Annotated in this window: 196 protein-coding genes, 4 pseudogenes and 5 CRISPR repeat arrays (2 of these 205 cut by a window edge); of the genes and pseudogenes, 128 read left to right on the top strand and 72 right to left on the bottom strand. The window is 47.0% G+C overall.

Features of this window, described 5'->3' with window-relative positions:
• The 5 genes in view from H6629_06180 to H6629_06160 are tightly spaced (at most 24 nt apart) and all read left to right on the top strand, a layout consistent with a single transcriptional unit that may run on beyond the window.
• Positions 1-479, top strand: partial view of a response regulator gene (locus H6629_06180; protein MCB9067379.1) — the end only. It extends 1,825 nt beyond the left edge of the window; only the last 479 of its 2,304 coding nucleotides appear in the window; its start codon lies beyond the left edge, outside the window; it ends in the stop codon at positions 477-479.
• A gap of 2 nt (positions 480-481) precedes the next feature.
• Positions 482-3,067 (top strand): ammonium transporter, encoded by a 2,586-nt coding sequence (gene amt, locus H6629_06175; GenBank protein ID MCB9067378.1) that lies wholly within the window; start codon positions 482-484, stop codon positions 3,065-3,067.
• A gap of 24 nt (positions 3,068-3,091) precedes the next feature.
• On the top strand, positions 3,092-4,384 hold the full coding sequence (locus tag H6629_06170; protein MCB9067377.1) for a response regulator: 1,293 nt from the start codon (positions 3,092-3,094) through the stop codon (positions 4,382-4,384).
• Positions 4,385-4,404: 20 nt separating this feature from the next.
• Positions 4,405-5,628 carry an extracellular solute-binding protein gene (locus H6629_06165; GenBank protein ID MCB9067376.1) on the top strand — a complete coding sequence of 408 codons (1,224 nt, stop codon included), beginning with the start codon at positions 4,405-4,407 and terminating at the stop codon, positions 5,626-5,628.
• A 10-nt stretch (positions 5,629-5,638) separates the two neighbouring features.
• Entirely contained in the window at positions 5,639-8,356 is a 2,718-nt protein-coding gene (locus H6629_06160) for a response regulator (protein MCB9067375.1), read from the top strand.
• A gap of 29 nt (positions 8,357-8,385) precedes the next feature.
• Here H6629_06160 and H6629_06155 read toward each other — a convergent pair whose 3' ends face one another.
• The 3 genes from H6629_06155 to H6629_06145 form a co-directional block, all read right to left on the bottom strand.
• On the bottom strand, positions 8,386-8,784 hold the full coding sequence (locus tag H6629_06155) for a Zn-ribbon domain-containing OB-fold protein (protein MCB9067374.1): 399 nt from the start codon (positions 8,782-8,784) through the stop codon (positions 8,386-8,388).
• A gap of 18 nt (positions 8,785-8,802) precedes the next feature.
• The gene (locus H6629_06150; GenBank protein MCB9067373.1) at positions 8,803-9,945 is read right to left on the bottom strand and encodes a thiolase domain-containing protein; all 1,143 of its coding nucleotides are present in this window, start codon (positions 9,943-9,945) and stop codon (positions 8,803-8,805) included.
• 109 nt (positions 9,946-10,054) lie between these two features.
• Complete coding sequence (locus H6629_06145; protein ID MCB9067372.1) at positions 10,055-11,119, bottom strand: hydroxymethylglutaryl-CoA synthase; 1,065 nt, start codon at positions 11,117-11,119, stop codon at positions 10,055-10,057.
• Positions 11,120-11,415: 296 nt separating this feature from the next.
• Here H6629_06145 and H6629_06140 point away from each other — a divergent pair, with 296 nt between their 5' ends.
• From H6629_06140 to glnA, 5 genes are all read left to right on the top strand, one after another.
• Positions 11,416-13,113 carry a GAF domain-containing protein gene (locus tag H6629_06140; protein MCB9067371.1) on the top strand — a complete coding sequence of 566 codons (1,698 nt, stop codon included), beginning with the start codon at positions 11,416-11,418 and terminating at the stop codon, positions 13,111-13,113.
• A gap of 170 nt (positions 13,114-13,283) precedes the next feature.
• Positions 13,284-14,699: a sigma-54-dependent Fis family transcriptional regulator gene (locus H6629_06135; protein MCB9067370.1), complete on the top strand. Its 1,416-nt coding sequence runs from the start codon at positions 13,284-13,286 to the stop codon at positions 14,697-14,699.
• A 547-nt stretch (positions 14,700-15,246) separates the two neighbouring features.
• A complete protein-coding gene (gene amt / locus H6629_06130) occupies positions 15,247-16,476 on the top strand; it encodes an ammonium transporter (GenBank protein MCB9067369.1) in 1,230 nt (409 codons plus the stop codon).
• Between the two features lie 81 nt (positions 16,477-16,557).
• Complete coding sequence (locus tag H6629_06125; GenBank protein MCB9067368.1) at positions 16,558-16,899, top strand: P-II family nitrogen regulator; 342 nt, start codon at positions 16,558-16,560, stop codon at positions 16,897-16,899.
• 244 nt (positions 16,900-17,143) lie between these two features.
• Complete coding sequence (glnA, locus tag H6629_06120; GenBank protein ID MCB9067367.1) at positions 17,144-18,562, top strand: type I glutamate--ammonia ligase; 1,419 nt, start codon at positions 17,144-17,146, stop codon at positions 18,560-18,562.
• 108 nt (positions 18,563-18,670) lie between these two features.
• Here the strand turns inward: glnA and H6629_06115 are convergent, their stop codons facing one another.
• Positions 18,671-20,245, bottom strand: a complete 1,575-nt coding sequence (locus H6629_06115) for a sodium/solute symporter (GenBank protein ID MCB9067366.1) — start codon at positions 20,243-20,245, stop codon at positions 18,671-18,673.
• A gap of 446 nt (positions 20,246-20,691) precedes the next feature.
• Here H6629_06115 and H6629_06110 point away from each other — a divergent pair, with 446 nt between their 5' ends.
• The 7 genes from H6629_06110 (at position 20,692) to H6629_06080 (ending at position 27,721) form a co-directional block, all read left to right on the top strand.
• Entirely contained in the window at positions 20,692-22,950 is a 2,259-nt protein-coding gene (locus tag H6629_06110) for a molybdopterin-dependent oxidoreductase (GenBank protein MCB9067365.1), read from the top strand.
• Positions 22,950-23,486 carry a 4Fe-4S dicluster domain-containing protein gene (locus tag H6629_06105; protein ID MCB9067364.1) on the top strand — a complete coding sequence of 179 codons (537 nt, stop codon included), beginning with the start codon at positions 22,950-22,952 and terminating at the stop codon, positions 23,484-23,486. The genes H6629_06110 and H6629_06105 overlap by 1 nt, the downstream gene beginning before the upstream one ends.
• Positions 23,487-23,728: 242 nt before the next feature.
• A complete protein-coding gene (gene nrfD, locus H6629_06100) occupies positions 23,729-24,664 on the top strand; it encodes a polysulfide reductase NrfD (GenBank protein ID MCB9067363.1) in 936 nt (311 codons plus the stop codon).
• A 158-nt stretch (positions 24,665-24,822) separates the two neighbouring features.
• On the top strand, positions 24,823-25,338 hold the full coding sequence (locus H6629_06095; protein MCB9067362.1) for a YeeE/YedE family protein: 516 nt from the start codon (positions 24,823-24,825) through the stop codon (positions 25,336-25,338).
• A gap of 9 nt (positions 25,339-25,347) precedes the next feature.
• Positions 25,348-26,019, top strand: coding sequence for a YeeE/YedE family protein (locus H6629_06090; protein MCB9067361.1), 672 nt, complete (start codon positions 25,348-25,350; stop codon positions 26,017-26,019).
• Positions 26,020-26,057: 38 nt separating this feature from the next.
• Positions 26,058-26,696: a rhodanese-like domain-containing protein gene (locus H6629_06085; GenBank protein ID MCB9067360.1), complete on the top strand. Its 639-nt coding sequence runs from the start codon at positions 26,058-26,060 to the stop codon at positions 26,694-26,696.
• Positions 26,690-27,721 (top strand): tetratricopeptide repeat protein, encoded by a 1,032-nt coding sequence (locus H6629_06080; protein MCB9067359.1) that lies wholly within the window; start codon positions 26,690-26,692, stop codon positions 27,719-27,721. The genes H6629_06085 and H6629_06080 overlap by 7 nt, the downstream gene beginning before the upstream one ends.
• Positions 27,722-27,852: 131 nt before the next feature.
• On the opposite strand, the gene H6629_06075 is transcribed toward H6629_06080, so the two are convergent.
• Positions 27,853-28,260: a hypothetical protein gene (locus tag H6629_06075; GenBank protein ID MCB9067358.1), complete on the bottom strand. Its 408-nt coding sequence runs from the start codon at positions 28,258-28,260 to the stop codon at positions 27,853-27,855.
• A gap of 443 nt (positions 28,261-28,703) precedes the next feature.
• Between H6629_06075 and H6629_06070 the strand changes: the two genes are divergently transcribed.
• The 3 genes from H6629_06070 to H6629_06060 all read left to right on the top strand — a co-directional run bounded on the left by H6629_06070 (position 28,704) and on the right by H6629_06060 (position 32,104).
• Entirely contained in the window at positions 28,704-30,104 is a 1,401-nt protein-coding gene (locus H6629_06070) for an HD domain-containing protein (GenBank protein MCB9067357.1), read from the top strand.
• Between the two features lie 156 nt (positions 30,105-30,260).
• Positions 30,261-30,584 (top strand): hypothetical protein, encoded by a 324-nt coding sequence (locus tag H6629_06065; GenBank protein MCB9067356.1) that lies wholly within the window; start codon positions 30,261-30,263, stop codon positions 30,582-30,584.
• Positions 30,585-30,736: 152 nt separating this feature from the next.
• A complete protein-coding gene (locus H6629_06060; protein MCB9067355.1) occupies positions 30,737-32,104 on the top strand; it encodes a TolC family protein in 1,368 nt (455 codons plus the stop codon).
• Here H6629_06060 and H6629_06055 read toward each other — a convergent pair.
• Positions 32,059-32,439 carry a hypothetical protein gene (locus H6629_06055; GenBank protein MCB9067354.1) on the bottom strand — a complete coding sequence of 127 codons (381 nt, stop codon included), beginning with the start codon at positions 32,437-32,439 and terminating at the stop codon, positions 32,059-32,061. The genes H6629_06060 and H6629_06055 overlap by 46 nt on opposite strands.
• A 236-nt stretch (positions 32,440-32,675) precedes the next feature.
• Between H6629_06055 and H6629_06050 the strand changes: the two genes are divergently transcribed.
• Both H6629_06050 and H6629_06045 read left to right on the top strand, forming a co-directional pair.
• Positions 32,676-35,939 carry a PD40 domain-containing protein gene (locus H6629_06050; protein MCB9067353.1) on the top strand — a complete coding sequence of 1,088 codons (3,264 nt, stop codon included), beginning with the start codon at positions 32,676-32,678 and terminating at the stop codon, positions 35,937-35,939.
• 228 nt (positions 35,940-36,167) lie between these two features.
• The gene (locus H6629_06045; protein ID MCB9067352.1) at positions 36,168-36,563 is read left to right on the top strand and encodes a hypothetical protein; all 396 of its coding nucleotides are present in this window, start codon (positions 36,168-36,170) and stop codon (positions 36,561-36,563) included.
• Between the two features lie 44 nt (positions 36,564-36,607).
• Here H6629_06045 and H6629_06040 read toward each other — a convergent pair whose 3' ends face one another.
• Complete coding sequence (locus H6629_06040; GenBank protein MCB9067351.1) at positions 36,608-36,829, bottom strand: hypothetical protein; 222 nt, start codon at positions 36,827-36,829, stop codon at positions 36,608-36,610.
• Positions 36,830-37,093: 264 nt separating this feature from the next.
• Between H6629_06040 and H6629_06035 the strand changes: the two genes are divergently transcribed.
• A complete protein-coding gene (locus H6629_06035) occupies positions 37,094-38,242 on the top strand; it encodes an FIST C-terminal domain-containing protein (protein ID MCB9067350.1) in 1,149 nt (382 codons plus the stop codon).
• An 18-nt stretch (positions 38,243-38,260) separates the two neighbouring features.
• Here the strand turns inward: H6629_06035 and H6629_06030 are convergent, their stop codons facing one another.
• Complete coding sequence (locus H6629_06030; protein ID MCB9067349.1) at positions 38,261-38,470, bottom strand: hypothetical protein; 210 nt, start codon at positions 38,468-38,470, stop codon at positions 38,261-38,263.
• 108 nt (positions 38,471-38,578) lie between these two features.
• On the opposite strand from H6629_06030, the gene H6629_06025 reads away from it, so the two are divergent.
• Complete coding sequence (locus H6629_06025) at positions 38,579-40,651, top strand: response regulator (GenBank protein ID MCB9067348.1); 2,073 nt, start codon at positions 38,579-38,581, stop codon at positions 40,649-40,651.
• A gap of 28 nt (positions 40,652-40,679) precedes the next feature.
• On the opposite strand, the gene H6629_06020 is transcribed toward H6629_06025, so the two are convergent.
• Positions 40,680-45,083 (bottom strand): tandem-95 repeat protein, encoded by a 4,404-nt coding sequence (locus H6629_06020; protein ID MCB9067347.1) that lies wholly within the window; start codon positions 45,081-45,083, stop codon positions 40,680-40,682.
• A gap of 284 nt (positions 45,084-45,367) precedes the next feature.
• Between H6629_06020 and H6629_06015 the strand changes: the two genes are divergently transcribed.
• Entirely contained in the window at positions 45,368-46,978 is a 1,611-nt protein-coding gene (locus tag H6629_06015) for an N-acetylmuramoyl-L-alanine amidase (GenBank protein ID MCB9067346.1), read from the top strand.
• Between the two features lie 117 nt (positions 46,979-47,095).
• Positions 47,096-48,049 carry a type IX secretion system protein PorQ gene (porQ, locus tag H6629_06010; protein ID MCB9067345.1) on the top strand — a complete coding sequence of 318 codons (954 nt, stop codon included), beginning with the start codon at positions 47,096-47,098 and terminating at the stop codon, positions 48,047-48,049.
• Positions 48,050-48,133: 84 nt separating this feature from the next.
• Here the strand turns inward: porQ and H6629_06005 are convergent, their stop codons facing one another.
• The 3 genes from H6629_06005 to H6629_05995 form a co-directional block, all read right to left on the bottom strand.
• The gene (locus H6629_06005) at positions 48,134-49,627 is read right to left on the bottom strand and encodes a response regulator (GenBank protein MCB9067344.1); all 1,494 of its coding nucleotides are present in this window, start codon (positions 49,625-49,627) and stop codon (positions 48,134-48,136) included.
• Positions 49,624-49,821 carry a hypothetical protein gene (locus tag H6629_06000; GenBank protein ID MCB9067343.1) on the bottom strand — a complete coding sequence of 66 codons (198 nt, stop codon included), beginning with the start codon at positions 49,819-49,821 and terminating at the stop codon, positions 49,624-49,626. Before H6629_06000 ends, H6629_06005 begins: the two co-directional genes overlap by 4 nt.
• Positions 49,822-50,019: 198 nt before the next feature.
• Positions 50,020-50,889 (bottom strand): tetratricopeptide repeat protein, encoded by an 870-nt coding sequence (locus H6629_05995; protein ID MCB9067342.1) that lies wholly within the window; start codon positions 50,887-50,889, stop codon positions 50,020-50,022.
• Positions 50,890-51,067: 178 nt separating this feature from the next.
• Here H6629_05995 and H6629_05990 point away from each other — a divergent pair, with 178 nt between their 5' ends.
• Complete coding sequence (locus tag H6629_05990) at positions 51,068-52,222, top strand: acyl-CoA dehydrogenase (protein MCB9067341.1); 1,155 nt, start codon at positions 51,068-51,070, stop codon at positions 52,220-52,222.
• A gap of 272 nt (positions 52,223-52,494) precedes the next feature.
• Here H6629_05990 and H6629_05985 read toward each other — a convergent pair whose 3' ends face one another.
• From H6629_05985 to H6629_05950, 8 genes are all read right to left on the bottom strand, one after another.
• Positions 52,495-54,867: an ABC transporter permease gene (locus H6629_05985; protein MCB9067340.1), complete on the bottom strand. Its 2,373-nt coding sequence runs from the start codon at positions 54,865-54,867 to the stop codon at positions 52,495-52,497.
• A 207-nt stretch (positions 54,868-55,074) separates the two neighbouring features.
• Positions 55,075-57,480 (bottom strand): ABC transporter permease, encoded by a 2,406-nt coding sequence (locus tag H6629_05980; protein ID MCB9067339.1) that lies wholly within the window; start codon positions 57,478-57,480, stop codon positions 55,075-55,077.
• Positions 57,481-57,661: 181 nt separating this feature from the next.
• Positions 57,662-60,049: an ABC transporter permease gene (locus H6629_05975; protein ID MCB9067338.1), complete on the bottom strand. Its 2,388-nt coding sequence runs from the start codon at positions 60,047-60,049 to the stop codon at positions 57,662-57,664.
• 77 nt (positions 60,050-60,126) lie between these two features.
• Positions 60,127-62,559 (bottom strand): ABC transporter permease, encoded by a 2,433-nt coding sequence (locus tag H6629_05970; GenBank protein MCB9067337.1) that lies wholly within the window; start codon positions 62,557-62,559, stop codon positions 60,127-60,129.
• 71 nt (positions 62,560-62,630) lie between these two features.
• A complete protein-coding gene (locus H6629_05965; GenBank protein ID MCB9067336.1) occupies positions 62,631-63,152 on the bottom strand; it encodes an ankyrin repeat domain-containing protein in 522 nt (173 codons plus the stop codon).
• A gap of 17 nt (positions 63,153-63,169) precedes the next feature.
• Entirely contained in the window at positions 63,170-65,551 is a 2,382-nt protein-coding gene (locus H6629_05960; protein MCB9067335.1) for an ABC transporter permease, read from the bottom strand.
• 134 nt (positions 65,552-65,685) lie between these two features.
• On the bottom strand, positions 65,686-68,154 hold the full coding sequence (locus H6629_05955; protein MCB9067334.1) for an ABC transporter permease: 2,469 nt from the start codon (positions 68,152-68,154) through the stop codon (positions 65,686-65,688).
• A 20-nt stretch (positions 68,155-68,174) separates the two neighbouring features.
• Positions 68,175-70,580 carry an ABC transporter permease gene (locus tag H6629_05950; protein ID MCB9067333.1) on the bottom strand — a complete coding sequence of 802 codons (2,406 nt, stop codon included), beginning with the start codon at positions 70,578-70,580 and terminating at the stop codon, positions 68,175-68,177.
• Positions 70,581-70,846: 266 nt separating this feature from the next.
• Here H6629_05950 and H6629_05945 point away from each other — a divergent pair, with 266 nt between their 5' ends.
• Positions 70,847-71,041 carry a hypothetical protein gene (locus H6629_05945; protein ID MCB9067332.1) on the top strand — a complete coding sequence of 65 codons (195 nt, stop codon included), beginning with the start codon at positions 70,847-70,849 and terminating at the stop codon, positions 71,039-71,041.
• An 88-nt stretch (positions 71,042-71,129) separates the two neighbouring features.
• Here the strand turns inward: H6629_05945 and H6629_05940 are convergent, their stop codons facing one another.
• From H6629_05940 to H6629_05930, 3 genes are all read right to left on the bottom strand, one after another.
• Complete coding sequence (locus tag H6629_05940) at positions 71,130-71,402, bottom strand: BrnA antitoxin family protein (GenBank protein MCB9067331.1); 273 nt, start codon at positions 71,400-71,402, stop codon at positions 71,130-71,132.
• Complete coding sequence (locus H6629_05935; GenBank protein ID MCB9067330.1) at positions 71,377-71,715, bottom strand: BrnT family toxin; 339 nt, start codon at positions 71,713-71,715, stop codon at positions 71,377-71,379. The genes H6629_05940 and H6629_05935 overlap by 26 nt, the downstream gene beginning before the upstream one ends.
• Before the next feature lie 267 nt (positions 71,716-71,982).
• On the bottom strand, positions 71,983-72,420 hold the full coding sequence (locus H6629_05930; protein MCB9067329.1) for a winged helix-turn-helix domain-containing protein: 438 nt from the start codon (positions 72,418-72,420) through the stop codon (positions 71,983-71,985).
• A 156-nt stretch (positions 72,421-72,576) separates the two neighbouring features.
• On the opposite strand from H6629_05930, the gene H6629_05925 reads away from it, so the two are divergent.
• Entirely contained in the window at positions 72,577-72,942 is a 366-nt protein-coding gene (locus H6629_05925) for a DoxX family protein (GenBank protein MCB9067328.1), read from the top strand.
• Positions 72,943-72,965: 23 nt separating this feature from the next.
• Here H6629_05925 and H6629_05920 read toward each other — a convergent pair whose 3' ends face one another.
• From H6629_05920 to H6629_05880, 9 genes are all read right to left on the bottom strand, one after another.
• A complete protein-coding gene (locus tag H6629_05920; GenBank protein ID MCB9067327.1) occupies positions 72,966-74,432 on the bottom strand; it encodes an ABC transporter permease subunit in 1,467 nt (488 codons plus the stop codon).
• A 112-nt stretch (positions 74,433-74,544) separates the two neighbouring features.
• The gene (locus H6629_05915) at positions 74,545-75,957 is read right to left on the bottom strand and encodes an ABC transporter permease subunit (GenBank protein MCB9067326.1); all 1,413 of its coding nucleotides are present in this window, start codon (positions 75,955-75,957) and stop codon (positions 74,545-74,547) included.
• 92 nt (positions 75,958-76,049) lie between these two features.
• Positions 76,050-77,468 (bottom strand): serine hydrolase, encoded by a 1,419-nt coding sequence (locus tag H6629_05910; GenBank protein MCB9067325.1) that lies wholly within the window; start codon positions 77,466-77,468, stop codon positions 76,050-76,052.
• Between the two features lie 130 nt (positions 77,469-77,598).
• A complete protein-coding gene (locus tag H6629_05905) occupies positions 77,599-78,324 on the bottom strand; it encodes an ABC transporter ATP-binding protein (GenBank protein MCB9067324.1) in 726 nt (241 codons plus the stop codon).
• A 124-nt stretch (positions 78,325-78,448) separates the two neighbouring features.
• Positions 78,449-79,942, bottom strand: coding sequence for a hypothetical protein (locus tag H6629_05900; protein ID MCB9067323.1), 1,494 nt, complete (start codon positions 79,940-79,942; stop codon positions 78,449-78,451).
• Positions 79,943-80,054: 112 nt separating this feature from the next.
• Complete coding sequence (locus H6629_05895) at positions 80,055-80,267, bottom strand: PDZ domain-containing protein (protein ID MCB9067322.1); 213 nt, start codon at positions 80,265-80,267, stop codon at positions 80,055-80,057.
• Positions 80,243-80,836 carry a PDZ domain-containing protein gene (locus H6629_05890; GenBank protein MCB9067321.1) on the bottom strand — a complete coding sequence of 198 codons (594 nt, stop codon included), beginning with the start codon at positions 80,834-80,836 and terminating at the stop codon, positions 80,243-80,245. Before H6629_05890 ends, H6629_05895 begins: the two co-directional genes overlap by 25 nt.
• A gap of 329 nt (positions 80,837-81,165) precedes the next feature.
• Complete coding sequence (locus tag H6629_05885) at positions 81,166-82,647, bottom strand: M56 family metallopeptidase (protein ID MCB9067320.1); 1,482 nt, start codon at positions 82,645-82,647, stop codon at positions 81,166-81,168.
• Positions 82,644-83,036: a BlaI/MecI/CopY family transcriptional regulator gene (locus H6629_05880; GenBank protein MCB9067319.1), complete on the bottom strand. Its 393-nt coding sequence runs from the start codon at positions 83,034-83,036 to the stop codon at positions 82,644-82,646. Before H6629_05880 ends, H6629_05885 begins: the two co-directional genes overlap by 4 nt.
• Positions 83,037-83,263: 227 nt before the next feature.
• Between H6629_05880 and H6629_05875 the strand changes: the two genes are divergently transcribed.
• Positions 83,264-84,676 (top strand): B12-binding domain-containing radical SAM protein, encoded by a 1,413-nt coding sequence (locus tag H6629_05875; GenBank protein ID MCB9067318.1) that lies wholly within the window; start codon positions 83,264-83,266, stop codon positions 84,674-84,676.
• Positions 84,677-84,857: 181 nt separating this feature from the next.
• Complete coding sequence (locus H6629_05870; protein ID MCB9067317.1) at positions 84,858-85,805, top strand: NmrA/HSCARG family protein; 948 nt, start codon at positions 84,858-84,860, stop codon at positions 85,803-85,805.
• Positions 85,806-85,900: 95 nt separating this feature from the next.
• Here H6629_05870 and H6629_05865 read toward each other — a convergent pair whose 3' ends face one another.
• The 6 genes from H6629_05865 to H6629_05840 form a co-directional block, all read right to left on the bottom strand.
• Complete coding sequence (locus H6629_05865; protein ID MCB9067316.1) at positions 85,901-87,694, bottom strand: Na+:solute symporter; 1,794 nt, start codon at positions 87,692-87,694, stop codon at positions 85,901-85,903.
• Positions 87,681-88,571 carry an NTP transferase domain-containing protein gene (locus H6629_05860; protein MCB9067315.1) on the bottom strand — a complete coding sequence of 297 codons (891 nt, stop codon included), beginning with the start codon at positions 88,569-88,571 and terminating at the stop codon, positions 87,681-87,683. Before H6629_05860 ends, H6629_05865 begins: the two co-directional genes overlap by 14 nt.
• A gap of 7 nt (positions 88,572-88,578) precedes the next feature.
• Positions 88,579-89,658, bottom strand: a complete 1,080-nt coding sequence (locus H6629_05855; protein ID MCB9067314.1) for a galactokinase — start codon at positions 89,656-89,658, stop codon at positions 88,579-88,581.
• A 103-nt stretch (positions 89,659-89,761) separates the two neighbouring features.
• Positions 89,762-91,093, bottom strand: a complete 1,332-nt coding sequence (locus H6629_05850; GenBank protein ID MCB9067313.1) for a Gfo/Idh/MocA family oxidoreductase — start codon at positions 91,091-91,093, stop codon at positions 89,762-89,764.
• A gap of 87 nt (positions 91,094-91,180) precedes the next feature.
• Positions 91,181-92,506 (bottom strand): DUF4832 domain-containing protein, encoded by a 1,326-nt coding sequence (locus H6629_05845; protein MCB9067312.1) that lies wholly within the window; start codon positions 92,504-92,506, stop codon positions 91,181-91,183.
• Positions 92,503-92,877: a DUF4874 domain-containing protein gene (locus H6629_05840; protein ID MCB9067311.1), complete on the bottom strand. Its 375-nt coding sequence runs from the start codon at positions 92,875-92,877 to the stop codon at positions 92,503-92,505. The genes H6629_05845 and H6629_05840 overlap by 4 nt, the downstream gene beginning before the upstream one ends.
• Positions 92,878-93,382: 505 nt before the next feature.
• Between H6629_05840 and H6629_05835 the strand changes: the two genes are divergently transcribed.
• Positions 93,383-93,544, top strand: coding sequence for a hypothetical protein (locus tag H6629_05835; protein MCB9067310.1), 162 nt, complete (start codon positions 93,383-93,385; stop codon positions 93,542-93,544).
• A gap of 203 nt (positions 93,545-93,747) precedes the next feature.
• Here the strand turns inward: H6629_05835 and H6629_05830 are convergent, their stop codons facing one another.
• Entirely contained in the window at positions 93,748-94,509 is a 762-nt protein-coding gene (locus H6629_05830) for a DeoR/GlpR transcriptional regulator (protein MCB9067309.1), read from the bottom strand.
• 154 nt (positions 94,510-94,663) lie between these two features.
• On the opposite strand from H6629_05830, the gene H6629_05825 reads away from it, so the two are divergent.
• The 8 genes and pseudogenes from H6629_05825 (at position 94,664) to H6629_05790 (ending at position 102,465) form a co-directional block, all read left to right on the top strand.
• Positions 94,664-95,731, top strand: coding sequence for an SIS domain-containing protein (locus tag H6629_05825; protein ID MCB9067308.1), 1,068 nt, complete (start codon positions 94,664-94,666; stop codon positions 95,729-95,731).
• A 10-nt stretch (positions 95,732-95,741) separates the two neighbouring features.
• A complete protein-coding gene (locus tag H6629_05820) occupies positions 95,742-96,680 on the top strand; it encodes a carbohydrate kinase family protein (protein ID MCB9067307.1) in 939 nt (312 codons plus the stop codon).
• Positions 96,677-98,026: a D-tagatose-bisphosphate aldolase, class II, non-catalytic subunit gene (locus H6629_05815; protein ID MCB9067306.1), complete on the top strand. Its 1,350-nt coding sequence runs from the start codon at positions 96,677-96,679 to the stop codon at positions 98,024-98,026. Before H6629_05820 ends, H6629_05815 begins: the two co-directional genes overlap by 4 nt.
• The gene (locus H6629_05810; GenBank protein ID MCB9067305.1) at positions 98,023-98,895 is read left to right on the top strand and encodes a DMT family transporter; all 873 of its coding nucleotides are present in this window, start codon (positions 98,023-98,025) and stop codon (positions 98,893-98,895) included. The genes H6629_05815 and H6629_05810 overlap by 4 nt, the downstream gene beginning before the upstream one ends.
• A 286-nt stretch (positions 98,896-99,181) precedes the next feature.
• Positions 99,182-100,274: pseudogene (locus tag H6629_05805) on the top strand (amidohydrolase family protein).
• Between the two features lie 125 nt (positions 100,275-100,399).
• Positions 100,400-100,747 (top strand): hypothetical protein, encoded by a 348-nt coding sequence (locus tag H6629_05800; GenBank protein ID MCB9067304.1) that lies wholly within the window; start codon positions 100,400-100,402, stop codon positions 100,745-100,747.
• A gap of 13 nt (positions 100,748-100,760) precedes the next feature.
• Entirely contained in the window at positions 100,761-102,041 is a 1,281-nt protein-coding gene (locus tag H6629_05795; GenBank protein MCB9067303.1) for an alpha-galactosidase, read from the top strand.
• Complete coding sequence (locus H6629_05790; GenBank protein ID MCB9067302.1) at positions 102,016-102,465, top strand: hypothetical protein; 450 nt, start codon at positions 102,016-102,018, stop codon at positions 102,463-102,465. Before H6629_05795 ends, H6629_05790 begins: the two co-directional genes overlap by 26 nt.
• Before the next feature lie 72 nt (positions 102,466-102,537).
• Here the strand turns inward: H6629_05790 and H6629_05785 are convergent, their stop codons facing one another.
• A complete protein-coding gene (locus H6629_05785; protein MCB9067301.1) occupies positions 102,538-103,653 on the bottom strand; it encodes a hypothetical protein in 1,116 nt (371 codons plus the stop codon).
• Between the two features lie 108 nt (positions 103,654-103,761).
• Between H6629_05785 and H6629_05780 the strand changes: the two genes are divergently transcribed.
• From H6629_05780 to pal, 17 genes are all read left to right on the top strand, one after another.
• A complete protein-coding gene (locus tag H6629_05780) occupies positions 103,762-104,553 on the top strand; it encodes a hypothetical protein (GenBank protein MCB9067300.1) in 792 nt (263 codons plus the stop codon).
• A 707-nt stretch (positions 104,554-105,260) separates the two neighbouring features.
• The gene (locus H6629_05775) at positions 105,261-106,064 is read left to right on the top strand and encodes a carbohydrate kinase (GenBank protein MCB9067299.1); all 804 of its coding nucleotides are present in this window, start codon (positions 105,261-105,263) and stop codon (positions 106,062-106,064) included.
• A gap of 329 nt (positions 106,065-106,393) precedes the next feature.
• Entirely contained in the window at positions 106,394-107,542 is a 1,149-nt protein-coding gene (locus H6629_05770; protein MCB9067298.1) for a glycosyltransferase family 4 protein, read from the top strand.
• Complete coding sequence (locus H6629_05765) at positions 107,532-108,401, top strand: hypothetical protein (GenBank protein ID MCB9067297.1); 870 nt, start codon at positions 107,532-107,534, stop codon at positions 108,399-108,401. The genes H6629_05770 and H6629_05765 overlap by 11 nt, the downstream gene beginning before the upstream one ends.
• Positions 108,398-109,825, top strand: coding sequence for a B12-binding domain-containing radical SAM protein (locus tag H6629_05760; GenBank protein ID MCB9067296.1), 1,428 nt, complete (start codon positions 108,398-108,400; stop codon positions 109,823-109,825). Before H6629_05765 ends, H6629_05760 begins: the two co-directional genes overlap by 4 nt.
• Positions 109,822-111,210, top strand: a complete 1,389-nt coding sequence (locus H6629_05755; protein MCB9067295.1) for a B12-binding domain-containing radical SAM protein — start codon at positions 109,822-109,824, stop codon at positions 111,208-111,210. The genes H6629_05760 and H6629_05755 overlap by 4 nt, the downstream gene beginning before the upstream one ends.
• A gap of 103 nt (positions 111,211-111,313) precedes the next feature.
• A complete protein-coding gene (locus tag H6629_05750; protein ID MCB9067294.1) occupies positions 111,314-112,081 on the top strand; it encodes a class I SAM-dependent methyltransferase in 768 nt (255 codons plus the stop codon).
• Entirely contained in the window at positions 112,078-113,298 is a 1,221-nt protein-coding gene (locus H6629_05745) for a glycosyltransferase family 9 protein (GenBank protein ID MCB9067293.1), read from the top strand. Before H6629_05750 ends, H6629_05745 begins: the two co-directional genes overlap by 4 nt.
• Complete coding sequence (locus H6629_05740) at positions 113,295-114,566, top strand: DUF2029 domain-containing protein (GenBank protein ID MCB9067292.1); 1,272 nt, start codon at positions 113,295-113,297, stop codon at positions 114,564-114,566. The genes H6629_05745 and H6629_05740 overlap by 4 nt, the downstream gene beginning before the upstream one ends.
• Complete coding sequence (locus H6629_05735) at positions 114,544-115,776, top strand: polysaccharide biosynthesis C-terminal domain-containing protein (protein ID MCB9067291.1); 1,233 nt, start codon at positions 114,544-114,546, stop codon at positions 115,774-115,776. Before H6629_05740 ends, H6629_05735 begins: the two co-directional genes overlap by 23 nt.
• A gap of 100 nt (positions 115,777-115,876) precedes the next feature.
• Positions 115,877-117,379 carry a radical SAM protein gene (locus H6629_05730; protein MCB9067290.1) on the top strand — a complete coding sequence of 501 codons (1,503 nt, stop codon included), beginning with the start codon at positions 115,877-115,879 and terminating at the stop codon, positions 117,377-117,379.
• A 5-nt stretch (positions 117,380-117,384) separates the two neighbouring features.
• Positions 117,385-118,065, top strand: coding sequence for a methyltransferase (locus H6629_05725; protein MCB9067289.1), 681 nt, complete (start codon positions 117,385-117,387; stop codon positions 118,063-118,065).
• Between the two features lie 216 nt (positions 118,066-118,281).
• The gene (locus H6629_05720; GenBank protein ID MCB9067288.1) at positions 118,282-119,055 is read left to right on the top strand and encodes a MotA/TolQ/ExbB proton channel family protein; all 774 of its coding nucleotides are present in this window, start codon (positions 118,282-118,284) and stop codon (positions 119,053-119,055) included.
• Positions 119,039-119,401, top strand: coding sequence for a biopolymer transporter ExbD (locus H6629_05715; protein MCB9067287.1), 363 nt, complete (start codon positions 119,039-119,041; stop codon positions 119,399-119,401). Before H6629_05720 ends, H6629_05715 begins: the two co-directional genes overlap by 17 nt.
• The gene (locus H6629_05710) at positions 119,398-120,000 is read left to right on the top strand and encodes a TonB family protein (protein ID MCB9067286.1); all 603 of its coding nucleotides are present in this window, start codon (positions 119,398-119,400) and stop codon (positions 119,998-120,000) included. Before H6629_05715 ends, H6629_05710 begins: the two co-directional genes overlap by 4 nt.
• A gap of 35 nt (positions 120,001-120,035) precedes the next feature.
• Entirely contained in the window at positions 120,036-121,349 is a 1,314-nt protein-coding gene (locus H6629_05705; protein ID MCB9067285.1) for a PD40 domain-containing protein, read from the top strand.
• Between the two features lie 269 nt (positions 121,350-121,618).
• Positions 121,619-122,095, top strand: coding sequence for a peptidoglycan-associated lipoprotein Pal (gene pal / locus H6629_05700; GenBank protein MCB9067284.1), 477 nt, complete (start codon positions 121,619-121,621; stop codon positions 122,093-122,095).
• Positions 122,096-122,200: 105 nt separating this feature from the next.
• On the opposite strand, the gene H6629_05695 is transcribed toward pal, so the two are convergent.
• Complete coding sequence (locus H6629_05695) at positions 122,201-123,094, bottom strand: hypothetical protein (protein MCB9067283.1); 894 nt, start codon at positions 123,092-123,094, stop codon at positions 122,201-122,203.
• A complete protein-coding gene (locus H6629_05690) occupies positions 123,091-123,522 on the bottom strand; it encodes an acyl-CoA thioesterase (GenBank protein MCB9067282.1) in 432 nt (143 codons plus the stop codon). Before H6629_05690 ends, H6629_05695 begins: the two co-directional genes overlap by 4 nt.
• A 278-nt stretch (positions 123,523-123,800) precedes the next feature.
• Here H6629_05690 and H6629_05685 point away from each other — a divergent pair, with 278 nt between their 5' ends.
• Together H6629_05685 and H6629_05680 are read left to right on the top strand one after the other, a co-directional pair.
• Positions 123,801-124,220: a hypothetical protein gene (locus H6629_05685; protein ID MCB9067281.1), complete on the top strand. Its 420-nt coding sequence runs from the start codon at positions 123,801-123,803 to the stop codon at positions 124,218-124,220.
• 1 nt (position 124,221) lies between these two features.
• Positions 124,222-124,449: a helix-turn-helix transcriptional regulator gene (locus H6629_05680; GenBank protein MCB9067280.1), complete on the top strand. Its 228-nt coding sequence runs from the start codon at positions 124,222-124,224 to the stop codon at positions 124,447-124,449.
• Positions 124,450-125,131: 682 nt separating this feature from the next.
• Here the strand turns inward: H6629_05680 and H6629_05675 are convergent.
• From H6629_05675 to H6629_05665, 3 genes are all read right to left on the bottom strand, one after another.
• Positions 125,132-125,539, bottom strand: a complete 408-nt coding sequence (locus tag H6629_05675; protein MCB9067279.1) for a PIN domain-containing protein — start codon at positions 125,537-125,539, stop codon at positions 125,132-125,134.
• Complete coding sequence (locus H6629_05670; GenBank protein MCB9067278.1) at positions 125,536-125,802, bottom strand: AbrB/MazE/SpoVT family DNA-binding domain-containing protein; 267 nt, start codon at positions 125,800-125,802, stop codon at positions 125,536-125,538. The genes H6629_05675 and H6629_05670 overlap by 4 nt, the downstream gene beginning before the upstream one ends.
• A 74-nt stretch (positions 125,803-125,876) precedes the next feature.
• Complete coding sequence (locus tag H6629_05665) at positions 125,877-126,554, bottom strand: HNH endonuclease (protein MCB9067277.1); 678 nt, start codon at positions 126,552-126,554, stop codon at positions 125,877-125,879.
• A 793-nt stretch (positions 126,555-127,347) separates the two neighbouring features.
• A CRISPR array of direct repeats spans positions 127,348-127,922; the repeat unit is 37 nt; unit sequence GTCACAATCCTATCGTAATCATCAGGTCTATTCTGAG.
• Between the two features lie 623 nt (positions 127,923-128,545).
• Positions 128,546-128,894: a CRISPR direct-repeat array (repeat unit 37 nt; unit sequence GTCACAATCCTATCGTAATCATCAGGTCTATTCTGAG).
• 103 nt (positions 128,895-128,997) lie between these two features.
• Positions 128,998-129,414: a CRISPR direct-repeat array (repeat unit 37 nt; unit sequence GTCACAATCCTATCGTAATCATCAGGTCTATTCTGAG).
• Positions 129,415-129,734: 320 nt separating this feature from the next.
• Positions 129,735-130,081: direct repeats of the CRISPR family, unit length 37 nt; unit sequence GTCACAATCCTATCGTAATCATCAGGTCTATTCTGAG.
• A 227-nt stretch (positions 130,082-130,308) separates the two neighbouring features.
• Between H6629_05665 and H6629_05660 the strand changes: the two genes are divergently transcribed.
• Entirely contained in the window at positions 130,309-131,028 is a 720-nt protein-coding gene (locus H6629_05660) for a transposase (protein ID MCB9067276.1), read from the top strand.
• Positions 131,029-132,542: 1,514 nt separating this feature from the next.
• Positions 132,543-132,960: a CRISPR direct-repeat array (repeat unit 37 nt; unit sequence GTCACAATCCTATCGTAATCATCAGGTCTATTCTGAG).
• Positions 132,961-133,358: 398 nt separating this feature from the next.
• Here the strand turns inward: H6629_05660 and H6629_05655 are convergent.
• Together H6629_05655 and csm5 are read right to left on the bottom strand one after the other, a co-directional pair.
• Positions 133,359-134,039 (bottom strand): hypothetical protein, encoded by a 681-nt coding sequence (locus H6629_05655; protein ID MCB9067275.1) that lies wholly within the window; start codon positions 134,037-134,039, stop codon positions 133,359-133,361.
• 12 nt (positions 134,040-134,051) lie between these two features.
• A complete protein-coding gene (gene csm5 / locus H6629_05650; GenBank protein ID MCB9067274.1) occupies positions 134,052-135,182 on the bottom strand; it encodes a type III-A CRISPR-associated RAMP protein Csm5 in 1,131 nt (376 codons plus the stop codon).
• A gap of 225 nt (positions 135,183-135,407) precedes the next feature.
• Here csm5 and H6629_05645 point away from each other — a divergent pair, with 225 nt between their 5' ends.
• Positions 135,408-136,349, top strand: a complete 942-nt coding sequence (locus tag H6629_05645) for an IS5 family transposase (protein MCB9067273.1) — start codon at positions 135,408-135,410, stop codon at positions 136,347-136,349.
• On the opposite strand, the gene H6629_05640 is transcribed toward H6629_05645, so the two are convergent.
• The 5 genes from H6629_05640 to H6629_05620 form a co-directional block, all read right to left on the bottom strand.
• A complete protein-coding gene (locus H6629_05640) occupies positions 136,324-137,487 on the bottom strand; it encodes a hypothetical protein (protein MCB9067272.1) in 1,164 nt (387 codons plus the stop codon). The genes H6629_05645 and H6629_05640 overlap by 26 nt on opposite strands.
• A 78-nt stretch (positions 137,488-137,565) precedes the next feature.
• Positions 137,566-138,737, bottom strand: a protein-coding gene (locus tag H6629_05635; protein ID MCB9067271.1) for an IS3 family transposase whose coding sequence is annotated in 2 segments (ribosomal slippage) — positions 137,566-138,479 and positions 138,479-138,737 — 1,173 coding nt in all. Because the reading frame shifts where the segments join, the coding sequence is not laid out codon by codon here.
• A 67-nt stretch (positions 138,738-138,804) separates the two neighbouring features.
• A complete protein-coding gene (locus H6629_05630) occupies positions 138,805-139,704 on the bottom strand; it encodes a toprim domain-containing protein (protein ID MCB9067270.1) in 900 nt (299 codons plus the stop codon).
• Positions 139,705-139,932: 228 nt separating this feature from the next.
• Positions 139,933-140,772 (bottom strand): hypothetical protein, encoded by an 840-nt coding sequence (locus H6629_05625; GenBank protein ID MCB9067269.1) that lies wholly within the window; start codon positions 140,770-140,772, stop codon positions 139,933-139,935.
• 202 nt (positions 140,773-140,974) lie between these two features.
• Entirely contained in the window at positions 140,975-142,774 is a 1,800-nt protein-coding gene (locus tag H6629_05620) for an SAM-dependent DNA methyltransferase (protein ID MCB9067268.1), read from the bottom strand.
• A gap of 399 nt (positions 142,775-143,173) precedes the next feature.
• On the opposite strand from H6629_05620, the pseudogene H6629_05615 reads away from it, so the two are divergent.
• From H6629_05615 to H6629_05465, 31 genes and pseudogenes are all read left to right on the top strand, one after another.
• Positions 143,174-144,365: pseudogene (locus H6629_05615) on the top strand (IS3 family transposase).
• 242 nt (positions 144,366-144,607) lie between these two features.
• On the top strand, positions 144,608-145,768 hold the full coding sequence (locus H6629_05610; protein ID MCB9067267.1) for a GHKL domain-containing protein: 1,161 nt from the start codon (positions 144,608-144,610) through the stop codon (positions 145,766-145,768).
• Between the two features lie 50 nt (positions 145,769-145,818).
• The gene (locus H6629_05605; GenBank protein MCB9067266.1) at positions 145,819-147,168 is read left to right on the top strand and encodes a sigma-54-dependent Fis family transcriptional regulator; all 1,350 of its coding nucleotides are present in this window, start codon (positions 145,819-145,821) and stop codon (positions 147,166-147,168) included.
• A 12-nt stretch (positions 147,169-147,180) separates the two neighbouring features.
• Positions 147,181-148,920 (top strand): PAS domain-containing protein, encoded by a 1,740-nt coding sequence (locus H6629_05600; GenBank protein MCB9067265.1) that lies wholly within the window; start codon positions 147,181-147,183, stop codon positions 148,918-148,920.
• A 12-nt stretch (positions 148,921-148,932) separates the two neighbouring features.
• The gene (locus H6629_05595) at positions 148,933-150,303 is read left to right on the top strand and encodes a sigma-54-dependent Fis family transcriptional regulator (GenBank protein MCB9067264.1); all 1,371 of its coding nucleotides are present in this window, start codon (positions 148,933-148,935) and stop codon (positions 150,301-150,303) included.
• Between the two features lie 233 nt (positions 150,304-150,536).
• The gene (locus tag H6629_05590; GenBank protein ID MCB9067263.1) at positions 150,537-150,965 is read left to right on the top strand and encodes a c-type cytochrome; all 429 of its coding nucleotides are present in this window, start codon (positions 150,537-150,539) and stop codon (positions 150,963-150,965) included.
• A 32-nt stretch (positions 150,966-150,997) separates the two neighbouring features.
• Positions 150,998-152,188: a hypothetical protein gene (locus H6629_05585; GenBank protein MCB9067262.1), complete on the top strand. Its 1,191-nt coding sequence runs from the start codon at positions 150,998-151,000 to the stop codon at positions 152,186-152,188.
• Between the two features lie 57 nt (positions 152,189-152,245).
• Positions 152,246-152,497 (top strand): cytochrome c, encoded by a 252-nt coding sequence (locus H6629_05580; protein MCB9067261.1) that lies wholly within the window; start codon positions 152,246-152,248, stop codon positions 152,495-152,497.
• Between the two features lie 89 nt (positions 152,498-152,586).
• The gene (locus tag H6629_05575) at positions 152,587-153,063 is read left to right on the top strand and encodes a DoxX family protein (GenBank protein ID MCB9067260.1); all 477 of its coding nucleotides are present in this window, start codon (positions 152,587-152,589) and stop codon (positions 153,061-153,063) included.
• Between the two features lie 343 nt (positions 153,064-153,406).
• On the top strand, positions 153,407-153,880 hold the full coding sequence (locus tag H6629_05570) for a hypothetical protein (GenBank protein ID MCB9067259.1): 474 nt from the start codon (positions 153,407-153,409) through the stop codon (positions 153,878-153,880).
• Positions 153,867-155,177 (top strand): TolC family protein, encoded by a 1,311-nt coding sequence (locus H6629_05565; GenBank protein MCB9067258.1) that lies wholly within the window; start codon positions 153,867-153,869, stop codon positions 155,175-155,177. Before H6629_05570 ends, H6629_05565 begins: the two co-directional genes overlap by 14 nt.
• A 70-nt stretch (positions 155,178-155,247) precedes the next feature.
• Positions 155,248-156,879: an efflux RND transporter periplasmic adaptor subunit gene (locus tag H6629_05560; GenBank protein ID MCB9067257.1), complete on the top strand. Its 1,632-nt coding sequence runs from the start codon at positions 155,248-155,250 to the stop codon at positions 156,877-156,879.
• A 43-nt stretch (positions 156,880-156,922) separates the two neighbouring features.
• Positions 156,923-160,039, top strand: coding sequence for an efflux RND transporter permease subunit (locus tag H6629_05555; GenBank protein ID MCB9067256.1), 3,117 nt, complete (start codon positions 156,923-156,925; stop codon positions 160,037-160,039).
• Positions 160,040-160,101: 62 nt separating this feature from the next.
• Positions 160,102-160,773, top strand: a complete 672-nt coding sequence (locus tag H6629_05550) for a class I SAM-dependent methyltransferase (GenBank protein MCB9067255.1) — start codon at positions 160,102-160,104, stop codon at positions 160,771-160,773.
• A gap of 97 nt (positions 160,774-160,870) precedes the next feature.
• Positions 160,871-161,209, top strand: coding sequence for a P-II family nitrogen regulator (locus H6629_05545; protein MCB9067254.1), 339 nt, complete (start codon positions 160,871-160,873; stop codon positions 161,207-161,209).
• A 176-nt stretch (positions 161,210-161,385) separates the two neighbouring features.
• Entirely contained in the window at positions 161,386-161,823 is a 438-nt protein-coding gene (locus H6629_05540; protein MCB9067253.1) for a SoxR reducing system RseC family protein, read from the top strand.
• A gap of 53 nt (positions 161,824-161,876) precedes the next feature.
• Positions 161,877-162,362, top strand: coding sequence for a hypothetical protein (locus H6629_05535; protein ID MCB9067252.1), 486 nt, complete (start codon positions 161,877-161,879; stop codon positions 162,360-162,362).
• A gap of 102 nt (positions 162,363-162,464) precedes the next feature.
• A complete protein-coding gene (locus H6629_05530) occupies positions 162,465-163,307 on the top strand; it encodes a hypothetical protein (protein MCB9067251.1) in 843 nt (280 codons plus the stop codon).
• 20 nt (positions 163,308-163,327) lie between these two features.
• On the top strand, positions 163,328-163,486 hold the full coding sequence (locus tag H6629_05525) for a YHS domain-containing protein (GenBank protein ID MCB9067250.1): 159 nt from the start codon (positions 163,328-163,330) through the stop codon (positions 163,484-163,486).
• A gap of 17 nt (positions 163,487-163,503) precedes the next feature.
• On the top strand, positions 163,504-163,680 hold the full coding sequence (locus H6629_05520; GenBank protein MCB9067249.1) for a YHS domain-containing protein: 177 nt from the start codon (positions 163,504-163,506) through the stop codon (positions 163,678-163,680).
• A 31-nt stretch (positions 163,681-163,711) separates the two neighbouring features.
• Positions 163,712-164,104, top strand: coding sequence for a DUF302 domain-containing protein (locus tag H6629_05515; protein ID MCB9067248.1), 393 nt, complete (start codon positions 163,712-163,714; stop codon positions 164,102-164,104).
• Between the two features lie 88 nt (positions 164,105-164,192).
• Positions 164,193-164,402, top strand: a complete 210-nt coding sequence (locus H6629_05510) for an SHOCT domain-containing protein (protein ID MCB9067247.1) — start codon at positions 164,193-164,195, stop codon at positions 164,400-164,402.
• A gap of 145 nt (positions 164,403-164,547) precedes the next feature.
• Positions 164,548-166,851: a heme lyase CcmF/NrfE family subunit gene (locus tag H6629_05505; GenBank protein MCB9067246.1), complete on the top strand. Its 2,304-nt coding sequence runs from the start codon at positions 164,548-164,550 to the stop codon at positions 166,849-166,851.
• The gene (locus H6629_05500; GenBank protein ID MCB9067245.1) at positions 166,814-167,776 is read left to right on the top strand and encodes a zinc ribbon domain-containing protein; all 963 of its coding nucleotides are present in this window, start codon (positions 166,814-166,816) and stop codon (positions 167,774-167,776) included. The genes H6629_05505 and H6629_05500 overlap by 38 nt, the downstream gene beginning before the upstream one ends.
• Positions 167,777-167,788: 12 nt before the next feature.
• Positions 167,789-168,484 (top strand): DUF2318 domain-containing protein, encoded by a 696-nt coding sequence (locus tag H6629_05495; GenBank protein ID MCB9067244.1) that lies wholly within the window; start codon positions 167,789-167,791, stop codon positions 168,482-168,484.
• A 26-nt stretch (positions 168,485-168,510) separates the two neighbouring features.
• Complete coding sequence (locus H6629_05490) at positions 168,511-169,359, top strand: class I SAM-dependent methyltransferase (protein MCB9067243.1); 849 nt, start codon at positions 168,511-168,513, stop codon at positions 169,357-169,359.
• A 31-nt stretch (positions 169,360-169,390) separates the two neighbouring features.
• A complete protein-coding gene (locus H6629_05485; GenBank protein ID MCB9067242.1) occupies positions 169,391-170,548 on the top strand; it encodes an ABC transporter permease in 1,158 nt (385 codons plus the stop codon).
• Between the two features lie 26 nt (positions 170,549-170,574).
• Positions 170,575-171,291 carry an ABC transporter ATP-binding protein gene (locus H6629_05480; protein MCB9067241.1) on the top strand — a complete coding sequence of 239 codons (717 nt, stop codon included), beginning with the start codon at positions 170,575-170,577 and terminating at the stop codon, positions 171,289-171,291.
• A gap of 17 nt (positions 171,292-171,308) precedes the next feature.
• Positions 171,309-171,866: a DUF3347 domain-containing protein gene (locus H6629_05475; GenBank protein ID MCB9067240.1), complete on the top strand. Its 558-nt coding sequence runs from the start codon at positions 171,309-171,311 to the stop codon at positions 171,864-171,866.
• Between the two features lie 82 nt (positions 171,867-171,948).
• A complete protein-coding gene (gene nqrE, locus H6629_05470; GenBank protein ID MCB9067239.1) occupies positions 171,949-172,560 on the top strand; it encodes an NADH:ubiquinone reductase (Na(+)-transporting) subunit E in 612 nt (203 codons plus the stop codon).
• Between the two features lie 422 nt (positions 172,561-172,982).
• Complete coding sequence (locus H6629_05465; protein MCB9067238.1) at positions 172,983-173,873, top strand: transposase; 891 nt, start codon at positions 172,983-172,985, stop codon at positions 173,871-173,873.
• A 30-nt stretch (positions 173,874-173,903) separates the two neighbouring features.
• Here the strand turns inward: H6629_05465 and H6629_05460 are convergent, their stop codons facing one another.
• The 16 genes and pseudogenes from H6629_05460 to H6629_05385 form a co-directional block, all read right to left on the bottom strand.
• Positions 173,904-175,439: a T9SS type A sorting domain-containing protein gene (locus tag H6629_05460; GenBank protein ID MCB9067237.1), complete on the bottom strand. Its 1,536-nt coding sequence runs from the start codon at positions 175,437-175,439 to the stop codon at positions 173,904-173,906.
• A 71-nt stretch (positions 175,440-175,510) separates the two neighbouring features.
• Positions 175,511-176,737, bottom strand: coding sequence for a hypothetical protein (locus H6629_05455; GenBank protein MCB9067236.1), 1,227 nt, complete (start codon positions 176,735-176,737; stop codon positions 175,511-175,513).
• Between the two features lie 50 nt (positions 176,738-176,787).
• The gene (locus H6629_05450) at positions 176,788-177,489 is read right to left on the bottom strand and encodes a hypothetical protein (GenBank protein MCB9067235.1); all 702 of its coding nucleotides are present in this window, start codon (positions 177,487-177,489) and stop codon (positions 176,788-176,790) included.
• Positions 177,490-177,559: 70 nt separating this feature from the next.
• Positions 177,560-178,006, bottom strand: a complete 447-nt coding sequence (locus H6629_05445) for a hypothetical protein (protein ID MCB9067234.1) — start codon at positions 178,004-178,006, stop codon at positions 177,560-177,562.
• A gap of 200 nt (positions 178,007-178,206) precedes the next feature.
• The gene (locus tag H6629_05440; GenBank protein MCB9067233.1) at positions 178,207-179,559 is read right to left on the bottom strand and encodes a sigma-54-dependent Fis family transcriptional regulator; all 1,353 of its coding nucleotides are present in this window, start codon (positions 179,557-179,559) and stop codon (positions 178,207-178,209) included.
• Complete coding sequence (locus H6629_05435) at positions 179,559-181,607, bottom strand: PAS domain-containing protein (protein ID MCB9067232.1); 2,049 nt, start codon at positions 181,605-181,607, stop codon at positions 179,559-179,561. Before H6629_05435 ends, H6629_05440 begins: the two co-directional genes overlap by 1 nt.
• 79 nt (positions 181,608-181,686) lie before the next feature.
• Positions 181,687-182,520, bottom strand: coding sequence for an IS630 family transposase (locus tag H6629_05430; GenBank protein ID MCB9067231.1), 834 nt, complete (start codon positions 182,518-182,520; stop codon positions 181,687-181,689).
• A 414-nt stretch (positions 182,521-182,934) separates the two neighbouring features.
• Positions 182,935-185,019, bottom strand: a complete 2,085-nt coding sequence (gene cadA / locus H6629_05425) for a cadmium-translocating P-type ATPase (protein MCB9067230.1) — start codon at positions 185,017-185,019, stop codon at positions 182,935-182,937.
• A gap of 89 nt (positions 185,020-185,108) precedes the next feature.
• Entirely contained in the window at positions 185,109-185,441 is a 333-nt protein-coding gene (locus H6629_05420; protein ID MCB9067229.1) for a P-II family nitrogen regulator, read from the bottom strand.
• A 77-nt stretch (positions 185,442-185,518) separates the two neighbouring features.
• Positions 185,519-188,631 (bottom strand): annotated as a pseudogene (locus H6629_05415) (efflux RND transporter permease subunit).
• Positions 188,632-188,656: 25 nt separating this feature from the next.
• Positions 188,657-189,673 (bottom strand): efflux RND transporter periplasmic adaptor subunit, encoded by a 1,017-nt coding sequence (locus tag H6629_05410; protein MCB9067228.1) that lies wholly within the window; start codon positions 189,671-189,673, stop codon positions 188,657-188,659.
• Between the two features lie 101 nt (positions 189,674-189,774).
• Positions 189,775-191,139, bottom strand: coding sequence for a TolC family protein (locus tag H6629_05405; protein MCB9067227.1), 1,365 nt, complete (start codon positions 191,137-191,139; stop codon positions 189,775-189,777).
• Positions 191,140-191,255: 116 nt separating this feature from the next.
• On the bottom strand, positions 191,256-191,726 hold the full coding sequence (locus H6629_05400; protein ID MCB9067226.1) for a hypothetical protein: 471 nt from the start codon (positions 191,724-191,726) through the stop codon (positions 191,256-191,258).
• A 290-nt stretch (positions 191,727-192,016) separates the two neighbouring features.
• On the bottom strand, positions 192,017-192,325 hold the full coding sequence (locus tag H6629_05395) for a DUF2703 domain-containing protein (GenBank protein MCB9067225.1): 309 nt from the start codon (positions 192,323-192,325) through the stop codon (positions 192,017-192,019).
• Positions 192,326-192,470: 145 nt separating this feature from the next.
• On the bottom strand, positions 192,471-192,974 hold the full coding sequence (locus H6629_05390) for a hypothetical protein (protein ID MCB9067224.1): 504 nt from the start codon (positions 192,972-192,974) through the stop codon (positions 192,471-192,473).
• 124 nt (positions 192,975-193,098) lie between these two features.
• On the bottom strand, positions 193,099-193,506 hold the full coding sequence (locus H6629_05385; protein MCB9067223.1) for a MerR family DNA-binding protein: 408 nt from the start codon (positions 193,504-193,506) through the stop codon (positions 193,099-193,101).
• 569 nt (positions 193,507-194,075) lie between these two features.
• Here H6629_05385 and H6629_05380 point away from each other — a divergent pair.
• From H6629_05380 to H6629_05325, 12 genes are all read left to right on the top strand, one after another.
• Positions 194,076-195,044: an RnfABCDGE type electron transport complex subunit D gene (locus H6629_05380; GenBank protein ID MCB9067222.1), complete on the top strand. Its 969-nt coding sequence runs from the start codon at positions 194,076-194,078 to the stop codon at positions 195,042-195,044.
• Positions 195,045-195,054: 10 nt separating this feature from the next.
• Positions 195,055-195,618, top strand: a complete 564-nt coding sequence (locus H6629_05375) for an FMN-binding protein (protein MCB9067221.1) — start codon at positions 195,055-195,057, stop codon at positions 195,616-195,618.
• Positions 195,615-196,253 (top strand): electron transport complex subunit E, encoded by a 639-nt coding sequence (locus H6629_05370; protein ID MCB9067220.1) that lies wholly within the window; start codon positions 195,615-195,617, stop codon positions 196,251-196,253. Before H6629_05375 ends, H6629_05370 begins: the two co-directional genes overlap by 4 nt.
• Before the next feature lie 172 nt (positions 196,254-196,425).
• Positions 196,426-197,010, top strand: coding sequence for an electron transport complex subunit RsxA (gene rsxA / locus H6629_05365; GenBank protein ID MCB9067219.1), 585 nt, complete (start codon positions 196,426-196,428; stop codon positions 197,008-197,010).
• A 231-nt stretch (positions 197,011-197,241) separates the two neighbouring features.
• Complete coding sequence (locus H6629_05360) at positions 197,242-197,913, top strand: isoprenylcysteine carboxylmethyltransferase family protein (protein MCB9067218.1); 672 nt, start codon at positions 197,242-197,244, stop codon at positions 197,911-197,913.
• Complete coding sequence (locus H6629_05355; GenBank protein MCB9067217.1) at positions 197,913-199,091, top strand: NAD(P)/FAD-dependent oxidoreductase; 1,179 nt, start codon at positions 197,913-197,915, stop codon at positions 199,089-199,091. Before H6629_05360 ends, H6629_05355 begins: the two co-directional genes overlap by 1 nt.
• A 278-nt stretch (positions 199,092-199,369) precedes the next feature.
• A complete protein-coding gene (locus tag H6629_05350; GenBank protein ID MCB9067216.1) occupies positions 199,370-199,639 on the top strand; it encodes a hypothetical protein in 270 nt (89 codons plus the stop codon).
• 1 nt (position 199,640) lies between these two features.
• A complete protein-coding gene (locus H6629_05345; GenBank protein MCB9067215.1) occupies positions 199,641-200,372 on the top strand; it encodes a hypothetical protein in 732 nt (243 codons plus the stop codon).
• A 15-nt stretch (positions 200,373-200,387) separates the two neighbouring features.
• Positions 200,388-200,864 (top strand): Rieske 2Fe-2S domain-containing protein, encoded by a 477-nt coding sequence (locus H6629_05340; protein MCB9067214.1) that lies wholly within the window; start codon positions 200,388-200,390, stop codon positions 200,862-200,864.
• A 243-nt stretch (positions 200,865-201,107) separates the two neighbouring features.
• The gene (locus H6629_05335) at positions 201,108-202,451 is read left to right on the top strand and encodes a site-2 protease family protein (protein MCB9067213.1); all 1,344 of its coding nucleotides are present in this window, start codon (positions 201,108-201,110) and stop codon (positions 202,449-202,451) included.
• 32 nt (positions 202,452-202,483) lie between these two features.
• The gene (locus H6629_05330) at positions 202,484-202,849 is read left to right on the top strand and encodes a response regulator (protein ID MCB9067212.1); all 366 of its coding nucleotides are present in this window, start codon (positions 202,484-202,486) and stop codon (positions 202,847-202,849) included.
• 29 nt (positions 202,850-202,878) lie between these two features.
• Positions 202,879-203,178, top strand: coding sequence for a hypothetical protein (locus H6629_05325; protein ID MCB9067211.1), 300 nt, complete (start codon positions 202,879-202,881; stop codon positions 203,176-203,178).
• A gap of 39 nt (positions 203,179-203,217) precedes the next feature.
• Here H6629_05325 and H6629_05320 read toward each other — a convergent pair whose 3' ends face one another.
• Positions 203,218-203,364 carry a hypothetical protein gene (locus H6629_05320; protein ID MCB9067210.1) on the bottom strand — a complete coding sequence of 49 codons (147 nt, stop codon included), beginning with the start codon at positions 203,362-203,364 and terminating at the stop codon, positions 203,218-203,220.
• Positions 203,365-203,457: 93 nt separating this feature from the next.
• Here H6629_05320 and H6629_05315 point away from each other — a divergent pair, with 93 nt between their 5' ends.
• Positions 203,458-203,751, top strand: coding sequence for a rhodanese-like domain-containing protein (locus H6629_05315; GenBank protein ID MCB9067209.1), 294 nt, complete (start codon positions 203,458-203,460; stop codon positions 203,749-203,751).
• A gap of 525 nt (positions 203,752-204,276) precedes the next feature.
• Here the strand turns inward: H6629_05315 and H6629_05310 are convergent.
• Positions 204,277-205,236, bottom strand: a complete 960-nt coding sequence (locus H6629_05310; GenBank protein MCB9067208.1) for an IS4 family transposase — start codon at positions 205,234-205,236, stop codon at positions 204,277-204,279.
• Between the two features lie 666 nt (positions 205,237-205,902).
• Here H6629_05310 and H6629_05305 point away from each other — a divergent pair.
• From H6629_05305 to H6629_05285, 5 genes and pseudogenes are all read left to right on the top strand, one after another.
• The gene (locus tag H6629_05305; protein ID MCB9067207.1) at positions 205,903-206,121 is read left to right on the top strand and encodes an SHOCT domain-containing protein; all 219 of its coding nucleotides are present in this window, start codon (positions 205,903-205,905) and stop codon (positions 206,119-206,121) included.
• Between the two features lie 125 nt (positions 206,122-206,246).
• Positions 206,247-207,183, top strand: a pseudogene (locus H6629_05300) (IS5 family transposase).
• A gap of 132 nt (positions 207,184-207,315) precedes the next feature.
• Positions 207,316-207,840, top strand: coding sequence for a hypothetical protein (locus H6629_05295; GenBank protein ID MCB9067206.1), 525 nt, complete (start codon positions 207,316-207,318; stop codon positions 207,838-207,840).
• Positions 207,841-208,010: 170 nt separating this feature from the next.
• Entirely contained in the window at positions 208,011-208,988 is a 978-nt protein-coding gene (locus H6629_05290) for a hypothetical protein (GenBank protein ID MCB9067205.1), read from the top strand.
• A gap of 23 nt (positions 208,989-209,011) precedes the next feature.
• Positions 209,012-209,293 (top strand): hypothetical protein, encoded by a 282-nt coding sequence (locus H6629_05285; protein ID MCB9067204.1) that lies wholly within the window; start codon positions 209,012-209,014, stop codon positions 209,291-209,293.
• Between the two features lie 8 nt (positions 209,294-209,301).
• Here H6629_05285 and H6629_05280 read toward each other — a convergent pair whose 3' ends face one another.
• Together H6629_05280 and H6629_05275 are read right to left on the bottom strand one after the other, a co-directional pair.
• Positions 209,302-209,739 (bottom strand): IS1 family transposase, encoded by a 438-nt coding sequence (locus H6629_05280; GenBank protein MCB9067203.1) that lies wholly within the window; start codon positions 209,737-209,739, stop codon positions 209,302-209,304.
• A 13-nt stretch (positions 209,740-209,752) separates the two neighbouring features.
• The gene (locus tag H6629_05275) at positions 209,753-210,007 is read right to left on the bottom strand and encodes an IS1 family transposase (protein ID MCB9067202.1); all 255 of its coding nucleotides are present in this window, start codon (positions 210,005-210,007) and stop codon (positions 209,753-209,755) included.
• A 53-nt stretch (positions 210,008-210,060) separates the two neighbouring features.
• Here H6629_05275 and H6629_05270 point away from each other — a divergent pair, with 53 nt between their 5' ends.
• The 18 genes from H6629_05270 to H6629_05185 all read left to right on the top strand — a co-directional run.
• A complete protein-coding gene (locus H6629_05270; GenBank protein ID MCB9067201.1) occupies positions 210,061-210,225 on the top strand; it encodes a hypothetical protein in 165 nt (54 codons plus the stop codon).
• A 4-nt stretch (positions 210,226-210,229) separates the two neighbouring features.
• Positions 210,230-210,526, top strand: coding sequence for an isoamylase early set domain-containing protein (locus H6629_05265; GenBank protein MCB9067200.1), 297 nt, complete (start codon positions 210,230-210,232; stop codon positions 210,524-210,526).
• Positions 210,527-210,656: 130 nt separating this feature from the next.
• Positions 210,657-211,373, top strand: a complete 717-nt coding sequence (locus tag H6629_05260; protein ID MCB9067199.1) for an isoprenylcysteine carboxylmethyltransferase family protein — start codon at positions 210,657-210,659, stop codon at positions 211,371-211,373.
• Entirely contained in the window at positions 211,366-212,301 is a 936-nt protein-coding gene (locus H6629_05255) for a patatin-like phospholipase family protein (protein ID MCB9067198.1), read from the top strand. Before H6629_05260 ends, H6629_05255 begins: the two co-directional genes overlap by 8 nt.
• Before the next feature lie 345 nt (positions 212,302-212,646).
• Positions 212,647-213,690, top strand: a complete 1,044-nt coding sequence (locus H6629_05250; GenBank protein MCB9067197.1) for a type II glyceraldehyde-3-phosphate dehydrogenase — start codon at positions 212,647-212,649, stop codon at positions 213,688-213,690.
• Positions 213,691-213,735: 45 nt separating this feature from the next.
• Positions 213,736-214,344 (top strand): DUF3347 domain-containing protein, encoded by a 609-nt coding sequence (locus H6629_05245; GenBank protein ID MCB9067196.1) that lies wholly within the window; start codon positions 213,736-213,738, stop codon positions 214,342-214,344.
• Positions 214,345-214,348: 4 nt separating this feature from the next.
• A complete protein-coding gene (locus tag H6629_05240; GenBank protein MCB9067195.1) occupies positions 214,349-214,825 on the top strand; it encodes a heme-binding domain-containing protein in 477 nt (158 codons plus the stop codon).
• Positions 214,826-214,849: 24 nt separating this feature from the next.
• Positions 214,850-217,063: a multicopper oxidase domain-containing protein gene (locus H6629_05235; GenBank protein MCB9067194.1), complete on the top strand. Its 2,214-nt coding sequence runs from the start codon at positions 214,850-214,852 to the stop codon at positions 217,061-217,063.
• Positions 217,064-217,371: 308 nt separating this feature from the next.
• Positions 217,372-219,786, top strand: coding sequence for a copper-translocating P-type ATPase (locus tag H6629_05230; GenBank protein MCB9067193.1), 2,415 nt, complete (start codon positions 217,372-217,374; stop codon positions 219,784-219,786).
• 425 nt (positions 219,787-220,211) lie between these two features.
• Entirely contained in the window at positions 220,212-222,578 is a 2,367-nt protein-coding gene (locus H6629_05225) for a hypothetical protein (protein MCB9067192.1), read from the top strand.
• 551 nt (positions 222,579-223,129) lie between these two features.
• Entirely contained in the window at positions 223,130-223,345 is a 216-nt protein-coding gene (locus H6629_05220; protein MCB9067191.1) for an SHOCT domain-containing protein, read from the top strand.
• A 209-nt stretch (positions 223,346-223,554) separates the two neighbouring features.
• Positions 223,555-224,577 carry a transposase gene (locus tag H6629_05215; GenBank protein MCB9067190.1) on the top strand — a complete coding sequence of 341 codons (1,023 nt, stop codon included), beginning with the start codon at positions 223,555-223,557 and terminating at the stop codon, positions 224,575-224,577.
• A gap of 243 nt (positions 224,578-224,820) precedes the next feature.
• Positions 224,821-225,189 (top strand): hypothetical protein, encoded by a 369-nt coding sequence (locus H6629_05210; protein MCB9067189.1) that lies wholly within the window; start codon positions 224,821-224,823, stop codon positions 225,187-225,189.
• 390 nt (positions 225,190-225,579) lie between these two features.
• Positions 225,580-226,572, top strand: a complete 993-nt coding sequence (locus tag H6629_05205; GenBank protein MCB9067188.1) for a hypothetical protein — start codon at positions 225,580-225,582, stop codon at positions 226,570-226,572.
• Between the two features lie 40 nt (positions 226,573-226,612).
• A complete protein-coding gene (locus H6629_05200) occupies positions 226,613-227,686 on the top strand; it encodes a hypothetical protein (protein ID MCB9067187.1) in 1,074 nt (357 codons plus the stop codon).
• A gap of 285 nt (positions 227,687-227,971) precedes the next feature.
• Entirely contained in the window at positions 227,972-228,139 is a 168-nt protein-coding gene (locus tag H6629_05195) for a DUF2933 domain-containing protein (protein MCB9067186.1), read from the top strand.
• Between the two features lie 26 nt (positions 228,140-228,165).
• Positions 228,166-228,432, top strand: a complete 267-nt coding sequence (locus H6629_05190) for a hypothetical protein (protein ID MCB9067185.1) — start codon at positions 228,166-228,168, stop codon at positions 228,430-228,432.
• A gap of 46 nt (positions 228,433-228,478) precedes the next feature.
• Positions 228,479-230,686: the 5' portion of a heavy metal translocating P-type ATPase gene (locus H6629_05185; protein MCB9067184.1), read on the top strand. Its footprint extends 465 nt past the window's final position; 2,208 of the gene's 2,673 nt are visible here — the first part of the coding sequence; the start codon lies at positions 228,479-228,481; the stop codon falls past the right edge of the window.

Genomic DNA, 230,686 nt, shown 5'->3' with positions numbered 1-230,686 from the left:
GCGGTGTTGAAACGTATTTGAGCAAACCACTATCGCGAAAAGATTTGTTTACCGTTTTGAAAAATCATTTGCCAAACACGATGGTTCACCGGGAGCCGCAAAACGCTTCTGCGCCGCAAAGCGAAACAGAGCATTCGCCTTTTGATCAAAAATTGGATAAGGCAGCGTTGGATCTTGCCTATCAATTGGTGGAACGCCTGCAAAAAATGATGGAAAACTGGCAGGAAATCAGCGGAACGATGATCACATCGGATATCGAGCGGTTTGGGCAAAATATCAAACAGTTGGGAAATCGCCATTTGGTGGGATCGCTGCAGCAATACGGCGAGAAAATTGAAAAATACGCCGCCAGTTTTCAAATTGAAGAACTTAACGCAACGCTGAAAGCTTACCCGGAAGTGGTTCGGAAAATAGAAACCCAGCTTTCGGGGATGAATAACCCAAATCTTGTCCCGATACGACCCAAAGAAAGTCGGTAACAATGACGATCAACGCGGACATGCTGAACACATTTTGGATACTCATCTGCGCCGTTTTGGTGATAACCATGCAGGCCGGATTTTGCTGTGTGGAAAGCGGCTTTGTTCGGTCCAAGAATAGCATTAACGTTGCCATTAAAAATTTTGTGGATTTTTGTATCGCCGCTGCTGTTTTCTGGTTGTTTGGCTACGGAATTATGTTTGGTACCAGCTATCTGGGATTGTTTGGCATGGACAATTTTTGGTTTGGCACACCAGAAAATCCTAAAACGACTGCATTTTTCTTTTTCCAGATGGCGTTTTGCGGAACGGCTGCAACGCTGGTTGGCGGAGCAGTTGCGGAGCGGTTACGCTTTTCTTTTTATATTTGGATGACCATTATTATTTGTGGCATCATTTATCCGTTTATGGGGCATTGGGTGTGGAACGGTGCCCTAACCGGTGAAACGGGCGGCTGGCTGGCGCAATTGGGATTCCGCGATTTTGCCGGTTCCACCGTCGTGCATTCTGTTGGCGGTTGGTTTGCGCTGGCTGCGGTGATGGTGCTCGGTCCGCGAATCGGTTGTTTTGGCGAAAAAAAATGCACTATCTCCGGTCACGATTTGCCGATGGCAACCCTCGGCGTGCTGATTTTGTGGATCGGCTGGTTTGGTTTTAACGGTGGCAGCACGTTAGAAATGAACGCCAGCGTGCCAAATATTTTGTTGGTTACCTTGCTTTCCGGTGCATTTGGCGGGCTTTCAGCACTCGCAATTTCATGGATGCGATTGGGCTACGCTCGGGTTGAAGAACTGATGAACGGTGCACTTACCGGTTTGGTTGGCATCACCGCCAGTTGCAATGTCATTTCTGCGGAAGATGCTGTAATTATTGGATTAATCAGCGGCGCTATCAGTTTTGTGTTTAGCGAATTGCTTCAAAAAATGAAAATTGACGACGTATTCAGCGTCATTACGGTGCACGGTGTTGGTGGTGTTTGGGGAACGCTGTGCGTCGCCATTTTTGGCGATCTTGTACAGCTGGGAACCGGCTTGACCCGGACGGAACAATTGGGCGTTCAACTGACCGGTGCAGTTGTCGCGTTTATTTGGTCATTTGGTACCGGTTATTTTTTGCTGCGAACGGCTAACCGCATCAAACCGATGCGCGTTTCCCGCGAAGCGGAAATAACCGGGCTCAATTTTTCCGAACACCGCGCGAGTACGGAGGCAATGGGTTTGCTCCGGCAAATGAATGAACACCGCACCAGCGGCGATTTCCGCAGTCGCGCATCCATCGATCCATATACAGAAGCCGGGCAAATTGCCATTCATTACAACCAGGTTTTGGATCGGGTTGTCGAAGAAATCAGCGAACGCGAACAAGCTGAAAAAGAATTGAACCGCTCAAAATTTAATGCGGAAATGCTATCTGAAGAGTTGAAGATCGCGCTGGATGAATCCGAAAATTTGCGCGAGGATGCCGAAAGCGCCAATCAGCTAAAAAGCAAATTTCTCTCCAATGTCGGGCACGAACTCCGCACTCCAATGAATGCAATTCTGGGATTTTCCGAGTTACTCAAAGGCGTTACCCGGGAACACATCCAGCAGGAATATATCCGCGAAATTCAGGATAGCGGCAAAGGGCTGTTAACGCTGATAAACGATATCCTCGATCTCTCCCAAATGGAATCCGGTGCGATGGAATTAAAGCTGAAACCGGTAAATCTAAAATCATTTATGGATCAGTTTGACCATTTTTATCGCGCACAGGCAACAGAAAAAGGATTGTTTTTTGAAATTATTTTACCGGAAAATCCGATGCCCGTTTTTTGGCTGGATGAAACACGGCTGCGTCAGATTGTGATGAATCTTATTGGCAACGCCATCAAATTTACACCATCGGGAAGTGTCCGGGTTGCGTTGCAAATTGCGTTACAGCCGGATAAACACTTTCGCCTCACATTCGAAATCAGCGATACCGGCATCGGAATTCACCGCGAAAAACTGGACGCCATTTTTGGCGCATTTGTTCAGGAAAACGGCGACGCCAACCGCGAGTTCGAAGGCACCGGTTTGGGATTGGCGCTTGCCCAAAAATTTGCCGGATTAATGAACGGGAGCATTTCGGTGGAAAGCGAACCCGGGTTTGGCAGCACATTCCGGCTGGTTTTGCCGGATGTTTCTGTCGAAGAAAGTAGCGCCCAACCGGTTGCACTGCCGGATGAAATACCTGATCTGGATCTGGTTCCGGATTTGCAAACAGCCGAAAATCCGCCGCATCAATTGCCGGAAAGCTTAGCCGAAACACGGTCGGAAAAGGAATTTTCTGAGCTGAATAAATTGTTGGAAATTATGCAATCGCGAATGATGGAAGATTGGAAAGAAGTCAGCGATACCTGCATAACTATGGATATTCAGCGATTTGGCGCGGAAGTGAAATCGTATGGCGAGCAATACAGCGTGCCACTGTTGTTCAATTGGGGAATGCAGGTGGAGCAATTTGCCGAATCGTTCCGGATTGACGAACTTAATAAAAAGTTAGAAAAATATCCTGTAATACTCAAAATGTTTGCCGAATCATTAAAGAAGGATAACAATCAAGGATGATGGTGTATCTATCAAGGAGGAAAGATGCAAAGCAACAACCTTAGCCAGCCGGAGCGGAAAAAGAATTCACTGATTTTGATTGTGGATGATATTCCCAAAAATATTCAGTTGCTGGGGAATATTTTGTCCAACCACGGGTATAACATTGCCGTTGCCACAAATGGCAAACAGGCTTTGACAATCATCGAAAAAAAACTGCCCGATCTGGTTTTGCTGGACGTAATGATGCCGGAAATCGATGGGTTTGAGGTGTGCCAGCGCATCAAGGATAACCCGGCATCGCGGGAAATACCGGTCATTTTTTTAACCGCGAAACACGAAGTGGAAGACAAAATTCGCGGCTTCGAAGTCGGCGGATCGGATTACGTGACCAAACCGTTTGAAACAGCAGAAGTTATTGCCCGGGTGCGCACCCATTTGCAGCTCAAAAATGCGCTGGATACCATTCACCAATACAATCAGCAGTTGGAACGCATTGTGGATGAACGCACCGAAGCACTCATTCGTGCGGAGCGCCATGCTGCTTTCAGCATGTTGATTCAGGGGATAGTTCACAACCTGCGCAACCCGCTGAACGCTATTTCCGGTTCAATTCAATTAATTGAAATGGAACGCAATCGTGTCAATAAATTGCAGATTCCCGATCCTGAAAATGATGAGTGGAAAAAAGCCCAAAAATCTTTTGCATCCATTTGGCATTATACGGAAATGGCAGAAACCGGCACCGGCAAATTGATACAAATGATTAATTCGCTGATGGCAAAAAGCCGTGCGGACAAAAGTGATAACATTGAATTGGTCGACCTGAATCAATTACTCCAACGCGAAATAGACTTTTTATTGGCGGATCAGCATTTTCGCAATCACACCAAACGGGTTTTGGAGTTCTGTGAAGGCGAACTGATGGTTGAAGTGGTGTCCTCAGAAATTTCACAAGTATTGCAAAACCTGATTCGCAATGCCATTGATGCCATGTTTGAACAACCGGATGCAACCATCACCATCCGCACCGGTAACAATGCCGAAGAAGTGTGGTTTATGGTGCAAGATAATGGTCCGGGCATTCCGGAGGAAGTTCAGGCGAAAATTTTCGACCCGTTTTTTACAACCAAACCCAAAGCGGATTCCGATTCCAAAGGTCCCAAAGGAACAGGTTTGGGGCTGCACATGTGTTCCGAAATGATCCGGGCATATAACGGGCGTATCGATCTGGAAAGCAAGCCGGGAATGGGTGCGGCTTTTCGAGTGGTACTGCCAAAAAACAGACCGGAAAAACACGAAGTTGAAGCCGATAATTCGCAAATTGCGCTTATTTGAGCATAGACAACAGGACTGAAATGAAACTTTCGCAATTCACATTTGCCTGTAATACCGGTAGAAAAGCGCTGATGTTTTTACTGATACTCACCGTTTTTTCGAAAATACACGCCCAGCAGGAAAACATAGTGCTGCGCTTTTGGGTCGATTTTGCAGATAATGCAGAAGTATTGTTTATCCACAACCAGATAAAAACATACGAACAGCAACATCCGGGTGTGAATATTCAACTGGAAGTATTCAAAGATTTCCAGACTTTTTTTCTGGATCGCTACCAAAGTACATTGGAAAACGAACTGCCGGATATTATTCGCGGTGTTAGCGATGGCATTTCCCTGTTTGCAGATAACAATATGATTCAGCCGTTGGATACCAAAATATCGCCAGATTTTTTGTCTGATTTTCACCAGGTTTTTTTGAAAAGCGCCAGATATAACGGCAAACTTTACGGCATCCCCACATCTTACGAATTGTTGGGCGTTTATGTAAACGCCGAGTTGCAGCCGGAACCGTTAAAAGATATGAATGATCTGTTCGCGCTTGCCAAACGGCTTTCGAAAGAGGATTTGCTGGCGCTGGCAACCAACATTGCCGAGCCATATCGTTTTATTCCGTGGTATCAGGGATTTGGCGGACGGTTTTTTGATGCGAATTTAGACCCGGTTATCGATAAAAAAGCATTTGCCGATGCCTGCCGTTTTCTGCTGGTTTTGCTCGATCAGAAAAAAGTGACATCACGCGCCATCAGCAACGAAACCGGGTTGGTGCTGTTTGCAGACGGGTTGGCAGCCGCAATGATTTCCGGCCCATGGGATCTGGACAGGGTTATTAACGAAGAGGTGCCGTTTTTCGTTCAGGCATTTCCGGCGTTAGCGGACGGGCGGCAACCCTGCCCGTATATCGGCATGAAAATGCTGATGCTGTCGAACACATCCCGTCATCCGGAAGCTGCAACAGATTTTATCCGTTTCCTCTCCAGAAAAGAAGCCCAGTTGCAGGCGTTCGATGCAATTTACTCCCTGCCGACCCGGGCGGATATCACCCAAATTTCCTCCGAAAAAGGGTTCAAGTTTATTTCGGGATTTTTAGTGCAGGCACAAAACGCTGTGCCGATGCCAAACCACCCGGCGATGGCGCAAATCTGGCAAACGCTTGCGGATGTGTTGCCGCAGGTGTTCAACCACAGCATGCAACCCGAAGAAGGCGCGGAATTGCTGTCGGCTAAAATTGATCAATTGAGATGAAAAAAATTATATGAAAATATCCCTGAAAATACGTGTGGCCGTCATCAGCTCGATTTTCGTTTGTGTGCTGCTGAGTTTGATGGCGCTGCAATCCTATCTTTCAGAGTCAGAAAAAATTGAACTGACAGCAGCTGAGGAATTGGATTATGCGCTGGAGTACAGCCTGCGTGCTTTCAATCAAAACGTAAATCGCATGTATGAAACATCTTATCTGCTGAGCCAACTTGAGTATTTACAAGACCTTGTAGAGTCAAAAAACTATATCTCGACCATCAATTTTTTAAATGAATTCGAAAAGCGGATGGGTGTGGGAAATCTGGCAATCCTCACCGATGACGGGCGTGCACTGCGCTCCATCGGGATGTCGCGTAAGTGGATCGCCACTGATCGCGATTCGCTAAACCGGCGGCTGGTACACGAAAAAACATTGACAGATTATAATTTTGACGGAAAAAACGGCTACATCCGCATTATTCGCCCGTTCATCAGCGGTTATAAATATGTGCATAACCAACACATCGAAATTGCTCAAAAAATAGATGTCGCATTTGCCGAGCAATTGAAAACAGGCACAAAAAATGAGCTGATTATCTCGTTTGATGGAAAAGTTATCACCAGCACATTATTTGATTCCAGCACAGTCAAAGATTTGGCGACGATAACCTCTCCGTATTCCGTTTTAACTGGGGTAGATCCGGTAACGGAATTGGAACTGGGTGGCGAAAGCTGGTTTTGCAAATCCCGTTCGTTAACAGATTATCAGGGAAATATGGTTGGCTACCTCTCCCTGTTGCGCCCGAAAAATATTTACACCATTCGCAATCAGGAATTATTGTGGCAGCGGTTGTGGCAAACCGGATTTGTGAGCATCATCTTTGGTTTGGTGCTGTTTGCCGCGTATAGTTTTCTGGTTTTTCCGGTGGTTACGCTTTCGCAGCGGGTGCACCAGTTTACCACTTCACGAATCTGGCATCCGTTTGTGCTAAACCGGCAGGATGAATTGGGGCTGCTTTCCCGCGAAATAAACACGATGGTGGAAGAACTGCAGCAATCGAACGAAGAGTTGCAGCAAATGGTTGAAAGCCGCACGGCAGACCTCAATTTGTCCAAAGAAATGCTGGAAGCAAAAATTGTGGAGCTGAACGGAACCGTTCGGACACTGCATCACACCACCGCGGAATTGCGTCAAAGTGAAGAAAATTTGCGGGAAGCGAAGGAAGTTGCAGAATCTGCCAATCGTGCCAAAAGCCGTTTCCTGACGAATATGAGCCACGAACTCCGCACACCGATGAACGCAATTTTAGGATTTGCCGAATTGTTGGGACAGCGCATCACCGGCAATCTGGAGGTAGAGTATTTGCATGCCATTTCATCCAGCGGGCAGGGACTGCTGGCGTTGATTAACGATATTCTGGATCTTTCCAAAATAGAAGCCGGCAGGATGGAATTACAGCAACGCCCCGTCGACTTGGTTGGCTTGATCGGGGAAGTCGCTGATATTTATAAACTTAAGGCAAGCGAAAAAGGGTTGGGTTTCGAAACATTCGTCCCCAAAAATTTCCCGAATATTTTATTGGTCGACGATGTCCGGCTGCGCCAGGTGCTGATCAACTTGTTCGGAAACGCCATCAAATTTACCGAAGAAGGCGAGGTTAATTTCCGGATCGATTTTCGGGAAACCCGGGAAGATATCAGCGTTGTTCGCGTCGAATTTACAATTTCGGATACCGGCATCGGTATTCCGGAATCTGAACAGCAGCGTATTTTTGAGGCGTTCGTTCAGCAAAGCGGGCAGGATAACCGCAAATACGGCGGCACCGGTTTGGGTTTGGCAATCACCAAACGGCTGGTGGAAATGATGAATGGCAACATCGAAGTTATCAGCGAAGTTGGCAAAGGCACCACTTTCCGGGTTATTTTGCCGGAAGTGCACATTGCCATAATGGAGCAGATAAACCCGCTGCGCAATCAGGAAGATGCGGAATTGATGTCGCTGCGGTTTTACGAACAAACACTGTTGCTTGTGGAAGATAACCTGTTGAATCGCAGGCTGATAAAGGATTTTCTGGCATCGACAGAGCTGACAATTCTGGAGGCGGAAAACGGCATCGACGGAGTGAAAATGGTTGAGCAGTATCACCCGTCGCTGGTGTTGATGGATATGCGAATGCCCAAAATGAACGGTTACGAAGCCACCCGGCGCATTAAAGCCAACCCGGATTTTGCGAACACGCCGATAATTGCCCTCACCGCAAATGCGATGAGAAAAGATCGCGACGATGCGATGATCGCTGGCTGCGATGGCTTTTTGGCTAAACCCGTCAGCAATCGCGAACTGCGCTACATGCTCAAAAAATTTCTGAAATCTGCAACTTCCGATATCCCGGAACACTGCGATGATAGCGTTGCTGCGCCGCCCGAAAATGTATCAGAATCAATTGAAACCGTTAATTTTCAGCAGTTGAATAATATGCTGGACGTGTTGAAACGCAACCTGATGAGCAGTTGGGAAGACGTTTCCGAAACGATGATTACCGGGGAAATTGAAAGGTTTGCCATTAAGGTGCAGGAAATTGGAACACAGTGCGGATTGACCGGATTGGTGCAGTGGGGAAATGCAGTTCAGAATTATGCCAGCAATTTTCAGATCGATAAACTTTACGAATCGCTGCCGGAATACCCGCAATTGATTCAGCAAATTGAACTGCTGATCAGCGAATCAAATTAATCAACCGACAATCGAAACCTTTTGCGCCGCTATTGGCGGAGCGGTGGACGGAATTTGTAGCCGTAAACGATCACGCCGCGCTCGCCTTCCTCGCTGATTTTGCGGATCACCATTTCCACTGGCATCCCGATTTGCACCTGTCCCGGCTCGATATCCGTTAGCTGCGCGGTGATGCGCGGTCCCTCTGCCAAATCAATCAATGCCACAACATACGGCACATATGGCGCAAACGCTTCGGTAGATTGATACACCGTTGCGAAGCTGTAAATTGTCCCTTTACCGGAAAAGCGAAAGGCTTCTGCTGCCCGGCTGCGGCACTTCGGGCAGACCGGTTTTGGCGGAAAATTGAGATCGCCGCAGTTGCTGCATTTGCTGCCGGTAAGCCGGTAGCGCTGCTGTTGCAATCGCCATGCGCGTGGAATGTCCATCAAAAATCCTCTATAAAATCAGGCTAAATTTTTCAAAATAGTAGTGATAACCGTAGCGCCGCTGCCGCCGATATTTTGCGCCATAGCGATGCGGGCATCGGGAATTTGCAACGCATCCGGCGCCTGCCGGCGAAGCTGCATTGCCGCTTCCACAATTTGATACAAACCGGTTGCCCCAACCGGATGACCGCGACCTTTCAACCCGCCCATCGTGCAGGTGGGCAAATTGCTATTGCGCCGGAATGCGCCGTCATTCGCCAGTTTTACAGCCTGTCCGCGCTCTGCAAAGCCACTGGCTTCCAGCGAAAGCGCCGCCATGATGCTGAACGCGTCGTGCAGTTCGAACAAATCGATATCGCGCTGCGAAACGCCGGCACTGCGAATCGCCTTCACCACGCTGCGTTCCACGCCCTGCAGCCAGAGCGGGTTTTCCCGGTTGTCAATTGCGATGCTGTCCGTGCCAATTTCGCAGGCCGCAATTTCGATGGCGTTGTCCGGATCGGCGGTGAGCACAACAGCGGCTGCGCCGTCGGCGATCGGACTGGAATCGAGCAGGTTGATCGGATCGACAATCATTTTGGCGCGTTCGTATTGCGCTGCGGTAATCGGTGAGCGAAACATCGCGTTGGGATTGTGGGTGGCGTTTTCGTGCGCGGATATGCCGAACGCCGCAAAATCCTGTTTGCGGTAACCGAATTCATACATGTATCGTTGCATCAGCAGCGCGTTGATGGCCACAAAATTCATTCCCATCGCAGTTTCGTAATCGGCGTCTGCGGCGCTGGCCAAACCTTGCGTGGTCGCGTAACCGCTCATTTCCGTGAGTTTTTCCACGCCGACACACACGACGGATTCAACCATTCCGCTGGCAACCGCCAAAACGCCCTGCCGAAATGCTGCCGCAGCTGAACCACAGGCAGCCTCCACTTTGACCGCTTCGATGCCCGGCAAACCGGCGTGCTCGGCAATCAAAACGCCGAGGTGCTCCTGCCCGGAAAGCGGTCCGCTGAGCATGTTGCCTGCGTAAAGCGCGTCCACATCGCTGCGACCGGCGTCGTCCATTGCGGCTAAAACAGCCTGTGCAGCCAAATCGCGCAATCCGGCGTCCCAATGTTCCCGGACGGGCGTTTGACCGATTCCTTTGATATAAACTTTTCGCATATTTTATGAATCTCGACTACTGTTTTTCGCTGTTAAAAAGTGCCATTCCGCGGGAAATTTAAGTCTGCACACCGAAGGTGCTCCATCGGAGCAGGATTGTCAACCGGCACTAATGTTTGCGGATTTTATTGCGCCAACGGGTGTACGTGGCGTAATTCACGGCGCTTTTTCGTTGCAGATATGCCTCTGTTAGCGGTGCGCGCGTTTTGGCGTCGGTGATATTTTCGGTGACCACAAAGCTGAATGCATCACTGCCGGCGCCGGAGCCGAAACTGACCAGCAAAATGCGGTCGCCGGGATTGGCGTTGTCCAGCGCGGCGGCAAACCCGAGCGGCGATGCACCCGCATAAGTATTCCCGATTTGCGGCGACAACAGTCCGTCACGAATTTGCTCTTTGCTGAAGCCCAGAATTTTTGCGGCACGCTGCGGAAATTTTGCGTTCGGCTGATGAAACACCGCTGCGGCAAAATCTTCCGGTTTCAGGTTCAGATCGAGCATCAGCATGGTTGCAGCGCTGGTGATGTGGTGAAAATACGCCGGCTCACCGGTAAACCGGTTCCCGTGTTCGGGATATTTTTGATACGATCGCCGGAAAAAATCCGGTGTGTCGGTTGCATAGCTGAACGAACCTTCCAGAACGGCCAGTGATTCTTTTCCGTCGCCCATCAAAAATGCAGCGCCGCCGGCGGCTGCGGTGTATTCCAGCGCATCGCCCGGACGACCCTGTGCGGTATCCATCGCAATCGCCAGCGCGTAATCCGCCATTTCGCTGCCCACCAAACCGATGGCGGCCTGCATGGCTTCGGTGCCCGCTTTGCAGGCAAATTCGAAATCGCCGGCGGTGTTGTACGGCGCGATGCCCAACGCCTGCGATACAATTGTGCCCGTCGGTTTCACCGCGTACGGGTGCGATTCCGAACCGACCCACACCGCGCGAATCAGTTGCGGATCGATCTGCGCGCGATCCAGCGCGTTCCGTCCGGCTTCGATGGCCATTGTTGCGGTGTCTTCATCCGGTCCCGGAACGCTTTTTTGTTTTACGGGAAGCACATCAGCATCCTGTCCGCCGCGCCACAATTCCGATATTTCTGATGCCGCCAGCCGGTATTGCGGCACGTAAGCGCCGTATCCGACAATCCCAACCTGACGGGATGGTTTCATAACTTTTTTCAACTTGACGATTCTCCTTTGTCTCGCAAAGTAGGGAGGAATATGGCAATTTTAAATGGAAAAATCAAAAGAAAGTGTTTTTTAATGAAATCTTTCTCATAATCCCGAAATCACTGTTGTGCGGTATCGATTGATGCGATTCGCCAAATTTGGTTGACATCAACGGGGAATTTGCGTATCAATGCAACATCTGTAAAATTAATGATGCGAAAAAACTGGTGTGAATTTTGCAGTTTGTTCTGCTCTTTCGCAAATTTTTCCGGTTTGAAACCATATTTCAGAAAATGCAGGACGCCGCGATGTTAAAAAATCCAATCGAGCAAAACCCATCCGGTGTTGATCGCACCATGCAGCGATACCGGATGCTCTATGAATTGTTCCATTCCATCACCTCTACTTTGGAGCCGCAAACGGCGCTTAACCTGATCATCGATGCGGCTGTAAAAATTACCGGCGCAACGTATGGCTCGCTCATTTTGATCGATTGGGAGAACAAGCTACTGAATATCGAGGTTTCGCGCGGATTTATGAAATCCATTTCCAACATGAAACTGGCGGTGGGCGAGGGAATAACCGGCTGGGTCGCCGAACACGGCGAGCCGATTTTGGTGCCGGATGTCAGCCGCGATGATCGTTACGTCACTATTCTGGATGCAATTCGCTGTGAACTTGCGGTGCCGATGAAGCTGAAAGGCAAAACCATCGGCGTGCTGAATGTGGACAGCACCCGCCCCAACGCATTTACCGATGAAGATCTCGATTTGCTGACGCTGCTCTCCAAACAATCCGTGCAGGTGATCGAAAACGGGCGGGTTCACACCAAAGCGCAGCGTAAAGTGGACGAGCTGTCATCGTTAATCAATATTAACAAAGCCATTTTGAGTACACTGGACAGCGAGGAAATTTTGCGGCAAGTGGTGCAACGTGCTGCAATACTGATGGATGCGGCACTCTGTTCCATCATGCTCATTTCCGAAGATGGCGAAGAACTGGTGCTGAAAGCGCATCACGGCGGTAGCGCAGAATACGCCGCCCGCCCGCCGATGCTGTTGGCAGAAAGTCCGTTCGAGCAGGTGATTTATACCCGCGGCACCCTGAAAATTGAGGATATCGGCAGCCACGCCGGGCAGGGATTTGCGAATATCGCCCAAAATGAGCACCTTAAATCGCTGCTTTCCGTGCCGTTGATCGGGCGCGACCGGGTGATTGGCGTGCTCAATACATACAAATCCCAACGCCACCGCTTCACGGATGATCAAACGATGCTGATGAAAACATTTGCAGATTTGAGCGCCATCGCCATCGACAACGCGCAATTGTACGAAACGATGTTCACGCTGGAAGAACAGGCGCGCCACACGGAGCGATTGACCTCCGTTGGTGAGCTGGCGGTGAGCATCGCGCACGAAATCCGCAACCCGCTCACGATCATCAAAATGCTGTTCGAATCCGGCGAAAACCTGAACGACCGCGACCGCGAAGTCATCAGCGAAGAGTTGCACCGGATGAACAAAATCATCACCAATTTATTGGATTTTACGCGATCGAAAGAGAATGCCCGCGAACGCTGTCGCGTGCGAAAAATTTTGCGTAACGCATTGATTTTATTGGAGCGGGATTTCGAGAAAAAACAGATTTCCGTCACCGCAGATCTGGCGGAAGGATTGCCAAAAATTCTCGCCGATCCGGTGCAGGTGCAGCAGGTTTTCCTCAATTTGTTGCTCAACGCCAGCGAAGCGATGATCAACGGCGGTAAAATTCATATTCAAACGCAACTGGTCAATAATTTTGTTGAAATTGTCATTTGCGATAACGGTCCGGGGCTGCCGCAATCGGTGCGCCGCAACCTGTTTACGCCCTTCACCACCACCAAACCGAAGGGGCTGGGGCTGGGGCTTTCCATCGTGAAACGCATCATCGATTCGCACGGTGGGGAAATCCGGCTGATCAGCGAGGTTGGCTACGGTACGGAATTCACCATTCGCCTGCCGGTGTGATTTTGGCGGGATTGACGGGATTCATTTTTTGCCGTAATATATGCGATTTTGAAAACGCATCATGTTTGATCAGGAGATTCCTGCATTTGCAGGAATGACAGGACAAGATTTTTAATCATCCCTGCGAATGCAGAGGGCTCCATGTTTGTTTAACAATTTCGGAGAAAACAGTGCAAAAAGCAGCAACCCTTTTGATCGTCGATGACGAACCGAACATCCACTACTCATTCGAGAAGATTTTGCCGGATGATATCCGCATTGTTTCCGCGCATTCCGCGGAAGAGGGCATCAGCAAATTGCGTACGGAACAGCCGGACGTAGTGGTGATGGACGTGCGCATGCCCGGCATGGACGGGCTGGAAGCGCTGCAAAAAATGCGGGCTGTGGATGGCAAGGTTCCCGTCATTATGATGACCGCCTTTGGCACTGTAAATACTGCAATTACGGCAATGAAATTCGGCGCGTTCGAATACCTGCTCAAACCGTTCGACGTGAAAAAAATGCGTCAGGTGATCGAAAAAGCGGTGGAAACCAGCCTGCGCATGCGCCGCGTGGTGCAAATTCCCAGCGACGTTGCCGGCGGTGATGGCGATGGCGATATGATCGTTGGTTCGTCCGAAGCGATGCAGGATGTCTACAAATTGATCGGACAGGTGGCAGAGCAAAATGTAACCGTGCTCATCCGTGGCGAAAGCGGCACCGGAAAAGAATTGGTTGCGCGCGCCATTTATCACCACAGCCGCCGTTCCGAAAAACCGTTTCTGGAAGTGAACTGCGCGGCGCTGCCGGAATCGCTGCTGGAATCCGAATTGTTCGGTTACGAAAAAGGCGCGTTCACCGGGGCGAACGAACGGAAAATCGGCAAATTTGAGCAGGTGAAAGGCGGCACGCTGTTTCTGGATGAAATCGGTGAAATGTCGTTGATGACCCAGGCAAAGGTGCTCCGCGTGATTCAGTATGGCGATTTCACCCGCGTCGGCGGTAACGAAATTGTGCGCTCGGATGTTCGGTTGATCGTTGCAACCAACCGTATTTTGGAAGATGCAATTAAACAGGGCAAATTTCGCGAAGATTTGTATTACCGGTTGAACGTGATCACCATTGCCATCCCGCCGCTGCGGGAACGCCGGGAAGATGTGAGCGATCTGGTGCAATATTTCATCAAAAAATACAGCAAAGAGGCTAACAAAAATATTCGCGGCATCGACAAAAAAGCGTTGAAAGAACTGGTGGAATACCCGTGGCCGGGCAACGTCCGGCAGTTGGAAAACTGCATCCGCCGGGCGGTTGTGTTGTCCAAAGGATTTACCATTTCGCCGGAAGATCTGGAATTGGAAACGGAGTTCGAAACCACCGTCGAAAAGCAGGATGTGTGGGAAGTATTGGAAAAACTGCTGGACGAAGTGATCGCCAATCGCAGCGATGCTCAACTGTGGCCGGTAATGGAGCAATTGCTCATCGAAAAAGTGCTCAAAAAAACGCGCGGTAACCAGGTTCAGGCTGCACGAATATTGGGCATCCACCGGAACACGCTGCGAAACCGTATCGAGCGAGCAGTACGGTTTGGGGCGCAATCAGTGGGATGATTAATTTCAAAACCTGTTGTTTCTGCCCTGATTTATAATTGCCCAAATTTGGCGATCGGTTATTAGCAACGCGTCCGAATATCAGTCCGTTTTTGCCTTCAAATATGCCTGCCGCAAATTTTTTTTCAAAAAAAATCCGGTTTTTCTGAAAAGCCATCCATTACAATAACTTGCGTAAATGTGCTTCTGGTGACCTGCGATTTGTATTTACGATAACCGAATACGTTCAGATATCGCGATTAAATATTTATTTATATTCAGCTTATCAATTTTTTTTCCTGCCGTTTAAACAACCATTCCATCATTAATTATAAATGTTCGGTTTGCTGAAATCGTCTGCCGCTTTTCCGCAATTCACCCGAAATCCGGAAAATCTGGCACGTCAATTGTTCAATGAGGGGCGTTGGAAAAATTTATGCATGAATAAAAACATTTATCAACCGTCAAAACTGAAATTATTGAGGAGATATTCGGAATGAAAAAATTGTTAATGCTCATATTGCTGCTGCTGATTCCGATGGGTGGAACACTGTTCGCGGATGATCCCATCTCGGCGGAAATGTTTACGGTAAACAATACGTGGATGTTGGTGGCTACGTTTTTGGTTTTTATCATGCATCTGGGTTTTGCAACGTTAGAAGCCGGGCTCACCCGCCCCAAAAACACAGTGAATATTTTGTTCAAAAATACCGCGATCGTTGCGATCGGGATTTTGACTTATGCGCTGGACGGTTTCAACCTGATGTATCCCGGCGAATTTTTCTTCGGGAAAGTTCTGGGATTTGCCGGATTTGGTCTGGCAACAGACGACGCCGGAATAACCAGTGCATATAACGCCGGCTACACCTACTGGACAGATTTTATGTTTCAGGGAATGTTTGCCGCAACCGCCGCAACCATCGTTTCCGGTGCTGTTGCGGAGCGTGTTAAGCTCCATAGTTTTTTGATATTTACCGCAATTTATGTTGCGATCATTTACCCGATCGTCGGCTCCTGGAAATGGGGTGCCGGATGGCTGGATGACCTGAACTTTTACGATTTCGCAGGTTCAACCATTGTCCATTCTGTTGGCGGATGGGGCGCGTTGGCGGGCGTTTTGTTGCTCGGGCCACGGATCGGAAAATATGTGAACGGAACGGTTAAACCCATTATGGGACACAATTTACCGATGGCAACAATCGGTGTATTTTTGCTGTGGCTCGGCTGGTTTGGTTTTAACGGCGGCTCGGTGCTTTCTGCCGATCCCGGTCCGGTTTCGTTTGTATTTGTGACAACAACTTTGGCTGCTGCAGCCGGTATTATGGGTGCGATGATGACATCGTGGACAGTTCAGAAAAAGCCCGATTTATCGATGGTGCTCAACGGCTGCCTCGCCGGTTTGGTCGGAATTACGGCCGGTGCGGATTCGGTAACGGTGATGTCGTCCATTATCATCGGGCTGATTGCCGGAACGTTGGTTGTACTGGCGGTTATTTTCTTCGATAAAATTCGCATCGACGATCCGGTTGGCGCGATCTCCGTTCACCTGGTTTGCGGTGTTTGGGGAACGTTGGCTGTTGGAATTTTCAGCACCAATCCCGAACACACCCTTTTGGCGCAATTGATCGGCGTTGCTTCGGTTGGCGTGTTCTGCTTTACGAGCGCATTCATCATTTTTTATGTGCTGAAAGTGACCATCGGTATCCGTGTTTCGGAAGACGAAGAATTGCAGGGGCTGGATATCGGCGAACACGGCATGGAAGCATACAGCGGTTTCCAGATTTTCTCCAACCAATAATATTGTTGAACGTGAGATGTTGTGACGGAAATAATTCGCAAAGTGTTGCTGAATCACCCTAATTGAGGAAAAAACGAAAGAATGAAACTGATTATTGCTTACATCCAACCGGAGCGATTGAATGCTGTAAAACAAGCGCTCTTCGATTCAAAAGTGTTCAAAATGTCTGTAACCAACGCACTCGGCTGCGGCGAAGCCCACGGTTATCGCGAAGATTATCGCGGCGCAGGCATGGAAGTGGATTTGCTGAAACGCGTACGGCTGGAAATTGCCGTAAATGCGGATTATGTAAAAGCCACGGTAGATGCCATCATTGCCGGTGCCAAAACCGGAAAAGTTGGTGACGGGAAAATTTTTGTTCTGGAACTCGGTGAATGCATTCGCATTCGTACCGGTGAAAGCGGACAAACAGCTATCGGATAACCACTTTACCTTGGGTCCTCCTATGCGTAATAGGCGTCGCTCGGCGGACAGATCATTCGCCGGGCGATGTTTTTGTGGCTCAAGTTAAGAAATCGAGAAATTTCTGTCTGAAGCATAAATCGTGGGTTATCTTGTAAAAATAAATGTCGAATATTTTCTGGCTTCTCAGGCTGTTCTGTAAATATTCATTATCTCTAAAATCATAAACCATTGTTTTTATTCTATTAACGCTTAGGAGGTAGTTATGCCCAAATCCCCAGCAGATGTATTCAAGCTTGCCAAAGATTCCGGCGCGAAAATTCTGGATATCAAATTCATGGATTTTCCGGGACTCTGGCAGCACTTTTCCGTGCCGATTTCCTATCTTAAAGATGACATCTTCGAAGATGGTTTCGGCTTCGACGGTTCCAGCATGCGCGGCTGGCAGGCGATCAACGAAAGTGATATGATCGTTATTCCCGACCCGGATACAGCGATGATCGATCCCTTTCTGAAACCGGTTACCGTTAGCATGATTGCCAACGTGTACGATCCGGTTACCAGACAAAAATACAGCCGTTGCCCCCGTGCAATTGCCCAAAAAGCAGAAGCTTACGTGAAGTCCACCGGCTTGGCAGATGTCGCATATTTTGGCCCGGAAGCGGAATTTTTCATTTTTGATGATATCCGTTTCGACCAAACCGCTAACTCCGGTTACTATTTCATCGATTCCGTTGCCGGACGCTGGAACACCGGAAAGGACGAAGGTCCGAACCTTGGTTACAAGCCGCGTTATAAAGAAGGTTACTTCCCCGTTCCGCCGCATGATGTGTATGCAGATCTGCGCAGCGAAATGATGTTGGTGATGCAGGAATGCGGACTGGATGTGGAATGCCATCACGGCGAAGTTGCCAGTGGCGGTCAGTCCGAAATCGACCTCAAATTTGGTCCGCTCGTAAAACAGGCGGATGCGATGTTGCTCTACAAATACATCGTGAAAAACGTTGCCCGCAGACACGGCAAAACCGTTACGTTTATGCCCAAACCGATTTTTGGTGATAACGGCTCCGGTATGCACGTTCACCAAAGTTTGTGGAAAGCAGACAAGCCGTTGTTCGCCGGTAGCGGTTATGCCGGATTGAGCGATATGGCATTGTATTACATCGGCGGAATTTTGAAACATGCCCAGGCACTGGTGGCATTGTCCAACCCGACAACCAACTCGTACAAACGATTGGTGCCCGGTTACGAAGCCCCGGTAAACCTGGCGTATTCGCAGCGGAACCGCAGCGCCGCCGTTCGTATTCCGATGTATTCGAACAGCCCGAAAGCCAAACGGATCGAATTCCGTTGCCCGGACCCGACCTGCAACCCGTATCTGGCGTTCAGCGCCATGATGATGGCCGGATTGGACGGCATCCAGAACAAGATTCATCCGGGCGAACCGCTGGATCGCGATATTTACGATCTGTCGCCCGAAGAATTGGCCGAAGTGCCATCCACTCCGGCATCGCTTTCCGATGCGCTGGATGCACTGGAAGCCGATCACGAATTCTTGCTGAAAGGCGATGTGTTCACCAAAGATGTGGTCGAAACGTGGATTGCCTACAAACGCGCCAACGAAGTGGATGCACTGCGCCTGCGCCCGCATCCATATGAATTTGCGCTGTATTTCGATGCCTAAAATAGCGTCTCTTTAAGAAACACCTCACTAAGCCCGGTGGTCAATTGTTCGACTGCCGGGCTTTTTTTTGTTTCGGGAAAATTGCAAAGGGAGCAAAGCGGGAGGCATTTATAGCGCAAAAAGGATGGCCAACATCAGCACAAAATATACACCCAACGCAATGTAATAGGGCATCCAGTTGCGTTCCGCTGCGAAAATGGTGCCGTCGGTGATGGTATATTCGTTGATGGTTTTTTTATCCGGTGCCGCGCCAAAACCGCTGAAACCGTACGCCACAACCGCCGTAACCGCGCAACCGATCAGGTTCCACCACATCCAGTACACCTGCGGTTGCAACAGCCAAAGATAGAGGTTCAGCCCAACCCCTGCTATAATTCCGGCGAAAATGCCCCGGCTGTTCACCCGTTTGGAAATTACGCCGATCAAAAATGTTGCGACGATCGGGCCGTAAAACGCAGAACCGATTTTATTGACAACCTCCACAACGGTGCCCTGAATCGCGCCGACAGCAAAGGCAAACGCGGTGATCGATAATCCCCAAATTACCGTAACAACTTTGCTGAGGAACAATTCTCTTTGCGATTCATAATGGCGTTTACGGGTGATAAAATCGCGCATGGTTGCCGCAGAAAGCGAGTTCAGTGCGGAGTCGAGGCTGGACATCGCCGCCGCTAAAATTGCGGCGAACAAAATCGCCCGCAATCCGGATGGCAGATGTAGCAAAATATACTGCGGAATCATGTAATCAAGTTTGTCCGGCGGAACCGCAGCTTGTAAATCTGCAGACTGGAAATAAACAGCGCCAACGGCAATGCCCATCAACATATACATGATCGTCAACGGAAATCGAACGATGCCGTTGAAAAATAACGATTTTTTTGTAGCTTCGGTAGTATCCGAAGAAAGCCCGCGCTGCACCTGGCTTTGGTCCGTGCCGTAATAGGAAATATAAAGAAAAAAACCGCCGAGTAAAATGCCCCAAAACGGCGCTTCAGAACTGCCGTCAAAACCGCTAGCCATGCTGATTGCCCGCATCCGGTCGTCAGGAAAAATAGCGAAGATTTTTGCAATGCTGCCCACTTCTTCGATGGCGAAAAAGATGCAGGCCATAATCCCAAACAGCAAAATGATCATCTGCACAACATCGGAATACACCACGGCTTTCATCCCGCCGATGGTGTCATAAATCAATGTTACAACACCGATGAGCAAAATGGTAATCCACAGCGGGACCTCCAGACAAACCGCGAGCACAATTGCGGTGGCATAAATAATTACACCGGCAGCCATGCCGCGACTCACTAAAAACACACCGCTGATGAGGTAGCGAACCGATGCATCGTAGCGCATTTCCAGATATTCGTAAACGCTGACCAACTGCAATTTGCGGAAAAACGGGAGTAAAAATACCATTACAACAATGATCGCAAAGGGGAGCGCCAGCTCAAATTGTAGCCAGGTTAGCCCGCCGCCGGGTTTCAGCGCTACAAACGCAGGTTTGGAAATAAAACTGATCGCGGAAGTTTGGGTTGCCATCGTCGAAACGCCGATCGCCCACCACGGCAACGTCCGCCCTCCGACATAATAATCATCCTGATTTTTTTGATTTCGCCCCAAATATACACTCATCCCGACCATCGCCGCCAGATATGCCGCAATGATGCTCCAGTCCAGAACTGTCATGAAAAGCCTTTTGTTTGAATTAACGAGTAACCGGTTTTCGGTTGCGTGAATATATGATCTGCGACCGGAAAATGCAATTGTCCATCCGTATTGCCCGTTTTTGAAAATGAAAATAATTTGCTGCAAAATCACCCTGAAACAAATGGAAAAGCGCGCTATGATTGCGCCGGATTTGATCATTTCTGTGGAAACAGGGTCGAACATATCTGCCACTTTTTGGAGGGGAATTTATCTGGCTGTAACCGGGTAGGATCAATGTTATCAAATATTTAAGCGCACTTTTGATTTGACGGTGTTCAAAATTGTGGCATGTATTCTTTTTTGCAATTCTTCCTATAAGTACGAGTAAATAAATGTAATACATGTATTTATTTACATGTTCAAATATTTGGCACTTAAGTTGATATATAATGTCAAGTTACTGTGACAAAATGAAAGGCGAAAAAATGCGCCCCTTTTCGAGAAGAGAATTTATAAAAATCAGCGGTCTGGGTTTAGGCGGGTTAGCCGTTAGCGGCGGAATGATCGGTGCCGTTTCGGACAGCCTCGGCGGCAAAGTGGCTGTGAACGCGGCAAATGCCGTTGTTGATGGCGTGCAGCGGCTTGCGCCCACTGTTTGCGAAATCTGTTTTTGGAAATGTGCCGGCTGGGTTTACGCGCTGGATGGCAAACCGTGGAAAATCACCGGGAATCCCGAAGACCCGAACTGCAACGGGCGGCTTTGTCCGCGCGGTACCGGCGGATTGGGTGCATATCTGGATGACGAACGGCTGAAAACGCCGCTCATCCGCGATGTGGTGAACGGCAAACAAACCTTCCGCGAAGCCACATGGGACGAAGCGCTGGAAGTTATCGCCCAAAAAATGAAAAAAATCGCCGAAGAACACGGTCCGGAATGCGTGGCGCTGTTTACTCACGGCTCCGGCGGCGACTGGCTGAAGCACCTGCTCCGCGCATACGGCTCGAACAACGTGACTGCGCCATCGTATGCGCAATGCCGCGGTCCGCGCGAGGAAGCCTATATGCTCACTTTCGGCGAAGTGGTATCTTCGCCGGAGCGGACGGACATCCGCAACAGCAAATGTATCGTGCTGATCGGCAGCCATCTCGGCGAGAACATGCACAACACGCAGGTGCAGGAATTTGCCGAAGCTGTCGGCAACGGCGCAACGGTTATCACGGTTGATCCGCGCTATTCCACCGCTGCCGGAAAATCCAAATACTGGCTGCCCATTCGCCCGGCAACGGATCTGGCGTTGATGCTGGCCTGGATTCACGTGATCATCAACGAAGAATTATACGACAAGGCATACGTCGAACAAAATACAGTCGGGTTCGAGGAACTGAAAGCCGCGGTTGCGGAAAATACGCCGGAATGGGCGTATCCGATCACTACCATTAAACCGGATGTGATTCGCGAAACCGCGCGGGAAATGGCCCATCACAAACCGGCGACACTCATTCACCCCGGACGCCACGTGACCTGGTACGGCGACGATACCCAACGCGTTCGCGCCGGTGCGATTCTCAACGCACTGCTGGGCAGTTGGGGGCGTCGCGGCGGGTTTTATTATCCGAATAAAGCCAGCATTCCGAAATACAAATATCCCAAATATCCGGAATATCGCCGCGACTGGCGCGATGCGCTGAACGGCGAATTCCCGCTTGCGAGTCTGGCGCTGGCCAGCGGCATCTGCGATGCGACAATTCCCACCGGTCGCAACGGCTGCAATTTTAAAGGATGGATCGTTTACGGTACCAATTTGCTGCTCACGCTGCCGCAACCGAAAAAGACCATCGAGGCGATCCAGAATCTCGATTTGCTGGTTGCCATCGACCTGATGCCGGCGGAAATCACCGGATACGCGGATGTGGTGCTGCCGGAATGTTCCTATCTGGAACGCTACGACGATCTGCGGATTTCCCCCGGACGCGTGCCAACCATCGCGCTGCGCGCACCGGCGTTCGAGCCGCGTTTCAATTCCAAACCCGGCTGGTGGATCACCCGCGAATTGGGGCTAAAGCTCGGACTCGGCGAATATTTCCCGTGGGAAAACATCGAAGATTATCTCGATGACCAGTTGAAATCGATTGGTTCCAGCCTCGCGGAAATGAAGGAAAAAGGCGTGCTCACCCTGCCGAATCGCTATCCGCTGTATTTTGAAGACGGCATTGCGCCGGAATTCAACACGCCGAGCGGTAAAATCGAGCTGGCATCCGAAACGCTGCGGGCATACGGATTCGATGCCGTTCCGAAATACACCCATCACGAAGAGCCGCCGAACGGCTACTTCCGGCTGCTTTACGGTCGCGCACCGATGCACACTTTCGGGCGAACAACCAACAATCCGCTGCTCGCCGAACTGATGCCGGAAAACGAGGTGTGGATCAACACGGATGTCGCCAAATTATACGGCATCAAAAACGGGGAATACGTGGTTCTGGTAAACCAGGACGGTGTGAAAACCAACAAGGTCCGCGCGAAAGTAACCGAGCGCATCCGCCACGATTGCGTGTACATGGTGCATGGTTTTGGGCACAGTGACAAACGCATGAAGCGATCCTACCTGCGCGGCGCGAACGATAACGACCTCATCACAAAAATCAAGGTTGACCCGATTATGGGCGGCACCGGCATGCGCGGCAATTTTGTGACATTCGAACGGGCAACGCAGCAGGTTGCGGATACGGAAGGGGTGGCATAATGGCACGATATGCAATGGTGATCGATACCAAACGATGCGTCGGCTGCGCCGATTGCGTGGTTGCCTGCAAAACCGAAAATCAGGTGCCGGAAGGCTACTGCCGCGACTGGATTGTGGAAGATGTGAACGGCGCATTCCCGAATTTGCACATGGAAATCCGCAGCGAACGCTGCAATCACTGTGAAAATCCGCCCTGCGTGCGATGCTGCCCGACCGGCGCCAGCTTTGTGGAAACCGGCGGCGTGGTGCTCGTGAAACACGATTTGTGCACCGGCTGCAAAGCCTGCATCGCTTCCTGCCCGTATGATGCGCGATACGTTCACCCGGAAGGTTATGTGGACAAATGCACCTTCTGTTTTCACCGCGTACGGGAAGGGCTGAAACCAGCGTGCGTATCGGTTTGCCCGACGCACTGCATGCACTTCGGCGATCTGGACGATCCGGACAGCGATGTGAGTAAGCTGTTGAAATCGCGACACCATCACTCGCTGCTGCCGGAAGCGGGCACACGCCCGAAAGTGTTTTACCTGACGTAAGGGCAAACACCGGTTGCTTGAACCAGATAATTTAACTATTCAAGATTAACCGCAGAGGGCGCAAAGAGCGCAGAGTTCACAAATGAAACTATAAAATATTGAACACAAGGTTTCCATTATTACAGAATGTTTGAATCGTTTTCCTTAAAGATGACTTTTTATTCTCTGTGTTCTCAGCGATCTCTGCGGTTAAAAAAACGATGTTACAGATTTACAAAACACCAATTTAAAGGAGCGCAACCATGCGCGAAGTAACCATCACCAGCGGACGCAACATGGCGCACATCGATCCGCACCTGACCATCTGGGGTTGGGAAATTCCCGTTTACCTCTTTCTGGGCGGGCTGGTTGCGGGCATCCTCTTTTTCTCCGCAACGCTCTATTTGCTCGGCAAAGAGAAGGAATATCCGACCATCGTGCGGTTCACGCCCATCCTCGCGCCGGTTTTGTTGGGATTGGGATTGTTTGCCTTATTTCTGGATCTGGAATACAAGCTGCACGTGTTCCGGTTTTACACGAATCTCAATTTATCCTCGCCGATGTCCTGGGGTTCGTGGACGCTCGCCGCGATTTTCCCGTTGAGCCTGGTTTGGGTGCTCATCCATTGGGATGCGGCGGTGCCAAATTATCCGCTGCCCTTTCCGTTGCTCAAAAAATGGGTGGATTATTTTCGCCAATACGCAAAAACGATTGCCGGATTGCTGGTGTTTTTTGCGGTGCTGTTGGGCATGTACACCGGTATTTTACTCAGCGCTTTCAACGCCCGACCGGTGTGGAACAGCGCGATTTTGGGACCGCTGTTTCTGGTTTCCGGGCTTTCCACCGGATTGGCGCTCAACCTTATTTTTGCCAAGTCTTCCGCTGAAAAACACCTGCTCGGTCGAATGGATGTCATCGCCATCGGCGTGGAATTATTTTTGATTGTGCACCTGTTTATGGGATTTTTGGCGTCCACCGAAATCCATATTCAGGCGGCGGGATTGTTCCTCGGCGGGGCGTACACGTCACAATTCTGGATTTTTGTGGTTGGCATCGGGCTGATTCTCCCGGCGTTGATGGAATTGTTTGAACTGAACGGCAAAGCGGCGTCATCCAAAATTCCCGCGTATCTGGTGCTGTTCGGCGGGCTGATGCTCCGTTTCATCATCGTCGAAGCCGGACAAATCAGCGGGTGGTGATTTTTGAAGGAAAAAGGATAAAAGATTAAAAGTAACAATTTGGTTGTTTGAAAATGCAAATGAATTCAAACCACCTGTGTTCAAAAGAAACAAATGTTTAGCCAAGGTTTTTTAATTCAGAAAATAAGCTTTTGCAACTGTTAACAAAGGAAATCATCATGGATTCCAACAACAAATACTGGTCACCTTACCTCGCAGGGTTTTTACTCGGGTTGCTGCTGTTGGCGACCTTCGTGATCATGGGGCGCGGTTTGGGCGCATCCGGCGCAATGATGCGCGGAGTCACCTACGCAGTTGATACCGTCAGTCCCGCGCATGTGGATGCCAATCCCTACTTCGCCAAATATGCTGGCGGCGACAAAAATCCGCTCGATGACTGGCTGGTGTTCGAAGCGCTTGGCGTTATTTTTGGCGGGTTGCTCTCCGGTTTTATGGCGAAACGGCTGCGTTTCAAAACCGATCGCGGTCCGCGAATTTCCACTGGTGGACGGCTGGCTTTTGCCGTACTCGGCGGCGGTTTGATGGGCTTTGGCGCGCGAATGGCGCTCGGCTGTACCAGCGGCATGGCGCTCAGCGGCGGCGCAACGTTGGCTGCCGGTAGTTGGGCGTTTATGATGATCATGTTCGCCGGAGCATACGGCGTGGCTTACTTTTTCCGCAAACAGTGGATATAGGGGGAAACAATGGACGCACCATTTTACAAATACGGACTTTTCGGCTACGAAACCAGTTTGGTTGTCGCTTTTGTGATCGGCATTTTGTTTGGCTTTATTTTGGAACGCGCCGGATTCGGCAGTTCCATAAAATTGGCGATGCAGTTTTACCTGCGCGATATGACCGTGCTCAAAGTGATGTTCACCGCCATCGTCACCGCGATGGTCGGGTTGCTCTACCTCAATCTCGCTGATGTGCTCGATCTCTCGCTCGTTTACCTCAACCCGACATTCCTCTATCCGCAACTGCTTGGCGGCGTGATCATGGGCGTCGGTTTTGTGGTTGGCGGCTATTGCCCGGGCACATCGCTGGTTGCCAGCGCCACCGGCAAAATTGACGGCATGTTTTACGTGCTTGGCGCGTTGCTCGGCATGTTTATCTACGGCGAAGCCTATCCGCTGTTTGCGGATTTCGCCACCAGCGGCGCGATGGGACGCTACACCCTCAGCGATTGGCTGGGCGTTCGTCCCGGCGTTGTGGCGTTCGGTGTTATTTTGATGGCGCTCGGCATGTTCTGGGGCGCGGAATTTCTCGAGAAAAAATTCGGTGTTCCTGCGGAAACTGAACCGGAAAAACCGGAAATCCCGGCAAATGGCGCGAATGCTTTCACCATGCCTTCTATCGAAAAATTGAAAGTCTGAAGTGAAAGATAAAAAAAGAATAAACAAATGGTTGTGAGATGAATATAAAATCGTTTATCAATGCAAAAATGGCGGTTGTGCTGCTGTTGGTGCTCGGTGCGTTACTGGTGCTTTCGCCGGCAGGATTGCGCAAGGCAAATACGTTGTCGCATGCGGAACTGGTTGCATCCATCACCAGCCAAACGGCGTTTGTTTCGGCGGAAGATGTCGCCACGTGGCTCATCGATAAGCGCCCGGATGTGCTGGTTGTCGATTTGCGTCCGGCGGACGAATACGGCGAATATCACCTTCCCGGCGCGATTAATTTGCCGCTGGCATCGCTGTTCGATGCGGAAAATCTCGACCAACTGTCGCCGGATTACCAGATCGTCCTCTATTCCAACGGCAGTGTTTACGCCGCACAGGCGTGGGTGATGCTGCAGCAACTCGGCATCGATGCTTATGTGATGTCCGGCGGGTTGAATTACTGGGCGAAAGCCATTTTGCATCCAGAACAACCGAACGATCTGGCGGCAAATCCGGAGGTGCTGCAATACCAGTTCCGGAAAGCGGCATCGGGATTTTTCAACGGTGGCGGCATCGATGTGTCAAAAGATGATGCGTCAAAACAAGCCACACCGCCGGTCGCCACGCCGCCCAAACGCCCGCGCCGCAAAAAGGCGGAAGAAGGATGTTAACGCGAAAATCCCGCATCGCACTGGCAATTTTGGGCAGCTTGCTGCTGATCGGCTGCGAAAATCCTTCGCCATCCGGCGAAAATATTTACGATGTAACGGCACAGCCCATTTCTCGCCCGGTCGAATTTTCGATGGCGGAAATGGGCGAACTGGCGCTGGAACGCCGCGAATACACGGTTGCCAGGTATTATCTGGAACGCGCGGTTGCGCTCGAACCGGACAATATTGAATCGTGGTATAAACTCGGGCTGGTTGAATATCAGCTCGAAAATGGTGATGCCGCCATCGCCGCGCTGGAAAATGCAGCATACAAACACGCTGCCCAAAACGATTCCATCGCGATGGATGCGCTGCTTAAGCTTGCCGAAGTGACCACCCGTTACGATCAACTGGAAAAATCCCGACTGGCATTTGAGCTGGCGCTCAAAAAAGAAACCCGCGAAACGCAATTGCTATGGGTGCGTAACCAATTGGCAGAGCTGGATTTAACGGAAGGGAAGCCGGTTGATGACGGCAACTATATTTTCAACAAAAACGGCGAAGTCATCGGCGGAGTGGGTCCCGGCGACATGCGCACCAACCGCAATTTCGAAATTGCCCGCCACACGCAGGATGTCCGCAAAAAAGAAATGTATTTCAAAAAAGCGATAGAAAGCGATCCGGGCATGCACCAATCTTATTTTAACGTTGGGCTCGCGCTGGTGCAGCAGGAACGCTTTGCGGAAGCAATCCCGTATTTTGAGTTATCAAACAAGGTTTGGCAGGAACGAACGGATATCAATCCGGAGGGAAAAAAGAAAGCCCAGCGCATACGCATTTTTGGGCTATTGCGCCACAAAACCGGCGATGCAGCCCGCGGATTGCAGCTCTGCGAAAAAGCCCTTCAGCTCGACCAGGGTTATTTTTATGCACATTTGTATCGTGCACATTCGTTGCTGGCGTTGAATCGTGCATCGGAAGCACTGATATTTTGCGAAAATTACTCACCGAAAACCCGGATGACAGCGAAGTTCTTGCGCTGTTGAAACATGCAAACCAATAGTTTTCCGGCGTGCAGCTATCGACAAAATGAAATCTATCTGTAAAAAGAGTTTACAACTTCTCGCCACGGCATCGCCAAAAATCGTCAAAAAAAATAAATACCCCATCCTGAAAATTAACCGATTGTTAAGTCTTTCCGTGCTGCCGTAATCGAAATCGTGATACCCGCGATGACATCCACCAACGCCATCATTGTCAAAAAAATAAACGGCGCTCGTCCCATCTGATGTGGAAAAATTAGTAGTTCGCCCAAAAAAACGATCAGCACAAATGTGGACATAATATGCTCGAAAATCGAAATGTTACTCGCGTTGGTCGCTTTCACTAACTCAATAAATAACAACACTAAACCGAACAAAACCAGTCCGTCTTCCAGGGTAAATGCCATTGCAGCGCCATCCGGTAACGGCAATACCACATAGCTCTCAAACCATGGTGTACCACTATAAAATTCAGCGAACGCAAATAACGTATACAGGACAAGAGTAATGCCTAATAGTGGAAATGATCTTGCCAGATTCATGGAATCTCTCCTCTATTTTAGTCCCTTTTCTTGATTAATTATGCGAATTCAATGCCACAATTGAACCCGCACCCTCACCGTTATTTTTTACGGTTGCACTTATTCGCGCCCGTTTCAGATGCAGGTTACCGCCGGCAGTTGTTAATGCTTTTTTAAAAAATCTGGAATCGCGTTCGCAAGTGTTGAAATATTATTTTCGAAGTCGTATCTCCTAATTTAACCTGTAAAATTGGTGCAATGTTCCGCAGTAATTGCACGATTTTTGTATAATATTCCAATTGCGATAAATTTTTTTGAGTGAAAATAACAAGTTGGAAATTCTGTTGTCCGTTCTGCCAATAGCTTGCAACGCAGCAAACACCATTTCTGTTGTGATTTTTGGGGAGAATACCGTAAATTACGGGTCAAATTTTTGGAAATGGCAGAAAAGAAGGTGTTGGAGCATGGTTCGGTTGGCCGTAAAAGCGGGTAAATCGATTCTCGAAAATATTCACAGTGCGGCCAAAGAATTTGGTGTAGAAGCATACGCCGTCGGCGGATATGTGCGCGATCTGTTTCTTGGGAATGAGCAAACCGATATCGATTTTGTGATTGTCGGTGATGCCGTGGGTTTTGCGCGATTTTTCAAAAAGCAATTTCGCGGGAGCGAGGTTGTGGTTTTCCCGAAATTCGGCACAGCGATGTTGAATCACAACAACTGGCGGCTGGAATTTGTTGCCGCACGAGAAGAACATTATGTCGCCGATTCCCGGAATCCCGAAGTGAAACGGGCAGATTTGCATTCGGATTTAACCCGGCGCGATTTTACCATAAATTGTTTGGCGATGCACATTTCGCCCGAACAATTTGGCGAAGTGATCGACATTTTTGGCGGCATCGCCGATATGGAACGCAGGGTGTTGCGCACGCCGCTGGATCCGCATGTCACGTTTTCGGATGATCCGCTGCGCATTATGCGGGCAATCCGCTTTGCCGCTACGTTGCAATTTGATATCGATCCGGCAACTTACCGGGGCATTTGCGAAACGCGCGAACGCCTGCGGATTATTTCGCAGGAGCGCATCACCGAAGAATTTCGGAAAATGTTGCTGGCGAAGGAACCTTCTATCGGGTTGGAGTTGTTAAAAAAATCCGGCGTTGCGGCGATCATTTTTCCGGAACTGGAGCAGCTTGCGGGCGTGGAACAACGGCAGGAATATCATCATAAAGATGTGTTTTATCACACGTTACAGGTTGTGGACAACATCAGCCAAAACACAGATGAGTTCGAGCTGCGCATGGCTGCGCTGATGCACGACATCGCCAAACCGCAAACCAAACGCTTTGCGGAAGGCACCGGCTGGACCTTTCACGGACACGAGGAATTGGGTGCGCGGATGGTGGAACGCATTGGTCGGCGCATGAAATTGTCCGTTAATTCCATCAAAAAAATAAAAAAACTGGTGCGCCTGCACATGCGACCGTCCCAATTGGTGGAAGATGATGTGACCGACAGCGCCATCCGGCGATTGATGGTGGAAGCCGGCGAGGATATCGACGATTTGATGATGCTGTGCCGGGCGGATATCACTTCAAAAAATCCGCATAAAGTGCGACGCTATCTGACCAATTTTGACCGGGTGGATTCGCGGATAAAAACGGTTGAAGAAAAAGATAAACTGCGCAATTTTAAACCGGCATTCACCGGCGACGACATCATGAAATTGCTGGGCATTCCACCCGGAAAAGTGGTGGGTCAAATTAAGCAGGCAATTGTTGAAGCCATCCTCGATGGCGATGTAGCTAACACGTATGATGAATGCTATGCCTATTTTTTGAAAATAAAAGATAGTTTTTTACAATAAAGATCACGAATTATTTATTGGAAAATGAATAAATATCCAATATATAATGAGGTGTCAGGTGTGCAAAAACCGCAGTGTTTATCAGCAAACAAAAAAATTGCTGAAACAATAGCGCACTAATTTCGTCAACATTCACAGCATGGAAGGATTCTTGAAATGGCTGAGACCAAACGCAAACTTTCGGAATCAGGAGAAAATGTAAACAGCAAAGATCGCGAAGAATTGGAAAATATTCTGGACCACATTGCTGAAGTAGATGAAGATGCCGCAAATTTGGCAGCTTCGGTAATCGAAACGGAAGTATATAAAAAACCCGCAGGTGCGGATAAGCAACCGGAAAGTCTGGACGGAATTCTGGAAATGATTTCGGAATCCGGCAATGCGGGCGATGCGGAAGCGCCGGGGGCAGAGAACCAGTCGTTATCCGTGTGGCAAAAAATTGTTCGTTTTTTTGTTCGCCTGTTCACCGGGCGATCGTGAACTGCCGCAGGATAATTTTGTTTTTTTTGACATAACCGACTCCGGTTTTCTTTTCCATCGTTTATCGAATTGACTGGCATTTTACGGAGCAGTTGCCGAATTTCGGCGGTTAAAACGGGACAACAACAAAATAGATCAAACCGGAGGAAACTATGAAATTATCGTGGAAAACGATTGTATTACTTTGTGCCTTGCTGACCACCGCGGGGTGGAGCCAGCAAAAACTGACCCTGAAAGACTGTATTCGAATTGCCCTGAAACAAAACATCAATATTATTACGAGCGAAAACCTTGCGGAAATCGCAGATAATAATTATCTCAGCAGTTACAGCAACATCCTGCCGTCTGTTTCTACCTCTTTTGATGCATCCAGAAGGACAATCGGTCCCCGTGAAAGTATTGAATTTCAACCTGTCGGGATAGATTCCGCAGGCAATACCATTGTTCAGCGGGTGTCTGTTTTGCAGGATAAAGCCAACCTCAACAGCCACTCATTCAGCCTTTCCGTAAGCCAGAATATTTTTGACGGCGGCGGTTGGTGGAACCGTATTCGTCGCGGCAAAGCCAGCAAAAATGCCGCGTTTCATGGCATGAATGCCCAAATTAACCAAACCATTACCACGGTTGCCCAAAACTATCTCGATCTGCTGAAGCAGGAAAAAATTCTGGAAGTGAACCAGTTGGCTGTTCAGCGCAGCCAGGATAACCTGGACAAAACCCAGAAAATGTTCGAGATCGGCTCGGTTGCCAAAGTGGATGTGTATCGCGCCCGCGTGAATTTGGGTAACGATAGAATTTCGCAGATTTCGCAGCGCAACGCCGTGCACCAGGCGCGCCAACGATTGAATATTTCCCTCGGCAAAGATCCCAACGAACCGTTGGAAATCGAAAAAAATGTGCAGTTCAATTTTGAATTACCGGAGCTTGCCACAATGCTGGAACAGGCAACCGCGGACCAGCCGGAATTGATGCGCCAGCAAATGGATGTTCGCACCGGTGAGCTGGATGTTGCGATCTCCCGCAGCGTGTTTGTGCCCCGCGTATCCGGTTTTTTCAGCTACAACCGCAGCAACAGCGAATTTGAAAAAATTTACAACAATTTTGATCGCAACTGGACAACAGCAGTTGGTGTCAGCGTCGATTTTAATTTGTTCAACGGATTTCAGGATATGGTCAATTACCAGAATGCCAAAATCGATTTGAAAAACAAACGGCTGGCACTGGAAGATTACAAACGCACCCTGAAATCAGATGTTTCCACCCTGTATCAGCGCTATCGCGATTTGCAGGAAATTGTGGAAATCAATCAGCAAAATCTGGAAGCGGCGCGGGAAGAATACCGTTTAGCGGAAGAACGCTACCGGTTGGGGTCGGGAACATCGCTGGATTTGCGCGAAGCACAAGTCAATTTGACGGATGCAGAGCGGATCCTGGTTTCTGCCGAATACGATCAGCTGATCGCATACACCCAGCTTCAGGAAGCTTTGGGCAGCGTCCAGTCGGCGTTGGAAAGACTATAATTATCTGAAGATAAATTTGAAAAAACAGGCATGTTGATTGCGTAAATCAATGTGCCTGTTTTGTTTGTATAGCAAGACATCCAGCCTTTTTCAACGAGCCGGTTGAGCAGGTTTTCGGCATCAAATTCGGAAATATCCGCCGCTGTCGCCGCCTGGAAAATGGTGATTTTGCCACCGCGTTCCCTGCAAAAACGGACCAGCCGTTCTTCCGGTAACATTTTTTGCGGTTTCGCTGTTGCTTTTATCGAAAATTTTAATTTGCCAATCCACATCCGCTGATTGTAAGTGATGCAAGCCAACAACAAAAAGATTCCCAAATATACGCTTTCTACCATGTTCCACCCGTCTTTTATAGATAAGAGTGGAACAAATTGCAAATTTTCTCATTTTTCAAAACAGTATTTTTTGTTTTGCAATTACTAAAACGAGAAAAATGATTCGTTAAAGTCATAGCAAGAACTTGTAAAAAAGTATTATTTCACAAAACAAATCGTTAAATTCTTACGTCTGTCTTTTTTAGTATTGCGTAATTATTCACATTTTTTCGCACAAACAGTACAGGAGGCTCTTGATGAAGTTGCGCTTAATTTTGATTTTAGTAGCGCTGTTGACACTGATGGGCGTCGCGCAGGAAGAAGCACGGCTGTTGCGATTCCCGACGACCAACGGCAAACAGATTGTTTTTACTTATGCGGGTGATTTGTACACCGTTCCGGTATCCGGCGGTGTTGCTCGCAAGCTAACCAATCATGTTGGATATGAAATGTTCGCGCGTTTTTCGCCGGACGGAAAAACCGTTGCTTTCACCGGGCAGTATGACGGTAACACGGAAGTGTTCCAGATTCCCGCGGAAGGCGGCGTTCCCACCCGGCTTACCTTCACGGCAACGCTCAATCGCGATGATATTGCCGACCGGATGGGTCCCAACAACATTGTAATGACGTGGACAAACACCAGCAACGAAGTTGTGTTCCGCTCGCGGATGCGTTCGTACAATTCGTTCAACGGGCAATTGTATGCCGTGAAAACCACTGGCGAGTTGCCGAGAGAATTGCCGCTGCCGCGCGGCGGATTCAGCTCGTTTTCGCCGGACGACAGCAAAATGGCATACAATCGCGTTTTCCGGGAATTCCGTACCTGGAAACGCTACAAAGGCGGCATGGCAGATGACATCTGGATTCTCGATTTCAAATCCGGCGATCTGCAAAACATCACCGAAAACCCCGCACAGGATATTATCCCGATGTGGGCGAACAACGGCAAAATTTATTTCATTTCCGATCGCACCGGACGGATGAACCTGTATTCGTACAACCTCTCCACCAAAGAAACCAAACAGCACACCAACTACACCGATTTCGATATCAAATTTCCGTCGCTCGGACCGGATGCGGTGGTGTACGAACAAGCCGGATACATCCACCGGTTTGATTTGGCGAGCGAAACTTCCGCCAAAGTAGCGATTCAGATTCACGAAGATTTTACCGCCAGTCGCGGCGGATTGGAAGAATTGAGCGACGAAGTTACCAATTACGAAATTGCACCGGATGGTAAACGTGCGTTGTTCGGCGCGCGCGGCGAAGTGCTCACCGTTCCGGCGGAAAACGGCATCACCCGTAACCTCACCCAAACATCCGGCGTTCACGAACGCAATTCCAAATGGTCGCCGGACGGCAAGTGGATCGCCTACATTTCCGATGCTTCCGGTGAAAACGAACTGTGGATTACACCGCAGGATGGCTCGGGCAAAGCCCAGCAAATCACCAGCGGCGCGGATTGCTATTATTATCAAATTTATTGGTCACCGGACAGCAAAAAACTACTTTGGGGCGATAACAAACTGCGCCTGCGCTATGTGGACATTGCCACGAAAAAAGTGACGCTGGTGGATCAGGCGACCGCGTGGGAAATTACCCAATACGCCTGGGCACCGGATGGTTCGTGGATCGCATATACCAAACAAGATCCCGAACGTAACCACGGCATCATCCATTTGTATTCGGTGGCGCAGCAAAAATCGTATCCGGTAACGGACGATTGGTACAGCGCCAACAGCCCCGCGTTCAGCAACGACGGCAAATATTTGCTGTTTGCATCCAGCCGCGATTTCAACCCGATATACAGTTGGACGGAGTGGAACCACGCTTATCAGGATATGGAAAAAGTGTACCTGATGACGCTGGCGAAAGCCACAGATTCGCCGTTCAAACTGAAAAATGACGAAGTTGCGGTGAAAACCGAAGCCGCATCCGGCGACAAAGACAAAAAGAAAGATGACAAAAAAGCCGACGAAAAACCGGCCGGTGTGACCGTTACCGTCGATATCGACGGATTGGCAGACCGCACCATCGCCCTGCCGGTGATGGCGGCGAGCTACGGCAATATTTCCTGCATCGACGGCGTTGTGTATTACAATCGCAACGGCAGCAAGGATGAAAAACCGGTTCTGCTGATGTACGACCTCTCCAAAGAGAAAGAAACCGAACTCGGCAATTACGGCGGATACGAACTTTCTGCTGATCTGAAAAAAATGCTGATCGGCAGCGGCGGCAAATATGCCATCATCGATTTGCCGAAAGGTAAGATCAGTGTTGACAAATATTTAGACCTCTCGAATATGCAGATGGATCTGGATCGCAAAGCCGAATGGAAACAGATTTTTGATGAGGCATGGCGGCAAATGCGCGACTTTTTCTACGCGCCGAACATGCACGGGCTGGACTGGAAAGCGGTTCACGACAAATACGCGCAGCTTGTGCCGTATGCCAATCACCGCAATGATGTGACATACCTGATCGGCGAAATGATCGGTGAACTGAACGTCGGGCACGCCTACATCAACGGCGGCGATCGTCCGCGTCCGGATCGCGTGCGCACCGGTCTGCTCGGTGCCGAACTGGCGAAAGATGCGTCCGGTTATTTCCGTGTCACCAAAATTCTGGACGGCGAAAACTGGGATAAATCCACCCGTTCGCCGCTCACCGAAATTGGCGTGAACGTAAAAGAAGGCGATTTTATTCTGGCAGTGAACGGTGAATCCACCGCAAATATGACCAATATTTATGAATCATTGTTGAACGCTGCGGGCAAAACCGTATCGCTGACGGTGAACAGCAGCGCATCCGCCACCGGCGCGCGCGACGTGCTGGTAACGCCCATCGCGGATGAAGCATCGCTGTATTATTTTAACTGGGTTCGCGAGAACATCGAAAAAGTGGAAAAAGCAACCGGCGGAAAAGTGGGCTATTTGCATATTCCCGATATGGGACCGAACGGATTGAATGAATTTGTGAAACATTTTTATCCTCAAATGCGCAAAAAAGCTTTGATTATCGACGTGCGCGGCAACGGCGGCGGCAACGTTTCGCCGATGCTCATCGAGCGCCTGCGCCGGGAAATCGCAATGGTTGATATGTCCCGCAACACCACTACACGCCCTGATCCGGGCGATATTCACATGGGCCCGATGGTTTGCCTCGTAAACGAATTTTCCGCATCGGACGGTGATTTGTTCCCGTATCGCTTCAAACATTACAAGCTTGGCAAACTGATCGGCAAGCGTAGCTGGGGCGGCGTTGTCGGTATTCGCGGATCGCTGCCGTTTGTGGATGGCGCCGATTTGCGCAAGCCGGAATTCGCGCCTTTTTCATTGGATGGCAAAAACTGGATCATCGAAGGCTATGGCGTCGATCCGGATATTTTCGTGGATAACGACCCCATGAAAGAATACGCCGGCGAAGACCAGCAGCTCAACAAAGCCATCGAAGTCATTCTCGAAGAATTGAAATTACACGATGCAAAACTGCCGGAAATCCCGCCGTATCCGGTGCGTTAAGCTGTTAAAAAACAATATAATTCGTATGAAAAAAGGGATAGCTTGGCTATCCCTTTTTTTTTTGCACGATCTCTGAAAAACTGACCTTTATTTCAAAAAGGTATATTTTTGTATATCTTTTTTTGTTCTGCCTCTTGTTTATTTCGCTCAATGCGCGTAATTTCTGACCAGGCTGCTAAATCCGCAATAGTTCAGGCAACCTGAGAACAAACAAAAGGAGGAATTCCTATGTTGAAGAAAGTTGGTTTGACGGGAATTGTCGTATTTTTGGTGTGGTCTGCGTTGGATTTTGTTATTCATGTTGTCATTTTATCAGATGCATATGAGGCAACCAAGGATATGTGGCGTCCCGAGGTTGAAATGAAAATGGGACTGATGTATTTCGTAACGCTGGTAACCGCACTTACTTTAGTCTATGTGTATTCTGAAATGGTTTCAGTGAAAAGCATGGCAAACGCGCTGAAATATACACTGGTCATCGGATTGGGTATGGCAATGTCTTTTGCTTACGGCTCATATTCCGTGATGGAAATTCCCTACACAATGGCCTTAATCTGGTTTTTGGGCAGCATGGTTGAATATGCGGCTGCCGGCGCCATCATCGGTGCAATGGTGAAAGATTAGCCGTAATCCAATAAATCCAATTTTTTGAAAAAAGCCGGGCGAAATTACCCGGCTTTTTTTATTTTCGCGATCAAATCGCTAACGGCAACAACGATCAACACAACCCACGGGGTACCGTGCATAATAGTGTCCCACCAGTCAAGAAGACTCATCCCCACTCCGCCACCCATTATCCAGCGAATTTTTCCAAAAATATGCGGTTCCGGAGAAAACGGTGCCAGGCCGAGTGTCAGGCATGCGGCTGCAATCATTAGATATTTGTTCATACCAATCCTGAGTGAATTTCAAGTTTTACTATCTCTAAAACATGCTTTCCAGAAAAATTAGATGCGCTTCAAAAATAATAGTTATCCGAATTATTCAAAAACTGTCACATATGTATAAGTTATATATTAGTGTGCTTTCCATGAGCAAAGCAAAAATTAAATTTCAATATGTTGATTAAAGATATTTAAGAACATTACGACATTGAATAACATGTCTCTAAGCGTAGATGTAACAGTGTTAAGTCAATAGAATTGGGGTGTGAAATGAAATGTAAATCGATTAGTACTATCAATATCGATCCGTTCGAAGCCGGATTGGAAATAGGCGAGACATTAAAAAGCATCGCCCCGGAAGCAATCATTTTGCTCGCTTCCGTTCATTATGCGGACTTTACAGAGTTGTATGAAGGAATTTATAGTGGGCTGGAGACAGAAGATGTGCAGATTATCGGTGGTACAGGCGACGGGTTTTACGAAACCAATCGGGTTGAAAATGTCGGTGTCTGCGCGATGGGATTTCATTCTGCCGGTAAAGTAAAATGGCATATGGAAATCGAAAAAAACCTGCAAAACCGTTCTTATGATGCCGGTAAAGCATGCGCAAGTCGCATCCGGAATGCAGTTGGCGACGATGCCCGGTTGGTATTCCTGTTTGCCGGATTGTCTGCAGATGGCACAAAAATGGTAGAAGGTGTTCGCTCTGAACTCTCCATCCCATGTGTCGGCGGACTCACGGGTGATGACCGTAGCTACCAACGTGGTATTGTGCTTGCCAATGGAAAAATGTATGAAGATGCCATCGGGATGTTATGCATGTCCGGCGATTTCCCATTTAAAATAAGCCTGGCAAGTGGTTGGCAACCAATTGGTGAAGCTGCAATTGTAGAAGACTGCGAAGGCAATAAAATCAATAAAATCAGTGGTGTATCCACTGCCGAATTTATCACCAAACAGTTTGGGCAGCCGCCATCTAAAGCAGATTTGGGTGTTATTACACTTGCAGCATACATGGATAAAGAATCAAACGAATTTGTCCAACGTTCCCCATTTAAAATGGATGCGGATACCGGTGCAATTACCTATTTTGGCAGCGTTGATGAGGGAACACCTGTTAAGGTGTGTTATGCAACGCGTGACAATGTGATTAAAGGTGTGAATGAAGCAATAGATAAGATGTCATCGCTTGAGTTTAACCCCACTTGCGCAGTGGTTATCAGTTGTGCCGGGAGAAAATGGATTTTGGGAGACCGAACCCATGAAGAAGTTGAAAAATTATCTGCATTCCTCCCTAAGGATTTACCTTTGGTTGGTTTTCCATCCTACGGCGAAATTGCACCGCTGCAAAAAGATGATGGCACATATTCCGGCTCCTACTTTCACAATGTTACGTACGTTGTTACACTTTTTGGATAAAAAATGAGTTTTTCATATCTATCCACGGTTGAAAATCCGCCGGTTCCTTTTGTTTTCAAACCGAACCTTACCCAAACCGATCTTCGGCGAAAAATATTTGCCGTATTCACCGGAGACTTGGAAGAGTTCAAACAATCTTTCGGTGAAATACTTGATCGAACCGCCGGAGTTATTGTTTCGATTGGGCCGAGCTATGCCTTTAGCCAACTGGCTACGTTGGTTTGGCATTTGCAAGTTCCGAACGCGACACAATACCAGGATGTCCTTTTATCCCATTTGACATTAATACAAAGCTTGCGAGACACTTCGCGTGAAGTAAAGCGACAAAATATAGATTTGGCACGCGCAAATGAAGATCTGCTTCGCATGACGGAATATGCAGACCTGATTCAACAAAAATTACGAATTGATCTCCAGAATTATTCAGAATGGACTGTTAATGCACTTACCGAATTGCTCAAATTTATTGCAACCCAAACACCACATGCCACAGCAACGCAGTTACCCGGACTTCTCACACAATTTTTATTGAGCAACACATTCGGATATTCGGGTGCTGCGATTTGGGAACTGACGCTTGATGCTGATCATAAGTGGAAAAAGCTATCTGAAATTGGCGAAGTTATTTGTAAAACAACCACATTTCAATGTGAGCCGCAACTTCAAGAAATCGTCATTGCCGACCAGTCAATGTATGTGCCTTTTATAGTAAATCATTCGCAATTCGTTCTCATCGTAACCAATGGGATTAAATACAACTCATTTAGTAACTATGAAGTGACATTTTTCAAATTGTTGTCATCCTTATTGACCCATACTTATGAATCCAAGCTGATGCAGCAAAATCTGCAACATGAATTTGCTGAACGCATTCGTGCAGAAGAAGCTACACAGGCGAAAAGCGAATTTTTGGCAAATATGAGCCACGAAATTCGCACACCGATGAATGGGGTTATTGGGATGACAAGCTTGTTGTTGGAAACCAACCTGGATACGGAGCAGCGAGAATTTGTCGAAATAATTCGCAATAGCAGTAATACGCTGCTGACAATCATCAATGAAATTCTGGATTTTTCCAAAATAGAATCTGGCAAGCTGGATATCGAATCACATCCCTTTTTGCTGCACGAATGTGTGGAAGATGCGATTGACCTGCTGACACATGCTGCAACAGAGAAAAAGCTGGTGCTGGTTTACGAGATGGACGAAAATGTCCCGCAGATGGTTAACAGCGATGTCACCCGAATTCGACAAGTTTTGGTTAATCTGATATCCAATGCCATAAAATTCACATCTACCGGGGGAGTTGTCGTTCATGTCGGCAATCAGAAAAATGAAGATGGAACCAATTTACTTCAGTTTTCTGTACGCGATACCGGTATCGGGATACCGCAAGAAAAACTGCACCGGCTGTTTAAGCCATTCAGCCAGGTGGATTCATCAACTACCCGGGTTTACGGCGGTACCGGCTTGGGGTTGATTATCAGCAAAAAAATCTGTGAGTTAATGGGTGGAAAAATGTGGGTAGAAAGTGAAGTGAATGCAGGCTCCATTTTCCATTTTACCATTAACTGCACCGCAAATAATGTTGCGCTTGAATCGCTGGTTTCGGTACCCGCGTCATTCAAAAACTGCACCGCTTTGGTTATAAAAAACAATTCTTTTGCCAGAATGGCACTGTGCAACTTTTTGTCCCGAATTGGGATGACGGTGTTATCCGCAGATTCAGCCGAAACTGCGCTGCCATTGTTGAGCGACACCATTGATTTGCTGGTAATTGATTTGCTTTTTACCAAAAATACGGCTCCCGATGAATTCGTTATGTTTCAACGGTTCATCGATTGTAAATCGTTGCCGGTTCTGTTGTTAACGCCGATAAACTTTATTGAAAACCGCAGCGAGATGAAGCCTTTCCAAACAGCTGAATTTTTCAATGAACCTGTAAAATTCAACAAGCTGTCCAAGATTGTTACTGCAATGCTAACCGGAGAAAATCCGGATATGGAAGCTGTGCAAAAAAGGGGAATGAACAAAAACTTTGCGACGATTTATCCGCATCGCATTTTATTGGCAGAGGATAACCGCATAAACCAGAAGGTCGCACTGCGGATTATGGAGCGATTGGGTTACCGTGCCGATGTTGCCAGCAATGGTGCAGAGGCTGTTTCCGCTATGTTGCGGCAGGATTACGACATTATTTTGATGGATGTTCACATGCCGGAAATGGACGGATTGGAAGCAACCCGCAAAATCCGCGAAAGCATAGATACAGACCGTCAGCCCAAAATTATTGCCCTTACTGCTTCCGCAATGAAAGAAGACCGCAACAAATGCCTTCAGGTTGGGATGGACGATTACATCACCAAACCGGTGCAAATTGAGGAATTAAAACGCATTTTTGCATGTTAAATCCGACAGAGAATCGATAAAGCTCAACTTACCGAATCAACACCATTTTCCGCACTTCCCGAAAATTTCCTGCAACAATTCGATAAAAATATAGCCCGCTGCTCAGTTGGCTACCATCAAATGCAACTTCGTATCTGCCCGACAGTTGTTTTTGGTCAACCAGTACCACTACCTGCTCTCCCAAAATATTGAACACACTGAGTTGAACTGTTGCACTTTTGGGCAGGTTGTAACGAATTCGCGTAATCGGATTGAACGGATTCGGATAGTTTTGTGACAACGTGAATCGGGTTGGCACGCCACTGTTTTGAACATCGTCGATGCCAGTAACCGCGTCAATGCGCACCAGCACGGATTTGCTGTCGCTATTGCCTGCTGTATCAATTGCGGTGACGGTCATATCCACATCGCCGGAAAAATTGCCGAAGCTGGCAAGGGTTAATAACCCGGTTTGTGGATGAAAATCGCGCAGCAGCGAATCGTTTGTTGCATCGAAAATGAATGCCAGCAGGCTGTCCGGCATGTCCGGATCTTCCGCGAAATCCCACACATTTACGGTCACAATCGTGTCCCGCGGAAACTGGATGAAACCGGGAAATGCGGCAATATTAGGCGGATCTTCCACAGCAGTTACGGTAACCGAAAACAGGTCGCTGGCGCTGGCGCCGGATGGATCAACTGCGCGAACCGTGATTGTTCGCGCACCGAAATAGTTGGGTTCGGGTGTGATTACCAGGCTGTCACCGGTAATTTCTGCTGCGATGCCCGCGCCGCTGATTGCCCGAAACCGCAGCACGTCGCCATCGGGATCAACAAACATTTCGTTGAGATTTTTGACAGCCGTAAAGGGCGGGCTATCTTCAATTAAAACAATATCTTCAATCGGGAATAGCAACGTTGGTGCTTTGGACAAAGCGAACACAACAATCGTGTCGCTGGCGCTCGCACCATCGGGATCGCTGACGCGAAATTCGACCGCAAATGCGCCGGTGCTGTCCGCTGTTACGGAAAATTGTGCGGTTTGGGAAATCGGATCGATCGTGATGTGCAGATCGCTCGTATCCACTTTTGCGGACGGTAAAACTACCGCCAGCACCTGCGCCTGCCACTGTAAATCGCCAGTCGGATGATCGATATCCGTTGCAAATTCCGCCAGCGCCAGCGTTGCGCCGCTATCCGCCGGAAATGCCACATCCGGCAGTGCAGGTGAAATTTGCGGCGGATCGTTTACCGGATGCACCTGCACCACCACCTGCGCCGTATCTGTGCCGCCAACGCCATCGATGATGCTGTATTGGAACGTGTCCAATCCAAAAAAATCAGTTGCAGGTTTGTAAAACAAAAACGGCTGCCGCATCAAAGAAACAGTGCCGTTTTTCGGTTGGTTGAAGCTGTCAAATTGCAGCGAATCGCCATCCGCGTCGCTGTCGTTTGCCAACACATCCAGTTGAATGGATACATCTTCGCTGGTATCGAATGCGTCATTTTGGGCGACCGGTTGCGTGTTTACCGGGAAGCTGAAATTCACCAATCGCACCGCATCCGGCAAATACTGCACATCATAATATGCCGTATCGATGCCGCTGAATGTGCTGAACGTGCCGTTTCGGGCGGCTGTTTGCAAAATTTCCAGCGTATCGCCGTTGGCGGGAACAAAACCGTTGAGCAGCGATAGCTGCAATCTGCTGCCGGTGAGATGTGCTGCGCCGCTGATCCGCAACTGATCGTGTTCGCTGCCGGGCGTTTTTCCGCCGAGTTCGATGGCAACGTCCGCCGCATCGGAAAGGGGATAATTGCCAATCACCGACAAAATTCCCGGGGAATTTCCCGGCGCCAGCGTTCCGTTATTTACAAAATTTGCCGCCGAAACATCCAGAAATCCGTTCCCGCGAATGTTGCCGTTTGGGTGGTTGGTGAGGGATTGCTCGAAAATAAGCGTATCGGAAATATCGATGCTACCGCTATTTTCCACGTCTGCGCGCACCGCAATGTGCGGTCCGGGCAATTTGCGCAGCAGCCCGGTGTTGAGCACTTTGCCGCCATCGGAAAGCCCTTTCGTCAGCGCGGTTGTCGGGTGCAAATTCAGCGTTCCGCCGGGCAAATTATAAATGGTTGCGCCATTTTGCATGCGTATTTTCCCGCCGTCGAACCAGTTGATTATATTAAAATTACGAATGTTTTTACTGTTGATTGTCCGAAACCCATCGCCGGTAAAATTGAGCTCGCCCAAATTGTCAATTGTGCCGCTGCCGCTGATTTCGCCGCGTTCCCAATTGATGATTCCTTTGTTAAAAATAGGGCTGTTTCCGCGAAGCTTGCTTTCCGAATTCCGGATATCCAGCCGCAGCGGTGCGTTCAAAACCAGCCCGTTTGCGCCGGTCGACAGCACGTCAGCGCGGTTCAATATTATCGTTCCGGCACCGCTCAATTGCATATTTTCCCATTCATGCAGCCCGCCGGAAAACGTGAGCGAACTGCCCTGCGCAACGGAAATTTCAGCCGTTGTGCCGCTGCTGCCGTCTGCCACATTCATCGTGCCGGATTCGATTGCCAGCGTGCCGTTGTTTTCCAACGCAATTTCTACCAGCACATCAGTAACAACACCGGTTTGACGCAACAGCCCGTCATTGTGCACCAATCCGCCAACCGGATTTCCGAAAAATTTGAGGATATCGCCGGTTGCGGAAAACAGCAACGAACCGCCATCTTGATTGAACAGCACACCACCATTGGCGATACGGATATCGCCTTCACCGCTCCACATCGCTTCACCCGCATTTGTCAGGGTGCCGGCGTCGATAAATTTTATGTCCGATGTGCCGCCGCTCATTTCTAAATCGCCATTGGCGGTCACGCTGATGTGTTGCAATGTGCCGCGTCGCCAGCGCATCAACCCGTCAACCCGCAAATTGCCGCTGCCGTTGAGGATGCCGTTATTCAAAATGAGTTGATCTAATGAAAAGCTTCGCAAAAAGGTGAATGTCCCGCTGTCAATGGTCAGTTTGCCGTTGCCGGAAATGGCGCTTTCGGTGAAAATGCTGCCGCCGCTGAGTTGCAGCTCGCCGACCAGCATCGCAGAAAGTGTCTCGCTGAAAATATGGTTGCCGCCGGAAATTTCCAGAATGCCGGTTTCGGCAATCGCCAGATTTCCGGAGAGATAATCGCCATCGCGGTTCAACCGCAGCCTTCCGCCGGAAATTTGCAGCTCGCCGCTATTTTCAAATGCCGCGTCAATCAGCGATTCGTCCGTTGCGGATGAGCCGGATTTTATCAGCAATCCGTTGTTGACGATGCTGCCGCCATCCGGCTCTCGAAAGAAAATATTGGCACTTTTCACAATCTCGATCGTGCCGGATAAGTTGTTGATTATTTTAGCGTTATCGCTAATTCGGAGATCGGTGTTGTCCAACCATTCGATGCTGCCGTTATTCGAAAGTGTCCGGAATTCCAGATTTGTGGCGCTTTCGCCGGAAAAGCGGATTTGCGAATGATTTACAAATTCGCCATCGCCGGAAATGGTGCCGCGCAACCACTCGATGCTGCCGAAATTTTCCAGCGTGCCGTTGCCGGAAATGCGGCTGCCGGAAGTTGCGATGCGCAGTGTTGCGTCATTTTCGATCCGCAAACCGTTGCCGGTAAGTTCGATTTCGGCATCCTGAACCCGTAATTCACCGCCGCCGGAAACGCTGACATCGTTCAATAGATGCCCGGCGTTGCTTATTCGCAGCACCGTATTTTCTGCGATTTGCAGTGTTGCATTCCGTTGGTCGCTGCCGGCCATGAGGCGCAGTTCGCCACTGTTGTTGATCAGTGTGCCGCGATGTTCAAATAATACGTTAATCAAATTGGTCGAGGAATTATTGTCCCTTTCGATCGTGCCCAAATTGATCAATTTTCCGCTGCCGTCCAGTGTGCCAATGTCGCCATCGCCATACCACTCAAATAACCTGTTCGTGTTGTTTACGAGAATTGCGCCGTTGCCCAGCCGGATATCCCCGTTGCTGCTGAAGCGGGAATCTCCGCGCAACATCAGCGTTCGTGCAACCAGTTCCCGCTGGCTGGTACCGTCGATAATCATCTCGGCATCGTTGCCCAAAATGGTCGAATCTGCACTTCCGCTGCCGCTCAGCCGGCCATTATTCCATCTGAAAATCGATAAAATTGTCAATTTAGCGCCGTTGATTTCCGCATCGCCCAATTCCAGCCCGCTAACGCTGACCGGTGCCGTTGCCGTAACAATGCCGCTATTGACAACTGCCGTATCGTTCGCACCGGGAACGCCGGTTGGCGTCCAGTTGGCGGCGGTTTGCCAGTTGCCGGTTTGCGCAGCCCATGTAAAACGCGTTTGGGCAATGCCCTGCGGGAGACATATTTGTATGTATAAAATGAATAAAATTGATCCTGTTTTCAGAAAATGCGGACAGGTATTCATAAAACCCTCATGTGAAAAATAGGATAAAAATATTGCAATATCATGATTAGTCGCTTTAATGTAAGATTTGCCGGAAGTTTTGTCCACCAAAAAATTCCCGTTATTCAATTCACGGGTTGATAAGTTTGTGAGGGCTTTCGATACAAAAACTGTCCGGTTTTGAGCACATAATCCTAATTTTCGCAATGATTTAGAGATGTGTGATTTAACGCTTGAATTGCGCCGGGTGTTATGTTATCTTCTCAGCGATAAAGAATTTCGTATCCATAAATTGATCTGCGGACATGCAAAGACGCGAGTTCCTAAAAGTTATCCCCGGCATCGCTTTCCTGTTGATGGATGCCAAAAAAGCAATCGCCAGAGCGTTTCCGGGATTGTTTCCCGATTACCTGACCCTTTTCCCCCCCAACAGCAGACAAAGCCTGGAATTGCCCATTCGCTGGCAGCAGGACGTTGCATTTGTGGATGCCCGAAGGCTTGCCGAATCGCTGAAATACAACACGTATTTTAACGATGAGCGCAAAAAACTGGTGCTGTATCTGCCCCAAAATAAAGTGGTCATCACAGCCAACAACCCGTTTGTGATCATCGACGACCGCACATTGCAGATGCCCGTTTCCTGCACGATCGAACGGAATGATATTTTTCTGCCGCTGTCCTATTGGGTGCCTTTAGTGAACCAGTACGCGAATATTAATTTGAATTACGATGAAAAACAGCAAATACTGCAGTTTGGCGACCCCCGTTTTAATGTTGCGGGGGTAGATGTGGATGCCCGGGAAAATGGCGTTGTCATTCGTATTCGTACCGCCAAGAAATTCCAGAAGGGCGAAATGAGCATCGACAAACGCAACAACTGGTTGCATGTCGATTTGTACGGCGCGACAGCAGACATCAATTCGCTGGCACGCAATCTGGACGAAGGTCCGGTGCGGGAGATGAAGGCGTTCCAGTTCGCAACGCTGTTGTCTGTCGCTTTCCGGTTGCGCACCGATCCCATTTCCCGCGAAGTATATCAGGATGAAAATACCGGAGAAGTGGTGGCCATTTTGCGTTACCGCGAGCAGCTTGCCGAATCCGAAACTGCCGAAAAACAGCCTGAAAAAGCCGAAGAAGCACGGGTTGAAAACAATCGCCAAACCCCAGAAAAAGAAGATGACATCCGCAAACAACTGGAAACAGAACGCCAGCGCTGGCTGATCGATACGGTAGTGATCGATCCCGGTCACGGCGGAAAAGATCCCGGTGCAATTGGTGTCGGCGGACTGCAAGAAAAAGATGTGGTGCTCTCCATCGGGCTGAAACTCGGTGAACTCATCGAACGGCGGATGCCCGGCGTAAAAGTAATTTACACTCGCAAAGACGACACATTTGTAGAATTGCGGCAACGCACCCAGATCGCCAATGAAAATCAGGCTAAATTGTTTATCAGCATCCACGCCAACGCCAACAAAAGCAGCAGCCCCGCCGGCTTCGAAACCTATTTGTTGGGTGCGACCAAAGGTGCCCAGGCCAGCGCCGTAGCAGAGCGGGAAAATGCGGTAATCCGGTTCGAATCGTCAGAAAATCAGGCGCATTACAAAGGCATCAACGCCATTTTGGCCGGACTTGCCCAAACTGCTTTTATGAAACAGAGCGAGCATTTGGCCAGCAACGTGCAAACGCAAATCGGCAAACGCATGCAATCGCTGAACATGAAAGATCGTGGCGTTAAGCAAGCCGGATTTTGGGTGATGGTCGGTGCATCGATGCCCTGCGTTTTGGTTGAAACTGGATTTATCACGAATCGTTACGATGCCAAAATCCTCAAAACCAATTCCCACCAGCAGAAAATTGCCGAAGGGATCTTTGCCGGGCTGCAACAGTTCAAAACAGACCATGAAAATTCAATTTAGTTGAAAAAAACGGATGACTAAATCCGGTACCGGTTGACAATTCGCCGGAAAAAGCGTTTATTTGTATCTTAAAAAAATCGCCAAAAAATTGCCGTGTTTTCGTTCAAGAGGCCATTAATGAAAAATAGAATTTTAGCGTTAATTTGTTTTACTGCACTTGCTGCACAGCCCGTTTTTTCGCAATCGGTTGGCACAACGGTATTTGAATTTTTGCGCAGCCAATACAGCGCTCGCGGCGCGGCAATGGCCAACAACCTGGTGGCTGTTCAGGGTGATGTGAACGCGGCAGCATACAATCCGGCAGTGCTTTCAACCGTTACCGAACCGCAGTGGACTATCAATTTTACCGATCATTTGCTGGATTTTCAGGCGGGGCAGTTGGGCTACGCGTTCCAAAAAGGGCAGCTTGGCACAATCGGTTTTGGCTTGATTTATTTCGATTACGGCGATTTTGAAGAAACCGACTTGTTCGGTGAGGAAACCGGACGCAGTTTTGGCGCTTCGGAATTTGCGCTTTCTGCTACCATTTCCAACCAATTGGGACCGGGATTTGATTACGGCGTCAGCGCCAAATTTATTTATTCCTCGCTGGAAGAATACAACGCCTCCGGCATCGCGCTGGATGGCGGGATTATTTTTCGTCCGTCCTACATTTCGGATTTTCAGGTTGGCGTTTCAGTTTCAAATATTGGATTTATGCTGGATAATTACACCGAAACTGAAGACAAGTTACCGCTCATGGTGCGTCTCGGATTTGCCAAAAAATTGGCGCACTTGCCGCTGATGTTTATGGCATCGTTAAACGATATCAGCCAACAAACCGGCGATAACCTCGATATTTTAAAACGCTTTAGCGTTGGTGGGGAATTTGATGTGAGTGACGCGGTAAAGTTTCGGATCGGTTACGATAACGGTGTGAATCAAAGCATCAAAAGTTTGGGAACCCGCAGTTTTAGCGGCATTTCCGCCGGGTTGGGTATCGCTTACAAACGCTTCCGGCTGGATTACGCTTTCGCAAATTATGGCGAACTGGGAGCGCAAAACCGAATTGGCGTTACCGGAGGACTGTAACCCATCCGTCTGTTTTACCCAGAAGATTTGACCCGCCAGATTTCTGAAAAACCATTCGTATCGCTGAAAACCCGCACAATAAACCTAATTTTTTAGCACCTTTTCAGCATCAAAAATAGGTGTTTTTTCCGCATATCCGTCCTTCCAAAATTGTTGCAAAATTTGCTCAAAACGATCCGCAACACATTCGAAAACCTGGATGATATCCGGATCAAAATGTTTGCCGCTTTCGTCGCGGATGATTTGAACCGTCACATCGTGCGGATAGGCTTCTTTGTAAACCCGCTCGGAAGTAAGCGCATCGTACATATCGGCGAGGGCAACCACCTGAGCAGATAGCGGAATTTCGTCGCCGCACAATCCGCGCGGATATCCGGTGCCGTCAAACCGCTCATGGTGACAATAGGTAACATCGATGCCCATGTTCAAAAAATCCATTTCGCCAAATTGTTTGCGAATGGAGCTGAGGGTTTGGAAACCGACAACGGTGTGCTGCTTCATCAATTCGTATTCATCTTCGGTTAGTTTATCGCCTTTTAACAAAATGTGATCCGGGATGCCCACTTTGCCGATGTCGTGCAGCGGCGCGGTGCGATCCAGCGTGTCAATAAAACTGTTGGTGATATACGGCAGATATCTGGGATGATTTTTCATCTCCAGCGCGAGCGCCCGGCAATAGCTGCGAATGCGTTCCAAATGGTATCCGGTTTCCTGATCGCGTTGTTCTGCCAAGCGTGCCAGCCCGAAAATGATGGCTTCCTGCGCGCCAATCAGCGCATTTTCCATGCTGCGCAATCCAGTGACATCCGTTACAATTGCGGAGTAAGCGAACACATCGCGGTTTTCGTTGCGAACGGGGAAAAAGTTGATGTTGGCAATCCAGCGCGTGCCATTTAATCGATGGGTGGAAATCTCCTGTTTCCAATGCCCGCGATCATCGATGGTCGAAAGTATCTGCCGGAAATTGATTCCCGGAAAAATTTCGCCCAGTTTGGTAAATGGCGCATTTTGCAGCTCATTTTTGCTGAACCCGCTCATGCTGCAAAAGCCCGGATTTACGCGAACAATCAGCCCGTCGATATCCATAATCAGCAAACCGTCCTCTTTGCTGTTGAAAATATCCTGATAAATCCGGAAATCTTCCGCACGGTGTTGGAGCATTTCTTTCAGATCGTTTACCAGATGTTTTTCTGCTTTGCGCTCCTGGCTTTGCTGGATGACATGATGCACTTTTTTGATGAGATCCGAAACCATGAACGGTTTGCTCAGATAATCGTACGCGCCTTTTTTGAGGAAATCTACTGCGGTATTCAGATCGGGATTGCCGGTCATGAAAATAAATGGCAGTTCCGGAAAATGGTTCAGCGCGTATTCAAATAAATCGCGCCCATTTTTTTGAGGGAGATATATATCCGAAATGACAATATCAAACTTGTCTTCGCGAAGTTTTGCAATTGCTGAATCAACGTTTGTAACGGCAATCGCAGATATATTTTCTTCTTTTAAAGTCTTGACAAGAATTTCGCCCAGTTGATATTCATCATCCAGAATTAATGCTTTGAAATTCGTCATATTCATTCAATCGCCTGCACAGTTTGCTGGTGAATAAACCCCGTAAACAATTGGTTTAGCACGGTTGTGAATGTTTTTCCTTCCCGGGAATACGGAAAATGATAAACGTTCACCAAATATATCATCGGAATTATATCCGAATCACTTAGCAATTCGAATTTTTTGTAACCGTCCATGCTGCTCTGGATTTTGGCAATCATACTGTCAAAAATTCCGTTAAATGTCAAATATCGAAAACCGTGTTACGATTCCGGTACTAATCAGTTCCGCATATTTATGCGTGTGGGAAGGCGTCGAAAAAACACCTGTTGATGATGAAAGTTGTTCCTGCAAAAGCCTTTGGCTGAGATTGCAGGACGCGAAAAAATAATCAAATCTGAAAAAATATCCAAATCTGATCAGGCTTTATTGGATTTTTTGGTGAGCTTTTTTTCGATTGCCGGATATTCAACGGCATATTTTCCGTCCGGGTAGGCAGATTTTAATTGATCGAAAACCTGGCGGCTTTCCGTCCATTTGCGTTGCCCCAAATAGCTGATGCACAAAAAGAATCCGATGGTTTCCTTATCAAAAAAATCCGGGTCCAGTTCCATTACTTTTTGGCAGGTTGTCTGCAACTTTTCGTATTCCTTACGTTCGTACATCAGATGTGCCATGCCGAATAAGCCGGGCGCTTTGGTTTTTTCCGTTGTCGCCTGTTTGATAAAATCAAGAAAATACGATTCGGCAGCGGTCATGTTTTTTTCGAAAAAATGAATCATCCCGAGGTAATAACGGGTGGTCTGGCGATATTCCTGATCGTCATCTTTAAACAGCGGCAGCACTTTTTCCAACGGCGGACGCGCTTTTTTTGTATCGTTCGCAGCGAAATAAATTTTGCCGATCTCAAAATAGGCATAGCGTTTATCGTAATCGGGAATTGGTTGCAGAGTTGCATCTTCCAGATTGGCAATTGCCTTTCCTGGGTTGCGGAGCATGCTGTAACTAACGCCGATCAGCCGCAGCGCATCGAAAACCTGATGCGGATTGAGCACAGGGCTTTCCATTGCTTTTTCCAGATAGGCGATGGTGTGCGGGTATTGCTGCATGTGATAATACGCCCACGCGATTTCGATGCGCAGCAGCGGCAAGTTGTCTTCGTCATCCAGAATATTTTGTTCGACCCAACGATATTTTGTCAGTGCGTTGGCATAATCTTGCTTCATGGCAGCCTGCTGGGCTGTTTGCAGAACGGCAAGAATTTGTTCCGGAGTCGGGCTTTGGCTCATCGTAGTGCATTCCTTAAATTTCTTTCGCCGTGTTTTTCGGCGGAATTTCTGGTTATATTTTTCAATCGGATGATACACTGGCGCAAAATTTCGCCGTATATTCTGTTTGCATATTTACTGTCTCGGCTTACAATCGAATAAACATCCGTTACGATCTGAAAAATACAAAGGAGAGTCCATGAACGCAATTCATTCTATTACTCAACTCACAGAAGAAGAAAGCATGTTTCGCGACGCGATCCGCGAATTTGCAGAAGAACAAATAAAACCGCATGTTCAGGAAATGGATCAGAAAGGGCAGTTTCGCCGGGAATTGCTGGATCAATTTTTTGAATTAGGGCTGCTGGGCATCGATATTCCCGAAGAATACGGCGGAACCGGAGGCAACTTTTTCATGTCCATTTTGGCGATCGAAGAGTTGTCCAAAGTTGATGCATCTGCCGCTATTTTTGTGGATGTGCAAAATACGCTGGTCAACAACTGCATTCAAAAATGGGGCAGTGAGGCGCTCAAAAAGAAATATTTGCCACAGTTGGCGCAGGAAAAAATCGGTGCGTATGCATTGTCCGAAGCCAGCTCCGGCAGCGATGCGTTTGCGCTGAAAACCCGTGCTGAAGATATGGGCAGCCACTTTGTGTTGAACGGCAATAAAATGTGGATCACCAATGCGGCAGAGGCGGATTTGTTTATCGTATTCGCCAACGCGAATCCCGAAGCCGGGTACAAAGGCATCACCGCGTTTATGGTCGAACGCGGATTTGAGGGATTCCGCGTCGGGAAAAAAGAAGATAAACTGGGTATTCGCGCCAGCAGCACCTGCGAACTGATCATGGAAAATTGTATTGTTCCCAAAGAAAATGTGATTGGCGAAGTTGGCAAAGGCTACAAATCTGCGATCGAAACACTCAACGAGGGCAGAATTGGCATCGGCGCGCAAATGCTCGGCGTGATGCAAGGCTCGTTGAATGCCGGCATGCAATATGCCCGAGAGCGCACCCAGTTTGGCAAAGTGATTGGCAAATTTCAGGGTGTTGCGTTCCAGATTGCCGAATGTGCCACGCTTACCGAAGCTGCCCGCCGGATGGTGTACGATACCGCACGGATGAAGGATGCTGGACAAGATTTTGTGGTGGAAGCCGCGATGACCAAACTGTTCACTTCGGTGAATGCAGAAAAAGTGACTTCGCGAATGATCGAGGTTTTTGGCGGTTACGGCTTCACCAAAGAGTATCCGGTGGAAAAATTTTATCGGGATGCCAAAATCGGGCAAATTTATGAGGGAACATCCAACATGCAACTGGATACGATCTCTAAATATCTGCTCTTTAAATAGAAGTCAGCAAAATTCAATGAAATTTGGCGATTTACAAAAAACGTGCCTAAAGTTGTCTCAGGGCACGTTTTTTTGTTCACTAATTAAATTTTTTTCTTTAAAGTTTTTCCGCAGACGCCGATAGTTTAAATCACGGAGTTTGGGAGAGAAAAGAAAGGGGATGTTGCAGGGCTGGTATCACACAGGGATGTGGGCAGCTGCAACAGGGAAGTTATAGCAACATTCCCCTTCTGTTTTTTAGAAACACGCCACACAGAAAATCACCACCAAAATCACTCATAATGCAACGCCTTCACAGGGTTCGACATCGATGCTTTAATCGATTGAAACCCGACCGCTACCCAGGCAATCAACATCGAAAAAATGCCCGCAGCTACAAACAGCAGCCAGTTGATCGATGTGCGATAGGCGAAATCCGCCAGCAGTTGGTTCGATGCGTAATAAGCGAGCGGACAGGCGATTACGAATGCAACCAGCACAATCGCCATAAAATGTTTGGAGAGCATCACGGTGATGTTTCCGGTGGTTGCGCCGAGCACCTTGCGCACGCCGATTTCTTTGGTGCGCTGGGTGATCATCAGCGATGCGATGGCAAACAGCCCCAGCCCGGCGATGATAATCGCCAGTGTTGCAAACGCGGATGCGACGGTCAGCAGCCGTTCTTCGTTTTCGTAGAGCCGGTCAAAATTTTCATCGATCCAGAAAAAATTGAGCGGATTGCCCGGCATAATTTCCTGCCATTTATCGCGAATAAATCCTAGCGCGGCGGTGTGATTGCCCGGCGCAATTCTGGCGGAAATAAAGCGGTGGCGGCTGTTATCCGGCGGGCGATAAAAATGAACCACCGGCGCTACCGCTTCTGCCAATGAGTTGTAATTGTAATCCTTCACTACACCGATGACGTTGAACTCGCTATCACCGAGGCGCACTTTGTGCTCCGCAACATCGCTCCAGCCAAAGGCGCGCACCGCCGCCTCGTTCAAAATTACCGATGATTCCGCCTCTGCTTCGAGATCTTCCGAAAACGCCCGCCCTTCGCTGATTTTCATTTTGAATGTGTCGAAATAATGCGCGTCAACCGCGCAATAGCGCATGCGAAAACGTTCCGGTTCCTGACCCGGATTTACCGGAAAAATAAACGTAAATCCACCCGACCATTCACCCGGTGCTGTTGACGACGAACTCACAGATTCGATGCCGCTGAACTGACGGAGCTCATTTTTGAAAGTCGTCAACGTTTGCTGTGCGGCTTCGGGATCGGCAAAATCGTTCTGGTTTGCTTCGATGGCGATGACATTGTTTTTATTAAAATTAAGATTGGCAGATTTCATGTGCTGCAGTTGCAGAAATAACATGCCGGTAGTGATCATCAAAACGATGGACAACACGAACTGAGTGACCACCAGCCCCAACCGCAAATTTGCGCCTTTTGGCGACTGCTGCAGCTTTCCGCGCAGCGCCTCGTTCGGCTGAAAGCGCGAAAGAAAAATTGCCGGATACGCGCCGGCGAGCAAACCAACGACAATTCCAAGGCTGACTAAATCACGTATAATTATATAGTTACTTTGAAAATTTAACGCCAGCGGCAAATCATATAGCGCGTTGAAAAACGGCAAAATCAATTCCACAATCCCGATTCCGATTGCCAGCGCAATCAGACTCATAAGCACAGCTTCGGTGAGGAATTGGCGAATCAGGCGGGTGCGCTCCGCACCGAGGACTTTGCGCATGCCGATTTCGCGGGCGCGTTCCATCGATCCGGCGGTGGTCAGATTCATAAAATTGATTGATGCGATCAAAATAATCGCAACCGCGATGATCAGCAAAATATAGGCGTAGGTATTCGCGCCGGTGAGATCGTTGTAGAGCGCAGGCAGCGGCAGCAGTTTCAGCGTCAACCCTTTGGTTTCATCCGCGCCCCAGGTTTTGCTGACGAATGCGGGAAACTGCGCTTCCAGCGCTGACGGTTTGGCATCTTGATTGAGCAAAATGAAGGTATATAGCCAGGAGCTGCCCCAATTTTCCGCGTTGCGTTCGTACCATTGCTGGCTTTCCGGATTGACCATGATGTCAATCTGTACGGATGAATTATCGGGAATTTCCGCCAGCACGCCGCGCACTGTAAATTCGTAACGGAAGGCCATCCGCAAGGTTTTGCCAATTGGATCGGCATCGCCGAAATATTTTTTGGCGATTTCCTGCGAAATTACCACGGAATTGATGTCCGAAAACGCGCCGTCGCGATTGCCTTTTGCCAGCGGCAGCGTGAAAATTTCCAGCAGTGCCGGATCCGCGTACGCAATTTCTTCCTGAAATTTCTGTTCCCCGACCTCCACCCATTCGTTGTCGGTCCAGTACCGGGCAGCATTTTTGATCGCCGGATAGTCGCTGCGCAGCGCTGCGGCCATCGGGAGCCAGGTGTCGCGGGTGATTTGCGTGCCGGTCGGCGTCGGACGCTCTTTGTAAACCAGATAAATATTTTCCGCGTTTTCATTGAACGCGTCGTAGGTGAGTTCATGATTGGTGTAGAGAAAAATCATGATTGCCGCGGCAATGCCCACCGCCAGCCCAAAAATGTTGATGAATCCGTTGAGCTTGTGTTTCGCAAAATGCCGGAACGCAATTTTTATGTAGTTGAAAAACATGTTTCCTCCAAAAAAGTTGATTTCAAAAGCGGAAAAGGGAGATCCCTGCCTACGCAGAAATTTTGAAATTTTCAAAAGAATTTTTCCGGATTTTCGATAACACCGGGCTTAAGCCCGGTGCTAAAGAAGCGATCGTCTGGAATGTCATTGCATATAAAAACATGTCTGCAAACACCAAAACACGTCAACACAATAACACTCAAATTATTACTCATAACGCAATGATTTTACAGGATTTGCCCGCGCTGCCCGAATCGTTTGGTAGCCGATGGTGAGCATCGAAACGGCAACCGCTGCGACGGCGGCAAACAGAAAAATATCCAGCGCAGACCAGCCCATCGACATGCGATAGGGATAATTTTGCAGCCATTGGTTCATTGCGTACCAGCCGAGTGGCCACGCCACCAAATTCGCCAGCAGCACCAGTTTCATAAAATCCTTGCCGATCAGCGCCAGCACCTGCGAAACAGACGCGCCGAGCACCTTGCGAATGCCGATTTCTTTGGTGCGTTGTGCCGTGGAAAACGCGGACAACCCGAACAACCCCAGACAGGCAACCAGAATCGCCAGCGCCGAGCTGTAGCTGATAATTTTCGCGAGATTGTCTTCGACCTGATACAGTTGCTGGAAACGATCGGAAATGATAAAATAAGTCAGCTCGATGCCGGGAACGACTTTCTCCCACTGCTGCTCCAGCAATGCAATGTTTTCCTGTGGTGTATCGTTGGCAAATTTGACCGACATGAAATAGTAGCGCGTACTTTCCACACCGTTGTAAAAATGGATAACCGGCTGCACCGGCTCGCGCAGCGCTTCGTAATTGTAATCCTTCACCACGCCGATGATCGTGCAGGTATTTTCGCCGAAATACAGCATTTTCCCGACAGGATTATCCCAGCCGATCGCCTTTGCCGCCGCCTCGTTAATGATGATCGATTCATCTTCGTCCGTCGCCATTTCTTCCGAAAAATTGCGCCCATTCGCCAGATCGATGCCGAATGTCGGCAAAAATGCTGCATCGATGTTCACAAATCGCCAGTCGAGCTGCCGGTTCGTGTCCCAGCCTTCCGGTCGCGCCAGCGTGTAGCTGTTGCCGTAGCCGATGCCCGGCACGGCTCGCGACAGCGCAACGCTTTTCACCGTACTGTTGGCAGTGATTTCCTTTTTGAGCGTGCCGAAGGTTGCCAGCGCTTCTTCATGCGTATTAAACACGCGCGGATTGGTGCGCAGCACGATCATATTTTCTTTGTCGAATTGCAGATCGTGCGACTTCATGAAATCAATTTGCCGCAGCACCACGCCCGTCGCGATAATCAGCCCGATGGAAACAACAAATTGGGTGATCACCAGCACGTTGCGCAGGTTCAATCCGCCCGGTTTTTTTTGTGTATCGCCGCCGGAAAAGTGAGTGGCTTTCAGTACGGATATCGGCCGGAATCGCGATAGAAACATCGCCGGATAAATCCCTGAAAAAAATGCAGTTACCGCGCCGACAATCAGTAAGCCGATCAGCAAAACCGGTTGCTCCGAAAAGGTCAGCGCCAGCTCCATTTGCACAATTTCGTTGAATTTGGGCAGCAGCAATTCCGCCAAACCGATGCCGAGCAGCAGCGTCACCCCGACAATCAAAAATGTTTCGATCATAAATTGGCTGAACAGCCTGCCGCGATTGGCACCGAGCACCTTGCGCATCCCGATTTCCCGGGCACGCTGCAGCGACCGCGCAATGGAAAGATTGGTGTAATTAATACACGCCAGCGCCAGAATCGCCAGCGCAATCCCGATGAGAATAAATGCATAACGATCCATTCCGGTGAATTCGTTGTGCACATTTTTCAGCGGCATCAATTTGAAAGTGACCTGCTCGATGGCATCTTTGGCAAAAAATTTATCGACAAACGCGGGGAATTTGGCTTCCAGTGCTGCCGGATCAGTGCCCGGCCGAAGTTGCACAAAGCTGAAAAGGAACGAGCCGCGCCAACCGCTGTCGCGTACAAAATCGATGTCCATCGCGTTTTCCCACGGGACAATCATATCGTAATTGAAAGTGGAATTCACCGGAATTTTGCCGAGCACGCCGGTGACCGTGTAATTGTTGGCTTCGCCAACCTGCAGGGTTTTGCCGATGGGATCCTCGCTACCGAAATATTTTTCAGCCATTTCCTGCGATACGATGATCGAACTTTTCTCGCTGAGTGCCGATTGCAGATCGCCTTTTGTCAGCGGAAAACTGAACATCTCAAAAAATCCCGGATCGGCGAAATCAATTTCTTCGCGGAAGCGTTTGTCGCCGACTTGCACCCATTCGCCCACTGAAAATGAGCGATAGCCGTTCACAATTTCCGGGAAATCCTTCATCATTTCCGGCACGGCGGGCACCCAGGTATCGTAAACGGTCAGCGTGCCGCCTTCCGGCGCCGGTCGCGTTCGGTAAAGGAAATACAGGTCGTCGCTGTTTTCGTGAAACTGGTCGTAAGTGAGCACATTCCACGCGAACAGGAGCATCAGCAAACTAACGCCGATGCCAACGGATAAACCCAGAATATTGATGCCGGACTGCACCCGGTTTTTCATCAGATTTCGCAGGGTAATTTTGATGTAATTGATGAGCATCTGCCCTCCGGGAAATTATGTGTTGGTTTGATTATTCAAAAATAGCAATCCGAAATCCTGTCACAGCAGGGATTTCAGATGATGTTTTTCGATGTCATTCCTGCGCATGCAGGAATCTCTCAATTGGTATTCGCAGTAAAAAATTCAACAATTCCCGCCGATAACACCCGAACACAAAACACTACTCATAACGCAATGATTTTACAGGGTTTGCCAGTGCTGCTTTTATCGCTTGCCAGCTTACGGTGATTAAAGAAATAACTAATACAGCCGTTCCGGCAATCGCAAATATCCACCAGTTAATTTCAACGCGATACGCAAAATTTTCCAGCCACCGGGACAGAATGACGTATGCCAACGGCCAGGCTATCAGGTTGGCAATGCCGGTGAGCAGGACAAAATGTTTTGAAAGCATCAGACAAAGCGATGGCACAGATGCACCAAGTACTTTGCGAATGCTGATTTCTTTGGTTCGTTGTTTGGTAATAATTGTTGAAAGTCCGAAAAGCCCCAAACAGGCAATAAAAATTGCCAGAGCAGCAATGATTCCGACTATTTCTGTAACCTGTTTATCCGAGCGATAAAGCTGTTCAAAATGCTCATCCAAAAATGAATATTGGAAGGGATGGTCCGGAACAATTCTGTTCCACTTTTGTTGTAAAGCAGCTATTGTTTCGGTCATGTTTTCCGGCAAAACCTTGACAGACATTTCGCTATAGCCCCAATCCCGGACGTTCAGCACCAGTGACTCAATTTTATGATGCATTGAATTGAAATTGAAATCTTTCACTACACCGATAATCGTTCCGAGCGAATCATCACCGCCTAAACGGAGTGATTTACCCAAAGGTGAATCCCAACCCAGTTTTTCTGCAAGTGTTTCGTTAATGATGAAAGCGCTTTGCCGTTCCGTTGAATATTCTTCAGAAAATGCCCGACCTTCAGCAAGTTCAATCTCGTAAAATGACAGGTAATTGTAATCCACAGATAATTGTGAAGGGGACATGCCGGTTAGTGAATCAACGGTTGCAATACGAATGCCCATTTGATGAATGTTGTTGCCCAATCGTTGCATAGAGCCGGTGACATCTTTAACACCACCCAAATTCCTGAATTCACGCTTCAGGACATCATATTTTTTATTTGCCGTAGTGTTCATGTCAATCAGCAGCACTTGCTCGCGATTAAAACCGGGATTTTTAGCACGCATAAAGTTCAATTGCTGGATGGTCAAGATCGTACCAATAATAAAAACAATTGCAATGGTGAACTGGCTGACTACCAATATATTTCGCAATGGCGATTGTTTTCCGGTGTCTGTTGTGTTTACGCCGGCGCTGCCTTTTAAAACTTTAACGGGTTTAAATGAAGACAAAAATATTGCCGGATAAATACCGGAGAGTAAACCAGCAAGCACTGTCACAGCCAGTAAGCTTGCCATTAAATCGGGTTTTGTTAATACTGAAATGGTCAGTTCCCGGTCGATGATGCTATTGAGTTGTGGCAGACAGAGCTCTGCAATGGCAACGGCAAGGCAAAGTGAAATGAGTGAAAAAATCAGCGATTCACCCAAAAATTGACGAATAAGCTGTGAACGAAATGCGCCGATTGTTTTGCGGATACCTACTTCCCTTGCACGATTTGCAGCACGTGCGGTAGACAAATTCATAAAATTGATGCTGGCAATAGCCAGTACGAATATCGCCAGAATCCCAAAAATATAATTGTAAGTGCGGTCAAATTTTTTCCAGTTACGGTAATCGTGGGTAACATTGGCTGAGCCCAGATGCACATCAAATAATTGTTGAAGATAAAGTTCGTAATAATCAGTAGCACCCGGACCGATGTGCCTTTCCAAATATGGTTTAAATTTTGAATTCAGTGCATTTACATCGGCATTGGGTGCCAGTTGCAAATAGGTAACCAGCCAGTTGCCACCCCAATTATCCATCCATAACTCATCGTTTTCGGGTTCGAAATTATAAATGACATCAAACTGAAGATGGGAATTTTGCGGCACGTTTTGCATTATTCCGGTAACTTCAAACGCTTTATCGCGAACCAGTACTGTTTTCCCGATTACATCTGTTGAGTTAAACAATTTCAGCGCGGAAGATTCGGTCAAAACTGCGCTGTTCGTTTTATTGAGCAGCGTGTTTCTGTCACCATAAATCAATTGAAAATCGAACATCTCAAAAAATGCCGGATCGACCCGGATAGCCTCGTCCAGCATAATCCGGGTTTCCTGATATTGCAGTAACGTTGGACCCGTTGCAACACGTGTAAAATTAATAACTTCCGGAAAATCATCTTTCATTGTGGGACCCATCGGATACATTGATAGCGCAACATGTTGCGGTTCAATTCCGCCGAAACTCTGAATTTCATTCAACCGGTAAATTTGCTCACCTTTTGAATGAAACCTGTCAAAACTGAATTCATAGCTGATAAATTGGTAAATGAGCAGGCATGCAGCCAAACCCACAGCAAATCCCAAAATATTGATGGAAGTGTAAACTTTATGATTGACAAGATTTCGGAATGCTATCTTGATGTAATTGTTGAACATGTTCTCTCCAATTTTTGCCCGGCAAATTTTCTCATGCAAAACTAGTGATGCAAACCTGAATGATTAACAGCTGTTCCTTATTCGTAACGCAATGATTTTATTGGGTTTGCCAGTGCTGCTTTTATCGCTTGCCAGCTTACGGTGATCAGCGCGATAATCAGCGCCAAAACGCCCGCACCGAGAAAAACCCACCAGCCAACAGAGGTGCTGTATGCAAATGTGCCCAGCCATTTGTTCATGGCGAACCACGCCACCGGCCACGCGATCAGGTTGGCAATCACAACCAGCAGCACAAATTCTTTGGAGAGCAGCCCGACCAGATTTCCGGTGGTTGCGCCGAGCACTTTGCGGATGCCCATTTCTTTGGTGCGCTGTTCGGCGGTGAAAGCTGCCAGCCCGTACAGCCCGAGGCAGGCGATAACCACTGCCAGCATCGCAAAAACGCCGAAAATTTTGCCCAATTCCTCTTCGCCGGCGTATTGCGCATCAACGCGGTCGTCCAGAAAATCGTAAGTGAAGGGATAATCGGGGAGATATTCACGCCATATTTTTTCGATGTGCGCCAGCGTTCCGGGAATATCATTGCCGGAAATTTTGACAGCGAAGCGATAGCTCCTGCCGGGATTGATCAAAAAAATGATCGGGACAATTTTGTTGTGCAGCGATTCAAAATGCATGTCCTCCACCACGCCGATGACGATGCCATCGCGCCCGCCGTAATTCATCCGTTTGCCGATGGCGCTTTCCGGCGTCCAGCCAATTTGCGTAATCGCGTTGCGATTGAGAATAAATGATGCGCTGTCGTCCGTAGCGTAATCGCGCGAAAAATCGCGTCCGGCGATCAGCGACATTTTGTAAGTATCTATAAAATTGTAGTTTACGTCCACAACTGCTAACCGGAAATTGATCCGTTGCGGTTCGTCGCCATCCAGAATTTGTGCGCCGGAGCTGTTCAGCAACCTGCCGGAAGGGATTAGCCGGGAAGATGTGACGGCTAAAATATTGGGATTGGTTTGCATCTGCGACTGAATGGATTCGATGTTTTCGCCCATCTCGCCATCGCCGCTGAGCAAAATTACCCGTTCTTTGGCAAAGCCGAGATTTTTGCTGCGCATAAATTCCAATTGCTGATAAACAATGCCCATACTGACAATCAATCCAATGGAAATCGCGAATTGTGTTACCACCAAAATAGTGCGGAAACGGGTACCGCTACTCATTTTGTCGCTGGATTTGAGCGTCGCCACCGGACGAAATGATGAGAGCAAAAACGCCGGATAACTTCCTGCAACCAGCCCGACCAGCACCGTGAGCAGCAGCAATGCCGGTATAATTAACGGGTGGCTGAAGAATTGCAGGTGCAATGCCTTGCCCGTAAAATGGTTGAATTCCGGTAATGCAAATTCAACAAAAACAATAGCTAACAACATCGCAATAAATGTGATGAGCAGCGATTCTCCCAAAAATTGCTGAATGAGCTGACGCTTGTACGCGCCGAGCACCTTGCGCATCCCGATTTCCCGGCCGCGTTTGGTGGCGCGTGCTGTGGCCAGATTCATAAAATTGATGCAGGCGATCAGCAAAATGAAAAAAGCAATCGCGCTGAACAAATACACATTGTTGATATCGCCGTTTTGCTCAACTTCGCTGTTCAAATGCGAATGCAGGTGGATATCCGTTAACTTCATCATATGCAATACGTTAAGATCGCTAACAACGTAATCCGGCGCCTCGCCCAGATAGCTGATGAGCGCCGGGGCATAATATTTATCGATAAACGCCGGCAGTTTTTCCTGCAACGCTGCGGCGGATTGCCCTTTGGCCAGCAAAATGTAGGTCAGGTAATTATTGCTGCCCCAATTGGTTTCCATGAACGTTTTGCCGTAAATCGTTTCCATCGTGGCGAACGAGCCGAGCATATCGAATTTGAGGTGGGAATTTTCTGGCATATCGGCGATAACGCCGGTAACTTTCAGCACGCCTTCGTCTTCATAATTGATGGTTTTGCCGATGGGATTTTCGCCGGGGAAAAATTTATCGGCGATTGATGTTGTGAGCACGATGCAGTTCGGTTCGGAGAGCGCTGTTGCCGGATCACCATTTAGCATCTCGATCGAAAAAATATCGAAAACCGCCGGTTCCGCCCAAAACAAACCGTCTTCCACAAACGATTGATCGTCAATTTTCAGCAAACTGTTGTAATCCTGCAGCAGTCGCGCGATGTGCTCAATGCTGTTGGGATATTCATTTGCGAGCAACGGCGCAAACGGCGGAGCAATCCGGGCGAGGTGCAAACTGGTTTCGCCATCGGGATTTTTCCATTCGCGCGTCACGCGATAAATGCGATCCGCATTCGTGTGAAATTCATCGTAGCTCAGCTCGTCCTGCACCCACAATAAAATCAAGATTGTGCAGGCGATACCGAGCGCCAATCCCAAAATGTTGATCAGCGAATACACTTTGTATTTCAGCAAATTGCGCAGGGCAATTTTCAGGTAATTGGATAACATGGCAGCTTCCTGAAAAGTTTTGTTTAAAAATTTATCTGATAAGCTGTTGTTTGTAAATAGCTTATCGATTGTTATTTGTGGTGATATAACGGCACTGAATTTTCAGTCAGACCTTTCGCAGTGAGATATTGGAGCAGATCTGCGGCTGTGTCGCCACCTTTTTTGGCGTGATGCAGTAATGTATAACCGTGCGGTCCTTTTGCGAAAATCAGATTTGGATACGCATCCAGAATGGGTTTCACCAGCTCTGTTTTCCCGAGCATCGTAAGTACAAACACATTCACGCGCGCGCCCTGCGCGATCAAAAAATTTGCGATTTCCACATCACCCATATGTCCGGCACCGCCGATGGCAGTTTCAAAATCTCCGCCGCCCCAGTCCCAGGTGCAATTGAGCAAGTTGGGATATTCCGACAACATACTTTTAACTTTTGGCAAATCTTTGTGTCCGGCAACGACGAATTCCTTTACCAACGCCGGATCGTATGCCGGCGGCTTCTCTTTTTTCTGTCCGAAAACGGAAACAGGGTTGAGCAACAGTCCCGGTATTCCAAAAGAGATATATTTCAAAAAATCACGTCGATGCGTTTTCATGAAACCGCCTTTTTAAATTATTCGTAACGCAATGATTTTACAGGGTTTGCCAATGCTGCGCGAACCGTGTGGTATCCGATTGTCAACGCCGCCAGCGTCAGAACAATGGCGGCGGAAAAAACAAAAATTTCCCAGCCGAAAGACACGCGGTAGGCAAAATTTTCCAGCCAATTTCCGATCACAAAACTCACTGCCGGAATGGCGATCACATTTGCGATCAGCACCAGCGCCAGCAGCGGTTTGGACAAAATCAGCAGAATGCCGGAAACCGGCGCGCCGAGCACTTTTCGGATACCGATTTCTTTGATGCGTTGTTGGGTGATAAAGGCGATCAACCCATACAATCCCATGCAGGCGACCAAAATTGCCAGCGCGGAAAACAGGTAAATGAGTGTGGCAAATTGACGATCGGATGCATACAAACGATTGAGATTTTCATCCAAAAAAGTGAAGTGAAACGGCAAATCCGGTGCAACCGTCTGCCATTCCTGCTCCAATGCTGCAACGGCCGCGGCAACATTTCCGGGGCGAATGCGGACATAAATATTTTCGATGAGCGGGGAGTAAAAAATCACCAACGGCTCCACTTCGTGATGCAGCGAGGCAAAATGGAAATTGTCCACCACGCCGATAATGTGCCCGTCCACCAGATTGCTGACCCGCAGCGGTTTCCCGACGGGATCGTTGTATCCCAACAGTTGCGCCGCCGCCTGATTGACCACAATCGCACTGGTGGAATCGCTGGCAATGTCCTCGGAAAACGTTCGTCCGGCAATGACGGGAATATCCAGCGATTCAAAAAAATCGTATTCCACGCCATAAATATTCACCGGAATGCCCTCGTCTTCGGACGCGCCTTCTTTAAAAATGGGGACGTTGCCGTTGTCGCCATCCAGCGTGCCGCCGCTGCCGCTAACGGAAATAACGGACGGGTTTTCGATCAGCTGTTGGCGAATAACGTCATATCGCGTGTGGGCGGATTCGCTGGGAATGCTCAAAATAGCGATGGCTTCGCTGGTGAACCCCAAATTTTTGTTGCGGATAAAATTCATTTGATCGGCAATAATGATGCTGCCGGCGATCATCGCGGTGGTAATCGCAAACTGGAAAACAACCAGAATTTTGCGCAATTGCAATCCCGCTGTGCTGGTTTTGAATTGTCCTTTGAGCACTTTTACCGGCTGAAACCGGGAAACAATCAGTGCCGGATAACTGCCCGCAAAAACGCCCACCAAAATTCCGATACCCAGAAAAATCGCCGCGACCGAAAGAAAATTCGCAGTGGAAATTTCAAATGAAAAATTGAAGAACTGATACAGCGCTTCGTTCAAAAACTCCACTATTGCGAAAGATAAAATCAGTGCGAGCAGCGTGGTCAGCAACGATTCGCCCAAAAACTGGCGCATCAAATTGTGTTCGTAAGCGCCCAAAACCTTGCGAATGCCAACTTCCCGGGCGCGATTGACAGAATATGCCAGCGACAAATTCATAAAATTGAAACAGCCCAACAGTAAAATCAGCACGCCAACGGCGATAAGTCCGTATAAATAATCCACGTTACCCGATGAAATAGCGGGATGCAAAATATCGCCGAAATAAATATCGCCCATTGGCTGAAGCCGTAATTTGAACCGCTTCGCCCGGTCTGGCGGCCAATGGGTGTTGACAAATTCCGGAAATTTGGTTTCCAACTCGGCGGGATTTACGCCGTTTTCCAGCAGCAAATAAGTGTTAAACGAAATCCAGTCCCAGCTTTCCAGCGTAACCGGATAGCCGCGCGGCACGGTAAACGTTTGGAAGGAAATTGCCAGATCGAATTTCAAATGTGAATTTTGGGGAATCGGTGCAAAAACGCCGGTAACGGTCAGCGGGATGCGATTGTCCATTTCCAGCACTTTGCCGATCGGATTTTCTTCGCCGAAATATTTACTGGCGATTGCCGGAGTGATCACCACGGAATTCGGTTCGGAAAGCGCGGTGTGCGCATCGCCGCTTTGCAGCGGGAAAGTGAACACGCTGAACAGCGTTGAATCGACATAAACAATGTGATCTTCGTAAAAGCGGTTGTCCGCATTCGCGACAATCTGGCGTCCGGGAAAACGAAAGCGCACCGCGCTGAGAATCTCCGGAAATGTTTCCGCCAACGCCGGTCCGGTTGGCGGTCCAACGGTTGCCAAATGGCGTCCGCCTTCGCCGCGAAACGGCGTTTCGTCATGCGTGACCCGGTAAATTCTGTCGGATTTTTTATGAAATTTATCGTATTCAAATTCTTGTTTTACAAACAGATATATAAAAATACAACTGGCAAATCCCACCGCTAAACCGAAAATATTGATAAACGTATTCAGCTTATGTTTTGAAAAATGGCGAAACGCCAGTTTGATATAATTTCTAAACATGCTATCCTTTCGGGTATACTAATTTTGCAATTTGGAGACGTCATTTCGGATCGATCATCCCCGCAGTTTTTTAGCGGGAATCTCGTGTTGTGAGCAAACGGATGCCCGAAAAAACTCCCGGGCATAACCGTGTTTCACTCATACCGCAGCGTTTTTACCGGATTGGAGAGTGCGGTGCGAATTGCCTGGTAGCTGATGGTCAGCATCGCGATAACCGTTGCAATGGCACCTGCCAGCGCAAATACCCACCAGCTAATTTCCGTGCGAAAGGCAAAATCTGCCAGCCACATATTCATGATGTACCAGGCTATCGGCGATGCAACCAGAAATGCGATGCAAACCAGTTTGATAAAATCTTTCGTAAGCAGCCCCACGACACCCGGCACAGAGGCACCCAAAACTTTCCGGACGCCAATTTCTTTGGTGCGTTGTTCCGCTGTAAATGCCGCCAAACCAAATAATCCCAGGCATGCGATAAAAATGGCGATCATTGCGAAAACGTTAAACACATCGCCGAGACGTTTTTCCGCGCGATACATCTGATCAAATCGATCGTTCAAAAAGGAATAGCTGAACGGCTCGCCGCTGCCAAATGTTTCCCATTTTGTTCTGATAAACGCCAGAATGTTTTCGATATCTGCAGTTTGCAAACGGAAAGAAACCAGTGATTGGTGTTGTTTGAGATTTATACCAAGTGGGGTAATGTTTTCACGCAGCGATTCAAAGTGGAAATCCTTTACCACGCCAATAACGGTGAAGGTTTCAAATTCTTTTTTGTTAGCATTTTGTTCGGAATCGGATTTGAAACGCTGAATCTGTTTTCCGAGAGGATTATCTGCGAATCCGAATAATTTTATCGCGGATTCATTGAGGATTATCCCTGATGAATCTGTTCCGAAATCCCGCGAAAAATCACGTCCTTTAATAATTTCCATGCCCATTGTGGAAACGTAATCGTAATCGACATCCCAAATTTGCATGGAAACTGCCGAGGTTTCATCGATGTTCCCTTCCGGCCAAAAACCGGAATTGCTCCGGCTGGAGCGCACCGGCAGATATCCGCTGACCGTTCCGCTGATGACTCCCGGATGATCAACGACTTCCGCTTTGAATGACTGTAATTTGTCGCCCAGTCCGTACGCATCGTGAATGACCAGCACCTGCTCTTTATCGAATCCCAGTTTTTTGTTTTGGATAAACCCAAGCTGATTGTTTACCACAATAGTGGCAATAATCAACACGATAGATGCAATAAATTGGAAGACAACCAATCCGCTGCGCAAAATGCCGGATGCACCGCTGCGGTTCAAATCCCCTTTGAGCACGCGAACCGGTAAAAATTTGGAGAGAAATAACGCCGGATAGCTGCCGGCAAGAATACCCACCAACAGCGCAAAAATAATCAAACCCGGCAACAGCAGCGGCGATGCCAGATAATCGGTTGTTATTTGCCGCTCTGCCAACGTATTGAAAAACGGCAGCACTATCTCTACCATCATGAGCGCGATGAGCAAAGCCAGCATACTCAGCAATACGGATTCGCTCAGAAACTGCCCGACAAGTTGCGATTTATAGGAGCCGAGCACCTTCCGGATGCCTACCTCTTTGGCGCGCCGCGCCGATCGGGCGGTTGCCAAATTCATGAAATTGATGCAGGCAATGATTAACATAAAAATGGCAATTGCGGAAAAAATATACACATATTTGATATCGCCGTTGGCGGATAATTCCGCAACGAGTGACGAATGTAAATGAATATCTTTCAGCGGTTGCAAATAAAAACGAATGCTGTTTCCCGCTTTGGCAAAAGCATCAAAATCCTTTCCGATATATTCCAGCAGTTGCGGTCCCATATATTTTTTTATCATTGCCGGAAATTTGCTTTCCAGCGCAGATGCCGCAGATTCGTCTTTTAGCAATATATATGTGTTGAAATTGCTGTTCAACCAAATCCCTTCACGGCTTTCATCGAGCGCAGTCATGGAAATGATGATTTCAAACCGGAAATGTGAGGTTTCCGGCATGTCTTCGAAAACGCTGCTTATTTGATAGGTGTCGCGGTTATCCAAAATCAGCGATTTTCCGATGGGATTTTCATAACCGCCGGGTAAGGATGGATCGGGATAATATTTGCGGGCGATGGATTCGCTGATGATAAGATCGCTCGGATTTTGTAAGGCTGTCCGGCTTTCCCCAAACTTCAACGGCAGTGTGAATACATCAAAAATAGCATTATCCGCATAAACAATCTGCGTTTCTTTATAATTCTGGATTGTACCTGCTTTTTTCACCAAAAAACTGCCCCGGTCACGAAACCGCATGGCAGCCTGTACTTCCGGATAATCATTGATCAGCGTTTCAGCCATCGGCGCGGGCACAACCGCAATATTCATGTGGTTGCCGCCAAAATGGATGTCGCTGGCAACCCGGAAGATGCGGTTGGCGTTTTCGTGATGTTTGTCGTAACTCATTTCGTGACGCACGAATAAATAAATGAGAATACAACTTGCCAGCCCCAACGATAACCCCAAAATGTTGATCAGGCTGTAAATCGATTGTTTGCGCAAGTTTCGCAGCGCGATTTTTAAGTAGTTGGAAAGCATAAATTTAGCCCTTATTCGATTTATTCATACCGCAGCGTTTTTACCGGATTGGCCAGCGCGGTGCGAATCGCCTGAAACGATACCGACAGCAGCGCGATTGCCAGCGCAATTACGCCTGCCAGCAGGAAAATCCAGCCGTTGAGTCCGGCGTGTTCCACAAAATTTTCCAGCCAGCGGCGCATCAGCCAACCGGCGATGGGCGCGGAAACCGCCAGTGCAATCGTCACCAGCAGCAAAAATTCTTTAGATAACAACCAGATCACGTTTGGCACCGTGGCGCCCAAAATCTTGCGGATGCCAATTTCTTTAGTACGCTGTTCCGCCGTAAATGTTACCAATCCGACCAGCCCGAGGCAGGCAACGAGAATCGCCAGCGTGGAAAATCCGCCGAACAGCCGCCCCATATTTTGCTCCGCGCGATACATCCGCTCAAAATATTCATCCATAAACCCGTATTCATACGGATGACCGGGGAGAAGATTGGTCCATGTTTGTTCAATAAAATCAAGGGTTTGGGTGATGTTTTCCGGGCGAACGCGAATCATCAGATAATTGTATCGTTCCGGATCGATGTTCATGAACAGCGGCTCAATTTTGCGGGTCATTTTGTTATACTGGAAATCTTTCACCACGCCGATCACGGTCATCGGTTGGGCGTCTTCGCGCTCAAATTGCATGCCGATAGGGTTTTCCCAGCCGAGTTCCCGTACCGCGGTTTCGTTGATGATCACCGCCTGCGAAGTATCTGTGGCAAATTCGCGGGAAAAATTACGCCCGTCGACAAGCTCCATTTCCATTGTGTTGATCAGGTCAAAATCCACATAGCTGATGCGCATCATCAGGCTTACCTCGCCGTTGGTGCCGGCGACCGTGCGGGTGCTTTGGTTGCCGCTGACGCCGGTTTGCCCGGAACTTGCCGCCGCACTGATGATCTGCGGATTTTCCGCCAGCGTCGATTTCAACTGTTCGATGCTGTTCGATTCCTCTTCGCCGCGAATCGGGAGATACATCAGCTGCTCGCGGTTGAAACCGAGATTTTTGTTGCGGATATAATCCATCTGGTTGATGACGATGCCGGTGCAAATAATCAGCGCAATTGCGATGGTAAATTGAGTCACCACCAGCAACTTGCGCATCTGCGCGGAGCGCCCTTTCGGCCCAATGTTGAACTGCGCTTTGAGCGTTTCGATGGGGCGGAACGCGGAGAGGAAAAACGCCGGATAAATACCCGCGAAAATGCCGGTCAAAATGGCAACGCCAATCAGCACCGGAATCAGGAAAGCGTAGTTTTGCTCACCGAGAACCAGATCGCGACCGGAAACCTCGTTCACAAACGGGATGGCCGTTTGCGCCAGCCCCACCGCCAATATCAGCGCGATAAAGGAAATAATAATCGATTCTCCCAAAAATTGGGCGATCAGCTCTTTGCGTTGCGAGCCCATCACTTTGCGGATGCCCACTTCGCGGGCGCGTTTTACGGAGCGAGCAGTCGAGAGATTCATAAAATTGATGCAGGCGATCAGCAAAATGAACAGCGCGATCGCCGCGAAAATGTAGATATAATCGATGCTGCCCTGATTGTTATTGTAGGTTTGGAAACGGATGTGATCGGAAAACAGATGGATTTCCGTCAGCGGTTGCAGATACATTTCCAGTCCGGTATTCCACGATGATTCATTGAGATGCCGGTCCAGAAATGCCGGGAATTTTTCTTCCAGTTGGGCAGCGGAAGTGCCTTCTTTTAATAGCACATAGGTTGCCAAAAAATTGGAATCCCAGTTGTTCATCATGTCGCTGTATTCCGCATCCAGCTGGTCGATGTTTGCGAGCATGCTGAAAACGAGATGGGAATTTTCCGGGTAATTTTCGATGACGCCGGTAACTTTGTATTCATTTTTGCCGAACCAGAATTCCAGTTCCAGCGTTTCGCCGAGCGGGTTTTGGTTGGGGAAAAATTTCTCGGCAATTTCCCGGTTAAGGATTACGTCATGCGGTCCGTTCAACGCTGTTTCCGGGTTGCCGTGAATAAACTCGACCTTGAACAAATCAAAAAATGACGGATCGGTGCACGCCGAATTGTCTTCATAAAATGCCATTTCGCCTTTGCGAACAAACACATTGCCGGAGCGCATCACCCGGGTTACCTGCTCAATTTCCGGGAAATCGGATTTCAGCGCTTCGGCGAGCGGTGCCATCGTTACCGCAACGTGCTGGATATCCACCCCGCGCGGTTTCTGGATTTCCACCGGACGGTAAATACGCTCCGCATTCGGGTGGAATGTGTCAAATGCCAGCTCGGTTTTGATAAAAATGGTGATGAGGATAAACCCGGCTATCCCGATAGCCAGCCCGATAATGTTGATCAGTGAATACACTTTGTTTTTTCGCAAATTGCGAATAGCGATTTTGAAATAATTTGAAAACATGTTGAATTCCAGTGCAATTTTGGATTGTTGGAAAAACCACAATTGCCCGAACACCGCCGGGCGGATGTGCGCAACCCGGATAGATCAATAACTATACCAACATTGTTTTTTATGAACTTAGCTACTTTTTCAGGTGGGAAAAGTGTTCGGTGGATGACAAGATGTGTTCGGTAGTGGACACATCTTGGCCCGATAATCATTTTTACATAAGATTAATATTGTATCGTGTATCTCGTATCGATATCTTCTCAAAAAAGGATAAAACGATGAAAAATGTCAATGCCTGCTGTCTTTACTGCCAGAAAACCAGCGATGAAGTGCCGCTGATTTCCCTTCAATTCAAAAATCACGATCTGAAAATTTGTCCTCAACACCTGCCCATTTTGATTCACGATCCCGCAAGGCTGATTGGCAAATTACCCGGCGCAGAAGGCTTGGAACCGGCAGATCACCATGATTAGCGGATGCTTTTGCTAACTTGGCGAACATTATGTTTTTTGTCGATTGGCAGATATGGAAGTTATTGGAAAATTACACCGGTGCGATTTATTATTGATTTAATTCGTAGTCAATTCGCTCTTTTAAAAAGATCTTGATTAACGATTGGTAAGGAACATCTCGTTTATTGGCAACCATTTTAATCTCATCCAGCAAATCTTCCGGAAGGCGAAGGGAAATCGTTTTTGTGGAAGGTTTCAGGTTTGGAAACACCACCTGTTTCGATATTTTCCAGTTTATGTATTCTGCAGAATCCGCACTTGCCCAAAACGCTCTTTCTTCATCCTCATTTTTGAAATCAGGGATTTTTTTTAATTTGCTCATTATAAATTTTTCTTTCCTTTTTGCTCATGTCTCGGGCAGAAACAATTCGAATCAATTTTCCTCTGATTGTGAAAACAATAAATAAGCATCGGTCACTATTTGTTCTGCCAAGCATAAACCACCGCAATTCTTTTTGTGAGTGTCCGGCGTCTTCAGCAACAATGACCGGTCTGTTAAAAAAGGGCTGTTCGCACTCGCTTTGCGATACGCTGTGCTTTATCCAATTTTTGCTTTGATTGCCCTCATCCCGTTGAAATCCTTCACAATTGAGTAACATTTTCTCGCCCATGATGTATATTGTGAAAATATACATTGAGAATCAAATGGAATCTTTGCGCTATTTGTTTCTCGGGGATAATCGGTTGAAGGATAACAAGACCTATTCGAAGGCAAACAGGTCTTGTCGATGTGTGTGGGGGTGTCAAATGATGGATCTATCGCACATCATACCGCAAAAACGCCACAAACCCGCCGCTAAACGCCAGCGCAGTGAACAGCAACAGCAGCGCCACATCGGTGATCAGCGAGGGAAAAATCTGCGAAAACGCAACGGACTGTAGAAAACTAACCCCAAATCACTTTAATAATTTAGTCCACGAATAACCAGAATCATCAAAACAAACCCCACAATACCCCAAAATCCAATCTTTCCAACCGTTTTCCAAATTGTCTTCTTTTCCTCGCTCGTAGCAAAGACCATTTTGTATCCTCGCTTTGGAATTGTGCGGATTTGCGGTGGATCTTCGAAATGAGTTGCCAACAGTTTTCGCAAATCTGAAACAGCTTTGGTGAGCGATTCTTCATTAACGAAAGTTTCATTCCAAATATGCTCAATCAGCTGCTTTCTGGTCACTAATTGATTGGGATGTTTGCCTAACAGGTAAAACAGTGTTGCCAATCGTGGCTCGAGATATACCTCAGCTGATTTCCCATCTGAAAGCAAGCCGGATGCCAGCCTTAGTGACCATGCGCCAATAGTGATCTTGTCATTAGCGTCCATGTTAACAGGTTCTTTCATAAAAAATAGACTTTTATTTCGGTTTTCTTTCAGGTTTTTTGGCAGATGTTTGTCTATTCTTACGACAAGCCAAAAAATTATTCACGGCATTTTAAACAATTGGTGTTGAGAAATTCAGCGACCAAAAAACAACACTAAAATAATACAGGAAAACGTATGAAAAACAATAAAGTTTGGAAACACACTTTAATAATTGTTCAAACAATAGTTGGAATATTGTTTTTGTTGGCGGGAGCAGCAAAATTTTTAGCAGCAGATTTTTGGATAAAAAAGTTTAGCCAGTGGCATTATCCTGATAAATTTTACATGATTGTCGGTTTTGTCGAGTTTGTGGCTGCAATATTACTCTTTGTTCCAAAGATATCAAAATACGCTGTCATTTCATTGATTTTTGTCATGATTGCCGCCATTTTGACCCATGTGGTTCATCAGGAATCAACAGAGATATTTCGACCGGGAATTTATTTAGTTTTGCTGGTGACAATCATTTTTCTTAAAAGAAAAGCGAATAATGTCCAATAGATTCATTCCAAAAAGATGTGGAATTACCGAACATCATACCGCAAAAACGCCACAAACCCGCCGCCAAACGTCAGCGCAGCGAACAGCAACAGCAGCGCCACATCGGTGATCAGCGAGGGAAAAATCTGCGAAAACGCAACGGACGGCGCAGCAAACTTGGGCAACTGGCTCAAATCCAGACTCCCGATGTCGCTGCCGGTGGAAATATCGATGCCCTTTTCGCTATCGATGCTGATGCGCAAACCGCCGGACTCACCGGTTTCCTCGCGCTTTTTCTCCAAAAAATCCACGAATTGGGTGCGGTAATTGTGCAGCGCATCTTCGTATCGCGTTTTCAACGCGATATTGGTTCCGGCAAGATTCATCGCCGCCAACTGGAACGCGGACGCCGGGGAAAATCGCGACAGCGTAAAACCCATCCGCTCGCGAACTGTATGTTGGTTGCGCACGGATTCGGTCAGTTTGCGGTTGTATTCCGCGATATCTTTCTGCACCTGTTTGCGGCTGGCGTCCTCTTCCTGCAGCCAGTCCCACATGTGTTCGTCCTCGTATGCCTGCCGTTCATCGTCGCTCATGCCCTGCGTGGCGTTGCGGCGTTCGGCGAGCCGCGCTTCCATCGCCTGCGACGATTGATCCCAGCGATCCTGCTCAAATTTGGCCTGGCGGCTTTCGATTTCCGCAACGCTCGGCACGGGCACAAACTGTCCGGCGAGCATCACCCCGGCGCGGGGAATGATCAGCGTTAGCGCCACCCAACTCACCAGCAGCACCAGAAACGCGCTGGCGGATGTCCGGGTGATCGCCGAAACCAGCAGCCCAAACGCGATAAAAAAAGTGAAATACAGCAGCGAAATACCCAGCAACGAGAAAATTTTCAGCCAGTGATCGCCGGTGAGCGGCACGTTGTAAAGCATCACCAGCAGCAATCCGAGCAACACCGGAATGAGAATCGGCACCACCAAACCCAGCCACGATCCCAAAAATTTGCCGGTCACGTATTGCACACGCGGCACGGCATTCGCGAAAGTCAGCTTCAACGTGCCCTGCTCGCGCTCCCCGTTGATCGCGTCGTAGGTGAACAGAATCGCCAGCAGCGAAAGCACCACCGTCACGATAAATGTGAAATCAATAAAGCGGAACACCGCAAAAATGGGATCGTCCGCATAGCTGCTGCGCTTCAGCTTCACATCCTGCCACTCGCCGATGGGCGACACCCGCCCGATGTCGTAATGGATGCCGGAAACGAAAATCTGCATCGGGTCCGGCGCGCGAAACACGCGATTGTCCACATTCATCCAGTTGGTAGCCTCAGCCATTTCCTGATTGACGAGCTGCACCGCCGCATCGTATTGCTGCCGCGCGGATTGATATTCCTGCAACCCGATGAACACGCTCAGCAAAATCAGCACCGCCGAAACGCCGAAGGTTGCCGGGAATTTCGGGCTGGCGAGGATGGATTTCAGTTCTTTTTCGATGATGAGTTTTAACATGGGTTTACCTTTTGATTTCAATCAAATTTGATGTTGGAGATACCTGCCTGCACAGAAATGACGCCCCGTTTGTCATGCCCGCAATCTTTTAGCGGGAATGACAAACGGGCTTTTACCGCACGTCGTATCGCAAAAACGAGAAAAACGCACCGGCGAAACAAATGATGTTCAGCAACGCCAGCAACCCGAAATCCGGCAAAGCCGCCGCCAGCGATTCGCGCAGTTCGGGCGATCGGTATTCGAACGCGGGAATTTCATACGGATCGATTTTCGGCGGTGCATCCTCGCCCTCTGTGATGGTGCGAATGATCATCCCACCTTCGCGAAGCATGCCGCCGGTTTTCTCTTTCATGAAATTCGCGTAGCTCTGCTGATAGTTATTCGCAGCGTCGAGGTAATCCTGTTTCATTGCGATGGACGTCCCGGCGAGGTGCGTCGCTGCCAGCGAAAACGATGCCGCCGGCGATAATCGCGCCAGTCCCAGCGCCAGATTTTCCTGCACCGTTTGCCCGTTGCGACGCTGTTCCTGCAGCCGGGCACTCAGTTCGCGGGATTTTTCCTCACGTCCCTCCGCTAACTCCTGCATGAATTTCTGGAATTGCTGAACGGTTGCCTGCACATCATCTTTGTTCTCCGGGCGGAAGGATTTCATTTTGTCTTTGTCTTCCTTCCAGAGTTGCGAGCGGAAACGGCTTTTCTGTGCGTTGATTTCATCGACGGAGAGCACATCCACTGAACGACCGGCCAGCAGCACTGCACTGCGGGGGATGATCATCACAGCGAAAATCCAGATGACCAGCATCATCAAAAATGCGGTTGCCGAGCGACGGGTCAGCGCGGAAATCCACACTGACAGCGTGAGAAACACCCCGAAAAAGAGCAGTCCCGCCAAAGAGATGAGCGCCAGTTTTGCCCAATCGCTGCCGGCCATCGGTACGCCCATCAGCGGCAGCAGCAGCGATCCGATCAATATTGCCAGCAGCAACGGCAGTCCCAACGCCAGAAATGCGCCGATAATTTTGCCCAAAATGTAGCTGTCTTTCGGGATGGCGTTGGCAAAGGTGAGCCGCAGCGTGCCGCGCTCTTTTTCGCCGTTCACGGCGTCGTACGCGAACAGAATCGCGAATAGCGATAGAATAATTGTGAAAATAAATTCCAGATCGAGAAAACGGAACACCGCGAAAATGGGATCATCGCCGTAGCGGCTGTCTTCGGCGGTCAGCTCGCCGCGGCCATACATCAGAATGTTGCGCCCGATATCGTTGGACACACCACCGACCAGCGCCGCCAACGGTTCCGGCGGCAAAAATACGCGATGCTCGACCATCAGCCAGTCGGTGAGGTCGCTCATTTGCCGGATGTTTTCCTGCAGCGCGGCTTCGTATTGCGCACGACTGACCTGATAGTTGCGCGCGCCCACGTAAAACGCCAGCACGATCAGCGTTGCGCAAATCCCGAAGGTCACCGCAAATTTCCGCGATCCGATGATCTCCCGCAGCTCTTTTTCGATGATAAATTTTAGCATGTCGATTTCCTTTTTTTGTCACTGACACAAGAGGACACGGAGAGCTTTTTTGTATTTAAAAGAAAAGCCCTGTGCTCTCCGTGACTCGGTGGCTAATCTTCAGTTTCCAGTTTTTGCAACATCTCCGCCGCGTTTTGGTTGCCGGGGTTCAACGCCAGCGATTTGCGGTAATTTTCAATCGCCAGTTTGCGATTGCCTTTCACCATGTGCGCCTCGCCGAGGCTGTCCCAGGTGTTGGCGATTTGCGGAAACAATTGGGTGTTCACCGTAAAAATGTCGATGGCGGCGTCCACATTGTCCTCAAACAGCAGATCGTAACCCACGCGATTGAGCACAAAATCCGGCGGGTCCATCAGCTCGTAATTTGCCAGAATGCGCTCAAAATTTTGTCGCAGATAGTCGCTGCCGTGCGCTTTCCAGGTTTGATACATTTGCTCAAATACGGTCAGTCGAACGGGTTCCGGCTCACCGCCGGAGAGGATGGTAAATATTTGTTTTCCAACAACTTCTGCGATCGGTTCATCCATATTTGCTAGCACGATAACCGTGTAACCTTTCGCCGGTTGACTGAGCACCAACGAATTGTTGCCGGGCGAACCACCGGCTTTGCCGGAAATATATTTCGGATCGTTCAGCAGATTTTGCCATTCTGCTGGTTCTGCAGAAAATCGTGCCGCTTTGATGCCTTTGGAGCGATCAGACAGCAGCCGGTTATCGCGTAACAGCGAATGCTCAAATTTGAACAAATCGCCAACCGTGGCATACGCCCCGCCGGACGGCGACGGCCATTCGTCAACTTCAGCGGGAAAAATCCTGCCGGTTGCGGAGCGCATATACCATTTCGGTCGCGTCGACTGTGCCGCGATTTTGCGCCAGTGAAACAGCGTTTCGCTCATGCCAAGCGGCTGCAAAATGTGTTGCTCAACCGCGTCAAAATAGCTTTTCCCGGTCACTTTCTCGATGATCGCACCGAGCACCGTGTAACCGGAATTTGAATATTGCTCATCGGTTCCCGGTTCAAACAGCAGCGGTTCGTTTTTGAACAGATCGATAATTCGCGCAACGGTTGTCAGCGAATCCATCGTTTCGCGGGGGAGCGGATCGCGCAGATAATCGCCAAAGCCAGCCTCGTGACGCAGCAATTGCCGGATGGTCACTTTTTGGCTGATCTCCGCCGGAAACATATCGAGATATTTGCCCATCGGATCATCGAGATCGAGTTTATTTTGCTCCGCAAGTTGTAGAATTAACACTGCCGTAAAATCCTTCACGATCGAGCCGATTTTCAATTTAGTGTCCGTTTTCATCGGGATATTTTGTTCGCGATCGAGCATCCCAAATGCTGTTTCGTAAACCGGTTTCCCGTTTTCGGTGACCAAAACGACGCCGGAAAACAGGTCTTTTCCGACATATTGTTTGACTGTCGCATCGATGGTTTCGATGGTGTTTTGTGAAAAAATTGCGTTGGATAAGAACAAAAATATCAATAGCATAAGCTGTCTTTTGTGCATGTTTTCCTCTGTAAGATTTTCAAAGTCATGAGATTCCTGCCTTCGCAGGAATGACCAACTACTGTTGAAATGTTGAAACGTAGGGGCGAATTGCCGTTCTCCCTTACACGGATTTTTCAAATTTCCAATTTCAACTTTCCACTTCCATATACCCCGCCATGTGCGAGACATACAATTGCTCCAAATCCTCGCCGGCGATTTCTGAACGCTGCTTTTCCGCCATCAGCACACCCTGATTCATAATGCCGATGATATCCGCGACCTGTTTGGCGCGGAAAATATCGTGGGTGGACATGAGGATGGCTTTGCCCTCGTCGCGCAGCTCTTCCAGCAATTTGATGAATTCCAGCCCCGCTTTGGGATCGAGTCCTGAGGTGGGTTCGTCGAGTAAAATTGCCGGAGCATCCTTCAAAATAGCGATGGCGATGCCACATTTCTGGCGCATGCCTTTGGAAAAATCACGCAGTTTTTTGCGATGCGCCGATTCCTGCAATCCCACCCGCAGCAGCACTTTGCGGTAATCCGCATCCGAAACGTTGGTTTTGCCGCCGAGTTTTGCGAAAAATGCCAGATTCTGCAGCGCCGTAAAATTGGGATAGAGCATCACATTTTCGGACACAAACGCGATTTTCGCTTTCGCAGCCAGCGGCTCGCGATGCGTCACAATGCCATCCACCAGCGCCTCGCCTTCGGTTGGATCGATAAAATTGAGAAACAGGTTGATTGCTGTGGTTTTGCCCGCGCCGTTCCCGCCGAGCATCGCGTAAATTTGCCCGCTGTTCACCGACAAATTCAGCCGGTCGAGCGCCAGCACGCCGTCCTCGTATCGTTTGGTCAGATTCACCGCCGCCAGCATCGGGCGTTGTTCGTTGGTTGTCATTTTTTCTCCTTTTTCAAAAGGATAAAGGATAATTGATAAAGGATAAAACGGGTTAATTTTTCTAAATTTATCCTTTATCCCTGTTCCTTTATCCTTGTTTTCATTTTCTCGAAAGGCGGATGCCGAAGATGACCATCCCCACCACCAGCGCGAGGATGAGCAGCACGATAAACGCCGTACCAAAAATATTCGCCTGCGCCTGCACTTCCACCGTAAACGATTTGTCTTCACCGTTCACCGGACGATTTTCGGAGAACGCTTTGCTGCGCACCCGGAATTCATATTTTCCGGCAGACACATTTTCCGGCGGCGAAAAAGTCAGTCGCAGCGATTGCTCATCGCCGATTTCCAGCGAAGAAATCACCCGCGGTTCCGCTTTCCACTGCCAGCGCAACGGCGGATCAACCGTAATTTCGATGTTATCCAGCCGCCGCGAACCCTCGTTTTTCACATCGATATCGACCGTGACGCTTTCGCCATCATCGATGGAAAAATAGAGCTGCGGCGCTTTCACCAGCAACTCACCGACGCCGCGCGGCACCAGTTCCAACCGCACGAAACCCACGTTCAGCGCCTCAATTTCTGGCTGTGTCCAGATTTTGTCGTGCAAATTGTCCAGTTTTAGCGATTGTTCGCGGGGAATTACCAGCGCGTAAAAAATGATCGGCTGATCCATCTGCACCACATCTGTCGGACGTTCCGGCAGCAAAACCTGCAGCGCTGCATCGCGCGTATTCGTGGATGATTCGGTAAATTTGAACTGGCTGAGCCGCGCCTGTCCACTCGCATCCGTGAAATAGCTGTTGATCTGTCGCGGCAGATTGACTACTTCCAATTTGTAAGTGGTGTTTGCGCCGCTGAACAGCTCCAGCGTCAGGTCGAACGCAGCGGTTTTGCCGAGCTCCACTTCCTGCGAAAACTGCTCGGACTGCACGATCACCTTATTTTCGCTGGCATCTTTCTGGAGATAAATTTTGGGACTGCGCTGCGTGCCGTTACCGTAAACGAGATTCACCACCACCGCATCCAGATCCTGCAGCAGCGCGAAATCCAGCGTCACCGGTTGCCCGAACAGCAGCCGGTCGATTTTCGCCTCGTACGGCTGGCTGATGATCGCGTTTTCGTCGTTCAGCAGCGACACGTACACGTTGTTCACCACATCCGGTTGCAGCGAGCGAAACAGCGCATCGTCGATGTTGATCAGCTTGCGATATTCCTGTCCGCCGCCGGAGGCATTCGCCAGCTTCAGTCGCACATGCTTTCGCCCGTCTTCCGATTGATATTTGACCGCGCTTTCGACCGTAACATATTGTTTTTCAAAGATTACCGCCAGCAGCGATTGTTGGTAATTCACTTCTGCATCGGCGAATTCACGGCGGGCATCTTCCAGCGAATTTTCGGAAATCAGCTCATCGTTGAACAGCGATTCGTTGCGTTCCAGCTCCGCTTTTGCCGCCTCGTACGCGCTTTTGGCGCGTTTCAATCCGAGCAGGCGATATTCGTCATCGCGCTGGTTGAAGGGCGTGCCCCACTGGCTAACGCCAGAAGTAAAAAGGATGAAGGATAAAAGGTAAAAAGTATAGATTGATTTCATTTGGTTTGCACTTTTGTCAACTTTTTGTAGTGTTAGGAGATTCCTGCCTTCGCAGGAATGACAGAAAATCTTTCTGCTGCGTTGGGCGCGGATTCCTGACAGTTTAATTTTGTCAATTGCTTTCCCGTTTGATCATCATCCTGCCGCCGCCGGCAACCGGTTCCGGTTTTTTGAAATTGGATGTGACCGTTTTGCCGTTGCGATCAGCGCTCAATTTGACCGTTTCGCCAACGGCGATGGCGGCGTACGCCTCGCGGAAATCATCCAGCGATTTAATCGTTTTGCCATTGATCGCCGTAATTACGTCGCCTTCGGCGATGTCCAAACCGTTGATTTTCCGGGTTTAAATTCGTGAGTGGGGCGCGCGATCAACTTGCCGTCTTCCATCGTAAACAACATTTGCAACTCCATCGCCGGGAAAATGTCTTCCGCGCCGAAAGTCATTTCATCAGTGTTGCCGCTGCCGTCATCGACGACCATGCGCATCATCATTTTTGGGGCATCTTTCGGATCGATTTTCGGGAAATCGAGAATGAACATCTGTTCGCCGCGCCGCACACCGATTTTCACGGCATCGCCGATCGCCAGTTCATCATACATTTTTTTGAGCGTGGCAGTATCGCGGATGCGTTTGCCGTTCATCATCAGCACTTCGTCATCGGATTTTGCGTCGATATCGCGATAAGCAGCCGGTCGCTGCGCCGCGTCGGAAACATGCAGAAATTTGATCGTTTCGCCGTCGGAAACGATCACCGCACCGAGTTCCGCAAGGTTGAAGGGCTCGCCCTCGATCTTCATTTCGACCTCGCGTTTTTGGCTCCAGTTTTGTGCGAACATCTGTGAAAACACGGTTGCCAGCAGGCAAACCAGGGCAATTTTGCTGATTATTTTCATCGTTAAAACTCCTGTTTTGTAGTATTGTAGCATTTTAGAAATTTGGAGAATTGCCGGGGATTCCTGCCTTCGCAGGAATGACCCCACTATGTCATTCCTGCGAAGGCAGGAATCTCCATTTTTTTTTGCACTTAAATGATCATTTCACTAAACAAATACTCTTTTTTGGGTTCAAAAATGGCCAAAGAAATCCTGTTCGATTTTGCGAAAATCAAAATCGACGGGTTGATTATTGTGTCGTTAAATAGTTGTTATTTCTTAATTAACAGAATATTCTAACGGCGTTGAAATGAACAAAGGATCAGGGATAAAGGATAAACATATCCGCTTTATTCTATCGTTTTCAACTGCCGGGTTACGTTCATTTGCAGCGAATTCCCCTTTTGTGTAGTGAACACATCATCCTGAACGATCACGCTTTGGATTTCCACATTTTTGTCCGGGAAATCGTTGGATTGCACGATGAACACCTGCGCTTTAAAAATTTCCGGTGAAATTTTCGGTGCTGCCCAACTGATCGCGGAAAGCAGCATCACAGCGGCGAGTGCGGCGCCGAATTTACCGGAATGTCCATCGCGCTGATTGTGCTGCAAAATGCGTTGCACGCGTCGCGCCAGCGCCGATTTTCCGGCTGCCATTCCCGCAACATAGGCAAATTGCGGCTTCGCGTGAATCCATCCGGCAACGGCGGTGAGGCATTTCGCGAGCTGAACGGATTGTCCGGTACTGCGAATCGCCCAGTCATCGCAAAGATATTCGGCGGCGTCCTGCAATTCGCGGCGCGCCAAACGGTTGCCGGGCTGGAAGAAAAAGAGGATATCCAGCACCGCGCAAATGTGCAGCCAGAGCGGATCGAGCCGCAGCAGATGACCGGTTTCGTGCGCCAGCATCGTTCGCTGCTGTTCGGCGGAAAGCTCGACAAGAGCGCGTTCCGGCAGACAAATTTCGTTTTGGGAAATGGCAATCGGGCTGTCCAGAAACGGCGATGCGGACAGGCGGATATGGCGCCGAAATCCGGCGTTGCGGCAAATTTCCGTGAGCAATTTGCGCGCTTCGCCATCGACAATCGCCCGGCGATCATCGAGCAATTCGCGCATCGCTTTGCGGGAAAAATAAAAACGCATCGCGAAAAATCCGGCGCCGAGCAGCCACGCGACTGTCAGCCAGTGCATCCAGCCGAATTCGTACAACGTCATTTCCTGAATATTATTTTTGCTGGCGTCAATTTCAAAAACGCGCTGTGACAACGGTAAACTGAGGTTGCCGAACGATGCCATCACCGAATCGATATCGCTGTTACCGAATGCGCCGGAATCGGTTTTCGCAGCCCAGCGGATGCTCAACTGCTTTTTCAGGCTGTCCTGCAGCGCATCGCTGAATGCTGTTTCAACGGCTTCGGCGTTCACTTCAACAGTGAATGTTTTTTCAACTTCTGCGGAAAGCATGAGCATTTTTGGCGATTCAGCACCGATTTCAGATGTGCACTGCTGCGCCAGTTTGTCGATGTGCTCGTTTTTCGGCAATCGCGATCGGAGTTTTGCGAGCGCATCATCCTGTGACGACAGCGAATAGCTGCCGCCGGCCGGATCGATATTCCCGAAAATTTGCACCGATGCCGTGATGATTCCGCCAACCAGCGCAATTTTCCAGAGCATATCGCGCAATTGTTGCTGGTGAGCGGTCAGCCATCGGGAAATGCCCCAAACGATTGCCAGCAAAATGCTGCTGTGCACCAGATAGGTGAGCAGCCAGGTTGCCAGCGCGGGAATAATCGTGTGAAGCTGATCGAGAAACGGGGAGAGTTGAATCATTGCTGATCCTCCTTTTTTTCCTGTTCGTCGATCATTTGTTTGAGCGATTCGAGATCGTCCGGGTCAATTTCCGATTCTTTCACGAGATGGCTCATCAGCGCGGCAAAATCACCGCGAAACACGTTGCTCACCAGGTCTTTCACCATCGAGCGACGCACCTCGTTTTCGCTGACGAGCGGGAAATACACGTATTGGCGCTCATCGGTTTTGTGATCGATGATGCCGCGTTTTTCCAGCCGCGAGAGCATGGTTGCGACCGTGGTGGTTGCCAGCGGTTTATCTTTTGAGAGCGCCTCGCGGACGTCTTGCACCGTGGCTTCACCGCCGCGCCAGAGCACCCGCATGATTTCCATTTGCTGTTCGCTGAGTGTGATATCTTTTTTCGCCATTTGCTTTCCTTCACTAAAGTCTCCCTTTACCAAGGGGAGATTTAGAGGGGTTTGTATCTGATTTTCAACTACACCCGTAGTTCTACGCGTGTAGTATAGCAAGGTTCCAATTTTTTTGCAAGAAAAATTTTGCAATTCATAAATTTACTTTGCAATGCAAAGTAGTTTGTTTTAGTTTTGCTTTGCAATGCAAAGTGAAATCAATTCGAAAAGAAAAGGATTTGCCTGTGAAAGTAAAAATGATTCTCCCGGCGCTGACAGAAGCAAAAAGCCCGTATTGGCGACCCATCAAATATTCACTGTTCCCGCCGTTGGGGCTGGCCACACTTGCTGCATATCTATCGGATGACGATGAGATTGATCTGCGGGATGAGCATGTTGAGGAATTAAATTTCAACGATGAACCGGATCTCGTAATCATCCAGGTATACATTACCAACGCGTTCCGGGCATACAAAATTGCCGATCATTACCGGAAAAAAGGTGCGTTTGTTGCGCTGGGCGGGCTGCATGTCACATCGCTGCCGGAGGAAGCTGCCCAGCACGCCGACGCCATTTTTCTCGGTCCTGGCGAAGCAACATTTCCGCAATTTTTGCGCGATTTTCGCAATGGCAATCCGCAGCCCAGCTATTTTTCAGCGCTTCGCACCATCGAAGAAATTCCGCCGATCCGGCGCGACTTGATCAAACGTAATCGCTACCTCGTTCCCAATTCAATTGTAGTGACGCGCGGCTGCCCGCATCACTGCGATTTCTGTTACAAAGATGCTTTTTTTGAAGGCGGAAAATCATTTTACGTTCAGCAGGTGGATGCGGCTTTGGCGGAAATTGAGCGGCTGCCCGGGCGGCATTTGTATTTTCTGGATGATCATTTGTTTGGTAATCGCCGTTTTGCGTCTGCCCTGTTTGATGGCATGTCCGGGATGAATCGTGTGTTTCAGGGTGCCGCAACGGTTGATTCTATTTTGCGGGGAAATCTGGTGGAAAAAGCCGCCGCAGCCGGGCTGCGCAGCTTGTTTGTGGGGTTCGAAACGCTCAGTCCGGAAAATCTGCGAGCCAGTAACAAAAAACAAAACCTCGGGCGCGATTATCGAAAAGCTATTCAACGACTGCACGATCTGGGTATCATGATCAACGGCAGCTTCGTTTTCGGGCTGGACGATGACGACGCCGATGTGTTCAAACATACCGTTGAATGGGGCGTGCAAAATGGATTGACCACCGCCACATATCACATTTTGACGCCGTATCCCGGAACGCGGTTGTATCAGCAAATGGAAAGTGCTGGCAGAATTGTGACACGCAACTGGGATTTGTACGATACCCGCAGCGTGGTTTACAAGCCGGTAAAATTATCGCCGGAGGTGCTGAAAAACGGTTACGACTGGTCGTATCGCGAATTTTACAGTTGGGCAAATATTTTCCGCGCAGGCGTTTCGCACGACAATTTTAAACATACAGTAAAACATCTTGCATACACCAGCGGCTGGAAAAAATTTGAGCCGGTCTGGAATTTTATCATCAAAACCCGTCATCTCAATGCCACACTGCCATTGCTGGAAGCGGTGCTTTCGAAGATAAAACCGAATCGCCCGACGGAAACGGTAGCGGAAAATGAATTGGTGCAATGTCCGGAATAATTTTCGTTAACGGTGTTACCTATTTTCGCCACAGACATCCGGTTGATAATTTTATAGCAGAAAAAAACATTTTTACACTTAGCCGCTGGTTTTCATTATTTTTGGAAATGCGATAAATGTCCCGCTGAACGAACCGTTTTGCAGGGATAATTTTTTCAAATTTCAACAAAAGGAGATGATTATGGCTTTTAAAAAAATAATTGCGGTTATGGGCGCTACCGGTGCACAGGGTGGCGGTCTGGTTCAGGCAATTATGAACGATAAAAGCGGTGAGTTTGCCGCACGTGCAATTACCCGGGATGTAAATTCAGACAAAGCCAAAGCATTGGCAAAACAGGGTGTCGAAGTTGTTGCTGCGGATGCAGATAATCCGGAAAGTCTGAAAAAAGCGTTCGCAGGTGCATACGGCGCTTATTGCGTCACGTTTTTTTGGGAGCATTTTTCGCCGGAAAAAGAATTGGCACATGCCAAAGCGATGGCGGAAGCCGCAAAATCTGCCGGTGTGAAACATGTGGTTTGGTCCACGCTCGAAGATACCCGAAACTGGGTGCCGCTCAGTGATGACCGCATGCCCACGCTGATGGAAAAATACAAAGTGCCACACTTCGACGCAAAAGGCGAAGCCAACGCGATATTCAGCAAATTGGTGCCGGTAACGCTGTTGAATACCTCGTTTTATTGGGATAATTTTATCTATTTCGGGATGGGTCCGAAAGCCGGTGAAGATGGCAAATTGGCAATTACTTTCCCGATGGGTGACAAAAAATTACCGGGCATCGCGGCGGAAGATATCGGCAAATGTGCGTTCGGCATTTTCAAGGCTGGCGATACATATATCGGTAAAACCGTGGGCATTGCCGGCGAACATCTGACCGGTGACGAAATGGCCGCCGCATTTGCCAAAGCGATCGGCAAACCCGTGCAATACAATGCGATAGATCCGGCTGTGTACCGCAGTTTCGGCTTCCCGGGCGCGGATGATCTCGGGAATATGTTCCAGTTCAAACGCGATTTTAACACAGATTTTTGCGACGCCCGCAAACTGGATGAATCCCGTGCGCTAAATCCGGCGCTGCAAGATTTTGAATCGTGGCTGGCGAATAATAAAAGTCGTATTCCGATAGAGTAGCGCGCTTCAAATTCAATTGAAAACATGATATAAAAAAACGGGATCGCTGATTATTCAACGATCCCGTTTTTTTTGTACTCAGATTAGTTGCGAATCTATTCGCTGCTCAGTTTTGGCCACAGTTTCAGCAAACCGACCATCATTGTAATCGCCAAAACGGTCATCGCGATTGCTGGCGTTGTGTTGCCGTAAATCCAGTAACCGGTGGCGAACAGCAAGCTATACACACCGAGGCAGCCCATAACCATTCCCAAAATACCCTGCGGCACCCGCCAGCCGGATTGTAATTCCTGTGCTTCCGGCAGATTCAAATTGCGGGATGCTTCGCGAACCACTTCCCAGCCCGGACCGCCCGGCTGCACCAGTTTGTGGAATTTTGCCAGCGTTTTCATATCCGCCGGTTTGGTTAAAAAAGTGACGATTACCCATGCAACCGTTGTGATTGCCACGCCGCTGAGCATTTGCATCGATGCGGACAGTTCCGGCAATCCTGTGTACGAATGCACAAAATTGAAATACAACGCAACTGCGAAAGATACGACCATCGCAGTGATTTCGCTATACGCGTTAATTCGCCACCAAAACCAGCGCAGAATGAAAATCAATCCGGTGCCTGCGCCGATCTGCAACAGAATGTTGAACGCCTGCAACGCGTTGCTGAGCAGCAGCGCAAAAATGCAGGTGACCACCATCAGCAGAACGTTTGTGATGCGCCCGACCGAAACGTAATGGGTTTCGCCGGCATCGGTTTTTACAAATCGCCGGTAAAAATCGTTGACGACGTATGATGAACCCCAGTTGAGATGGGTGGAAATGGTGGACATGTACGCCGCAATCAGTCCGGCGACAACCAGCCCCAAAAATCCGCTGGGCAGAAAAGAGAGCATCGCCGGATAAGCGAAATCGTGCTGGATTATCGCCGGATCAACACCCGGAAACGCCGTGCGTAACGATGCGATATCCGGGAAAACCACCAGCGACGCCAGCCCGACGATAATCCACGGCCACGGGCGCAGCGCATAGTGTGCCGCGTTGAAAAAGAGTGTCGCGCCGATGGCATCTTTTTCGGATTTGGCGGAGAGCATCCGCTGGGCGATGTAACCGCCGCCGCCCGGTTCCGCACCGGGATACCAAACGCTCCACCACTGCACCGCCAGCGGCATAATCAGCAGCGTCCACAGGGCATCGGTATTCGAAAAATCCGGGAATAAATCGATGCGCGAAATGACATTCGGATGGCTGAGCAGATTCGACAAACCGCCCACCTGCGGCAGTTGCAGCAAAATATACGCCCCGCCGACAGAGCCGACCATCGCTAAAATAAATTGGAAGAAATCGGTGAGCAAAATGCCGCGCAAGCCACCGATGGCGCTGTAAATCACGGTAATCGTTGAAACAATCAGCAGCGTTTTTACCGCTGACCATTGCAGCATCACCGCACCGATTTTGATCATCGCCAGCGAAACCGTAGCCATCACCATAATATTGAAGAGCACGCCGAGATAAATCGCCCGGAATCCGCGAAGGAACGCAGCCATATTTCCACTGTAGCGCAGTTCGTAAAATTCCAGATCGGTGAGCACTTTGGAGCGTTGCCACATCCGCGCGTAAATGAAAACGGTCAGCATGCCCGTGAGCAAAAACGCCCACCACGCCCAGTTGCCGGAAACGCCGTTTTGGCGCACGATATCCGTTACCAGATTGGGCGTATCGCAGGAAAATGTGGTTGCCACCATCGAAACACCGAGCAGCCACCACGGCATGCTTCTGCCGGAGAGAAAAAATTCCGCCGTATTTTTGCCGGCTTTGCGCGCCGCGATCACGCCGATCGTCAGCGATACCACAAAAAAGAGTAAAATAATTGTCCAGTCGAGATTATTCAGCACCATATTTGGATTCCCATAAATCGTTAGGATAATGTGTTGCGAGGAATTCCCGCACAGCGGCGATATCCGCTTTTGCGGTGAGATCCGGCACGTGTTCCGATAGGTAAATGCCCAGCAAGGCATTCGGTATTTCTGAAATCATGTTCATTATTGCCGTCGGTAATTCTTTTTCGTTGCGAACGGGGTGAACAGGACAATTCTCGAAATAGGGAAACATGGTTTTTCCGTCGAGCTTGAAAATATTCATGCTGACCGGGATGAAACCGTATTTTCCGGCGAATTCGTTGAGCGTTTCCACTGACGGTTTTTCGACGATATCGATAAGGTGATTGCCTGCGTTCAACCGGCACAGCGCAAAACCGCTGATTTTTTCCGGTGAAAAATCGAGCCCGCTCTGGTCGTAACAGATCATCGCGTTGGGGCTGGATGTTTCCCGCAGCAGCCGGAACGCGGTGACGGAATAGAGGTTATCGCTGTTGCAAACGGTGAACGGCGTTTGCTGCAGATGCGGTAATTGGGTCATCGCCTGAAAAATGGCATCGGCGGTGCCGAACGGTTTTTCGCGATCCGGCGGAATATGTTGATCTGCAAAAGAAATCTGCAACCCGTGGAAATCGTTGCCGGTCATCTTCTCGCCGTAGAATTCCTGCATCAGCGTATCGTCCGGGCGCTTTACGATGATGATTTCCCGGTATCCGGCAGATCGCGCGTTATACAGCAAATAATCGAGCAACGGACGGTTGTTTTTCCCAACGGAAATGAGCGCTTTACTGCGCTGGCTGGCCTGTTTTACATCCGACTCGGAAAGCGCACCTTCGGCTGCCGACCGTTTCATTCGCGAGGAAAGCCCTGCCGCGAGGATGATTAATGTGTTGTGCATATTTCCCTCACCCAACAATCTCCCCACCGCGACTGACATTCACCGGGAATGCATCAACACCCAGCGCCAGTAGCGCGTCGGTAACGGCTTCCTGTTTGCCGGGCGCGAGGATGACAATGGTTCCGCCGCCGCCCGATCCGTTGATTTTGGCTCCCGCTGCTCCGGCAGCCATCGCAGTGTCTATCATTTGTTCAATTTTCGGGACTGATATGTTTAACATATCCCGTAAAATGGTGTGATGATTATACATCAATCGCCCGAGATGTGCAAGATCCGGTTTGGGCTTGTCAAAAATTTCCAGCGCCTGCTGAGTGATCAGGTGGTTCAAAACGGCTGCCCGAAATGCGGCATGACAATGGGTTGGCAGCATTGCCAGATATTTTGGAAGGCTATGCTCTGTAACGGTTTTTAGCTGAAAATCCGGCAGTAAATTGGAGATGATTTCAACAGATTCAAAAACAGCGGCTTTGAGGGTCGCCAGCGTTTTTAGCGTATCTTTTTTTATACCGGAATTTGCCAGCACAAGCCCGTTCAGCGATTCGCAAAGGGTGCTAAACGTGAAATTTTCTGTGTTGATGTGCACCACATTCCCGAGGCTGATGGTGAACTGATCCATCATGCCGCCGGGCTCGTTGTGCTCCAGCACTTCGGTTTGGAATGCGAGATTTGCCAACGTTTCCCGATCCAGTATTTTGCCGGGGAACGCAAGCTCGTGCAACAACCGCAGCAGCGCAACGACCATCGCGCTGGAGCTGGATGCCCCCGCGTTGATGGGAATATTGCCGGTAACTACGATGCGATAGCCGTGCGGCAGCGAAAACCCGCGTCGGCGTAAAACGCGAATCGCAGAGCCAAAATAATCGCGTTTTTCCAACGTATCAAAGGGTGAATCGAGCGGTATTTCCCGCTGCTGCCCGACGTCCGGCATCTCGATCTGCAATATTTGTTCGCTGATGGGCGTGGCTGTCATGCGAATGTGGCGGTCGATTGCCGCAGCAATAACCGGCAGGCTGAGGTAGTCCTGATGTTCGCCGAACAGGCAAACCCGTCCCGGTGCACGGGAAACGATGGATTGTGATGGTTTCATAAGGTGTTGTTTTAATTAAAAATACAGGGGCGACCGGTCGGCCGCCCACGGGTGATAATGCTCTGAGTTTTGGTGGCACGTTAACGCCGTGCCACAGTAATAATCAATATTCATCGTTGAATTTGTAGACATTTTTCCGGCGAATCCAGCGCCCGCCGGTGAAATCCGGGAATTCCTGCGGGGCGCCGCCCAACGATACGGAGCGTTCGGAAAGTTCAACAATCGCGCTGATTGCGGCTGCGTCGTACACGTCTTGCGTGGTCGGCACTTTGCGTTTCGCGGCTTCCACAAATGCGTTGATGACAAAATAATCCATCCCACCGTGTCCGGCACCTTCGGCGTCTTTTTCATGCTTTTTCCAGAGCGGGTGGTCGTATTTTTTCTGGTAATCCTTAAATTTATCCCATTTGTGCGGTTTCTCGCTCACGCCTTCGATGTAGATGGAATCGTTATCATCCATCCACAAACCGCGGGTGCCCTGCACGCGGAACATCAGCGAGTACGGGCGCGGCAGGTTGGTATCGTGGCTGACCACCACCGTTTCGCCGTTGGCGCATTTGATCATCGATGTAACAATATCGCCCAGCGCGAACTGCACTTTGGCGTTGGGATGATCCGCGCCGCCTTTTTCAACAATATAATTGTGCAATCCCCGCGATTTGGTAGCCATCGAGCTGATTGCCAAAAAGCGGTTGCCGGTGTTAACGTCCAGCATTTTTGCGATGGGACCTGCGCCGTGAGTAGGATACAAATCGCCGTTGCGTTTGACGGAATGTTCGGTGCGCCAGCGCGCTTCGTGGACGCCATTTTCGCCAAATTCCACGCCCGGCTCAAATTTTACGTGGCGCAGATCGTGCTGATACCCGCACTGGCAGTGCAGCAATTCGCCGAACATATTTTGGCGAACCATGTTGAGGACGGCCATCACATCGCGGCGATAACAAACATTTTCCAGCATCATACAGGGCATGCCGGTTTCTTCGGATGCGTTCACCAGATCCCAACATTCCTCGAGCGTGAGCGCGGCGGGCACTTCCACACCGGCGTATTTTCCGGCGCGCATGGCCGCAACGGCCATCGGCGTGTGCCATACCCACGGCGTCGCGATGATCACTGCGTCCAGATCGTCCCGTGCCACCAGTTTTTTGTAATCTTCCTCACCGTTGTAAAATTCTTTGGCGCTTTTGCCATGCTCCTGTAAAATTTTGGCGGCGTTTTGGGTCGCTTCCGGGTTGATGTCGCAAATGGCGTTGATGATGGTGTCCTTTCGCCGGGCGGCAAGCTCCAGCAAGCTGCTGCCGCGCAGCCCCACACCCACAAAGCCCAGCCGGACTTTCCGGTCATCGTTGCCCAATAAAATGTTCGGCATTACAGAAAGGCCTGCCGCAGCCACTGCCCCGGTTTTGATAAATTCGCGTCTGCTATACGGTTTCATGCGGTCCTCATTTTTTAGTTGCAGATTGTCCAAATTTACAGTTTTGTCGGGAAAATAAAATACGTTTTCTGTGCAGATCTAAAAAATCTAACGAACGAGTTGAATTTTCAGTGTTTCGAAATGAGAGCTGGATTTCAGCCGGAGGATGTAAACGCCGCTGTTCACGGGCGATCCGCTGTGATTGCTGCCGTCCCATTCAATTTCGTGAACGCCCTGTGCAAGCGCGCGATCGAGTAGTGTTTTGACACGTTTTCCGGTGATGTCGAAAATCGTAAGCTCAACAGGATCAATAGAATACGCCGGCAAAACATTCAGCCGGACAATGGTGGACGGATTAAACGGATTGGGATAATTGCCTTCCAGAATGTGGGTGTCCGGCACGTTGCGTTCGAGTGGCTCGATGTCCGTTGACGTATCGAGAATGTTGAAAAATGCGCTGCCGGTGTATGGCGTTCCGCCGGCTGCCGGATCCACAACCAGATCGTGCAGCAGCGAATTGTAGCCGGTGGCTTCGTCCCAGGTATTCAGGTTTGCCAACCGGATAGCGAACACATTGCGCCGTTTGAGCTGTGGCATCGGGTCGGGCAGGTTCAGCATGATTTCGTATCGTCCGGCGGGAAGATTGGCAGGAATGCCGCCAATAATTTCTGTGGCAACCGTATCGCCGCCGAGCCAGAAACGCGGGTCTTCGCCCGTTTCCAGAAAATAGGTAGTGCTGTCCTGCACGTTGCGGAGCATCACCTCCACTAGCCGGGGATTAAAGGGACTCGCCCAGCCATCATTCACCAAACTGAAATTGAGCCGGAACTCGCTGCCGGGTAGCAGGCTATCTGGCAAAGTGGCGTCGAGCAGCCGGAAACGGTAGCCGAGCCGTCGTTTGATTTCGCCCATGCAGCCTTCGGCGATAAATCGTTGTAAAACTGCCGTGTGGTAATCTTTATTTAAACCGGACCAGCGCATCCGCGCCAGATCTGCCAATGCGTTGGTGCAATGGGCAAATGTGCCCGGATTGCAAGTTTCGCCGCCCTGCGGCACATACCGGTTATCCAGATTGAGATAAGTTTTGTCCGCTTCGATATCTTCGTAAGTGCCGTAATCGTCTTCGCTGGTAAAAAACAATCGTTGTGTGCGCCAGTCCGGGCGCGGTTGGAACCGTCGAACGCATCGTCCGGGAGAGCGGCACCGTGGTTTGGTAGATGCGCTTTTGTATCCCGGCGTGCGGATCACAACGCTGCGTTCTGTTGGCAGTGCATCGAGTATCGCATACAATACCGTGCGGCGATCGTTGGTGTTGTTCAATCCGTTGGAGGAATAATACCACTCGCCCCACGCGCCGATAAACCCGGCTTCTATATAATCGATAACATCGTAATTCGCCTGCCAAACCGGCGCAAGCTGGTCAATGTGCATCAAAATGGTGTCCAGCGGGCGTCTTCGCCGGTTTGCGAAACCGTGTAACGATAGCGCAAAATCAGCTTCACACCGCCTTCCCGCGCAACATTCAAATCGTTTTCCACCTGCTGCAAAAACGTGGCGGACAGCGGTCCGTTGCGATATGCACCGATATTATACAATCGCCAGATGGTGGTGATGTTTTGCGCACGAAGCCCCTGCACGTAAGATAGCGTCAGCGGTGCTTCGCGATACGGGTATAATCCCCGTTCCGGGTTTGGGAAATCTGCTCCGGAGTTGTCATACGCAACGGTCACATATTGTTGTGCAAACAAAATATTCGAAAGCAAAAGCAAGAATACGAAAAACAAGATATGGAAAAATTTTTGCATCGATTCTCTCCGTTTGCGATTGAAAAAGAATTGTGTCGATAAATTTTAAAGAAGAAACGGCATGCTGATCGCGCAATCCGAGTTACTGCCAGTCAGTTGTATTCCTGCGAAACGTTTCAGATTAAGATAAAAAAAAGAAAAAACAAGTCAATAGATTGTTGTGTGAGCCGGCAGAGAAAAATTTTGTGTGGTAGAAAAGATGAAAGTATTGCAGAATTAATTGTCGAATAGCAGCTATGCTGTGCAATTGCGAAAAATATAATATTTTCCGGTGATGGGTTCGACTTTTTAAAATATCGAAAAACAATTTGACTTTTTTTATTTCTGTTAAATTAAAACGAAAGTAAAAGAAAATTTTAGCGCACAGAACATCACACTTTGGATATATCGTTTCGACCCGTATATTGTCACCAATATTTGGGAACAGGGACGCGACAGCCAGATCCAGTTCACCCATTTACCGACAGCGGCAACCATCCGCATTTTCAACAGCGCGGGCGAGCTGGTGCAAACCATTGAACATCGTGCGGAACAGAGCCTCGCGCCGGGCGTGGCGATCTGGGATCTGAAAAATTACAACAAACAATTGGTTGCGCCGGGATTGTATTTCTACCACATCAGCAGTGCGGTTGGCGAAACGCGCGGCAAATTTGTGATTGTGATTTGATTGGGAAGCGCAATTTGGAATTTCAATTGGGGAAAATGTGGTATGCAGACCGGCGGATGAAAGCTGTTGCAAAAATGCTGCATGTGACTGCTGTTGGCGTTAGTGATCGCCCCATAATCCGGCAGAGGGGGATCAGATGTCGTAAATTCGCCTGCAATCAATTTTCAAAATTTGCAGCTAATTGATCGATAAACATCTGTTATTTATGCGATTAGCAATTCAATCTGGTTTTTTGTCGCCCATTGGCGAATGTCATCGGGCACTTTTTTATCCGTTACAATCGCGTGCAGTTTATCTGCCGCAATAATCTGGGCGAAACCCCGGCGATGAAATTTGGAAGAATCGCAAACAGCGATCACCCGCTGGGCATTTTGAGCCATCAGGGCGTTCAGCTTGGCTTCCATCACATTTTGGGTGGAAAGCCCGAAAGCGAGATCAAAACCGTCGAGTCCCAGGAAAAATTTATGAACGTAAAACGATTTGATAAACTCCTCTGCATGCGGCCCCACCAGCGAGTAGGAATTGTTGCGCAGCACACCACCGGTCAAAATCACTTCGATTTGCGGATACGGCGCCAGTTCATAAGCAATGTTAATGGCGTGAGTGATTACCGTAATATTTTTTTTGTTGGCAAGGTGTTTGGCAACAAATTGGGTGGTTGTTCCGGAATCGATGATGATGGTTTCGTTGTCCTCCACCAGTTCCGCGGCGCGTTTGCCAATTTGCTCTTTTTCTTCCGTATGATATTTTTGTTTCTCAAAAATCGGCAGATCGAGATGGCTGAATTTTTTGCGAACCGCACCGCCGTGAATGCGCTGGAGCATACCGTTCCGGCTGAGAATATCGAGGTCGTTGCGGATGGTTACGGTAGAAACATCGAAAATCTGGGAAAGCTCATCAACCGTTACGCGACCGTCTGTGTTCATCATATCAATGATTTTCGATTGTCTTTCTTTTGCTAACACAAGTTGTCTCCTTCTAAAAACTTTTGTTTTATTATAAAATGAAAGCAGATGAAAGTCAAATACAAATTTAGGGTTGTAAAGTGTCCCGGAACAGCATTCAATATAAGCAATTTTTACAATTTTTCGAACATGCGAAATAATCAGGGAGATATTGATGATAAACGTTAAACCCGGCGAACAACCAATCACATACCAGGAAATTTTGCGTCAGCAAAACGGGTGGAAATCGGCGTTGGGCGAGTTGTATCACCGTCGCGAATTTTTGCACGATCTGGTAGCAAAACACCGGGATCATTTCTGGACATTTACCGGCTGCGGCACATCGTATTATCTGGCGCAAACCGCCAGTTGGTTGTTTAAAAACATCACCGGCATTCCGGCGTGTGCGGTGCCGGCATCGGAAATTCTGATGTATCCGGACGACGTATTCAGCAGCGGGCAAAAACACATGCTCGTTTCGCTGTCGCGTTCCGGCACAACCACCGAAATTGTGGAAGCCACAAAATTTGTGCGGAAGAATACCCCGCACGCCACGCTGGCCATTTCCTGCAGCGCAGATTCGGAAATGATGAAAGCCAGCGAGCAGCAAATCAGTTTCCCGTTCCAGACCGAGAAAAGCGTAGTGATGACCGGCTCGTTTTCCACGATGCTGCTCAGCGTGCTTTGCCTCGCGGAAATGCACAACTATCGCGAGGCATTTTTTGGCGAAATGAACGAAATCGCGGATTTCAGCAGCCAGATGATCAGCGAAAATGAACGGCTGATCCGGGAAATTTGCGCAGAACCGCAGTTGGAAAATTTCGTGTTTTTGGGGCAGGGACCCTGTTACGGCATCGCCAACGAAGCTGCGCTGAAGGTGCAGGAAATGTCGATTTTATCCACCCAGAGCTTTCATTCGCTGGAATATCGCCACGGCCCGATGTCCACCGCCAACCGCAATACGCTGGTTACGCTGCTGCTCACCCCGAACAGCCATTCCTACGAAGTGCGCATGATCGAGGATATTCAAAAACTTGGTGCCAGATTTCTGGTAATAAAACCCAACCGGTTATCATCGGTTCAGCAGGCGGAATACGAGGTCACGGTCCCCAAAAGGGTCAGCCCGAATTATTTGCCAATCCTGTATATTCCGGTGCTGCAATTGCTGGGATTTTACAAAGCTGTTTCCAGCGGCATTAATCCAGATCAACCCAAAAACCTGTCGGCAGTTGTTAAACTTTGAGGTAGCTAAGATGCAGAAAAAACTAGATGTTGTGGTCATTGGTGAACTGAATATCGATCTGGTATTGTGGCGCGTGCCAATGCCCGAAAACGAAAAAGAACAGCTGGCGGAAGACATGCGCTTTGCAATGGGCAGCTCGTCGGCGATTACCGCGCACAACCTTTCCGCGATCGGCGCGAATGTCGGGTTTATCGGCAAAGCCGGGAACGATACGTTTGGCAAATATATGATTGATGCGCTGGCGGCCGGCGGGGTGGATACTTCGCAAATCATTGTCGATGACAGCCTGAAAACCGGCGCAACAATTGTTCTGGCCAACCCGCCCAAAAAAGCGCTGCTCACTTATTTGGGCGCGATGACCCAATTGACCATCGACGATTTGCCGTGGGATTACATCGCGACGGCGAAACACCTGCACGTCGGCTGTTTTTTCCTGCAAACCGGGTTGCGGAAAGATGTGCACAAGATTTTTGCACGGGCAAAAGCGCTGGGATTGTCCACCTCGCTGGACACGAATTGGGACCCGGACGAACAGTGGGGCGACGATTTGCACGCCGCGCTAAAGGAAACGGACATCTTTTTGCCAAACGATGACGAATTGCTGCAAATTACGAAAAAACAAACAATTGCAGAAGCTGTTGAGGCGTTTCCGGCATCCGTAAAAGTGCTGGCCGTAAAGCTCGGGAAAGACGGTGCAACTGTCCGGGCGCTCGGAAACAGTTTTGCACATCCCGGATTTTCCGTTGAATCTGTGGAAACCACCGGCGCGGGCGACAGCTTCAACGCCGGATTTCTGTATCGCTATCTGAACGGCGATGATTGGGCATCCTGCCTGAAATTCGGGAACGCCTGCGGCGCAGTTGCAGTGACGGAAATGGGCGGCACCGGCGCATTTGCCGATCGCGAAGCACTCGCCAAAAAATTGAAATCGCTGTTGGGTGAGGTCTGAAAATGATTCGGGAAATTCTCCATCACCATAAAATGGGCAAAGCCGTGGGGATGTATTCGATTTGCTCATCGCACCCGTTTGTGCTGCGCGCCGCGATGCGCCAGGCATTGCGGGATAACAGCCATTTGCTCATCGAATCGACCTCGAACCAGGTGGACCAGTTTGGTGGTTACACCGGGCAAACGCCCGCGCAATTTATCGCGATGGTTTGCGAAATCGCCAGCTCCGAAAATTTACCCGCCGATCGCCTGATTTTCGGCGGCGATCACCTCGGTCCGAACGTTTGGCAGCGCGAGCCCGCCGCATCTGCGATGGGCAAAGCCCGCGACCAGATTGCCGCATACGTGGCGGCCGGTTACCGGAAAATCCATCTCGATACGAGCATGCGCTGTGCGGACGATCCCGGCGGTGCGCATTCGCCGCTGGCGCCGGAAACTATCGCGGAACGCGCCGCAGAACTGTGCGAGATCAGTGAAAAAGCGTTTCGCGAAGCCGCAGCTGGCGATATGCCGCCCGTTTACATCATCGGAACCGAAGTGCCGATTCCCGGCGGTGCGCAGGAAGCGCTCAGCGATCTGGCGATCACCACGCCCCAAAATGCCCGCGCGACCATCGAAATCACTCAAAAAGCGTTTTACGCGCGCAATTTGCACGATGCCTGGCAACGGGTGATCGGCGTTGTGGTGCAGCCCGGCGTCGAGTTTGGCGACGACACGGTGGTGGATTATCACCGCGCCAAAGCTGCGGAACTTTCCGCGCTGATCGAACAATATCCGGGGCTGGTTTTTGAGGCGCACTCCACCGATTACCAATCGCGGGCGAATTTGCGGGAACTGGTGGAAGATCATTTCGCCATTTTGAAAGTGGGTCCGTGGCTCACTTTTGCGATGCGCGAAGCCCTTTTTGCGCTGGAAATGATGGAGCAGCAATGGCTTTCCGGCAGCAAATCCGTGCAGCTTTCCCGGCTGCGGGAAGTGTTGAACGGCGTGATGCGCCATCAGCCCAAATATTGGCAACATCATTATCACGGCAGCGATGCGGCAATCGATTACGCGTTGATGTTCAGCTACTCCGACCGGATTCGCTATTATTGGCCAATGCCGGAAGTGCAGCAGGCGATCGGCCAATTGATTGCCAATCTCACCAGCCATCCGCTGCCGCTCACGCTGATCAGCCAGTTTTTGCCGACGCAATACCAGCATCTGCGCGAGCAGCGTATTGCCAATTCACCGGTTGATATCATTATTGATAAAATTATGCAGGTCACAGAAATTTATGCTTTCGCAACGGCCGCCGCCAACGGAACCGCGATTGTAACACATGTCAACAGAGGAGAAAACTTGTGAAAAACAGATACTGGCTTTTTTATGCGCTGATCACCACCCTGTTTTGGGGAATTTGGGGTGCGATCATCGAAATTCCCGAAAAGGGCGGATTTCCCGCAACGCTCGGCTACGCCGTTTGGGCGCTCACCATGATTCCACCGATGCTGGTTGCGTTGAAAAATATCGACTGGAAGCTGGAACGCAACAGCCGCGCAATTTTGCTCGGCAGCGCGATCGGCTTTTTGGGTGCCGGCGGGCAGTTGGTGCTGTTCGAAGCCGTTCGTATCAGCCCGGCGTATTTGCTGTTTCCGATCATTTCGCTGTCGCCGGTGGTGACAATTTTGCTGTCGTATATGTTCCTGAAAGAACGCGCCAGCGCGCGCGGCTGGATCGGCATTTTGCTGGCGCTGGTCGCCATTCCGCTGCTGTCCTATTCCGAACCGGCGGACGGGCAAACCGGCACATCGCTGTGGGTGATTTTGGCGCTGCTGGTGTTTCTGGCATGGGGCATTCAGGCGTATGTCATGAAATTCGCCAACGAAACGATGAAAGCGGAAAGCATCTTTTTTTACATGACCGTCACGGGTTTGCTGCTGATCCCGTTTGCGCTGTGGATGACCGACTTTTCGCAGGAAATCAACTGGGGATTCAGCGGTCCGGGATTGACCTATCTCATCCAGACGCTTAACGCGGTTGGCGCGCTGTGCATCGTTTACGCGTTCCGCTACGGAAAAGCAATGATCGTCAGTCCGCTCACCAACGCCGGCGCACCGGTAATCACCATCATTTTGTCGCTCATCATTTACCAGCATATGCCGCATTGGATTATCCTTTGCGGAATGTTGCTGGCGGTGCTGTCCGCATTTTTGATGGCAATTGAGGAAGAGTGATTCCGGACGCTTCGGCGCCGCTCAGCACAAGTTCCGGATTGTGGGTTAATGATAACATTTAATACGACTGACGGGCTGAATGTAACTGTGTGGAAATGAATCAGGAGACCCCTGCCTTCGCAGGGGTGACAGTAAAAATTGGTTGTTGTCATTCCTGCTCGAAGAAGGAGCGCCTTCGGCGCGAAGGCAGGAATCTCCTGAAGATCATATCACTTATCCCTTATTCTTGCAAAACTCAAATAAACAACAGGTTAAAACAATGGCTCAATCATCAAAATTATTCCGGATGAACCTGAACATTGTCGCGATGCTGCTCACCGGATGCACACTGTTTTCCGGGATCGCCATCGCGCAAACCGCGCCGGAAGCGCTGCTGCTGAAAAATTATCGCCCGAAATCGATTTACAACGTGCCGAAATCGCACATCACCAAAGCCAAATTTCCGGTGATCGACATGCACTCGCATCCCTACGCCCAGGGCGATGCGGAAATTGCCCAATGGGTAAAAAATATGGATGAGGCGGGCATCGAGAAAACCATTATTTTGTCCTACGCCGTCGGCACAGCGTTCGATTCGATTTACGCCGCATACAGCAAATACGGCGACCGTTTTCGAGTTGTGGTGCGGGTTCGATTACAGCGGTTATGATCAGCCGGGATATGGTCCGGCAGCGGTTGCGGAGCTGGAGCGTTGTTACAAGGTTGGCGCGCGCGGTGTCGGCGAACTGGGCGATAAAGGGAAGGGACAAGTTTATGGAAAAACAAAAGCTTACGGCATGCATCTGGATGATCCGCGGATGGACCCGCTGCTGCAAAAATGCGCCGAACTCAACATGCCGATTAATATCCACGTTGCCGAACCGATCTGGATGTATCAACCGATGGATTCCACCAACGACGGTTTGATGAATGCCTTCGAATGGCGGCTGGACAACCAGCCGGGCATCGTGCAGCATCAGGGCATGATCGATATTTTGGAAAACGCCGTAAAACGCCACCCGGAAACCACGTTCATCGCCTGCCATTTTGCCAATTGCAGCTACGATTTGCAGATTCTCGGCGACCTGCTCGACAAATACCCCAACCTGTTTGCCGATATTTCCGCCCGCTATGCGGAAACCGCACCGATTCCCCGTCGCGTCAAAGCGTTCTACGAACGCTATCAGGACCGGCTGCTGTACGGCACGGACATGGGTTTTGCGTCGGATATGTATCAAATCACTTTCCGGATTTTGGAAAGCGCAGATGAGCATTTTTACGAAAATGAGCAATTCGGGTATCACTGGGCGCTCAACGGGTTTGGGCTGAGCGATGAAGTGTTGCAAAAATTGTATCGAGCCAACGCGTTGAAAATATTGGGTTTGCGGGATTCGGAGTGAAAAAGATAAAGGATAAATGAAGTAAAAAGTGAAAAGGTAAAAGTAAAAAAATGTCCGGTTTTATCCTTATCCAGAATCGAGAATCCGGAATCCAGAATAAAATCCTGAAACTTGGAGAATAGAAAATGAGAAAAATAGCAATAATCAGCCGGGTTGCGATCGTGTTGATTGCCGGGCTTCTCACCGGTTGTTCGCAATCGAACGCCTCGAAAACGGTTGCCGGCAAAGTGATCGAGATTACCTTTAACGATCAATTGCACAGCCGGGTTGCGGCAAATCTGCCCACCGGACGTGTTGAATTCGGTGAATTTGCGCCGTCAGAATATTTGATAATCGCCGGAAATTCGCTGACAGATTTCAAATATGCCAACAAACAGGTGCAGCAATTGAGCGATGAAATCGGCAGCGGTCAGCAAGTGGTTTTACGGGAACGGCTGAAAATCTCCAAAAAATGTTGCCATTTCGCTGTATGACGATTTCCCTGGAATGGCAGTATATCAGGTTACATACACGAACAACGGCACTGCGGATATCGTTATCGATGGTTGGGTGAACAATCGATACCAATTGCAAAACGCCACCCAAAATGTGGGTGAAGCGCCGTTTTGGTGGTCGTATCAAAGCGGCTCGTACGAAAGCCGGGACGACTGGGTGAAACCGCTTTCGCCCGGATTCGAACAGAAAAATTATATGGGAATGAACGCCTCGGATTACGGCGGCGGCACGCCGGTCAGCGATGTATGGTCTCGGAGCGGCGGTTTGGCGGTTGGGCATGTGGAACTGGCGCCGAAGCTGGTGTCGTTGCCAGTTTCGATGAGCGACGAACATGCGGAAATTCGTGTTTCGCAGGAAAAATCCGTGACGCTGAAACCTGGCGAGACCTTCGAAACGCTGCGGACATTTGTTGCTGCACACTCATCCGATTATTTTGAAGCGTTGGCTAACTATCGCGAATTCATGATTCGCAGCGGTATTGAGTTCCGCGAAACGCCCGCGTCGTCATACGATCCGGTGTGGTGTGCATGGGGTTACGAACGCGATTTCACCATGCCGCAAATTTACGGCACGCTGCCGAAAGTGAAGGAACTCGGCTTCAAATGGGCGGTGCTGGACGACGGTTGGCAAACCGCTGAAGGTGATTGGTATCTGCTGAAAAGCAAATTCCCGCGCGGCGATCGCGATATGCTGGCGTTCACCGAAACGATCCGCCAAAACGGGCTGCGCCCGAAATTGTGGTGGGCACCGCTGGCGGTCGATCCCGGCACCGATCTCATCAAAAATCATGAAGATTACCTGCTCAAAAACGCGGACGGATCGTATCAGGACATCACCTGGTGGAATTCGTACTACCTTTGCCCGGCATATCCGCCGGTGCTGGAATACACCCGCAAACTGGTCGATAAAATCATCGATACCTGGGGTTACGACGGGCTGAAAATCGACGGACAGCACCTCAACGGCGTGCCGCCCTGTTACAATCCGGCGCACAATCACCCGTATCCTGAAATTGCCGTGGAAAAACTCCCCGAATTTTTCGAAATGATTTTTGAAACCGCACTCGCTCACAAATCCGATGCCGTTGTGGAAATCTGCCCCTGCGGAACGGCGTACTCCTTTTTCAACCTGCCGTTCATGAATCAGGCGGTGTCGTCCGATCCGTTGTCGTCGTGGCAAATCCGGCTGAAAGGCAAAACCCTCAAAGCGTTGATGGGACCGTCTGCGCCGTATTACGGCGATCATCGTGGAACTCAGCGACAGTCTCAGTGATTTTGCTTCCACCGTGGGCATCGGCGGGATTGTCGGAACAAAATTCACCTGGCCGGTGGGCGCAAAAAAGGACTCCGATATCGATCTGACTGCCGAAAAAGAGAAAATCTGGGCGAAGTGGGTAAGCGTTTACAATGAGAAAATGTTGCCGACAGGCATTTATCGCGGCGAGCTGTACGACATCGGTTACGACCGACCGGAAACCCACGCCATCGCGAAAAACGGCAGCATGTTTTACGCGTTTTATGCGGAAAATTTTGATGGCACAGTGGAACTCCGCGGGCTGGAAAAAGGGCGCAATTACACGGTAACGGATTACGTGAACGGCACGCAGTTGTCCACGGTTTCCGGTGAAAACCACATGTTGCCGGTTGCATTCAAACAGTTTCTGCTCATCGAGGTTTCGCCCGAAAACGCGGATTAGCAACCAGCTGTTTTTGTTGAGGTTAATGCCAATGTTTCTATTCGCGAAAACCGGTAGAAACAGTGGCATTTTTTAATAAAAAAGTGAATTGTCAATAAAGCTAAAAAGACAGATGCTGTTGCTGTTGATCATGGATAATTGGTCAACAAAACACCGGCTGTGAACTGCGATTCGCTGTAAATACAGTACTAAAATCGTTATTGCTGGATGGGAAAACAGCCAATCGCAGTAATGGGCAACAGCCAATTTCCGGTCACAATTCCGGGATTCTCTGGTGAGCAGGCCTTTGCGGATTATGTTGTATGGTGTGCCGTTTGGTTTACCCTGATTCAGTTTTCGTTGGAAAAAATCCAGTGCAACCCCTGTCGAAATGCTTCCGGCGCTGCCGAAAAATGATTGTGCCCGTCGAGCGTAATAGTTTTCAACGCCCAGGGCACTTGCGTTTTGACCGTCCAGTGTTGTATCCATTTTACCGCAGGACCCCGGAAAACAGGATCGTCCGACGCAGCGCTGGATACAAATAAACGCGGTTTTGCCGCACTGCCGGCATCGTCCGGAACGGTGTTCAGAAAAAAATCCAGATTGCGGTGCAGCGCCGGGTTGCTCGCGATATGTCCCCAAAATAAATCGGGTGCAGTTTGCGCGGTGAACAGCACAAACTGCCCGCCAAGCGATTGCCCAAAAATGATCCGCCGAGCGGGATCGGCGCCGTAGTTGTTTTTCCACCAATGGAAAAATTTCCTCGCTAAACACCTTCTGAAAATTTCCCGCACCGCCCCAATACGATCGCTCATCCGATTTTGCTGTGAAATCGCGACTGCGATTATTGCCTTTTTGCCAGTCGCTTGTTCCGTAAGAAATTCCCACGATAATCGTTGCTGGTATTTCTTTGGCAAGCTCAAGATATTTATAATAGCCGCCCAAGATCGGGAAAGTGATGCCGCCATCCAGTAAATAAACAGCCGGATATTTTTCATCTGCGGAAAAACCTTCCGGCAGGCGGATAAAAATATGGTATGTCTGATCCGCGATGGTCGATGTCAATCGATGGTAATGGGTGTTTTCCAGGCCGTGCAGCGCGATGTTTATGTCATTTGCCAACAGAGATTGTGTCGACAATAAAAACGCGTAAAAATAGATGACCCAAAATTGTTTGCAGCATCTGCTGTAAAATGAAAAATCTGTCATCATTTCTCCCGGTTAATTGTTTTAAGCTGTTGTTTAATCGGCAACTATTCAACAATGATTTTCATAACGAAAAGTAATCGCAATTGTTGCTTAATCCGGGGAAATGGTGTGGGAAAAACCGCAGCAAATGTTGAGTGTATCCGGGTGGTAATCTATAATCATACACAAAAAACAAAACGGACTGCTTTCAAAAAACAGCCCGTTTATGCAATTCAGAAAAATCCAGTGCTGTTAAATTTCATACGGTTACACAGGATGTTTACAATCGATGTGTTACTCTATTTTTTAGATTTCTTCTTTTTTATCTTTGGACTTCTTTTTGTCCCTTTTTTTCTTCTTCTCTTTATCTTTTTTCTTGTCCTTTTTCTTTGTGTCGGACTTCTTCTTTTTATCCTTTTTCTTCTTCTTATCTTTTTTGGATTTCTCTTCTTTTGCAACCACAATTTCTGTTGGCGTCACTTCGACAACGGCTGTTTTAACCTCTGCCGGTTCATCCTGTGCAGGCGTTTTTGGTTTGGATTCAACAACTACGGTAACCGTTGTTTCGGTGGCTTTTTGTTTACAATAGTGGTTTTTGGTGCGGTCGTTCTTTTTGGCGCCGGACGGGTTTTTGCAGCAGTCGCTTTCGCAGCAGATGTCGTTTTTGCCGTTGCTGTAGTTTTTGCAGCAGCAGTTTTCGCCGCCGTTTTTGTTGCTTTCGCACCAGTTCCGGAGCCTGTAGCTTTGGATGTTTTTGCTGTTTTTGGTGGTGTTGCAGCTTTCGTTGTTTTTGCAGCGGCCGGTTTTGCTGGCTTGGCAGCAGCGGCAGTTTTTGTTGCTTTTGCGGCAGCCGGTTTTGCGGTTTTTGTAGTTTTCGCAGCGCGCCCATCCGTAAACAATGCCATACCTTTGCTGCGGTAAGACGTAATCAAATGCTGGATTTGGTTTAATGTTAATCCGTGTTTTTCGGATGCTTGAGTGCGGGTAAGCCCTTCATGAATGGACAGCAGTGTTTCGGCGCGTTGGCGGGCGATACCTTCGGTTTCTGATGCAATTTTCCGGCAGGATGCAACTTCGCGCGGAGCCAATAATTTCTTACTCGTTGATTCGGTTGTTTGTTTTTTTGCTGGCATAAAGACCTCTTTGTATGATCGTGATCCCAAGAAAATAATGGGAATGTGTGGTGGATTATCAAAGTATTCAAATCATATAATTTTAGAATATCAGAATATAACAATCTTCGGAAGAAAAATAAAAACCTGTATATCGTTAGATAATGTTTTTAAGAAAAAAACAACAATTTGTTGCAAAAGGGGCTTTTCAGTGAACATATTGGAGAATTTTAGGTGCAATTTCCGTCATCGTATTAATTAGAAGAGATTTGTTGTTTTTACTTCCGGTATCTGTTTATGTTAGGTTTATATAAATTTACAACACTTTTAATCTATTTAAACGGCTCGAAAATTCCAAAATCCAACATAATAAAAGATTAGCAGTAGTAGATATATTCATTTAATAATGACAATTTAATAAGAAATTCTCAGAAGTTCATTATTTCGCAAAAAAAGAATGAAATAATGTCCGATTTTACGGGTGTAATAGAAATAAAAAACTGAAAACGTGATACAATGAAAAGAAATATACTCTGTTTTGGAGAGATTTTGTGGGATGCTTTGCCTCACGGTTTGTTTTTGGGCGGAGCGCCCTTTAATGTTGCCTGTCATTTGCAACAGTTGGATCAAAACGTTGCATTTGCCAGCCGGATTGGCGCCGATGAACTGGGCAAACAGGTGCGAAACCGTATTGCAGCTAAAGATATTTCCTGTGAATTAATCCAGATTGACAGCACACATCCCACTGGCATTGTAAATGTGGATCTCACTCAAAAAGAAAACCCTGTTTACACCATTGAGCAACCGGCAGCATGGGATTTTATCGATCTGGATAATGCTTTGGATGCTGCGGCGCAGAACTGCGATGTGCTGGTTTTCGGAAGTTTGGCGCAGCGTCATCCGCAATCCCGGGAAACGGTTGAACAACTGCGACACCGCAGCAAACTGAATGTATTTGATGTCAATTTGCGCCCGCCGTTTGATGACCAGTCGATTGTCCAGAAATCGTTGGAGGATTCTCAGATTGTAAAAATGAACGAAGCTGAATTGCAAACGCTGACCAAATGGTTCGGGTTACCGGCGAGCCTGAAAGGGGGGATGATAGCTGTTGCCCAAACATTCGATTGCCAAACCGTTTGCGTCACCTGCGGTGCTGATGGCAGTGCGCTGCTGCACAACGGCGAGTGGGTTCGCCATCCTGGATTCCGGGTGGAAGTGAAAGACACCATCGGTGCCGGCGATTCTTTTTGGCTGCATTGCTCAGCGGAATTTTGGCTGATCGCAGCAATGAAGAAATTTTATCCTTTGCCGGAGCGGTAGGCGCATATATCGCAACGCAGGACGGCGCAACCGCCAAAATCGATGTTGAAACGGTACGCATGCTTCAACAAAGCTGAAAAATAAAATTCGGTCAACCGGATAAAAAAACTTCAAAATCCCATAGTGCAAAGTTTGCTATTTCGAATAAAAACAATAGTTTTTGATGCATATTCTGCACATTTTTAATGCTTCCGAATGAACTGCCAGATAAGCACTTGTTTCCCACATTTGCACTTCTTACATTTTCTTCACCGTCGCCAAATTGATCATTTACTGTTGTAATTTGATAGATAGACCAAACAAAAAAACATGTTTTTCAAGGCAAACCATTGGCGAAATTTTCTGATAACAAATTTATAGGCATCGATTGTTTGGCGCTGCCGGAAAAATTTTCCGGTGCCGCATTTTACATCTATTATTTGACAACCGGCATTCTCGCTGCGTCGCGGGCGCATCCGGTTGCGGTGATTTGCAAGCCCCAACATGCCCCGTTGTTTGAACCGCACCTCTCTTTTGGCGACAAAATTTTGACAGTTCCGCTACGCAACCAGGTCGAAAAACTGGCGTTTTACGAATTCCGGCTCAAACAATTGTTGTTGCGTGAAAATATTTGTTTGTTTTATGCGACCCACTATCTCTGTCCGCCGCGGGATGAACAGTACAAAATCATCAACACCGTTCACGATATGGGGTTTTTGCGCTATCCTCAATATTATCCGCTAGTTAAAAGATTTTATTTTGGCATGCGAATGCGCAATGTTTTGAATCGCGCCGATCAATTGGTAGCGGTTTCCAAATCTACGGCAGCGGCGATTTGCGGTGAATTTCCGGAATTGGCGCAGAAGATTTCGGTGGGGTATCCGGGAACGGATCATTTTAATAGCGTTGCAAATGGTGCTGCACCGATCGCCAACGGAAAACCGCAAGCACCATTTATTCTGGCGGTGAACACTTTTGAAATACGCAAAAATATTCCCTTCATTATCCGGCTGTTCGAACATTTGAAGCGGGAATTGCGATTACCGCACCAACTGATGCTGGTCGGTCAGCCGGCAAACGATTTCCGCCGTGTGATGAATTGTGTGGCGCAATCGCCATTCAAAAATGAGATTACGGTAACCAACTGGATCAGCAACGAAAAACTGGTGGAGTGCTATCGTCACTGCGATTTTTTTATCAACGCGTCTGCGTACGAGGGATTCGGCTTCACGCCTTTTGAGGCAATCAGCAGCGGTTGTCCGGTGTTTCTGTTCAAAAATAATACGGTTGCGGAAATTTTCGGCGATCACCCATATGTGATTGATAATTATGATGTTGAATCGTGGAAAACAATCATCGATTTGGCAATCCGATCCGGTTTTGCGGAGAAAATATCTGCCCGGCAAATCAGCCATCTCACTTGGCAGCGCGCCGCCGAAACCGTGATGCCGCTCATTCACCAAACCATTTCAACAAGGGAAAACAGCTTTGTATCATAAGGAAATTTTGGCAACGATCAATCTGGCGCATCATTTTGAGAGCGCATACAGTGCAGATCAGGTGTTTCGCTATCTGCGCGTGCCTATCGAGCGGCGGAAATTCGACACTATTCTTGGCGAATTGCAACAGGATGGTGCGGTTGTTGAACAGGAAAATGCCCTGTTCACCCGCGAATTGTTGAACGCATATCGCCAAAAACGGCAATGGAGCCGCAACCTGTTCCGCAACAATCGCCGATATTTGAGCCTGATTTCCAAAATGCCGTTTGTGAAATTTATGGCGCTCACCGGCGCCAACGCCTTCGAATCCTGCCAGCGCGAAGATGATGTCGATCTGTTCATCATCACCCGGAAAAACCGGCTGTGGCTCTGTTATGTGGCGCTGGTGGTGCTCTGCAAACTGCTCAACAAACGCGATATTTTATGCATCAATTATCTGGTGGACGAAACGAATTTGCAATTCCACACGCATGATTATTTTACGGCGGTTCAGATCATGCATATGGTTCCGCTGGTTGGCTGCGAAATGGGCGAAACGATCATCGCGAACAATCGCTGGATGTTTGATTATTTGCCGAACGCTGCGCCGTCGCTGTTCCAAAACGGGTTTTACCGGCTGGAAAACGGCGAAAGCCGCCCCAAAAAACGTGGCAACGGCTTTGCAATTCTCACCAAATTGAACCGGCTGATTTACCGAAAATACGCGGCGCGATTGCAGAAAAAATATCCGGCAGCGTTCGGCAAATCCATTGTTTTGGGCGAGGGCGTTGCCAAACTCAACCGCATCGATCATCACGATATTTATGATGACATTTACGCGGAAATTTACCGCAAATTGGCGATGGAAGTGTCCGCATGAAAATTCTGGTGAGCCATTCATTTTTCCTACATTTGGATGCGAAGGAGGCGAAAAATCGCAAGCCGTATCCGCCGTTGGCGTCGATTACGCTGATTGCCTGGCTGAAACAGGAATTGGGATTGGACGCTGAATTTTACGATGTGATGTTCGATGAAAATCCCGCCGGACTGGTCGCTGCGATTCGCGAATGTCAACCGGACGTGTTCATTTTATACGATGACGATTTCAACTTTTTGACCAAAATGTGTCTCGAAAACATGCGCGACGCCATTTTTGCAGCGCTGGCGGAGTCGCCGAAAACCGGGCTGTTTATCGCGCATGGCTCGGATGCTTCGGATCAGGCGGAAGCGTATCTCAACGCCGGATTTGACGTGATTGTCCACCGCAACGCGGAAAAAACAGTGGTCGATTTGCTGCTCAACTACCGTGAAAATCCGAATCCGGCGGCATATCGCGAGTTGCCGGGCATCTCGTTTTTGGATGATTTGCAAGTGGTTCACCAGCCGCAAACCAAAACCAATTTACCGATGGAATTTGCGCCGATGCCCGCATGGGCAAAAATCGATCTCACGCCATATCGAGCGATGTGGCGATCGGCGCACGGATATTTTTCGCTGAACGTGTCCACTTCGCACGGCTGCCCGTTTCGCTGCAACTGGTGCGCAAAACCGCTGTATGGCAGAACCTACAAAGCCATTTCGCCGCGACGCGCTGCGGCGGAATTTGCATTCGTTGCCCTCGAACTGCACGCCGACCAGATTTGGGTGACCGACGATATTTTTGCCCTCAAACCCGGCTGGATCAGCGAATTTGCCGACGAAATGGCTGCGCTCAACGTGCGCATTCCTTACAAATGCCAGAATCGCGCGGACCTGATCACCGAAACGATGGCGGCGGAACTCGCCCGCTCCGGCTGCGCGGAAGTGTGGCTCGGCGTGGAGTCCGGCTCGCAGCGCATTCTCGACGCGATGGACAAGGATGAAAACATTGAATCGATCAAAACAGCCAGCCGCCTGCTCAAAAAACATGGCGTTCAGGTGGGATTTTTTCTGCAATACGGCTATCTCGGCGAAGATTTTTCGGACATCCGCCAAACGCTGGCGCTGGTGCGCGAATGCCTGCCGGATCACATCGGCATTTCCGTGTCGTATCCGCTGAAGGGCACGCCGTTTTACGAAACCGTGGCGGCGCAAATGGGGCAGAAAAAAAACTGGCGCGACAGCGGCGATCTGGCAATGATGTATCGCGGCACCTATCACCCGGAATTTTACCGGGCGTTGCACAGCTACACCCACCATTATTTCGGGTTCGTGTCGCTGCTGCGCTCACAACCGCTGACCAAACGCATCAAACGCGTCGCCGCGCAAATCCGGCACATTCCGGGCATGCTCAAATACAAACGCATCATGAAAGCGTATCTATGAAAGTGCTGTTGACCCACACCTATTTTTTGGCGGAAGATGCGCACGAGCAGCAAATTATGAAGCCGTATCCGCCGTTGGGATTGTTGTATTTGTCCGCGTATCTCAAAGAAAATCAAATAGATGTATCGGTTTACGATACCACGTTTTCCACGTACGATGAACTGGTTCGCCACATCGACGAACAGCGTCCGGCGGTGCTGGGCATCCACTGCAATTTGCTCACCAAATTTACGGTGATGCGGCTGATCCAACATTGTCAATTACGCGGCATCATTTCCATTTTGGGCGGACCGGACGCCGCTACCCAGGTAGCGGAATTTTTGAATTACGGCGCGGATATCATCGTTTCCGGTGAGGGCGAAATTCCGCTGCTCGCGGTGCTGAAACGGCTGGAAACGCACGCTCCGACCGATCTCGGCGATATTCCCAACGTGAGCTACAAAACCGCGAACGGGCAGGTGATCCAAAATCCCCGGCAAGCCAGCCGCCTCCGGCTCGACGATTTCCCGCTGCCCGATCGTGATGCCATCGATCTCGAAAAATATCTTGGCACGTGGGAAAAATATCACGGGCAGCGCTCGATTTCGCTGATCACCGCGCGCGGCTGCGCATTCACCTGCAAATGGTGCAGTCACTCGGTTTACGGGCACACCCATCGTCGGCGGCGACCGGAAAATGTGGTTGCGGAAATTCAATCGCTGGTCAAACGCTATCGCCCGACTCACCTGTGGTTTGCGGATGACGTGTTCACCGTGAACAAACATTGGCTGAAAAAATTCACCGGATTGATGCGGGACGCGGGCATTCACCTGCCGTTCGAGTGCATCGCCCGGGCGGACAAATTTGATGAAGAAATTGCAATCTTGTTGAAAGATTTGGGCTGTTACCGGGTCTGGTTTGGCGCGGAATCCGGCAGCCAGAAAATTCTCGATGCGATGTCGCGCGGCGTCACCAAAGCGGAAATCGCCGACGCGACGCGCTGGTGCCAGCAAAACGGATTGCAGGCGGGCTATTTTGTGATGTTCGGATATCCCGGCGAAGCGATCGAAGATATGTACGAAACCATCGAATTTGTGCGCGACCAACAGCCGGATATTTATCTGACCACCGTCGCCTATCCGTTGCGCGGCACCGCGCTGTTCGATGAGGTGAAATCGCAGGTGAAATATCAAAACGGTTGGGAAACGCATTTGCAGCGGGAACTGGATATTCGCGGACGATTTACCGCGCCGCTCTATCAGTGTGCCGTCAAAAAATTAGCCAGCGAATACCGGCGACGACAGCTCAAATCGTCGCCACAGGAACTGCCGAAACGGGTGTATCACGCGCTCCGTTCGGTTTACATGGATTTCCGGATTCGCCGGTTGGCGCATCTCAAAACGTAATAAATGTCATTATTCGCGGTCTGGCGTACCCAAAAGAATGTCATTCCTGCGCATGCAGGAATCTCAAGAAACCATTTTTTATATTATTAATAAACAATAGCTTATGACAGTTGTCGCCAAAACATTTGACAGCTACGCAACGGGTTATGCGGACAAATTCAATCGCAATCAGATTGGTATTTACCAACGCGAACGGGTGCAGGTGGAAATTGCCCCGTATTTGCAACCCGGAACAGCGGTGTTGGATGTCGGCTGCGGTCCCGGTTCGGATTTTGGGTTTTATCGCTCAAAAAATCTGATGATTGATGCGATGGATATTTCCGAAAAAATGGTGGAATTGGCGCGACAAAATGCCGCTCAACTCGGTCTGTCGGCAACCGTTTCGCATTGCGATTTGCTGGATTTTTGGACTGGCAAAACCTACGATGTGATCGTGCTGAATTTCGGCGTCATTAACGCAATGGCGGATACCGATGCGGCGTTTGAAAAACTGCAACACCTGCTGAAACCGGACGGCGTTCTGGCAATTGTGGCAATGCCGCCGTTTCATCTGTTCTCGGCTTTGGGTGATTTTCTTTCGCTGCGATTGCGAACAGTTTATCGACGTATCATTTTGAAAAAACTGAATTTGGCGAACGGAATGACGGTGCGCTATTTTGCCAAAAACACATTTCTGCGACATTTCGAATTGATCAAAAAAATAAATCTCTGCGCGGTTTTGCCAACGCCGGATCAGTACCAACAATCCGTTTTTGCGCGATCGATTGCCAAAATGTTGCTGCCGGTTGACCGGGCAATTGCTGAAAGAATCCCCGACGCATTCGGCGGCGATCACGTTTGTTACCTGCTGCGAAAGGGACGCATCCGATGATCGCGTTTGACACCGCTCGCCGGATTGACCGGAAAATCGGCAAACCGCTGTGCGGCATTGTGGGCTTGTTGCGGCGTTTTCGCGGGAAAAAAAACGTCCCGAACGAGCGCATTCGCAAAATTTTGATTATCAAAATGTGGGGGCTTGGCACGATTGTGCTGGCGAGTCCGGTATTCGCGAACCTGAAACGCAACCTGCCGGATTGCGAAATTTACTTCATGACCCTGCGGCAAAATCGCGATATGTACGAAGGCAGCCCGCACATCGATGGCGCGGTATATTTCGATATGTCAGGCTGGCTTCGGGCGCTGCGATCGTTCCTGAAACTTGTTGTCTGGATGTGGCGGCAGCAGTTCGATGTGGTATTCGATTTTGAGATCGGTTCGCGATTTACCGCCCTGCTCACTGCCGCAAATTTGCGGAGCATGACCATCGGATACGCGCCGGCTGGCAGCGGAAAAAACGTTTTCGACATCACGATTCCCTATATTGAATCGACCCACATGACCCGCATTTATCTGCGTTCGCTGGACGCGCTGAACATGAAAATTTACGATGAACGACTGCTCAAACTGCCAATAAAAATCGAGGAAAAACAATATGTTAACGATTTTGTCAAATCGCAGCGATTGAGCAATTTTGTGGCGTTTAATCCTAACACCAGCGATCTGGCGATCGAACGGCTATGGCCGCCGGAATACTTTGCCGAACTCGGTAAACGACTGCTCGACACGTTTCCGGATTTGCAAATTGTGCTCATCGGCGCAAAGGCAGATGTTGTACGGGTAATGGGGTTGCAAAAAAGTATCGAAATCTCCGATCGTGTGGTGTCAACCGCCGGGAAATTCACGATTCGCGAAACGACCGAATTGCTCAGCCATGCCCGGGTGCTGGTCAGCAACGACTCCGGTCCGATGCATTTGGGCGTCGTCGCCGGTGTGCCGACCGTCGGTTTGTTCGGACCGGAAACGCCGGTGTTATACGGTCCGCGGGGTGACAATCACATCGCGATTACAGCTGGAGAAATGTGCAGCCCCTGTATTTCTGTGTATAACGAAAAAGTGGTGGATTGCTGCAGAGGCGTCGTTTGCATGAAAAATATTTCGGTGGAATCGGTGTTTCAGGCGGTCGTCGAGCGATTGGCTGCCGTGCAACCAAACGTAACATTCCGTGAATTTTCTGAATTACCACTCACCAAACAACGCATCGATTCATGATCAATTTCAAAAAAATGATACCGCTTTTTTCAGCTAACGATCAAAAATTGCAATGTTTTCTGCTGGTTTTGCTGTCGATGTTTACGATAAAAATTGGTGTGATTCCGGCATGGAACAGCGTCAATTCCGATTTTCCTAACTATTATATTTCCGCCAGATTGCTGACGGAAGGTGCTGATTTTAAAAACGTTTACGATGATGATTGGTTCAACGCGAAAATTCGGGAAAACGGCATTGAGCAACAGGGCAAATTTTCGCCATTTCCTCCGGCAACTGCATTCGTAATGCTCCCGCTGACCCCGTTTTCGCCACTGACTGCCAAACGCATCTGGACAGTTGTTAACATCGTTTTGCTCGGCGCAAATGTTTGGCTGCTGCAAAAAATCACTGGCTGGCAACTGGTTGCGAGTGCAAATTTTTTGCTGCTCAGCGGCATCGGATTGATCAACAATTTCCGGTTTGGGCAACTGTATTTGCTACTGCTATTTGTCATTTTGCTGAGCTATCGGTGTGTTACCCTCCGGCGGCAGACTGCCGCCGGAGGGTTGCTCGGGCTCGGCGCAGCTGTCAAATATGTGCCGGTAGTGTATCTGGCGGGCTTTGCAATTAACCGCAATTGGCGAACGCCGTTCGCCGGGATGCTGGCAATTTTTGGCGTTACCGCAATCGAAATTATTGTTTTTGGCAGCGATGTGTATCGATACTTTTTTGCAGAAGTGCTGCTGCCCCATCTGGACGGACGATTGTCTTCGCAAGATCCGTACGCGATTGCCTTTCAATCGTGGAACACCTTTTTCCGGCATGTTTTTGTGGCGGATGTTGCATCGAATCCCGCGCCGCTGATTGATTGGGCGGCTGGCTACCGCATCGGTAAATTGATTGTCACTGCCGCAGTTGCCGGATTGACCGGATTTGCGATGTGGCGGCTGCACCGCACAAATCACCCGAGCCGGCTGGCGCTGGATCTCGCCATAATCGGCATCGCTGCGATGTTGCTGCTCCCGGCAACCGCAACCTATCATTTTCTGCTGCTGGCGTTTCCGGTGGCGCTGTTCCTCAGCCATTTACGCGACGAATCCCAATTTTCAGCGAGGTTTTTGATTTTGGGCAGCTACGCCGCCATCGGGTTTGTCACGCTGATTCCTTTCACCCGTTGGAAATATTCGGGGTGGGAAATTCTGCTGGCATTCCCGCGATTGTGGCTGATGACAGTGCTGTTTGGCGCAGCAATTTGGACGATTCGCAATGACCGGCGCGATGAGAGCTAAATCGTTATTAAATCGCAGCTTACTGGTTGCCGGGCACTCGGTGAATCAGTTGCTTCCGGCGATAACCGGGATTCTGACATCGCTGCTGGTGATCCGTTTTGGCTCAATTTCGCTGTGGGGCGAATTCGTTTATGTGACGGTTGTTTTCTCGATTGTCAACAGCGTAATCGGTTGGGGAAACAAGGAATTTTTATTGCGATCGTTCAGCCGCGCGCCGCGAAGTATCGACAAATTTTGGCAGCGATCGGTGATTGCGCGACTGCCGTTGCTCCTTCTGATTGTGCCTGTGCTGTTTATTTTTACCGGAATTGGCTGGCACGGAATCGCATTTGCTGCGCTGTGGGGCGTTGCGGTTTTTGTGCATCAGTCATTCGAATCGCTGGTGATGTTTCACAAACGATTCACGGTCGCTGCGACGCTCGAAGTCATTGCGGCAGTGGTTTTGCTCGCTGAAATTGTCTGGCTCCGCGATCGATTGACACTCGATGTGCTGTTGCTGATTTTCACGATTCCGGCGTGGCTGAAAGCGATTGCTATTGCCATTTATTTCCGCAAACAAGCGTTCGCCAACTGGATCGGCAAATTTGATGCGGCATTTTTTCGCGATGCGCAATTGTTTTTTCTGCTCACGCTCGTCGGGCTGCTGGAAATAAAAATTGACCTGTTGTGCATCAATTATTTTTTGCCAAAAAGCGAGGTCGGGCGATACCAGGTGCTGATCATGTTCCTGATTTATCTGAAAAATGCCGGATTTTTCCTGACCGCGCCGTTCATCAAAAATATTTACCGGATGAATCGCGCGTCGCTGCACAAACTACGAAATCGATTGTTTACTTTTGGCGCACCACTGTTGCTGATTGGCATCGCCGCGATTTTTGTTGCGCTGAGCCAAATTTACGGCTTTAATTTCAGTTGGGACATTTATCTGTTGGGCTATTTATTTGCGGTGCCGCATTTGCTGTATCTTATTGAAACGTATCAACTTATCCGCGAGTCGCGCGAGCGAATTGTGCTGATGGTTTCAATCGCCGGGATCGGCTGCAACCTGTTGCTCAACATGCTGCTGATCCCGCAATTCGGGCTGACAGGCGCGATTTTTTCCAGCGCCATCAGCCAATGGATGATTCTCATTTTGTATCGCCGCAGCGAAGATTCATTTAACCGCAGAGGACACGGAGGATACAGAGAAAATAGAGCGTTTTTGAATTAATTTATCCTTTAATGCAGAAATTCCTTCAAAGGAACTCTGCTATCTCCGCGCCCTCAGCGGTTAATCTTTTAAATAAAACGCCAAAACCAACGGTTTGAAAATGAACAAAGTGATACTTTTTAACCCTCGCGCAGCCCATCACAACGTGCGGATTCCCAACTCAATTTTGCAATTGGGCGCCGCAATCGAGGGGAAATTTGAGTACGAATTTGTTGATGGCAATCGCGAAAACGATCCGTGGCAGCGCATTGAATCGTTGTTGCAAACCGGCGAATTTCGCTATTTTGGCTGCACGGCAATGCCCGCAATGCAGCTCAAACAAGCGATTCCTTTTTCCCAAAAAATCCGTACACAATTTCCGGAAATAGTGATTATTTGGGGCGGTTATTTTGCCAGCAACCAGCACAAATCTGTGCTCAATTCCGGCTTTGTGGATTACGTGGTGGACGGTCCCGGGGACATCGCATTTCCAAAATTACTCACTGCCTTGGCGGAAAATCAGCCGCTCGATGCCATCGAAAATCTCATTTTCAAACGTGACGGAAACATCATTCGAAATGCCCGGGAAGCGTTGCTGGATCAGGATTCTCTGCCGCCGTTGCCATACGAAAAACTGAATCGCGCGTATTCGATCGACGGCTATTTGGGGCGCACATATCTGGGGCGAAAAACGCTGGCGTATCACTCCAGTATGGGTTGTCCGTTTTCCTGCTCGTTTTGTGCGGTAGTGCCGATTTACAACGCCCGCTGGCGCGGAAAATCCGCCAAAAATATTTACAGCGATGTCAAATTTTTGAAAGAAAATTACGGCGCGGACGCCATCGAATTTCACGACAACAATTTTTTTGTGTCGGAAAAACGCACGGTTGAATTTGCGAATCTGATTGCGCCGGAAAACATGGTGTGGTGGGGTGAAGCCCGCATCGATACGCTCAACAAATACAGCGACGATTCGCTGCGGCGGATGCGCGACTCCGGTTGCAAAATGATATTTTTCGGCGCGGAAACCGGCAACGATGCGGTGCTGCAGCAAATGAACAAAGGCGGCACGCAGTCCGGCGAACAAATCAAGGCTTTTGCGGCGCGGATGGCGCAATTCGACATCATCCCGGAGTATTCATTTGTCCTGGGCATGCCCGCCGATTCGCCGGAAAAAGTGATGCGCCAAATCGATGAAGATATTGAATTTATCAAAGAAATCAAGCGGATCAATCCGGCAACGGAAATCATCATTTATGTGTACAGTCCCGTGCCGACAGAGGGCTCCGAGCTATACGAACTGGCGAAAGAAAACGGCTTCAAATTCACTGAAAAACTGACCGACTGGCTCAACCCCGAATGGGAAAATTTTGATTTGCGCAAAAATCCGCTCACGCCCTGGCTCACACCGGAAATGGTCGACAAAATCCGCAATTTTGAAACGGTGCTGAACGCCTATCACCCGACGGTTTCGGACATCAAACTGAGCGCGTTCCAGCGCAAAACCATGCGGCTGATTTCCGCGCTGCGATACAAAACGAACCTGTTCCGCTGGCCATACGAACTGCGCTTTTTGCAGAGCCGCTGGCTGCGCTATCGCCAGCCGGAAATCGAGGGATTTTAGCGAAAATGCTCAGCCGAAAATTCATCAAACCGGTTGCGGATCGGTTGATTCGTCCGCTGATTTTGCGTTACACTGCCAGCGAGCGCGGCTATCGCTACGGCGATATTCGCATTCGCGTGAAACCGGGCGTGTTTCATCCGGGCTTCTTTTTTAGCACAAAAGTGCTGCTCAAGTATTTGAAAAAACTGGATTTGGATGAACAGCGATTTTTGGAGATCGGCGCAGGCAGCGGGCTGGTATCGCTGTTCGCCGCGAAACGCGGCGCAATCGTCACAGCAACAGACATCAGCGAAATTGCCTTTGCAAACATCGCAGAAAATGCTTTGCGAAACAGCGTAGAAATTGCCGTTATCCACTCCGATTTGTTCGAAAACCTGCCGCACCAACCGTTCGATGTTATCGTTGTAAACCCGCCGTTTTTTCCAAAAAATCCCCAAAATGAAGCGCAATTCGCATGGTATTGCGGCAAAAATCATGATTATTTTCATCGGTTTTTTGCACAGTTACCCACGTTCATTTCGCCGGAAACCACCGTGATGTTGATCCTTTCGGATGTTTGCGACATCGCCGAAATTCAGCAGATCGCCCGCGAAAACGGGCTGGCGATGACCACTGTTTTTCGGAAAAAAGTATGGTGGGAGACGAACACTATTTTCCGGATTGAGAAATCCGGCGCTCTCCGCTGAATTTTTGCAGTATATTTGTTAAGCGTTTGCCGGAAGTAGCATCGATTCTCGCTGATTGGTGCATCGAATCCATCGAAAATGACCAAAAATATCACAACCTTTATATTTTTGCACAGTATAAGTTAGCTGTTCTGCATCTATCGGAATTGTTGGTAGGCTAATTGCAAGTTTAATCCAACGCATTTGCAATTGCCATTATGACAAAAGGATATATGAATGTTTGATAAACATATTATTTCACTCATACTTAACAGCAGCATTTTTGCGAAAATCATTTTGGGAACGCTCCTCTTGCTTTCATTGATTGCATGGTCAATTTTTTTACAAAAACTGGCGCAAATGGGGGCTGTCATCCGGAGTTTGCGCAATAATGCAGACAAAAAATCATCGAACAATACGGCGGAAGCTTCGAATCAAACGATGGTTTTTCCCCAAAACAAAGTAACAATTCCGTTGATTCAGCAGGGTGAAACGGCGTTAAAATCAGCGGTGTCGGCGTTACGGAAATCGGCGGATTATTTGGGCGGATTGCAGCCGGATACGCTCGAACGGATGGTTCGGGAAGTGGATCCGATGTTCCGCGATGAGCTGAAACAACGGCTCGATATCGCTGTTGAAAAAGAAGTTGGGCAGATCGCCAACGGTATTTCTTTTTTGGGCACAACGATTACGATCAGTCCGTTTTTGGGATTACTGGGCACGGTTTGGGGCGTTATGGATGCATTTTTGAGCATCGGGATGAAAGGCAGCGCCGATCTGGCAACGGTTGCCCCGGGAATAGCTGAAGCGCTGATCACAACCATTGCCGGACTGGCAGTGGCGATTCCGGCGGTGTTTTGTTACAACCGGCTGAATAACCGGTTGCAGCTTGTTGAGGATGAAATGCATCACCTCAGCGGCGAAATTAACATATATTTTGGTCAACGGTGGTTCCATGAGAAAACGAAAATCCAACATGCTATCCGAAATAAACGTGACATCGTTAGTTGATGTTACGCTGGTTTTGCTGATAATTTTTATGATATCCGCGCCGTTTATCCGGGGTGGCGTAAAGCTCGATTTGCCTTCGGCGGAAATCCGGGAAAAACATCCTGCCAATGCAATTTCGGTGGCGGTTAACCAATACGGACAGGTGTATTTTGATCATCAAAATATATCTGATGAAGAATTAAGCCGTCGGTTAAGTGCCGTATTTTCAACAGCTTCGGATACGCCGGTTTTGCTGGAAGGCGATGCCGCCGCCAACTACGGGCGAATTATCGAAGTGATGGATGCCATCCGCAGCGCCGGTTTCGAGAATGTCGGTTTGGTGCTAAATACGCTGGATAAACGATGAAAAAAGCTGTATTGCTATCGGTTATCGGTCATTCACTGCTGCTGTTTTTGATTTGTGGATGGAGCATTTTCGCCGGGAAACCGTCCCGGCTGCAGGGCTATCCGAAAAAAATTTCGGCAACCCTGGTTCAAAGCAGCCCGGATTTGGCAAAACAATCTGTCCGGACACCGCGCCAACAGCAATCCCGTCCGCAGCCGCCGCAACCGAAAAAAACAATACCGCAAAAAACGGAACCGCCCCGGAGCAAACCGTCTGCAACATCCGAAAGCAGCGAAGCGCCACAACCGGAAGGCAGCACTGTTTCCACCGATGACCAAAGTTTTCCATTTCCGCAATATCTGGCGATGATCCAGAGCCGGGTGGAGCGCGAATGGCAAAAACCCCGAAAACCGACAGCCGGGATGCGCTGCGTGGTTAATTTTGAAATTGACCGTTATGGCAATTCCGGCAAGCTCAATTTGCAAATCAGCAGCGATGATCGTGAATTTGATTTTTCGGCGATGCAGGCGGTTGAGCGTGCCGCACCGTTTCCCCCGTTACCGCCGGCATATTCCCAACCAGTACTCAACGTGCATTTTGAATTTATTGCCAGAGATTAATTGTAAGTTTAAAAAAATCATATAAATGGATGCCAATGATAAATACCGCTGAATTAAAATGGATTCGATTTGTTACCGGTTTGCTGATGGCTTGCGCTGCATCAGTAACGGCTATTGCTCAGGAAAATGTGTATTTGCGCGCGGAGAGCAAAATGTTCGAGCGTATGCCGCTGATTATTCATCAAACAACCGCTGTGAATGTCGGGGATGAAAAATTTGTAAAAGAATTTATGAGCACTTTGCAAACGGATTTGTGGTATTCAAATGTTATCGAACCGCTAACCGCAGCCAATCGCAATAGCGATGATGCCGCCGGTTCCGGCAAAGCTGCAACATTTTATCTGGAAACGCAATTAAAGGGAGTCGGCGAAGAGCTAATTGCAGAATACGCAATAATGGAAGTTGGCACAGATCGTCCGGTTGCCCGGAACGAATTTCGGGGTTGCCGAAGTGCAGTGCGTTTGTTGGCACATTGGCTGGTGGATGATCTGGTATTTCAATTGACCGGGGAAAACGGTATCGCGAAAACCAGAATTTGCTTTGTTACTTCTGTTTATCATTACAAAGAAATTGGCGTTGTGGATTACGACGGGCACAATAAATCTTTTGTCACGCAAAATCGCGAACTGAACCTGACACCGGAATGGACAATTGACGGACAGCGGATAATTTTTACGTCTTACAAAAATCAAAATCCGGATTTATTCGATGTTGGCATTTCGGACAAAAAGGAATTTGCCTTTTTCAGTTCGCCGGGGCTGGAAACCTCACCGGCGATCTCGCCGGACGGGAAGGAGATTGCCTTTGTATCCACTAAAGATGGCAATGCGGAGATTTACGTTGTCAGCACCTCCGGCAGAAATTTACGCCGGTTAACGAATCACGGAAGTATCGATACATCGCCGGACTGGTCTCCGGATGGTCGCGAGATTGTTTTTTCATCGGATCGAACCGGAAAACCGCAAATTTATATAATGAATGCGGATGGCAGTAGTCAGCGCCGGCTGCCGGTTGATTTGGCGTATTGCGATTCGCCGGTTTGGTCACCAAAAGGCGACAGGATTGCATTTGTCAGCCGCAGCGATAGCGGTTTCGATATTTTTGTGTATCTGCCGGGCACCGGCGAGGTGCTGCAATTAACCGTAAGTCAGGGCAGCAACGAAGATCCCTGCTGGTCACCGGACGGGTTTCAGCTGGCTTTCAGTTCCACCCGGAACGCCGGGAAACGCGACATTTACACAATGTTTTGGGATGGTTCGCAGGTGTTGCGGTTGACTTTTTCCGGAAATTGCAGCAGCCCGTCCTGGTCGCCAAATTTCAGAAACAGCAGCGAATTGTCGTGTGAATAACACGCTTTTTTGAGCGATGCGCTCACAACTGCACCACTGTATCAATATTTTTTGGATCATTTTGCGGAAAGGGGAAACGGGAAAAATGTTCTAAATTCGTACATCGGAATCCATAATTTCTGTTTGGTTAAAAAGAATATTTACAACCCTTTAAAATATCTGGGAGATCAACCATGTGGCAACAACGTAAAATAGAATCTGTGATTACTATCCAAAAGAAAACGAAAAATTTTATTCGATTTGCGGGAATTTTATTGCTGGTCATTTCGATGGGATGTTCCGGCACGAAAAAAGAATTGCCGCCGCTGGATTTGGGTGAATCGCAACCGCAGCCGATTGAAAACACGACTCCTAAACCGGTGGAAACACAGCCGCAAACCTTACCGAAGCCGCAGGAAAAACCCACAGTTCCGCTAAGTTTGAACACCGTTTATTTTGATTATGATCAATCGGAACTTCGGGGGGATACTTATCGGGCGTTGGAGGACAATCTGGTTGTGCTTAAAGCATATCCCGAAGTGGATATTTTGCTCGAGGGGCACTGCGACGAACGCGGGACGGTTGAATATAACCTTGCATTGGGCGACCGGCGAGCCAATGCCGTTCGCTCGTTTTTGCTGAGCAGAGGCATTATCGGAAACAGGATTCAAACCGTCAGCTATGGGAAGGAACGCCCGCTCGATACGCGGCAAACCGAAGCCGCATATGCCCAAAACCGTCGCGTGGAGTTTGTTATCCGCAAATAGCGGGGTTAAAATTATTTGGGAAAAGCGACTTCTTGAGCCAGTTGACCGGAGCAAATCCCTTCAGCTGGCTCGTTGGTGGCCAAAGGGATTCCGAAAAACGACATTTCATGGTTTTGTCCAAATATTTACCAAATGGCTGTCCGGTAAAAACATCTCAAAATGTGGTTTGGGATTGCTGCCGTCGAATACAATTTTTGATGAGAATAACAATTTCTTTTCCCCAAAAAAAGCAACCCAATGCGGTGCCAACGGCTCTTGCTGCTGAACAATTCTGCTTCTTCTCCCCTCAACATCGATCAGGTCGAATGACCGGTTTCCCCAATAGGCTAACAGCAATTCGCCATTTTGATAGTCTGCATCAAAAATCTGGTTTCTGTTCAGGGGTGCATTTTGAACCGAATCCGGGGTTAAATTTTCCCATTGCTGAATAATTTTGCCCCGGTTGTCGGTTAGCCAACATTTGTCGTCACCTAATAGCAACAATTCATTTTCCGAGATAAATCGTACGCTTTTGATCACTTTGCCGATGTCAAAATAAATGGTTGGTTCACTCCCTTTCTTTAATTTGAAAATGGAGGGATATGAGCCAAATACAATTTCATCGTCATTATTCATAAAAAATCCGCCCTCGCCAATTCTCCAGCGATCCTCGAACCAATCCCACAGTTGCTCCGGTTTTTCTCCGACGCCAGTTTTCAGAATTCTTATCTCAAATTTCAGTGAACGTTGGATGAATCTTCTTTCGATGATATATATGGTTTCCGCACGATTATAGAGCATGAAATCACTCGCCTCAAATTCGGATGTGATAAATGGCTTTGGTTCGGAGCCTTTTTGCCACAGCATAATGCATGCGTGATGATTTGGGTCATCGATGGGATTAACATATGACCAAAGCACATGTTCTCCGGCAACGATCAAATTTCCGGTTGGGTGTGCCAGAATATCGGGGACAAAAAATGCGAATACCACGATTGTAAATAGTGCGATTTTTTTCATAATGAATTAAAATTTAGTGACCATTTTGCCAGCGTTTCTTTTGCTGTATCAGTTAACGGAGTGCTCCGTCCGCCATTGTTATCAACTTGAACAATTACGGTTTCGGCAGTGGCAACGCATGACCCATTTTGAAAAAGCTGTTGATAAAGATGGAGCGAACTGTTGCCGGTTTTCAATATCCCGGTTCCGATTTCTACCTGCCCAGGCCATTTTATTTCCTTTAAAAATGCCAGTTTAAGTGAAGCAATTACAAAGCTTGAGTTTGCAAAGAGAACAGGGAATTCAGCATTGTACAAAACTTCAACCCGGCCGGTTTCCAAAAAAGTGGAAAAAGTTGCGTTGTTGACATGTCCCTGCCGATCGGTATCGGCATATCGAATTTTGTCAAAAGTTTTCAATGGAAAATCATCAAGATTGAGCAATTCCATTCACTTCCTTTCTTTCGATTTGCGGTCATGTGTTTATCTCTGCAGCAATTCCATTGTGAAACCGTGCGGATTTCCGGGCCTATTATACAATTTTGATAAAGTATAATAGTTGAAACGCTCGTGCGCAAGATACGATTTTGCACATTATAATTGATCGATGCGGCTATCCGCGATCACTTCATTTTTGGAGGTCATGTAAAAAATACTTGACATTTATCAATGTGTCAAATATATTTTACACGACGTCAAAAATATTGGTCATAAAACTTGGAGATATTATGAATGCAACATTTGAAGAAAAAAGCGTATGGATCCAACTGTTAAGCCTGTTGGTAGTTCTCGGTTTGTATTTTGTTATTGCAACGAACATGATGTTGAGTGGAGTAACCCAGATTGCGGCGTTCATTCCGCTATTTGTTGTTTCGGTTATTTTGCTGGTGGTTATTCAGGTCGCCGGTCATGTTGTTGCTGCAATTGCCAACAAACCCGAAAGTCGTGATGAGCGGGATCAGCTCATCAAATGGCGTGCAGAGAGCAACGCCTCATGGATTTTGGGGGTGGGTGTCCTGGCGGCAATCGCTGGTTTGGTAGTATCTGATGAGACAGTCTGGATTGCGCATTTGCTGTTGTTTTCACTCCTGATTTCCGAAGTCGTTACGCTTGTTTTTCAAATTTATTATTATCAGAAGGGAATATAGCGTGAGCCAGTCAACATTCAGGATTCACAATCAGATCCGAACCCTTCGGTTCCATCATGGCGATATGACCCAGCAGGAATTGGCTGATCAGATTGGCGTAACACGGCAAACGGTAAATGCTATCGAGGGTGGCAAGTATTCCCCCTCACTAGAAGTAGCTTTTCGAATTGCGCAAGTCTTTAACAAACCGTTGGAAGATGTGTTTCAGTATGTTGCAAACCAGAAGTAGGTTGCTTTATCCTTATGCGCATCACCGGCGCTATCGCATTTATCGGTAAATATGACTCCCCAAAATACGCACTAATGGACCAAAAAAAACAAAACCTCGTAACTTTAGCAATTACGAGGTTTAGGGTGGTGGCGTCTCCCAGAATTGAACTGGGGACACACGGATTTTCAGTCCGTCAAAAATTTAGCTAAGTTCAATAAAAACAATATCTTGGAAAATTCAAGAAAGTCAAAACGCAACTTATTAATTTATCTATACTTAGCTTCTGTTGTTCACCGGTGTCCATGTCAATGTTTGTAAGTTATTTGTAAGTTGATTGTTTTGATAAGGAAATTATGCTTCCCCAAAATAAACGATCATTCTTAAAAGTTGACATTATTTTCCTCATCACCACATACGTTTTAAAAAGCCGTGATCAATTAAAACAACACGAAGCTAAACAGTCAGGACTTCATTTTGAATAGTGACTGTTTATTATGGGCTACTTTCCTGCCAAACGACTTAAAACCACATCTCGGGTGAACGGGTGTGGCGTTACAGCACGAGCCAGCACAGCCCTCTCGCAAGAGATCGGCTATGCTGGCGACGCGGAACATGTTTCAAGCGGAGATCGTCGCTTATAATCGATTTTTTGGGATATATGTCGATTGAATACAGGAAGTTATCAATATCGCAAGACGCTTCACGCAAGGATAGTGATTTTCAGGGTGGTCATAGCGCTGATCTTTTTGAAATCTTTTGCATTGAAAGTGACCAGCTCTTCGCAAAAGGTTTCGGCGATGGCGGTATGCAGGCAGTCATTGATGTGACGGAAGCCAAGCTTTCCCGCAAGCGCCACAGCCCGGTCAAAAATCGAGTCGCTGATGCGGAACTCCGTGAATTTTGAGTGAAACCGCAGGTTTTCCTGAATCAAAACCGGCTCAACACCGATGCGGGCCAGCACAAAAGCCAATTCCTGCAGCACCAGCTGAGATACCGTATATTTCCCCTCAACCATCGCGGATTGAATCGTATCGACTGCCAACAACTGCGCCGCTCTCGTCTGGAGGACGACCGAATGCACCAGCACATCCGTATCAAAATAAATCATGCATTAACCTCATCAGCCAGGGCAGAAAGGTCTATCGATTTATCCACTTTCTTCTCACGCCGTCTGTTAAGCCGCAGCAAGTCCGTGAATGCCTTCAAATCAGATTGCGTTTTCTTATCCATTTCATACGGAACGAGCACCAGTGTCATACCCTCGATTCTGATTTCAAAACCGTCACCCGGTTTCAGGTCCATTTCTTTTCTGATTTGCTTTGGAATAATCACTCTGCCAAACTGGTCGATTTTAGAACTGACTGTTAACATATTATCCTCGTTTTTGCCAAATTTACTGTGAAATTTGGCAAAAAACAAGGCTGAATTAGGTGTGTGGCAAACAGTTATATTCTTGCCTTTTTGGCGGCATGTTTCGCCTTGTTACAGGCAGAGCAGACAGCCTGTCCGTTTTTGTAACATGTTTTTCCGCCATCTTCCCACTCGATAATATGGTCTGCTTCCAGATGAAGATCAGCTTCAATGAGCTTCTCTTTGCTTCGCAAACAAATCTGGCAAGTGAAATTATCCCGTTCGAATATCAGGTATTTCAATTTCGGCGGAAAGCTGCGTCTGTCAAAAACCCTTTTCCGATAGGCACTGTTTTGTTCTTCGAGGTCTTTCAAGTTTTCATACAGCTTATTGCGCACCTGCAGGTATTGCTTGAACCGTTCGGATTCAGTGAACAATTTTGATAAACTAACGGTATAGACTTTAATATTCTCTAGTCGGTCAGCATCTGTGAATGTTAGCCCAAACGGTATATTGCTTTTGACCCAGCTCAAATTGTCATCAGGATTACCGATTTTATCTTTAGCTTCCTGAAAGCTGATTCTACCTTGCGATGATTCAAACCTCAGCACGTGTTTGGCCATATGACGAATAGTCGTTTTACAGAGGTATTTTCCGGATGGGTTCTTAAAACGCATTTCAAAATCCTGAAATTTTAACCCCATCCACATGAAAAACATTGGGTTGATCTCGTTGTCTTTGATATACCTGAAAAAATGTTGTCTCGAATTCATTCAACCTCCCCAATCGAAGTTGAATGACCGTCGAAGCCCGATCGCTGAATTTCACAGGATTGCGGTGGATTGGTGTAAGAAAGGATAAATAGCAGAAACAACAGAAATAATTTTAGCATACGCGATGCCTCCGTGAGTTTGACAGTTTGACATAAACAAAATAAGCCGAGTCTTGTCACGCCTCACGGAAGCGCCCACCCCGTCGCCGGAAGTGGAGACTCGGCCAATTAAATACAAATAGGATTCCAACATCCAGCATTCGTAAGCGCAGTACATAAAAAAAGCGCATAACGGAGCGGGACGCCGCCGTGAGTTTTGACGCAAGTAGTATAACCCACGGGAAAATGGATTGCAACAGAAATTTCCAAATCCCACCAAAACACCCACCTTGGACACATAACCCCCAAAAATATTCATCCCCGTTAGTCAAATCCTCCCGGTTTGATCGGTATTTTGGACATCGTATGTCATCAGCTTTCAGCCACACAAACCCGCCTCAAAGGGGTTTTCAACAGGAGAGCGGATTTGCTCTTGAACCGCAGGTGCGAGCCCGCAGGGTGAGGTGCATGGATGCGCCTCATGAATCCTATCGTAATCATCAGGTCTATTCTGAGCTTCTGACATCTTTAGAGGTGCAGGTTGAAACTGGAGCGTTACAATCCTATCGTAATCATCAGGTCGAAATAGCATTCAGCAATCAGCAGTAAGCTTTCAGCCACACAAATCCGCAGGAGAGCGGATTTGCACTTGCACCGCAGGTGCGAGCCCGAAGGGTGAGGCACACGGAAGTGCCTCATGAATCCTATCGTAATCATCAGGTCTATTCTGAGACGAGAAACACTACACAGTAAAACTCAACGCTCTCGACAAGTCACAATCCTATCGTAATCATCAGGTCTATTCTGAGCGCCCGTGCCAATACTCGGAAGGGTTCATCGACCGGCTTGCGTCACAATCCTATCGTAATCATCAGGTCTATTCTGAGTAGTTGTACAAAACCACTTGGGCTCCGTCCCAGTGGTAAGTCACAATCCTATCGTAATCATCAGGTCTATTCTGAGCCAGGATGGAAGGGTGTACGAAGTCATGCTGATCTGGGTGTGTCACAATCCTATCGTAATCATCAGGTCTATTCTGAGTCGCTGGAAGCCAAGGCGCAAGCCGAGCCAAGGCGGACTGTCACAATCCTATCGTAATCATCAGGTCTATTCTGAGATTTATATATTAACACTGTGCCCGATAATAGAAGGGATGTCACAATCCTATCGTAATCATCAGGTCTATTCTGAGACATGAGCTTCTCACGCCCAAACCCATGAGTCAGTTGATTAGTCACAATCCTATCGTAATCATCAGGTCTATTCTGAGGGGCAGCTTTTAGCCGTTAGCTATTGGTTGTTAGCCACACAAATCCGCAGGATAGCGGATTTGCACTTGCACCGCAGGTGCGAGAGCCGAAGGGTGAGGCACACGGAAGTGCCTCATGAATCCTATCGTAATCATCAGGTCTATTCTGAGGGGCAGCTTTTAGCCGTTAGCTATTTAGCTTTCAGCCACACAAATCCGCAGGACAGCGGATTTGCACTTGCACCGCAGGTGCGAGCCCGCAGGGTGAGGGGCATGGATGCGCTTCATGAATCCTATCGTAATCATCAGGTCTATTCTGAGACCCCGGAAGTTGGAAAGCCGCCGCTGAATTATGGTTTTGTCACAATCCTATCGTAATCATCAGGTCTATTCTGAGAACGCCGTACTAGCAGGCGTCACCATAGCGGTCATCGGACTGGTCACAATCCTATCGTAATCATCAGGTCTATTCTGAGGGGCTTTTGAGCAATCCGGAGCAAGTCCTGGTGTTAGTTAAGTCACAATCCTATCGTAATCATCAGGTCAAATCAGCCATCAGCCATCAGCCACACAAATCCGCAGGATAGCGGATTTGCACTTGCACCGCAGGTGCGAGCCCGAAGGGTGAGGCATACGGAAGTGCCTCATGAATCCTATCGTAATCATCAGGTCTATTCTGAGCAAATCGAAGGGTATCGAAATCGACTACACTGAAGATGAAGAAAGGTCACAATCCTATCGTAATCATCAGGTCTATTCTGAGTCAGTTAGTTTCCGAATCTGGGTCGGAAAAGGTAATGTTGTCACAATCCTATCGTAATCATCAGGTCTATTCTGAGGGAAGAAGAACACTGACGGAGGAGAAAAATACAAGGGCAGTCACAATCCTATCGTAATCATCAGGTCTATTCTGAGAATGGTGCTGGCAACAACGCCACCATTAAAGCTGGAGTCGAGTCACAATCCTATCGTAATCATCAGGTCGAATAGCGTTCAGCCATCAGCAGTCAGCTTTCAGCCACACAAATCCGCAGGACAGCGGATTTGCACTTGCACCACAGGTGCGAGCCCGAAGGGTGAGGCACACGGAAGTGCCTCATGAATCCTATCGTAATCATCAGGTCTATTGTGAGGGTCAGAAAGTATCCGGCTTATCAATGGTTGGGCAAGAGTTGTCACAATCCTATCGTAATCATCAGGTCTATTCTGAGTTTTCGTCTTTATGGCAACATTATTAATTTCGGAAAAAAGGTCACAATCCTATCGTAATCATCAGGTCTATTCTGAGATTCGTTTTATGCTCAATCATCTCAATCAAAGGAGTAGCGTCACAATCCTATCGTAATCATCAGGTCTATTCTGAGGGAGCTAATATGTGCTGGGAAAAAAGGTGTAAAAAGTGTCAGTCACAATCCTATCGTAATCATCAGGTCTATTCTGAGAGTGAACGGGAAAGAAGCAGAGTCATTTCTCACAAATTCGTCACAATCCTATCGTAATCATCAGGTCGAAATAGCGTTCAGCCATCAGCTTTCAACCACACAAATCCGCAGGGAAAGCAGATTTGCACTTGCACCGCAGGTGCGAGCCCGCAGGGTGAGGTGCATGGATGCGCCTCATGAATCCTATCGTAATCATCAGGTCTATTCTGAGATGGCGCAATATGTTGATTGCTCCGACGCTGACGAGTGTGTCACAATCCTATCGTAATCATCAGGTCGAAATAGCATTCAGCCATCAGCATTCAGCTTTCAGGCACACAAATCCGCAGGATAGCGGATTTGCACTTGCACCGCAGGTGCGAGCCCGCAGGGTGAGGTGCATGGATGCGCCTCATGAATCCAATCGTAATCATCAGGTCTATTCTGAGGCGTTGCGCTCATCGCCGGGATCATGATGGGTGCCTTCTGGGTCACAATCCTATCGTAATCATCAGGTCTATTCTGAGTAAACTTTACCGATGCCGAAAACGGAGATTTTAGTTTGTCACAATCCTATCGTAATCATCAGGTCTATTCTGAGGGACGTAGAGCGAAAGCTCGAAAGAATTGCGCGGGGTTAAGGTCACAATCCTATCGTAATCATCAGGTCTATTCTGAGATGGCGATACAACGCAAGTCGGCAGGTGGCGGGCTGGAATGCCGTCACAATCCTATCGTAATCATCAGGTCTAACCAGCTATCAGCCATCAGTAATCAGCCACACAAATCCGCAGGAGAGCGGATTTGCACTTGCACCACAGGTGCGAGCCCGAAGGGTGAGGTGCATGGATGCGCCTCATGAATCCTATCGTAATCATCAGGTCTATTCTGAAGGGCAGCTATTAACCATTGGTGCTAGTTTTTGAAAAAGTCACGCGGTATCTGTATCTTAGTTAATAAGCCTTTATTAATTAAGGAGATACCGCATGAACACAATCACTTTTGTAACCGAGCTATTTTCTCGTATTGATGATACAATGATTGAAAATAAGATACAGAAACACCCATTATCATCGTTTTATCCCAGTGAAGTAGCGACTCTGGCTTTTTTGTTTGCTATCAAGGGTGTTGGGAACCGGGCTTTCTATCGCTGGATTAAACGAGATTGGCAAGAATATTTTCCAAATCTGCCTGAACGAACCCGGCTTTTCCGGCTATTCAAGAGACACCGCCACCTGACCAGCTTTTTTATGGCAGAGCCCACTGTGCTCGGCATTATCGATTCTTACGGCATTGAGTTGATCCATCCCGTCCGTGAAGGTCGAAGTGACCAACAGATCGGCAAAAAAGGCAAATCCAATTATCGCTGGATTGTTGGATGCAAACTTTGCCTTGTCATAAACCAGTTCGGATTGATCTCCGCCTGGGATTGTGATACTGCCAATGTCCATGATACGGTATTCCAACATTTAATAAAAGAGCTCCAGGAACATATGATTATCTTTGCCGATCAGCATTTTCATGCAAAAGAAGGCGATCCCGACAACTTGAAAATATGTCAACGGGGGCGATGGAATCAGCGAATGCTCATTGAAACGGTATTCTCCATGCTCACTTTAGTCTGTCATTTTAAAAAAGTAATGCACCGAAAATGGGATTATTTCGTAAATGTCTATTCTGAGAAAGCCATGGGTGCAAACGAATAGCCAGCATTCACAATCCTATCGCTCAATGGGATGGATTGAATCCCGATGAATGTGGCTTTATACCTTTATCTATTGCTGAGTTCAACTTATGAAAAACTAGCACCAATGGTTATTAGCGATTAGCTGTTGGTTTTTAGCCACACAAATCCGCAGGAGAGCGGATTTGCACTTGCACCACAGGTGCGAGCCCGAAGGGTGAGGTGCATGGATGCGCCTCATGAATCCTATCGTAATCATCAGGTCTATTCTGGTTATTAACTCATTATAGTTCAATAAAACAAATGAAAGGAGGTGTCACAATCCTATCGTAATCATCAGGTCTATTCTGAGAGAATTTGTAACAAACGCTTATTCGGAAAACGGTCACAGCTGTCACAATCCTATCGTAATCATCAGGTCTATTCTGAGAAATCTGTTGTATCCGTTTTAATGGGAGTTTTTGTGTCTAGTCACAATCCTATCGTAATCATCAGGTCGAATCAGCATCAGCCGTCAATCAGCCACACAAATCCGCAGGAGAGCGGATTTTCACTTGCACCGCAGGTGCGAGCCCGCAGGGTGAGGAGGCATGGAAGCGCCTCATGAATCCTATCGTAATCATCAGGTCTATTCTGAGCCAAGATAAAGAGATTGATAGATGAAGGTTGGCAGAAAGATGTCACAATCCTATCGTAATCATCAGGTCTATTCTGAGAGAAAGCGGTTTGGGTGCACCCGCAACGTAAACGCTGCAATCCTAGGTCTATTCTGAGATAGTCACAAAGTCACAATCCTATCGTAATCATCAGGTCTATTCTGAGATAACAACTCGCCTGCACGATAATGGGTGCTTGATTTGACAATCCTATCGTAATCATCAGGTCGAATAAGCGTTCAGTAATCAGCAATCAGCTGTCAGCCACACAAATCCGCCCCAGTTTTCAACAGGATAGCGGATTTGCACTTGCACCGCAGGTGCGAGCCCGCAGGGTGAGGTGCATGGATGCGCCTCATGAATCCTATCGTAATCATCAGGTCTATTCTGAGGGGCAGCTATTAGTCGTTAGCTATTTAGCTGTTAGCCACACAAATCCGCAGGAGAGCGGATTTGCACTTGCACCGCAGGTGCGAGCCCGAAGGGTGAGGCACACGGAAGTGCCTCATGAATCCTATCGTAATCATCAGGTCTATTCTGAGTTATTAACTCATTATAGTTCAATAAAACAAATGAAAGGAGGTGTCACAATCCTATCGTAATCATCAGGTCTATTCTGAGAGAATTTGTAACAAACGCTTATTCGGAAAACGGTCACAGCTGTCACAATCCTATCGTAATCATCAGGTCTATTCTGAGAAATCTGTTGTATCCGTTTTAATGGGAGTTTTTGTGTCTAGTCACAATCCTATCGTAATCATCAGGTCGAAATAGTGTTCAGCCATCAGCCGTCAGCTTTCAGGCACACAAATCCGCAGGAGAGCGGATTTGCACTTGCACCGCAGGTGCGAGCCTCGCAGGGTGAGGCACAGGAAGTGCCTCATGAATCCTATCGTAATCATCAGGTCTATTCTGAGTTCCCGGATTTGCTTTGGTGGCATACGGCGAATGAATGGTCACAATCCTATCGTAATCATCAGGTCTATTCTGAGACGACCAGCTTGCAACCGGCTTTGCGGCGGTTCTGGCGAGGTCACAATCCTATCGTAATCATCAGGTCTATTCTGAGTCTAAGGAAAAGCCGGTTTGATTACCCGCAGACGAAGCACTGTCACAATCCTATCGTAATCATCAGGTCTATTCTGAGACCGCCCTTTCCGCAGACGGAGTGACAATTATCAATGAGTCACAATCCTATCGTAATCATCAGGTCTATTCTGAGATAACAACTCGCCTGCACGATAATGGGTGCACTTGATTTGTCACAATCCTATCGTAATCATCAGGTCGAATAAGCGTTCAGTAATCAGCAATCAGCTGTCAGCCACACAAATCCGCCCCGAAGGGGTTTTCAACAGGATAGCGGATTTGCACTTGCACCTCTGGTGCGAGCCCGCAGGGTGAGGGGCATGGATGCGCCTCATGAATCCTATCGTAATCATCAGGTCTATTCTGTGAGGTCACGGTGGAAGACAAGAATCGACTATATCAAGGTCACAATCCTATCGTAATCATCAGGTCTATTCTGAGTTAGTATGATGGATACGCGAACCGGTTTAGTCTTTTTTGTCACAATCCAATCATAATCATCAGGTCTATAAATCTTGTTCGGTTATCACCGACAGGATTGCACACCGCGCTATTTCCCAATAGCGGGTGAGACTGATGTCAAAGAGCACAATTTATAAAACTAGTTTTAGTATGGTATAACCCCTCTGGATGCCACAAAAATAGCCTGAACCAAACTTAAATGGTTGTTTGCAAAAGTTACATTATCATATGTTCTTAAAGCTGTGTTGAGATGTTCACCTTTTGTGAACACTACATAGGCAACATCATAACGATCCCTTAGATTCCACTCAGTTAAAAAATCTTCCAACTCTTTTGCCTCATCATCTGATGTTGCCATATAGACTACAACATCTTGTGTGCAGTCATTTCCCAATTCGCTGTAGTAAGTGATGTTGGTGAACTCAAGTTGTTTGAGCAGGTTCGCTTGTTTATCCATTTTACTTCTGGGTAATTTAATGGGAGTGTTAATTGGATTAATTTTGTAGAAAGCCTTATTAATCTCCTTATTTAAGCCGCTTTGAACCATCTTCTTTAAGGCTTGATAACCAATAAAAGTAATTAGAGATAGCAAAACGCCGCCAATTATTGCATACAAATGTATCGTATGATGGATTTGGTTTTCGACGTTACTAAAATGCTGTAATTTTGCCTGAACATCATCACGAAGTTCGCTTTTGAATGACTTCAGTTCATTTTGTCTTTCATCGCGAATCTCGTGTTTTAGCAAGTCTGTTTTTAAGCTGTCCGTTTGAGAAAAGCCGACAACATTCGTCAGCGCCAAAAAGAAGATGAATAATAATCGCACAGGATTCTCCCTTTAGTTAGTATCAATACGTTTGCACTTTATCCATCCCATTGGATAAACACCATCAGCCAGGTTTCTGGACTTCGGGTCACGTCCGACACGATGTTTATCAAGCGTTATGGACAACTTGCCCGAAAAACGTCCAACACGAAGTAAGAATTCTCCTTCATCAAAATTTACAGCATTATGAATGGCATTAATTTGTCCCTGAATGGATGTGTTTTTGAAAAAACCAGCTTCTACAATTTCCAAACGCTCTTTGTAATATTTACTCACGGCATTTATTAAAACCTCAGGGGTAATCCGGAATGGCGGTTTTCCCTTTTGTTCAAAAACATTCATTTCTGACGACAAGACGATATTCAAATGAAATTTGACAGGGTTCGAACTAATGGTTGAATTAGATACTTCGTGGATCATTTGAATATCGTATATTTTAAAACCGTCATCACCTTGTAATCCGTTTCGCACATTACAAATGTTCGTGCTGCCTAAAGGTAAATGCACATCTTCAACTTTTAAATGTTTGAAAGGGTCTCTGGTAGCATCAACACGTCCAAAATTTAATGCCTGTAATAATGTTCCCTCAATTTTCTGGGCATTACCTTCTATTATGCCTTCATAGCGACTTTCCAATAAATTTAGTATGGCCGTTCGGATAGCACCTTTTATAGAGCTTCCCGGAATTACCGGTTCTTGCGACAGTGTATTTCGCTGATTTAAATTGATAATTAGTTGATTTTCCGTATCACCAATTTTTGCGATGTAGGTCTCTTCAATCTCTTTGCTAACTGGGATAGAGAATTGTGTTACAGATTTGCGAAATGATTTATCTGCATATTTATCAGCAAGAAAGGCTCTTATCTCGGTATAATTCCCCTTCTCATTCAAACTATTAAACCTGTCTAATTCATCAGCAGAAAACCGCGAAATAGCTTTGTCAAAGTTGACTTTGTATAGCATCCCCTCTGATATAACATATTCATATACAGGAATTTCCTCCCCGGTTCCTATATGGACAGGGCTCAGAATTTCACAAGCGAGCTTTATAACTTGATATTTGGGGATGTAAATACGTTTTCTCCTCTTTGCGTCATAAGAGGGGTGCTCTGAACGTCCACGATGGCTTGGGTTATTACTCATTGCTATCCTCCACTATATGAATTGGAAAAGGAAAAGCATAGCCGTATTGAACTATCTCCTTATTTGTGCCATGGATATTGGTCTGAAGTTTCCCATATGTCTTATACATTGAGAATTGGGAATCTTTAATCACGGCTCCGGCTTTTAGCATGACAACGGCATTGTTGCATAATTCAGATTAAACACGGATATTCTTGGCCATCATATTAACACAGGTGATATCCCATGGCAGCAAAGAAATCCTATAGAGTATCCAACTGGTCGTCCTATAACCGTTCCTTGATCGAACGTGGCAGCTTGACAATTTGGTTTAATGAAGCAGCGATCAAAAAATGGAATGCGATTGATAAGACCGGTAAACGTGGTCGCCCGGGCACTTATTCTGATATTGCCATTGAAACGGCGTTGAGCCTGCGGGCCATTTTCAAGTTGCCGCTGCGGGCGACTCAGGGATTGGTCGGTTCCATGATTACGTTGATGAATCTGCCTTTGAAAAACCCGGATTACAGTACGCTTTGCCGTCGCCAACTGAGCCTGGAGGTTCAACTGCCACGCACTCATAGTGGGCAATCGCTTCACGTAGTGGTTGATGCTACCGGGCTGAAGATCTTTGGCGAGGGAGAGTGGAAAGTACGACAACATGGCTATAGCAAAAGACGCACCTGGAGAAAATTGCACTTGGCCATTGACGAAGGTAGTAGTGAAATATTGGTTTCGATTTTTACCGAAGCCGATGGTGGCGATGGCGAACAACTGCCAGAGATGTTGAATTCGATCGAAGAGCCGATTGCACAGGTAAGCGGTGACGGTGCTTACGATAGTTGGGATAACCACGAGGCGATCGCGGAGCGGGGAGCAAAGGCAACGATACCACCTCGAAAAGGGAGTCGCATCAGACAACATGGAAACACTGCAAAAGCGACGTTGCCCAGGGATGAAATTCTCAGAGCGATAAGGAAAATGGGCAAGGCAGCCTGGAAGAAAACCAGCGGTTATCACCGTCGCAGCATTGCCGAAAATGTCATGTACCGATTGAAAACCCTCTTTGGAGACAGCTTGAGCAACCGGCTGTTTGAGCATCAGGCAACTGAGGCTTTTATTCGCTGCTCGGTATTGAACAAAATGACGCATTTGGGAATGCCTAAAAGTTATATGGTGAACGACTGATCCGCGCGATGGCGGCAAGGTAGATCACACTTAGTTGAATTATGCAACAAAGCCGTTCTATAGCATTAATAGCTAAAAAACAACGCAGTGAGATGTCTATTTCTTCATTGGTGGTATAATACAACCGTTTTCTGAGAGTACCGCCAGTGGATAGAACAGCCAAACGATCTTGTAACCAAGTCGGAGAATTCTCAACATTATCCAAAACCATATAGTATGAATTTGATACCGCAGCATCGAAATCCTTTTGATTATGTTCAACAGGTGTAACATTGAAGTATCGTCCAAATAAAATTATTCCAATTAACCGTTGAACAAAACTCTTTCCTGATCCTTTTGGTCCAATGAAGGTAAGGATTGGTTTTGTAGGCATAATGCTCTCGAAAAAAAGTGCATATAACCATACTTTTAGCAATAATTGAACATCTTCGACTGAGTTTGATGATGTGTCGAAATTGATATCTGAGATGAAATCTCTATCTAACCAACTGAAAGTTTGATTATTATCAAACTCTAAAAATTTGAAAGGATCTGTCTTTTGTTTTTGTAAAAATAAAATGCCGTCAGTGCCGTTGTCCACCAGATCAACGGAATTTGGAGTAATTCGATAGATTTGACTATCATGGTTATAAAGGTATGAAATGTTATTTGTACTGTCATAAAAGGAAGTGGTATGAATCTTAGTCACCTTCCCATTTTTATACCCAAAGGCATGGATAGCTTCTGATATATAATTGAAAAGTCTCTCTGAACGATTTAAGCCAAGGTTATCAAGTAACAATTTACATTCTAAATCGCCCGAAGAAATCTTGCATAAATGTTTTCTAACTTTATCAAAAAAAAATACTTCACTCTCGTTTCGATAAAATTCACCACGCATGTTTAGGTCGTCGATTACGATTTCTGCGATTTTTTGGTTTATCTCAAACTCCCTTAAATTTTTGTTTTGTCCATTTTTACATCTTATGTTTTTTATATCATTAATTAGTTCATCAACATTCCGTGGGAGGAATTTTTTTTCAGAAATAAGTTGTTTGACATCATTCCACAAATCTTCGATTTTTTCATTTCTGTTTTTTTGTATGAAGTCATCCAAGTCGCTGTCCAATTCAGGAGTGGTAAATGCTGAAACATACATCGTTCGACGAGTTTTTTCGACTAATTTTAGACCAGCACCGCTAATATCTGGTCTTCCCCCGAAAAAGTGGACACAAAGTTAAGCTGCATTGATGAATTTAAGTTGTTCAAACTGAACCGGAGTCAAATAGCCAATGGCTGAATGCTTCCGGATCTTATTATAGAAAATTTCGATGTAATAAAAAATGCTTTGTTTTGCTTCATTCCGGGTTTTGAAAACCGGGAACGGATAAATGAATTCGCGTTTCAAGGAACTAAAGAAACTTTCAGCCATGGCATTGTCGTAACAGTCGCCTTTTTTGCTCATGCTTTGCTGAATGTTCCGTTGTTTCAAAAATTCACCAACAGCGCGGGCGGCATACTGGCTACCGCGGTCGGAGTGAAAGATCATCCCTGAAGGGATCTTACGGCGCCCCAGGGCGCTTTTTAGAGCGTTTAACACCAGGTCTTTGGTCATTCGCTGATTCATTGACCAGCCAACAATCTGGCGAGAGAATACGTCCAGAATGATTGCCAGATACAGCCATCCTTCCAGCGTCCAGACGTAGGTGATGTCTGATACCCATAACCGATTCGGTGCCGGGGAACTGAAGTCTTGTTCAACCAGATTGGGAGCCACCGGCAGATCGTGTTTGGAATCGGTGGTCACCTTGAATTTGCGCTTTGTTTTGGCTGCCAACTCCTTTTTCCGCATCAGCCGGGCAACGCGATTCTCACTGCATTGGATGCCTTTATCCCGTAATTCACGGGTGATTCTCGGGCTTCCATAGGTGCCATGAGCGGCATCATAGGTTTCTTTAATTCGCACGTAAAGTGCTTCATTACTATTTTTACGGTCACTTTCCGGGGCATTGCGCAAGCGATAATAGCCGCTCCTGGATACATCCAGAACCCGGCACATTTTCTCCACAGAAAATTCGGAGCGGTGATTGTCGATGAATTCAAACTTCATTTGCTGTGTTTCGAGAAAATGGCCAAGGCTTTTTTTAAGATGTCGCGCTCCGCTTTGACAGATGCCAGTTCTTTTTCCAGACGACGCATTTCTTCAGCTTCGGGAAGCAGCTTGCCTTTTCCCGGAAATGCAGCTGTGCCGTTTTGTTTGAACTCCTGAATCCAGCGACTCAGGTTGTTGGGATGAATACCCAGATTCCGAGATACCTCGGCAATCTTTTGATCGCCCTCGAGAACTAATTTAACAGCTTCTTTTTTGAACTCTGTTGTAAAAACCCTTCGTGTTGTTTCTTCTTTCATGACACACCTCTGTAATTTGGGTTGTTAATATACAACTTTTTGGTGTGTCCACAAAAATGGGGGAACTTCAATCATTATCATAACAGATGATGGGTGTTTTGCATACTTTTCGAAGGGTTTGGCAGTCTGCGCAAGTCACGCTGCCGACGGCTGCGGCATGAATATACCCAGGATGCCATCCTTGCGATTTACAATACTTTATTGTAAGTGATTGAAGTGATAACAAATTAAATTCACCCTCAACAACAATGAAGCTTTGGTTGTAGAAGGTCCATTCTGGAGACTTGAAAGGGGCAAACAAGTTTAACCCGAAAACCCCAACTTTTTGAAAAGGCTTAAAAAAAAGAATTTCTTTTGAATAGGGTTTTCTGAAACGAATTGCTGTTATACGATGATTTTCATCGGTATAGAAAAAGCAAAGCCAACCGGCGGTGCCTTCAAGACAGTTGAGTAATTTTTCTTTGATTGTTTGTATAAGACCTATTTGATCCTCTTCACTCAAGCCAGTTTGTTTAAGAGGCCTGCCGCGTTTTCCTGTTCTGCTTTGCTTTTTATTTTGTAGTTTTTCACTTAGCTCATCTTCAATGTCTGAAAATATAGAACTCGAATTGTACTCTTGGGGGACAACCCCTAACATTGCGTCTTTTATTATTTGGGGGTGAAGATTTCGTTCTCGTGATAGATACGAATAAGCAGTTTGATCTGTTTGGTTTTGTTGTTTAAGCAATTCATTATGAAAATCTTGATACAATTTTTCAAGAACGTGATATACTTTTGAATAGAAATCATTGTTGCTTGAAAAGGGTTTGATGAATTTTCCACAACTTGGAAAAAAGCATTTTGCGAGATTGTCATCCCGATTTATAGAAAGACTATTATGACCACAATACGGACACCCGGTTTGCTTACCTGCACTTACCTGAATACCGTGTTTTTCAAGCAAAAATTGTGTTACTGACGCATTCATCTCTAACTCCTTTTTTGATAAACAAAAAACCCCTGGAATCTTTCGACACAGGGGTTACCAGGAGTTCTTTGTAAAAAAAATCTATTTAGTGTGTATAAATGAACACCTTATTTTGGGCTTAGCTAATACTGATTTGCCCCTGTGTCGAACATACAGGGGTATGTTATAAATTCTTATCGGGTATAAAAAAGTGTATTATTGATGCAATCGTGTAAAAATCGTGTATTTTTACAGACCACCGAAAATTTTGATATTTAAATCCTGATCGATGATATTCAGCCTATAGTAGCCTTTTCTTACAGGAGAATTTTTGGAACGAGTATATCGCAGGAATAATTTATTGTATGCTTCTCTTCGCGATCGGAATATATCTTTGACAGAACCACTTGGGTAGGATGTTAATTTTAATACCTCCTTTTCATGAACCTGTTCAAATCCTTCTAAATGATATTTAATGATAATCTTAATTATCTCAGTTTGCCGCTTTGTAAATTTGTATTGTTTACTCAGAATTTTACTGTACTCCTCGGCTTTGGCTTCCGTCAAGCCAAAGTCTGCATTTGAATCCGGATATTTTAAACGGTAATTCTCGTTTTCTAATGTCGCATTATAATCTTGAGTAAGATCAAGTTTGTGTTGGGTTTTTTCAAGCTCTTTATGTTTGCTTTCTAATACAGTTTTGGTCATTTCAAGTTCTTCACCCTTCAAACGAGCTTTTTGAAATCCCTCCAGCACGAGATCTGAATTTGCTTTAGTTTCTTCTTTGCAAATGTCGTTCATAGGGTAAATTTTATTTTTAAAGGATCTCAATCTTTCCCGGTTTGAATGAACCGACACATCATCATTGGAGCTTCTTGAACTGGCCGTTATTTCTTTCTCATCAGCAGGGTTCTCTATTTTTTTCATGAGATCGCCGAGCAATTGTCGAGCATTTTTTTTCTCTTTCCCATTTGCCTGTTTCGCTTTTTTTGAGGAGCGTAGCTTTTTTAAAACCTCCTCTTCGGTTGCAGATTTAGGGATCTTCACACCATTTATGTAAGCTTTATGCACTGATTTTTGACCAGACATTTTTGACTCCTTAAAATTAAGTATGGTTTCAGAATTGCGATATTTGCTGCACCACTTGTTGTGCCGTTTCAATTGACAAACGTCCTAAAATCTTTTACCAGTTGTTCCTCAAATCCCTCATACGCCAGACGATACTGTCTGCATTCGAGTTCTTAGCGCTACCTGCGATTGCGCGCCCGAATCTGTTTGGCAATTCCGGTCGTCACCGGTACCGGCTTAAAGGCATCTTCGGGAATCCTTTCCTTCGGGCGTTCCAGGGTATCGATTCCCACCAGGCTGTTGCCACACTTGATGCGATGATACAGAAAGGTGATGGGCATACCGCGATTGTGTCCAGCCAGCCATAGCGCCACTTTGCAGAGATCCACTGCCAAGGGATTGATATCCACACCTTAAACACAGTGCCGGAAAATATCTCGCATCGCCCGGCGGAACTAGGCTGGAGTGGGTCTTCGCCGCTGCGCAGCTTTGCCTGCTCACTGGCCAAGCGTCGGGATGCTGCCAACAAAAAATGACCAGAGCCTGCAGCAGGGTCGCACACTTTTATGGATAGTAGCAGCGCGGCAATTCGCTCTTCCATCACCGGCACCAGCGCGCTTTTGATCAATTCGTTCACCAACTCCGGGCGGCTGTAGTAGGAGCCGGTGGATTTGCGCTCTGTGCCAAATACTAGGTCAAACGTCATTTGTCCGTTGCGCTCCCGAATATCCGGGTGGCAGTCCAGCAGGCTTTCATACACCGAGCCGAGTTCTTCCACATCCAGATGGGCGTAGTTGATGCGGCGGGTGGTTTTGCTGTCTTTAATCAGCAAAATGTGGGCGAATCCGCGCAGAAAGCCGCGATTGTAGAGGCGGGTTTCCTCCAAATCCGGTATGGAGCGGGGGACGAACAATTCACCGTTCAGCACTGTGATGCCCAATATTGCGCCCTGCCACTCGTCGCAATACTGGCTGAAATTCTGTTTGACCGCTTCCCAGAGATCCCAATGACGTTCCTCGGGATCCAACGGCCGTTCCACTTTGCTGCGCAACCGGGAAATGCTGTAATTCTCATCATAAATGCGATACAGGGTGTCATTTTCCGGATCGGGAACCACCAAGTTGCGTACTTCGGAAACCATCAGAAACAGAAAGCGATATACCAGCCGCAGCAGTTGGCGGTAGTAGTTCAAGGTTTGCAGTTCATTGCTTTGGATCTTGTTGCGCAAATGCTCATTTGCGGGATGTGCCAGGAAACCGTTGCCAAATATTTTGATGGCAGATTCTACGCCATCCCGCAGTTTTTTCTGCACACTTCCGCCTGATTCGATGCCGGTCAGGTAGTATTGCTCCAGCAGGCATTCGTGAACGGTATCGATACTGCCGGGCCAGCGCGTATGGTGGATAAGTCTAAACAAAATCGAAAAGTCAGAGAAGTGTTCGCCGGTCATTACCTCGCGGAGGTCGAATTGCAGGTAGGTAGGTCGGCTAGGGTGGGCGGCATCCCGCAGAATTCGAAGCTGGTAATAGTTGGTAACAATTGTCCAGAGATGCTCGGTGCGGTTCAAATACTCCTGAACCAGGGCATGCGGGGAGATGCGCGGTCTGCCGCTGGGTGGTCGGCAATCCAGATCCACATTGGCGCCTTCGATGTGAATGGGCAGCCCTTCCTCTACTTTGCCCAGCCGGTGGGAAATGAAATAGGATTGACCGCCCACCTGGGCTGCGCTGCGGGAAAAGCTGATGTCTTCAAAGCCCAATGTGCGCAAAAATGGCAGTATCCACAGTTCCCGGGTAACCGTAGCCCCCGTTTCATCCGCTTTAACACGGCGTAAGCCGTGCTGGAAGGCTTCCCAATAAGCGCGGGCATCTGACCAACTTGCGGCAATTTCATCAACAAGTCGTAATTTGCCGTTGAGGGAAAAATCAGATGCTTTTTGACCAATTGCTGTCCCGTTGTAAATTTCGGTGAGCAAATCTGCTGAAATTAATGTGCCTTCAATCTGAATGGTTTGCCAATTCATCGACGTCGCTGTCTTGTTCTTTCAGGTTATACAATGCGTTTTTGAAAATATATGGCTAAAATATAGATCATCACGTGATCAAATTGAAGAAAAAGATTCAGATATTTTGGATGAGGAAATTTAAAAAGCAATTTAATGTTCATTAAATTTTGATTTCACAGGGTTAAAAGGTTAAAAGAGTTAAATGTATTTTGCACCTTTTCTTCTATAATTTAATTATTATTCTTTTATTTTTTTTATTTTTTTTGAGAGGTTAGAGTAGAAAAAGATTTAACTCTTTTAACCTTTTAACTAAACTGATTTTCATGACTTTTTTCGAAACACAATATTGAAGTTCCCCCAGTTTTGTGGACACACCGAAAAGTTGTATATTAACAATCAAAACGACGGAGGTGTGTCATGGAAACAGAAAAAACTCGCAGAGTTTTTACAACTGAATTCAAAAAAGAAGCCGTTAAATTGGTCATCGAAGGCGGTCAGAAGACCGCCGAGGTATCTCGAAATCTGGGTATCCATCCCAATAACTTGGGTCGCTGGGTCCAGGAGTTCAAACAAAACGGTACTGCTGCATTTCCGGGAAAAGGCAACCAGCTACCCGAAGTTGAAGAAATGCGTCGCCTGAAAAAAGAACTGGCTACTGTCAAAGAGGAGCGCGACATCTTAAAAAAAGCCTTGGCCATTTTCTCGAAACACAGCAAATGAAATTTGAATTTATAAACAATCACCGCTCCGAGTTTGCTGTGGGGAAAATGTGCCGGGTTCTGGATGTATCCAGGAGCGGCTATTACCGGTGGCGCAATGCCCCGGAGAGTGAACGCAAGAAAAGCAATGAAGCACTTTACTTGAAAATTGAAGAAACCTATGATGCCTCTTATGGCACCTATGGAAGCCGAGAATCACCCGTGAATTACGGGATAAAGGCATCCAATGCAGTGAGAATCGCGTTGCCCGGCTGATGCTCAGAGAAGGAACTGGCAGCCAGAACAAAGCGAAAATTCAAGGTGACCACCGATTCCAAACACGATCTGCCGGTGGCTCCCAATCTGGTTGAACAAGACTTCCTCGTAGAGTCCCTTCGGGAAGCGCCCCGGGACCGAACCAACTGTGGGTATCCGACATCACTTACGTCTGGACGCTGGAAGGGTGGCTGTATCTGGCAATCATCCTGGACGTCTTCTCGCGCCAGATTATTGGCTGGTCAATGAGTCAGCGAATGACCAAAGACCTGGTGTTAAACGCGTTGAAAAGCGCTCTGGGACGCCGCAAGAACCTGTCAGGGCTGATCTTTCACTCCGATCGCGGCAGTCAGTATGCCGCCCATGCGGTTGGCGAATTGTTGCAACAACACGGCATAAAGCAAAGCATGAGCAAAAAGGGCGATTGCTATGACAATGCCATGGCAGAAAGTTTCTTTAGTTCTTTGAAACGCGAATTCATTTATCCGTTTCCGGCATTTAAAACCCGGAATGAAGCGAAACAGAGTATTTTTTATTACATCGAAATTTTCTATAATAAAATCCGGAAGCATTCAGCTATTGGCTATCTAACACCGGTTCAGTTTGAACAACTTAAACTTAACAATGCAGCTTAACTTTGTGTCCACTTTTTCGGGGGAAGGCCATATGGTACCATATATTGAAAAGGGTTTTGTGACAAAACAATCACACTTTCCCAAAAGCGGGGCACAGAATGATATTTGTTGTTATCTTGAGCCAGATTTCGGGGAAGGCCAAATACCACTGAACTTGTTTAACAACCCATTAAGTTTAGTTATATTTTGCTTTTTATTGTAGAATATTATACAATTCATAAATAATCAATGAGGGATTATAATTGAATGCAAAGGTAAAAGAAATTTTTTGGTGGGGATCAATTGTTATAACCACTTTAATTATCTCTGGTTTCCATATGAACACACCGCCGACTGAAGGGCATATACATTTAATACTTATGCAGACATATTTTATTCCAATTCTGATTGGTGCGTTACAATTTGGCGTAAAGGGTGGATTAGGCACTGCAATCGTCGTTAGCACTATTTTTACGCCTCATATAATGTTTCAATGGGTTGGGGATTTTGAGCACAATTTGCTCGGATTCCTGCAGGTACTGTTATTCAATATCATTGGTTACTTAACCGGGTTAAAGGCTCAAAAAGAAAAAAGAGAAAAAGAGCGGTACCAACAAATAGCTACCGAATTAGAAAATTCTCTGAAAAAGCTTAAAACACAAGCCAGTGAATTGTCAGAATTAGAAGAACAACTGCGGCTTTCTGACAGGTTAGCAATAGTTGGTGAATTGACAGCAAGTATGGCACATGAATTGCGGAATCCGCTTGGAACCATACGTGGGACAGTTGAAATTATAAATGACGAATTGCCAGAAGATTTAAAAAAGAATGAGTTTTTTGAAATTCTTATATTAGAAACCGAACGTATGAGCAGCGTTGTAGAGAGTTATTTGAATTTTGCCAAAAAACAAACTTTCCCGGACACGAACTATAATGTGAACGAAATTATTCACAATTCTTGCCTGATTTTGGCAAGCCGTGCCAGAAAAGAGCGAATCCGTTTCCGAAAGAATCTTCCAGCTACGCCACTCATTTTGAACGGGAATCCCAATGACTTGCAACAAATCTTGATAAACCTGTTGTTAAATGCCATCGAGGCAATGAAATCGCCTGGTGAAATATTGATTTCAGGAACAATTGCAGACGGAAACAATGATGCCAATAAACAATATCCTGGAAATCTATTGACATTATCAATCAAAGACCAGGGAAAGGGTATCAAGCCAGAGAACATGAAAGAGATATTTAAACCCTTTTTCACAACTAAAAAAAAGGGAACGGGTTTAGGATTAAGCATTGTAAAACGAATCGCCGATCAACATCACTGGCGAATTCAGATAAACAGCACACCTGATCAGGGCACGGAATTCATCCTTTTAATTGAGCAGGAAACAGAGAGAAAAAAAATAAAAACGTTATATTAGCAGAAACTTGAAAATCTCTAAGTATCATTTAACCATACGAAAGTTTCAACATGAATCGCATTTTACTCATAGATGACGATGTGAATCTATGCAAAGTCATTGCCTATCAATTGAAAAAAAACGGCTACAATGTCACATCTGCGAATAGTGGTGCAGAAGGTTTAAAGTATTTTGCTCAACAGGATTTCGAGTTGGTTATAACCGATATACAGATGCCGGACATAAGTGGGATTCAGGTTTTAAAAGATATCCGCCGCCGTAACCGGCAGGTAGTTGTCATTATTATCACAGCACATGGCAGTGTGGATAATGCCCTGGAAGCTTGCCATCTTGGGGCAGATGACTATTTGACCAAACCCTTTGGTCAAGAGCAATTGCGATTTGTTATCGAGAAAGCCCTGCAATTGCGAAGGTTGCAGCAGGAGAACAATATACTTCGGCAGGAATTAATAGGAAAATACCGTTTTGAAAATTTGGTGGCACACAGTGCGAAAATGGAAGAGGTGTTAAAAATGGCTGGGCGGGTGGCTGCCAGTGATGCAACAGTATTGATCCTTGGCGAAAGCGGGACCGGAAAAGAATTGGTTGCACGGGCAATACATTATAACAGTCCGCGAAAAGACAAACCCCTGGTGACAGTCAATTGCCCGTCGATTCCCGATAACTTGTTGGAAAGTGAATTGTTCGGTCATGTAAAAGGCGCCTTCACAGGTGCCATTAAAGATCGCAAAGGCAAATTTGAGATCGCTGATGGCGGCTCGATCTTTCTTGATGAAATTGGGGATTTGAGGGAGGATGTCCAGGCCAAACTATTGCGTGTCCTTCAGGAGCATGAGGTAGAACGCCTAGGAGGTTCCAAAACTATCAAAACTGATGTCCGGGTTATTGCTGCCACCAACAAGAATTTGGAAATGATGGTCCAGGAGGGCAACTTTCGGGAAGACCTGTACTATCGCTTAAGTGTTGTGCCGGTCCAGATCCCGCCATTAAGGGATCGAAAGGAGGAGGTTCCTTATATGGTTGATTTTTTCATCAAACGATATGCCAAGGACCGCCGGTTCCAGGTTGCGCCGGAAGTCATTACCGCGTTGCAGGATTATGAGTGGCCGGGCAATGTGAGAGAGCTGGAAAACGTAATTGAGCGTGCAGTAGTACTCTCCTCCGATAATCACATTACAATGGATAGTCTGCCCGCAAACTTGCTAACCAGGCTAAAAACAGCGGATTCGGATCAACACAGGATTTCTGCTGACACCCATTCACTTGCAGAAGTGGAGAAAAGGGCGATACTGGGAGCGCTTGATGAGGCTGGCGGCAACCGTTCCAAAGCCGCCCGAATACTTAAAGTCCCCCGGCATGTGTTGCTGTATCGCTTAAAAAAACTAAACATCGATTCGTAGAAAGACGGAAAAATGACATTTTCCCCGTCAAATCCGATCCATCCACCACTCTGGGGAGTTGCCCAATCACAATATCTGAATCTGTGGTTTATCCGGTTGCGCTGGATTGCCAGCGGCGTTGCTCTGGCACTGGTTTTCCTGACCATCAAAGTTTTGCATTATATGGAAGAGGAAGTCTTGTGGCCGCTTGTCGGGTTGATAGGTCTTTTGGCAATTACCAATCTGGTATATCTGTATTTAATGCGCAAAGGCAGGCACCCGGATCGTTTAAAGTTGATTCAGATCGTATGGGATTTGTTCATCCTGACATTGATGCTACATTATTCCGGGGGTATTGAAAATCCCCTTTCCTTTGTGTACCTTTTTCATGTGATCCTGAGCGGAATTCTGCTCAATAAAAAGCGTTGTTATGGTGTCGTTGTGCTGGCCTTTTTGCTATATAGCTCCCTGGCAATGCTTGAGTTAAACGAAGTGGTACCGCATTATACTCTGGATATCTTTCCTCACAAAATCGCCCAAACCGATGATATGATGGCCACAGATGATCAACACGATGAACATGATCATCACTCAGAAAATGGCATACATGCCGCCCACTATCCGGTATATGTTTGGAGCATGTCGCTGTTGACCCTGTTCATTTTACTATTGACAGCATATTTCATTACCAATATTATGACTCAATTACGCGCCGAAGAAACCAAAAGCCGCGAAGAAAGACAACGTTTGGAACATGTGTTACAATCTACTGGCGCGGGATTGTTAATACTGAATGAATCGCTGAAACCGATCTGGTTTAATGAGCCGGCAAAAAATTGGCTTGGGTTGATAGAAGGAAACGATGGAAGTAAAAGCGCGAAACTTGCAGCATGGCTTAATGACAAAGAAGTTTCAGTGGAAAAAACATTACGAGACGGTATTATACGCACCGAAGAGCGCGAGCAGGTCGATGAAAGCGGACAGAAACAGTTCTTCCAGGTAACGGTAGCACCCCTACGGGATGCCAAGGGTGAAATTTACCAGGTTGTAGAACTGATTCAGGATATCAGCCAGAAAAAAATCATCGAAGCAGAAATGTTGCATGCCGCCAAAATGGTAACCCTGGGAACGATGTCCGCAGGTATCGCCCACGAGGTGGGAAACCCTCTGGCGTCGATTTCGACAAGGCTTCATCTGATGGAAACAGAAGCAGATCCGGGGTTTGTATCTCAAAGTATTGAACTGCTGAAACGGGAAATCGGCCGCATCGAACGTATCGTGAAAGGCATCTCGCAGTTCGGTCGTCCCTCACCGGTAAGCTGGGGTACATACCATGTAAACGAGATTTTGCAAGAGACAATTGAAATGCTCAACTATCATAAAGGAGCCAGGAAATGTAAGATTGAAACAAAGCTACAACCTAATCTTCCAGATACCTTGGGGGTGCGCGACCAGTTAAAACAGGTGTTTTTAAATCTGGGATTAAATGCGCTGGAAGCAATGCCTGAGGGCGGCGTTTTATCGATTGTATCATACCTACAAAAAGGCAATTTTGTTATAGAATTTAGCGATGAAGGTATGGGTATTCCCGAGGAACATCGCGGAAAAATTTTCCAACCGTTTTTCACTACGAAAGAAAAAGGCTCCGGGTTAGGTTTGTTTATTGTCAACCATTTTGTGCAAGCGCACGGCGGAGAAATCCGGTTTGACAACAACAAAAGTAAAGGGATCAGTGTAGAGGTTTTACTTCCATTACACGGCTCCCGTAAATAAAGGAATGCAAATATGACTGCTAGAATTTTGATCATCGAAGATGAAGATTTGTTTCGCGAAGATTTAGCCTTACTACTCAGGCGCAAAGGATTTGACTGCCACACAGCCGCAACAGCTGAGGAAGGGCTGGAACGAGCCGGAGCGTTTTTACCTGACATTATCCTTTCGGATATCGTGATGCCCGGAAAAAGCGGTATCGATATTCTCGAGGATTTGCGGAGTATCAATCCCGGTGGAAATGTAATCATCATGACGGCCTTCGGCACCCTGGAAACCGCTATCGAAGCATTCCGCAAAGGAGCTGTCGATTATGTGCTGAAACCACCGGTTATCGAAGATGTTCTCAACCGGATACAGCGGATACTGGAACACCAGCGGTTGCTCCAGGAAATAAAGCAACTACGGCGAGATGTTTCCGAAGACATTGCCTCCCTGGCACTGGTCGGCAAAAGTCCGGCCATGCAAAACGCGCTGGGGCTGATCGAGAAGGTTGCCCCCACAAACAGCATAGTGCTAATCACCGGGGAATCAGGAACAGGTAAAGAATTGGTTGCCCGGGCAGTGCATGAGTTCAGCCTGGTCAATCAGCAACCGTTTGTTGCTATTAACTGTGCAGGATTCCAGGAAACTCTGCTGGAAAGCGAATTATTTGGATATGTGAAAGGCGCTTTCACTGGCGCTACCAAAGATAAGAGCGGTTTTTTTGAAACTACAGGAGAAGGTACTCTATTTTTGGATGAGATCTCCGAAATGCCCCCGAGTCTGCAAAGCAAATTGCTCCGCGTGCTAGAACAGCGTGAATTTTACCGCGTCGGGGGCACCACCCTCTTACCCATGAAAGCCCGTATCATTGCTGCAACCAACAAAAAATTGAAATCGCATATTCAAACCGGTGAATTCCGGGAAGATCTGTATTATCGCATCGCCGTCTTTGAGATTGATTTGCCGCCATTGCGCGAACGGATATCGGATATACCGCTGCTAGCAGACCACTTCATCAATAAATTTAATAAAGAGTTAAAAAATCGCTATGTTGGCATTGATCCCGATGTCCTGCAGGCATTGATGAATTATGAGTGGCCGGGAAATATCCGGGAATTGCGCAACCTGATAGAGCGAGCAATGATCCTCTGTGATGGTGATATGCTTACTGCGGAGGGATTTCCTCCACAAGTCACTGCCAAACAAGTTTTTTTACCATTGCAAACCAAGAACTTGAAAAATGCCGTTCATAACTTTGAGCGACAGTTTATTCATCAAGTACTGTCGAACTGTAATTGGAATAAGGAAGAAGCTGCACGAAAAATGGGTATCAATCCTTCGACCCTGTATCGCAAAATGTCAGATCTGAACGTCAACGATCCAACCGCAACCGAAAAATAAATTTATTCTCACACCTCTTGCATTTTTGCAAAATTGTCTCCTCCAAGGTCTTGCCTTTTTGCAATAGGCATTGCTTTTTTTACACCTACCACCAACCACAATTTCATTAAAAACAACAATATAAATCTATTTTTTATTTGCCTGTTCAATATTGGCACCATTATTGAAACATCAATAAATGATAGTGAACAAATATTTATAAATTTTATGTTTATTTGGAAGGAGAAAAAAAAATGAAAAAGAACGAAGCTGGTATATTTGCGATTCTTGTGATTTTCACTTTACTGCAGATAGGTTCTGTGTTGGCAAAAGGGAAGAATACTGGTTCGGATACGGATAGCTGGGTTGCGCCGCCAACGGCAAAGAACATCCAAAATCCTATAACAAGTGATGCGAAAGTAAAAGCAGAGGGTAAGAAGATATTTGAACAGCAATGTGCGACCTGCCATGGAAATGGTGGCAAAGGTGACGGACCCGCGGGAAAATACCTCGGCAAAAAACTTCCGGACTTCACGAAGGCATTATTCAGTCAGCAAACTGATGGGGAAATTTTCTGGAAACTCACTAACGGGAACGCACCCATGCCCGCTTTTAAAGAAATTCTTTCTGAAGAAAAGAGGTGGCAAGTAATCAATTATCTTCGAACGTTCGCATCACATTAACATCAAATAACACAAACTCGAGGAGGTGTAATATGAAGTATAAAGTTACAGCGGTTTTAATCACTGCATTTTTAATCATCATACCAGTTTGGGGACAGCAAACTGCCTCAAGTAGTAGCGGCCAAACCAGTTTCTTACTCAGCGGATATGGATTTATTAATTTTGAAAATGAGGATGGGTCGCCGTCAAATTTTGAATCTGGTTTTGCGCCTATTTTTTTATGGAAAGTAAATGACCGGATATTCTTTGAAGGCGAGGCAGAATTTGAACTGGAAGATGGCGGAACCAACGTTGGGTTGGAATATGCTCAGTTGTTTTACGTGTTCAATGACTACATCACCGTTGGTGGTGGAAAATTTTTAAGTCCTGTTAATAATTTTGTTGAGCGCTTGCACCCCACTTGGATCAATAAACTGCCAACCATGCCATTAGGGCTCTCGAGCCATGGTGGTGTTCCTTTATTGGCTGGCACCCAAATCGGTGTACAGGCACGTGGTGGTGTGGATGCTGGTGGTGGGAAAATCACTTATTCAGTGTATCTATCTAATGGACCGACACTTAATGTAGCCGTGGAAGATAGTTTGGATAACCATGGTGAAGGTGCGCTTTATAAAACAACCGATGGGGATGAAGGGGAAGATGGTCATGGTGTTTCAGCAAACGGCACGTTGAATTTTTCGAACACCAATGACAATAATGATAATAAAGCCATTGGCGGGCGCATTTCCTTCATTCCTTTTTCCCAGTTTGAGATCGGCGTAGGTATCGAAAGTGCCACTGTGGGCAGCAAAGATACACCATTCAGCGATATGAAAGCGATGACCAATGCCGTCGATATTGCACTGACACGTGATCTGGCATTCCTGAAGGGGCGGGTTGATTTACGCGGGCAATATGTCAGGTTAAAAGTAGACAATCCCGATGCCCATCCCCTTGAATTCGACAACGAAAGCAATGCCTACTATGCCCAGTTTGCCTATCAACCTGCCGATGTAGAAAGCACTTTTCTAAAAAATATTGAATTGGTGACCCGCTTCGACAAGTTAGACCTGCCTGAGGAAGCACCGCTTAACATCGATATAGAACGTGTTTCCTTGGGGTTGAATTATTGGTTTGCACCCAGCACCGTTTTTAAAATTGCATACGAAAGTATAACATCAATTCATGAAGATGAAGAAGAAACTGGAAATATGCTGATTGGACAATTTTCTATTGGTTTCTGATAAACCTGAAAGGAGACAACAATGAAATTCAATAAGACTAATAAAACCAAGTTTTACCTGGTACTACTCTTTACTTTTGGCACTATTGCCTTAACTGTCTTGGCCGGTTGTGCGGGCTCGCTTAAAAACGCTGACAAACCCGGTGCAATGCTTTGGGGCGAAAATTGCGGACGGTGTCACAACGTTCGCAGCCCGGCAAGTTTCAGTGATAGTGAATGGGATGTAGCAGTCATGCACATGCGCACCCGCGCTAACCTGACGGCAACTGAAGCAGAAAAAATTGCTGAATTCCTGAAAGCAAGTAATTGAATTTAACTGGCAATCCATACCTTAAAATATAGAAAAAGGTGGATCTTTTACCGGATTCACCTTTTTCATAAAACAAAGGGGTAGGTACAATGAGAAATAATTTAACACCATGGAGCCCGGTACCAATTCGACTGATCCTGGGTTTGGGTTTCATCTATCATGGATATGTAAAACTATTTACGTCTGTCGGGCAGGATAATTTTCTCCGTTTGCTTAATGATATAGGTGTGCCCGCAGCAGGGATATTCTCCTGGGTGATCGGTGGTCTTGAGTTTTTGGGTGGAATCGCATTACTACTTGGCAGTTTCATGACCATAACCAACATACTTCTCCTTATAAATATGGCGGTTGCAATGTTTTGGGTAAATTTGCCCAACGGATTTGATTTAATGAATGTCAATATCATGATTGAAGCTGGCCCCAAATTTGGCGTGCCGGGTATCGAAATCAACTTACTATATATTGCCTGCCTGATTTCCCTTTTATTTACAGGTGCCGGAAATCTGTCTGTTGATACATTCAGGAAAGAAAAAAACAGTATCTCGACAGTTAACATAGATTCATAACCATTACAAAAACTGGATAAACCTTTTGTAAAGGTCACCCGCTGTATAAAGAAATGTAAAGCCACCTTTTGTTATCACATTACGATAAAATAGGGTGGCTTTACATCTTCGGGGCTTGAACCCTCGATACCCATCCAATTAAATTTATGATCATTTTTGTTTTTCGTAATTCTGTAGAATATTCTACAATTTGAATGTAGAATATTCCGCGTTTTTCTGAGATCCATCCGCTTAACACCCTGCTCTAAACCATTGACTCTTTTATTTTAACAGCTTCCAACCCACTGTAAAACCTGGAATTATCTTCACTTCTCCCTTGACAACAACATTTTTGGCATCATCATTGAATACCGTACCGGAAGTATTCGGAAAACGGAAAGGAAATGCAGCTTTGAGTACACAGAATTTTAGACCTAAAAATATCACTCTGTTGGTTCTTTTGATCATCGGGTTGAACGGAACGGTCCTTTTCTTTCCAATTAACCTGGATAATCAATTTACCTGTCTGTTTCATCGGCTGGCATTTCCGGATCATGATTATCGTCACTCTCATGATACCAATGATCAAGTTTTACAATCAAAAGAAACTCCATCCGGCAAATACGCAGAACAGTCCACGTCATTTTCTACTGAGAACTTGCACCATCAGTACATGCACACTTTCAGCTATTTTTGGTGGGGTAGTTTGCTGTTGGTAGTGTTTAGCATTTTTGCGCTGAAGCATCAAAAAAGCATTTCTACCCATTTTCTCGAACAGCCAAAACTTATCCGACCGGAAAATCCAGATGTGGAAATTGAACAAAATGAAATGGATTGAAAAAGAAAGGAATTTGGGAATGTATCGATATGTTAATTTGATAACCCTCTTGTTGCTGATAGCTCTTTTTCCCTCGTTAGCGGCACAGTCACCGGAAAACACACTTAGATTGCCGGAGCTTATCAGGGAAGCTTTGGATAACAATCCGGACCTGCAATCCGCACAAAATGCCTGGCAGGCCGAAAACGCTAAAATTCCCCAGGCTGGCGCCTTGCCGGACCCGGTAATCAGTTTCAATTTGATGAATCTGCCGGTGAATACCCTCGATTTTAACCAGGAACCGATGACCGGTAAGCAGATTGCCATCATGCAGATGTTTCCTTTTCCGGGTAAGCAAGGGCTCAGGGAAACCATTGCCCGGGAAAATGCTTCCACTTCTGAATACCGCTATCAGGAGCTTCGCAATCAGTTGGTGCAACAAGTCAAAAACACTTACTATGATCTGTATTTTGTTGATAGAGCCATCGAGATTACCGGAAAAAATGAAGCAATCCTCTCAGAATTTGTAGAAATCGCTGAATCCAAATACAGCGTGGGAACCGGGTTACAACAAGATGTCTTACGTGCCCAAGTTGAACGGTCCAAAATGAGCGACCGCCAGATTCAATTACAACAAAAACGTGATGCGTTAGAAGCACAGCTCAATGCTTTGCTCAATCGCCCGGCAGATCTTCCGCTGGGTTCAACGGAGGATCTCATTTATCGTGAACGCTCTTTGGATTTTGCGGAATTAAAAGCACAGGCAGACACCGCCCGTCCATTATTACAAGCCTGGCAAGCCACAGAACGTCAGAGTGAGCAAAAAATCAAACTCGCAAAAAGGGAATATTTACCGGATTTTAGCCTCGGGGTTGCATACACCCAACGGGAAGTTCTGCAAAGCGGCATGGGCGGCGCCGATTTTATCTCCGGTATGTTCAGTGTAAAAGTCCCGCTGTATTTCTGGCGCAAACAACGTCAACAGGTAGCAGAGAGCCAACTCATGCGTAATTCGGTGGCGGATAAATACCGGGATATTAAAAACCAGGTATATGCGGCGATTGACGTTAGTTTAAATGACTTGCGCAAGAATGAAAAATTGGTTGAGTTGTACCAAACAGGCATTATTCCCCAGGCGTCGCAATCGTTGCAATCTGCTATTGCCGGATATCAAACGGACAAAGTGGATTTTCTCACCCTTTTGACGAACCAGATTAACCTTTTCAATTTCGAACAGGATTATCACCGGATAATCAGTGACTATTATAAGGGAATTGCAAAACTGGAAGCGCTGACAGGCGTGGATTTTCAAAAGTAAACATTGTTAACCAAATGATATGGATAAAATCACCGACAAACCTTTGGAGCATGTAATGCACAAACGAAATATGTTAATTGGTTTATTTATTCTTTTTTCTGTCATTGCCCTCGGCGGATTTCTGTCCGGATGCAGCTCTGAAAAGAAAGACACGTCTGGAGCGGAAATGATCACGGAAGAGAGTGCACAGCTTTGGACTTGCGGAATGCACCCGGAAGTAATTGTCGATGAGCCGGGGCAATGCCCTAAATGTGGGATGAACCTGGTTCCCGTTAAAAACACCAGCGAATCTTCCCAACCCAAAACGGCGGATACAAAGCCCAATGGAGAACGCAAAATTCTGTACTGGCAGGCACCTATGAACCCGACTGAGATTTACGATAAACCCGGAAAATCGGCGATGGGAATGGATCTGATTCCTGTCTATGAGGGTGATGAACAATCGAGTAGCGGCGCTATTTCGATTGATCCGGTTACCGTGCAAAACATGGGTGTTCGTTACGGTACCGTATCGCGTATGGACTTTCACCACGAAATACGAACCGTCGGCAAAGTCGATTACAATGAAGACAAACTCTATGAAATAAACACCAAAATGTCAGGATGGATCGAAAGATTATTTGTGGATTATACCGGCGAGATGGTCAACGCGGGACAACCGCTAATGGAAATTTATTCGCCTGAATTGGTTACAACACAGCAGGAATATTTACTGGCACTGAAGACAAGGGAGATGGTTCGTGAAAGTAGAATTGCCTCCATTCGCGAAGGAGGTGAAACGCTGTTGGAATCAACCCGCAAGCGCCTGCTTTATTGGGATGTTCCAAAATCAGAACTTGAACGATTGGAAAATACCGGTGAAGTGAAAAAAACGGTTTTACTTCGCGCTCAATCCACTGGCATGGTTATTGAGAAAAATGCCATTGAAGGCGGACATATTAAGGAAGGCATGAAGCTGTTCCAAATAGCGGATCTGCGAGAGGTTTGGGTGCATGCCAGTATTTATGATTATGAGGTGCCCTGGATTGTGGAAGGGCAAACAGCCGAAATGACGCTTTCATACCAACCGGGAAAAACGTATACCGGAAGAGTTTCTTATATATATCCGTTTTTGCGGGAAAAAGCCCGTGATGTGCACGTTCGTTTGGAATTTCAAAACCCGGATCTCGAATTGAAGCCGGGCATGTATGTAAATGTTCAACTGCACGGAAAAGTGATTCCCGATGCATTGGTGATACCGATTGAAGCTGTCATTCGCTCAGGCAAGCGAAATGTGGTATTTGTAACCCGTGAACCCGGCAAGTTTGAGCCGCGTGATATCCAAATCGGCGAAGAAGGCGGACCAAACAACCGCTATGTAAGAGTGATTTCTGGCTTGCTGGAGGGCGAACAGGTGGTCATTTCTGCCCAATTCTTGTTGGACAGCGAAAGTCGGTTACAGGAAGCTATCCAGAAAATGTTGAAAGAACGCCAGGGCGGTAAAAAACCTTCCATGGAACAAGACCAGATGGATGGTATGAATTCATCTGACGATCACCAGCACCAGATGGGCGACATGAATGCCACAGATGAACACAACGCCCATGATACCTCCGCTTCGCCAAGTCATGATCACGGGAATTCCATGAAAGATCCCCAACTAAAAATGGAAGGTAGTGACCACAAAGATCACCCGGATCTCAGTTCCGGCCAAAGTAATTGACACTGATCTGCAAATACGAATTGATAGCAAACGGAGCGATTAAATGTTAGAGAAAATTATTGAAGCATCTGTGAACAACCGCTTGTTGGTAATCATTTTCACCCTGATGATCTGTTTGGGTGGGGTTTATGCCCTCTTAAACACCCCCATAGATGCGATTCCCGACCTTAGTGACGTGCAAGTTATTATTTTTACTGAATATCCGGGTCAGGCCCCCCAGGTTGTGGAAGACCAGGTTACTTATCCTTTAACCAGCGCCATGCTGGCCGTGCCGTATGCCAAAGTGGTCCGGGGATATTCCTTTTTTGGGCTATCGTTTGTTTACATTATTTTCGAGGATGGCACAGACCTCTATTGGGCGCGCAGCAGGGTATTGGAATATCTCAGCTACGTAAGCAAACGCTTGCCTGCCGGCGTTACCCCATCGCTGGGGCCGGATGCAACGGGTGTCGGGTGGGTATATGAATATGTGCTGGATGGCGGCGATAAATACGATTTGCAACAGCTTCGCTCCATTCAGGATTGGTATCTGCGGTATGAATTAACCAGTGTGCCGGGTGTTGCGGAAGTTGCCAGCATCGGCGGTTTTGTTAAGCAATATCAAGTAGAGGTAGATCCCAATAAGCTTGTGGCATACAATCTTCCGATCTCCAAAATCCGAATGGCCATTCAACGCAGCAACAATGATGTGGGCGGACGCCTGGTGGAGATGGGCGAGACGGAGTTTATGGTGCGGGGGCTCGGTTATATAAAAACCATAGCTGATTTGGAGAATATATCACTGGGTGTGGATGAAAACGGCACGCCGATATTGCTCCGGCAGGTAGCAAACGTGACCATCGGGCCGGAACTGCGTCGTGGACTGGCGGACTGGAATGGCGAGGGCGAAACCGTCGGCGGGGTTGTTGTGATGCGCTTTGGAGAAAATGCACTCAAAACCATCGAACGGGTAAAAACCAAACTTAAGGAGCTGGAAAAAGGCTTGCCGGAGGGCGTTTCCATTAAAATGGCTTATGACCGCTCAGGACTCATCGAAAGAGCGATTGATAACCTGAAAGTTAAACTCACGGAAGAACTTATTGTTGTCGCGCTGGTTTGTATCGTATTTCTGCTCCACTTTCGCAGCGCATTCGTGGCGCTTTTTACATTGCCCGCAGGAATATTAATCTCTTTTCTGGTGATGTATTTTCAGGGCATAAATGCCAACATTATGTCGCTGGGAGGGATTGCCATTGCCATTGGCGCGATGGTGGATGCGGCGATTGTCATGATCGAAAATGCCCATAAGCACATTGAACGCGATGGCGGGAAAAAGGATCACTGGCGGATTATTATAGACTCTTCAAAAGAGGTGGGGCCGGCGCTTTTTTATTCACTCCTGATTATAACGCTGTCATTCTTACCTGTATTTACACTACAGGCGCAGGAAGGAAGGCTCTTTAAGCCACTGGCATATACCAAAACATATGCAATGGCTGCGGCCGCATTTATGGGTATTACGATCGTTCCGGTTTTGATGGGATATTTTGTACGAGGAAAAATTCTCCCGGAAATGAAAAATCCTATTAGCCGGATTCTCATTAAGTTGTATCGGCCTATTATCAATTTTGTTTTGCGGTTTCGTTGGTCAACGATAATTGCAGCACTGGTCGTTTTAGTGGTTACTGTTTTCCCGCTTCAGCGAATCGGCTCGGAGTTTATGCCGCCGTTGAATGAGGGTGATTTGCTATATATGCCGACTGCCGATCCCGGAATCAGCATTACCAAAGCTAAAGAGCTTTTGCAGCAAACGGATAAAATCATCAAAAGCTTCCCTGAAGTTCACCATGTTTTCGGCAAAATCGGCCGTGCGGAAAGCGCTACGGATCCGGCGCCGCTCTCTATGATAGAAACCACCATTATGTTGAAACCCGAAAGAGAGTGGCGCCCGGGAATGACCATCGAAAAACTGGTCGATGAATTGGATGCAGCCATTAAATTCCCCGGACTTACCAACGCCTGGACAATGCCCATCAAAACGCGGATCGATATGCTCTCAACAGGAATCAAAACGCCTGTGGGAATCAAATTGATGGGGCCGGATTTGCAAACCCTTTCGGATCTGGCTCAACGGGTAGCTGCAACCGTCCAAAAGGTTCCCGGCACACTGAGTGTCTTCCCCGATAAAACAGTGGGGGGAAACTATCTTGATTTCAATATAAACCGCGAAGAAGCGGCGCGATATGGGTTAACCGTGGGGGATGTGCAGGACGTCATCATGTCCGCAATTGGGGGGATGAACGTTACCTATACTGTAGAAGGGCTGGAAAGATACCCCGTGAATCTACGCTATCCTCGGGAACTGCGAGACAATTTAAGCGCCCTCAATCGAGTGCTGATCCCTACGCCTTCCGGGGCGCAGATACCGCTCAGCTATGTCGCTACTCCCGAAATCAAAAAAGGCCCGCCAGTGATCAAAAGTGAAAATGCTCGCCGTACGGCATGGCTTTATGTGGATCTGCGCGGCATAGATGTTGGCACCTATGTCCAAAATGCTAAAAAAGTTGTCGATCAGGAAGTTGATTTCCCCGAAGGTTACAGCCTGGTGTGGAGCGGGCAATACGAATATATGCAGCGCGCTCAAAAGCGGCTGAATATTGTGGTTCCGGTAACCTTGCTAATCATACTTCTGTTACTCTATTTCAATTTCAAAAATATCCAGGAAAGCCTCATTGTTATGCTCTCACTCCCTTTTGCTTTAGTGGGCGGTGTCTGGTTCCTTTACTTTCTGGATTACAATTTTAGCGTTGCCGTAGGTGTCGGTTTTATCGCGTTGGCTGGTTTGGCCGCCGAAACCGGCGTTGTTATGCTAGTTTATCTGGATAATGTGTATAAAGATCGCATGATGCGTGGTGAGATGCGTGGCATGAATGATCTATATGCTGCTGTAATAGAAGGCGCTGTGGAACGCGTACGCCCAAAACTAATGACCGTTGTTACAACCATGATTGGGTTACTCCCCATTCTCTGGGGAACCGGTACAGGATCACAAACCATGAAACGAATCGCGGCACCGATGGTCGGTGGGATGGTGAGTTCAACAGTATTGACACTGGTCGTTATCCCGGCTATTTATTATCTCTGGAAAAGCCGGGAAATTAAAAAGTTGAAAGTGACCTGATCAGCGTTTTGGAAACAGGCTTGTTTTATTGAAAACAGAAAACTTCTGCCGGAGGAGGTAAAATGACTGTTTTAAATAGTGCTGAAGTTATTCGTCTGTATCGCAAGAGGGCCGGGAATTACAATTTTACAGCCAATCTATACTACTTGATTGGATATCGGGAATATGCATATCGCAAAAAGGCCGTGAATGCGATGGCGCTTCAACGGGGCGATACGGTCGTTGACATTGGATGCGGCACCGGCTTGAATTTTCCGTTGCTACAACATGTTGTGGGCGAAAAAGGCAAAATCATTGGCGTTGATTTAACCGATGCCATGCTCAAACGTGCCAGACAGCGTATTAAAAAAGAAGGTTGGACAAATGTTGAATTGGTGCAGGCGGATGCGGCCACTTTTCAATTTACTGAACAAGTCGATGGAATAATCTCAACCTTTGCGCTATCCATGATGCCGGATCTGAATAAAATCGTTGAAAATGGAGCCAGTTCACTATCTCCCGGTAGCCGCTGGGTTGTTCTGGATTTGAAAATGCCTGCCAATTGGCTTTCAAGGTTGTGGCCAATATACGTGTTTATTACACGTCCCTTTGGTGTAACCAATGACTATGTGAAGCAGCGCTCGTGGGAAACAATATCCGATGCCTTTCATCAATATTTGCACAATACTTTCAAGCTTGAGTTGTATGGTGGATTCTCATACATCATCGTTGGCGAAACCGTAGATAATCACTAAAGGCTATTTTCGCGCAAGTGGAGTTCTCGCACTTGTCGTTGGCGATAACGGCAAATAAAAAAATAACAACTTGTATAATTATATCCTGAGGTAAACCATGAAAGAAATTAAAGCTTATATACGCTGCCAAAAGGCTGAGAAAGTTATTGAAGTATTGGAAAACATCGGCATAAACGACATCACGTTGATTGATGTTATGGGCGTTGGCATTCTTGCCGATCCCCAGCATGCCAAATATTCCATCAAATGCCTGGAACGTTATTCCGATGTCGCCAAGTTGGAGGTGGTTTGCGCAGATGAACGCGTCCATGAAATTGTGGAAGCTATTCGAAAAACAGCTTATTCTGGAATGAAGGGTGATGGAATCATCTACGTTTCTCCAGTGGAAATGGCTATCAAAATTCGCACCGGCGCGATCGGTGAAAAAGCACTATAAAAACTGTATATTATTCTCCACATATACATTCATTGTGGAGAATAATCTATACTATTATTCATAAAAAATCTTAAAAGAATATTCTAAGTTTAGATTTAACATAGTTTAAGCAATAGAAAAATTTATGGCATGTTCTTTGAAGTTAAGATTAGTGAAAATGTTAGCGTGAGATGAAAATGTCAGAAGAAATTGGAAAAATCATCAAAGTTGAACCGGAAAAAATCACCCTTATTATTCCAACGACCGAGGGTTGTGGATTATGCAAGGGAAAAGAAAGCTGCACATTTCATGGCCCCTCATCAGCCTACCGGGAAATGACGCTGCCCGGACAAGCAGGTTTCTCTGTCGGCGATTATGTCACCATTAAAACGTCTGAACTGGCAAGGAATCTTTCGGCACTCATTATTTTTGTTTTGCCGATACCGTTGCTGATAGGCGGTTATTTGATTGCTGAACATTATTTTCACTTACCCTTAAGTGAATTGTGGGGTGTTTTGTCAGGTTTTAGCATTTACGGTTTACTATTGTTTATTGCCAACCGTATGCTTTCACAGTTGCCCAAATTCACACCAACCATTTCTAAAATGGAAAATTTTTACTCGAAAAATCCATAGATATTAAAATGATACATCAATCAATTCATAAACCAGCATTAAGGAGAATTACTATGTTAAAGAAAAATCAGCAATTTTCACTGCTATTCATTATGGTATTTACCCTTTTGTTCATGGCGGGCTCGCTCCAAGCCCAGCACATGGAAGGACACCAACATCAACAGCAAGGGAATATGCAGGAAATGGGGCAACACATGGCGTCTATGAGTGATATGATGCAACACATGCAGGAAATCATGGGTAAAACCACTGGGATGATGCAAATGATGCACGGTGAAGGCGACATGGGAATGATGCAAGGCAATAACAGTATGATGCAGATGGTGCACAGCATGGATGATATGGCCAAGACAATGAATAAAAACATGCTGCACATGCAGGATATAATGAATAACAAAGAGGTGATGCAGGACCCCGAAATGAAAAAACATATGGAAGAGATGCATCAACAAATGGGGCAAATGATGCAATCAATGGACGGTATGATTAAAAATGTGGAAGAGATTCAAAAACTTCAGGGCAAAGCAAAGAAAAACTAAATTGATTAGATAATCTCTCTCACTAGGCTCCCCATTCCGGCGGAGTGCTGGTTACTCCGCCGGTATGGATGCTGATAGCCATAAAACTTATTGGAATCTGAAATGATTGGACAATTAATTAAAACCTCATTGATCACACAAATATGTGTAATTTCATTTTTAGGTATCTTCGAAGACACTCTTGCAGCTGAGAAATGGACGATCAGCAGCAGTCTGCAATATAGTACCGGGAACTATGTTTTTGATCAAAACACCTCTACATTTTACCTCTATGGCGGTTTGCGTTATCAAAGCGACAAATGGAGTCTTTTCACCAGTATTCCGCTAATCTCCCAAAACAGCGACCTGGTTACAGGCAGCGGCGGAGCCTTTTTTCCGTCAACGCATCACGACAGTGGAGAACCAGGCAGTTCCCACCATGGTGGGAACATGGCCGGCGGTAATGGGATGGCGAATATGACAACTGGTTTGGGGGATTTATATCTCAGCGCGGCTTACCAGGTTTTGTCTAACGATAAAAGACAGCCCTATATCGCAGCAAATCTGCGAATCAAAGCGCCGACCGCCGGCACAGAAAACGGGTTTGGCAGCGGCGAATTCGATTACGGCGCTTCCCTGACTGTTCGCAAACGTTTTCAATCCTATATTGCAGTTGCCGAGGTCGGTTTCTGGGTCCTTGGCGATCCGGCAGGAATAACATACAAAGACCCGCTGGTATTCGGCATTGGTGCCGGCAAGTTTTTTAACCGGGAGCAAACAGGCCTGCTGATTTATTACCAAAACTATTCAACTATTTTAAACGGATTAGAACCCATTCGCCAGGTTTCCCTGGGGCTCAATCACCAGCTTCGGGCGGGAATTATGTTGACCGCCATCGGTTTAGCCGGTTTGAGCGAAACCACTCCAGATTTCAGTTTTTCCAGTGGTTTGGAATGGGCGCTATAACAAAAAGGAGGATTAGAATAATGAGTCATCACATCGATCCGGTATGCGGCAAACGCCTGAATCTTAATAAAGCCCATATTGTGGTAACTTATGAGGGGAAAAAGTATTATTTGTGTTGTCCGCAATGCCAAAAGGAATTTGAACAACATCCGCAAAAATATCTACAAAAAAACAAATAAAATCGGAGGCTCTCAAAATGGTAAAAGACCCTGTATGTGGAATGATGGTCGATGAAAAAGCGCCTGCGGCAACCACAACATATAAAGGCAAAACATACTATTTTTGCCATGAGAATTGTAAAAAAGAATTTGATCGTGATCCGGAGAAGTTTGTTCAACGATCTAAACAACAAAAAAATGAAACTCAAAATTAACAGAATATATCGCTTGTTAAGGAGGCTGTAAATGGGAAGCGCTTATTATTTCGCCCGAACATTAGATATGTCTTTTGAAGATGCCCTTAAGAATACTATCGAAGCGCTAAAGCAGGAAGGGTTTGGCATTTTAACCGAAATAGATGTCGCAGAAACAATGAAAAAGAAACTGGATGTTGAATTTCGTCAGTATCGCATTTTGGGCGCTTGCAATCCACCGTTCGCTTACAAGGCGTTAAAAGTAGAAAACAAAATCGGTACTATGCTACCATGTAATGTGATTGTGCAAGAAATTGCACCCGATAAAGTTGAAATAGCGGCGATTGACCCTATTGCGTCTATGCAGGCAGTGAATAATCCACATTTATCAGAAATTGCCGCACAAATTCGTCAAAAGTTACAGAAGGTTATTCAACATATATAGTTATTTGAATAAAAGCCGGGGTAAGGCTTAAATGATGATTCTGGGGGACAAGCCATCCCCGGTTTGATCTAAAAACCGGAGGTGTATCATGATGAACGGAGAGGCGCCAATACATGTCGGTTGGATTTTTGGCTTTTTATTTTTGGCGATTTTCATTGGATTGTTGATTCGAGGAATGTATCGTCAAGGCAACAATACGCAACCGGAAGATGCTGTAGAAATCCTTAAGCAACGCTATGCCAAAGGTGAAATTAACGAAGCGGAATTTGAGCATATGAAAAAGGAACTGAAAGACTAATATTGGTGAATAAGTCGGTTATCATTTCCTTTCGGTTTTGAAAACCACACAGATAGAAGGCGATTATTGTTAGTACTGATGAGACAAAACCAATTTAAAATGGTTAACCGGATAAATGATTCTATTCCAGATTGAGGAAAATGCCATGACCATGGGAATACTGCTTATAATGTTCGCATTAATTGCGACAATCGTTAGTGGTTGGCAATATTGGACAATTGCCATTTCGGAAAAACAACAAAAACGAAAAACAAAAAATGGATATCTGCCTAACTTTGCATCTGCCAGAAGGGGTTTTTATGTAATGACTGGGTTAGTGAGTCTTGCTTCGGCTTTCTTGCTGTATCTGATTTTGTCACATCATTTTCAAGTGGATTATGTCTATCGGTACTCTTCAATGGATCTTCCGTTTGGCTATCTGATCTCTTCGTTCTGGGCAGGTCAGGAGGGGTCGTTTTTACTGTGGGCCTTGTTAATCGCACTTATGGGGCTGGTGTTTATCAAGACCGCCGGGCAATTTGAGGCTGTTGCGATGCTGGTTATTAACGGTGTGCTGGTCTTTTTCCTGGCAATTTTGCTAAAAGCCAGTCCGTTTGAATTACTTTCGCAAACACCACCGGATGGCGCAGGCTTGAATCCGCTCTTACAAAACCCCTGGATGGTCATTCATCCACCTATGCTGTTTGTCGGCTATGCCGCCGCGGCCTTTCCATTTGCCCTGGCAATAGCGGCTCTGATTCGCCGAGAATATTCAGCGTTTATTGCAAAAGCTTTACCGTGGACAGTTTTTACATCCCTCACTTTAGGTGCGGGTATAATTATCGGCGGTTATTGGGCATACAAAGTGTTGGGATGGGGAGGATATTGGGGGTGGGATCCGGTTGAAAATTCCTCTCTTGTTCCCTGGTTGACTACCTTGGCGCTCATCCATGGATTGCTGGTACAACGAAAAACAGGTGCGTTACCTAGGGTAAATTTTTTGCTGACAATATTCACCTTTGCTTTGGTAATTTACGCCACTTTTCTCACCCGCAGCGGGGTTTTGGCAGATTTCTCTGTCCACTCTTTTCAGGATCTCGGAATTAATCTCTATTTAGTTATGTTTATCATGGCCATTCTGGTTACCGGTGTGACGGTTTTACGGTCCCGGCATCAGCATATTCAATTTCAGGAGTTAAATCTAACCACCTTAAACCGTGAAGCGATCCTTTTGTCCAGCATGCTGGTTTTCTCACTTTCTGCTTTCCTCACCTTCATCGGTACTTCTTCACCGCTCTTTACCGGACTGGTTGGCAAACCGGCACAGGTGGATACCTCCTTTTATAATATCGTACACATTCCGATAGGGATTGCGCTGGCGCTGTTTCTGGGGTTTGCTCCCTATCTTCGCTGGGAAAGCACGAACAATCTCTTAAAAACACTGCTGCCATCATTGATATTTACAATCGTTTCTACTGCGGTGGCATTTTGGTTTGGGATGACCGAAATCACGAAATTAACTTTCACAGCGGCGGCAGCATTCGCATTCTGGAGCAACTTGTTTGTTACTGTCAAACTGTTTCGGATCAATTGGCTGATTTCCGGCGCTCCACTTAGTCACGTTGGGGTTGCATTGCTTTTGATCGGTATCATTGTATCTGCAACATTCGATACTGCCCAACAGTTTGTATTAGAAAGAGGCGTTCCCGTTCAGGTGATGGATCATCAACTGCTTTATCAGGGCGTTACGCCTGCGGTAAACGGAAAAAATGTCGTTAATATTCGCGTGTCCTCCGAAGGCGGCAACTACATTGCCCAACCTCGTTTCTATTATAGTGAATATAACCGATCTACCATGCGAGAGCCGGATGTAAAAGCAGGGTTGCTCGGCGATATTTATATTTCACCGATAGAAATCCGTAACACCGCTCAAACAGCCTCTAATGCACAGGTGTTGCGCCTCACCAAGGGAGAAACAAAACAATTCAAGGATATGCAAATCACATTCGATCAATTTGAAATCGGAGAACATGCGGGATCCAATCAAATGAAAGTGGGCGCCCGGTTAACAATCAACAGCGGTGAAAACACCTTTCATGCAATACCGGCTGTTATTTTTGACGGTGGTCAGAACCGCTCAGAAAATGCTGAAATTTTATTTAATCAAGCCGGTAAACAACAAAAAATAACCGTTATTCTCAATGGACTGGATGCCAATCAGAAGACCATCGAATTACAACTCGAAGGATTGAATGAAAATTCCCTACCTATCACTGAAGCGAAGGAACTGTTGATTATCGAAATCAGCAGAAAACCGTTTATGAGTGTTTTGTGGATTGGAACGATCATTATCACTTTGGGTGCTATTATCGCTCTGCTTAACCGTATGTCACCACCGGTAAATTTAACAAAAAACAACAAGGAACATTATCATGACACCATCAAAAAAGTGTCCGAATTGTCAAACTGATAATGAGTTAACTGCAAAATTTTGTTTTCAATGTGGCAGCGATTTGCCGGAAAAAGGAAACAAAGGCACCTATTGCCGGGAATGTGGTTTTGAAAATCCGCATAATGCGAAATACTGTGGTAAATGTGGTATTAAGCTTTCCTCGGGGGAAAAATCGGCAAATGAACATCATAAACCGACAGCAACACCCAAGAGTAGCAAGCCTTCACGAAAAAAACGCAAAAAACAAAAAACAAGCGCAGAGCATGTCCGGCACACCGTAAGGCGTGGCACCCTGCAGGGTTGGAATTACAAAGTAATAGGAATGATTGCCCTGGGTGTGGTTTTGTTCGGTGTTTATGCGGTTTACATGAATGAAAAATCGTTAAAAATATCTGAACGTTACGTAGAAAATGTCAGCACGAATCCCGCTTTGGAGGCACAGATGCGGGAAGTAGCTTCAAAGTTTGTGTGTGCCTGTGGCAGTTGTCCGAGCGAACCGTTAGAATCTTGTTCATGCGCTACCGCTCGTAAAGAACGCGACTTTATCCGCAATGCCCTTGCCGGCGGTCAAAATGCGGATGATGTCGTGAAGGTTTTAAACAACCAATATGGCGGGTTAAAATCTACACAACTGTCATTAGACAAAAATGATTTGAATTTAAATCTTCCGACCGCCTTAACTGCCAACACACCTGCGAATGAAGTGAATATGCCCAATGGCGATGCCTTGGCCGGAATTGCCAACCGCCAGCAAATTATCGAACAATTTTCCTGCCCCTGCGGACAATGCGCAATTGACGAGTTAAAAGATTGCAGTTGTGATCATCCGCGCGGCGCTGTAGAGGTTAAACAATTTATAGACGAACAAATCGCAACCGGGAATTACACAGTTGCACAAGTAATTGACAACGTCGAACAAAAATACGGTGGTCGAATTCGGTAAAGGAGAAAAAATATGGCCAACTTTTGTACTCAATGCGGATCAGCGGTTCAGCCAATCGCTAAATATTGCAGCGAATGTGGAGCGGAATTACTTGCCACGGATGAAAGAACTGCTTCTGAAAAACAACAGGTCAACTACCAGGATAAACGCGCGAGGGTGTTGGGTAAAAACCAGCACTCTGCAAAAACCCGAAAAGGACTTTACCTCGTAGTGGGCGTGATGGTCGCCTTGGGACTGTTCACGTTTGTCAACAGCTTGCCCTCCCGAAGCAATCCCATCCTTGAAAACCAGCCTGTCGTTTCCGGGGGAGAGCAATACCCGGCGTCCCCAACCCAGATGCAGCCGGTACAGGTGAAGGTGGAGAATGGCAAGATCATCCTGCCATTAGATTTGGTAAAAACCCAAAAGTTTGTGGCTTTTGATTACCAATCACCCCGCGGAGTGGTTCCGTTGCTGGCATATATTTCTACCGAAGGAAAAGTGGTAACTGCGGTTAGCATGTGCGAACCCTGCAAGTCCACCCGTTTTCACATCCGTTCCGACCAACTGTATTGCAACTCCTGCGGCACCACATGGGATCTCAATAACTTAAGCGGGATAAGTGGTGCTTGTCAAGATTACCCACCGGATCCATTACCAAGTGCTGTTGTTGGCAATGAGATCCATATTGATGCTGCAAAAGTTGTTGAGTGGGTACCCCGAGCCTAAACAGCATATAAAACAAGCGAGTAATCATGGCACTAAACAGCTATTTTTTTCGACGCAATATTGAAAGAAGAGTGTATCAATTGATTTTTGGATTACTTTTAATAAATGCCCATAAAAAGATACAAAAAACTGAAAATTCGGAAGTTAAGTATCTGGATATTACCCTAAAAAAGGCATTAAATTATTCTTTCAGCGCTGAGGAAAGTTACTGGGTTCAAAAAATAGAGTTGTTGAGAGATTCTCTGAACAATAATGATCAAGTCGTTCAAATCATTGATTTTGGCGCTGGATCAGATCGCGTCAGCGAATACAATATGACCGGGAACGATGTCAAAGTTGCTGAGCGTAGTATTAGCGATATAAGCCGGCTTTCCAACAAACAGATTTTCTGGACTGGATTATTATTTCACCTGGTTAGAAATTTAAAGCCTGAAAACTGTCTTGAACTGGGAAGTTGCGTTGGAATATCAGCTGCATATATTGCAGCGGCATTGGAGCTGAACGAGGCAGGCAAGCTGCTGACAATCGAAGGTGCGGAGCCTTTAGCCACCATCGCTTCAAACAATTTACAAAAGTTGCAATTGCCCAAAGTAAAAGTTGTAAATGAAAGTTTCCAAAATGGCTTGAATACCATTCTGGAAAACTGCAAACAACTGGATTTTGTCTTTCTTGATGGACACCATGATGGTGAAGCAACATTAAAATACTTTGGCCAGCTATATCCGTTGCTGTCTGGCAACAGTGTTATGGTTTTTGATGATATTCGATGGTCAAAAAATATGTTAGACGCTTGGAAGAATTTAGTCACTGATGAAAGAATATATCTGTCGCTGGATTTAGGAATGATGGGTATTTGTATACCCCAAAAACCGTGAAACTGCATAGTGTAGTAAGGTTAAAAACATCATGAAATTATATAATATCGCACTTAACAGTCTTTGGCGCCGCAAGTCTCGAATGATTTTTCAATTAATAGGCTTAACAATTGCCGTAGGCACAGTCATTATATTGTGGAGTATTTCTCGTGCAATGAGCGTTGATATTGCCCAAAAGCTCGACGAATATGGCGCCAATATCCTCATTGTGCCCAAATCAGATGACCTGGCGTTATCTTATGGCGGTATGTCAGTAGCTGGGGTGTCATTTGATCAACGAGACCTACATGTCGCTGACATTGAGGCGATCCGCACCATCAAAAACAAAGAAAACATTAGCATCGTGGCGCCCAAATTGCTGAATGTAACTGATTTACAATCCCGCCGTGTAATGGCGGTTGGGGTGGATTTTGCCGCGGAAACTCAACTTAAAAAATGGTGGAAGATTGTTGGTGTTTCTCCACAAAAAGATCACGAAGCGCTAATTGGCGCTGAGGTCGGACGCCAGCTCAACCTCAAACCAGGGCAGGATATTTCATTAAATGGCCAGACCTTCACAATTAGCGGCATTTTGCAGGAAACCGGTTCACAAGATGATGGATTGATTTTCATTGATCTGGAAAAAGCCCAGCGTCTGTTTAACAAACCTGCCGCGGTAAGTCTTATCGAAGTTGCAGCACAGTGTTACGACTGTCCTATAGAGGAAATCGTTGCGCAAACATCCGAAAAACTGCCTGGCGCCAGAGTAACAGCGATCCGCCAGACCATCGAAAGTAAAATGACCGCAATGCACCAGTTCGATCACTTTTCGTTGGGGATTTCCCTCGTCATGCTATTGGTGGGCGGTTTGATTGTTTTTACAACCATGACAGCATCGGTGAATGAACGGAAAAAAGAAATTGGCTTGTTTCGCTCCGTCGGTTTTCGTCAGAAAAATATCCTGCAAATTATTTTGCTTGAAGCGTTTATTCTGAGCGCAATTGCCGGAGTTTCGGGGTTTTTGATTGGTTTTATGATATCGCAAAATGCTGCGCCGCTGGTTGGGGTGCAAACGCTGGTTGTTCCATTCGACCTTACGGTATTTGGCTTGGCCATGGCGCTTTCCATCACGATTGGCATCGGCGCGGCGTTTTATCCCTCTTTGAAGGCGGCAAAACTGGATCCGACCACGGCATTACGGGCTTTGTAATTGATCAATGCGAAAGGGTTAAACGAATGAGCTTTATCGAAGTTATAAATTTGCGAAAAACTTATCACAGCGGTGAGGAAACCGTTGCGGCAGTAGATGATATTTCTTTCCATGTGGAATTGGGAGAATTTATTGCGATTGCCGGTCCATCCGGTTCTGGCAAAAGCACTTTACTTTCGCTGCTGGGCGGGCTGATGCATCCCACAACCGGCGCCGTTTTTACTGATGAAATCGATCTGTTTCAATTAACCGTTGAGCAACTGGCAGATTTTCGCCGGGAATATATCGGTTTTGTTTTCCAGTCATTTCATTTAATTCCCTATTTGAGTGTTCTCGAAAATGTGCTGCTTCCGTTGACGGTCACATCATTTTCCCGTACTGAAAAAAAGGCCATGGCCGCAACGATGCTGGAGAAAGTGGGACTGGCAAACAAAGCCCATCGGCTTCCGGATACGTTAAGTGGTGGTGAGCAGGAACGGGTCGCTATTGCTCGCGCCCTGGTGAACCGTCCTCCGATCATATTAGCCGATGAACCGACCGGCAATCTCGACTCTGCGAACAGCAACGAGATTATGAAAGTGTTTTATCAATTAAACCAGGAAGGGCAAACCATTCTTATGGTTACCCATAATCCGGAAAATCTGAACTATGTCCATCGCTCATTGCACATCGTCGATGGCAAACTAGGTCCATCCGCAGAAGCCTGTTTACCGGAAGCTGCTGCGATTGCATTTAATTCATAAACTGGAGGTATTTTCAAATGATCAAGCATTTTCAATGGATTCTGATGGTGCTATTGTTCGCAGGCTTGTTGCCAAGCGGTAGCATTTTTGCGCATGATAAAAGCCAAAACAATAAAGTTCCACAGGAATTCTGCGGACAACTCTCTGGGGCAATGGAGGAATATTTTGAATTGGAGAGCGCCATTTTTGACGAAAATGTGAAAATTGCAGCAGAAAAGGCCGCATTACTAAAAAAAGCATTTGAAGCCTTGAAGGCAGATGCACTCACAAGCACCCAACAGGCCCAGTGGCAAAAGGAAATCCTGACACTCGAGCAGGCTGTCGTAGGTCTGGTTTCCGGAAAAGAAATAAAAGAACAGCGAAGTGGTTTTTTAGCCATTTCCAATGTGCTTATTGAGATTGTCAAAAAATTTGGCCCACTCAACTATGACACTTTCCTGCTGCATTGTCCCATGGCTGTTGAATCCGGGGGGCATTGGTTAAGCAACACAAAGGATATCGCCAATCCTTATTTTGGGGAATCCATGTCAGGCTGCGGCACGCTGGTGGAAACATTCGCTAAAACCACGGATTAAAAAAATAAACACAAGACCTGATTCAGGCCTAACCGGATATCTATAGGTTAGGTCTGAATCTGAAATTTCCGGTAGTGAGCATATGATTGAACAATATCTCAGCTTATTTTTTAAGGCTGTATTTACCGAAAACATTATTTTGGCATTCTTCTTAGGAATATGCACTTTTTTAGCGGTTTCCAAAAAGGTAGAAACAGCTATAGGATTGGGGATCGCGGTGACATTAGTTCAAACGATCACCATTCCGGCCAATCATTTAATTTATCATTATATTTTGGAACCGGGCGCACTGTCCTGGGCGGGATTTCCGGATGCGGACATTAGCTTCCTGGAGTATATCGTTTTTATTGGTTTGATCGCAACCATTGTTCAAATTCTGGAAATGGCTTTGGACAAATACTTCCCCAAACTATACCACACACTGGGCATCTTTTTGCCGTTGATAACCGTGAATTGCGCCATTCTCGGCGGTTCGCTGTTCATGGTTGAACGCGGCTATAACTTTTCGGAGAGTATTGTCTATGGTTTTGGCAGCGGGACTGGATTTGCCATCGCAATAATTGCCTTAGCCGGTATCCGGGAAAAGATGAAATACAGCAATGTCCCCGAAGGGTTAAGAGGTTTGGGCATAGCTTTTATTATCGCAGGGTTAATGGCGATGGCTTTCATGTTGTTTTCGGGAATTCAGTTGTAGAAAAAACTGGTGTTTAATAAAAATAACTGTGAGCCCGTTAATTGAAGCATTGGGTGTTGTCTCCCCCAATTGTGCAATTGCCGTTTACATCGAAATTAACATTTTATCCGGTTGCGAATCTTGGGTATTGGGCTGCACTTCCACTTTGGTTTTTTGATGCAATCGAATGCAGGAGGATGAAGGTATATAAATCGGAAAACCTTACATGCTTTCCTGTCAAATAAAAGGCAAAATCCATAAAACACCCTCGTACGGTTTCCGCACAAGGGTGTTTTATGATTAATAATGCGAATTACAGGTTAAAGTAATTTATTTAAGCTATTTAAAAACATATACTAAAGTGAAATATAAGTTGAAAAGCTCCTCCCCCCTGTTGTTAATTACTTTTGCTGAAAGTATACCAACAGAAGGAGAAGAGCAAAATGAATTGGCAGCTTCAATTGATTACATTGTATGATCACATTGATACTTTCTATCATAGTGAATTATGGGTGTATTGTCAACGAATGAGTAATAATTCCAGTTCATCCTTTAGTGATGTAGAAGCGATTACAATTTACCTGTTCGGTATTATAAAAAAACAACGTGAAGTCATTGATATTTATAGTTATACGCGCAATCATTTATCCGATTGGTTTCCGAATTTACCGGCTTATAGCGTCTACATTCGCCGGTTAAATTACATCTGCGAAGTTTTTGCTCCGCTGATTGAAAAAATACTGGAGACCTTTCCCCAAACCGGGGTATTTAAAGATATCAAACTCATTGATTCAATGCCCATTATTTTAGCGAGTGCCAGGAGAAGCAATCAGGCCAAGATTGTCAGCGAATTTGCCAACAAAAGTTATTGTGCTTCCAAAGGTATCTATTATTATGGCGTCAAACTTCATATTTTGGCGTCTCGCCGACCCGGAAAATTGCCGGTTGCTGATTACATTGCTCTTACACCCGCTAGCGATAATGATCTAAAAACGCTGGAAATCATTCTGCCGCAACTCTACCACGGACAATTATACGCTGATAAGGCTTATATCAAACAACTTCTTCATGAAATTACCTGGCAAAAACAGTATTTTCAAATACTTACACCCGTCAAGAAAAAGAAAGGACAGATAAGAGAACCTGATTATTTGGAAAAAATATTATCTACCGCAGTCAGCAGTGTGCGTCAACCAATCGAGTCATTATTCAACTGGATTGATCAAAAAACCGGAATTCAAATGGCATCTAAAGTTCGATCATACAATGGACTCATCACACATGTCTTTGGTAGACTCGCTGCTGCTATGTTCTGCTTAGCTTTCAACTTGTAATTCGCATTAATAAGTATTGGATAAGTTTCCTTATTTAATGAGATTCATACGCATCACCCGGCTTTGCTCGCCAACTTTCAATTCATAGAAATAAATTCCTGAAGGCAGCGTCCTACCATCAAAATTAATGCGATGGTTGCCGGGCGTAAAAGGTGCATTGATCAGATCAAACAACCGCTGACCCAGTGAGTTGTAAATTGTCAGTACTACTTGAGCGTTTTTCACCAGCTCAAATTCAATGGTCGTACCGGGATTAAAAGGGTTGGGATAATTCTGTTTTAAATCAAATTCTCCGGGTATTGATGTAGCCGGGCTTTCGAGGGCGACAAGATTTTGGGTACCTGTTAGCACCACAAAATTCCTAACATCTGATTGTATAAAAGTCACAGTGTTGTTGATTGGATCAATAACCGAATTACTGGCAGATATCCAGCTGTTACTTTGACGGTCCCAGTATTTTGCTTGTATGGTATTTTCATCGATGTTATTACCTTGAAGTTGAATATCGTTATAATGTAGTTTGAAATGAATGTTAGAGGCAAAATTCATATGGCCGCCGCATCCGCCGTGTCCCCACATGCCATTCTCGCCATTGGGCTCAAAAATACCGATTTCATATCCGGAGAAAACATGCATATTTCCGGTATTTGGAATATTCTGCGGATAGACTTCCAGAATCTGGCAGAATAGTGAATCCGGCATCATCATTCCACCCGGATGCCAGCCGGGATTAAACTGCATGTGGTCATCGGGATCAAAAGGAGCATTGATGTTTTGAGGTTGTCCCATATTACGGTGAATCCAATGACCACCAAAGTGTGAACCGATATTGGTAGAATCACGCCATAGAAGCCCGTTGATTTCGTAAACAATTACCATGGGTAAGACTAAGCTATCTACCGACCCACCGGTAATATCAATTTGATCGCCATTGTTCGGGCGGGTTGCCCCGGAAGTCGGTTCGTACCAGGGCGGTCCAAAATTCAAAAAGTAATCCGGCTCCCCGTTGTTGTCGGTATCCAGGTAATAATGCGCCATCACAAACGTCGTATCCACCAATGCCAGACCGCTGAGAGAAACGGTTTCCAATGAGTCATGCATCCAGCCAAAAGCAGACCCCTGGCAACCGCCCTGATGATGGCCACCAGTATGGGAGTGGTGCCCCAACTGATTCCAGAATCCATTATAGGGATCGCGCCAAAAATCCCCGTTGATTTCATAAACCACAATTACCGGAAAATTCCCCACTAGCATATCGTGCAGGCCGCCGGTAATGGTTATAACATCGCCATGCTGCGGGCGAACGGCATCGCTGCTATCCGGCTGATACCAAAATGGGCCAAAGTTTAAATGATAATCAGGCTGGGTGTCGCCATTGTCGTCGAGATAGTAAACCGGGTGAAGCATTGAGGAATCAATGATTGCCGTGCCGGTGACAGTAACCAATATCAAGGAATCCGGGTCAAAATGACCGTTGGGATGATGACCGCTCTGGGCTAAACCACCCATACTAAAAAGCATTAAAAAACCGGTGAATAATGCTAAAAATTTACGTAACTTTTTCATAAGACGACTCCTTTAAGCTGATGATAGTGTGATAGTTGAAGATTTATTGAAATAAACGATAACATATATATTTATAACAACATTCCTGATCCCAGCGAAATCAGGCTGACCTGATAATTGTAATACAGATCATTTGATCGATTGTCGATCCAGTAAAACTCGCCCATCAGGCTGATGGATTTGCCACCCGGCATACTAAAGGATTTGCCCAAGCTAAACCAGAATTGCACTTCACGATCTTTCCGCAGCGATTGATCGTGTACAGGATCGCCATTCAGATCAAGTGCGTTGCGCTTTACATAATCTTTCCAGCGAGTATCGATGCTGGCTTTAAGTGTAACTTTTCCAGAGAAAATCTGGGTTAGTGTAGTTCCCAATTCCTCGCTTTCGTATCCATAGTGGTCATCGAATAATTCGTCCTCGCTGATATAGCCAGAAACCTGCCCGGCCAAATAGCGAATTTCACCGCCGGGATTTCGCCGGAGTGTAAATTCCACGCTCAAACCGGTGGAGTTTGTCAGTGATTGTGCCAGGCGAAACTGACCGATCCATTGCCCTACGCCCGGGTTCGTGTTGTTTGACTCTATTTCGCTCATATGCGAATTGTCTCCCATAGAACCGGTGTTTCCGAAATGCCCCATACCACCCCGGTGAGTGCCGTATCCCTCAAACCCCTGTCCGTCTTCCTGAACGGGTTGAGTGCCGGTTATGTGGCTCTGGTAAATTTTGAGTCCGTAGTTGCTCTCTACCATCAACGTCGTCCGGGTTTGAAAAAAACCGATATATCTGGCAAAGAAATAATGTTCAGAGTAATTAAGATCGGGCAGGTTGGAATACCTTCGCCCATGCAAACGGTAGCCCAGATTGGCATTGGAGGCGGAATTTATCACGATTTTTACGTTCCCGTAAACTGATGCGTCCTGAAAATTATAGTAATCGTAAATCGTCCTGTTAACCCGCAAACTGCTGTTAATGCCCAAGTTCAGGGTGTTTCCACCATCGCTTAAAACCCTGGAAAAAGCCCCTCCCAGTTGATGATAATGATAATTTCTTGCATCGTACTGCGCAAAAAGACTGTAGCTTCCGCGATAATACAGCCGTGACTGCCACTTTTCGCTGCTGAAATCTTTTGCAAAGTAGCCGGAAAACTGTGAAATATTGTCGGATAAACCGGCATAGTTGCGGAACGCATTGTTGTCATAACTGGTGCTGACTGAAAAGCTCTTCGTCCACTGGGCCTGCACCGAAACAGAACTGAACCCGGATAACAATATTGTTATTATAACCAGATATAGCATTTTTCATTTCCCCTAAACTGGATTTACACCATTATCATTCTGAGAAAACATTAATGATGACCGCCATGTTTATCATTACCGCTATTCGATTTCCCTTTGCGACCATGTTTACCCATTGAATTGAGAAAATCCGTCCGGTCATCACAGATTCCATCGCCATCCATATCGATGAACATATCCAAACGTTTTTCTCCGCCATGGCGGCTTTTTATAAAATTGTCAAAATCTTTCAACCGGTCGTCAATGCCGTCGCCGTCTGCATCGATAAAAGCACCCTGGAGTTTTCCGTTGTTCTCATCCCAGAATCCCCGTGATTCCCCACGCCAGTGGTAATTGGCTGGGTCATATTTATCCCCAGTTATATCATTCTGACCGTCCTCATCCACATCTAGCACATTGCGGTGGCGTTCCTGCCGTTCCATTTCTGTGAACCGGGAACCAAGATCGTTAACCCCATCTCCGTCGCGGTCTATCCAGATATCGTTGATTTTGTCTTTGTTCAGGTCTTGAAATTCAAACTTATGAGGATATTTTTTCCCGTCCAGATCATTCTTGCCATCTCCATCCGCATCCAGGAACAGGTCATTGATGCCGTCATTGTTTTTATCAACAAATCCGATGAATTTCCCAACTGAGGCATTCTTGGTTTTCTGAATGCCGGGCGGTTCCTCAGATTGACGGGGTATTTGGCCATAAGAAATGGACATCATTAATATGCCGGCAGTAAAAACTGTCAAGATTATTTGCCTCATGGGTTTTCTCTTTTCAAAAAATAACACGACCTGCCGAAAGCGCCTCCTAGCAGGTCGTGTATCGATGTGATTATTTATGATTCATCACTTTTGGTATGTACCCGTTATGGTTTACCGATCGTCCGCAAGTACCGGAACCGGCGTTCATTTCGCTATTATACAAATTACTACCGTTGCTGTGCATATTACTACCAACGGAATGATCATTGATGCCGTCACCGTCCTCATCCACAAATTGTTGGTGATTGTCCCTTCCATGGTTCATTTTTTGAAGCGTGCCCTGCCCATGTTTAGAATGATCACACACGCCGTTACCGTTGCCATCCATAAAATTCCAGGGTGATCCCGCTGGCATTGCTTCATCGTTAATTGAATGAATCGGGTTACCGTTTTCTTCTTGTAACACATTTGGGTATTGTTCTTCTGCCTGTGTTATTTGTGCCGTTAAAGTGCTCCAGAAAAACAACCCCGATACCGCCAAAACAGCTAACATCTTAGAGAATTTGATTTTTTTCATGAAATGTTTACCTCATTATTGAATTTATTCGTTTTCATAGTAGCTACGGGCAATAGATATGCCAATATAATAATAGCCGCTCAGACAATGCTCCAAGCAGCTGTAAATCAATGAGTTATCGTTTTTGAAAATTTTGTACTTAAGAGAGGTAAAAATATCAATCGACCAAATTCGTCGATTTCATCGACCGCAGCGGTCGATTACTTCATACCATGTTTCTTTAATTTGTAACGCAAATTTCGTTCGCTAAGCCCCAAAAGCTCTGCAGCCTTCGTCTGCACACCACCTGTTTTATCCAAAGCCTGCTGAATGAGTTTTTGCTCATACGCAGCCACCCTCTCTTCCAGATCACCGGTTGAGAGCTCTTGCTCGCTTTGTTTTTCCTGAACGGTAAGTGGCAAATCATCGCTTGTAATGAGCTCACCCCTACTGAGTACCACTGCTTGCTCGATAATATTTTCCAACTCCCGGACATTGCCGGGATAATCATACTTCATTAATAAATCCAACGCTTCTTTCGACGCCCGCTTCATCTTTTTTTGATTTTCATCTGAGAATTTTTGCAAAAAATGATTGATCAGTGGTGCAATATCGCTTCGGCGTTCCCGCAAGGGCGGCACAATGACACTCACCACATTCAAACGGTAGTAAAGATCTTCCCGGAACTTTCCTGTTTTGACGAGGTTTTCCAGATCGCGGTTGGTAGCTGCAATTATCCGCGTATCAACCTGAATTATTTCGGTGCCCCCGACGCGTTCAAAGGCCTGTTCCTGAATGGCCCGAAGCAGTTTTACCTGAACACCCGTGGGAATATCTCCTACCTCATCAATAAACAGGGTACCGCCGTGGGCCCGCTCAAACCGCCCTTTTACCTGTTGTACAGCCCCGGTAAAAGCGCCCTTTTCATGCCCAAATAATTCTGTTTCCAGCAACGTTTCCGACAGGGCCGCGCAGTTGACCGCGACAAACGAACCATCTTTTCGGGGACTGGCCGCATGAATGGCAAGAGCGATTTGTTCCTTGCCAGTGCCGCTTTCCCCACGGATCAAAACCGTTGCTTTACTCACTGCCACGCGAGCTGCCCTGCTCAACACCTCTTCCATTTCCCGACTATGGCTGATGATATTTTTGAATCGTGTTTTCTCAGCAAGCTGTTCCTTTAAACGTCGGTTTTCAGAAATTAACTGTTTTCTCTCCAGGTTTTTTTTGATCATGTGCTCAAGCTGAAGCAGATCAATTGGTTTGGTCAGGTAATCAATGGCCCCGCGTTTGAGCGCTTCCTTCGCCGACTCGATGCTGCCAAAAGCGGTCATCAGTACAACATCAATCTCGGGGTTAATCGCTTTGGCTTCCATCAGAACCTCCATGCCATTTTTCCCGGGCATTTTGAAATCCGTTAAAACCAGGTCGATTGGGTGCCTTCTCATCAATTGAATCCCTTCAATTGCCAAAGTCGTCTCTTCTACACCGAAGCCTTTATTCCGGAGAAAACCCGCAAGCGCTTTTAACTGCATGGGCTCATCATCGATTATCAAAATACGATATGCTGACATCAAACTGTCCTTTCTTTAATTGGTAAGAAGATTTTGAAATTCGTGCCGTGTCCGACCTGGCTCATCACATCGATTCTCCCGTCATGCTCGGAAACAATCCGGTGAGAAATGCTTAAACCCATACCCGTACCGTTCTCTTTGGTGGTAAAATACAAATCAAAAATGCGATCCAAATGCGCTGGCGTCATCCCAGTTCCCGTGTCGGCAATTTCCACAATCGCAAACCGGTCTCGCCGGTACAGATGTATTGTGATTTTGCCTTTGGCAGGAGTAGCGTGAATAGCATTTTGAAGTAAGTTGATGTATACCTGCTCCATTTGCTGCGCATCGATCAACAATTCAGTATCATTAACAACATCATAGTGGATGGTAACGCCCTGTTCTTTTGCCTGGCTTTCCACAAGTGTAATGGCTGCCTCGGCAATATCGGTCAATTTATGCATCCTCAACTCTAATTTGGGCGGGCGGGCAAATGCCAAAAATCGTTCGATGATAGCGCTGACTTGCCGGGTGGCAGTAACCACCGAGTTAGCCAAATTCCGATATTCCTCAAGTCTTTCCGTTGACTGAAATTCATAGGCAAACCGCTGGGCAGTTATACTGATGGCATTCAAGGGGTTCCGGATTTCATGGGCTACACCCGAAGCGAGTTCTCCCATAGCCGTTAGCTTTTCATGGCGTCTCAATCTCTCTTCGTAGGATTTTTTCTCCGTTAAGTCTTTGATTACCGCCACTGCAGATTCAACTTCACCGGTATCGTTATACAAAAGTATAGTAGTCACCGAAAGTACCACCTGGCGCTCATTCAACCGGTAAATCACTTCCTGATCGCGAACGACTTGCCCGGTTGATAAAGCTTCGTCTAACAAGGATGTCTGTTGGCCGATAATGTCGTGACAGGATTTGCCAAGCGTTTCCTCAGAAGGGCAATTAAATAATATATCTGCCGCCCGGTTAAATAAGGTAATGCGACCTTCTCGATTGACCGCTACCACGGCATCGGCCATATTTTCCAATATATTTCCGGTATAGGTTTTAATTTTGGTATAGGCATCATTGAGTAAGGCATAATTTTGATTGGAGACCCAAAAGTTGAACAAAATCACTCCGATGACGATAAAGCCAAAAATTACCGCGATTGCCCGTTGAATGGTTTGCGTCACGGCCTTGTTGGCGGCATGCATGCGTAACCCCACGCGTATCAACCCCAACAATTCCTCATCTACCATCAATGGTTTTACCGCTTCAAAAACTTCCTGATCGTCAAATTTTGTCACACGGGTCAAAAGACTGTCTCCGGCGATAGCTTGTTGTAAAAATGAATCTGTTTTCAATGTGGGCATGCGGGTTACATTTTTTGTTGCCGAGATAATGCCCTTTTCATCTTGTAAAACGATATAGGCAATTTCCTCATGTCCACCAATATCCTGAATAAGTTGACCAATACCCACTCGCTTGCGCAGATCGAGCAGTACCGCAGGATTTGCACAAAGCACCCAGGCGGTTTGAACAGTGCTACGTAAGGCGACCGCAAAATGAACTTTTCCCTCCCAATCCTCAACATACCCACTCGTTCTGTTGAGGTCCTGAGAAAACAATGATTCGACAAAATTTGCCACTTTTTCTGTTTCAAAATTATGTACAGCATTCTGCGGATATATAAATTTTTGTAAAACACCACGGTCTGTGACATAAAAAGATTTCGCTGCGCCGCTATCTTGCATCAGTTTTTCGAAACGGGATTTCGAGAGAGCCTTTTCTCTTTCCAGATGATTTAACAGAAGCGCCGTAGTGAAGAGGTGAATTTCGATGTATTTTTCAAATTCCCGGTATGACTCAACTGCATTTTCGGCGCTGATGGATAGCGCGGCAGTAACTGTTTCTGCTTCGTTCTGCAAAAGAGTCATCACATTTTTGCGACTCTGATTGATTTCAAAATAACCTGCCAAGATTCCTAAAAAGGCCAGGATAGCAACAAGCGATACGATAAACTTCGGACGGATCGTCCCCAATCTTTTGGGTAATGTAAATTGTTCTGTTTCGTTCATTATATTGACCCTTACTAAAAAATGCCATGACCATTTAACAGATGTAAACTAATAACACATAGGTTTACTAAGTAGTTTGTCAAATTAATTCTTGTATGTCCTTGTAATGACGCCCCAGCTTATTCCGGGCGTCGATTTTTGCGAATTTCCAGTTAACGGTTGTGCCGTCCAGGTTGCGTCTGAAAGCCCAGGCTTCAACCCCTTTGACCATTGTCGGATAATCGGCAATTCGTCGGTTGAGGCATTGCCTGGATAATGCGGCAAACTCTATCTCTGCCATGTTCAGCCAACTGGCTTTCTTCGGCGTATAGTGCAGTTCGAATTTCTGACCCAGTTCGAAGGCTTCTCTGGCGGACATCACCTTGTAAAACGAACCGGGGGTATGGGTATTGAGATTATCCTGAATCAAACGGATCTTCTCTACATGAGAATAATGACGTTCAACCATGTTTTTCATAAATTCACTATAGTCAACAGCGGTTCTTCGTTCCCTGACTTCGACATAGTGGAACCCACGATGGACATCAAAAGCAAGTAATACACAGCAGGACCCGTTCTTTTTGTATTCATAGTGAAACCATTTGGTCTTGCCCGGTGACATGGGAATGATGGCGCCGGCATCTCCAATCAAGAAACAGGGACGCTCATCAAAGCAAATCAAGGGACGCAATGGATCACAAGGCTGTTCATATTGATCGAGGACATCCTCCATATGCCAAAGATAGGATCCAGTAATTTGTCCAATGCACCACTGTTCCGACAACCAGGGTTTAATTTGTTTTTTTAAGACCTTTCGAACACTCTCGTGAGGGGAATAGCCAAGCTTTTGTATTCTTTCGATCAATACCGGCTTAAATTCTCTGTTGCGGTACTGGGCAATTTGAAGTTCTACCTCACCGTGGCTGCTAAGCATCTGCTTTGTTGAGGAGCCGTTGCGGCGGTTTTGATTTTACCGTATGTCGCATGGCTATGCGCGTGGTTGTGATGATGTGCCACTGCCTGTTCCTTTCTGAATTTTTGTATGCCAAGCCAGTTTGACAATAGAAGAGACATCCTGGCGGGATGTCTCTTCTATTGTCGTTAAATTTCGTCAATTGCAAACCATTTGTAGAGCGCCGGAATAACCAGCAGGGTTAGCATGGTTGAGCTTACCAGACTAATGATTCAGGCTTTGGTCCATGCCACCTCCTCGCCCCGTTTAACGCTGTTGCTGCGAACAGTATTCAGCACTTCCGTCATATAGATTTTGCCGTCGCCCGGATATTACAACCAACGAATCCGGTAGAAGATGTAATCAAGCGACTATCTGAACCGGCTAAAGCTAAAACTAATTTTTCACCCGCATGGCATTAAAAATGGCTGCTAAAGCAACACCCATATCGCCGAAAACCGCCTCCCACATGGTAGCCACGCCCGCCACACCCAGGATGATAAACAACAATTTTACGCCCAAGGCGAAAATAATATTCTGCCAAACTATTTTCCGAGTTTTCTTGGCCACTTCTACAGCGGTAGCCACCTTAGAAGGATGATCGGCCATCAGCACCACGTCGGCAGTTTCGATAGCGGCGTCTGAGCCTATAGCGCCCATGGCAATCCCGACATCCGCGCGGGCCAGCACCGGGGCGTCATTGATCCCGTCGCCAACAAATGCTACCTTGCCCGGCTTATTTTCGGCTATGATCCGTTCCAGATGGCTTACCTTATCTTGCGGTAGCAACTCGTAATAAAACTGGCTGATTTTCAGTTTCCTGGCCACTGCTTCAGCGGCGGTTTTGTTGTCTCCGGTTAACATCACTGTTTTAATGTTCCTGGCGCTTAGTTTCTCAATGGCTTCCAGAGCATCCTCCTTCAATTGGTCGGAAATAATAATATACCCAGCGTATGTATGATCCACAGCCAGATGCGCCACAGTTCCTTCGACATTGCACCGTTGATGAGCAATATTCTCCCTGTGCAATAAGCGATCGTTTCCAACGGTAATTACCTGACCGTTCACTCTGGCGATAATGCCATGCCCGGAAATCTCATTTATTTCCTCCACTCCGGAAAGATTCACCTTCTGAGCAAAAGCATCCAATATAGCTGTGGCGATGGGGTGATTGGAATTGGCTTCGGCAAGGGCGGCATATTGTAGTACTTGTGCTTCAGAGAATCCATTTTCGGTAACAATTTCAGACACTCGAAATTCGCCTTTGGTAAGCGTACCGGTTTTGTCGAACACCACCACTTTGAGTTGATTGAGCGCATCAAGATAGTTGGAGCCTTTTACCAAAATTCCTTTCTTTGCAGCGCCTCCTATCCCGCCGAAATAACCCAGTGGAATACTGATCACCAAAGCGCAGGGGCAGGAGATCACCAGAACCACCAGAGCGCGGTAAATCCAGTCCGCAAAAGTGGCGTCGGAAAGGAGTAGCGGCGGAATTATAGCCAAAGCCAAGGCGCCAAAAACGACTGCCGGCGTGTAATACCTGGCAAAAGTGGTAATAAATTTTTCCGTCTCGGCCTTTTTACTGGCGGCATTTTCAACCAATTCCAAAATCCTGGCAATGGATGATTCCCGGTAGGGTTTACTCACTTTTACAGTTAACACACCGGACTGGTTAATCATTCCCGATAGCACCGTGTCGTTGGGGCGTGCTTTTACGGGCACGGATTCACCAGTCAAAGCTGAGGTATTCACAAAGGACTGCCCCTCTAAAACTTCGCCGTCGAGCGGGATTTTTTCGCCGGCTTTAACCACAATGGTCTGGCCGACGCTTACAGTTTCCGGCGCTACCTGCTGAAGTTCTCCATTCAATTTTAGATTAGCGTAATCCGGCTTTAAGGCCAGGAGGGATTGCACCGATTTTCGGGAACGATTCACCGCCAAATCCTGGAAAAATTCGCCGACCACATAAAACAGCATCACCGCTACTGCTTCCGGCATTTCATCAATTGCAATGGCGCCCAGGGTAGCGATGGTCATCAAAAACTGCTCGTCGAAAACCCGGCCTTTAATGATATTTTTTATCGCTCCCCAAATGACTTTATAACCGCTGATAAGATAAGCAATGCCGTAAACCAGGTATTCCCCGATCCGGAAAGGAGAATTATGGAGCCGATCTTCGAAGAATATTCCGCCGATCAAGAACAGGATGGTTAAAAAAATCCGAGTCAATTCCGCTCTGTTTTCCAACAACCCAGACTTAGAAACACCGAGCGATGGCGTAGCGGTTTCCACAACCTCCACATCAGGTTCCAACTCTTTGATCCTGGCCAGGGTTTTTTGGGGGTTGTTGGAATCCAGCAGCAGGGTTGAGGTGGCGAAATTCACGGAAACGAACTTAACCTCCTCAAGCCGGGCCAAACCGTTTTCTATTTTGGCGGCACAGGCGGCGCAATCCAGATTTTTTAAAGTATATTTTTGCATGACTTCACTTTCCAATTTATAACTGCTGATTTATTTTTAAATTCTCGGGAAGGTGGCTCGCTATTGAAGAAGCTGCGTCTGCTTCTGAATCATACCGCTTCCTCGCCCCGTTTATCGCTGCTGATGCGTACAGCATCCAGCACTTCCGCCACATAGATTTTGCCGTCGCCCCGCAATCCGGTGTGGGCGTTCTTTTGAATGGCATCAACGATTTCATTCACCAATACGTCGAGGCAAACGATTTCAATCTTCACATGTGGCACAAAATCATACAGTTGCTCCTTGATTGAAGGGTTGCCCCTGCCGCGCCCAAATCCGCGAACATCATTCACACTCATTCCAGTTAAACCTTCAATTTTGTGCAGCGCCATTGTCACCGGGCTTAATTTGTGTGGTTTTATGTAAGCGATAATCTGTTTCATCTTATTTTTCCTTTTACTATTGGGATTGTAAAATTGATGCAGGGAGGTGTTATGCCCTCCCTGCAAACTAAAGCAGGTTACTGATTCAAAGCTGCTCGTTCCGGTGCAACCTCCACCGCAAACCAATTGTAAATTGCCGGAATGACCAGCAGCGTGAGGATAGTGGAAGTCACTAATCCCCCGATCACCACCGTCGCCAGCGGTCGCTGCACCTCACTGCCGGTGCCGCTGGAAAGCAACAGGGGAATCAATCCCAAAGCAGTGGTAATGGCTGTCATCAGCACCGGGCGCAATCGCAGCAGTGCGCCATGAATGGATGCCTCATCCATTTTTACCCCATCTTTCAGAAGTTGGTTCAGGTAAGTTACCAGCACCATTCCGTTTTCCAGGGCAATGCCGAACAGGGCAATGAATCCCACTGAGGAGGGCACGGAGAGATTCTGACCGGTCAGCCATAATCCCACTACCCCGCCAACCAGCGCCAGGGGAATGTTCAGCAAAATCAAAAAGGTATTTTTGAGGGAGTTAAAGCTGGAGAATAACAGCAAAAGATGATCAACAATGTAATCGGAATGACCACCGCCAGGCGTTTATTGGCTTCCTGCTGCAAGCGGAACTGTCCGCCCCAGGTTACCAGGTAGCCGGGCGGTAGTTGAACATTTTCGCTGATGGCTTTTTGGGCCTTCCTCGACGAAGGAGCCGATATCACGCCAATGACATTACACTGGATGGTAATAAATCGGCTGTTGTTTTCACGGGTGATCTGCCGCGGGCCGACAATCTCTTCCACAGTCGCCAGTTGCGCCAGGGGCACTTTTGTTCCGTTCGGGGCAGAGATCAATATCTCTTCGATCGCTTCCGGTGTGTTGCGAAAGTCCTCCGCAAAGCGCACCAGTACATCAAAGCGGCGGATGCCTTCAAAAATCTGCCCGGCAGTTTCCCCGCCGACCGCTGCCCGGATCACTTGCTGAACGTCGGAGATGTTGATCCCGTAGCGAGCGATGGCGTGGCGGTCCACTTTGATGAGCAACTGCGGCGTGCCGCTGACCTGGTCAGCCTGAACGTCTGCCGCGCCGCGCACCCGGCTGATAACCGCTACAATTTCATCGGCCTCTTGCTTCAACACATCCAGATCATCGCCAAACAGCTTGATGGCCAGTTCCGCCCGCACCCCTTCTAATAATTCATCCACCGTCATCTGGATCGGCTGGGTAAAGTTGACCAGCACCCCGGGAATTTCAGCAACCCGTTCACGGATCACTTCTTCCAGTTCCTGCTGGGTTTCCGCGCTGCGCCATTCTTCCTTCGGTTTCAGCAGCACGTACATTTCCGCGCTGTTGATGGGATCGGTATGCGCGCCCACTTCCCCCCGCCCGATGCGGGTGACTGCACCGGTGACTTCCGGAATTTTCATCAGGCGACGCTCGGCAATCTGGGTAATGCGGGTGCTCTCAGTGAGTGAAATAGAGGGCGCCATGGTCAGGCGCATTACGATGGTGCCTTCCTGCAAGGTAGGGGTAAATTCGGAGCCTAATCGCGGAAATATGGCCAGACCGATGATCATTAATATTGTTGCTAAAACGATGGCCAGGGAGCGCCGTTTGACGAAAAAAGTCACCACCGGGCGGTAAATTTTCATCAAACAGCGAACCAAAAAAATTTCATTGGATTCGCCGTCGCTTTGTTGTTTTTGGGGACGGCGCATGAAAATGTCTGATAACACCGGCGCTAATAGCACCGCAAATATCAAAGAACCGAACATGGCAAGCGCCACTGCATACGCCAGCGGTTGAAAGGTTTTTCCCTCCACCCCTTGCAGGGTAAATAAGGGCAGGAAGACCACAATGATAATGAAAATAGCAAACAGGATCGGCTGTACCACCTCTTTGCAGGCACGCGCCACGACATGGATACGCGGTTCATTGGGACTCGATTCTCGTAGCATGCGATCGACATTTTCCACCATCACAATGGTGCCGTCAACCATCATCCCGATAGCAATGGCCAGCCCACCGAATGACATGAGGTTGGCAGAAATGTCAAAATAATACATACCGATCATGGCGAAAAGGATGGAAAAGGGAATTGAAAGCGCCACCACCAGGCTGGGGCGGAATGATCCCATAAACACCAACAGAACCAAAGCTACCAGCAAGATACCCTGCAGCAAGGCGTCGGTAACTGTGTTCACGCAGGCTTCCACCAGGGTTTTCTGCTCGTAGTAGGGCACAATTCGGATCCCTTCCGGCAGAATATTGTTGATTTCCGCCATTTTGTCCTCCACCCGCCCAATGACCGTGGAAGAATTGCTACCGAACAGTTTGATCACCATCCCGGAAACCACTTCGCTGATGCCGTTGCGGGTCTGCACGCCCCGCCGGATGGCGCCCCCGGTACGGATATCGGCTAATTCTTTCAAATAAACCGGGATGCCATCTTCCGCCTTAACGACAATATTTTCCATATCTTCGATAGTGGAAGCCAGCCCAACCGAGCGCACAATGAATTCTTCAGCGTTTTTCTCAATAAACTGGGCGCCCACGTTCAGGTTGTTGGCTTTTATTTTATCAATGATCTCATTTACGGTGACGTCATAGCGCAGCAGAGCGTTGGGGTCTAAAACGGTGTGATACTGCTTTTCCCAACCGCCGATGCCCAGCACTTCCGTGACGCCGGGAACGGTCTGCAACTGGAATTTGATCAGCCAGTCCTGAATGGTGCGCAGCTCTTGCAGCGAATATTGGCCGGTGGTGTCCTCTAAATAATAAAAGAGCACCAACCCCATTCCGGTGGAGATCGGTCCCATCACCGGATCACCGAAGCCTGCGGGAATCTGCTCCCGCGCCTCCTGCAAGCGCTCGTTCACCAGTTGACGGGAAAAGTAAATTTCGGTGCCGTCGTCAAAATAAACGTTCACCACCGAGAGACCGAAGTTGGATATTGAACGGATATTTTTCAAATTCGGTAGCCCGTTCATGGCCACTTCCACCGGGTAGGTCACGTATTTTTCCACCTCTTCCGGGGCCAGCCCTTCGGTAACTGTAAAGACCTGCACCAGGTTGGGGGAGACATCCGGGAATGCGTCTATCGGCAACTTTTGATAGCTGTAATAGCCGCCGGCGATAATCAGCGCAGCCAGCACGATCATCAGTAGGCGGTTTTTCAAAACAAAATCTATGGTCTTGTTCATTGCCTTACCTTTTTTTTAAGTGTTTTTAATGCCCGTGGCCGCCGCCGAAGGATTCCTTTTGCAGTTCAGCTTTCAGCGTGAACCCACCTTTGGCAACATACATCACTCCCGGTTTCAACCCGGACAGAATCTCCACATTGGCAAGGTTGCTGCGCCCAATAGTCACCGGCTGTGGTTTAAAACCGTCCGCGGTTTTCACGAAAATCACAGTCTGGTCTTCATAGGTTTCCAATGCGGTTTTCGGCACTACCGTGGATGCGGTTACCGATTCAGTCACTATCCGCCCGTTAACGAACAAACCGGGACGCCAGTGACCATTGTGGTTGGGCACTACCACCCGGGCAATGGCTGTACGAGTTGCCTCATCCACTACCGGGCTGATGTAGGAAATTTTGCCCTGCGCATCCGGCATTTTCACACCCCCGGAGATGACCGCCATTTGGCCGGTTCCGATAAACGGCAGGTCTTTTTGATATACGTTTAAATCCGCCCACACATAGCTGAGGTCAGCAACCACAATGTCATGGCTGGCATCGCTAATCACTTCGCCTTTGGTAAGGTGCATTTCGATCACCGTGCCGTCAATAAGCGAAGTAACTTCATAAGGCGCCAGGCTTTCGTTGCTTTCGATAACAGCCAACACTTCACCTTTTTTGACTTTATCACCAATCTTTTTATGCACCGTTTTAACGATACCGGAAAAGCGCGGGGTAATGTGCGCCAGCCGGTCGGGATCGATTTTGATTTCACCGGTCAAGTCGATATGCAATTGAATTTGGCCTTCCCCGGCGGTGGCCAGTTCGATCCCAAATTCCTGCAGTTCTTCATTACTCAGGCGTGCAATTTCTTCGCCATGCCCGTTTTCCTCGTCGTTTTCCGCATCTCCGCCGGCTTCATTATGTCCGCTATGCTCCTCACCGCTTTCCACACTGCCTGGCGAATGGCTGTCATTTGCCGAAAAAACAAACTCCTGCACAATCATCCCCACAACCACCCCCAGGATCAGCGTAAGAGCGATGATTAATTTATTACTTCCATTCATGATACTTTACCTTTGCGTTATAAGATTTCACTTTTGAAATCATTTGTGATTTCATCCGATTTACTCCCCGGATGGGAGTGATTTTATCGGGATTGCTTTCGTTATTTTATAGTGTTGATTTCTTGAGCGATTAAACGTTCGATTTCTGCCGTGACAGTATGAAAATCTGCCAGGGCGCGCAGGTATTGGCCGCGGGCTTCAAAGAGGGTGCGCTGGGCGTCCAGCACATCCAGAAAATTAAATCGCCCTTGCAAATAACCATTGTTGATGGTGTCAAACGCCTTTTGCGCTTCCGGTAAAATTTGATCGCGCAGGGTTGTCGCTTCGTTAAACACATTTTGCAGACTGCTGTAGGCCTGCGATAGCGCTGCGTTAAGCTGCACTTCTACGGCCTGTTTTTCCCGCAAGGTCTGCAATAAACGAACTCGCGCTTCCTGCCGGGCGCCCTGATTGCGGTTGGAAAAAGGCAGGGGAATGGATATCCCGGCAACAACGGCGTTATCATCGCTTCCGTTTAAGCGCCGTACCCCACCGCTGATAGTTGGATCGGGAATGCGCAGGGCGTCTTCCAAAGCGACGACCGCCTGGCGCTGTTCCAGTTCCGTGGCAAATCGGGCTAAATCGGGATTTTGCAGGAGCAGTGGTGTTAGTTTTTCCTGCGGCGGGATGGAATAGAGTGTATCCAATAAACCTGCAGCCCGCATGAATCCAGCGTTTCGGCTTCCCCAGACTGCGACCAGCCGTGTCCGTGCAGCGTCTAATTCCCGGCGGGCGCGCTCCAGTTCCATCTGCTGTGTGGATAAGCGCACCCGCGCCCGCGACAACTCAGCGGGGGATACTTTTCCAGCCTTCACTCGTTCGCTGATGGTTTGCAGGAGTTGTTCGGCCAACTGCGCCAGTTCTTCATTCAGCTTCACGCGCTGTTGGTCAGAAAGAACTTCAACAAATGCCCGGCGCACTTCCGTAAATACATCCAACCGGGCGCTTTCGTAACCCCAGGCAGCCAGGTCGCTTTCCAGGGCTGCGGCCCGCACTGCCTTACCCCGTTTGCCGCCTAATAAAATTGATTGCCCTAAAGACAGGGTGGTTTCCAATTCACCGCTTCCGCTGAATGCCCCGCTGCCGGCAAAATTTCCCAGTTCAATTCCCAGTTCCGGATTTGGGTAAAGACTGGCTTGCAGCGCCCGTGCCTCTGCTGCGCGAATTTCATAAGAAAAAGACGCCAGCGCCGGGTTTTGCAAAAGCGCCAGTGAAAGCGCCTGCCGCAGGGTAATAACGCCCGCCGGGTTTTCCTGCAAATAGGAAGCGGTATCGGCTGTCTCCTGCGGCGATGGGGGAAGATATCGATTATAATCCGCTGTCAGCGGCCGCGGCTCCGGCAGCCGGGCGTTGGTTCGATGGGCCGCGCACCCGGAAATCAAAAATAGTAAGATCAGTCCATATAGATGGAGATGTTTCCAAATCATGTTTACCTCTGCAAGTAACAAATTATGTTCGACTTAGATCATTTGGTACAAAGACAATGGAAACGCACGAAGACAAGCCTCGTCGCTTTCATTGGCAAAAAAATGTTGCAGAGGGTTTAAATCAGTAGAACTATAGAGTGAAGTATATTAAGTGAGGGATTGCTTATGTTTTTGTGTTCAAAGGCAGGGTTTTGGAAAAAGTCCTCAACAGTGCTGAATTGGTAAGAATGCTGGCCATTTACCAAGATTAAAAGTGCTTGTAAAGTGGATTTGTTCTGTTGATTTGGGGCCTTATACTCACACTCGGAATGGAGTGTCACATCAAAGCAGGGGCCGCAGTGTTCCGCAGCGAAAGCGCCGGAGAAAATGATCGAAGCACCCGTTTCCGTATGAGAAGGCAATGATTCGGGATCGTTACATTTGGCTTGATCACGGCTGGATTCAACCGCGATATGGCCATCAGTGCCGATACAAAGCACATATCCTGATAATCCGCCGTGCAGCATGAGAAAATGAAGCGCAAAAATGCAGGTAAAAAAAAGGCTTAGAGTGTGTTTAAGTTTTTTATATCGTAATAATTTTTTCATTGACTCTAAAAATCGGTTTACAAATTATTTATCATCGAATCGGTAAAAAAAAAATTAGTATGAAATTTGGGTGTACCATTTTTAAAAGTCAAGGCATTATTTTTCAATGTTTTGAAAACCAGCATTCGCATATATCTTTTGAAGATTTTCGATTATTTAAGCATATATTTTTATTTATAGAAAAACATTAACTTAATTTGTTCATAGTGTGCAATTATCAGAACGGCGGATTCCAGAGGCTATTTTAAAAACTGGGGGAAGTTCATCATCTTGCTTTGCTTTTGATAATTTTAGATGATTTTGAAAAAAAGCTGTTCCCTGATAAACCGTTTCGTCGGTATGCCTGTTATAATGTCGTCGATAGAATAAATACGGCAAGAAAAACTGGGCTTACCGTTGCGCCCTTCCAAATCGACACCATCAATCCGGATCGATGGAGAGCCGAAAAAGCCCACTTCAAACGCTTTCTCCGGCGAATCAACATTGACCAATTCCAAATCCACATCGATATTTTCTTCTTCCAAGACAGTTTTTAAATTCTCCAGTGTTGCTATATAAGAGGGGCAATTCTCGAAATAGAGAAACTCGATTTTTTTCACGTCTTCTCCTAACTTTGTTTTTCACTTTTCTTTTAACTCCGACGGATATCCGATATTCGCCGTAGCCGCAGTCAAATCATCAACACTCACTTTGACCGGATCGTACAAAATTAACGCTTTTGGTGGATTAAATCTCACCTCCGCATTAATTACACACACCATCGACTTTGACCAAGCTTTGCTGTACAGTCAATGCGCAGCCGCCACAGGTCATGCTATGTACCGTGAGCACCACTTTCTGGGGGGATATAGACGGCGGCGGCGCGTTTTGAACGGCAGCTGTCAGGCTCGGCGCGAGATAGGGAAACGCAACCAACCCCAGCGACAGTACCGTAACGATCCACAAGGTGGTTTTCATGAATTTTTTACGCTGCGGCGTGGCGCACTGCCCATCGGTATCGCAGCACTCTTCTGTTTTGGGCTTTTTGTACACTTGGTAATAGGCAAAACCCAGGAATACAAAGGTGATGCCCATAAAGATCGGGCGATAGGTCTCGAAGGCCGCGAGATTTCCTGCCCAGGAGCCCCCGATTCCCAGCGCCAGCAGCACCAGCGGCCCGATGCAGCAAATCGACGCGCCAATCGCGCCCACAATCACACCAAAAATGCCCCACTTCCCCGCCTTTTCTCTATTCCATATCGCTTTCATTTATGATTCCTTTTACCTTTTTACTCTTGTCTTCAATTGATCCAGTCAATCTTGTCCCAGGGAAGGGGTGGCTTATCATGTAAGGAAACGCTTACACTCCGCTATTGATCCTGTCTGAAATATTTTAAAACACTTCGCTTTCAATCGCATCCAAAATCGGGCACTCACCGGTATCTTTGCGATGATGACAGGCATCCGCGAGCTTTGTCAGCACCTCGCGGATGCGTTGCAAATAGACAATCTTCTGATCGATATCGTGGATTTTTGCCTCCGTTTGGGCCCGCACTTCCTCGCAATTACTTTTGGCATCCACGCGTAACTCCAACAATTCTTTGATTTCATTGAGTGTAAACCCCAGCACCTTGGCGTGACGGATGAACGCCAGCTGGGTAAAATCTTCTTCCGAGTACATCCGGTAGCCGGAAGGCTTGCGTTCCGGCTTGGGCATCATCCTAATGCGTTCGTAATAACGGATCGTTTCCACATTTACACCGGCGCGTTTGGCCAGTTGTCCCACTGTCAAAGGCTTCATATTTACCTCACTTCTAAGAATAACGACCCGGAGTATAGTACGGGGTTCCATAAATTATTAATTTATTATAATAAATTCTTTACAGGAACGAAATATAAACTCCGTACCATAATCCGGAGTCAAATCTTTTTGTTCTTTTCTCAATCATTCGGAATTGAATTCATCTGTTTCAAATTAACCGATGTTTTCTGCTGTCTTACGTAGAATACTCTTCAGGGGTTGTAGAATATTCTCCAACCTGTTTTCCCTGAAAAAGTTTGAAAATCGTTTAAGATATTGTTTTTATTTAGATTATAAATTTACAACAATGATGGTATAGGGGTTGCTCATTAATTCCATAGAACGAAAAAAAGAGGAGACATCTATGACCATCCTTATTCAAACATTAACCACCAGTCTAATTGTAATCGGATTATTAGTGATCTTTTATTTCGTCACGCGATCAGCCACCCAACAGGGTAAGCGTTTCGGAGCTTGTGCAATTGGCAGTGAAAATGGAAGTTGCTTTCGTTCTTCCGATCTCCGGAACCCAGAACTGGATAGACATTAATTCGGTTTGGAGTCCGGCAATGGCTGAAAGAACGTTAACCCTAACCACATCACCACATCTCCACTCCGGCGAGAGTGTTCCCAAAATCATGCGCCAGGTTATTTGGGCGCTCATTCCGGTCATCGGCGCTGCTGTATATTTTTTCGGATTGCGAGCGCTGTTGCTTTTAGTGGTTTGTTCCGGTGCCTCTTTGCTTGCCGAACATATTTGTCAGAAATTGCGCAGACGAGCAACAACTGTTGGGGATGGCAGTGCCCTGATTACTGGCATTTTACTGGCATTGATCCTGCCGCCGGCAATACCTTTATGGACAGCCGCGCTGGGTGCTGTGGTTGCCATTGTTATGGGAAAAATAATCTTTGGTGGATTGGGACACAATAAGTTTAATCCTGCCCTGGTTGGCAGAGCATTTCTGCAGGCGGCATTTCCGGTGTTGATGACCACCTGGTCTCTTCCCGGGCAAAAATTTCTGTCTTTACAAATAGACGCCGTTTCTCAGGCAACTCCCTTAGCTGCCATGAAATTTCAACATCAACTCAGCGAATATTCAAATTTGTTTTGGGGCAACATCAGCGGTTCCCTGGGGGAGACATCCGTATTTGCTATTCTCCTCGGTGGTTTGTATTTGGTAGTTAAAAAAATTGCCGACTGGCGGATTATCGCCGGCATCTTTGGTAGTTCTATTGTATTTAGCAGCGTTCTATGGCAATTAAATCCCGCTCAATATGTCGATCCCATGTTTCATTTATTTTCAGGTGGTTTTATGTTGGGGACTTTTTTTATGGCCACTGATATGATTGCTTCCCCAACGACGCCCCGTGGAAGATGGATATACGGTCTCGGCATTGGATCGCTTATCATATTGATCCGTACTTTTAGCGGCTTGCCGGAAGGGGTAATGTATGCCATTTTGTTGATGAACGCCATATCCCCGCTCATTGAACGCTACACCCAACCACTCAAGTATGGCCATGTGAAACCAAATTAAAACGGGCAACATGATGAAAGATCAGGTCAAAACAAGTTTGTTTTTGATAACGATCGGGGTGATTTCTGCAATATCGATTACTTACATGGCTCAGTACGCCTACCCCATTATCGAAAAAAATCGTGAAGCAGCGCTCCGCCAGGCCATTCTGACCGTTTTGCCGGGCGCAAATCGCTATGAAACCCTTGACGAAAAAAACAACATTTACCGGGGCTTGAACGAAAATAATGAGATTGCTGGGTACGCTTTTGTTGGAAAAGGCGGTGGCTACCAGGGTATCATCCAGATAATCATCGGGGTCTCACGGGACTGGCAAAGGTTAACCACAATTGCCATCCTGGAAAACGTGGAAACCCCGGGGCTGGGAGCGGAAATTGCCTCCAAAGAATTCCGCAGCCAATTCGCAAATTTACCGGCAGAGATCCCAATAGAATACATTCTGAACAAACTGCCGGAAAAGCCGAACCAAATTCAGGCTATTACCGGCGCAACCATTTCAACACGCGCTGTGGTGAACATCATTAACAACACCATAAAAGAAGTAAAATCAAAAATCAGACAGGCAACGCCATGATCGAGCATAGTATCAAACCAAAAGTTTCCGGAAAATTCACCGTTTTTTATCGAGGCCTTTGGAGGGAAAACCCGGTGTTGCGACAGCTTTTGGGCATGTGCCCCACTCTGGCGGTTACCAATTCTGCCATCAATGGACTTTCCATGGGGTTAGCGACGGCTTTTACAGTGGTCGCATCTGGTATAGTAATCTCAACTTTTCGAAGAGCGTTCTCACGCGAAACCCGGATTGTGAGCTTTACGCTCATCATTGCCACTTTTGTGACGATCGCCGATCTTTTACTGGCAGCGCAATTCCCCGAAATCAGTAAAAATCTCGGCCCTTACGTCCCGTTGATCGTGGTGAATTGTTTAATCCTGGGCCGGCAAGAAGCGTTTACCTCCAAAAATCCGGTAGGGCTGTCATTGTTGGATACACTGGGCGCTGGTTTGGGATTCACCTGGGTACTGGTAGTACTGGGGAGTATTCGGGAGTTTCTGGGCTCTGGTTCGATATTTGAATATCAATTACTGGGTTCCTGGTTTGAACCCTGGGTGATTATGGTTTTGCCCGCTGGTGCTTTTATTACGCTCGGCTTTTTAATTGCTCTGGCCAATTATATTTCTCAAACCCGTGCAGAAGCACACTGCAAGTGAATGCGTTTTTTTTGATGGATAATTGGGATAAGAGTGGAGATGGATTAACAAAATTTTATGTGCAGGAGTAAGGGGATAGAGTATCGAAATTTTAGATACACTATCCTGCAGAAAAACCTATTGCTCAGGATGTTGGAAAACTTGTCTGAAAAATATCAAAGGGAGCCTTAAGATGGAAGCAAAACTGATCTTGATTTTGATCGGAGCAGTTCTGACAAACAACTTTGTACTTTCTTATTTTTTGGGAATCTGCCCCTTCCTTGGCGTTTCCAATCGATTGAATTCAGCGGTGGGGATGGGATTAGCCACCACCTTTGTGATGACCGTTACCGCCGCAGTCACCTGGATCGTTTATCACAAAGTTTTACATCCTTACGGTGTGGAATACCTGGAATATGTTTCCTTTGTAATGGTAATTGCTGCCCAGGTGCAAATTGTGGAAATGTTCTTGCATAAATTTGTGAAATCCCTTTACCGCTCTCTGGGGATATTTCTTCCTTTAATTACCACAAATTGTGCCATTCTGGGTCTTGCCCTGTTTATGGTATTGAGAGAATACAGTTTTATAGAGGCGGTTGTATTTGGATTGGGCGCCGGGATCGGTTTTACCTTAGCCTTGGTCATTATGGCTGGTCTTCGAGAAGAACTGGAGTTTGCTGATGTACCGGAACCGTTCAAAGGCGGCCCCATTACCCTGATTATTGCTGGCATTTTGGCGCTAGCGTTTATGGGGTTCGGTGGAATGATTGCTCAGTAAGAAAGCTAAAAACCTCATATACTTCCCGTTGTAATTTAAGAATATTCTACACCTGTATTGTTGAATATTCTTAATATTTTCGCAATTCCATAGTTCAGCCTGTATATAAAAAAACATAATTGCATGTTTTACAGATACTTAGAGTGGTGTGATTTTTCTGGCATAAAACTTGACCTTTCTATAGCAGAGGAAAGAAGTCTTTTACCGACTGAGATTTAAAAGGAGATTATCATGCACGAATCATATGACTACGGCATCTGGTCAATGGTCATTTTCAACGTGATCCTTTTCGGAGCGTTTGTGCTGGGATTTCTTCGACCTAAAAAGAAATACGAATGGCGAACCCTCGGGGTATTCGCCGCCTTTATTATCGCTCTCTTTACCGAGATGTATGGATTTCCGTTGACCATCTATTTTCTCATTTCCCTTTTCGGTGACAAATTGGGCATAGTAGATCCCTTTCAGCACGTCAACGGCCACCTGTTAGGTTCGCTGTTCGGTGCACCGGAATGGATCAAATTGATCATTTGCCAAATAGGTGGATTCGTTATGTTAATTGGGTTGATTATGATGGGAAAAGGCTGGAGAAAAATCCATGAGGCAAAGGGCGAATTGGTCACGGATGGCATTTATGCTTATATGCGCCATCCCCAATACTCCGGCCTCTTTCTCATCACGATTGGCATGCTCATCCAGTGGCCGACGCTGATTACTCTGATCATGTGGCCAGTTCTCATGTATGCATACTATCGGCTGGCCATGCGGGAAGAAAGAGCTGTGGAAACGCAGTTTGGCGAGACCTATCAGCAATACCGGGAAAGCGTTCCCGCTTTTATCCCCCGGGTTAACAGGCACGACAAATCCGATTTACTATCTAAAAACCCGGCAAAGGAAGTGCAATGATGAATGATCGTCGTGTACACATCATCGGTGCAGGGCCGGCCGGTTTGGTAGCCGCCATTAACCTGGCACGTGATAACTATGAAGTCATCGTACATGAGCAGAAAGAAGATGTCGGGTGGCGGTTCAACGGTGATTTTCAGGGCATCGAAAACTGGTCATCCGAAGAAGACGCCCTCGATTTTTTAAACACTATCGGTGTGTTTGTCAATTTCCGTTGCGAAGCTTGCCGCAACTTAGATTTTTATGGTCCGAATTTACATAAGGTGAGGTTCAAAACGGAACGTCCTCTTTTTTACTTAATCGAAAGAGGAGTCATGGAATGGTCGCTCGACCAGGGGCTTAAACGCCAGGCGTTAGCCGAGGGCGTCAAATTTAAGTGGAATGATAAACTACAGACCCTACCCTCAGGCTGGGTCATTGTGGGAACCGGGCCGAAAGCGGCGGATGCTATCGCCAAAGGCATCGTCTTTCAGACCTCCCACCCCGATATGTGTGTCGGTTTTCTGGATAATCGCATAGCTCCCAAAGCCTATGCCTATCTATTGGTAAATAACCATAAAGCAACATTTGCAACCTGTCTTTTTGAAAATTTTCATAATGAGCGCCCCTATTTCGCTCAGGCTTTACAAATTTTACAGAAAACGGTCAATCTCGATATTAAGGAGCCGCAGGAATTTGGAGGGTATGTCAATTTTTTTCTCAAGCCTTCCGCTGTTAAACACGGTCGGATTCTCTATGTGGGTGAAAACGCCGGTTTTCAGGACGCGCTATGGGGATTTGGATTGCGATATGCTATGCTTTCCGGCTACCTGGCGGCCGTGAGTATCAAAACGGGACTGTTTTATGACAATCTCTGCAAACAGCACATCAAGCCACATTTGGAAACTTCACTGGCAAATCGCTGGTTGTTTGCTCATTTGGGAAATTGGGGTTACAATCGCTTATTGAACCACGCCCAAAAAGAAGCCGATGTGCTGGCCGCTTTGCGAACACACTTCCAGCCGACCTGGGTAAAATTGCTACTATTCCAGGTCGCCAGACGGTGGTATAGAACCCGTTTGTTAGATAAACAATGCATGCACCAGGATTGCAACTGCGTCTGGTGCCGGCACGGCAAGGATGTTCATCAAGACCAATTAAATTGTTTGATTCATAAAAATTATGAGGTGCAATCATGAACCGAATTCAACCCTATCCCGTTGCCCTGGCGCTCACGTTTATTTTTTCGGTTTTATACCTGGTCTGTGTAGTATTTCATCTGATAGTGCCGGAAGGTGGTCTTACGATGAAACAAGGATGGGAGTGGCTACTACCCGGTTTTCAGTGGCTGACACCCGGTAGCTTTGTGGTGGGATGGTTGGAAATCATTCTGGGGAGTTTTTATGTCGCTTATATAGCCACCCCGCTCTACAATTTTTTTATTCAAAAATTTGCACCGCAAAAAGGAGATAATGTCATGAACACATTTCGTTTTAAACCGGTTGCCCTGGCGTTAACTGGCTTTGGGCTGATTACTTACATCCTGTGCATCGGCTTCGATCTGATTTTTCCGCAATGGGCGATGTATAAATTCTGGGAAATCCTCCTGCCGGGATTCAACTGGATTAGCTGGGGCAGTTTTTTTATCGGCGCGCTGGGTATTATCGTTTACGGACTGTATATCGCAGCCGTGTTCGTCCCCATTTACAACTACTTCCAAAAAGGCACTTACCCGGAGATGAAATAAGATGGCTGACAACTACATTTGGTTTACGTGGTCACTCGGATTAGTGGTAATCTGGTTAATAGTATTCACAACATACCGGAAAGCGCGCAAACGAATGTTGGGGGCCAGCTTGTTGACAATGCCCTTTGGGCTAACCGAACCGCTGTTTGTGCCGGAATATTGGCACCCCCCGTCTCTGTTCGACTTGGCGCATCGAACCGGCTTTGACATTGAAAGCCTTATTTTTTGTTTTGGCATTGGCGGACTGGGAGTGGTTTTATACGATCTCATATTTAAAATTGATCACGAAAAAATGGGCGCGGAAGAGGTTCACCACCCACGACACCGCTTTCATATTTGGACTTTAATGGCGCCAGTTCTCATTTTTCCACTCTTATATTTTTTAACGAGTTGGAACGTCATCTACGATGCAACGCTTTCCATGTTTTTGGCCGGTTTAGCTGCTTTGTGGTGCCGCCCGGATCTCAAAGCCAAAATCTGGGTAAGTGGTGTACTATTTCTGGTCTTTTATGCGGTGTATTTTCTTTCGTTGGCATTAATTGCTCCAGGGTATGTGGAAAAAGTGTGGACCTTATCTGCAATATCAGGTATCGAAATGATCGGGATTCCTATAGAGGAACTGCTGTTTGCGTTTACTTTTGGAATGCTTTGGTCCAGCTATTACGAGCACCTGACCTGGCAGAAAATAAAATCACAACCACTTCATCATTCAAAAGCAAATACCGGCCAATAAAGATTTGGGGGATCAATGGACCACGAACGACAAAAACCGGAGCTAACCGGAAAAAAATCACGCCGGTCATTTTTGAATGTCATACTCGGCAGTAGTTTATTTGGGTTTATCACCGCCTTGATTTACCCTATTGGTAAATTTTTAATCCCCCCACGGGATAGTGGAGAAGCAACGCCTAATTCAATTATTGCCGGGAAATTAGATGAACTGAATCCCGATAGTTTCAAAATCATAAAATTTGGCAGACAACCGGTTATTCTGATCAGAATCGATACTGGTGAGCTGAGAGCATTCAGCTCTATTTGCACCCATCTGGATTGTATTGTTAAATATCGCAGTGATTTTAAACATATTTGGTGCGCTTGTCATAATGGACATTATGATCTCAATGGTATTAATATTGCCGGTCCGCCACCACGCCCATTAGCAACATTTAAAGTTTATGTCTCTGCTGGGAAAATTTTTATTTCGAAGGAACCATCCTCAGTCTGAAAAACATGATTGCTGAAAGCGAGGCTACCGCCATGATAGAATCTGTATTTACCATTATTTTCGTTGCTATATTTATGTTTATCCTGTTCTTAACCAATCGCAATCGTTTAGGTAGTTGCAGCAGTTGTTATACCCACTGCAAACTGAAGGAGCTTCATGAAAAACAAGGGCTTAGTAAAGACAAAGCTGTGGGTCAGTTTTAAGTTTTTTGATGATCAAGCAACAACATAGGAGAATATCAAAATGAAACCATCCAGAGAGTTCCATCATATTTTGATTATGGTATTGAGCTGTTTGCTGCCGTTGTTTCTCATTTTTATTCTGGTCTCCAACGGCACGGCTGTTAATCTCGTTTTCTTCTGGTTGGCAATCTTTATATGTTGCCTGGTGATGTTATATTTTATGGATTATGCCCCTCTAACAGACGAAACAGAGGCATCAGAGGAACAAATCGTTAAACCGGATCGCAAAATCGATTCATCCATCGTTCAGGACATTACCGATATTTTTAAGCCCCTGACCCACTATCGGGTGCATGGACAATTGGTTGTGGAAGGGCGATTGCTGGAAGCCTCGGAAGGTGCCTATCAAAAACTCAAGGACCGGTTCGCACCCCAAAACTTGACTCCGGTGCTTCAGGAAGATGACGCCGGCAGGGTTCTGCTGACGTTCACTACACAGGGTGTGCTAACCTCAGATGAATCCAAACGCTTCCCGTGGCTCAATTTTGTGTTATTTATCCTCACTTTAATCACTACAACTTGGGCTGGTGCCGCACACCAAGGCATAGATTTGCTGAAGGATCCGCAAAATTTTGTTGCTGGGCTACCGTATTCTCTGGCGTTAATGCTCATTCTCGGCGCGCATGAACTGGGGCACTATTTTACTGCACGGGCGCACGGTATGAAAGTGACACTGCCTTATTTTATACCCATTCCATTTGCCCTGGGAACGTTCGGCGCGTTCATTCAGATGAAATCACCCACTGAAAATCGCCGAGCCCTTTTTGATGTAGGTATTTCCGGCCCTATTATCGGATTAATTTTTGCGATACCGGCGTTGCTCATCGGGTTACAATATTCCACCGTGGTTTCCGGCGCTGCCGAAACGGATTTGCTCCATGGCGGAGCGGATATTGGTTCGTCTATGTTGCTGGCTGTAATCACCAAAATGGCGCTGGGTGAAGCAGTTACAGAAGGGCACCGGCTGGTGCTACATCCCCTGGCGTTTTCAGGCTGGCTGGGGTTGTTGGTCACAGCGTTGAATCTGCTACCCATCGGACAACTCGATGGCGGACACATCGCCCATGCCTTATTTGGCAGAAAGAAAGGCGATGCCATTGGGCAAGTGGCTTTATTCTCATTATTTTTACTCGGATTGTTTGTCTGGAGTGGCTTTCTGGTATGGGCCATTATCGTCTTTTTTATTGCCGGTACAAAAAGCGCACCACCCCTCAACGACGTTAGTCCACTGGATAGAAGCCGAGTGGCATTGGGTGCTGTGGCGTTTGTCTTGTTGATTTTGATTCTCATTCCAGTGCCGCACGCGCTTTATCAAACGATGGGCATCCATTGCCCTTATGTATAGCTACTCATATTACATAAAAAAGGTGTTCTCCCATGTTTAAAATACTGGTTGTTGAAGATGACCCCGCTCAGCGGATGCTATTTGAAATGGAGATTTCTGAGATGGGTTTTACTACTATTATAGCCAGAGACGGTGTGGAAGCCATAGATGAATTCCATCGGAATCAACCTGACCTGGTGATACTGGATTTGCAATTGCCCCATCAAGATGGACTCATTGCATTGCGTAACCTGCTGAGTGTCAATCCCACGATACCGGTGATAATTCATACCGCTTATACCCGTTATAAGCATACTGATCTTAGTTGTGCCGCTGAGGCATATATCATTAAATCATCGAATCTTGAGGAACTAAAAAACACCGTCAAAAGAATCCTCAAAATTAGAATAAAGGCATAATGTTTTCCAAAAACAAAGTCGCTGATAAAATGAAGACACTGTATAAAAGCAATATTTTTGTAAAAATACTCCCTGTGATTGTCGCATCCTCTTTTGCAATATTCTGGGCTATTATTTATGTATCTTTTATGAAACTCCACAGGATGCCAACCATGTTTGATCAACAGTTTCCATTTTTTCTTGCCACGCTTCTGGGTGTACACAATGAATCGATGCCTGTAGTGAGCGGAATTCTCTTTGCTATGCTGGATGCGGGAATTTTTGGCCTCGTGTTTGGGTGGGTGTTCCGTTCCATTTTGAAAGGAGTCGTTAACAGTGCATCAAAGTAAACTCACAACATATATAGTAAAAATAGAGAAACTTTAATGCTAACCCTTTTGTGCCATAGCAGTAAAATTCACACCTTCCTCTTGGTGGGCTGCTTGCTTTTGATTCGCCCTCTGGCTGCCCAAAGCCCCATTGATAATCAGCCAGACAGCAGCAAATGCTGGAAATGTATCAAAGATATAAGTCAAAAACGTTCCCCAGCATTCCGGATGTTTCTGTTGAGGAATACCTGGCGTTGAAAAAACAAGAAAAGATAATTCTGCTTGATGTTCGGGAGTTCCGTGAACAACAAGTTTCGATTATTCAGGGCGATCACTAAAGAGGAATCGAGAGAAAATTCGGTTCGATATAAAAACGATATGATTGTGCTCTACTGCACCATTGGCTATCGTAGCGGCATATACACACGAAAACTCCTGAAAAGGAATTTCCAGGCTTTTAATTTGATTGGCGGCGTGCTGGCCTGGGCTCATGCCGGGCAACTCTTCGCCGGATTGGATGGGGAAACCAAAAAGGTTCATATATACGGCAAGAAATGGAATTTGCTGCCCCAGGGGTATGAAGCGGTTTGGTAACCTCTCCGAAAATTTGTGAAAAGTTGTCACGATAACTTACAAAACGACTTGGTTTCTCATGAAACATCACAACCAACCTCTTGAGTCTTTCCGAATTCGCACCTGGTTTGGTCTGAAAGTCGTGATCGAAGTTGGAAATAGCTTTTGGCATAAGACCGGTATCGGCTCATTTGCAATCCCTCACCCACCACTGGTCAATGGGCTGCTGAGATTGCAATTACCGCCTTCTGAAAAAAAAAAACGGTTAAGTGTGATTCATGAATTTGCTCATTGGCAAACGCTACCGGTAGTCCTCCTCTCTACACACCAATCATGATTATGCTCCTGTTTAGAATTCAACCCACTTTTATTGCCTGGATAATCGTTCTTGTCAGCATTCTTGCTTTCTGGGAAATTATTTCCGAGATCTACACAATATATCATGCCACCTGAGTGATGTCCGGTTAAGTTTTTGCATATGGTTTTGATTCATGTATAGACTCAGATGTCGGGCTTCTTCCACCAAGGAAGTTAGCATTTCTGATTTCATTTTGAATTTGAATACGTAGCTGGCGAACACGTTTGATAGAGACTTTTTTCATTATATTGGTTATGACAATAAATTGCAAGGAGTAGATAGGTAATCAACCCGGCAAGGATCTGAATCATCAGACCGTGATAGCTTCTGGAGATGAGATGATAAACTTTGAGATGTTGTTTCCACCATTTAAAGAAATCTTCTATGCGCCATCTCAGGCGGTAAATTTCAGCAACTTGCTCTGCCGACAGATCATAGCGATTGGTGGCGATCCAATATATTTTGCCTTTGACCCGGTAGCCAATGAGTCGAATCGGTCGTTCTGTTTGGTTTAGATATTCAGATCCCAGCAATACCATTGCATCAAAGAAAACAATGCTGTCAGATTGGGGTTGGTTATTGTTAATAATGACTTTACGCGTATTGGCTTTAATGCGACAGACAAACTGTTTGCCCTCGGTTTGCCAGCGATCAAAATTCTGATGATGCTGGTAATAGCGATCCATAACCGCTGTTTGTCCTGGTTGAAGAATTGAGTCCACAAAGGGGCGTTCATCGGCTTTGCCATTGGTCAAAAAGATCTTGCTGGGGATAGCGCGATTGACATCAAACCCCAAATGCACCTTGGCTTTTTTGGCACCATCCCGATAGTCAGCCCAGGTCATAGATAAAACCGCATCAATTAAAGAGCCGTCAATGGCCACCAGATCGCCCAGTTCTTTAAAATCTTTGGGAATCATGTGACTGGCTTGTTGCTGCAGCGCCTGATAAACCGATAGGAACTGTTCCAATCCCCGGTTATTAAGAATTTCGAAGAAAGTGCTATTCTTCATTCCATCAGGCGGCGCAATCTCACTTCGGGCAAACGCGTCTTCTTGCAAAATTTGAAGCAGATGCCGCCCGGAAGTATGTTCTTCCAGATGAAAAAAGATGAGAGATTTCAACATATGCTCAAAAGTAACTTCCAATGGTTTATTCCCGCGAGATTTAAAGGGTGATACCGTCATTAAAATTGCTTGCAACGGCTTTAACAATTCAGCAAACGATGGCGTATCAAATCGCCGTGAATTCGGATAAAATGTTTGGGCATGTCGTGAAATACCAGTGGTTAAATATATACGAATAATTTAGGGTAGATAAATCACGACAAATTTTAACTCATATGCAAATTCCTAACCGGACATTACTGATGCCGGCCCGCTTTATGCGCTGTATTACCGGGAAATTTCGCTGCTACCACGCTTGCTATTTTGGGTCATCATGTCTGCATTTTTGATTGGTGGATGGGTAATGCTGTGGCTATAAAAGAGGGCTTAATGGAGTGGTTTTCAGGAATTTTGCCCGTTAGTTTTGTGAAGACCGAAATGAAGTAGTAAGCTATTCAGCTATAAAAAGATCTATCCAACTGTTAATAACAGATTTGATGAACAACTCCGTCAACCGCTGAAGAATATTCTACACCTAATCGTTGAATATTCTAAAAAAGTGAATAGATTTTCTGTCCTCCGTTTTTGCATTCAACCGACCAACCGATTGTTTTATTTGAAGTTATCGCCACTTTCTGTTTTATGGCACACGACTTGATTTAGTTTACAATTGTAACTGAATTAAGAAAAAAAGAAAGGATAAAAACGATGCATGGAATCGATGGTTTTTTTGGAAGTGGATGGATGATGTTTCTTTGGTGGGCATTGATTATTTTCGGCGTCATTACCCTGGCCAAATGGATGTTTGCACCAAAGACAACGATTCCAAATAATGATATTCCGTTGGAAATCCTGAAACGGCGCTATGCCAAAGGTGCAATATCCCCGGAAGAATACCAAAAACTTAAACATGACCTTAATGAATAAAACAATTATGAAAGGAGATTTCTCATGAAGCAATTATTGATCACTGTGGTATTGATCGGCATTGTTGCATAATTCAGATTAAACACGGATATTCTTGGCCATCATATTAACACAGGTGATATCCCATGGCAGCAAAGAAATCCTATAGAGTATCCAACTGGTCGTCCTATAACCGTTCCTTGATCGAACGTGGCAGCTTGACAATTTGGTTTAATGAAGCAGCGATCAAAAATGGAATGCGATTGATAAGACCGGTAAACGTGGTCGCCCGGGCACTTATTCTGATATTGCCATTGAAACGGCGTTGAGCCTGCGGGCATTTTCAAGTTGCCGCTGCGGGCGACTCAGGGATTGGTCGGTTCCATGATTACGTTGATGAATCTGCCTTTGAAAAACCCGGATTACAATGCGCTTTGCCGTCGCCAACTGAGCCTGGAGGTTCAACTGCCACGCACTCATAGTGGGCAATCGCTTCACGTAGTGGTTGATGCTACCGGGCTGAAGATCTTTGGCGAGGAGAGTGGAAAATACGACAACATGGCTATAGCAAAAGACGCACCTGGAGAAAATTGCATGGCCATTGACGAAGGTAGTAGTGAAATATTGGTTTCGATTTTTACCGAAGCCGATGGTGGCGATGGCGAACAACTGCCAGAGATGTTGAATTCGATCGAAGAGCCGATTGCACAGGTAAGCGGTGACGGTGCTTACGATAGTTGGGATAACCACGAGGCGATCGCGGAGCGGGGAGCAAAGGCAACGATACCACCTCGAAAAGGGAGTCGCATCAGACAACATGGAAACACTGCAAAAGCGACGTTGCCCAGGGATGAAATTCTCAGAGCGATAAGGAAAATGGGCAAGGCAGCCTGGAAGAAAACCAGCGGTTATCACCGTCGCAGCATTGCCGAAAATGTCATATACCGATTGAAAACCCTCTTTGGAGACAGCTTGAGCAACCGGCTGTTTGAGCATCAGGCAACTGAGGCTTTTATTCGCTGCTCGGTATTGAACAAAATGACGCATTTGGGAATGCCTAAAAGTTATATGGTGAACGACTGATCCGCGCGATGGCGGCAAGGTAGATCACACTTAGTTGAATTATGCAACAAAGCCGTATTGATCGGAGCGTTATTGTCCTCCAGCGCAGTCTTTTCTCAGTATAAACAAAAAGATTATAAACACGCCCAAATGATGGAAATGATGAAAGATTCCACCATGATTAAACAGATGATGGAACACATCGCTTCCGATTATCATATGCGCAAAATGATGATGATGCAGATGATGTCATCTGTGAAGAGTGATAGCAGCAAAATGATGGATATGTGCAAGATGATGATGGAAGATCGCGAGATGCATGGCATGATGAAGAAAATGATGGGCGGAGGAATGATGGGTAACGGCATGATGAAAAACGATATGCAAACCACTGAAAAAGCGGCTCCGAAGATCATCGTTAAGTTTAAACCGGAAACCGAAGAAGCACAGATCAAAAATATGGAAATGGAAAGCGGGTTGGAAAAGATCAAAGAAATTCTGGAGTTGAATATGAAGGTTTACCGGATCACTTCCACAAAAAGCGTTGAAGAAGTGATCGAAGCCTGTCAAAAACATCCTTTTGTGGAGTACGCGGAAGCCGACCAGGAATACCGGACCATGGAAAGAAAATCGACCGGAGAAAAGAAAGACGATCATCAGGAACATCACCAGAATTAATTGAATTTCTTTTTCACTTTCATTTTTCTGTTCAGGTTCGGATGATAAGGAGTTTCGCTTCTCCTTTTTACCCGGTTTTTTTTAGTAGCTCTTATTGTGGCGGCCAAACTATCAGGAAGTCTCGGCGATATGGTATATCAAAATTAAAACAGCTAACTTGGAGAAATGATTTGAAGTCCGGTTTCATTTGCATCCTACTCATCTTGTCATTTCGATATACCATTGCCCAGGAACTTCAATTTCCAATGGATGATGGCAGGCATAAAAAAGCTGATTTTGAAAATTGGTTAATATTCTCCCACCTGACCGCTTCGGACAGCAGTAGATTTGGGGTTGCTATTTTTTTCTTTACTGGCAAGATCATCGGGTTAAGGGCCAGCGGGGTATATGTGATGGTAGCGGACGAACAGCAAAAGGTGTATACTAACTATAAGAAAATTCAACTGCCAATCATCAACCGGGCGACTCACACCGAAGGCCGTTTGCTGGAAAAATATGGAAGCAATATCCTTCGGCGTGAACCGGGAAACAATCCTTATGAAATTGAACTCGACTTGAAAGAGTTGAAACTGACACTCTCGTTGAAGCCACAGAAAGTCCCGGTTGACCTGAACCAACTGCCGGTCGGCGATAAAAAATATAACCGCGTATATACCATTCCGAGGGGAAAAGTGGAAGGAAAAATGAACTACGACAATAAACCGTATCCGCTGCAAGGTTTCGGTATTTACCAACATCAATGGGGAGACTCGCCGGACAAAAACACCGCCAGCGACTTGTTTGCTTTCCATTTAGAAGATACCACGGATATCCTGGTGTATCACAGCGAAGACTATCCCCCAATTAATACGATGATAATTTCTGACAAACTTGATAACATAACGATCTTGAAAGATTTTACTGCCCGTGCGGATACTACTATTACTGTTAACCCACCGGGTGCCCGATTTGCACTGAAGTGGAAAATTAACGCTGCTAATCCGAATTTGAGTTTTGAGCTGAACCCTGGTTTTAACGGGCAGCAAATTAACATGCTGGGTTTCCCATACTGGCTGTCGCGCTGCCTGGTTTCGGGAAAATTGGGAGAAAAAACTTTATTCGGGAAAGGATACATTCATCTTCGAACCTTGTCCTCTGGAGGTAAGTGATTATGCTAAGAAAGATAAAATTAATGAAACAGCTAATGGCTATCATAATTCTGCTTCTCATAATAGCTTCCTGTGCCAGGTACAAAACCCACCAATACCCGGAGGCCAACGAGAAAAATTATCATGTGGATTTTTATACCAAAAGCGGAAAGGATCAACTGAAATATGCCAAACAGTTCGCCGGGGAAGGGGATTACGAGAAGGCCATTGACCTGTTTCAGCGAATTTATGAGAACACCAAACTGGAGTCAGCAGCCCGGGAAGAAGCTTTGTTGAACCTGGGCAATATCTATGCAAATGGGTAGTGTCATATTTAGAGTGATATGTTGTAGTTATAGATAAATAATTTCAGATACAATTTGTGCATATCATTGCTTTTGGAAAAAGATAATGTCTTTCTGATGAAACGAGGAATTCTTTGACGCAGTGTATTGTTCCATCGCTCAACATGATTGGTTTGACCACTGTTTTTGCCGACAGCATGATGGTTGTCTTTGGCAAATACGGCATAATAAGCTTCCCAATAGTCTGAGTATATGATGCTATTCCGATAGCGTTTCGGTATCCGTTTTCGGAACTTTTTACAACTGGCTTCATCCCGGTCGCCAACATAATAAGCAACAATTTGACGGGTTCTGCGGCATAAAGCGATCCAAACCCATTTCTTGTCAGACTTTTGATAAACAAATGACCATAACTCATCTAATTCAAGTACATCGCCCTTTCGGAAGGGCTGCAGGGTTTGGGCAATTTCAGGAAGCGATTCAGCTTTTTTTTATCCAGCGCAATGCTGTTTCGTGGGAAACACCAAACATTCGACCAAGCCCCCGCGAAGAAACGCGTTCCTGCGCTGCCTTGATTAATTGTTCCTTAACCTCATCTGATTTTCGTAATGTTTTGATAACGCCGACAAACCCACAATCTTTACATTTGAATTTAGGGTTTCCGACAGAATTTGAGCCGTTTTTGACCACATTCATCGATTGACATTTTCTGCATTTGAAATTTTCTGTAATCATGATTCACCTTTTGAGTGAATATCCAATAAGTAAAGAAATTAATCAAACGAAATATGACACTACCTGCAAATGTTTTATACACCGGAAAGGATTATGAGAAAACGCTTTTCTACCTGGAAAAACTGCTGAAGGAATTCCCGAAAACTGAATTCCGTTCCGGGGTAACAGAATCGATAAAGGATATCAAAGAGCTGATTCGACATAAAGAAAAGGAGTAAAAGAATGTTTAAGAAAAAATATTCCAAAAACAATCAATCCTGTCGTGTAACATTTGAACTACCTGCTGAAGTGAACGCTGAAAAGGTTTCCCTCTGCGGCGACTTCAACGATTGGAACACAAGCGCCCATCCGTTGAAATGCCGAACGAACGGCAGCTTCAGTGTGACAATTTCGCTTAAGCCGGGACAGGATTACCGTTTCCGCTACCTGCTGGACGGAGAACGCTGGGAAAATGACCCGGCTGCTGACGATTACCTGCCCAATCCTTTTGGCAGCGAGGATTCGGTGGTAAAGGTTTGATTTTTCTTTACAAATCCACTTGCTGAAGTTGTTGCAAACAAAAAATTGCCCAATTTACGCTTGTTGGAATTGGCTCAGGTGCTGGCGAAATAAAACAATAGTGTATTGATTAAAAAAACTGGAGAATTAAATGAACGAACAAATTGCTCATTCAGGCGCATGGGGAATGGCTCTGATTGTGATTGTGGCCGTGTCCTGGTTTCTATATCGTTACCTCGCGCCAAAGACATGGCGAGAGTGGGCTAGCGCCGGGGTAGTTCAGGCTTTTATTATTGCGCTCTACGCCGAGATGTACGGTTTCCCACTCACCATTTACTTGCTGGTTCGCTTCTTCGGCCTCGACCAAACCTATCTAAATGCCAGCCTCTGGTCCACACTGTTGGGCTTAGGCGAGACGGGGATGATGATCTCGATGATCCTCGGTTATCTCATCCTGTTTATTGGCCTGGGGATATTCATTGCAGGATGGCGGCAGCTCTACCGCGCCCGCCAGGAAAACCGGCTCGTTACCGATGGGCTCTACGGGCTGGTACGGCATCCTCAATATACCGGGCTTTTCATTGGGATTTTCGGCGAAGGTATTGTTCACTGGCCGACGATCTTTTCCCTGGTGCTTTTCCCGGTCATTGTTTTTACCTATGCCATGCTCGCGCGAAGTGAAGAGCGCAAAATGCTGGAGCAGTTCGGTGAAGACTACCGGGTTTACCAATATCGTGTACCCAGGTTCATTCCACGTTGGGGACAGTGGCGAACTCTGGTCAGGATGTCGAGGGCCGCTTCCGCTGACCGCGATCAAGTAGTGAGTGACATCGATCCAAATCCGATGACCCAAAAGAAAAATGACTAAAAATAACAACCTTGAATGGGCCAAAATGATGAAGAGGCTTAAAGAGATCTTTTCCCGCCGGGAGAAGAAGCGTCTGGCGCCAACCGTAGGGCTGGCGCTGGGCGGCGGTGGGGTACGGGGGCTGGCCCATGCCGGGATTCTATCGGTTTTGGAAAAGGAGAATATTCCTCTTCACGCCATTGCTGGCAGCAGTATGGGGGCAATTATCGCGGCGGCTTATACCCTCAATCCCGGTTACAGCAAAGAGAGCCTGACCGGCTTGATGCTGGAGCTGAACGCCGTGGTTCCGAAAAGACTCAAATCTCCCGGTCCTGAAGAACCCTCCCTTTTGAACCGTTTTCGGCAATTTATAAACCTGGAACGGTTCATTTTAACCACCATTTCCGGCTGGGGCGTTTTCCCGGAACAACTGGTTATCGAAGCGTTGAACAAAATTACCTTGGAAAAAAATTTACAGGATGCGCGGATTCCTATAGCGGCAGTGGCCACCGACTTGATCAGCGGTGAAGAGGTCGTTTTTAAAGAAGGCCCGGCAACTATCGCCTTACAGGCAAGTTCCGCGCTGCCGGGGTTTTTCCCGCCGGTGCACCTCGATGGCAGGCTGCTTGTCGATGGCGCCATTGTCGATGTGGTACCGGTGGATGTTGTTCATCAAATGGGCGCCAATATTGTAATTGCCGTGGATGTTGACCAGGAAGAAGTCAAACCGGAAGTGCGCAATGGTATGGAAGCCTTTTTACGCTCGGTAGAGTTGTGCTCGCGTCACCACAAGCAGCACTATTTGAAAAAGGCTGATTTGATCATCCGTCCCGATTTTGGGCAGCCGGTACAAACTTTTGATGTAACAAAGTCACAACTATGCATCGAGGCCGGGGTGCAGGCTGCCGAACAGGCTTTGCCGGACATCTGGAAATTGTTGAACAGTTAGAAGCAAGGTACGCATGCCTACCCAACCAACCGTAGCCTATTTTTCCATGGAGATCGGTCTTACGGCAGAAATGCCAACTTACAGCGGCGGGCTGGTCGATCGGGCCAAGCGACCTAGCCAGCCGGAGACGCCGCCTCTCTTTACCATAAATTAGAGTATCAGATTCTTCCCCGGTTCTATCACGAGCGGGAAGGCTGGATTGAAGTGATGCGCCATGCCATTGCGCTCAATGGCTCATTCTTTAACACCCAACGGATGCTGCAACAGTATGTGTTGCAGGCTTATTTTCGTTAAATCAGTTCAAATAATCTAAACAAACCAACTAAACGAAGGAGAAAACACTTTATGTCAACAACTAGAATAAGAGTAGCCATCAATGGCTATGGTGTCATCGGCAAGCGTGTAGCGGACGCAGTGCAATTGCAACCCGACATGGAACTGATTGGCGTGGCTGACATTGTCAGCGACTACCGGGTGAAAGCGGCGGTGGTTCTGGGCCTGCCGGTCTTCAGCGCGCTGCCAGAAAAAACAGGAGAAATGAAGAATGCCGGCATCCCGGTCACCGGTACTTTGGAGGAATTGCTTGGAGAGATTGATGTCATGGTCGATTGCACTCCCAAGGGCATCGGTGCCAAAAACCTGGAGCGCTACCGCGCTGCCCGGGTTAAGGCCATTTACCAGGGCGGCGAGAAGCACAGCCTTACCGGGAACTCTTTTGTTGCCCAGGCCAATTATGAAAGCGCATTGGGCCGCGATGCCACCCGGGTGGTTTCCTGCAACACTACAAGTACAGTCCGTACTCTTACAGCTCTTCGTAATGCCGGCTTGCTAAAGAAAGCTCGCGGCGTACTTATCCGCCGAGCTACCGATCCCTGGGAATCCGACCACAGTGGAATTATGAATACGGTAGTGCCGGAGAAGGATATTCCCAGCCACCAGGGACCGGACGCTCGGACGGTGGCGCCGGAGCTTGACGTGGTGACCATTGCCGCCAAAGCCGCCCATACCCAAACACACAATCACTATTGGATAGTGGAACTGACCCGCAGCGCCAGCCGCGAAGAAGTGCTGGAAGCTTTCCGCACCGCCCCGCGTATTGCTTTCATTCGCATGGCTGACGGCATTGTGGCGCTCAACAGCACCATCGAGTTGATGAAAGACCTGGGCCGGCCACGCGGTGATATGTGGGAAGTTGCCCTGTGGGAAGACGTCCTGACAATAAACGGGAACGAACTCTACTACACCTACCAAGTCTACAATGAGGCCATCGTTACCCCGGAAAATATTGACGCCATCCGCGCCCTGGCTGGCAGCGTGACCGATGGGCGGGAATCTATCCGCATCACCGACCAGGCAATGGGTATGCGGAGAGAATTTCTAATTAAATAAAAAAAGTAAACCGTTAGATTAATAACTAATAAAGGAGAACATAGAATGAAAAACATTTGTGCAGTTATCGTGCTTGCTTTTGTTTTTATAGTGAATTCCGGCGAGATTGCAATTGCCCAAGATTCTACCGATCAACATCAGCATAACAAAAAAGAAACGACGGTCGTTAAAACAAAGGACGACACGGTATCAACATCACGCATTGTAGATGCAAAAGTGGCGGTATCAATTAAGGAAATTGTAGAACACTATTTGCATTTAAAAAATGCTTTGGTTAACGACAATACAAAAGATGCAGCAGCGTCCGGAAAGGAAATGGTTGAAGCAATGAAAAAATTGGATAAATCTTCCCTAACGGATGAACAGAAGAAAATCTATGAAGATGTGGAGGATGATGCAAAAGAACATGCTGAGCATATTGGCGAGAATGCCGGCAATATCGAGCATCAGCGTGAACATTTTGATATGCTTAGTAATGATTTGTACGATTTGGTAAAAGAATTTGGCAGCGGACAGGTATTATATAAGGACTTTTGCCCTATGTATAATGGTAAGAAAGGTGCAATTTGGTTAAGCGAAATAAAAGAAATAAAAAATCCATACTATGGTAAAAAAATGCTGACATGTGGTTCGATGAAAGAAGAAATTAAATAATCTTATGAAGCGTATTAAAAAAACATTGCTTGTAATACTGGCAATAATACTAATTGTATTTATAACCATTCAATTTATACAGCCTGCCCGCAATATTAGCGGGCAGGTATTGCAAACGGACATGTCAAACATATACAACATTCCCCAAAATGTATCCGCTCTTTTTAAAAATGATTGTTACGATTGCCATAGTAACAATACAAACTATCCCTGGTATTCCAAAATTCAACCTGTTGGATGGTTATTAGAAGCAGATATTAAAAATGGTAAAGCCAAACTTAACTTTAGCGAATTTGGCTCTCTTTCTTCAAGAAGAAAGATAAGTAAATTACGGAATATTGAAAGCAGAATTAAGGATGGCACGATGCCCTTACAGGCTTATCAATTAATGCACCCAAGTGCGCAGTTGACCAAAGAAGAAAAACAGCTACTCATTGATTGGATTCAAAACACAAGAGATAGTATCGCTTTAAAAAGATAAATTATTAAACAAATATATAATAATATGAAAACAACTCTTATCATTCTTTCATTCTTTTTTTTGAATTTGTCAGCAATTTTTGCACAAAAAACCGTCCGGTACGATTTATACATTGCTGATACCACCGTAACATTTGGCAAAGAAGAAAAACGTGCTATTGCGGTAAACGGGATGATTCCTATGCCAACATTAACATTTACAGAAGGCGACACAGCAGAAATATGGGTACACAATAATCTCGACGAAGAAACATCCCTGCATTGGCATGGACTCTTTCTGCCTAACCGGTACGATGGCGTGCCTAATCTTACGCAGATGCCAATTAAACCCCATACAACACATTTGTATAAATTCCCTATCGTTCAGCATGGCACTCATTGGTACCATAGTCACTCTCGGTTCCAGGAACAGATAGGCATGTATGGCGCTTTCATAATGCTTAAAAGAAAAGAATGGGATATCCCAACACTTCCTATCGTATTGAGTGAATGGACTAACTTGAACCCCGAAGAAGTGCATCGCCTCCTAAAAAGCGCCACCGATTGGTTTGCTATCAAAAAAGGCGCTACCCAAAGTTACGGTGAAGCATTGCTCCGTGGGCATTTTGGAACAAAACTCGCCAATGAATGGAAGCGGATGAATGCAATGGATGTAAGCGATGTCTATTATGATAACTTTTTGATAAACGGGAAAAACCAAAATGAGAAGCCCCAATTTAAGGCGGGAGATAAGGTACGGCTGCGTATAGCAAACGCCGGTGCATCTGATTATTTTTGGCTTACGTATTCAGGCGGTAAAATTACCGTAGTTGCTAGCGATGGCAATGATGTAGAACCGGTAGAAGTTGATCGGTTAATCATAGCCGTCTCGGAAACCTACGATGTTGTTGTAACCATTCCCGACAACAAAAGTTATGAATTTTTAGTAACACCTGAAGACCGGACCGGGTCAGCTTCATTATGGTTAGGGAGCGGAGAAAAAATACCGGCAGCAAAATTACAAAAGCTGAAATATTTTGAAGGAATGAAAATGATGAATGACATGATGGATATGAATGGCAATATAATTGAAATGGAGGAAATGAAAATGCAGAACCAGGAGATGGACATGAATACTGTTATGTACCCGGAAATAACAGGGCCTGAAAATCCCGAAGATACTCTGGAAACGATGAAGGAAATGAACATGGAAGGAATGGAGCACCACCATGCACATCAAGGATCAGAAAATATTATAACGCTTAATTATACCATGTTGCGTTCACCGAGAAAAACGACCTTGCCCGAAGGGCCTCTAAGAGAATTAAGATTTGATTTAACAGGAAATATGAATCGCTATGTGTGGACGATGGATAATAATACGATTTCCGAAAGCGATAAGATTCTTATTAAAACAGGGGAAAACCTGAGAATTATTCTTTTTAATAATAGCATGATGCGGCACCCGATGCACCTGCACGGACACGATTTCAGGGTGCTGAACGGACAAGGTGAATATGCCCCTATGAAAAACATAATAGACATCATGCCAATGGAGAGGGATACAATTGAATTTGCTGCTTCAGAGCCAGGCGGAGACTGGTTTTTTCATTGCCATATTCTTTACCACATGATGTCCGGGATGGGCAGGGTCTTCAGTTACGAAAATTCTCCGCCAAATCCTGATTTACCAGATCCCAAAGAGGCATTGAGAAAATTTAAACAGGACGACAGTGAATTTCACCTCATGGCTCGCGTAGGTTTGGAAAGCAATGGGAGCGATGGTGAAGCCATGTATGTCAATACCCGCTGGAAAACGCAAACCATATGGCATTTGGGTTTACATCCTGAGCATGGTTACGAGAGTGAAATCAATTTTGGACGCTATCTTGACCGGATGCAGTGGTGGTTTCTTTATGTTGGATTCGACTATCATTACAAAAAAGTAACATCTCAGGAAGATAATTTGTTTGGTCAGGTAAGCAACAAAAACAACAGAAAAGCATTTGTAGCGGGTGTGCAATATACTTTGCCAATGCTGGTAATTGCCGATTCAAGAATTGATACGGATGGTAAGTTTCGCTTTCAATTTAGTAGAGAAGACATTTCCATCACCAGCCGTTTACGGTTTGCTTTCATGGTTAATACAGACGAAGAATATTTATTAGGGTTCAGATACGTAGTAACAAAATATTTTTTACTCTCAACACACTATGACAGTGATATGGGCGGAGGGGTAGGAATAACTGTGAGTTATTAGTACAAGTTGAGTCCCCTACGAAAAGTTGCATCCCTATCCAGGTTACTGACGAAGCTATAGGAATGAGAAAAGATTTTCTGCAAGTATTATCGAGTCTACTAACCATTGGTGCTAGTTTGGAGGCTATAAAAAACAACAGTTTACGAAAAATGCCTGAGTTTTCAGGTGAATTAAGACGATTTTTTGCGATTTTGCGTCAAATATGCTCATTTCTTAAAATTGCTGTTTTTGTAACCTATTGTTTTTATTGAATTGGCAACTAGCACCAATGGTTACTAATTGACTGCTAACTTTAAGGAGCATATCCTATGAAGGAAACAATATTATGCGTTCACGGGATGATGTGCGTGGGCGATGGCAGGGGTGTAGAAAAACGGCTGCTCAAACACCCCGGCATTCACCATGCGGAGGCCAACTTCCTAAACTGCACCGCCACAGTGCATTACGATGAGTCGGCTATTAGCCTGACGGAGATTAAAAAGCTGGTCGGCGAATACGGCTACCATTGCAGCGGCGAGTCGCTGCCGGAGCACCAGTGTAAACCGGGTGACCCGCCAGGGGTTACCGGGGCAGTGAAGCACACCACACACGGCGAGCACGCCGCACACACCATGCCCGCTGTCTCCCAGGAAGAACCTGACCAACATGCAGCCCCCGGTGCAAAAGGGGAAGACGAGCACGCCGGCCACGACATGGGCGGCGAGGCCGCCGCTATGGCGCACGAGATGGGCCACGGCCCGGGCATGAGCATGGAGGGTATGGTGCGCGACATGCGCAACCGCTTTTTTGTCGCCATTCTCCTCACCATTCCGGTCTTTTTCTACTCACCGCTGTTCTATCGCCTTTTCAAATTTGAATTTCCGACACCGGCCGGAATCAGCCCGGACCTCATCGCATTCCTGATCGCCACCCCGGTGATCCTGTATGGCGGCTGGCCCTTCTACACCGGCGCCTACTACGGGTTGAAAAACGGCATTCTGAACATGGCGGTGCTGGTCAGCATCGCAGTGCTGGCCGGCTACATCTTTAGTGTGGCAGCCACTTTCTTTTTTAAAGGCGAAGTGTTTTATGAGGCGGCTGTTATGCTGCTTACTTTTGTGCTTTTCGGCCACTGGATGGAAATGCGCGCCCGCAGCACCACCAGCCAGGCTATACAAAAGTTGCTTACCCTGGCGCCGCCCCTGGCGCGGGTGGAACGGGAGGGCAAGGAGATAGAAATTCCCACCAGCGAGGTGATGGTCGGCGATGTGGTCGTCATCCGCCCGGGCGATAAAATTCCGGTGGATGGTAAGGTTATAGAAGGTATATCGGATGTGGACGAAAGCATGATCACCGGTGAAAGTCAGCCGGTCAAAAAGCAACCGGGCGCGGAGGTGATCGGGGCGACCATAAACAAAACCGGCAGTTTCAAGTTTCGGACCACCCGGGTGGGCGCGGATACTGCGCTATCCCAAATCGTCAAAATGGTGCAAAGCGCCCAGAACAGCAAAGCGCCTTCGCAGCAACTGGCCGACCGGGCTGCACACTACCTGGTGCTGGTGGCTGTCTTTGGCGGCCTGATCACTTTTGCTATTTGGTTTTTTCTCATTGGCCAGACGGCCATCTTTGCCTTAACGCTGGCCATAACAGTGGTGGTAATTACCTGCCCGGACGCCCTGGGATTGGCCACGCCCACTGCGGTAATGGTCGGCACCGGGTTGGGGGCGGAACACGGTATTCTTTACAAAAACGCTACCGCCCTGGAACAGCCGGCGAAATTAAATGCCATAATTTTCGACAAAACCGGCACTCTGACCAAAGGTGAACCGGAAGTGACGAAACTGTTCAGCGTCGGGAATTCCATTAACGAGGATGATCTGCTTCGGCTGGTGGCCACCGCTGAACAGGGCAGTGAGCACCTGCTGGCCCAGGCCATCGTGCGGGCAGCGCAGCAGCGAGAACTGAAATTAAGTCCGGCAGAAGGATTTGAAGCCATTCCCGGTCACGGTATGAAAGCCAGCGTGGAAGGGCGGAAAATTCTGGCGGGAAACCGAAAGTTGATGAAGGATCAAAACATCTCTTGGGAGGATTTCAAACTAAAAGCTGAGGAATTGGAAGGCGGCGGGGAGACCGTGATTTATGTAGCGGTGGATGGTAAGTTTGCCGGTCTTGTGGCGATTGCCGATGCCGTTCGCCCCGGCGCTGCTGCCGCGGTGAATGCGCTGCACGATCTGGGCATTGAGGTGGCCATGTTGACAGGGGATAATCGCGGCACCGCCGAACGAGTGGCTAAGGAGCTGGGCATTGACACAGTCTTTGCCGAAGTGCTGCCGGAACAAAAACAGGATAAAGTAAAAGAACTCCAAGAACAGGGTAAGTTCGTGGCCATGGTGGGCGACGGCATCAACGACGCCCCGGCGCTGGCGCAGGCGGAGGTGGGTATTGCCATCGGCGCCGGCACCGATGTGGCTGTGGAAACCGCCGATGTGGTGCTGATGAAGAGTGATCCACTGGATGTGCGCAATGTCATCGCCATCTCACGGGCAACCTTGCGCAAGATGAAGCAAAACCTTCTCTGGGCGGTTGCTTACAATATGATCGCCATACCCATCGCCGCTGGCATTCTGTATCCCTTTTGGCAAGTCACCTTGCGCCCGGAAATCGGAGCAATTGCTATGAGTGGCAGTTCCATCATCGTGGCCATCAATGCACTAATGTTAAAACGGCTGAATTTGGAGGCGTAACGGCATCGGAAAGAAACCGTGAAGGCCTTTTTAGGTGGTGCATTGGATCTTTGTGTAAATCGAATCAACGGACTGGCGTGGAGTGAGCTATCATGATTAATTTAAAAGAGATCAAGGAGAAAACTTTTTCCCTGGCGGATATATTGGAATCGCGTTATGATGAACGATTCTACGGCATTTGAAAACATTATCTCCTAACCTTTTCCGGTTCCTTTCGTGCTTGCCGAAATTAATTGTGGGAGATTGTCCTTTCAAAAAAATGGATGCCCGGCGGATATCAGTCAATACGGGGCTTGTTTTTTGATAGGCGGCGCGATCTGGCTAAACAGTGTATTTGTTACCAGTGTTAAAGACTACACATATTTGAAATGGTGGTGAAATGAAAAAACGAAATCCCAAATTCTACATTGAATATGGGCAAGACCATGAAAGATGAGCAAACAGATTTTCGTTTCTGGCCGATAGCGATTGCTACCGCTTTTTTGTCATTTGGCGTACTGGCCTTTGAAATCATACTTGCGCGCATTTTCTCGGTGATGCTGTCCTATCACTTTGTTTTTGCGGTTATCTCGTTTGCCTTACTCGGCCTGGGGCTGGGCGGGCTGTTCCTTAACTTCTGGCAGCGCAAATTTTCCGCTGGCATGACTGTACCGGCAATATTGTGCGTTTTTTCTTTAATTGCTGCTGTAATTGTCATCATCAGGTTGCCGATCTTTGAAAGCAGCGGCTTCATCAGTTTCCGGGTCTGGATTTATGTTGTTGTATCCATGATACCGTTTTTCTTCGCCGGATTGACCCTGGCGGTTATTTTCCAACGGTTTGCCGCCAGGAGTTCTATACTCTATGGCTTCGATTTGCTTGGCGCTACTCTTGGCGCCGTGGCGGCTGTGGAGTTGCTGGATAATTTCGGCGGTGTTAATGCCGCTTTTGTTACGGCGCTGGTTACATCTCCTGCCATTTTGTTTGTCAGCCAGAGCGAGAGAAAATGGCGTTTACCCACTATCGGACTGATTGCATTCCTGGCTTTGTCCGTTTTATATGCCGGGCAGATATTCAACCAGGTACCCATCGCCATGGATGCCAATAAAGACATGTACTGGATGCTCAAGAATCTCCGGGAACAGGCGGAAATGGTGGAAAGCAAATGGAGTTCTTTTGGCCGTACCGATTTACTGCGTAGTCCGGCAACACCCAACGAAATGGTTCTTTTTGTAGATGGCGCTGCGGGAACGGTTATGTATAGCCTGGACTCACTGCGGGGCAATCCGGCTAACCAGGCACATCTTGTGAATCATTTCGGACTGTTTTTCCCGTTCTTTTTTTTGGAAGAAAGTGAAAAAAATAATGCATTAATTATTGGCGCGGGCGGTGGCAGGGACGTAGTGGTGGCCCTTCTGGGCGGCGTCAAAGAGATCACGGCTGTCGAAGTGAATCCGGATTTGGTGGATTTGGTGAAAAGATATGAAAATTTCAATGGCGGAATCTACACCACCCAATCCAATGTCCAAGTTGTTGTTCATGAAGGCAGAAATTATCTTCGATCTTCCTCACAAAAATATGATCTGATCCTGCTTTCCATACCGATCACCAAAAGCAGCCGTAGCGTGGAAGGTTTTGCCCTCACCGAAAATTTCCTCTTTACCGTAGAGGCATTCACAGATTACCTCAACCATCTCACACCGGAAGGACGCATCGTGATTGTTGCCCACAATGAAGCAGAAATTTACCGCACCATTGGGTTGGCACTGGCGGCTTTTGAAAAACGCAACACCCCCCAGGTTGGGGCGATGAAACATATCTATACAATCAATCCGGGCATGATGCCGGCCATTGTCATAAAAAATGCACCGTTTGACAGTTTGGAGATTAACAAAAGGCATGAGGTCAGCCATCGTCTGGGTTACGATCGGGGAAACTTTTATCTCCCTTTTGTGGAACAGGTGACTCTATCGCCCCCGGAACGGTTAGGGGTCGACTATGAGTGGCGCATGTTTGACCAGATTCTGATTGATATCTCCCGCGGCAACCTCACTTTTGAGCAATTGGAACGCGCTGCCCCGCTCGATATTCACCCCACTTTCGATGACAGCCCTTTCTTTTACAAATTCGAACCTGGTTTGCCCGCTCCTTTCGGCTCCTTTTCCATTCTGATACTTTTGGTTTTGGTGCTTTTTACCGTTTCTCTGTGGGTAACACCCGGCTCATCGCTGGCACATATTCCGTGGTTGCATCCTTTTGTAGAATTCTCGCAGTTGAAACAATTTCTGGCGGTATTCTTTCTTCTGGGCATGGGATTTATGTTAATTGAGATTTCTCTGTTTCAAAAATTAACTCTGTACCTCGGCCAACCGGTGTACGCCCTCTCGGTATTGTTGTTTTCGTTGTTGTTGGGCACCGGGGTTGGCAGCCTGCTCAGTTCGTGGATTAAACATAGGCTTGCCCTCACAATTTCTATTACAGCCGTGATGGTGTTCATCTTAACCCTGCTCATCAACTTTTTTCTGACCCCATTATTTTCTTTCTTTTCAACCGATTCCCGTTTAACTGCTGCACTGATCCTTGTTCCCCTGGGGTTGTTCCTGGGTTTTCCGTTTCCCCTTGCGATCCGGTTAATGAACACAATGCAATTAGAAAAATATGTCGGCTGGATGTGGGGAGTGAACGGTATCGCCTCGGTCATCGGTTCCGCCTTGGCAATGATGACCGGAATTTTGATCGGCTTTTCCGCTGCATTATTGGCGGGCGCTATACTTTATTGCTTGGTCACATTACTCTTTTTAATGCAAAAATAGAAATGGTAGTAATGTCGTGCGCTATAATATATCACATCCCTAAGGGTTTTTGAGAACAAGATAAGCAACATCCATTGGTGAAACTTCGGCGGGATAATATGTTTTTTTGCATTAATCGAGTCCGTTTCAAAAGGTTCACGGTAGAGAATTATTTGTTAAAGAGAATAAGAAAAATAATTGTACGGTTTATTGACTTTATCAGTGTCAATGTTTTTTAGAAAATTATTATAGCGTTTTACACCCTGCATTGCCGGCTGCCACACGAAGAGTTGTCCTACCAAAAAATTACAATTCTGCTGTGTATGTTATTATTGTTTACGATCGCATTAGCTATAGGCAACTGTATAATTTTGCCTGGGTTAGTGTTGAATATTCTACACTGCCGTTGCAGAATGTTCAACGAAACAAAAAGCCCTTCTAATTCTGCACAATTTTCTGGCATTGGTAAGATACTGTTTCACATGACTTTGTTAACATGCAAGGGTTTTGGCATAGAAATTGAACTACATAATTATTGATATAATATGCTTTATCAAAAAAAAGAGGTAGCAATGCACGGAATGGATGGATTCTTTGGAATGGGCTGGATGATGATTCTTTGGTGGGTTTTGATTGTTTTTGGCTTCGTCGCCCTGGCCAAATGGATGTTTGCATCAAAAGCAACTATTTCAAATAATGACACACTGTTGGAAATTATAAAACCGCGATATGCAAAAGGAGAAATAACCAGGGATGAATACGAAAATCTCAAAAAAGATTTAGAATGAACAATTCATTTAACAATAGTTCGGACAATTTTAGTGAATAAAAAAGGCGTCACCTGTCGATAAATAAGTGGCCAAAACAATTCATCGATGGAGACGCCAAATGGAATTGATAGTCACTATACTCGACAGGATGCCGAAACTCAATAAGCCGCAAAAGAAATTTATGATGGTTTTACTGCACATCATATTTTTAATCCCAGGCTGAATTAATGCTGAATAGTAAAAAAAAAGAAGAAAACGACGGGCTTCGGGTAAAAGTTGACAGCTATGTTGTCGAGAGCAATGTCCACTTTTCCAGCGACGTGAACCTGCTTTGGGATGCGGGACGCAAATGCCTGGATATCGTTGGTCGCCTTGTTTCGGGGGTGCCGAAGAGCGGCTGGCGCAAGCACCAGGCATTAAGAGCGAAACTCAAAGGAGACTATCAGAAAGTCAGCCGGATCATGTCTCGGGGCGGTCGGCGGCGGGAAGCGCGCTTAATCGAAGGGGTTTGCGCTTATTTAGAACGTGCTGCCACCCTGAGCCTGCGGTTAAAATCCAGCGATGGATTATTTTCATCCCTTGCCGAAGGATCGTTGCTTAACGAGTTGTTATACAGAGATTTACGTTATTATGAAGAGATGTTAGACAAACACATCTCTTTACTTCGCCGGCGGGTGATCCACAAAGAAGTGATCCCGCATGAGGAGAAAGTATTTTCGCTATTTGAAGCCTACACCCGCTGGATCAACAAAGGCAAAAGCGGTGGTCGCATTGAGTTGGGCTTGCCGGTGGGGATTGCCAGCGATCAGCATGGTTTTATCCTTGATCATTTCGTTATGGAGAGGGAATCGGATGTGGATGTGGCGGTGCCCCTGGGTAAGCGATTGGTTGATGATTGGGGACGGCTTTCTTCCCTGAGTTTTGACCGGGGTTACTGGAGCCCGGAGAATTACCGGCGATTGTGTTACCGGGTGGATGAACTGGTGATGCCCAAAAAAGGCGGCACCAATAAGGCGGAACAAGAGCGGGAAAGCCGGGATAGTTTTGTTCGCCTGCGCTGCGAACATGCCGGGGTAGAAAGCGATATCAACGCGCTGGAACACCATGGCTTAAACCGCTGCCCGGATAAAGGATTGAACCATTTCCGTCGCTATGTGGCGCTGGGGATTCTGTCATTGAATTTACACCGGTTGGGAAATTTGCTGCTGCTCCGGGACCGGCAAACAACTGCACACCGCACCGCTGCTTAAGTGGCAAAGCGCGCAGATCAGAAACGAGATGGTTGGATTGGCTCTCCGCAAACCGCGGCAGGGGACAGCAATGCGTTGCGACTGAAAAATTGCGGAAATCGCAAAATAGCGGTCGTAAGAATGAACCATAAATTCATCAAAGATAGCTCAAGAATGTCCAGGTAATGTGAAAAACGTTGCCCGGATATTCTGAAGAAAGACTTTTCGGTCAGACACTATTTATTCCTGATGGTGCCGCCACTGGTGGCTATCAATGCCAAATACTACGGACGCAAAGTGGCGCTGTATGTTGCCTGCATTATGTATATTAGCATCATTCTCACCGCGCTCATCTTTCATCTCTTATTTTCGACATTGGGTATTACGCCGGAAAGCGGACGACAAATTGCGGATGTGGCACAATTTAAGCTGGATTATACCTTTTGGATGAACATCGTTTTTGCCGGGATAGCGGCCCTGGCGGTCTGGCTGCACAAGCAACATGTAAAACAACATCTGAAAGAGAAAAAACAGCCGGAAATGAAAGAGATCGGTACTAAACAAATAATTGTGTATTTATTTATCCTCATCCTATCTGGCGGATTAGTATCATATTTCGTGAATGTTTTTTAATGTCCGAAAAAATAACAATGTGTGATGGTTCGGAATAACTGCAATAACTGTAATACTTTCGTTTTACCCAGTCGCTTCAAAGTCACTTTGTTTGATGGCGCCTCAATTTTCCAATTATAGCTACAATTCTAATTTGCTGTATTTCTAAATGGTAAATCCTGAATAACAATCTCTGTGTGGAATGGTCGTTTTTGTGTTGAATATTCTACAACATATTTTATTTGAATTTTCAATATGCTTTCAAAAAAAACGGCATAAAGCGTTGTTATTTAACATTTTGAATTAGAATCCAGATATCTGGCATAATATTTGAAACTTTCAGAAAGAACCTGTTGAATTGGCAAAATATCAGTGAGATGCATATAGATTTTAGACTCATGGGCCCGTATCATGTATTGTTTAAAATGTTTGAGAACTCTGGAGATATATGCATTAATTGTCATATTGTGGTATCCTGGTTTTGTTTTTGGTGATGACTTAACAAAATCATTTTTGAGCTTATCGCCTGATGCGATATCGCAATCGGTCGGCGGGGCAAATCCCGCGTTTGCGGTTGGCGCCGTTGATGTTTTTACGAACCCGGCGCTTTTGTCGCTTCATAGACAGAAATCCATACAATTTTCCAATATGATTAATTCGCGTAATTATCACTTCTCCAGCGTCGCTTTTGAAATGTCTTTATCAAACCGGAGTTTTGCAGGGGTTGGCCTAAAAGGTCAGTTAAACCGGGAAGCTCCCCAAAGCAAACGGAACAATGTATCGATCACCTTGATCGAACCATCGCAATTTGCATTATATCTTGCATTCGCGCACAAATTCAATGCTTTGTCTTTTGGCATCACATTACAGTATTACCAAATACAGTATCAACGCGGTGATGTCAATTTGTCGGGTAAGCTCGCTCTGGTTAATTTCGGAGGGTATTATGCTATCAATTCCAATATTCAGGTCGGTTTAACCGTAAAGACACCTATTAGGATGCAGGAAAAGTTGCTGAAAACTACTCCCGCTGAAAAATATTCATTTGGCGTATTATGGCTGCCAGCTATCGGTAAACAATTTCCATTCAAGATTGTTTTAGGCGTAAACCGCATGAATGAATCACCGCTGAAACTAAACGGTGGTTTGATATTTACACCAATGGCAAACACGGTGACGGAATCAATGTTTAGTTTCCGAGCCGGGGTCGGAGAGTTAGGTGTGAATCTTCAAACGGCGCCAGATAAGCGGATACATTCTTTTGAAAATACGACATTTTTTACAATAGGAGCGGGTTTTGGCTTTAACACCGGGGAAAGTTGGGGCATCAACCTGGATTATTGTTACCAGGTGAAAGAGTACATATCTAATCAGCATATCATTACAACCCGGATTCGTTTCTAAAATCCTATAACATATCACTACAGAATGAATGGAGGAATGTATGTCGTTTTTACCCGAATGGGCGCCCAATGCGCACCCGTTGATTGTCCATTTTCCAATTGCGATTTTGCTTCTCGCAGTATTTTTTGATGTTTTATCAACCGTTTTCAGAAAACATTCCTGGCTCAGCAATTGTGCCAGTTCATTATATAGTCTTGGCGCATTAGGCGCGATAGTGGCCTATTTTTCCGGTAAGCAAGCGGCCGATTTGGCTAACATCCCTGCCATTGCTCATTCAACGTTGTCAGAGCACGCAGATTATGGATTTTACACAGCCTGGTTTTTTGGGCTATTCGGATTATTTCGCCTGCTGGGATTGTGGAAGCAGTGGTTCCAGCATATCGCCGTACACATCGCTTCCCTTATCATTGCCCTCGCCGGTGCGTTTTTACTTTTCCAAACTGCCGAGCATGGAGCAGAACTGGTTTTTCGTCACGGTGTGGGGGTAAAAGCAGCCGAGGAAACGCGGAGATCGGAAGCTGAGCAAAAGACTGCTGAGAAAACGCTTCAGAAAAACGGCATTGTAAAATCAGAAGACGGTTCTTGGGAATGGTATCCCGGGCAGGGTGCAAACACTGTGTTAGCGCATCAATTTAAGTGGTGGTTGGGCAATATTTCTACCCTAAATGCAAAGACAGCATCCAGCCAATCCGGCAAAGAAGTATTATCATTGCATCCTCAAAACATGCGCGTTTTATTTACGGCAGGAAAATCTTTACAAGGCATACAGGTGGATGTTCGCGTCAATTTGGATGACTTCAGCGGTAACTTCATGATCGTACACCATGTTCAGGATTTGCAAAATTTTGATTTTATCAAGTTAGCTGACGGCGAAATACAACTCGGCAGGATGGTTAATGGCAATGAGAAAATCGAGGACCGCGATGTGGTTACTATTGTCGGCTGGATTAGAATCCGCTCTGTGGGGCAGGGCGGACATTTTCGCGGATATGTGAATGAAAAACTGCTGACACATGGCCATGCCAAAGACCTTCCTCCCGGGCCAGTTGGGCTTTTAATCGATGGCAGCGGCGTTATTCTGATCGATGAGATGGCTGTCCAGTCAATCAATTAAGCTTGCAGATTTTGCCTATCAGAAATTGATCGCTAAAACGGATTCACACATTCTCAGAGGGTGGTTGCCAGTTAATCATCCTCTTTTTTTACCTCTATTTTTTCTCCCAACGTACAATATTCTTCAGTAATATGTAGAATATTCTTCAAATTCAAGTGATTGCTAGCGATAAATATTTGCCATTAAACCTTTGTTAAAAATTAAGTTAAGTCTATGTGCCATTTAATGGCATATCATTTGAATAATTAACAAACAACTTTGAGACTAATAATGTGGAAGAGAGAAATGGAATGGCTAATAGAAAACTGGTTTTGGGTGTTGATATTCATCGTTTTTATCTGGATGCACAGAGGTGGAAATGGCTGCCACGGCGGAAATGGGCACGGCTCCCATGACCATCGCCAGAAAGATAAAAACAAAGAACATCACCATGCTCACATAAGTGATGAGTGAATCATTCAAAATGGAGGAGAAGAATCATGTTGCAGATTAAAACGGTCACCTGGTCGTTAGCCACGTTTACAATGGTCAGTTACGTCTTGTGTGTGATCTACGGGTTGATCACCCCGGAAAGCCTGCACATGCACCAATTTCTGGAGATCGTTTTACCGGGTTTTAAATGGTTGAGCGCCGGCAGTTTTTTTATTGGGTTGATCGAAAGCTTTTTGTGGGGCGCATACATCGGGCTGGTTTATGCTCCCATCTATAATTTTTTTCAAAATTTGTGGCGCAAAAATTCGGCGTGACTAAGCAACAAAATTTAATCATTTGAAATAAGAGGAGAAATTATACATGGCACGAGATCCGGTTTGTGGAATGGAAGTGACCAGCCCGTCCGAATATCAAAGAAAATATAATGGTCAAATATATGAATTTTGCTCTGTATCCTGTCAGAGCAAATTTAATGAAATGCCCGACAAATACACTCATCCTGCCCCAGCAAAGTCTGCCACAACCTATCGTATTTCCGAAGATGGCGCCGAACATTTGCAAATTCCAATTGTGGGTATGGATTGCGCGTCCTGTGTGGTGGGCATTGAAAAGGAAATCGGAAAATTGCCGGGAATCCGAAAGGCGAAGGTAAACTATATGATGGAAAAGGCTTATGTGGATTATCAAGCAGATACGGTCAGTTCCGGTGAAATTATTAATGCGATCAAACGCGCCGGTTATCAATCCGGCGCGGCAAAGCTGCGGCTGGGCATTAATGGCATGCACTGCGCCTCCTGCGTATCTAAAATCGAAAAAGAATTGCGCAAGAGCCCCGGTATTATCGATGCTTCGGTGAACTTGGCCAGTGAATCGGCGCAAATCACCTATCTGCCATCGAAGGTAAATATTGGGCAGATCAAAAACATCATCGAACGCCTTGATTTTAAAACATTTGACACAGCCGAGCCCGGCATCCCAGCCCGCACATCAACAAAAGAGCCGGCTGACGAAAACCAGCTTGCCAGAGAGAAAGAATATCGAACGCTGATGCGCAAATTCCTTTTTGCCGGCGTGCTTTCCCTGCCGGTGATGTTCTTCAGCTATCCCGATCTGCTGGGACTGCCGGAACAGTTTCAGCGCGGCAGCGAATTGCTGCGCTACATTTGGATGGCGATGGGCATCCTGGCGCTACCGGTAATGTTTTGGTCCGGATCGCAGTTTTACACTGGCGCCTGGGCAGCATTCAAAAGCCGTTCGGCAAACATGCATACGCTTATCGCCACCGGAATCACAGCCGCCTGGTTGTACTCTACCGCCGCAGTGCTTTTTCCGGGCCTTTTTCCTGAAGCACATCTGGCAGACCAGTTTTATGATGTCGTTTTCGTTGTCGTTGCATTAGTTGTGTTGGGTATGGCATTGGAAATTCGCGCAAAAGGCCAAAGCTCCGAGGCCATTAAAAAGCTCATTGGATTACAAGCCAAAACGGCACGAGTGGTTCGTAATGGCAAAGAAATTGATATCCCGGTGGAAGAAGTGGTGTTGGATGATATTGTAGTGGTGCGTCCCGGCGACAAAATTCCGGTTGATGGCATTGTGGTGGAAGGTAATTCTTCTATTGATGAATCCATGATCACCGGCGAATCTATTCCTGTGGAAAAACGGAAAGGGGATGAAGTCATCGGCGCGACCATCAACAAAACCGGTTCATTTAAATTCAAAACCACCAAAGTAGGCAAAGATACCGCACTGGCGCAAATTATCGAAATGGTGCAGCAGGCACAAAGCTCCAAAGCGCCCATACAGCGAATTGTTGACCAGGTCTCCGGATATTTTGTGCCGGCAGTTATCATTCTGGCGATTCTGACATTTGTTACCTGGTACGACTTTGGTCCACAGCCCAACCTGGCGTATTCACTGGTGGTATTTGTCACCGTGTTGATCATTGCCTGCCCCTGCGCGTTAGGATTGGCCACCCCGATTTCCCTGATGGTCGGCGTAGGCAAGGGAGCTGAGAATGGCATCCTCATCCGCAGCGGCGAAGCCCTGGAAACCGCTCAAAAGTTGGACGCCATCATTCTCGATAAAACCGGCACCATCACCGAAGGAAAGCCTTCACTCACCGATGTCATTTCGGTGAACAAATTTGAGGATAAAGACGTGCTGTTTTTTGCCGCTTCCGCCGAAAAAGGCTCGGAACATCCCTTGGGAGAAGCGATCATTCATGGCGCAGAATCCCGGGGAATCAAGCTGGCCGACCCGTCCAATTTCAATGCCATTCCCGGTCACGGGATCGAAGCGGTGGTCGATGGCAAACGGGTGGTGCTGGGCAACCTCAAAATGATGATCCAAAAATCTATCCAAACGACTGAATTGCAGGAGCAGGGTCAGCATCTGGCCGATGAAGGCAAAACACCCATGTTTGTGGCGATCAATGATCATCCGGCCGGCATCATCGCTGTAGCAGATGTGGTCAAAACCGATTCTCGCCAGGCGATTGCGCAATTGCAGAAAATGGGGCTGGAGGTGATCATGTTAACCGGCGATAATCAACGCACTGCCAACGCTATT

The organism is Calditrichia bacterium (assembly GCA_020634975.1).
Classification (GTDB): domain Bacteria; phylum Calditrichota; class Calditrichia; order RBG-13-44-9; family J075; genus JACKAQ01.
Note: the sequence above shows the minus strand (reverse complement) of the source record. Positions and strands in the feature narration are given on the sequence as shown.

Coding starts and splice junctions, on each gene's coding strand:
- H6629_05495 (MCB9067244.1), top strand. CDS start 167,789: ATGGCCAACTTTTGTACTCAATGCGGATCAGCGGTTCAGCCAATCGCT.
- H6629_05400 (MCB9067226.1), bottom strand. CDS start 191,726: ATGAAAAAATTATTACGATATAAAAAACTTAAACACACTCTAAGCCTT.
- H6629_05350 (MCB9067216.1), top strand. CDS start 199,370: ATGAACACATTTCGTTTTAAACCGGTTGCCCTGGCGTTAACTGGCTTT.
- H6629_06030 (MCB9067349.1), bottom strand. CDS start 38,470: ATGCCAAACCAACGTAGCCAGTTGGCTAAAGGCATAGCTCGGCCCAAT.
- H6629_05230 (MCB9067193.1), top strand. CDS start 217,372: ATGAAGGAAACAATATTATGCGTTCACGGGATGATGTGCGTGGGCGAT.
- H6629_05590 (MCB9067263.1), top strand. CDS start 150,537: ATGAAAAAGAACGAAGCTGGTATATTTGCGATTCTTGTGATTTTCACT.
- H6629_05460 (MCB9067237.1), bottom strand. CDS start 175,439: ATGAAAAAGTTACGTAAATTTTTAGCATTATTCACCGGTTTTTTAATG.
- H6629_06040 (MCB9067351.1), bottom strand. CDS start 36,829: ATGAACAAATATCTAATGATTGCAGCCGCATGCCTGACACTCGGCCTG.
- H6629_06090 (MCB9067361.1), top strand. CDS start 25,348: ATGGACGCACCATTTTACAAATACGGACTTTTCGGCTACGAAACCAGT.
- H6629_05575 (MCB9067260.1), top strand. CDS start 152,587: ATGAGAAATAATTTAACACCATGGAGCCCGGTACCAATTCGACTGATC.
- H6629_05725 (MCB9067289.1), top strand. CDS start 117,385: ATGCTCAGCCGAAAATTCATCAAACCGGTTGCGGATCGGTTGATTCGT.
- H6629_05545 (MCB9067254.1), top strand. CDS start 160,871: ATGAAAGAAATTAAAGCTTATATACGCTGCCAAAAGGCTGAGAAAGTT.
- H6629_06020 (MCB9067347.1), bottom strand. CDS start 45,083: ATGAATACCTGTCCGCATTTTCTGAAAACAGGATCAATTTTATTCATT.
- H6629_06140 (MCB9067371.1), top strand. CDS start 11,416: ATGTTAAAAAATCCAATCGAGCAAAACCCATCCGGTGTTGATCGCACC.
- H6629_05775 (MCB9067299.1), top strand. CDS start 105,261: ATGAAAAGAAATATACTCTGTTTTGGAGAGATTTTGTGGGATGCTTTG.
- H6629_05325 (MCB9067211.1), top strand. CDS start 202,879: ATGAAGACACTGTATAAAAGCAATATTTTTGTAAAAATACTCCCTGTG.
- H6629_05735 (MCB9067291.1), top strand. CDS start 114,544: ATGACCGGCGCGATGAGAGCTAAATCGTTATTAAATCGCAGCTTACTG.
- H6629_05250 (MCB9067197.1), top strand. CDS start 212,647: ATGTCAACAACTAGAATAAGAGTAGCCATCAATGGCTATGGTGTCATC.
- amt (MCB9067378.1), top strand. CDS start 482: ATGACGATCAACGCGGACATGCTGAACACATTTTGGATACTCATCTGC.
- H6629_06070 (MCB9067357.1), top strand. CDS start 28,704: ATGGTTCGGTTGGCCGTAAAAGCGGGTAAATCGATTCTCGAAAATATT.
- H6629_05975 (MCB9067338.1), bottom strand. CDS start 60,049: ATGTTCAACAATTACATCAAGATAGCATTCCGAAATCTTGTCAATCAT.
- H6629_05600 (MCB9067265.1), top strand. CDS start 147,181: ATGACATTTTCCCCGTCAAATCCGATCCATCCACCACTCTGGGGAGTT.
- H6629_06005 (MCB9067344.1), bottom strand. CDS start 49,627: ATGAATATGACGAATTTCAAAGCATTAATTCTGGATGATGAATATCAA.
- H6629_05220 (MCB9067191.1), top strand. CDS start 223,130: ATGCACGGAATGGATGGATTCTTTGGAATGGGCTGGATGATGATTCTT.
- H6629_06105 (MCB9067364.1), top strand. CDS start 22,950: ATGGCACGATATGCAATGGTGATCGATACCAAACGATGCGTCGGCTGC.
- H6629_05245 (MCB9067196.1), top strand. CDS start 213,736: ATGAAAAACATTTGTGCAGTTATCGTGCTTGCTTTTGTTTTTATAGTG.
- H6629_05335 (MCB9067213.1), top strand. CDS start 201,108: ATGAAACCATCCAGAGAGTTCCATCATATTTTGATTATGGTATTGAGC.
- H6629_05500 (MCB9067245.1), top strand. CDS start 166,814: ATGACACCATCAAAAAAGTGTCCGAATTGTCAAACTGATAATGAGTTA.
- cadA (MCB9067230.1), bottom strand. CDS start 185,019: ATGCAAAAATATACTTTAAAAAATCTGGATTGCGCCGCCTGTGCCGCC.
- H6629_05750 (MCB9067294.1), top strand. CDS start 111,314: ATGACAGTTGTCGCCAAAACATTTGACAGCTACGCAACGGGTTATGCG.
- H6629_05795 (MCB9067303.1), top strand. CDS start 100,761: ATGGCAGTATATCAGGTTACATACACGAACAACGGCACTGCGGATATC.
- H6629_05190 (MCB9067185.1), top strand. CDS start 228,166: ATGTTGCAGATTAAAACGGTCACCTGGTCGTTAGCCACGTTTACAATG.
- H6629_05565 (MCB9067258.1), top strand. CDS start 153,867: ATGAAATGGATTGAAAAAGAAAGGAATTTGGGAATGTATCGATATGTT.
- H6629_05910 (MCB9067325.1), bottom strand. CDS start 77,468: ATGCACAAAAGACAGCTTATGCTATTGATATTTTTGTTCTTATCCAAC.
- H6629_05205 (MCB9067188.1), top strand. CDS start 225,580: ATGTATTGTTTAAAATGTTTGAGAACTCTGGAGATATATGCATTAATT.
- H6629_05455 (MCB9067236.1), bottom strand. CDS start 176,737: ATGCTATATCTGGTTATAATAACAATATTGTTATCCGGGTTCAGTTCT.
- H6629_06115 (MCB9067366.1), bottom strand. CDS start 20,245: ATGACAGTTCTGGACTGGAGCATCATTGCGGCATATCTGGCGGCGATG.
- H6629_05200 (MCB9067187.1), top strand. CDS start 226,613: ATGTCGTTTTTACCCGAATGGGCGCCCAATGCGCACCCGTTGATTGTC.
- H6629_05860 (MCB9067315.1), bottom strand. CDS start 88,571: ATGCACAACACATTAATCATCCTCGCGGCAGGGCTTTCCTCGCGAATG.
- H6629_05585 (MCB9067262.1), top strand. CDS start 150,998: ATGAAGTATAAAGTTACAGCGGTTTTAATCACTGCATTTTTAATCATC.
- H6629_05870 (MCB9067317.1), top strand. CDS start 84,858: ATGGCTTTTAAAAAAATAATTGCGGTTATGGGCGCTACCGGTGCACAG.
- H6629_05240 (MCB9067195.1), top strand. CDS start 214,349: ATGAAGCGTATTAAAAAAACATTGCTTGTAATACTGGCAATAATACTA.
- H6629_05710 (MCB9067286.1), top strand. CDS start 119,398: ATGAAAAAAGCTGTATTGCTATCGGTTATCGGTCATTCACTGCTGCTG.
- H6629_05555 (MCB9067256.1), top strand. CDS start 156,923: ATGTTAGAGAAAATTATTGAAGCATCTGTGAACAACCGCTTGTTGGTA.
- H6629_05630 (MCB9067270.1), bottom strand. CDS start 139,704: ATGAATGCGTCAGTAACACAATTTTTGCTTGAAAAACACGGTATTCAG.
- H6629_05485 (MCB9067242.1), top strand. CDS start 169,391: ATGAAATTATATAATATCGCACTTAACAGTCTTTGGCGCCGCAAGTCT.
- H6629_06015 (MCB9067346.1), top strand. CDS start 45,368: ATGCAAAGACGCGAGTTCCTAAAAGTTATCCCCGGCATCGCTTTCCTG.
- H6629_05730 (MCB9067290.1), top strand. CDS start 115,877: ATGAACAAAGTGATACTTTTTAACCCTCGCGCAGCCCATCACAACGTG.
- H6629_05410 (MCB9067228.1), bottom strand. CDS start 189,673: ATGAATGGAAGTAATAAATTAATCATCGCTCTTACGCTGATCCTGGGG.
- H6629_05345 (MCB9067215.1), top strand. CDS start 199,641: ATGGCTGACAACTACATTTGGTTTACGTGGTCACTCGGATTAGTGGTA.
- H6629_05380 (MCB9067222.1), top strand. CDS start 194,076: ATGGCTGAAAGAACGTTAACCCTAACCACATCACCACATCTCCACTCC.
- csm5 (MCB9067274.1), bottom strand. CDS start 135,182: ATGAGTAATAACCCAAGCCATCGTGGACGTTCAGAGCACCCCTCTTAT.
- H6629_05385 (MCB9067223.1), bottom strand. CDS start 193,506: ATGAAGCCTTTGACAGTGGGACAACTGGCCAAACGCGCCGGTGTAAAT.
- H6629_05540 (MCB9067253.1), top strand. CDS start 161,386: ATGTCAGAAGAAATTGGAAAAATCATCAAAGTTGAACCGGAAAAAATC.
- H6629_05970 (MCB9067337.1), bottom strand. CDS start 62,559: ATGTTATCCAATTACCTGAAAATTGCCCTGCGCAATTTGCTGAAATAC.
- H6629_06160 (MCB9067375.1), top strand. CDS start 5,639: ATGAAAATATCCCTGAAAATACGTGTGGCCGTCATCAGCTCGATTTTC.
- H6629_05435 (MCB9067232.1), bottom strand. CDS start 181,607: ATGAACGAAACAGAACAATTTACATTACCCAAAAGATTGGGGACGATC.
- H6629_05510 (MCB9067247.1), top strand. CDS start 164,193: ATGATGAACGGAGAGGCGCCAATACATGTCGGTTGGATTTTTGGCTTT.
- H6629_05850 (MCB9067313.1), bottom strand. CDS start 91,093: ATGAAACCGTATAGCAGACGCGAATTTATCAAAACCGGGGCAGTGGCT.
- H6629_05820 (MCB9067307.1), top strand. CDS start 95,742: ATGCAGAAAAAACTAGATGTTGTGGTCATTGGTGAACTGAATATCGAT.
- H6629_05515 (MCB9067248.1), top strand. CDS start 163,712: ATGGGAAGCGCTTATTATTTCGCCCGAACATTAGATATGTCTTTTGAA.
- H6629_05605 (MCB9067266.1), top strand. CDS start 145,819: ATGAATCGCATTTTACTCATAGATGACGATGTGAATCTATGCAAAGTC.
- H6629_05560 (MCB9067257.1), top strand. CDS start 155,248: ATGTTAATTGGTTTATTTATTCTTTTTTCTGTCATTGCCCTCGGCGGA.
- H6629_05625 (MCB9067269.1), bottom strand. CDS start 140,772: ATGTCTGGTCAAAAATCAGTGCATAAAGCTTACATAAATGGTGTGAAG.
- H6629_05935 (MCB9067330.1), bottom strand. CDS start 71,715: ATGTATATTTTCACAATATACATCATGGGCGAGAAAATGTTACTCAAT.
- H6629_06060 (MCB9067355.1), top strand. CDS start 30,737: ATGAAATTATCGTGGAAAACGATTGTATTACTTTGTGCCTTGCTGACC.
- H6629_05900 (MCB9067323.1), bottom strand. CDS start 79,942: ATGAAATCAATCTATACTTTTTACCTTTTATCCTTCATCCTTTTTACT.
- H6629_05905 (MCB9067324.1), bottom strand. CDS start 78,324: ATGCTGGCGGCGGTGAATCTGACCAAACGATACGAGGACGGCGTGCTG.
- H6629_05640 (MCB9067272.1), bottom strand. CDS start 137,487: ATGTATGTTTCAGCATTTACCACTCCTGAATTGGACAGCGACTTGGAT.
- porQ (MCB9067345.1), top strand. CDS start 47,096: ATGAAAAATAGAATTTTAGCGTTAATTTGTTTTACTGCACTTGCTGCA.
- H6629_05595 (MCB9067264.1), top strand. CDS start 148,933: ATGACTGCTAGAATTTTGATCATCGAAGATGAAGATTTGTTTCGCGAA.
- H6629_05915 (MCB9067326.1), bottom strand. CDS start 75,957: ATGCTAAAATTTATCATCGAAAAAGAGCTGCGGGAGATCATCGGATCG.
- H6629_06080 (MCB9067359.1), top strand. CDS start 26,690: ATGTTAACGCGAAAATCCCGCATCGCACTGGCAATTTTGGGCAGCTTG.
- H6629_05445 (MCB9067234.1), bottom strand. CDS start 178,006: ATGAAAAAAATCAAATTCTCTAAGATGTTAGCTGTTTTGGCGGTATCG.
- H6629_05760 (MCB9067296.1), top strand. CDS start 108,398: ATGAAAATTCTGGTGAGCCATTCATTTTTCCTACATTTGGATGCGAAG.
- H6629_06170 (MCB9067377.1), top strand. CDS start 3,092: ATGCAAAGCAACAACCTTAGCCAGCCGGAGCGGAAAAAGAATTCACTG.
- H6629_05440 (MCB9067233.1), bottom strand. CDS start 179,559: ATGTCAGCATATCGTATTTTGATAATCGATGATGAGCCCATGCAGTTA.
- H6629_05755 (MCB9067295.1), top strand. CDS start 109,822: ATGAAAGTGCTGTTGACCCACACCTATTTTTTGGCGGAAGATGCGCAC.
- H6629_05370 (MCB9067220.1), top strand. CDS start 195,615: ATGATCGAGCATAGTATCAAACCAAAAGTTTCCGGAAAATTCACCGTT.
- H6629_05665 (MCB9067277.1), bottom strand. CDS start 126,554: ATGAATTCGAGACAACATTTTTTCAGGTATATCAAAGACAACGAGATC.
- H6629_05490 (MCB9067243.1), top strand. CDS start 168,511: ATGGCACTAAACAGCTATTTTTTTCGACGCAATATTGAAAGAAGAGTG.
- H6629_05995 (MCB9067342.1), bottom strand. CDS start 50,889: ATGAGCCAAAGCCCGACTCCGGAACAAATTCTTGCCGTTCTGCAAACA.
- H6629_05340 (MCB9067214.1), top strand. CDS start 200,388: ATGGACCACGAACGACAAAAACCGGAGCTAACCGGAAAAAAATCACGC.
- H6629_06085 (MCB9067360.1), top strand. CDS start 26,058: ATGAATATAAAATCGTTTATCAATGCAAAAATGGCGGTTGTGCTGCTG.
- H6629_06065 (MCB9067356.1), top strand. CDS start 30,261: ATGGCTGAGACCAAACGCAAACTTTCGGAATCAGGAGAAAATGTAAAC.
- H6629_05920 (MCB9067327.1), bottom strand. CDS start 74,432: ATGTTAAAACTCATCATCGAAAAAGAACTGAAATCCATCCTCGCCAGC.
- H6629_05670 (MCB9067278.1), bottom strand. CDS start 125,802: ATGTTAACAGTCAGTTCTAAAATCGACCAGTTTGGCAGAGTGATTATT.
- H6629_06075 (MCB9067358.1), bottom strand. CDS start 28,260: ATGAATCTGGCAAGATCATTTCCACTATTAGGCATTACTCTTGTCCTG.
- H6629_05420 (MCB9067229.1), bottom strand. CDS start 185,441: ATGAAACAGATTATCGCTTACATAAAACCACACAAATTAAGCCCGGTG.
- H6629_05530 (MCB9067251.1), top strand. CDS start 162,465: ATGATTGGACAATTAATTAAAACCTCATTGATCACACAAATATGTGTA.
- H6629_05745 (MCB9067293.1), top strand. CDS start 112,078: ATGATCGCGTTTGACACCGCTCGCCGGATTGACCGGAAAATCGGCAAA.
- H6629_05695 (MCB9067283.1), bottom strand. CDS start 123,094: ATGAAAAAAATCGCACTATTTACAATCGTGGTATTCGCATTTTTTGTC.
- H6629_05390 (MCB9067224.1), bottom strand. CDS start 192,974: ATGAAAGCGATATGGAATAGAGAAAAGGCGGGGAAGTGGGGCATTTTT.
- H6629_05330 (MCB9067212.1), top strand. CDS start 202,484: ATGTTTAAAATACTGGTTGTTGAAGATGACCCCGCTCAGCGGATGCTA.
- H6629_05720 (MCB9067288.1), top strand. CDS start 118,282: ATGTTTGATAAACATATTATTTCACTCATACTTAACAGCAGCATTTTT.
- H6629_05960 (MCB9067335.1), bottom strand. CDS start 65,551: ATGTTTAGAAATTATATCAAACTGGCGTTTCGCCATTTTTCAAAACAT.
- H6629_06125 (MCB9067368.1), top strand. CDS start 16,558: ATGAAACTGATTATTGCTTACATCCAACCGGAGCGATTGAATGCTGTA.
- H6629_05985 (MCB9067340.1), bottom strand. CDS start 54,867: ATGTTTTTCAACTACATAAAAATTGCGTTCCGGCATTTTGCGAAACAC.
- H6629_05660 (MCB9067276.1), top strand. CDS start 130,309: ATGAACACAATCACTTTTGTAACCGAGCTATTTTCTCGTATTGATGAT.
- H6629_05550 (MCB9067255.1), top strand. CDS start 160,102: ATGACTGTTTTAAATAGTGCTGAAGTTATTCGTCTGTATCGCAAGAGG.
- H6629_05430 (MCB9067231.1), bottom strand. CDS start 182,520: ATGCTTAGCAGCCACGGTGAGGTAGAACTTCAAATTGCCCAGTACCGC.
- H6629_06110 (MCB9067365.1), top strand. CDS start 20,692: ATGCGCCCCTTTTCGAGAAGAGAATTTATAAAAATCAGCGGTCTGGGT.
- H6629_05990 (MCB9067341.1), top strand. CDS start 51,068: ATGAACGCAATTCATTCTATTACTCAACTCACAGAAGAAGAAAGCATG.
- nqrE (MCB9067239.1), top strand. CDS start 171,949: ATGATTGAACAATATCTCAGCTTATTTTTTAAGGCTGTATTTACCGAA.
- H6629_05955 (MCB9067334.1), bottom strand. CDS start 68,154: ATGCTTTCCAACTACTTAAAAATCGCGCTGCGAAACTTGCGCAAACAA.
- H6629_05840 (MCB9067311.1), bottom strand. CDS start 92,877: ATGCAAAAATTTTTCCATATCTTGTTTTTCGTATTCTTGCTTTTGCTT.
- H6629_05285 (MCB9067204.1), top strand. CDS start 209,012: ATGAAACAGCTAATGGCTATCATAATTCTGCTTCTCATAATAGCTTCC.
- H6629_05965 (MCB9067336.1), bottom strand. CDS start 63,152: ATGAAAACGCATCGACGTGATTTTTTGAAATATATCTCTTTTGGAATA.
- H6629_05235 (MCB9067194.1), top strand. CDS start 214,850: ATGAAAACAACTCTTATCATTCTTTCATTCTTTTTTTTGAATTTGTCA.
- H6629_05885 (MCB9067320.1), bottom strand. CDS start 82,647: ATGATTCAACTCTCCCCGTTTCTCGATCAGCTTCACACGATTATTCCC.
- H6629_05825 (MCB9067308.1), top strand. CDS start 94,664: ATGATAAACGTTAAACCCGGCGAACAACCAATCACATACCAGGAAATT.
- H6629_05950 (MCB9067333.1), bottom strand. CDS start 70,580: ATGTTTTCAAATTATTTCAAAATCGCTATTCGCAATTTGCGAAAAAAC.
- H6629_05940 (MCB9067331.1), bottom strand. CDS start 71,402: ATGAGCAAATTAAAAAAAATCCCTGATTTCAAAAATGAGGATGAAGAA.
- H6629_05785 (MCB9067301.1), bottom strand. CDS start 103,653: ATGACAGATTTTTCATTTTACAGCAGATGCTGCAAACAATTTTGGGTC.
- rsxA (MCB9067219.1), top strand. CDS start 196,426: ATGGAAGCAAAACTGATCTTGATTTTGATCGGAGCAGTTCTGACAAAC.
- H6629_05405 (MCB9067227.1), bottom strand. CDS start 191,139: ATGATTTGGAAACATCTCCATCTATATGGACTGATCTTACTATTTTTG.
- H6629_06050 (MCB9067353.1), top strand. CDS start 32,676: ATGAAGTTGCGCTTAATTTTGATTTTAGTAGCGCTGTTGACACTGATG.
- H6629_05945 (MCB9067332.1), top strand. CDS start 70,847: ATGAAAAATGTCAATGCCTGCTGTCTTTACTGCCAGAAAACCAGCGAT.
- H6629_05475 (MCB9067240.1), top strand. CDS start 171,309: ATGATCAAGCATTTTCAATGGATTCTGATGGTGCTATTGTTCGCAGGC.
- H6629_05865 (MCB9067316.1), bottom strand. CDS start 87,694: ATGGTGCTGAATAATCTCGACTGGACAATTATTTTACTCTTTTTTGTG.
- H6629_05740 (MCB9067292.1), top strand. CDS start 113,295: ATGATCAATTTCAAAAAAATGATACCGCTTTTTTCAGCTAACGATCAA.
- glnA (MCB9067367.1), top strand. CDS start 17,144: ATGCCCAAATCCCCAGCAGATGTATTCAAGCTTGCCAAAGATTCCGGC.
- H6629_05270 (MCB9067201.1), top strand. CDS start 210,061: ATGACACTACCTGCAAATGTTTTATACACCGGAAAGGATTATGAGAAA.
- H6629_05225 (MCB9067192.1), top strand. CDS start 220,212: ATGAAAGATGAGCAAACAGATTTTCGTTTCTGGCCGATAGCGATTGCT.
- H6629_05645 (MCB9067273.1), top strand. CDS start 135,408: ATGGCAGCAAAGAAATCCTATAGAGTATCCAACTGGTCGTCCTATAAC.
- H6629_05690 (MCB9067282.1), bottom strand. CDS start 123,522: ATGGAATTGCTCAATCTTGATGATTTTCCATTGAAAACTTTTGACAAA.
- H6629_05265 (MCB9067200.1), top strand. CDS start 210,230: ATGTTTAAGAAAAAATATTCCAAAAACAATCAATCCTGTCGTGTAACA.
- H6629_05525 (MCB9067250.1), top strand. CDS start 163,328: ATGAGTCATCACATCGATCCGGTATGCGGCAAACGCCTGAATCTTAAT.
- H6629_05215 (MCB9067190.1), top strand. CDS start 223,555: ATGCTGAATAGTAAAAAAAAAGAAGAAAACGACGGGCTTCGGGTAAAA.
- H6629_05890 (MCB9067321.1), bottom strand. CDS start 80,836: ATGAAAATAATCAGCAAAATTGCCCTGGTTTGCCTGCTGGCAACCGTG.
- H6629_05535 (MCB9067252.1), top strand. CDS start 161,877: ATGTTAAAGAAAAATCAGCAATTTTCACTGCTATTCATTATGGTATTT.
- H6629_06165 (MCB9067376.1), top strand. CDS start 4,405: ATGAAACTTTCGCAATTCACATTTGCCTGTAATACCGGTAGAAAAGCG.
- nrfD (MCB9067363.1), top strand. CDS start 23,729: ATGCGCGAAGTAACCATCACCAGCGGACGCAACATGGCGCACATCGAT.
- H6629_05450 (MCB9067235.1), bottom strand. CDS start 177,489: ATGAGGCAAATAATCTTGACAGTTTTTACTGCCGGCATATTAATGATG.
- H6629_05800 (MCB9067304.1), top strand. CDS start 100,400: ATGAGAAAAATAGCAATAATCAGCCGGGTTGCGATCGTGTTGATTGCC.
- pal (MCB9067284.1), top strand. CDS start 121,619: ATGGGATGTTCCGGCACGAAAAAAGAATTGCCGCCGCTGGATTTGGGT.
- H6629_05520 (MCB9067249.1), top strand. CDS start 163,504: ATGGTAAAAGACCCTGTATGTGGAATGATGGTCGATGAAAAAGCGCCT.
- H6629_06000 (MCB9067343.1), bottom strand. CDS start 49,821: ATGATTGCCAAAATCCAGAGCAGCATGGACGGTTACAAAAAATTCGAA.
- H6629_05980 (MCB9067339.1), bottom strand. CDS start 57,480: ATGCTCATCAATTACATCAAAATTACCCTGCGAAATCTGATGAAAAAC.
- H6629_05930 (MCB9067329.1), bottom strand. CDS start 72,420: ATGAAAGAACCTGTTAACATGGACGCTAATGACAAGATCACTATTGGC.
- H6629_06035 (MCB9067350.1), top strand. CDS start 37,094: ATGAAATGTAAATCGATTAGTACTATCAATATCGATCCGTTCGAAGCC.
- H6629_05705 (MCB9067285.1), top strand. CDS start 120,036: ATGATAAATACCGCTGAATTAAAATGGATTCGATTTGTTACCGGTTTG.
- H6629_05360 (MCB9067218.1), top strand. CDS start 197,242: ATGCACGAATCATATGACTACGGCATCTGGTCAATGGTCATTTTCAAC.
- H6629_06150 (MCB9067373.1), bottom strand. CDS start 9,945: ATGCGAAAAGTTTATATCAAAGGAATCGGTCAAACGCCCGTCCGGGAA.
- H6629_05620 (MCB9067268.1), bottom strand. CDS start 142,774: ATGAATTGGCAAACCATTCAGATTGAAGGCACATTAATTTCAGCAGAT.
- H6629_05275 (MCB9067202.1), bottom strand. CDS start 210,007: ATGATTACAGAAAATTTCAAATGCAGAAAATGTCAATCGATGAATGTG.
- H6629_06095 (MCB9067362.1), top strand. CDS start 24,823: ATGGATTCCAACAACAAATACTGGTCACCTTACCTCGCAGGGTTTTTA.
- H6629_05880 (MCB9067319.1), bottom strand. CDS start 83,036: ATGGCGAAAAAAGATATCACACTCAGCGAACAGCAAATGGAAATCATG.
- H6629_05685 (MCB9067281.1), top strand. CDS start 123,801: ATGAATGCAACATTTGAAGAAAAAAGCGTATGGATCCAACTGTTAAGC.
- H6629_06055 (MCB9067354.1), bottom strand. CDS start 32,439: ATGGTAGAAAGCGTATATTTGGGAATCTTTTTGTTGTTGGCTTGCATC.
- H6629_05260 (MCB9067199.1), top strand. CDS start 210,657: ATGAACGAACAAATTGCTCATTCAGGCGCATGGGGAATGGCTCTGATT.
- H6629_05195 (MCB9067186.1), top strand. CDS start 227,972: ATGGAATGGCTAATAGAAAACTGGTTTTGGGTGTTGATATTCATCGTT.
- H6629_05480 (MCB9067241.1), top strand. CDS start 170,575: ATGAGCTTTATCGAAGTTATAAATTTGCGAAAAACTTATCACAGCGGT.
- H6629_05355 (MCB9067217.1), top strand. CDS start 197,913: ATGAATGATCGTCGTGTACACATCATCGGTGCAGGGCCGGCCGGTTTG.
- H6629_05465 (MCB9067238.1), top strand. CDS start 172,983: ATGAATTGGCAGCTTCAATTGATTACATTGTATGATCACATTGATACT.
- H6629_05855 (MCB9067314.1), bottom strand. CDS start 89,658: ATGAAACCATCACAATCCATCGTTTCCCGTGCACCGGGACGGGTTTGC.
- H6629_05295 (MCB9067206.1), top strand. CDS start 207,316: ATGGAAATGATGAAAGATTCCACCATGATTAAACAGATGATGGAACAC.
- H6629_05305 (MCB9067207.1), top strand. CDS start 205,903: ATGCATGGAATCGATGGTTTTTTTGGAAGTGGATGGATGATGTTTCTT.
- H6629_05375 (MCB9067221.1), top strand. CDS start 195,055: ATGATGAAAGATCAGGTCAAAACAAGTTTGTTTTTGATAACGATCGGG.
- H6629_05675 (MCB9067279.1), bottom strand. CDS start 125,539: ATGATTTATTTTGATACGGATGTGCTGGTGCATTCGGTCGTCCTCCAG.
- H6629_05925 (MCB9067328.1), top strand. CDS start 72,577: ATGAAAAACAATAAAGTTTGGAAACACACTTTAATAATTGTTCAAACA.
- H6629_05505 (MCB9067246.1), top strand. CDS start 164,548: ATGACCATGGGAATACTGCTTATAATGTTCGCATTAATTGCGACAATC.
- H6629_06155 (MCB9067374.1), bottom strand. CDS start 8,784: ATGGACATTCCACGCGCATGGCGATTGCAACAGCAGCGCTACCGGCTT.
- H6629_06045 (MCB9067352.1), top strand. CDS start 36,168: ATGTTGAAGAAAGTTGGTTTGACGGGAATTGTCGTATTTTTGGTGTGG.
- H6629_05255 (MCB9067198.1), top strand. CDS start 211,366: ATGACTAAAAATAACAACCTTGAATGGGCCAAAATGATGAAGAGGCTT.